Below are 222,810 nucleotides of genomic sequence, written 5' to 3'. Positions count from 1 at the left end.
AAAATATGATTTAGAAAGGTCGTCTTTCCCGATCCCGACACGCCGCTTAACACCGTGGTCTTGTCGTAAAGCAATTCTCTTAAAGCATCCACGGAAGCTTTATCCGCTTCGGACAAAGCCATGACATCATAGCCGCATGCTTCGTAAAGAGTGCGAAGGCGATTCGCCTCATCGGGATCCAAATCGCATTTCGATACGACGGGAATGACGCGGACATTTTTTTGCTCGTAGTAGGCGAGCATTTTATCCACTAAAAACAGATTGTACTTCGGATTTGCCGTGGGAATGAAAACCAAAATTTGATCCACATTGGCCACCGGCGGGCGAAGCAGGCTGTTTTTTCTCGGAAAAATTTCTTCCACCGAATTGAGTCGATCCCCTTCGTCGATTAAAAGCTCCACGTAATCGCCGACGACGGGTTTTCTTTTTTGATGGCGAAAAATTCCCCGCGCCCGGGTTTCGTATACTTCGCCGTCTTCGGCCGTGACATAGTAAAATCCTCCGAGCAATTTGGTGATTCTACCTTTTTTGTTCATTAAAAGTCCACCGATTTCACAACTCTGCCGTCTACGCGCATCACGGCACTATCTCCGGAACGCCCTTGTACGGGATAGGACACGGAAGAACCACTACCTATTTCTTCATGTACAACTGTACGTTCGCTTCCGCCGGATTGAATCACCACTTCGATTTCGTGGGTATTGCCGTCTTCGGGGACGCGATAAGAGAGGTTCTTGTGACTGGTCGTTCCTCCGTTATCTCCGCTGCCCTGATCGCCTCTCGAGCGTTTGCTGATAATGACATCGACAGCCGTCCCTTCTTTGACTTGGTTGCCGCTGTTGTATTGTTGCCATACGATTTCGCCGGGTCCGACGGAAATATCTTCGCGTTCTTCAATATTACCCAACTTCAAACCTTGTTGGCTTAAAAGAGCCCTGGCTTTTTCCAGTGTGACGCCCTTCAAATTGGGTACGACGGTCGTCTTATCGTCTGCACCCTTGCTCATTACCACGTGAACACTGTCCCCTTTGCTGGTCTTTTGATCGGCTTTGGGAGATTGACTGATGATGCGATCCGCCGGCACGTCGTCTGAAAATTCCGTCTTATCGACGATAAGATTCAGTCCCGCACTTCTCAGTGTCGACTGTGCTTCGGAAATCGTCATATTTTCCAGATCCGGAACCTTCACTTGCTCCGTCTCTTTGGCGATGACGATCGAGAACTGATCGCCCCGATTGATGACTTCGCCGGCATCGACGGATTGTGACAAGATCGTGCCCGGCTCAATGCCTTCATCGGATTCTTTTTCGTCGATTTCCAAACTCAAATCGTTGGATGCCGCGAAATCTTTGGCTTCGGAAACATCTTTGCCGATTAAGTCGATCATTTCCACTGCCGAGCCCTTTTCGTTGGAAAGCAACATATCTTTAATTTTCGAGCCGCCGAAGGCCAGACCGAAGAGCAATAAGAGGGCGAGTAAGACCCCTCCTATGGTCGCCAGAGGATTGGATTTCTTCTTCGACTTCTTTGGAGGGATGGGCTGCGTATTTCGTTTCAACTGCGGCGCCGTATCTCTCGATGCCCCGCGCGCCTGACTCGGACGGTTGACGCTCGGCGGAATCACCACCGTGGTTCGCGTTTCCGTTTGCGAGTGGTCTCCGTAGACCTTGCCTAATAAAATCGCCTTCACATCTTCGATAATCAAGCTGACGTTTTCGTAGCGGTCCGACGGTTTCTTTTCCGTCATATGTCTGAAGACGCGGTCCACTTCCGGGCTGACCCTCGGATTTCTCTCCGAAGGCATGGGGATTTCGTTTTGTACGTGCATCAATGCCACGGTTATGGGATTTTCCGAATCAAAGGGCACTTCCCCCGTCAGCATTTCGAATAAGACGATCCCCATGGAGTAAATATCGCTCCGGGCATCGACCTTTTGTCCCCTCGCCTGTTCCGGCGAAAAGTAATGGACGCTTCCCATCACCGCATTGGTTACGGTTACGGTGGCATTTCCCGCCATGCGGGCGATGCCGAAGTCCGTCACCTTCACGCGATTGTCCCGGGTCACCATAATGTTTTGGGATTTAATGTCCCGGTGAATAATATTTTTATTGTGGGCGATCTTTAAAGCCTCGGCGATTTGAATTAAGTAATTCAGCGCCTGATTCTGGCTTAACATGCCCTCTTCTTTAATCAATTCCTTTAAGGTCTTTCCGTCGATGTATTCCATGACGATGTAATAGACATCTTCGTCCGCCACGGTTTCCATGCCGACGTCGTAAATGCTGACGATATTAGGATGGGAAATGCTGGCGGCAGCCAAGGATTCGCGACGGAATTTGCGAATGAAATTGTCGTCTTCGTTGTATTCGCTCTTCAGAACTTTAATGGCAACGATTCGGTCCAGCCTGCGGTCGTGGGCCTTGTAGACGTCGCCCATGCCGCCGCTTCCGATTCGTTTCAGGCATTCATACCTGTCAGCTAAAATCATTCCTTGCATACCTTCACCTACTCTTATCAAAGACAACGACGGTTATATTGTCTTTCCCATTATTATCCAAAGCCATTTGTACCAGCTTTTTCGAAATATCGCCTTTTTCCGTTTCCAGTATCCCTTGAATCGTCTGCGGATCGACCACATCGGAAAGGCCGTCGGAACAGAGGACGATGAAACTTAAATCTCCGTCCACAGATCGAATTTGAAAATCCACGCCCTGGGTCGTGCCCAAGGCTTTCGTCAGAACATTTTTCTTGGGATGGACCCGCGCTTCTTCCTCGGAGATATCGCCGATATCCAAGAGGTAGTTGACGAAGCTGTCGTCTTTCGAAATTTGAAAGAGCTCGCCGTCGTAACCGTAAATTCTGGAATCGCCGATGTTAATGTAATAGAGCTTGTCATCTAAAAGATAGACCAAGCTTAAAGTCGTCCCCATGCCGCGAAATTTCAAATGGGCCGCCGATTGTTTAAAGATTTCCGCATTGACGTCCTGAACGCCTTTGTTCAAGAGGTCCATGAGTTCCTTTTCACTTTCCACGGGTACGGAGAGCACTTCTTTTAAGCGGTTCACCGCCAAGGCGCTGGCCTTTTCACCCGCTGCGTGTCCACCCATTCCGTCGGCCAGGATGGCGAATCGCTTCTTCGGATCCACGTAGTAACTGTCTTCGTTATTTTCCCTGCCACCGATATGGGTGTATGCAGATATTATCATTGTATCACCTTGCCTTTATGGCTTCAGAACCCGCTTTTAATTGTCCACAGCTGGCCTGTATATCACTGCCTAATTCTCTTCGTATTGTACACGATACGCCGGCTTGAGACAACTCTCGCTGAAATCGAATAATGTGCTCCCTGGACGGTTTGCTCTCGTCGAAATGGTCCGTATCGTTCAGGGGGATGAGGTTCACGTGACAGGGAAGTCCCTTGGTCAGTGTCTTCATCTCTTTAATATTGCGGGGTTGATCGTTCTTCCCTTGAATCAGCGTGTACTCCAATGTAATGCGCTGCTTCGTCTCGTCGCAATAATACCGAAGCGCCCGGAACAATTCGTCCAGAGGATATTTACGGGCGATAGGCATGAGAACCGCTCTCGCCCCTTGCTCCGTTTCGTGAAGGCTGATGGCCAAGTTGATGGGCAATCCCTCGTCGGCCAAAGCGCGTATCCCCTCCATCAAGCCGCAGGTGGAGATGGTCATGGAGCGGTAGCTCATGTTTTTCCCTTTAGGCTCGTGTAAGAGGCGCAGAAACCGCAACACATTGTCGTAATTGTCGAAAGGTTCGCCGCTTCCCATCAAAATAATATTTCCGATGGAGACGGACTCTGCTTCCTCCACGGCATAGATCTGCGAAAGCATCTCAAAGGGCGTCAGATCCCGTATGCGGCCCTTTAAAGTGGACACACAAAAGCTACATCCCATGCGACACCCGACTTGAGTAGAGACGCAGAGGCTGTAGCCGTGATGGTATTTCATTAATACCCCTTCGACGATTTCGCCGTCTTCCAATTCGTAAAGGTATTTCTTTGTTTCGTCTAATTTCGACGCCAGGCGCTTCACGATTCTTACGCCGCGCAAAGGCTCGGGCAAAGCGTTTTTCAAAGAATCGGGAACGTTGGACAGTGCGTCCAAAGATTTTCTTTGCCCGTGAATGCCTTCGAAAAGCTGTGTCCCCCGAAAGCCTTTTTCGCCAAAGGTCAGAACGTATTCTTTCAGTTCTTCAGGCGTCATTTCCATCCAATGCATTAGGAGTCCTTTCTTACGATACAGGCCATGGTAAAGCCGTCGGTGCCGTGGCGGTGGGGCCAGTAGCGAATCCCCTTTTCTTTCAACCGGCACTCCGGATGATCCGAAAGAAACGAATGGAGCACGCCCTCATTTTCTTCCACCGTGACGGTGCAGGTGCTGTAGACCAATTCGCCGCCGACATTGAGTGCGTCGTAGGCGTTTTCTAGGATCAATCGTTGGATACGGGCCAATTGCTGGCAGTCCTTCAAGCTCACGCGGTATTTGATTTCGGGCTTTCTCCGAATCAGGCCCATGCCGGAGCAAGGGGCGTCTACTAAAATACGATCGTATTTCTTCTTGGGCAGAGGCGTTTTTGCGTCCCTTACTGCCGTCGTAATATTTTCATAGCCCAATCGTCGAATATTTTCGTCCATCAACGTTAAGCGTTCCTTCGATGAATCGAAGGCATCGACGCGGGCAAAAATTTCCGCCATTTGAAAGCTCTTGCCGCCGGGTGCGGCGCAAAGATCCAAGGCCTCCGCCTCTTTATCCGGCGTAAACAAGCCCACTACCGCCTGTGAGGCGCCGTCCTGGACGTAAAAGCGCCCCTCCTTGTAAGCTTCCGTATCAAAAAGCCCCCGGGGATTCTTCACATTCAGTGCCGAAGGGATGCTGTCTATTGCTGCGCAGACAAATCCGCTGTCTTCCAGCTCCGAGATCAATGTACTTCTATCGACGGAAAGGTTGCGCAAAGTTAAAGGCGCTCTGTCGAAGGTGGATTTTAAGAATGCTTCCGTTTCGCCCTTTAAAAGCTGCTGCAAGTAACGAATCCACTCATCGCTGAAGCTGTAGGTGACGGCCAGGCGGTTCACTTCATCTTCCTCGTCGACGACAAAGGCTTCGTCGCCTTGTCGGATCACTTGCCTCAATACGCCGTTGACCAGTCCGGCGGCTCCCTTGTTGGCAATGATCTTCGCCATTTCCACCGTTTCGTTGACCACGGCGTGATCGGGCACGCGGTCCAAAAAACGCATTTGATAAAGGGCCATGCGGAGCAAAAGCCGAATATTGTGATCCAAATCATAGGGCTTTTTTACGAAGCGGTCGATGACGTAATCCAGATAGATTTTATGCTGCACCGTGCCGTAGACGATGGTCTCAGCCAGATTTTTGTCTACGTCTTTTAAGCCCGCGGGGTCGAAGACGTCCTGTGTAAAGGCGCCCGCCTCCACTTTTTCCAAGGTGCTCAGAGCGAGAAAACGGGGATTTTTCACTAGTCCCGTCTCCTTCCCATAGAGATAAAGCGCATCAAGGTGCCAATGGCCGTCAAGAGACTTGCCACGTAGGTCAGGGCCGCGGCGGAAAGAATCCGTTCCACGCCCACCATTTCTTCTCCCGATAAAATGCCGTCGGCCAAAATCACCTTGGCTCGGTGGCTGGCATTGTATTCCACAGGAAGGGTCAGCAGTTGAAACAGCACGGTAATCGCAAAAAGAGCGATGCCCAGTTTCAACAGGGGCTCAAAAGCGAAGAGGCCAATAAGAATAAAAATAAAGGAAAGATTCGACCCCAGGTTTGCCGCGGGGACGATGGCATTTCGCATGCTCAGCGGCGCGTAAGATTCGTGATGTTGAATGGCGTGGCCGCATTCGTGGGCGGCAATGCCCAGCGCCGCAATGGATGTGGAATCATACACGGGGTCGGAAAGCCGCAAGACTTTGTGTGACGGATCGTAGTGGTCTGTCAGACTTCCTCGCACACGATCGATGGTCACATCGTATATGCCGTGGTTTTTCAGAATGGCTTCTGCCACCGAGCGCCCGGTGAGGCCTTCGCGATTGGTGACGCGACTGTATTTGTCGAAATTCGCCCTGATTTTCGATTGGGCATAGAGCGCCAAAAGAAAACCCGGAAGAATATAAATCAGGTAATCCAAATTATAGTACATGCCGTACATTAAACTTCACCCTCCTCGTCTAAGTGGGCGCCTGCCAAATAAGACACGACGTCCATTCGTTTCTTGCCGGGCCGTTGAATTTCTTTTAATAAAACGGATCCGTCTTTCGTGCCGATCCACAATTGTTTTTTCGTGGCTTTGAATCGGCCGGCGGGCACTTTTTCATCGCTTAATTCGCCGTCGTAAATCTTTAAATGTTCGCCGCGAAAGAGAAAACGGGAGCCGGGCGCCGGTGAAAAGGCGCGGATCTTTTGAAGAAATTCGTGCGCCGTCAGCTCTTCGGCCTTCAAGGTCAAAAGCTCCTCGTCGATTTTCGACGCATAGGTGGCTTTCTCGTGATCCTGTTCCGTAAATTTCACGGCGTCATTTTCCATGTCCCGAACGAATTCCCTAATGAGATCCGCTCCGAAATTAGCCAATTCGTCGTGAATATCGCCGAAGTTTTTGTCGCCGATGGGTGTTTTTTTCATGGCATAAACGGGACCGCTGTCCAGGCCCGCTTCTACCTGCATCAAACTGACGCCGGTTTCCTCGTCGCCATTAAGAATGGCCCATTGCATAGGCGCCGCGCCGCGATACTTAGGAAGAAGGGAGCTGTGCACATTGACGATGTGTTTTTTCGGGATCGCCAAGACGGCCTCCGATAAAATCTGACCGTAAGCCACGACGACGAATAGATCCGCCTCCTGTGCCTTTAGCTTTTCCAAGGCCTCTTCCGTGTTGCAGCTGTGGGGCTGAAAGACCTCGATGCCCATGGATTCCGCTTCCACTTTCACCAGCGTGGGGAGAAGTTTTTTGCCACGACCTTTTTTCTTGTCTTCCCGCGTCACAACCAAGCTCACGTCGCAAATGTCATTCAGTGCCTTTAAGGTGGGCACGGCAAAATCCGGCGTGCCGAAAAATACCGCCTTCATCATTGCTCTTCATCCTCTTCTCGGGAGTTGTTGACATTGTACATTTCCTCGGCGCGATCGATGTAGAGAATGCCTTCCAGGTGATCCATTTCGTGTTGAATGATGCGGGCGAGAAAATCTTCGGCTTGGAAGGTCTTCTCTTCGCCCTTTTCGTTCATGTAATTGATTTTCACCTTTTCAAAGCGTTCTACCTTGCCCATGCGCTCGGGAACGCTCAAACAGCCTTCCATGGCTTCACAAGACCCTTCTTCGGCCACGCGCTCCGGATTGATAAGCACCATTTTCGTTCCTTCGTAATCGTCCAGGACGATAAGGCGCTTTAATTTTCCGATCTGCACGGCGGCGAGGCCGACGCCTTCCGCTCCGTACATGGTGTCGTACATATCGTCGATGAGTTGCTGCAAGGAATCGTCGAAGGTTTCCACCTTTCGCGATTTTTTACGTAATATGGGATCGCCGTCGATGCGAATTTGTAATTGTGCCATGTCTCACTTCCTTCTCTATCCGTCTATTTCCAAACTGATTTGTATATCTTTTTCTGACTGTGTGCGGTAGTAATACATCAATACCCGTTTTAAGGCTTTTAACAAAGGTCGATACTCCTTTGGCCACACCTTTGCCAAAATGGACATATGTCTTTTATTTTTTATTTTCGGTTGCTCCACCGGATTGGCTACCAACAAATCGAACTGCTCGTGTTTGTTCATGGCCTCCAGCGTCTTTTTCCAATTCATGGCCACGCCTTCCACATCGCCCGTGCCGCGAATGTGAATCTTCACCAGATGCACATAGGGCGGATACAAAAATCGCTTCCGCTCCTCCATTTCCTTGTGAAAAAAGGGCTCGTAGTTGCGGTTCTTGGCAAACTGTATGCTGTAATTGTCGGGATTATAGGTCTGAATCAAGGCGCGACCTTTGTGCTTGCCCCTTCCGGCTCTGCCCGCCACTTGGGTCAGCAGCTGGTAGGTTTTTTCCTGAGCCTTGTAGTCGGAGACGAAGAGGGATAAATCCGCCGCCACCACGCCGACAAAGACCACATTTTCAAAGTCGAAGCCCTTGGCGAGCATTTGTGTTCCCACGAGAATGTCCACCTTATTTTCGTTCATGGCCTCATACACTTTTTCGTAATTTCCCTTTTGCGCCATGGTGTCCTTGTCCATGCGATAGACCCGGGCTTCGGGGAATTTATTTTTTATCCATGCCTCCACCTGCTCCGTGCCGATGCCGAATTGTTTCAAATATTCGCTGCCGCATTCGGGGCATGTCCTCGGCATGGGCTTGGTCCTGCCGCAGTAATGACAGTGAAGCCGGTGGGTTCTTCGGTGGTAGACCATGGAAATATCGCAGGCGTCGCATTGAATCACGTGACCGCAACTTCTGCAACTGACAAATTGGCTGTAGCCCCGTCGGTTGATAAACAAAATGGCCTGCTTTTTTGCCTTGAGCGCCCCTTCAAGTCCTTCCACCATGGCCTCGGAAAGAATCTCCACATTGCCTTTAAAGAGCTCTTCCCGCATATCCACGACTTCCACGGGAGATGCCTCGGTCTTTTCGGGATCCCCTTCAATTCTGTGAAGTACCACGTCTTCGCCGCAGCGGGCATAGGTAATCACCGACGGCGTTGCCGAGCCGTAGACCACCTTGCCCCCTTCGAGGCGAACGCGCATCTCCGCCACGTCACGCACATTGTAGCGCAGGCCTTCCTGATAGTCGTAGCTCTCTTCCTGTTCTTCGTCGATAAAAATATAGCCCAGTGCGGGCACCGGCGAAAAGATGGCCGAGCGGGCGCCGACGACGATTCGTCCCGGCTCCTCTTTTAAGCGTATCCACGCCTCGGCCTTCTCCCCTTCCGAGCGTTGGGAGTGGAGGATGTCCACTTTCCCGGGAAAGCGCGCCGACAATCGGTGCACCATTTGGGTGGCGAGGCCGATCTCCGGCACAATAATCAGGGAAGACTTCCCTTCCCTTATGGCTCTTTCCGCCAGCTGCATATAGACTTCCGTCTTGCCGCTTCCCGTCTTGCCGTAGAGTAGATGAAAGGGCCTCTCGGAGCCGGCGATGTCGCCGATGGCTTTTTTTTGATCTTCCCGCAAAACAGGCGCTGCCTCAGGCAATCTGTCTTTTTCGTCGAAGGGTACGAGGACGCCTATTTTTATTAAAGAATCCACCGGGCTTTGGGAAAATCCGGTGCGCTTCATGATGTCCGCCCTGGTCATGGGCCCGCTTTTTTTTACGAGTTCATAGACCGCAGCCTGTTTGTCCGTTATGGATGCCTCGACACCCTCTGAGGCACAAAATTTTTCTACCCCACGCTTCTTTACGGGCTTTGTGCTGCGGAAATGAATAGCCGCTTTTTTATTTTCAACGGCGACGTTAAGTCGTTCTCCGTCGATTTTTTCCGTAGGCAAAGACTCCTGTCCTTGAAACAGGGCCCGCATCTCTTCGTCGTCGATTAATTTCACCGCCACTTCCTCCACGCCGCCTAAGACGTACTTAGGCAAGAGAGGCTGAAAGGCTTGTACGTAAGATGTGATGAAGTATTCACGCATTTTCAGGCCCAGGGCGATGGCAACCGTACTTAAAATCGGGCGTTTATCCAAAACTTGCAAGATTGATTTCAGCTCAAAATCGATTTCAGAGCCTATTCGAATGACCACCGCCACTTCTGTCTTATTGCCTCGGCCAAAGGGAACGATGACGCGCTTGCCGACGATGTCGTCGTCGCCGTCGTAGGCATAGGAATACAATTGATCGATTTGAGGCAGCGCCTTTTCTAAGTAAACATCTACAATCATAGTCCCTCCCTTTAATACAAAAAAAGCTAGAATCTTCTAGCTTTTCAGATCTTTTTCGACTCGGTCTAAAATGACGGCGGCTAACGCAGATTTTTCCATCATTGGCAGTTGTTCGTCTCTACCGTCGGCGGAAAAAATTCGCACGTGATTCGTATCGCTGCCGAAACCTGCCCGGGCTTCGGTAATATTGTTTGCCACGATGTAATTAAAATGCTTTTCTTCCAATTTTTTCTTGGCATAGGCTTCCATATTGTGGCTTTCTGCCGCAAAGCCGACGATAATCCGGTCCCCTTTTATGGAGCCGAAGTGTTTTGCTATGTCCGGATTCGGCGCAAATTCCACGCCCATCAATCCGCCTTCGCGCTTTTTAATCTTCTCTTCGGAATAAGTTTTGGGCTTGTAGTCGCTGGGGGCCGCTGCTTTAATCAACACATCGGCGTCGTCGAAATGCTCTTCGACGGCATGAAACATGTCTTCCGTGGATTCCACGGGAATAAAGTCCACGCCCTTGGGCACCTTTAAGTGACAGGGCCCGCTGATCAAATGCACCTTCGCGCCTCGGGCCGCCGCTTCCGCAGCAAAGGCATAGCCCATTTTTCCGGTGCTGTGATTGCTCAAAAAACGCACGGGATCCATGCGTTCCAGTGTCGGGCCCGCCGTAATCACCACGTCCATTCCCGCCATGGTCTTTTCCGTCAAGGCCATGAGGATGTAATCGACGATGTCCTCGGGCTCCAGCATTTTTCCTTCGCCCACGTCTTGACAGGCCAGGAGCCCTTCCGCCGTGGGAAGGACCTCGTACTGCTCGCGAGACTTTAAAATCTTTAACGCCTCTTGAGTCGATTGAGCCCGTAGCATTTGCGTATTCATGGCAGGCGCCACGAGAATCGGCGCCGTCGTCGCCATAGCCACGGTAGTGAGCATATTGTCCGCCAAGCCGTAAGCCAGTTTCGCTATGGTATTGGCCGTAGCCGGTGCGATGATCATGACATCGGCCCATTTGGCCAAGGCGATGTGTTCCACATCCGTCTGCACGACACGGGCAAACATGTCCACGTGGACCGCCTCTTGACTCATGGTTTGAAAGGTGAGCGGGGCGACAAATTCCGTGGCGTGTTCCGTCATAATCACTTTGACCTGATGGCCCATCTTTTTTAATTGGCTGACGATGGCCGGCGCCTTGTAAGCGGCAATGCCGCCGGTGACGCCGAGAAGGATGTTTTTACTCCTCATCGACCGCTTCCTCTTCTTCGGTCATGGCCATTTCCATGCGCAGGGCTTCTTCCCGACGCGCCTTTTCTTCCATGAGCTCTTCAAAGCGTTCCTTGCTGGTAAATTTTACGGCGCCTTGATGAATTTCTTCCAAAGAAACGGACACGGGGTTTTCTAAATCCGTATCGATTAAACGATCTTCGCCGTCCACCAACTCCCTGGCGCGATTGGAAACCAAGGTCGCCAATGCGTAACGGCTGTCGGTAATTTTTGCAATTTCGCCAAAAGATAAAATGTTCATCGTATCGCCTTTCTGTCAACAATGTCTTTCTTAATATTTTTATATCGTTTCACCCGCAATTTTTCCGCGGCAATAATGTTTTCGATGTCTTCCACCGCCTGCTCCACCTTGTCGTTGACGACGAAATAGTCGTATTTGCCGACAAAGTCCAATTCCTTAAAGGCGTTGGCAAAGCGCGTCTCAATGTCTTTTTCGCTTTCGGTGCCGCGACTGACGATGCGGTGCTTCAACTCTTCCATGGTAGGCGGAAGGAGGAAAATAAAGACGGCTTCCTTATACTTGTCCTTAATTTGCAAGGCGCCTTGGACGTCGATTTCCAAAAGCACGATCTCGCCCTTTTCAATTTCCTGAAAGACAAATTCCTTCGGCGTGCCGTAGTAATTCGTGTGCACGTGAGCGTATTCCAATAGCTCGTCGTTTTTCACCATTTCCTTAAATTCGTCTTCCGTTTTGAAAAAGTAATTTTCGCCGTCCACTTCCATTGACCTGGGCTTTCTCGTGGTAACCGAGGTCGAAAATTTCACTTCGTGATTTTTCGCCATTAGCGCTTCGCTAACGGTACCCTTTCCACTTCCCGATGGACCGGAAAGCACCAATAAAAATCCTTTTGACACCTGACACCCGCCTTGTCTTTCTACTCTATATTTGCAACTTGTTCACGTAAATGATCGATGAGGGTCTTCACTTCCACGATGTTGTGTAAGATCCCCATATGTCTGGATTTGCTCGCGATCGTATTGGCTTCTCTGAACATTTCCTGCAAGAGAAAATCCAAGCGTCGACCGATAGAACCTTTACCGTTCATTATAACACGGAATTGATCTATATGAGAAATCAAGCGCGCAATTTCTTCTTCGATGGAAATTTTTTCATAGAGCAAAGCGAGCTCCGTGGAAAAACGGGGAAGGTCCACTTCGTATTCCCCCATAATTTCTTCCACCCGGCGCTGAAAGCTTTCTTTTTCATCGGCCTTTTCCGCTACGGCGGCATCCTTTATTTTTTGGACGTAATTTTCCAGTGTGGCCACATGGTCTTCCAGCACTTTCTTTAAATTAGCCCCTTCTTTTTTCCGCATCAGGCATAGATCGTAAAACGCCTTGTCAAATGCTTCCATAAGCAATGCTTCGTCCAAGGCCTTGGCCTCGTCGCCGCCCTGTTTCACCACACCGGGACGCTCCAAGAGCCACGCCACCTCGGCGGGATGGGACGCGCCCTTTTCCCGCAAAAGATTTTCGTAAAAGGCATAGGCTTCCGGGACGAAGGTTAAGTCCGTCGTCTCCTCCCCTTCCAACGAAACATAGACTTCGAAATGACCTCGCAGGGCACCTTTTGCTATGGCGTTTTTTACTATGAGTTCCAGGGCCGCCTCTTCCGAAAGCCCTTTGATGCGAATGTCCAAATTTTTATGATTCACCGATTTTACGTCCAAGCGAAGCTTCACGCCTTCCCGGACGATTTCACATGAGCCAAAGCCCGTCATACTGTTCATAGACGCCTCCTCTATGATATTATACATGATACGACCCTGGGACAGAAAGGGAGGTCTTAGATTGAGTTACGACGGAACGATGACAAAGGCGGTAGCCGAAGAATTAAACAGACGATTTTCGGGAGGCAAGATCGACAAAATCTATCAGCCCCAAGAGGATACCCTGGTCTTGAATCTTAGGAGCAGAACCGATCGGGGCAGCCTCCTGCTTTCCGCTTCGGCGAACAATCCCTGCGCCTATGTCACCGAGAAAAAATTTACAAATCCTCAAACGCCTCCGGCCTTTTGCATGCTCTTGAGAAAGCATTTGGAGTCGGCGACGATTACAGGCATCGATCAGGTAGAGATGGACCGCATCATTCGCATCAAGGTAGAAGGCTTTAACGAACTCTTCGATACCGTGGAAAAGACCTTGGTCATCGAAATGATGGGCCGCTACTCCAACATCATTCTTTTAGACGAGAACAGTGTGGTGATGGACGCGCTCAAGCGGATCAACGGCTCCATGAGCCGCGTGCGGGAAGTGCTTCCCGGCACGGACTACACTCTGGAAGGCATTGTGGATCGGGCCAATCCCCTGAAGGAAACGAAGGCGGAGTTTATGAACCGCCTGGAAGAAAACGAAGTCGCATCCGTAAAAAATTTCTTCATTCGAAATTATCTCGGCGTCTCGCCCCTATTGGCGCGGGAGATCGCCTACCGTGCCGGCGGCTCCGACAAGGACCCTGTGAAGCTCTTCGACCGGGAAGATTTGTACGGCGCCTTCGATTCCCTTTTCGACGACATCCGCAAATCGAGTTTCAAGCCGCAAAGTATTTCCGATGGCGGTCACATCATCGCTTTCGCTGCCGTGAATTTAACCCACTATCCCGAAGAGAGCAAGACCTTTTATTCCGGTCCCTCGGAGCTTTTGGATCATACTTTTTCCGCCCGGGTCATGGAAGATCGCGTGCGGCAAAAGAGTCAGAACTTAAATAAGCAGATCAAAACCCATTTGGAACGGGCTCTGAATAAGCAGGAAAAAATGGAGTTTGAATTAAGAGATGCCAAGGATCGACAAAAGTACAAAGTCTACGGCGACTTAATCTCTTCCAATGCGTGGAAAATCGAAAAAGGCGCAAGATCAGTGACCGTCGATAATTTTTATGACGAGATGAACCCACTGACCATTCCCCTGGACGAGACGAAGGACGGCATTCAAAATGCGGCCCGCTACTACAAAAAATTTGCGAAGCTGAAGCACGCGGAAAAACTCCTCACAGAGCGCATCGATAAAAACCGAAACACCATTCGCTACTTGGACGCCATGCTCTATAATCTGGACGATGCGGAATCCATCGACGAGGTGGACGCCATTCAGGAAGAGTTCCGCGAAGATTTTCTGAAAAAAAAATTCAAGGGACGCGGAGAAAATAAGAAGAAGAAAAAGAAAGATCCGGGCTACTTAACTTTTACTTCTTCCGAAGGCTTTCCCATTTACGTGGGTAGGAACAATCGCCAGAATCAGGAGCTGACGCTGAAGTTTGCCAGAAAAGACGATATGTGGTTCCACGTGAAAAACGGCCCGGGCAGCCACGTCATCATAAAAACCGACGGCGAAGAATTAAGCGACGAAACGATCTTCGAAGGCGCTGCCCTCGCCGCCTACTACAGTCGCGCCCGCCAATCCGCCCACGTGGAGGTGGATTATACGAAGCGACAATTTATTCGCCGCCATCCATCCAACCAACCGGGACTTGTTATCTACACCGACTTTTCCACGGTGGCGGTGACGCCGGAAAAGGCCTTGGTGGAAAAGCTGAAAAACAAATAGTTTATACGCAAAAATCGGACCCTAGAGTGACCCCATAAAGTTGGACTTAATCGAGTAAGCATTTCGCTTGCTCGATTTTGTTTTACATAACTTATTTTCTAAGCGGTTTTCATTCGTTCACGGTATTGCTTTGGACTTAGCCCTCCTAATTTTTCTTTGATTCGGTCGTTGTTATAGTAGTGGATAAAGTCTTCGATCGCCCGCACAAGTTTCTGCCGGCTTCGGTAGACGTAACCGTCGTAGATTTCTCTTTTCAGTACACTGAAGAAGTTTTCCATGGGTGCGTTGTCGTAGCAGTTACCTTTTCTCGACATGCTTTGAAAGATGTGGTGTTCTTCTAACATGGCTTGATAGGCGGTCATTTGGTAGCCCCAACCGCGATCGGAGTGGAAGGTGCGGCGATAGGGACAGGTGTTGGTTCGTTCGATGGCTTTTTCTAAGCCTCGTAGCATGGTGACGCCGTTGGGCTGATCGGATAGGACGTAGCTAATGATTTCCAGATTGTACATGTCCATGTATGGATCGAGGTAGAGTTTCTTTGTTTGAAGTTTCCCCGCTTTATCTTCGACGTAGTATTTGAATTCTGTAGTGTCGGTGGTAATTTTTTGGTAGGGGATACAGGTGTTGAAGCGTCGATTGATTCGATTCTTCTTGATCTTACCGACGACGCCTTTGTAAGAGTTGTACTTCTTGTATTTCCTGCCATAGGCACGGACTTGAAGGCCCATGTCTTGAACCAGTCGTTGAACTTTCTTTTTGTTTACCGCCCAACCCCGGTTCTTCAGCTCCAGATGGATCCGGCGGTAGCCGTAGTCTTTGTGTTCGCGCCGAATGGCGAGGATCTCGTCTTTTAACGCTTGGTCTTTGTCTTCTTCGCTCCACTTTTTCTGCCAATACATAAAGGTGGATTTGGGAAAGTTGATGGCAGCGAGTATCTCTGTTAGTTGGAATTGTTCTCGGAGTTTGGCGACGATCCTCGCCTTTTTCTCATTTTTTCTTCCCTCACCAAACTCCTTAGCTCCTCCAGGTATAGCTTTTGAATGGTGAGTTTCCGGTTCTCCGCCTCTGATTCTTTGATGCGGTTTTCCAATGCCTCACGCGAGGATGCATCAAGAGGCTCCTTCTTAGTTGCAGACTTCGGTGGTTGATTGCAGGCGTCTTTCTTCGTCACAGGTCTCCCTCGCTTATGTGTTCGCAGCCCCTCCATGCCCTCCTTTCGATACTGACTGTGCCATTTGGCGATCATGGACGGATTCGTCAAACCAAGTTCAAGGGCCAATTGTTGGTAACTGCATTCGCTCGTTTCGTAACGTGTAATGGCTTCTAACTTAAACTCTACACTGTACTCACGTTTATTTCTAGAGCGCATTAACCCTTCATCGCCAAATTGTTTGTAATTATTGACCCAACGTCTGATCAGTGATTCATCAATTTGATATTTATCTTCTAAGATGGGATAGCTTGACTCTCCGAACAGGTATTCTTCGACGATTTTCCTTTTTAATTCATAACTGTATTTTGCCATTAAAAGACCCCCAAAGGTTGGATTTCTTGGTCCAACTTTTGGGGGTCAGTGCACCCCGCAGGATCCGATTTTTTATTTGTCTTTTTTCTTGTCTAAATAGCCTAAGCGTTTGAGCACCAAATGGTATCCGTCGGCACCGTAATTCAGCGCCCGATTGATGCGGCTGATCGTCGCCGTGGAAGCGCCGGTCTGCTCTTCAATGGCGTGATAGGTTTGCTCGGCAACTAAAAGCTTCACCACTTCCAGACGTTGAGAAATGGCTTTTAATTCTTTAATCGTGCAAATATCTTCGAAAAAACGGTAGCATTCCTCTTTGTTTTCCAAGGAAAGAATCGCATCGAACAATGCGTCCATGTTTTCGTCTTGAATCTTAGATGAATAACCCATATGTCACCTCATTATGAAAGGCCGGTAATAATGCCGTGAGCGTCGATATCCATGCCGTTGGCGGCGGGAACTTTCGGCAGACCCGGCATGGTCATGACCGCGCCGGTTAATGCCACGATAAAGCCCGCACCGTTGGACAGGCGAATGTCTCGGATGTGAATGGTAAAACCTTCGGGAGCGCCGAGCTTCTTGGGATCGTCAGTAAAGGACATTTGCGTCTTTGCCATGCAGATGGGCAACTTATCCCGACCCAGCTTTTTAATGCGCTCGATCATAGCCAGGGCGTCGTCTGAATAGACCACGTCTTTGGCGCCGTAAATCTCCTTCGAAATGATTTCGATTTTTTCTTCCACAGGAAGATTTCTGTCGTAGAGAGGCGCGTAGTTATTGGGCTCTTCGCAAAGTGCCACGACTTTTTCCGCCAACTCCATGCCGCCTTCAGATCCCTTGGCGAAGACGTCGGATAATGCCACGTCCACGCCCAGGCCTTCGGCCAGCTCGTCGATGGTCTTCAGCTCCCCTTCCGTGTCCGTGGGGAATTTATTAATGGCGATGACCACGGGGACGCCGTAGCCCTTCATATTTTCCACGTGACGTTTCAAGTTCACAAAGCCCGCTTTTAAAGCGTCGATGTCTTCGTTCCCCAAGTCCTTAACGGCGACGCCGCCATTGTACTTCAGGGCGCGTACCGTGGCGACCACTACGATGCAATCCGGCTTAAATCCCGCTTCGGGCGCCGCGATGTCTAAAAACTTTTCCGCACCGAGGTCGGCACCGAAGCCCGCCTCCGTAATGGTGTAGTCGGCCAGATGGAGGGCGGTTTCCGTTGCGATAATGGAGTTGCAGCCGTGAGCGATATTGGCGAAGGGTCCGCCGTGAATGATCGCCGGCGTATTTTCAATGGTTTGCACCAGATTCGGCAAAATCGCATCTTTCATCAGCATGGTGACCGCACCGGCCACTTCCAAATCCTCGACGTAAATGGGTTTGTCGTCATAGCTGTAGCCGATAATGATCCGTCCCACGCGAGCTTTAAAGTCTTCCAAGTCGCGGGCCAGACACAAAATGGCCATGATTTCCGAAGCCACCGTAATGTCGAAACCGTCTTCGCGCATGACGCCGTTTTTCTTCGGGCCCATAGCCACGATGACTTGGCGCAGAGCGCGGTCGTTCATGTCCAAGACCCGCTTAAAGGTAATCTTCTTCGGGTCGATGCCCAATTCATTTCCTTGGTGAATGTGATTGTCGATGGCTGCGGCAATTAAGTTGTTGGCGCTGGTAATGGCGTGAAAGTCTCCGGTAAAGTGGAGATTGATGTCGTCCATGGGAAGCACTTGAGCGTAGCCGCCGCCGGCCGCACCGCCCTTAATGCCGAAGACCGGGCCCAGGCTCGGCTCCCGCAAGGTGCTGATAGTGGACTTGCCCACCTTTTCCATGGCCATGGCGAGGCCGATGTTCGTGGTGGTCTTGCCTTCCCCCGCAGGCGTCGGGTTGATGGCGGTGACCAGGACCAACTTGCCCCGCGGCTTGGCATGATCTTCAAAGGCGCGGCCTTCGATTTTCGCCATATAGTGTCCGTAAGGTCTTAATTTTTCATTGGGAATCTTCAGACGGTCGGCAATCAAGCGGATTTCATCCAGATGGGCCTCCCGTGCAATTTCCACATCGCTCTTCATTTTAGCCACGTAGATCCTCCTCCAATTTTTGATTCATGACCGCCACGTCCTCTTGCAATTGCTTTTTATAAGCGAGGAGTTTTTCTTTAATGGCCTCGTCGCCGACGGAAAGAATTTGCGCCGCTAAAATGCCCGCATTCTTTCCGCCGTTTATGGCCACCGTAGCCACGGGAACGCCTGAAGGCATTTGTACCGTAGACAAGAGGGAATCCATGCCTCCACCGACAGACGTTTTACCCGGCACGCCGATAACGGGGCGGGTGGTGTGGGCCGCGATAACACCACCTAAGTGCGCGGCCTTCCCGGCAATGGACACGAATACTTCCGTGCCTTCGGCTTCTTGTTTTTTCACGTATTCCACCACTTCATCGGGCGTTCTGTGTGCGCTGTAAACCACGACGTCGTAGGGAACATCGAACATTTTTAAGGCGCCGATCACGTCAAAGGCGATGTCTTTGTCGCTGTAGCTGCCCATGATTATTGAAACTTTCATTTATCCGTACCTCCTTAAATCCTTTACCATGTTATCAAGAGTCAGTATCCATGTCAATATGGGCACGTGGCCCTTACACGGAAGGATGGATCGTTTTCGGCAATTCAAATTCAATACTGAATCCGCCGTTTTTATTTTCTGCAATCATCGTTCCGCCGTGTAATTGACTGATCTGTTTTGAAATCATAAGGCCCATGCCGTGGACATAGACGGAGGAAATATCCGTGCGTGCCAAGCGATCGAGCACTTCTTTTTCCACGCCGCCTCCTTCGTCCCAAATACGAATATGAACCCGATCATCTTCTTCACGACAGTCGACGTGGATATCCCCCGACTGATATGCCAAACTGTTTTTAATCACATTGTCGATCATGCGACTGAAGAGATGAGCGTCCATATTGATTTCGGTGTCTTCCCGTAATTGATTGTCGAATAGAATGTTTCTCTCCGGCTCTTCATTTAAGTGGGCGACGATGATTTTTCGTAAAATAGGCGCCGGATTTTGCAAAATGAATCGTTCGTTGCCGAGGTTTTGAAGCCGCGACGTGTCGTTTAAGTCTTGAATGGTTTTGCTGATGCGCATGATCTCTTCTTCCATGGCCGCCACCGCATCTTTATTGGACTCGTCTTTTAAATCATTCAGTCCCCAACTGAGTTTCGACAGCGGCGTGCGCACGTCGTGGCTAATGCCTCGAATCCATTGGCTTTGGCTCTTATTCAGCTGCACGTAGCGGGCATTGGCGTCGTTGACCGCATGGGACACTTCCTTTAAGGGGCCCGTTTCATCTAAAGGCGTATAATCCGCACTGTAAATGTCTTCCAATGCCTCTTGAAGCGGGAATAATTTTTTGAAGAGATTGTTCCGCTCCCTTCTATACATAAAAAAGAGGAAGAATAGATAGCCTAATAAAAAAATCAGTGCCAAATCCACGTTTAAAAGCCATTGCTCTGCACTGTAATAGTTGAAAGGCAGCTTATCCAATGTTCCCTTAGGATATCCGATAACCAAAAGATCGTCGCCGACGATGTACGTCATCACGGGATAATCTTTTAGATAATAACGGGTAAAGCGAGCTACATCGGTAATTTTATAAACTTCCGGAATTTCAGAAGGCTTTCTGCAGGATTCAATGACCTTGCCGTTTCCTCCAATACGAATGGCCCAGAGATTATTTTCTTTTAGAAAACTTCGGTTTGCCGTGGTAAAAAATTGCTCGTCTTCTTTATTTTCCATGATGTAATCGTGGACAGTATCGGGCTGAACATACTGTTTACTTACATTGTAATTTATGTAAAGAATAACGAAGATCAGAAAAATAAAGGACAACGAAAAGGCAAGAGTAAAGAAAACGAAGCGCCGTAATTTTCTTAAAATAAACTGAAACATGATTTAACCCTTAATTCTTTCCGACGAGCTTATAGCCCAAGCCCTTTACCGTCACCAAGCGCGTGGGATTGGAGGGGTCGTCTTCCAATTTTTCACGAAGGCGATAGATGTGGGTGATGAGGGTGTTTTCGTAGCCGAAAGAATCTTCCCACACGGCATCGATGATTTGATCGATGGAGACGATGCGGTTCAAGTGATCGGCGAGAAGGGCCAAAATTTTGTACTGCTTCGCCGTGAGTTTCTCCTCCCCGTTTTCTTTTATAATCATGCCCTTCGCCGGATCGAAGAGGGCGCCGTTTAAATCCACGGGTCCTTCCCTCTCTTCGCGAAAGCTTCTCCGCAACACGGCCTCCACCCGCCACAAGAGGTCTTCTGCGAGAAAGGGCTTCACGATGTAGTCGTCCGCTTCCGACTCAAAGCCCTCCCGCCGATCGTCGATGCCGTCTAGGGCCGATAGAATAATTACCGGCATATGGGATTGCTTACGTAGGCCCTTTAAAAGATCCATGCCGCTTCCGTCGGGCAGCATGAGATCCAGAATCATAAGATCCACGTGATGATTGGCCAGCTGAAAGCGCGCCTGAGCGAGATTCGACGCCGTCTTTACGGAAGTATAGCCAGCATCGCGCAGGTAGGCTTCCAAATGATCCAGCAAGGATTTTTCATCGTCTACGATTAAAATAACCGGTTCTTTTTTATTCATCTTCGTCCGCCCCTTTCGCCCTTATTTTACCATAGAGGGAAGCGCCTTCCGCCTTTGTGATCTAAAAGTGATGATGCTTCCATGCTTCTGTGAGCTGTGCCTTGTATCATGAAATCAAAAGGAGGCTTACATGAGTAAACTACTTACCATCGACAATCTTAAGAAAACCTACGACGGAAAAAAGGTATTGGACATCGATCACTTCGATTTGCCCGCCGGCGCCATTTACGGCTTGATCGGCCCAAACGGCGCCGGAAAGTCCACATTGATGAAGGCTATTCTGGGTCTTATACAAAAGGACGGAGGCGATATGGTCCTCTTCGGGGAAAAAGTGACGCCGAAAAATCAAAAGGTGCTCAATCGCAAGCTGGGCGCATTGATCGAGCGACCCGCCTATTACGATCACCTCACGGGCCGGGAGAATCTTTCCATTCTCTGCACTTTAAAGGGCATTGATAAAAAACATATCCTCCCGGCATTGGAGGCCGTGGGACTTAAGGCAAAGGCGAACGAGAAGGTGCGTACCTATTCCCTGGGCATGAAGCAGCGGTTGGGCATCGCCATGGCCATTATCGGTGAGCCCAAGCTTTTAATTCTCGACGAGCCCATCAACGGTCTGGATCCCATCGGCACCCTGGATATGCGCCGGCTCTTTCAGCGATTGGCGGTGGAGAAGAATACAACAATTCTGATCTCATCCCACATTCTCGACGAGGTGGAAAAAATCGCTACCCACATCGCCATGCTTCAGAAGGGGCACTTGATCTACGACGGCACCTTAGAAAACTATCGTCGCCTTCATCCGCCGATCCTCTCCATTCGCACATCGAACAATCAAAAGGCGGCGGATGTACTTTCTTCACAACGATGCAAGATTCGCGGCGACCGTCTGATCTTAAACCACCCTTCCGATAACGATGTAGCGAAGGCTGTACGTGTCTTGAGCGATCATGTGAACATTTACCGCATTGAAGAGGAGCGGGAAAGCTTGGAAGCATTATTTATTCAGGACACGCAGAAGGGAGGGAGCCCCATTGATTAATACGGAGTCGAAAAAATACAAAGGCTTGGGCCTCTACGCACTACTAATTCTTATGCTATGTGTTCACGTTCCCGTATTGGGGGTCATTGGCTTTACAAACTCTTTTGCTGAAGAAATCTATCCCCTCTTCTCTCTTCTAGACGCCTACTTTCTATTTCAGTTGATCTTCAACCCGGTGCTTCTTTCTTCATTAGTGAAAAAAGTGGTGGAAATCGAAGAGAAAAACAATATGTTTCAGCTTCAGGAAATGCTGGGCGTGGAGCCGTCGACCCTTCTCATGAGAAAATGGTCGTGGCTCAGTCTGCGCCTCTTCATTCTGCAGTTGATCGAGTGGGCATTGATTCTTCATATGGCCGCCCGATCCGATCATTTTCATTTTTCGCAAGTGGCAAGTGCCCGTGTGGCCGTAGTATTTTGCAGCCAGTGGCTCATCGCCTCGGCTTTTGTCGCCCTCTTTCTTATTTTGGATACGCGGTCCAAAAGCCCTTACTTTACCCTCTTCTTTTCCATGGGCGGAGCTCTTTTTGGTATTCTCTCCATGCTGACCTCAAGGGTGCTCACTTTCATCAATCCCTTTGCGTGGTACAGCTCCCTTTTGAGCATTTCCTTCGTCAAGGGTAGCGAAGGATTTGACCGCGTGATCAATCCCGTCCCTTGGCCATCCTTGGTCGCATCTCTCGCCGGTTTATTGATCTGCCTGTTCATGATAAAAAAACACACGCGCATTCGTAGCGACAAAACCATTTAGGAGGCACTATGTTTTCTGTTTTTTCAATTGAGGTCAAGAAAATAAAATGGCTCCCCCTTCTCTTGGCCATCCTCGTCGTGCCATTGTTGGCGACAAGCTTCGGCACCTTCAACTACATGGGCAATCGCGCCGCCCTCACCCATGAATGGGAGAGTTTGTTTACCCAAATTTCTCTCTTCTACTTTTCCTTTTTCTATGTGCCCCTTATCGCCATCATCGTCGCACTATTGTGGCAGGTCGAGCATAAAGCGGGATTAAATTTTATTCGGCTTAGTACCGCCAAATATAGCCGGTTTATTTTTGCGAAAAGCCTTTTGGCCTGTTTCCTTATCGTCATCGCCCAAATTTTCTTTTTTTCTTGCTTTTATCTGGCCGGCCGCTTCGTCTGCGGCTTCGGTAACCTCGACTTTTCCCTTTATTTTTACTACTTCTTCGCGAGCATTCTTCTGGCCATACCCGCCGTCTTTGTTTTTTCCGCTTTAAGCATTCGTATGAAATCCTTAGGCGGCGTAACCCTTCTCTCCGTGGCCTTATCCATGTTCGGATTTTTAGCCTGTGCCCAGCAATTCATTCCGATGATCGAAAATGCTTTTGCTTTGAACACCTTGGCCTATGAAATGAATCACTTCGCCCGATTTACAATACGGGATTCCCTCATCGTCCTCGGATTTGCATTGGCAGAAAGTCTAATCGCCTATGTTTTCGCCCGACGATCTTTAAAATATGAATAAATAAAAAAGCCGCCCCTGTGTTCTAGAGTGACCCCATAAAGTTGGACTTAATCGAGTAAGCATTTCGCTTGCTCGATTTTGTTTTACATAACTTATTTTCTAAGCGGTTTTCATTCGTTCACGGTATTGCTTTGGACTTAGCCCTCCTAATTTTTCTTTGATTCGGTCGTTGTTATAGTAGTGGATAAAGTCTTCGATCGCCCGCACAAGTTTCTGCCGGCTTCGGTAGACGTAACCGTCGTAGATTTCTCTTTTCAGTACACTGAAGAAGTTTTCCATGGGTGCGTTGTCGTAGCAGTTACCTTTTCTCGACATGCTTTGAAAGATGTGGTGTTCTTCTAACATGGCTTGATAGGCGGTCATTTGGTAGCCCCAACCGCGATCGGAGTGGAAGGTGCGGCGATAGGGACAGGTGTTGGTTCGTTCGATGGCTTTTTCTAAGCCTCGTAGCATGGTGACGCCGTTGGGCTGATCGGATAGGACGTAGCTAATGATTTCCAGATTGTACATGTCCATGTATGGATCGAGGTAGAGTTTCTTTGTTTGAAGTTTCCCCGCTTTATCTTCGACGTAGTATTTGAATTCTGTAGTGTCGGTGGTAATTTTTTGGTAGGGGATACAGGTGTTGAAGCGTCGATTGATTCGATTCTTCTTGATCTTACCGACGACGCCTTTGTAAGAGTTGTACTTCTTGTATTTCCTGCCATAGGCACGGACTTGAAGGCCCATGTCTTGAACCAGTCGTTGAACTTTCTTTTTGTTTACCGCCCAACCCCGGTTCTTCAGCTCCAGATGGATCCGGCGGTAGCCGTAGTCTTTGTGTTCGCGCCGAATGGCGAGGATCTCGTCTTTTAACGCTTGGTCTTTGTCTTCTTCGCTCCACTTTTTCTGCCAATACATAAAGGTGGATTTGGGAAAGTTGATGGCAGCGAGTATCTCTGTTAGTTGGAATTGTTCTCGGAGTTTGGCGACGATCCTCGCCTTTTTCTCATTTTTTCTTCCCTCACCAAACTCCTTAGCTCCTCCAGGTATAGCTTTTGAATGGTGAGTTTCCGGTTCTCCGCCTCTGATTCTTTGATGCGGTTTTCCAATGCCTCACGCGAGGATGCATCAAGAGGCTCCTTCTTAGTTGCAGACTTCGGTGGTTGATTGCAGGCGTCTTTCTTCGTCACAGGTCTCCCTCGCTTATGTGTTCGCAGCCCCTCCATGCCCTCCTTTCGATACTGACTGTGCCATTTGGCGATCATGGACGGATTCGTCAAACCAAGTTCAAGGGCCAATTGTTGGTAACTGCATTCGCTCGTTTCGTAACGTGTAATGGCTTCTAACTTAAACTCTACACTGTACTCACGTTTATTTCTAGAGCGCATTAACCCTTCATCGCCAAATTGTTTGTAATTATTGACCCAACGTCTGATCAGTGATTCATCAATTTGATATTTATCTTCTAAGATGGGATAGCTTGACTCTCCGAACAGGTATTCTTCGACGATTTTCCTTTTTAATTCATAACTGTATTTTGCCATTAAAAGACCCCCAAAGGTTGGATTTCTTGGTCCAACTTTTGGGGGTCAGTGCATTCCACGGGAGCGGCCATTTTTCTGTCTATTTCTTTGTTCCGATGTAGTTCGGACTTTCTCTCGTAATGGTAATGTTGTGAGGATGGTTTTCCTGCAAAGTGGCGGGGGTGATCTTCATGTACTCCGTATTGGTCTTGAGTTCGTGAATATTTTTCGCCCCAACGTAACCCATGCCGGATTTTAAACCGCCGATAAGTTGGTAAATGACGTCGCCGACTTTTCCCTTAAAGGGCACGCGACCTTCCACGCCTTCGGGAACGTATTTCTTCGTTTCCGATTGGAAGTAGCGGTCGCTGGATCCGCTGCTCATGGCGCCTAAGGAGCCCATGCCGCGGTAGGTTTTAAAGCGACGGCCTTCGACGTAAATTTCTTCCCCGGGACTTTCGTCGGTCCCTGCAAACATGGAGCCCATCATGACCACGTCGGCACCGGCTGCAATGGCCTTGGTGACGTCACCGGAATATTTGATCCCGCCGTCGCCGATAATGGGGATGCCTTTTTCCTGACCGGCCTTCGCGCAGTTTAATATGGCGGTGACTTGAGGCACGCCGATACCGGTGACCACGCGGGTGGTACAAATGGAACCAGGACCGATACCGACCTTGACGCAGTCGGCGCCGGCCTCGATCAAATCCATGGTACCGCGGTAGGTGGCCACATTCCCGGCTACTAATTGAATGTCCGGGAAAGCCTTTTTGATTTCATGAATAACCTTCAAGACCCCTTCCGATTGGCCGTGGGCCGTGTCAATGACGAACAGGTCGGTTCCTGCCGCGCGAAGGGCTTCCACCCGTTCGTACACGTCGTGGGTGACACCGATGGCGGCTCCGGCGAGGAGACGGCCGCCTGCATCTCTGGCGGAGTTCGGGTATTGAATGGCCTTTTCAATGTCTTTAATCGTGATCAGGCCCATTAAGTGATGGTCGTCGTCGATTAAGGGCAGCTTTTCAATTTTGTATTGCTTCATGACCTTCAAGGCATCGTCCATGGAAATACCTTGTTTTCCCGTGACCAAATTGGCACTGGTCATGACGCTTTCGATTTTTTTGCTTAAATCGTCTTCGAAGCGGATGTCGCGATTAGTAATAATGCCTTCGAGAATATTATTTTCGTCGACAACGGGCACGCCGCTGATGCGGTAATGGCTCATCAGCTCCAAGGCATCCTTAATGACGTGATCTTTCGATAAGGAAAAAGGATCGGTAATGACGCCGTGTTCCGAACGCTTGACGCGATCAACTTCTTTCACCTGTGCTTCTAAAGGCATGCTCTTGTGAATAATGCCGATGCCCCCTTCGCGGGCCATAGCGATGGCCATTTGCGACTCCGTGACCGTGTCCATGCCGGCACTCATTAAGGGAATGTTTAATTCAATGGCATCGGTTATTTTCGTCTTTAACTCCACTTCGTTCGGCAACACTTCCGAATACCCGGGCATGAGTAAAATATCATCGAAAGTTAAGCCGTCTCCTAAAAATTTCATCAAAACCTCCTCGCTTTCCATTTCTTTTGATAGACATTTATTTTAGCAAAAGACGGACCGTCAATCAAGACGAGGATGAGAGACGTTTCGGTGTAATGCGAATAATCTCCAACCCCTTCGGCCCGTTGGCCTTGACTTTTCCTTCTCTGTCCACAGTCAGCTGAATATCCGTCTCTCGAATGGCATCGACCAGACTCGCATCGCCATAGATTTCTACGTCGATCTTTTTCGGCACATTAAACTCGCTTAGGTTGACCCCGGGAGCCGAAGACATATTGTTCGTCGACACCTCCAGGGTACGGCGCGAGGATTCCTTTTTCATATAGCGCAACAAAATCGATTCGTCGGGATTGACCAAGTGAATACCTTCGGGTACGACCAGCTCGATGGGCATGGCGTTTGTATTCATCAGTTCCACGGGATCCACCGGGCGGGTGAGAATGCGTTCGATTTGATCGATGGCCTCGGTGTCTCCTGTAATGGTCACGCTCGGCGGCGTGAGAATGGCGCGGTCTCGATTAAATTCCGCTCCGCCGTCGTCTTTATAATTGATTTCGATGGGCACGCTCTTCGCCTTGGATATGGCGGCTTGTACGCCTACCGTATTGGGCGTAATCTCGAGGCCCGCAATGACATTTTTGTTTTGATCCAAAGCCGCAAGTTCTACGGAAGAAACCACCGTGTCCTTGGCGCCGGTGACGGGAATGTAACCGGCAACGGAATGCACTTTGTCCACGGATTTTTTCGGTCCCTTTACGGATACCTCTTCTTGATTCACCGTAATTCGATCAAGAACCATCCCTTCTGCCGGCTGGCCCTTTGCCGTGACGGTGACGGGCTTTTTCACCGTAACCATCTCATCGACGGCAATGGTAATGGCTGTGGGATTGGATTTTTTAATTTTCAAGCTTTCGTCGGACAAGCGGAAGTGAATGGGCAGCCGTTGCGAGCCGGGCTGCACTTCCCCCAGATCCACATAGGCGGAAATATCTTCTTCTTTTAAGCCGATGATGGCGCTGCGATTGCCCGAAATCACGATATTCGTGGTGTAGACGTCGTTTTTCAACAGCTCCATCCCCGCTTCGCGCATGGTGGATTGATTCCTCAGCTCCACCTCCACATTGGTGAAATCTTTCGTAATCACCGGATCGATTTCCGTAATAATAAAGAACCAGAGCAGGATGGCGAGAATAAGGGAGAAGATTTTCGTAATCGTGTCCCGATATGTCGCTATGAAATTTAAATATTTTTCACGCATTACACGACCCCCTCATCGTTTTCGGGAAAATAAATGGCCCGCAACATTTGCTCCAAGGTGGATAAGTCCAAATGGCGATTGATCTGCCCGTATTCGGCCACGGAAATAGATCCCGTTTCCTCGCTGACCACAATGGAAAAGGCGTCGCTTTTTTCGCTGATGCCGATGGCGGCGCGATGGCGCGTGCCCAATTCCTTGGACAGCCCCTTCTCTTCCGTCAAGGGCAAAAAGCAGGCGGCGGAAATAATTTTATCGCCGTTAATGACCACCGCTCCGTCGTGAAGAGGCGTATTGGGAATAAAAATATTGATCAAAAGGCCAGAGGACAATTCGCCGTAAATACCGGTTCCCGTTTCGATAATTTCGTTTAGACCGGTCTTTCTTTCGATGACCATCAGAGCGCCGATTTTTTGGCGAGACAACGAAGCCACGGCGCTGATGATTTCCTTAATGGTGGACTCATCCCGCGATTGGCTAAAGACAAATCCTTTTCGCAGGGAACTATTGCGACCGATAAACTCCAAACCCCGGCGAATTTCCGGTTGAAAGACGATAAACAGGCCGAGAAAGCCCCATGTCAACATGCTCTTTAAAAGGTAATTGAGCATGTAAATTTGTAAAATTTCGCTGATTTTTGTAAGGAGCAGGACCACGACGATGCCCTTGCTTAATTGCTCGGCGCGGGTACCCTTAATCAGCTTAAAGAGCCAATAGATGATCACCGCGACGATGGCGATGTCGATGACGTCCTGAATCCGCAGCATCGATAAAGTTTCACTGATCCATTGCATGGTGATCCCCCTTCCTGAAAATGTAGCTTGTAGCCGAGGCTACAAAAAGAAATAAACCGACGGCCATGACGCCGTCGCCGAGACTCATGACTCTTGGCGATGTCATTGGCGAAGAAAAGGCAAAGCGATCACATAAAAAGCGCAGGCGCGTTCCCTCGTTGGCCAGGCCGTGGGTTAAGACGCGACCTTCGCTGATCAGGGCGAGGGCCCTCTCGTCGCCGATCTTTAACAGGGCCGATGCCTCCACGGGCATGGCGCCGTTTAAGGCGACGACCACGGCATTTAACAAAAGGCCCATGCCGGTGCAAGTATAACCCGGGTGGCGACCCAAGAGGCATCCCGCGGCCATGAGAAAAAGAGCGAGGCCATGAAGGACCGAAAAGTGCGCCGCCACAAAGGATGAGGATGGCGCCGTCTTCAATGAAAACAGAAACAAAACGGCGCCAAAGCCTGTCAAAATTAAATTTTTAAATCGCGGCTCCTTTAGAAAGGTTTTGTTTTTCCAGGACAGAAGCAGCCCCGCCAAAACGCCTAAAAGTATCGCTTCTTTCGTCATTCTTCACCTACAAAAAATGCGCTCTCCTTAGAAAGCGCATTTGACTTGATTATTCTTCGTCTTCAGATTCTTCCGCTTCAACTGCTTCTTCAGCTTCAGCCGGTTCAACAGGTTCTTCAGCTTCAGCCGGTTCGGCGGTTTCGAGTTGACCGAAGTTGATCAAATCGCCGATTGCCATGGAGAAGTTTTCTTCTTCGGGCTTAACTTCCACTTGCGGTTGTTCTCTGCGACGGGGTTTTTGCTCTTTCTTTCTTTCGCGAGGAGCTTGCTCTTCTTCGCCGCCCGGTTGAAGGGCTTTCATGGAAAGAGAAATCTTCTTGTCGTCGAAGTTAATATCGGTGACGCGAACATCGATTTCTTGACCGATTTCTAAAACATCAGACGGTTTTTCGACGTGTTGTCTGGAAATTTGAGATACGTGCAACAAGCCGTCTACGCCGGATTCCAAGCGAACGAATGCGCCGAAGTCCAGAATGTTTACGACGGTACCTTTTACGTCGTCGCCGACTTCTACGGTGCTGACGAAGGTATCCCAGGGTTTTTCAGTAGTTTGTTTTAAACCGAGGGCGATGCGGTTCTTTTCTTCGTCGATCTTAAGAACCAATACCTTGACGTGTTCGCCGGGGCTTACGACATCGCTGGGATGTTTTACGCGGTTCCAGGAAAGTTCGGAAATGTGAATCAATCCGTCTACACCGCCAACATCGACAAACGCACCGAAGTTCGTGAGACGTTGTACAGTACCTTCGACGAATTCGCCTTCTTGAAGGGTGCTGTAAACTTCTTTACGCTTTTCTTCGATTTCGCTTGCTTCCAAGTTTTTACGGGAAAGGACGAATTTTCTTCTGCCCTTATCGAAGTCGATGATTTCGCATTCCAAATCTTGGTCGACGTATTTGCTTAAATCTCTTTGGAAACGTACGGAAACGTGGGATGCGGGAATAAATCCGTTTAATCCGTCGACATCACAGGTTAAGCCGCCTTTAACGACATTGGTGACGTGAGCGACAACCGTTTCGCCGTTTTCAAATTTTTCTTCCATTTCATCCCACACCTTCATGTTTTCCACACGTTTGTAGGATAAAACGACATTACCGTCTCCATCGTCCATTTTCATTACGTAAACCTGAATTTCATCTCCTTGGTTGAAGATTTCACTCGGTTTTACATTGGGATCGTTGGACAATTCATCTCTGGAGATAATGCCGTCTGCACGGTAGCCGATATTGACCATAACTTCGTCATCGGTTACGTACAAAACTTCACCATCGACAATTTCACCGCGACGTACGCGAGTAAAAGAGTTTTCGATGGCCTCCATCATTTCATTGTTCATTTCGTCCCTGTTCATATTATCCATTCTACTAACAGCCTCCTTGATTACCGAATCCGGAGTGGATGCTCCGGCGGTAATACCAATTTTATTGAATTTTTTAAATGGACGTAGATCGAGTTGATTTATGGTTTGAATATGATAAACATAATCGCAATGTTCTGACGCAATCTTTACGAGCTTTTTCGTATTTGCACTATTCTTACCACCTATAACGAGCATACAATCCACATGAGTAGCCAACATGCGACAGGCATCCTGACGGTCGTTTGTGGCTTTACATATGGTATTATACCTTAAAATCTCGCCGGAGGAAACACCTTTTAGCCTTTCTTCCGCATTATCTACGATTTTCTTGGGATTTGTCGTCTGAGATACGAGAGCTATTTGCTCTTTTTCTAAAATCGGCAGCTCATCCACCTCTTCCGCCGAGGAAATAATATATACCTCGTCGCCGTAAGAGGCGATGCCTTTAACCTCAGGGTGATCTTTATCGCCGACGATAACCACGGGTATGCCCTTGGCGTTATTTTCTTCGACAATGGTATAAATCCGCGACACAAAGGGGCAGGTGGTATCGACGATGCGGTTTCCCTTTTCAGCCAGCGCCGCCTTCATCGCCTTCGTCGTGCCGTGGCTTCTCGTAATCACCGTGGCACCCGTGGGCAGATGATCTTCGTCGATAAGCTCCACGCCTTTATTGCGTAAATCTTCGTTGACTTGAGCATTGTGTACCAGCTCGCCTAAAATCTTCACGTCGTCGTAGGCTTTCGCCGCTTCAAAGGCACTTTCCACGGCCCGCTTCACGCCGCCGCAAAAACCGTAACAATCACTCAATATGACTTCCAAGGTAGCTTCTCCCTTCGTAAATAGTTTCCATTAACGCGCGCATGCGCTTTTCGTAGGCCTCTTCCGTCAGCTTTTCCTTTTCAAAGGGAATGGGCTCTCTGAAAATATAGCGCCGCTTGTGAAAGAGCTTGTAGTCTCCTTCGATGTATAGAGGCAGGATCTCCGTTCCCGTGCGGGTGGCCAAGAGGATGGTGCCGGGCTTCGCCTTGTCGTAATCCACGGATTTAACCCGCGTCCCTTCGGGGAAAATGCCGATGATCTCATTATTTTTTAAAGCCCGCATGGCGATAATGGTGCTCTTGGCATCGCTGTGGTCCCGATCCACAGAGATGGCGTCGACGCCGCGGAGGATATGCTTCACCACCGGCGTCTCGAAAAGCTCGCGCTTGGCCATCCAACGAATCTGTCTCGGAAATAAAATCGAGACGAACATGGGGTCCCAGTTGCTTTTGTGATTGGCCACCAGCAAGTAGGCCTTATCTTCCAGAGACGGCATATTAATGACCTCATAGGGATAGAGGATTTTTAAAAGCCATCCCGTAATAATCTTGATGAAATTATAAAACATGGTCCTTCTCCACATAGCCCGCCATGGTGTCCAGCACTTCCCCTTCGCTCATATCCGTGGAATCCACGAGAACGGCATCTTCCGCCTGTTTCAAGGGAGCCACGGCGCGATTTTTGTCTCGCTCGTCTCGAGCGTGTATGTCGGCTTTGATCTTTTCAAAATCCACGGACTCGCCAAAGGACAGGCGCTGTTCGTAGCGCCTTCTCGCCCGCTCTTCTTCAGAAGCCGTTAGAAAGAATTTCACATCCGCCGAAGGGAGTACCACCGTACCGATATCTCTGCCTTCCATGACCACGCCGCCTTTTTCCGCCAAGCGCCGCTGCAGAGACAGGAGATAATCACGTACCGCCGGATCTTTGGACAGTTGGGACGTCTTTTGAGAAATGGCTTCCGTGCGAATTTCATCGCCTAAAGCCTTGCCGTTTAAAATGACGGAACCCTTTTTAAAGTCGATGGTCTGCTGATCCGCCAGGCGCAAGAGGGCGTCTACGGACAAATCTTCCTCTTCCCCGACGGCAATATATGCCAGGGTACGATAAAGGGCCCCGGTATCGATGTATTCGTAGCCCAAGCGCTCGGCAAGAGCTTTTGCTATGGCGCTTTTACCCGCTCCCGAAGGGCCGTCAATGGCTATGGTCTTCATTTGCTTCCTCCTCCCCCGCACACATGCCGGCTAAGTAGCCGGTGGAAAATGCGATCTGTAAATTAAAGCCCCCGGTGGGGCCGTCAACATCCAAAACTTCACCGCAAAAATAAACGTCTTTGGCCCTGCGGCTCTCCATTGTCGACGGGTCCACGTCCTTAACGTCGACGCCGCCGGTGGTAATGATCCCCGTGTTTTCGTTAAATAGGCCCAGGTAATGCAGGGGAAAGTTTTTTAAGGTGTGAACCAAAGCCCGGCGCATCTCGGCCGTCAACTGATGGCACGGCAGATCTTTCGGCACCTGCGCCTCATCCAGCACCGGCTCGATTAATGATTTCGGCAAAAGATGTTTCATCATGGTGTGGATGGCTCGATTCGGATTTTCATTTATTTCCCGCAAAAGCCGTTTGTCCAGCACCTCGTCGTCCAGGGCCGGCTTTAGATCCAAACATAAATCCACGTCTTTTACGCGATTGATCTTTGAGGAAATGCTCAAGACGATGGGCCCGCTAACGCCGAAATGGGTGAAGAGCATTTCGCCGAAATCCGTAAAGGTCCCCGCTTCCGTTTTCGCCGTGAGCTCTACATTTTTTAAGGACAAACCCGACAACATCTCTAAGTAATTTTCTTTCAGTCGCAGCCCCACGAGACCCGCCACGGGCTTGACCACACCCATGCCGAAATCTTTCGCCCATTGGTAGCCGTCGCCGGTGGAGCCGGTGAGTCGATAGGTCATGCCCCCCGTCGCCACGATGACTCTGTCGCCGTGGATCGTGCCCTTATCGGTCACTAGGTCGTAGCCCTCATCTGCGTAACGAATGGCTTTCACCGTGGTGTTCAAACGAATGTCCACTTTGTTTTTTCTCAGCTCTTTTTCCAAGGTCTTGATGATGTCCGAGGACTTGTCGCTTTTGGGAAATACCCTGTCCCCACGCTCCACTTTCAAAGGCGTGCCGCGGCTTTCGAAAAAATCCTTCAGCATGGCGCCGGTAAGGCTGTAATAAGATGAGTACATAAAGCTTGCGTTTCGATTTAAGCACTCAAAGAAAAAGGGATCGTCGCAGTCGTTACAGAGATTGCAACGTCCCTTTCCCGTAATAAACAGCTTTTTGCCCAGCTTTTCATTTTTTTCGATTAAGGTGACCTCCGCCGTCTCCGACGCCTTTGCAGCGGCCATCATGCCGGCGGGTCCGCCTCCTATGACGAGTATCATTTAACACCTCGCGATGCCTACCCAATAGGGCGGGCAATGTTTCTGATTGGGAAAGGTGATCTTGTTCACCTTAAATTTCTTTTGATCGAGCTTTGCGAGCATCTCTTCGATGCCTTCGCTTTCGATCTTCCCCGCCTCGTGACCGGGGTAAATCGAAAGGCTGATCATGGCGCCGGACTTCATGGCGGAAAGGATGATTTCCAAGGTCCGCTTCGTAGAAGACCACAGGGTGGTAATGTCCTTGTCGCCGCCGGGCAAATAGCCCAGATTCATGACGAAGGCATCCACGGAATCGATATCGACGTAATTCGCCAAAGCTTCGTGGCTGTCGCAGATCAGGCGCACATTTTTTATGTCCTGCTCCCTTAAAAGGGCCCGGGTCTGTTCGATGGCGGCGGGTTGAATGTCCATGGCCACCACGTCCCTCGCCCGCTTCGCCGCAAACAAGGTGTCTTTCCCCTTCCCCGCCGTGAGATCCACGACCAAGTGGTCATGTTTTAAAAAGCATTCCAGCATGACATGGGACCAAGCCACGGCGGATGTGGGCATTACTTCCATGACTTCAGCATCCGAATTTCTTTTTCACGCAAGGAGCGATACTCCCCTTTGCCCAGCTGGCCCAGCTTTAAGGGACCCATTTGAATCCGCTCCAGCTCCACGACCTCTGCACCGACAGCTTCAAACATGCGGCGAATCTGTCGGTTTCGCCCTTCGTGAATGGTACATTCCAGACGGGTCTTTGCGTTTCTGTGCTCGAGAATTTTAAAGGTCGCAGGCGATGTCATGCCGTCTTTTAATTGAACGCCGGAGGAAAGCTTCTTCGCCGTATCCTCGTCGATAACGCCCTTCACCGTGACCCGATAGGTCTTCTCCAGCTCGTATTTCGGATGGAGCAAACGCTGGGTCAGCTCCCCGTCATCGGTTAAGAGCAAAAGCCCCGAGGAATCCATATCCAGTCGCCCCACGGGATAAAGGCGACGGCCTTTCGCCACGGGCACGATGTCCAGGACTGTCTTGCGGCCCTTGTTGTCGTCGGCAGTGGAGACCACGCCCCGCGGCTTGTTTAATAAAATGTAATGATTGCTCTTCGGTATGCGCAAAAGCTTTCCGTCCACGGTGACTTTATCATTCTCCTCCACCTGCACGCCCTGCTCGGTGACGGTTTCTCCGTTGACCTTCACGCGGCCGGCTTCGATGATCTCTTCGCATTTTCTGCGGCTGGCGACGCCGGCATGGGCCATAAATTTTTGAAGTCTCATGATTCTTCCGTCTCCTCTTCCTCTTCCGCTTTCGGCAAATCTTCTAAATGGGACAGGCCGAATTTTCGCAAAAATGTCTCCGTGGTGCCGTAAACCTTCGGTCTGCCGGGAATTTCCATGCGACCGAGGACGGTAACTAAATTAATGCGCTCTAAGCTTTTCAACACCTGATCGCAGCGCACACCCCGTATGTCTTCGATCTCTGATTTTAGCACCGGCTGCTTGTAGGCAACGATGGACAGGGTTTCCAAGGCCGCGTTGGATAAGCTTTTCGTCCGGGTCTTTTTCGCAAACTCGCTGATGGCATCAAAAAGTTCCGGCTTGGTGGAAAGCTGGTAACTGTCTTCCACACGGACCAGGCGCAAGCCTCTGTCCTCGGCGGAAAGATCCTCTTGTAATTCAGTTAAAACCGGCCGAAGCTCCTTCGCCGTGACATTTAAGGCTTCCTGTATTTCTTTTTCGGAAATCGGGTCGCCCCAGGCGAATAGCAGGGCCTCCAATTTAGCTTTCAGATCCATGTACCATTCCTTTTTTTATCAGCACAATATCTTTCCCCTCTTGCTTGCAGGAGATTTTTTCGAGCTTCATCAGCTCTAATAGAGTGAGAAAAACCGTGACGATTTCGATGCGGCTTTCCGCATCTTCCATCATGCGGAAAAACCGCGGCCGTTCCCACTTGCGAAAGGCGGCTTCGATTTTTTCCGTCGCCTGCTTGAAGCTGAACTCCGCCGCGGGGATTTTTTCCAAAGAGCGTTGGGCGGCCTCGTGAATTTCGAAGCGGAGCATGACCTCTTTAAAGGCCTTCGCCAAGCGGGACGCATCGCCTTCGGCCATGAGCTCCTCCTCGGAAAAATCGGAGAAGTCTTCCTGCTTCTTGTAAATGGCGCCGTCCTCAAAAGCGGCCATTTCGTCAAGCAATAAGCTCGCCGCCTTGATGCGCTTGTATTCCACAATGCGCTCCACGAGGTCTTTGCGCGGGTCCTCTTCTTCCTCCTCTTCTTCCATCACCGGCTTCGGCAGAAGCATGCGGCTTTTAATGGCGAGGAGGTAGCTGGCCATGGCGAGAAAATCCACCATGGAATCCAAAATCGGTCCCGTCATGCCGTCCATATAGGACAGAAAATCGTCGACGAGGACGTGGATTTGAATATCGTAAATGTCCATCTCCCGCTTTTTTATAAGCTCCAGCAAAACCTCCATGGGCCCGGAAAAAGAGCCGTAAACTAATTCGTAACTCATGAGACGAGTACAATCCCTAAATTAACGAAGAGATCGATAAGCCCTTGTACCGCCGGCCCGATGACACGGGGAATAATTCCGGAAACCACGCCTAAAAATAAAATCCAGTAGAAGTATTTTTCGTAGCGGTAGAAATTATATTCCGCCTTGGGCGGCAAGAGGGATGCCAGCACCTTCGATCCGTCCAAGGGCGGCAGGGGCACGAGATTGAAGACGCCGAGCATGGCGTTGTACCAAAGAAAGTGCAAAAAGAAATTACTGATGACGAAATTATGCTTCGACGTCCACACGAAGAATATGGCGCCGATAAGGGCGAAAATAAAATTCACCGTCACCCCTGCAAGGGACACGAGGATGGTTCCCTTCTTTCGATTCTTGTAGTAGGAGGGATTAATGGGCACGGCCTTCGCCCAACCGAAACGAAAGACGATCATAAACAAAAGCCCGATGGGATCGATGTGATCCAGGGGATTTAAACTTAAGCGGCCGTCCCGTTTCGCCGTCTCGTCGCCTAAGAGATAGGAAACGTAGCCGTGGCCGATTTCGTGGCCGACGATGGCAATGATTAATGCCGGTATCGACCAGATGTAATTACTTATGTCCATAATAAACCTCGTCTATAATTAAAGGCTCCACGGAAACCGACTCGTCGGAAAAACGGACAATGGATAAAAAGCGCTCCGCCAGCTCTTCGAAGGGGCGGTTCTTTCCGCCGTAAAAGGTAGCCAGCACCTCGCCCTTCTTCACCCGGTCCCCGCGCTTCTTATGCAGGTACACGCCGGCGGCCATGTCCAATTCGTCGTCCATGGTCACCCGTCCCGCGCCCAAGTCTCTGGAGATAATGCCGATTTCGTGGGCGGGCAAATGGTTAAGATAGCCATCTCTTTCGCTGATGACGTCGAAGGATTTTTCCGTCTGCGGAAAAATAGTCGGATCGTCGATGACGGCGTCGTCGCCGCCTTGGTTCTTCACGAAGGCTCTGAATTTTTCAAGGGCTTTTCCGTTTGCGATTAAGGCTTCCACCTTTTCGCGAATGGCGTCCATATCTCCACCTTCCGCCAAATGAATCAGCTTCGTAGAGAGGGTGATGCAAAGTTCTGTCAGGTCCTCGGGGCCCTGTCCCTTTAGGGTGGCGATGGCTTCTTCCACTTCCAGGGCATTACCTACGGCGCGGCCCAAGGGCTCTTCCATGGCCGTTAGAATGGCCAATGTCTTGCGTCCGAAAGATTCGCCGATGGTTACCATGGTTTCCGCCAAGGCACGGGCCGATTCTTTATCTTTCATAAAGGCGCCGTCGCCCACCTTTACATCCAGGAGAAGGCAGTCGCCGTGAATGGCCAGCTTCTTGCTCATAATGCTCGATGCGATTAAGGGAATGGAATCCACCGTAGCCGTGGCGTCGCGCAGGGCGTAGAGCTTCTTGTCCGCCGGCGTAATATTCGCCGTCTGCCCGGCGACGGCCATGCCGATGGCATTGGTGGATGAGACGATTTCATCCATACTTAAATCCACACGCAGACCGGGAATGGATTCCAGCTTGTCCAAGGTGCCGCCGGTGTGGCCCAGGCCGCGGCCGCTCATCTTGCCGAAGGGCAGGCCGTAGGCGGAAAGAATGGGGCCGACGATGAGTGTGGTCGTATCGCCGACACCGCCGGTGGAGTGCTTGTCCACGACGGTGCCTCGAATGGAGGATAGATCCACAGTGTCGCCGGAGTCGATGATGGTGCGCGTCAAATCGGCGATTTCATCCTTGTCCATGCCGGAAAAGTAAATCGCCATTAAGAGGGCGCTCATTTGGTAATCTTTTACCTCGCCGGAAAGATAGCCGGCGATAGTGTTCTCGATTTCTTCTTTTGACAGGCATTCGCCGTGTTTTTTCTTTTCGATAACTTCCAGTACGCTCATATTAAATCACCTCGATGGTCTTGGTCACCAGTGCCTTAAAGTCGTCGGCGACGCGAGCGGAAATCTCGATGACTTCCTCATGTTCCAAGGGTTGATCCAAAATACCCGCCGCCATATTGGTGATGCAGGAAATGCCGATAACCTTTACGCCGCGGTGATTGGCGATGATCACTTCAGGCACCGTGCTCATGCCTACGGCATCGGCGCCTAAGATGCGGGCCATGCGCACTTCCGCCGGGGTTTCGTAGCTGGGGCCGGTCATGTACATATAAACGCCGGATTGATGCTTGATCTTTAATTCCGCCGCCACGGATTCCACCAGAGCCTCCAACTTTCCGTCGTAGGCATAGGACATGTCCGGGAAGCGCTCGCCCTTGCCGTCGTTGGGACCGATCAAAGGGTTCTTGCCGTTGAAATTAATGTGATCTTTGATAATCATCAGGTCGCCGGGTTCAAAAGCTTCGTTGACGCCGCCGGCGGCATTGGTCACGATTAATGTCTTTACGCCCAGCTCGCAGAGGATCTTTGTCGGAAAGACCACATCGTCCATGTCCACCCCTTCGTAAAAGTGGATGCGGCCCTTCATAGCCACGATATTCTTCCCCGCCAGGGTGCCGAAAATCAGCTCGCCGCTGTGGCCTTGCACTGTGGATTGTTTAAATCCGGGAATGTCTTTGTAGGGAATGGCCACGGCGTTTTCGATGGATTCTGCAAAATCGCCTAAGCCGCTTCCTAAAATAATGCCGATCTCCGGACGGATCGTCGTTTGTTTATTTAAGTAATCAATGGTTTGATTCATTTTTCTCTCTCATTTCTTTTACGGCGTAAAGCCCGATAATGGTTTTCGCGTCCACAATTTCGCCCAGCTTAACCATGCGCAGGGCCTCGTCCAAGTCCATATAGACGACCTCCAAATCTTCCGTATCGTCTAAGTGCATTTCCCCGGGCGTGGGGTTTTCGCAATAAAAGATATGGATCTTTTCATTGGTAAAGCCCGGCGATGTGTAAGCTTCCAGCAGGAACTCGGCGGATTCCGCCACGAGGCCCGTCTCCTCGGCCAGCTCGCGAATGGCGGCTTTCATGGGATTTTCGTTGTGTTCAATAAGACCGGCGGGAAGCTCCAGCAAATACTTTTTCGTCGCGATGCGGTACTGCCTTACGAAAGGAATCAATCCGCCTTCGCAAAGAGCCACCATGGTGCAGCCGCCGCCGTGTTCCACCACTTCTCTCTTGCCGTAGCGTTGGCCGTCCAGCTCCACGGTATGGCAACGCAAGGTTACCACCTTGCCTTCATAAATTTTTTCGCTGCGTATAATGCGCTCTTCAGAAATCATAAAACCTCCTAAATCCGGTTTTGTAGCATTTCACGTGCCGTGTCTCGGGTCTTTTCCGTGTCTTCGCCGCTGATCATGGTGGCGAGCATGGCGATCCGCTCTTCCTCGTTTAACTTTTGAACGTAGGAAATGGTGCGGCCCGCCTCTTCCCGCTTTTGTATGCGGTATTGGCGATCGGCCCGCGCCACCACTTGGGGCAAGTGGCTGACGACGATGAGCTGCCGGTCCTTCGACAGGCGCTTAATCTTCTCCGCCACGACTTTAGCGGTCTTACCGCTCATGCCCGTGTCCACTTCGTCGAGAATAAGAATTTCCCGTTCGTCTAATTCGGCAAATATACTGATAAAAGCTAAGAAGATGCGGCTGATTTCACCGCCCGATGCGATGTCCGCCATGGGCTGCAAATCTTCGCCCTTGTTTGTGGCGATGAGATAGCAGATGCCGTCCATGCCGTCGGCGGAAAGGGACTTTTCGGAAAAATCCACTTTAAATGCCGCACCGTGAATGTCCAGCTCTTCCATTTCCCGGGCCATGCGCCCCTCCAGCTGACGAGCCGCATCCATGCGCCGCTTTCGCAAGCTGTGGGACAGAGCCGTCGCCTGTTCCTTCTTTGCCTCCAATTCTTTTTTCATGGCTGCCGTGACCTGTTCGTAATCGTCGATGAAAGCGAGGCGCTCCCGACTTTCTTCCAAAAAGGCCTGAATCTTTTCGTAGCTGTCGCCGTATTTTCGCTTCAAGCGGTTAATGGCGTCCAGCCGCTCCGTAATTTCCTGCAGGCGCTCTGGGTCGTCGTCGAAATTTTCGCCCTTGTCCCGCAAGCTCTGGGCCAAATCCTGAAAGCCGTAGCGAATGTCTTCGAAGCTTTCGAATAAATCCTTGAAGCCGTTGTCGTTTTGTGTAACCTTCTCCAAGGCTCCGCCGTAGCGATCCAGAAGGGAGCGAATACCGCCTTCTTCATAGGCCAGCTGATTCATTTCCTGCAGTAGGGCCAAGGTTTCCGTGTGGCTGTTTCTCGCGCGAAATTCCTCGGCCAGGGCTTCGTCTTCCCCTTCTTCCAGGGCCAGTGTTTCGATCTCCTCGATCTGATAGCGCAGCAGATCCCCTTCCCGCGCCATGGCCTGCGGATCCTTCACTTCTTTATTGAGCCGTTCCTCAATGGCCCTGTATTCGGCGTATACCTCACTTAATTTGGCGAGATTTTTGTTTTGGTCTTCCCCGCAAAAGCGGTCCAATAGCTCCAGCTGAAAACTGGGCTTCATAAGAAAGCCGTTCTCGCCCTGTACGCCTGAGAGAGCCATGATGCTCCCGAATTCTTTTAAGAGGGCGTTGGTAACGATCTTGCCGTTGATTTCGGAAAGGGAGGGCCGATCCCGATAGAGGCTTCGCTCCACGATGATCACGTCTTCAAAAGGAATATTATTTTCCGCGAGAAAATCCAGCGCCTTCTTGTTTTTCGTCACAAAAACGCCCTGAATCGACGCCTTTTCCGCGTCTTTACGAATCATATTCTTTTGCGCCCGCGCGCCGAGAATCAATCCCATGGCGTCCATAATAATGGACTTCCCCGCGCCGGTCTCCCCGGTTAAAACGGAAAAGCCGTCGTGAAATTCCATGGACGAATGATCGATAATGGCGAAATGATCGATTTGAAGGCGTAAAAACATTTAGCGGAACTCCTCCCCGGACGCCCGTACCACCGCTTCGATATCCACTTCAGCGGCGGCGTCGGCATCCTTCGTCATAAGCATTAAAAACTCCGTATTCCCCGTCGCGCCTTGTATGGGCGAATAGGTCAACACTTCGGGATACATACCCAGCCCCGATACCAGCTCATACATTTTATTTAAAACATCCACATGGACCTTGGGATCGGACACGATGCCGCCCTTGCCCACCTTGTTCTTGCCCGCTTCGAATTGGGGCTTGATCAACGCGGCGATTTTTCCGTTATCGGACAGATAGCTCACGGCCTTGGGCAACACCAACTCCAGGGAAATAAAGGACACGTCGATGGAAATAAAGCCCATGGCATCGTCGAGATCCTCCCGGTCGAGATAGCGCACATTGGTGCGTTCCATGACCACTACCCGCGGATCCACCCGCAGGGAGTAGGCCAGTTGATTGTAACCCACGTCCACGGCGTAGACTTTTTTCGCCCCGTGGGACAACATGCAATCGGTAAAGCCGCCGGTGGAGGAGCCGATGTCCATACAGACTTTTCCCGTGAGATCGATGCCGCAGTTTTCGATGATTTTCTCCAGCTTAAAGCCCCCGCGAGAGACGTATTTCAAGCTGTGGCCTTTAACCGTTATGTCCGCATCCGTATCGATCATCTGCCCGGCCTTGGCGATGCGCTCCGTGCCGATAAAGGCTTCCCCCGCCATAATCATGGTCTTGGCTTTTTCCCGGGAAGGAGCCAGATTCTTTCTTACTAAAAGGACATCTGCACGCTCTTTCACGCCATCACCTGTCCCGTTTCAAAATTTTATCGATCAAGGCTTCCGTCTCTTCGAATCGGCCGACAGAAGCGAGCAGCTCTAAACATTCTTCCGTGTATTTCGCGGCTTTCGTCAAGTAGTCCTCGGGGTCCACCTCGGCGCCGTCTTCTTCCAAGTCGAAGTAGTCGTCTTGAAATTGATAGCTCAGGCCCAGGGTCTCCCCTACGCGATACAGGATGTCGTTGGCTTCTTTCGATTTTCCCGCCAAGGCGCCGGCCATGGCGAAGCAGGCACCTAAGAGGGCGCCGGTTTTTCTCTTGTAAATGGCCTCGTCCCCGGACGATGCGCCGACGCGAATATCCAGGACCTGTCCATCCACCATGCCCACGGTGCCCGCCGCCTTAAATAAATATTTCATGGCGTCGATGCCCCCGGAAGGTTCCTGAGATGCCCCTTCTGCAGCAAGCTCCGCCGCCTGCGACAGTAAGCCGTCGCCGGCGAGAATGGCCAGGGCTTCGCCGTAAGCTTTGTGGCAGGAGGGCTTGCCCCGTCTGAAATCGTCGTCGTCCATGGCTGGCAAGTCGTCGTGAATCAAACTATAGGTGTGGATGGATTCCATGGCGACGGCAAAATAAAAGGCCGCGTCGCCTTCGTAGCCCAAATCCTTGAGGACCGTAAAAAATAGCGTGGGGCGTATGCGCTTGCCTCCCGTAAACAGGGAGTAGAGCATGGCTTCCTTTAGTTCCTCGGCGGCCGAGGGGATCGCTTCGTAATAAGCTTTCAGCCGCTCATCAAATTTCGTCATCGCCATCGGCATCCTCCCTTTCCGTCAGCACGCGAACCTTTTGCTCCAGCCCCTTTAAATCTTTCTCAAGCTCACGATAAAGAGCCGTGCCCTCTTCGTAGAGCTTTACCATCTCTTCCAAAGACAGGTCGTCGTTTTCCATTTTCTCGACGATTTTTTCCAGTTGATCCGATTTTTCCTTATAATTCATGACCGTTCCTTTCTATGGAGAGGACGCGGGTTTCGATGGACCCGTCTAAAAGATCGACGGACAACACGTCGTCGACCTTCACCTCTTTTGCCGAGCGTATGTATAAATTTCCCAGGCGAACCCGCGGCTTCGCCCGCTCTTTTCCTAAAGCTTTTATGCGATTGTCGAGGGCTTTTAAGTCCCCGGTCGCGGTTTTTACGGCCAAGGTCGCCGCCCGAGCCATGCGCTTTTTCTGAAGGGCCAAATCCAACCCTTCTCTTTCAGCTCGCGCCTGTAAATTCACGGCCTTGATGCGAACGCCATAGCTCTTTAAAGCTTGCTCTTCTAAATTAAACGCCTGCTTTAAATGAAAATCCAAGCGCTCTTTCAGGGCCTTTTGCGCCAGGCGCTTATTCATAATGGCATCCAAGGACACGGTTTGATAAAGTCGGTGGGCAAGGCCTTCCGTCCGCCGCTTGCCTTCCTGTATAGCGAGGGTGAGGGCGTGATTCATGGAACGCAGCTGAGAACGGGCCGCGGCCAATAGATCGTCTCTGTGGCAGACGATGAGCTCCGCGCCGTGAGTGGGAGTCGCCGCTCGCACATCGGCCACGTAATCACAAAGGGTGGTGTCCACCTCGTGGCCCACGGCGGAAACCACCGGGTGGCGCCGCTCGGCCAAGGTGCGGATCAATGTTTCGTCGTTAAAGCAAAATAAATCCTCCATGCTGCCGCCGCCGCGGGTGATGAGGATGACATCCACGTCGTCCCGTTCGTCCAATCGCTTAAAGGCGCGGGCAATGGACTCGCCCGCTCCTTCCCCCTGTACGAGAGTCGGCGATACGATGACGGAGACGGCGGGATTTCGATTGGCCGCCACCTGCAGAAAGTCGTGTAGAGCCGCTCCCGCCGTACTGGTGACGACGCCTACGGTTTGAGGCTTTTCCGGCAGGGGCATTTTTTTGTCCATATCAAATAGACCTTCTTTGCTCAGAAGGTCTTTTAATTTTAAAAAAAGTTTGTAAAGGGCGCCTTCACCTGTAAGCTCCATGGTCTTGGCAACAAATTGCAGCCGACCGGAAGGCGCGTAAATGGCGACGGATCCCATCATCTCCACTTCCATACCTAATTGGAAATCGAGTTCCATGGCTTCGGCATCGTCGTGATACATGATGCAGTCCATGCGGGCCTTATCGTCTTTCACGGTAAAGTAGACGTGGCCGCTGGCAGCTTTTTTTATCTCCGCCAGTTCGCCCTTTAAAAGCACGTGATTCAATAAGTAATCCGTCTTTAAAACTTTTTTCGTATATGCAAGTAACTCGGATACACTAATGGGATTCATGGCCGCCTTCTCGAAGAATATAGCCTAAGATGCCGTTGACGAAGCGCGCGCTGTCGGAAGAGCTGTACATTTTTGCCAGATCCACGGCTTCGTTAATGGAAACCGCAGGCGCAATATCGTCGTGATAGACGATTTCCGCCACGGCCACGCGCAAAATCGACAGATCCACCGCGGCAATGCGACGAATGGATCCGTCTTTTAAGTGATCGGCAATAATTTTGTCGATGGCCTCTTTGTTGTCGACAATGACTTCCACGCTATTGGTAATGTATTCCTTCTCACCGGCGGTGAAGGGAATATTCGATTCGTCTTTTAAGCGATCGGCCAAGATCTTTTCACTAAAGACGTGGCGATACATCTCTTCGACCTCGCCCTTTTCCCATTCGCTTTCGAAAAAGGACTCCGCCACATCCATGGTAAATTCGTCTCTATGATCCATGGCAAATAAAATTTGCATGGTTGCAATTCTAGACAGTTTTCTGCTCAACGAAATTCCTTCCCTGTTACATGGATTGTTGTTCGTGGGCGCGTACGCCGTTAATGTGGACGTTCACGGCGGAAATATCCAAATCGGTCATATTGCCCAGACTTTCCTTGACGGCGTCTTGCACTTCTTCCGCCACTTCCACGATATTGCGTCCGTATTCCACGACGATGGAAATGTCTACGACGCTCGTCGCTTCGTCGGCCGTCACTTTCGTCTTGGACGGGGTGCGACCGGGAAGAAAATCGCCGATTTCTCTTTTCGTCGTATAGCTGTTATATACGCCGTCGACGCGCAAAGCCGCTTCCTGTGCGATGCGGGTAATGACGTCGTCGGCAATTTTTACATTGGAATTCCCCGAAGGGTCAACAAAATATTTTTCAACCATTTCTGCCTCCTATTTTCCCTATTATACCATAAACCGAGGGCCCGAAAAAACCGCCGCGGGCCTTGCCTATGGTTTTAAAATCTTCCCGAGAAAACTCCTCCGGTGCCCCGGCGTGGGACCCATGGCGAGAATGGCCTCCCGATGTTGCTTCGTGCCGTAGCCCTTGTGCTTTTCGATGCCGTAGCCGGGATAAGCCTCGCCCCACTCGATGCACAGGCGGTCCCTGAATTCCTTCGCCAATATAGATGCACAGGCGATGGTATAGGACAGGTCGTCTCCGTGAACAATCGCCTCTTGATTACAGTCCAGATCCATGGTTTCCGCATCGATTAAAAACAGAATGCGCTTGTCGGGAAATTTCTCCAGAACCTCTTCTGCCGCCTCTTTCATGGCCAGGCGCGTGGCCTGTTTAATATTCACGGCATCGATGACATCGGGGCTCTTTCTCGCAAAGGTGTAAAAAATCGCTCGCTCCTTAATGCTCGCTTCGATGAGGGCTCTTTTCTTCGGAGACAGCTTTTTTGAATCCGTGACTCCCGCGATGGCTTCGTCCAGGGGCATGATGACGCAGCCGGCCACCACGTCGCCGAAGAGACAACCGCGGCCCACTTCGTCGATGCCGGCGATGTAATCGTAGCCCTCATTCAGTTTTTCCAAATCAAAATGAAGATCGGTCATGAACACCTTCCAAGCTGATTCGTCCCCATTTGCCGCTGCGGAACTCGTCCAAAATCAAATGGGAGACCTTCGTGTAGTCGATTTCGCCGCCGCGAATCAAGCAGCCCCGCCGCTTGCCGATGGCATCCATGACCGCCACGGAATCGTCGTAGGTTTCGGTGAGATCGTAGCGCTTCGCCATGGCATCGCTGAACTTTTCCATGGCTTCTTTTACCAGTTCGAAGGCCAGGGTTTCCACGTCCATAATTTCGTCCTTAATGGAGCCCGTGTAAGCCAAATGGCGACCGCGTATGGGCGGATCCAGCTTGGGCCAGAGGACACCGGGCGTGTCCAGAAGGTCGAAGGCCTTGTGATGGCGAATCCACTGATTGGTCTTTGTAATACCCGGCCGATTGCCGATGGCGGCGGATTTTCTCCCCGCCACCTGATTGATAAAGGTGGACTTGCCCACATTGGGGATCCCCGCCACCATGACGCGGAGCTTCCGCTTCTCCATGCCCTTTTGCGCCTCTTTTTCCCTGAGGCCTGTGACGGAATTTTCCAGTGCTTCCGTCAGGCGCTTCTCGTTGATCTTCGACGTAGCGGACCAAGCGATGGCGGAGGTGCCTTCACGACCGTTGAAGTAATCGATCCAACGTTCCGTCTCCTGCGGATCGGCCAGATCCGATTTATTTAAGAGCATAAGCACGGGAATGGATGTGAGCACCTCGTCTAAAAGGGGATTGTAGCTGCTGATGGGAATGCGGGCGTCGAGCAAAACAACCGCTACGTCACACTGCGCCTTCATGCTCTTCAGGGACTCGATGGTTTTTTTCATATGCCCCGGATACCAGTTAATGTTCATCGTCCACCTCTTTTCTAATTATGGCATCGACTAATTTAAACGCGCCGTATTCTTCCGGCGGTTCGTCGCAAATTATATCCGCCGACGCCTTCACATCCTCCGGCGCCGACGCCATGGCGATGCCGATGCCGGCATGGGCGATCATGGCCTCGTCGTTTCGATCGTCGCCGACGACGATCATTTCCTCGGGAGCAATGTTTTTCAACTCGCCATAGGTGCGAAGGCCGCGCCATTTGTCGCTGCCCTTTCCGATGATTTCAAAAAGGGACAATTTGGGATCCCGGCTCTTTAATAAATGGGCGGTAAGACCTCCCTCTATGATCACGGGCTCGCGAATTAAATCTTCGTAGACATCCGGCGTGGCATAGCCCGCTACGGCGAGGACGTCTTCTTTTAATAGCTCGTCCAGGCTCATTTTTTTATACTTGTTTTCGTAAAAGACCACGTAAGACGCTTCCCGCTCCGTCTGCTCGAAAAGGGTGACCAAATCGTAGCCCTTGTGGTAACTGTCCACGTGAAAAATCGGATGAAGGCCCCTAGCTTCAATGGCCTCGGTCAGCGGACGTATCACCGCCTGGTCGAAGGCGTGTTTGTCCAAGGTCTCCTCGGAATTTTTGTAGCGAATCAAATTTCCGTTGTTTGAAATCAGGGCGAGCTCATCTTTATAAGGGGCCAGCTCGCTTTTTAATGAGCGGTAAGGCCGCCCGCTGGCAATCACCGTTTCGATGCCCAGCTCCTTCCACCGGTGAATATACTTCACCATGGTTTCGTCCACGGGCTGTTTTCTCGCGGCCACGGTCCAGTCGTAGTCCAATGCAATTAAACGAATCATAATCCTCCAGGAATAAAAGAGCGACTCATTGAGCCGCTCCCGTAGTTATTAAAATTTTAATTCTTTGCCTTTGTAAATGATGCAGCCGATGCCCCAGAACAGAAGGCCCAGGACAATATTGGCGATCATGCCGATCCACTGAAAATCGCCGCCACCCATGTTTAACGGGTTCAAAGCCGTAAAGGGGAAGAATGCGGCAATGGCTTGCGTCGCGCTTCCCATCAAGGTCAGCACCGCCCAGATAAGGACGATAAAGATAAACAGAAGCAAGCTTCCACCTTCTGCATGGGATGAACGGGAAGAAATCGACGAGTAGAAAAAGCCGATACACAAAAATTCAAAACCGAGTAAGAGCAGGCAGATGAAAATTTGCAACATGACCAAGGCTAAATTGCGAATCTCGTGTACGCCGAATGCGTAGGCCGAAACAAAGGCCACGACGAGGACAAAGAGCAATACGAGGCCGTAGTGCAACATATTGGCACTGAACTTGCCGCTGTAAATTTCCGTCCGCGTAATGGGATTGGCGTAAAGGTACTCGATGGTACCGGCGCTTTGTTCACGAGACAAACTTTTGGCGCCCAGTTGAATGGCGAAAATCGCAAAGAGAATGCCCAGATATTGGAAAATAAAGGGAATGTAGTCCGTGAACTTGTCAAAGGCAACTTCGCGACCGAAGCCTAAAACAGGCTGCATGTTTTCGGAAAAACCGTCGCGAAAACCGTTGGCCAGAGACAGAAGATTGTTGTCTTGCAACAGCGGGAAGAAAGCCATTAACAAGCCGGTTAAAATCCCCACAACCAAGAACCAACCAAAGGCCTTGCCCCGGTTATTTTTCATTTCGAGATTAAAAACCATCACTCTTCCCCCTTTTCCGGATTAAAGTTGTATTTTTCCTCGACAAACTTGTCGGTATCCACCGGTTCGATGGGCTGTGTCTTGCGGCTGTCCAAAATCAGCTCGTCGGAAACAAAGCCTTCTTCAGAGGATTTTTCTTGCGCCTCTTCGGCGACGGGTGCTTCGGCATCTTCTTCCGCCGGAGCAGCAGCGTCTTCCCTTACAGGCTCGCTTAAAACAACGGTCGCATCCTCATCAGCGGCCGCCGGTTCCTCATCGGCCTTCGCATTTAATTCGTCTGCATGGTAGGCAAGAATCGTATCTTCCAAAGCGGCGTCGTCGGCTTCATCCTCTGCAGGGGGAGCCGGTCGGTTGGCGCTTAAATCCTTTCCGGATTTAAAGATTTCAACCTTGTCTTCCAATTCGGCGTCTTCCAAGACGTAATTCTTCACCTTTTGTTGATGTAAAACCGTGGTCAAGGTCGGCAAGTAGCCGTCGTAGAAAAATTCCACATCGCCGGATTCATCTTTTAATAAACTTGCCCCCACTTCTTCGAAGGCATTGACATTGATCAATTCATCGAAGATGCGAAGAATCTTGTCGTTGTTCTTCTTGTCCTTTAAATATTCGATGCCCGTCAGACGGCCGCCGGCTAAGTAACCGCCGCGATCGCCGTAGCGTTGGCCGATGGACATGTCGTCGGTAAGGAGCAAAACAGTTAAGCCTTCCGAACTTTGAAGGCGTTTAATATGGGTAAACAATTTATCCAACATGGCGTGAGACAAATGCTTGGACGGATTGTCCAAAACCAGCAATTTCGGTTTCGTAATCAATGCATTGATGATTGCCACGCGCTTGCGTTCCGAATCCGTCAAATCGGAAAATTTATGCCGATTGTCCAATTCGAAAAATTCCATTAACGATTGAATGTCGTCCGTATTTTTTAAACCATGGAATGCCAATGTATGTTTAAAAATAGCCATGGGCTTCATATTATCATAAATCCACACATCTTCGGGCACGTAACCGGTAAATTCCTTCACCGACTTGGATTCCTTTTGGCCGTCCATATCGAAAATACGAACGCTGCCCTTATTCGGTTTTAAAAAATGGAATAAGATACGAGCCAAGGTCGTCTTGCCCGAACCTTCCATTCCCATGATCGAAAAAATTTCTCCGTCGAACACTTCCAAATTAAAATCGTTGAAAACTAAATCCCGACGAAATTTTTTGGTGAGTCCGCTTACAACTATAGCACTCATGTGTCACCTCGCTTTTCCTTAATATTATACATGAACGCCCCATAAAATGAAATCGAATCCCATAAAATAGCGGGAAAAACTATGATATAATGAGCAGGATTAGGATTAGGGGGAAGAAATTATGAAATTAGGAATTATCGGACTGCCCAATGTAGGCAAGTCCACTTTATTTAACGCCATTACCCAAGCAGGTGCCGAAGCGGCCAACTATCCCTTCGCCACCATCGAGCCCAATGTAGGCATGGTGGAGGTAAAAGACCGCCGACTCGATGTGTTGAGCGAGATGAGCCATTCGAAGCAAATCATCTACGCCACCATCGAATTCGCCGACATCGCTGGCTTGGTCAAAGGCGCCAGCAAAGGCGAAGGCCTGGGCAATCAATTTTTGTCACACATTCGCGAAGTCGACGCCTTGGTCCACGTGGTCCGCTGTTTCGACGACGGCAATATCATTCACGTGGAAGGCAGCGTCGATCCCGTGAGAGATATAGACACCATCAATCTGGAGCTGATCTTTTCCGACCTGGAACTTCTTGAAAAGCGCCTGGAAAGAGTCAAAAAACAAATGAAGGGCGACAAGAGCCTGCAGCCGGAAAAAGAGTTGATCGAAAAAATTATCGCCGCATTGGAAGCGGAGAAGCCAGCCCGCTCCCTGGAGTACACGGAAGAGGACTTGAAGCTCCTCTCCTCCTTCAGCCTTTTAACCATGAAGCCCGTCATCTATGCCGCCAATGTCAGCGAAGACGACGTAGCCACAGGCAACAGCTATGTAGATGAAGTGAAGGCCTTTGCCGATAAGAGCGGCGACGAAACCATCATTATCTCCGCCGCCATCGAAGAGGAAATTTCTTCCCTCGACGACGAAAGTAAAAAGGAATTCCTCGACGCCATGGGCCTCGCCGACTCCGGATTGGACCGCTTGGTCAAGGCTTCCTACACCCTCTTGGGCTTGATCAGCTTCCTCACCACCGGCGAAATGGAATCCCGCGCTTGGACCGTAAAAAAAGGCGCCAAGGCACCGGAAGCCGCCGGGAAAATTCACACCGACATCGAGCGCGGCTTCATTAAAGCCGATACCATCGCCTACGATAAATTAGTGGAGGCCGGCTCTCTGGCGCAAGCTCGGGAAAAAGGCTGGATACGAAGCGAAGGCAAAGACTATGTCATGGAAGACGGCGATGTCGTCAACTTCAAATTCAACGTGTAAAATTTTTAGAATGGCTTGGTTGCTGAAACACGCATTACTAAGCCATTTCTCTTATCCGTTCTATTCTAATTAGTCCATCTTTTCCGCCTATTTTATAATAATTGGCGCACGAATGGCGTATGAATGGCGCACGCAAAATAGATTTAACGTCAGTTTGTTTTCAATGATCCAATAAAAAAAGCGTCTAAGGAATCACGCTCCCTAGACGCTATTTTATTGCTCTAATCAATTTTCCCAACGTCCTCAGATCGATTCTAAGGCGTTTTAAATCATTACCAAGTGTTGTACTACCTCGGCCCTTCCTGCGAGTTTAAGTACCTCTGCTTTTTATGCAGATTTTTAAACTCTTCTTCGGTCAGTAAACGCCGCACTGCGATTTTATATCCCTTACAATACGGATACTTGCCGGAATCAATAATTTGACGCACCCGCAGCGCATCTTTCTTCGTATGCAGATGGGCGTGCTGCTCATAAGCGCCGCCCTCTCTTTTAATCAACCAAGGCCTATCGCCACATCCAGGCTTGTACAGAATGGTAAGCCGCATAGGCTATCCGCGCTTGTGATCTTCGTATGCCTCTTTTTCTTGGGGACTTACTGCCCCCGAATCGCCGATCCTCGTGCCGCTCTCGTAGAGCCCGACGGCGGAGAGACCGATGACCATGCCCGTTACGGCGCTTTCCGCGGACAAACCTGCAAGCGCCAGGTTCATAATCGTACCTACGACAATGGCCACAATCGGGCTGTATCGGCTCGGGAGCCCTGCGATCTTAAAGGCCTGTGTCAAACCGAGTGTCGCGCTTGTCAGTACTATCGCACTTTGCATGGTTGTCCCCCTTCTTTTGGTCGTAGCGGTAAAGAATCGCCATAAACTCTTCCCTTGTTATATCATCACCGGGGCGGGTTCCGTCGCAAATTCCTTGCTCTTGACCCCAATCCCACGCATCTTTCGCCCAGTCCGAGGGCTTTGTAATATCTCTGGTCACGTACTTCTCAACTCCTTTATCGTATTGCTGCAACCCTAGCCGCTCGATGAGCCCGATCAGCTGCTTTCCGTAATCCAGCGCCGTGGCGTAGCCGCAAGACTGCAACGCCTTTGCTTGAGTCTTGTATTCCTTCGCATTAAGAACCGCAGCATAGTTTTTTTCTCTCCATGGAGTAGATACAAAAAACTTGTCATGATCCACTATGGAATCAGCATAGCTGTCATAGGCTCTAAAGTCGGCGACAATTTCGTAGATCTCGCCTGTCGGTTTTTGTTCTTTCGTTTTCTTGGCATAGGTTTTTCCTGCCCAATCTTTACTTGCTTTAATACCAAATAAGTTATGGGCATTCTTCGCCAATTCTGATTTTCCCCACCCGGATTCTAAAATAGCTTGGGCAATAGTAATGGATGGAAGAATTCGAAGTTGTTTACCTTTGATATTTTCAACGATCATGTCGATGAAATCAGATTGTGGGTCTTCCACTTTCACGTTCGGTGTTTCAACATCGGTCTTCGTTAGCCCATAATAGGCGGCCAATGTCCTCGCAACTGCTTCGGCTAAAGGCTTCAGATTCTTTCTGTAAACCGTGGCGTCTTGCAGATTATCATGGAAGGCGTGCTCAATGATAAAATTGTGCTTCGCCAACCCATGGCGCAATATTCCATAAAAGTTCGAACCATGTCTGTTTTTTCGCCGTTTTGTCCCCCTGTTGAGGATCCCTAACGTCGCAGCTATGGACTTGCATAACATATCTGTCAGTGCTGTTATTTGTTCACGTGGATTCGTGCTATCCCATATCTCTACGCCTCGAACGGAACCTCCACAGGCGTTTGAGTGGCACGAAATGAGTAGGTCATAACCCTTACCCATGGCTCCACGTGTCTTCAATGGAATGTCCGGGCCGATGGTATTTTTCGTCATGCCCACTTGGAAGCCATAAGACTCAAGTGCCGGCTTTAGGTAATCTCTGGCATAAAGGAAATTACAATCCCCCTCATTGCAATAAGGGAGATTCTCCACCTGCTTAAAGCCGCGGTTATAGGCACGGCCGCCACCGTGGCCGGGATCTAGTAATATCTTAACCATTTTCATCACCTCCAATCAAAAAGGCGGGTTTCCCCGCCTCGTCATTTTCCCAAGGAATCTACCTTGCCCTCGATCCTGATGAGGATATCGTGGATCTCGTCGTAGTTTTTACTTTCCTTCAGCATCTCCACATCCGTCCGCATTTCGGCGAGTACCGCTTCCATACGTTCGTGATAAGTCTTGCTGTCCTTGATTACCGAAGTATTTGATTCAATCACCTTCGTGATTTTCTCGATGGTCTTCGGTGTTTGCCACAGGTACATAGCCGCAATGACGACGAGCACCCCGAAATTCACGATCGGTTGATACAATTCAAGCATACATCACCCCCCTATTCGCAATAAAAAAGAACCTCTATCGAGGTTCACCGGACATCATATTTAATCGCTTTTCAACGATCCCGTTTATGTCGCGTTTTTCCAGCAGTAATTTCCATTCGTTTTTTTCGCTCTCCATGAATGTGGTTTCATTTCTGTATGCTTTTAAAATCTCTTCAACGATTACTTTCACATAGCGTTCGTCCGAAAAGTATAGGCTGTTAATTTTATAAATCGTCAAATACAAATGTTGCAAAATCATCAGCTCGTTGAAAATATAATACTCCAAGGCATATGACAAGATATCGAAATTATTATCTTTAACCATTGAGCTTATACAATCAGTATACTGATTGAAAAATTTTCTTAGTGCATTTGATTGAAGATTCGCCTTACGTTCAATTGAAACGACACTTTCGTCATCGAAGTAACTTCTCCAAATCACCCTTCTATATTTCGCTTCAAACTCTGCTATCTTGTCTATAGGCCCGTAAATTTCATTTACTAGTAAATCTATAGTCCTATCTTTACCCAAGTCTTCCAGACTGGCTTTCATGCGGTCTCCCGCTCGACTTGAACTGAAAGCCTTTTGAAATGAATCTATCACATCATCCAAAGCATTTATACACGCTCCAAGAGCATCGTGGCGACTTTTATAGAAAAATAATTCTTTTTCAAGTCGTCTGTTTTCGTCTATTTGTTCTTGCTGTTGTTGTTTTGACTTGTCGACCTGATACTTCGCCACCTTGAAGGCGACAGCCGCAGATATAAGAGATCCGAGGACTGTAGACAAAATTGTTGACCAATCCAAGTCTTTCAAGGCCTCTATTGCGATAGACAATGCTTCAACTAGTTTTAGGAACATTTAATCACACTCCTCGGAAACTACTATATCATCTTTGACCTTATTCTGCGATCAAGTCTTGGCGACCTTCGGCAATCAGAATCGCGTCGGTGTCGGGCTTGTAACGCTGATACAGTCTAAAGCTAAAGATTTGCTTATAGGTAAAGGTACCATCGATGATACGATGGGCGATAAACATGGCCATCATTTGTCACCTCCTTCCATACTCGGAGCGGCGACAGTGGGAATCAAAAGCATCAGCTCCGCCACCGTGGCGTTGGTATTGTCCAGCTCCTTTTTTAGCGCTTCGATTTCAGAGGGCTTCGGCTCTTCCGGCTTCGGCTCCTCTTTCGGCGCACGCTCCTCATAGAGCTTACTGATCTTGTCGGCGACTTCCTCGGTCACTTCCACCGGGTCGTCCTTCGTGCCCACCTTGCCGGTGACCTCCAACACAATATCCTCCGCCAGCTTTTCATGGGGCGGTACCCACGAAATCCAGCACTTATTTCGAGTGTCAAAATATTTGTACATTTATACCTCCTGTAACTTAAAAGCGAGACCGGTTATAATACTTGTTTTAAAATACGCACTAAAAGACGTGCCACCGGAAAACGACGCACGCGCAAATGATCTAAGTTGACCGTTACCGTCTAAAAGAGAGGCTGCATTGTAATCCGATTCATGTATTGAGACAGACCACACTTCGCCATCGGGTACAGTTGTCACTTGCCCTCCAGATAATTTCAAGCTTATTCCTCGATCCAAAACCAATTTCTTAGGCATAGAGGGTCACCCCCTCCACCGTATTATTCCTCCACGACCTTAAAGGCGATGCCGCAGAGTGCTGCCTTTTCCTGCATTTTGACCGCCACGCCTCCGGCAAGAACTCGATCCCAAGAGTAAGCAGAGTGAAAATACGACTCAGATATACAAACCCCAGAGCTATTGCCGGACGCGTAACCAACTTTCCACAACTCGTCTTTCGGTACCACAACACTCGATGATTGTTTTGTTTCGATCCAAAGCGTCCGATCGAAAACAAGTTTTCTAGCCATGGAGAATCACCTCCATGGAGTCGCTTACTCTTCGACGTGTTTGAAGGCGATGCCGGAGACCCCGCCAGGTGTATTTGTACTGTCGAAGCTGTACCCCCCCCGTACAGTTTTGTACAGCTATCAAGGCTGCTTATGGTAGGGTAGGTTGTCACTTTCCACACTTCGTCGTCAGGGATTGTTACTTTGGTGTTTAATCTACCGGGGAAATTAATCGGTCGATCATACTTTAGTTTTGCCATCATACCCTCCTTAACTTAGCCCAAGAATCAGGGCATAAATATCATTGTTTATTTCTTCCTTCGTCTTCTTTATGAGCGCATCCACCTCAGCCCGGCTATACGACTGCGCCCGACTCAGCGCATCCGCCGGCGCATGAGGCGATTGGCTGTGGTCATAGGCGATCTTCCCCCTGTCCCCTCGATACGCCGTTCCGCTTGTCTCGCCGAGGCCCAAATGGGCACTGCGGCTGTGGTCATAGGCCAGTTTTCCGCGATCCCCACGATATGCCGTGCTCGACGTTTCGCCGAGAGTCAGCATATTTTTCTTTATGCCGTCCACGATGGTATCCATAGACTCTTTGCTATAGGCATTGCTTGGTGCGTGGGGCGACTGGCTATGGTCATAGGCGATCTTGCCCCTGTCCCCGCGGTATGCCGTGTCCGACGCTTCGCCGAGGGCCAGCCCTTTTTCTGCCGGATATAGCAAGGTCTTCGGTACCTTTCCATTGGCATCCAGCCCGGCATAGCCACCCGCCGTGTCCTTGTTTTCAATTTTTTCAAAGGCCGTTGTATCGATCATTTGATGGATATTCCCGGCAAGATCCTGCAAGTCCTTTTGCGTGGCCACCACGATGGAAGGATCCACCTTCAATACCACATTGGCCGCATTGGAAAAACTTAAAATCATCCGAATCGTAATGTCTTTGTAGGCGCCGAATTCGCCGATAGGCTTGAATGTTTCCGGATGCTTGGCAATGGCGATTAAGTCGCCGTCTTTATCTCTAATACCGGCTTCGCGGATATAAAAACCGCCTACATCCGTCGGGATATAGGCTTCCGCTAAAATCTCATTTTTATTTTGCTGTCCGACGACCACCTTTGTCAGGCCGCCTTCCCACACTTGATTCTTCAGTGCGGTCTGGCTTTCTGAAATGTCGTAATAGCCGCCGTCGCCGTCACCGACACAGAGATTGGTCAGTTCGACCTTTTTCCCAAGCGCCACGGCATTGGTGATCTTCTGCTTCCCGATTTCGGTGATCAGGCTAAAAAACTTCTCCTCCATTTACACACCCCTTTCTATGGTTATTGCTTCGTGCTCCGTATAGAGGCTTGCCGCCAGATGATCCACCACGGGCCGGTCCGGATTCTTCGGCTTCGGCGGTGCAATGGTAATCATTTCACCGGCTACACTCGCCGCTGCGCCATAAAAATCTTTCCTGTAGTTCAGCTCGATCAACACGCGCACGCCTGCCGCCTTGATGCGGTCGATGATTTCATAAGGGATGGACTTTGCCAGTGGCCCGAGATGCAGCTTTATTGCCGCCGGCTCGTTGAGGTCATCGTCCAGTGGCCATACCTCTTCCAGTCCGAGATAGATTTCCTTCACCAGTACGGACATAACCTCGTTAATGGTGGGGATATCTCCAATGGATAAATTGGCGATGATCCTCGTCTTAATCAACAGTCGATACAGTTCGTCGTCTTCGTCGATGCGGAACTGCCCCACATTGGCACCTAAATGGTCGAGAGACTTTCCCTTCGCCTTGTCGATGTTTCGACTGGCTTCGATGGAATCTAATGTCTCATAAAATTCATCGTAGCTTTGGGTGTAGAGCACGTAGTAAAGATCTTTGTTCCTCGGCTTTCGGAAGCGCTCCGGCAATCGCCCCCATGCTTCTTCATAAAGTTTAGACATAGCGGATCATCACCTTGCTCGGTGCCGTGCGGGCAATATGGTTGCTCGCGATTTCTACCGTGGCTTCCTTGTACGTTTTACCGTCCTTCGACAGTTCCACCGCCACATCGGCCACGCCGCCCATGCACATAACGGCGCCGATGACCTTGGATAGAATCACGTCATTCCCCAGTTTCAGCCCGGCATATTCGATGCCGTCCTCGTCGATGCCGCCGATATAATTCAGCACGGCCCGCTTCACTGCATCGTCGCCCTTGTAGTTTTCGTCTTTTAAAAGCTTCAGGTTCACATAGACGTCCTCCACCTTCGCCCGTGTAAAGCCGATTTTATGCTTGCGGCCTTTGGTGTCTTCTTGGTCTACATAGTGATCGCCGAAAGCTTCGATGCCTGCTGCCTTGTTTTGGAAGATAGCTTCTGCCACGGCTTCATCGCTTCCTCCGAAGACATAACAGGCCACGGACTTCGGTGGAATGCCGTTCACGGTTTCCATGGTGACATTCTCCACGACCTCCGCATCCACGACGGAATCAATATCCAGTAAGGCTGCCGTCAATGCCGGCACCGTGGAGCCGCCGCCTCGGGAGTATGATTTTTTGTATCGCTCGCGGAATTCCTTGTCGGTTTCCGTGTCCAGGCCGCCTTCCGTCGCCTTTACATTGACGATGGAATTAATGCCGAAGCTTGGATTCACAATTTCGGTCACGGCATTTTCAGCCACATTGTTGCTTTTCCCCGCAGCCACAGAAATAATGGCCACGTCCACCTGCCCGTTGGTAATAACCGCATCGTCAGTGGTTTCAAAAATCACGCCGCTTTTCGTCGTTACCCGAAACCCCTTGGGAATTTTCGTGCCGTCCACGCCTTTAATGGTCAAAATCCCTTTCGACTTCACTGCCGGGCGCCGGGTGATGGTAAGGTACTGGCCCACATTATCCAGGCCCGTTCCTTCCGAAGAGTTGACGAAGGCGGAAAAATAGACCTCTTCAATTCGTTCCCATAAGCCGGCTTCATCCCATGCCATATTTCGGATCAGCTTCCCGAGAAAGGAGGTCTCCGATAAGTCGATATTGACGCCGAAGACCTCTTTCGCCCGGGACATACGCTCCGCAAGTGCTTCGGCATAGAGCTTGCGCCGGAAGCCGTAAGGCGTCACGCCGTAGCGAATTTCTTCTCTTTCAGGTTTATCCAAGATTCACCACCTCCTCCATATACAGGGGATTATCTTCCTTGTCGATGATGACGAATTCGATCAACACCTCTCGCGTCTCCGGATTTCTTTTCACCCGAACATCGCGAACTTCTTTGACGCGATCATCCTGGAAGCAACATTCCCTCAGGGCGAATTCGATCCCCCGGTCTTCTATGCCCTTTCCTGAAATGGCGGCATAGTCCAAGCCCATGCCGATATTCAAGAACCACTCCCCGACATTGACCGATAGGCGGTTTTCTATGTTCTGCCTGAGCTCTTCCTGCCCGTCGACGAGAATCAAATCTCCATCGACGACAATATCGCCGCCTACCATTTTAAATGTGTTTTTATACATACTAAACAATCCTTGCCCCGTCACTGGTTTTGTCGCCTTTTACGGCGATTTCCCTGCCGTTATAACTTGCATAGCCGACGAGCTCGATCTTCGGGCTTTCCAGTTTTATACTTCCGTCTTGCTTCAAAACGATCTTTCCCGTACCGCCCATGTTTTGTACGACGAGAGCATCCTTTTCTGCAACAGGAATAGAGTCTTTTAAGAGGGTGATGCCGCCGATGCACACGCAGTCCGAAACATCGTGGCCTCTTTCCGTCTCCGCTGAATCTTCGCCAAGTAAGATGTTGTCCGTGTCGTTGTCCATGAAAAGAAGCACCACCATATCCCCGGCTTTAAGGGGGTAGTAAAGGATATAATCCCCGGATCGAACAGTGGCCACCGGCACATTTAGCACCATGGCATGGTCTTCGCTGGGTAGGGGAAGGGCATCGATCACCATGGTATTGGGATCAAATCGCACGACTTTGGCAAGTTTCGCCACGTGCATCCCCTTCGTGATTCCCGAAGCGAAGTCATTTAAAAATTGATTCGCCGCTTCCATCTACACCTCCTCTACCTTTAGCTCTGTATTGAAATCATTGGTATGCTTCCCGCTGATGACGCGGAAAGTCCCGTTTACAGACCTGGATTCGATCTTAATAATGGAGTCCGTCTCTATTTTCGGATTTAAAAGACAGACCACTTTCCACGTCTTCTTCTCTTTCTTGTTCTTTTTTTTATCTTTATCTTTTTCACGCGCTTCCGTCTTATCGCCGGAGTCGTCCTTGTTAAGCGTCGGGCTGCCGATCAAGCCCGTCTCGCCATTTAAGACGAAACCCGTATCATAGCCTTTTTTCTCGTCTCGTATCGTGATTCGGTTTTTGTTGATGAACATTTTAGAGTTCGTATCTTTTACGAGTTGCTTTAAGGAATTGGAGCATGGCCCCTGAATCGTCTTGCCCAGCTTATATACCTTGTCTTCTTTGGGCGTTATCTCCACAATCTCATAGCCCATGACATTGGCCAGGTCTCGCATGATGAAGCTTGCCTTCGTGCCTTTCTCGTATGTTGCATTGAGCTCCGCCGTTCGCCAGGCTTTTCCGCCGTCGGAGACCTTGATCTTCGTCACTTTGTCCAGGCCCTGCCAGTCCGTGTTCACATCTTCAATGTCGCCTGAAAGCACATTGGCAATGTTTCCCAATTCCTTGTACCCGGCATTGACGATGCAGTAGCCCTGCTTCTTGATTTCATTGATCGAATGATCCGACAGATTGTAAATGGTAACCTCGGACACATCCGGCTCTTCCTTATCTCCGAAGCTAATGTTCAGATCAATATCAAGTCCCTTGTCCCCGGTGCTTTCAAACTTCTTGCCGCCGGCCAGTACCTCGATCTCCCTAATCCAATACATAAAGGAACACATCCTCGTTTAAATTATCATAGGTAATACGCAGCGCCTGGCGAGTTGTATCGCCGGGCTTCACGATCACCTTCGGGATCCCTAAATAGGCGTAATCGTTAAAAAGCGGCACATCCAGCGTGATTTTTTCGCCGTACAGGATCAACTGATGATTCTTGTATAAATCTACGGTGAAAAAATCCCCGACCGTGTTGTAGAAGACTTCAAACTGAAAGGTCTCGTTATTCAGCACGATTTCAAAGCGGTAAGGGATCTTCTCTTTTTCAATGTCGATATATTTCACTTCCGCTTCACCTGCTTTCTCCCCTCGTTCGTCTTCCTTTTGACCTTGCTGGCCGTCTTTTTATCTTGCTTCTTCGACTTCGGATTCTTAACCGATACCTTGAACGTTTTAGGTACTGCCACCTTTACGTGTTGAAGGGTAATGTCGTAATCAAAGCCCTTGGCGTTTTTGACGCCGTGCTTCGTGTCAAAGCTGGTGATGACGACGTCCCCGTAAATTCCACGCCCGATGTAGGTTAAGAGCGTGGCGTTCTTTTGGTAATCTCTAATCTGTTTCAATTTTCCCGGCGCATCGTCCACCATGGATCCCGAAAGCTTTACCGTGTAAGGCTTCGTCTTCATGTGGTCGGAAATATCTTCGCCCTTTTCGATGGCCTTGTTCGTCACCTCGGCGGGAAAAGATGGACTTTCCTCCACGACGGCATCCATTATGACGTCGCCAAGTTTAATTCTTGTTTTCTTGTCCATATCGTCACGCCCTTTGTAGTTGTAAGTCCCTGAATAAGTTGCTGAATTCTTCCCGAACTTCTCGCGCAATGGCCATGGGGTTGTTTTCCCCGCCGTAAACATTAATGGTTACATGGGGCGACGTGTTATTCACCGTTTCGGATTCCGAGCGATTTCGATTCACTGTTTGAGAATTCGTCGTGTTGACTTCCGTCAGCCCGTCTTTCGTCCCGCCCAGTTCACGATAGGCATTGGCGGCCGTCTTTGTAAGGATGATTTCCCCTTCGTGCAAATTCGCCAGGTAATCATCATGGGGCACGTAATCAAGCCCCGTCGCGTGGGAGGGCACGCCTTTTTTCCCCTTGCCCTTGCCTTTGCCTCCTCCGCCGCCCAGTTTCGCAATACCTCCGGCGGCACTGGACACAATGGAAACGACCCCCTTAATAGGATTGGCCAGTGCCCTCTTTAAGCTTTCCCAAGCCCCCTTAATCGCATTGAGGGCTCCAACAGCCTTTCCTCTTAATCCAGAGAATTTACTTGCGGCGACGTGAAGGGCGCCTACGAGATAGCCTCGAATCCCTCCGCCGAGAGATGCCGCCTCAGCCTTGATTTCCTGCCAGTTTGCGATAAGAAAAGCACCCACGCCGACGACGGCCATAATCACCCATCCGATGGGCCCTAATGCGGCCACAATGCCGCCAATGGCTCCGATCACTGAACCGCCGACGGAAACGACACTTCCGAGAACGCCGATCAGGGATCCGACGAAACCAATCACGCTGCCGATCACTGATATAAATGCTCCGACTCCTGTGACAATAGATCCGAAGATCGTGATCAAAGGCCCTGCGGCCAGTACCACCAACGCCCACTGTGCGATAGTAGACTGCGTAGCCGGATCAAGTTCCTGGAACTTTGCCACCACCTCGGAGATGGCGCCTGCAATTTCCAAGACAAAAGGCGCCATGGCCCCGCCTAAATCGATAAGAGAATTTTCTATTTGTGACTTCGCCTGGGCCCACTGCTCCGCAGGTCCAATCATTTTTTCATAATTGGCATCCGTGGCGCCGTCGGAGTTTTGCATCTCTTTCAGCATTTTGTTATAGCCTTCGGCCCCTTCTGAAAAGAGGGACATTGCAGCTTGCCCCGCCGACGTGTTGCCGAACATATCATTTAGAGCCATACCGGACTTCGTCGCATTTTCGTTGAGGATTCCAAGCACGTCGCCTAAGCTTGTGCCGGACTTCGTCAATTCAGAGAACGACTTCCCCGTCGCTCCTCTCAACACCTTGTCCGCCCGCGTACCGCTGGAAGACAATTCGGCGATCATGCTGTTTAAATTCGTCGTGGCGATTCGGGCGTTTTGCCCTTTGGCCGTCAGCATGGCGTAGGATGCACCCAATTGATCTACATTGACTCCGGCAGCCGCAGCCAAGGGAATAACGCGACCGATATTCTTCCCTAACTCGTCTACGGTGATCTTCCCTTTGTCCTGCGTCTTGACGAAAATATCGTGAATCTTGCTTACATCGTAGGCCGCATCGCCATAGGCATTTAAGACGGTAGTCGTCGCATCCACGACCGTGGCCATATCCGTAAAGCCCGCTTTCGTCAGTTTCACGGCGGACTTGGTAAACTCAGTGACCTTCGATTGGTCGATCCCCGAAGACAGCGCCTCATACATGGCCCCGGCTACTTCCGTTTGGGCGATGCCGTGGGCATTAGATATAGCCTTTACATCCTTTCGAATTTGGCTAACTGGCAGCACTTCGTTGGTGGTTAATGTGGATACTTGGCGAATAGCCGTGTCCAAGGCCATAAACTTCTTAACACCAACAGCGGCAGCAGCCGCAAAAGGCGCGGTGGCTCTCGTTACCTTTTTCCCCAGTTTCGTAATGCCTTTTCCTTGTGCCATGACAGCACCGCCAAAGCTCTGGATTTTACCTCCGACCAGCTGCATGCCGGAGCCGAGTGTCTGCATGGCGCCGCCTAAACCGCCGACCTTCGACTTGGCGCCGTCCATGGCCTTATCTACTCCTTTAATCTTATCGACACTATCGTCGGCACCTTCCGCCTTGATGCTAAAGATCAGTTCTCTTGCATCGGCCACTATCTATCCACCTCCTTTTACTGTTCTTCCCTCAACAAAGTATAGGCATAGTGAAGCCTATACAGCTCGTCGGCCGAAATCGTCATGGCTTCCGTATAAGTTAAGATGCCGTCTTGCATTAAAAGCAGAGACGGCCGCCAGAAATCCTCATAATCGTTGTTGATCTCCGCCCTTAACTCATTTACTTTCCCACATACTGGAATTCGATGCAGACCTTAACCAGTTCTTCAATCTCCGGAATGGAGTCAAAGTCTTCGATTTTTTTCTTCGGCGATACGACGAAATGTTCAAGACACAAGTCCATCATCTTTTCATCGTCTATGCCGGATGCCGCATCCTTGCTTCCCCACTGCTTTCTCAATCGGATAGCTTCCCGATTCGGAAGCTTTTGAATGACATATTCGGTGCCGTTGATTTCCACCTTTTTATTTTCGAATTTGTTTGCCATTTACTTCTCCTTATTTGTAATAGGGGATGAAGATTTCGAACTCGACTTCTTCCGCTTCCTTGGCGCGAACATAATCCGGCGTCTTCATAATGCGGCAATTGCTCGACGCAATGTTTTGTCCATTATCGTTCATGTCCACCAAAGAAAAGTCAAACTCTTGATTATTCTTCGCCAGATCGCGCACCGCCGGCACGCAGGGCGACGTGGACATTAGCTTCACCTTCGCCTTCGCCGTCTTGTCGTGATTAATCGTGTAGTTGACAATCCCGTCGACGCCGACCTTGGGCACAATATCGTCCTCGTTCTGTTCAACAGTCACTTTGCCGTCTTCGGAAAAACCGGTCAGGTACATATTCCCCATTTGAACGACGACTTTCTCCGGATCATAGACGAATGTTAACTTTTCTGCCATCTTATGCCTCCTCTCTGTTTACGACATCGTAGGTTAAAATACCGCTGATTTGGCCCGTATGAATGGCGCCTTGAAGCATGGCCGTCCAGAGAATGTAATCGTATTTTCTGAGGGCCACTTCATTGCTGTCCACATCTTCGCGAACCTTATAATCCACTCTGTATTGTCCTTCTTCCACGATTCCCATGGCCACGGCTTCCGTCAGAACCAACTCCGCCACGCCGACCAGCATGCCGATGCCTCGGTTCGTATAGGGAATCTTGTCCTGAGTCAACGCCAGGCGCTGCATGCGCTCTTCCATGCGGAAGCGGATCCAGTATTCGCCGAGAATGACGTCGATATATTCACCGGATAGCATCTTTCCTTCCGACGTTTGCAGCACACCCAGCTTCTCCACATAAGTGAAGAGGTTGCTTTTGTGCAGCTCATTGACTTGCGTCAGAGAAACATTGGCGGCCTTTACGCCTTGCAATGTCTTAAACTTCGCCGTTTTGCCGCCGATCTTGTAGGACATGACCACGGCCAAAGCTTCCGCCACAAAGCTTTCGCTGTCATCGTGGTACATAACGAATGTGTTATCGTAAACTTCTTCGAAAAGCTTTTTCGCATCTTCGTAATCGTTAACCGTCACGGCATAGACCTTATTGTTTACCTGGCATAAATTGGACAGGCCTTTAATGGTTTCCACGGAATTATCCGTACAAGTCAGGAAGAAAAAGTCATTGGTCTCTTCCAACACCTTTTTAAAGCCCTCCACGGCGGCGCCGTTTTTCCCTACCACCGCTACCTCTTGGGGCTGCGGCTTTTGCATAAATAAGCGGCTCGCCATTTTATATAGCTTCGATTCCGTGCTGAATTCCTTCACGTTTTCCGCCGTAATGTATTTAAAATTAATATCTTGGCTCGGGTCAAAAATAAGGATTGTGCCGAATCCCCTCTCCGAGACCCCCACCGTCTTTCGCTGAATATTGACGGGAAAATCTAAAATCATAGGTCAACTCCTCTCCTCGTCTTCTTTTGATTAAATTTGTAGTGCTCAATTGTCTCTGTCCGGTTTTCGATTCGATGCACGATTCTGAATTCCACATCGAAGCCCACCCGGTACTCGTAGTAATCGGCGATGTAAATCGACCGATCGGTCATATCGCCCACGGTTACGACCTTTATATTATTCTCTGCGAACAGCTGCCTCGACTGAAAGCGAAACCACTCCCACGCCTTATAGGCCCATTCCTGGCACGCCACAATATCCTTACCATAAGCGTTAAAACTCATGATCACCTTCGGCTGAAAAGTAATTTCTTCGATGTAATCATGTTTGAAATCGGGATTCAGCGAAGGCTCGAAGTGCCTGCTTTCTACGCCGTCTTCGCCGACGTTCTGCCTCAGCGTCATAAACTTAAAGGAATAAAAAGGATACGGCGGCTTTTTGTGGGGATTATCCGTATCCACCACGACCAGCCCCGTATCCTCATACATGCCTTTTACTACAAGCTGTCTAAGCGTCTTGATCATTTCGATTGCTCTTTCCATAAAATAAATATGCAGGTTCGGGTCATAGTCGGAATAGTCGCGTTCACCGGTGATGGTATAGGCCTTCACGCGGCCCTCCTCCATACGGTTGACGATAGACGTGCCCTTGTCTAAATGGTAATAGCAATAGAGCTTCCGGCTATCCTGATTAAACAGACCGCCCTCGTCGTGCCTTAAATCCTCGTTCGAAAGCGGCACAATGGCAGCGGGATCCAGGCGCAACTGAAGGCTTCGCCCTTCCACATAGCGCCCGCCGTCGTCCATATCGTAGTAGCCATCTTGTTCTACCTCAGCCACCACCGTACCCCGACTATAACGGCGAACCAGCTCGCTAAAATCAAACATCACTTCCCTCGAATCTCATAACTGATTGAATTCACCAGGCGACCGCTGTCCACCAGGGGATTGGATTTTCCTCGCTTGTTCATAATAGTAAAGGACGAATTCGGCGGACTCTTCACGTCGTTGATTAAAAAAGACTGAATCGCCTGCGCCGCAGCCTGGCCGATGATTTCGAAAAACTCTCGGCCGCTTAATCCCCCGGTGACGACGGATTCAATTAAATCTCCGTAGCTTTCGATCTCGCCCTTCTTCGCATCGAAGCCGGCACGAACAAAGGAACGCTCCGGTATATTGATTGTCGACTTGGTCAACATGATCCCCCAATTGTAGAGAAAGAAGCCGCGCATTTTAGGCGTTACGGGAATGTTGCATCCGTATTCGTGCACATTGGCGATCATCAGTATTTCGCCGCCGGCACTGGATGTCACACCCACAACCACCTGATACCTCTCCAATTCTTCCAGTCGCTCGATGATCTCGTCCACATGGGAGATATCAGATACGATCGCCACGATACTCTCTCTTCTTCTTGTTCGACAGGATATAGGCGCGCCGGTACGGGTTCAGCCAATGGCGGATGTAATCGGGCAAGCCGTCTCCGGCCACTTGATAGGTCACCGCCATATCCGACAGCTTTTCAGCGGCAATGTTAAACTTGCCCGGATCCGTCTTCACCAGCTCCTCCAAGGCCAAAGCGACGCCGGCAGGCAGATCTTCTTTGAAAGATAGATTGCAATAGTCCTCAATTTGGCCTAAATACAGGGCCCTTAACCTTGCCTTCTCCTCTTCCTTTTTCGCCTGCTCCTGCTCTAAGAGCTTGTCCATGCCTTTTTCGTCCATGGCTATGCTTAAGCGGTGACGGCGGCTAATTTAGCCTTTACGACGGCCTTTTGGTTTTTCTCGGGAATGTATTTGCCGAACTTGCCTGCGGACTGAATGGCCACGCCTGCGAAGTCTTCGGAATCCAACATACGATAGATTTCAATGCCCACGCCGGCAACGCCAACATTGTCTGCCGCAAAGATGATGTTTTCGCCTTTTTGGAAGTATTCGTCGGCAAGCTCATCCAGGATAAAGCCCTTGAACTTCAGGTATTCGTTGTCGTCGATGTTGACGGTGGATCCCTTGCCTGTGGAAACCAATTTTGCATCCACAATAAAGTTATAAACATCAGAGGTCACATAGGCTACGCGCGCCACATCCTTGGAGACCTTGTTATTCACGAAGATCTTGGATGCTTCGTTGAATGTCTTAACCACGTCTTCCTCAGTCAGTTTACCGGTAAGGGTTTTGTGGGCTGCATCGGACAAAGCCTTGGACAGGAAGCCGTTCATTTGCTCTACCCAAGCTTCAGCGTGCAGTGCCGCTCTTTCTTGGATGACCTCTTCCGCATTGTCGTTCACCGTGAAGTTGTCCACGCCTTCGTGAATGGCCAGGGGTTCTTCGTAAGGCACTTGCTTATCAACGGACTTGATTTCTTTTCTTTGACCAAAGCGATTGGAAGTTCCCGTTCCGGTACCGAAGGCCACGTTTTCGCCCATGTCGTACTTTTGAATGACCACATCGGTGTCGGAAATCTTCAAGTCGATAAAGGAATCCTTGTTAGTGATCCCGTCTTGCACTTGCAGCTTGCCGCCGAAAGTGTTTAAAAAGTTCTGTTTCTTCTCAAAGACATTTGCTAAAAGTCCTGCGTATTGTTTTGTAAAAATCTTAATTGCCATCGTCTCATCCTTTCTTGTACTTATCTTTCAATGTCGACCATACATCCGCCTTCGAAGCCTGAGCGGCCACCGTCGGCGTTTTCCCTTTTAAACGTTCTTCCACCTGCTTTTGAATCATGGACTCAAAAATTGGCTTAAAGGCCTTAATGTTTTCATTCGTCGATTCAGCATCCGATCCCATTAAGAAGTCTTTGAATTCAGACGGAATCTTCTCCTCCGCCAGCCGGCTCATGGTGTCCCTTTCCAGGTAAACCCTGGCAAGTTCCGCCTTCGCCGCTTCCAGCTCTTTATCTTTCGCTTCTTCGGCTTCCTGCTTCCGCTCATCTTCCGACAGCTTCGCCAGTCGCTCCGCCTCCTGAATGGCCGATTCGATCTTCTTTTCCGTCTCTTTCTCCGCTTTGCTGCGCTCTCTGGCCAATCTCGCTTCCACGATGGCGGTCACTTCATCCTGAGTAAAAGTCTTGTCGCCGCCTTTGTTCTCTTCTTTTTGGTGGTCTTGACCTTCTACCGCTTGTTTCGCTTCGGCCTCTTGCGCATCCAATGTCGCTTCTTGGTTTACATTAACTGCATCTTTATCCATAATTCTTCATCCTTTCCCATTTTTAAATCTTGTTTTGATTCCCCCATGCTTCTTTTACGCCTGGCAAGTAAAAGGCAATAAAAAAGTGGTTATTTCCATTTCGGAAACAGCCACTTATTTACCACATCAAAAAAGCAACGTTTAAGGAACCTCCTTAACGCTGCCTTTAATACATCATAATCATTTCGCCGTTTTTTATTCTTTCGTCTTGCTCCGCCACGATCTCCATGTATTCATCCCTTAGATCTTTTGGCGTGTCTTCCTTCAAGACGATATAGCTATATCCATGTTCTGATTTCGCCTTCTTTTCCGTCAAATAGGGCACGAATTTAGGTTCAAGCATTTTCTTCCCCCTTATCCTTTTAACATATCGTTTATAATCTCTATAATCCTTACGGAAAGCGGGTTCGCGTTCTCCTTATTGGCGTAAACATCGGCAAAAGATTCTGCAATGGCCTCTCTTGGTTCAGATGCTCCATATGTGGATTGAGCTTTTCTCAACGTGGCATTGACCTTTCCCTTACCGTAAGGCGTCTTCTTAATGTCTTTACATGCCTTCGAGACTATCCTCTTGGCAGTTTCGCCATCATTCCAATCGAGGATTCTTTGAAAATCATAGTCATAGTGTTCATTCTTCGCGATCAGGTCCCAGTTGACAGCATGACCAAACTCATGGACACCTAGGGATTCAAGACTGGAGCTCTTATGCCACCAGCCGGAAAGGGACAATTCCTTACACCGGTTTTCTAAATAACTTGTATCTTTGTAATATTTCGGATTAAAGTTGATTTTTCTACCGCTACAAGACATGACCCCTTCTCTTGATGTGCTTACTCTCTCCACTCGATTATAAGCATCCGGATATTGCTCGGCAATTTCCTCAATTGCAGTAAGGGTCCTTTTTACTGCTTTGAAGTCGAGATCTCTGACCTCGTCATCCATGACAATATTCTTTGTTTTGAAGTAACTCGCCATTTCATCGAAAGTGCTTACACCTGAGATCCCGTTTGTATTATACCCGTTTTCCTCGTTAGTACCATCATCGATCACCGGCTTATACTCACAATAGCAGCGGCAATTAATATCCTCTTCCGGAAAGCCCGTGTCCTTTGGATAAAGACAAGTGGCGCCGCTGGGAAGTACGAATTCTTCTTCCAGCTCCACCTCTACCCCTTCCATGGCTTGGTGAGTAGAACGAACGGCCTCGTCTTGCATGGTGCGCCACACCTTCATCACCTTAATCTTGGAGTTCTTATTGATCTCGCTGAAGGTGTCGAACTTGGTGTCTTCCAGCACTCGGGCCCCTTCCGTTCGGGCGATTCTGGCCACATTGCCTACATCGCGGCCAAAGCGATCCCGAAGATGTTTCCCCATGGTGGTATAAGTATCTCCACGCTCCAAGCCCGCCTTAATAATGGAGTGAACGTCATAGACAAAATTGTCGCCATAGTGGTCAATTCGCTCCGTCCATATTCTGCCCGCCACTTCCTTGTTAATGACGCGGCTCGGATCGAAGGTCTTTTTTACGGGGACGATGCTGTCCGCCGCCGATGCCTCTCTGGTATCTTGGGCGATCTGCTTCAAGGTGTTTTCAATGGCGCCTGTGTTCGTCCGGTACAAGTCCAGCATAATATCCGCCGTCTTCTTGTCCAGCTTGGCCACGTCCTCCCGGGAATAGTTCAACTCACCATCTTTTTCGGCATCGTCATAGATCTTCTCCACTTCTTTTCTCAGTCGCTTATAGGATCTTCCGTAGTTTTGAACGATGCCCTTTTCCTTCTTCTTGATCAGCCGCTCATACGACTGTTGAATCTTCAGGAACTTCTTGTCCATCGTCTAGCTCCCTTTTAAAGGACTCCACATAAGCGTCCACTTCCTGAGCTTGCCGCTCCAACTCTTCCTGAATGTCGTCCATATCCCGCAGCTTGGAATAAGCATAGGTCTTGGAAAGTCCGGCATCTAAAGCCGATTTCACTGTGTTGATATTGTCCAGCTCGTTGTAAGGCTTGTTGTCGTTAAAGACCAGAGAAATATCCCGATAATCGAAATCGGCGGAGCCCTTGATATTCAAAATGGCCAGGATCAACTTCAACCGTTTTTGCAGGGCCGTCTTAAACTTCCGCTGCTTTTGGCTGATAATTTGATCCGTGGCGAAGAGCTTGTACTTCATGGACTCCCCGGAGACATTCCCGGCGAAGTTCTCGTCGCTCATGTTGGGCACCTTGGCGAACTTATGAATGTCCGCATCCAGGCGGTTCTTGTAGTTTTCAAGGGCCGTGTCGTTGATCTCTTTAATAAGCCATTGGGCCCCTTGCCCGTTGTCCCCGCTTTTGTCTAATAGCAGGACCCGATCCTCCATCATTTGGTTCACGTCGTCGGAATCGGTCTGCGGCATCCCGAAGAGCACCAGGAGAGCATCCGTAAATTCCTGGAAGTCGTTGGCCGTGTCGGACTGCGCCAGGTTTAAGGCGTCGATCAACGACAGCGTCCGCTCGAAATCGCCGATTCCTTCGTCGTTGTTCAGAAACTCAATCACCGGGATTTCCCCGAAGAGATTGGCCGATTCTTCCATAAGGGATAAATCGCCGCCCGCCATGAGGTACTCTTTCACTGAATCTTTTGTGTATAGCGTGAGGAACTTGTCCTTTTTATCCGCTTCTAAATTGTCCACGGTCACATGATCCCGAATATAAAGACAGAACAGTGGCTCCGGCTTAATGCGGTTATCGTAAACCATGACCACATTCTCCGGCTCCGCTTCGTTAAAGCGGACGCTTCCTTCCTCGTCTAAGTAGACAATTTCATAGCCTCGGCCCTTAATGCCGCACATCTTCGCCAGTTCCGTGTTCTCGTCCTGCTCGTCGTTAAGATCGAAGACGTCTTGAACCGCTGCCATGATCTCTTTGTTTTCTTCCGCCACTGTGTAGGAAATAGGCTTGCCCACAAACATGCCTAAGAGAACATCCACGATATAAGACGGATAGTCCAGGGCCAATTTATTATTGGCTTTGTGGCTGTCCTTTTGCCGCTCCGTAATCTTCGACTTGCCCTCGTAGTAGTCCTGAAGCACGTGGAACCGCTCCACTTCCTTCTCTTTCATCTTCACCAGGGCCTTAATCAGATCCTCGGTGACCTCCGTCTCCGGCGGTAAATACACCGTCTTCGGCAGCTCAAAGTGCTCCGTAATATTGCTATCCATACTTCACCTCCTAAAGACCTAAGGCCTTCTTCGACATCGTCTTCAGTTTTCCCGTCTCCACGCACTGCAAGCTGTAACGCAGCGCGTCCATTAAGTGATTGTCCTTGTCCTCCGGTTGATTGGTATACTTCCCCGACACCTTGTCTTTTTTATAGGCGTAGGAGTAGAACTCTTCCTTGGCGTTGACGCATCTGTCGCCACAAATAATCCGGTAATCCTGAAGCTTGCTAATGCCTGAATTGACACTGTCCTTCCCCTTCCTTGATTCTCGAATCCTCTGAATGTCGTGCTCCCGCTTCAGCTCATAAATCAGTCGGCCCTCGGCACAGTCGGCGATAATCGTCGACTTGCCATAGCCTTTTCGCCGTATCATGGCGGCAATATCCGAAGTGGTCATCCCCTGCTCGTAGTGTTCATCCACGACGTAAATTCGCTTATTCTCTTCATCCAGCCAAGACACGATTAAAGCCGTCGGATCATGCTTAAAGCCGAAGTCCAGACCGACCAAAAGCTTAAACTTCTTCATATCGATTTCTTCATCGGCAATGGGCCGAAACTCCACATTCTCATAGACCAAGCCTTCCGCCACGCCCCAGTCGCCGTCGCAGACAATCTTCGCCCTCCGGGGATTGGTGCGGTAAAGATCCGTGTACCGCTTCCGGTCCTGCTCGTCCAGCCATTCATTCAGCCGAAAGGTAGTCGTCATGCTAAAGACGTCCTTCCGCCTGGTGTCTTCGTTGAAAAACTCCCGCTTCAACCAGTGATTTTCCGACCACGGGTTAAAGGTTAAGGTGATTTGCTTGTAGAAATCCGGGCTGTCGTAGGATCCCCGAATCGATTCCACCGTCGTATCGAAAGCATCCATGGAATCCAACTGATAGGCCTCTTCGAACCAAGCCCAACAGAGGATGCCCACATCCACCGAAATGGATGTGATCTTTAAAGGATCGTCCATACCGCGGAACAAAATCTTTTGTCCCGTTCGCTTCACCGTGATCTCCGGCATGGATTCATTGAATTTAAACTTATCGTAAACCCCCAGCCGATTGGCCGCCCACTTTAAATCCGTGTAGGTGGACTGCTTGTTCGTATTGGAAAACTTCCGCACCACCAACAGATTGGCCCAGGGATACTTTAAAATATCGTGAATATAACAAAGAGCCGCTGTCTTCGACTTCTTCGAACCCCGGCTCCCCTTGACGACTCTGTAAAATTGTCGGTTATGGTAAAAGCGGTTATAGCCCTTTCCCAGAGCCTTCATCATGCTCAATCGCTTCTCAATCATCCAGCGGCACATCCTCGATAAAGGTAATGGCCACACCGCCGTCCAAGTCCACCTTCTCCGTCCATAGGCCGTAGCGCTTGCCTAAGAGCTCCCCGGCGCGGATACGGTCCTTCATAGAGACCTCCATGTCGCCGATGGACTGCCGGCCATTGCCCTGTCCGATCAACACCGCTTCCTTCGTCTCGCCTCGCATCACCGCCGAGAGAAACCGCAGCACCTCTCGCTGCTCCGCAATCGTCTCTTCATCCAGTTCTTTCATCCGCTCTTCGATGTAGGCCTTCATCGCCGGCTTTTCGAAGAGACGACTCGCCGCAGCGTAGGCCGTTTCCTTTTTCTTTACGCTCTTGTAGTACTTCAAATAACTTTTCGTCTTGTCCAGCGTGACGATATATTCATCCGCCACCGCCTTTTGCTTGTCCGATAATCCTATACCATCACCCCCTTATGTATCACGGCTAAAACCCACCCCGCGCGATCAAAGTGCCGTGCTTCGCGCCCCGCTCGGTTCGAGGAAATAGGAGATCAAAATGTACCATCCGTTCGAAACAGTCCATGCTTACGATTCATTCAAGAAGGCCCGACCGAGCTACCTCAGGACATAAAAAAAGAAACCTCCCGTGGAGATCTCTCTAGTTATCCATACTACCATTATGCCACGGCAAAATCGGACAAAACGGACAAAATAAAAGAGGCAGCCTTCGCTACCTCTTTGTATCAATGCCTATATAATTTTTAATGGCTGTTTGCAACAACTGAGAAAAATTGATGTTGTACTCTTGGGCTGCATCGTTAAGCCATTTAGGTATAGTCAGTGTCTTTTTTACCGATTTATTTTGAAACTTATCCCTTACTAAGGGCATCCACACTTCTACTAAAACAACGGATAGTCCTTTGTTCAATAAACTCGAAAAACTCGTTGGTGAAGGAATTTCATTCCCATTTTCTTCAAGATCATATAAACAGAGCTCTAGAACTTCTTTAGCCGACTCCATAATTTCGTCTTCACTCTCTGCAAAAGTAAATCCATTACTTATGTCAGGAAATCTTATATCATATATCCCTTCATCTTCGCTAAATGAAATGATGGCAGGAAAAATATAGCGATCCTTCATAAGTTCCTCCTTCTCATTTACATTTAATATTTTACATAAGAAGGTGTTTGGATAACAGGGTTAAAATTTGAGCCCTGTTATCCGTTGAATGCTACTCACAGTACCGGCCGGAATCTCTTTAGAGGTGCATTTTATAGGTACACTTACACCGGTTTTTTTATTTCGGTAAATTTCATGTGAACCATTAGTCCTTACATGTTCCCAACCATTTGCGAGTAGTTTTTCAACAACTTCTTTGTATTTTTTTCTTGGCATATTCCATCCTTTCTGCAGAAAGAGTTTTTAAGATAAGAATATGAGCGATTGGGACATTATTAGTATATACGTATCCACGGCACGTGTCAATAGTTTTCGGTAAATCTATTATGAATTTTCCTCGCATAGCTTTCATCCATACTTCCCATACTCATACTGATCTTCTGCCAGCTCCACCCATCGACATAACGCCTTTGAAAGATCATCCGTGTTCGACTGTCTTCGATGGACGAAATGAATCGTTCGATCTCAATGATCTTATCGACACACGCATCCAATCGCTTCTGTAGGATTAGCTCCAAGTTGCTTTTCCTCGGGTCTTCCCCTTCAATCCGAATATGTATCTCTTGATACGGAAACTCGCTGTTGGACGCTCGCACACGATCCGACAACGTCGAATTCAGATGCTCGATCCGCTTTTGCAGGCTCTTGATTTCACGTTTTAAATACCGGTACTCCTTTAGCGTCGCAGCGTCCATGCCAGCTCCTTCCTTATGCTTTGTTAATCCTCTCCGTCTTCCCCCCGGAGCTTCTTGTCCGCCCATAAGCGCGCCTGATCCATCCGCTTTGTCCGAATGGACCAATACCGTTCATGTACGTTCAAAAGATCCTTCTCTGTGTAAAAATGCTTTTTGTTTTCTTTCGCATACTCTCTGGCCGCTGTCTTCGTCGCATAACCTCGATCATACACTTCTTGGATAAACGTCTTTTCGCCATAATTCATGCCGGTTCCTCCGTGTAAAAGAATTCAATAAGAACGTTCGTTCTTTTTTATTATCTCTTATTCTACCTCAGAGGTCAATACCTGGAAACTAACGATCTAAAACGGCACATCCTTTTCATCCACCTCATAATAGCCCGCCTGCCCATTCATCGGCTCAATGCTGCCGCCATTTCTTCCGCCATTTTCCTTTGCGCTCTCTACGAAGTGCAGCCGGTTAATAATGACATCCGTGGTATACACCCGTTCGCCGTTCTTCTCGTAAGTTCCCGTTTGAATACGTCCTTCCAGGGCCACTCTATTGCCCTTGTGGAAGTAGTTCGCCAGCATCTCTGCCGTCTTTCCGAAGGCCTTTATCCCGATAAAATCGGCGGTCGGCTGCCCTGTTGCTTCCGCCTGCTGCCGCTTCTCTTTCGTCATTCCACGATCCACGGCCACCGTGGCGAAACAATTGGCCACGCCGCCTTGGCTATACTTCAGCTCCGGATCCCGTGTCAGACGTCCGTACAAAATCACTACATTCATTTTTTCATCCTTTCCGCCTCATAGGCCGCCAGCCGAGCCACATAATCCTCGGCCTTGTACAAGTCTTCCAACCCGCCCTTTAGAGCGTAGCGAATTAGATACTTGAAGGCATTGCCCCGGAGAAAGCCGACGTATTGTTCTTCTCCGAGGAGCTTCGCCAAAACCTCCATGCTGTCCGATCCGTCCTCCAGAACATAGTGCGCCGGCGTATTGAAGTCTGTCACTCCTCGTCACCTTCCCCGTTATACAAATCTAGGGCATCACCTATGCCCCTTATGGACTGCCCCAGAATCACGCAGAGGGACTGTACCCACGCAATGGGCCTCCCGGCCATCACCTGGTGCATCTCGTCTTCCGTTAGATCGGAAAAGCAGCGGTTCACCCACTTTCCATCCCGCTCTACCCTAAAATAGACACCGTCCAAGTTTCGTTGAATCATTTCGCCAAGTCCTCCTCTTTCACGAAGATGCCGTCGATGGTCTTGCCTTTCCTGTCCTTGATTTTCTCGTAGGCCATGGATAAACACTCTTCCCAGTCCAGATCTATTTGTCTAGCTAAGATAATAAGAGTCACAAGCACATCACCGAATTCCATCTTCGTGTTATCGAACCGCAAAAATTCTCCGTAACCGGTGTAATTGATGTCTTCAAGATCAAACATGGTCTTAAACTCAAAGACCTCTTCCATGAATTTCATGAACTGCTTCGGTGCGTTTGAGGGATCCATAATCCCCTTTTCTTCGCCCCACGCTTCCACTTTCTTAATCAATTCGTTCATCGTTTGCTCCTCCCAACTTGTCGGGATTTCCGATAAGTTCATTTTTCAACCTCAAATTCTGCAATCTCCACACAATAAGGCTCTATCCTATCCGCTTCTGTGTTTAGTACATAATCAGCAAGTGCCGTTTTTGCCTTCCCCAGTGATTCAAAAACACCAATGATTGATTCTCGACCAGTCTTTTCTGTTGTGTCCATCACTATAAAAACTTTCATCCTTCTACCTCTCTTTCTTCCACATTTAGTTCACCGATACTTACATCGCCTAAATGATATATAGGGTCTATAACTCTTTCGATCATTTCCTCTACATCTTTTTCAAGCCAATCGTCATCTGTTTCAAAATTAAAAGATATTTTAAATTTTTTCATTCTTCCATCTCCTTCAAACCCGCATAAATCCTTAACAAACATTAACTACAACAGTTTCCCCTGCTCATATCCGAGAATCTCGAATGCATCGTCAATGTTCCGCGCAATTCCATAGAGCACCTGCGGCGATACCTCCGACAGCATAAAATCAATCTGCGACGGGGTAACACGCCCAGATGCCGTCTTCACCTCGATGAAAAACATCTTGCCGTCCGCTTTTCTATAACCGAAGAGATCCGGGAAACCCTCCGGCAGTGCCCGAACAAAACGCTTCCCGTCCGGGCTCTTTAAAAGCCCGCTGGTCGCCACCCAACAGCGGCCCAGCCCCGTGCCATTTATGGCATCGGCAATCTCCTTCTGAATCTTCCCCTCTTTGCCTCTCAAAACACGCTCCTTTCCACATGCCTTATGCAATACAAATAGCCGTCCTCAACCTCAACATAATAGCCCTCGTTGACAAGCTCCTTTACCAGCCTCACCCGCTCCTTAAAGCTACGATAGGGGATCATCAGAACCTGAACCATCCCTACCTCCATGGACTTTGTTTTGGAATCGCCTACGGGCCATGGCATTTAGTTCTTCAGCGGAATAGCCGTCCGTCCGCCGCTCAGACGCCTTCGCCGCGCTCGTCTTCTTGTACGTCCGATAGTTCCCGGCAAGCAAACGGGCCATGAAAGTCTTGCTCGGCTTTCGGTGCACGTCTAAATTCTTTTTGAGATACTCCGAAGCCTCTACCTGCTCCACCACACACAGACGATCCTCCGGTTTAAAATGGCATAGAAAATCCATGGCGTCGGATGATGATGATTCGATGATCTCCGCCAATTTTTGGGCGCACTCGTCCCCTATATCATCATCATCTAGTTTAGTTTTATTTACTTTACTATCATCTACTATCATCTGTGTACTTCTGTCTACATTAATCGGGTTATTGTCTACATTAACTGGATTATTGTATGCAATAACTCCACTCAACTCATTTGAGAGTAGATTATAGTCAGCAATAAGTGAATTATCGTTGCGCCGTGCCGTGGCCTCTTTATACCGGCGCTGAATGCCCGCAGAAGTCAAAATCCCCTGTGCATCAAACATCCCTGCGTTAAAAAATTCAACCTGTACGGCCGTCTTCACTACCTCGTGTACAAAAGATTCCTTGACCCCGACATCGTCAGAAATCAAAAACCCCGTATCCTCATCCCACAACATGTAGTACCCATCACCTTGATAAATAGTACATAGCAGGTTGACGATGACCGCGATAGCGCCCGGACCGCAGGCACGCAAAATTTTTCGGACCTTAATGTCCTTCATGAAATTACAATCCAGCGGGAAATAATCGATCCCGCTCTTCAGTGGTCTGGCCATAACAACCTCCTAACAGAATCGGCAAACGGCACACCCATCATCCGACAGCATGTGCCGCCCGCCTTATCCATTAACCTTGCGTTACAGACGCTTCCACTTCATTACAAATCTTTTCGTAATCCGTCTTCTTAATCTCGTCACTGTGGCCGTAGCCGTACTTACTCATCACCGACTTGCACAGCTCCCCGTCGCCCTTAGCAATGGCATAGAGCCGTTTTGCCTGTGCTTGGGAGATCGTCCCGTCACGGTCCGTGTAGGTCCGTTGATAGGCCGAAGCCTGATTGCCGGCTAAGTCCATGTCCTCAATGTCTTGGGTAAAGACATCGCTCAGAGAGCCCACCAACAAGGCAGCATCCACCATGGCCCGCTTCTTCGCCATCTTCAGCGCCGTGTTGTCCATGGTGTAAGGATCCTGCTTAATGTATTTTCGTTCGCGGGTATTGCAGCTGCCAAACCCTTCCGTCATGACCTCGCCGTTCTTCTTCAGCCTGCAAGCTACCTGATATTGGAAGAAGCCCGTGTCGAAATCTCGTGTCGAATCCAGAATTTCAAATTCACTGGTCAGGCCCAAGAGCATAATCAACTTTTCCGCGCCGGGCTTTAAAAGCGTCGGCTTCCCCGTGCCGGGGATCACGCCGAAGTCATGATTTTGTGTAAATTGACTTTGCACCAAGGCCTGAAACTGCTTGATCTTTTGAATACTGCCTTGAATTGACTGCAAATTCGTCGATTCAATTAAAGACAGGGCGTTAACCTCTTGCACTTGTACTTCATTCACATTCGACATAGCGAACCTCCTCACTTAAATTTTCCACTTTCCCGGCGATGACCCGGTCCAAAAACTCCCAATTGTCGTAAACATAGGCCGCCAAACGCTCGGTGAAAAGCTTGCTTAAATTCGCATCCTCTTCAAAGAACACCTGTAAAGCGGCGATCTTAATCTTCCGGTCCAAATTCAAATCCATGCTGCGCCTCCTATCTCAACCTAAGCGACTTCGTTCGTACCAGCTCCACGCCTTCCGTCAGCTCTCCGGTCTCAATGGCCTTCTTGATCTCCGTCTTCATGGGCTTTCGCTCAATCTTCCAGTAAGCGTCGGGAATTAGGCTCTCGTCGAGAATGTTCACACTTGGCGCGTTCGCCTGGATGCTCCACTTAAAGATCCCCGAAGTGACCTTGTCCTTGCCCATGGCTTCCAGGTTTTCTTGGACATAGCCTTTAATATCCGCGATGCGGTTTCTTACCGCCGTCTTCCGGGCCTTCAACCGCTTTTCCTCTGCTTCCAGCGCCTCCGCCTCCGCTTCCAAATTGCGGATCACCTTCGCCGTCGATTCCAACTTTTCTTCCAGGGCCGCATCCACCGCATCCATGGCGGTGGCAACGGCCACATCGTCGTCGATGTTTTCGAGGTTTTCGTAAATCTCGGCGATGTCATAAAGCTTCATTTCACATCCTCCTCATCCATCAACTGCCGGCATAAACCTTGTATCTCGATTAAAAGCTCGGGCTTTCTTGCTCTCGCCCTCTCGCCGATTCTGATTTCCACATCGCAGCGATTCAACTCCGATAGCTTTTCTTCCAGCCTTTCGCCCGCCGTCGGGCCTTGGACTCTTTCAAAATTCATTTTTGATCTCCTTTGTGTTATACTAATGGTGGTTAACGATTGATCTCGCTTGGACACCTCTCCGGCGAGATTTTTTCTATCTTCCTAACTTCCGTGCGGCGACTACTCATAAGGATACTCCCCGAGCGACTTACTGTAAGCCACCGCCCACGCCGCTTTCTGATCCAGCTGCGTCACACAGGCGCTCTCTGCCAAGTCGTCACAGGCAACAGCCAGCATAAAACTCACCAGCGCTACCAGGCCGATAATGACCAAAAACGCCAACGCCCTGCGGCGCACATACTTCGCATCGTTATACATCACACACGCCCTTCGCTTCATTCCTTCACACGCTCCCTTCCGCGAAACAAGTACGCCTCAAACGCACTTCGCTCAACCAAAAACTTGCCACCGCTTCCGCCCGTCAACACCGGGCAATCCGCATTGTGTAAAATGCGATAAGCATCATGCTTCTTCAAATGGTAGTCAGCCATAATCGTCTTCGCGTCAATAATTTCAGGCCGTCGACTCATACAAGCCCCCTTCCTATACATTCTTTTCTATCCAAAGCCGAAGCTCCTTAGCCGCCTTTGCAATCGCCTCCAAATGCGCCAAAATTTGTTCCAACGCCGCTTCCTCATCGGCACTGACGACACCGTCGGCCACGATCTCAATCAAGGAATCCTTTACTGATTCCACATCCTTCAAGCTCGAAAGCGTCTGAATCGCAATGCGATCAATCCCATTCAGAGAAAGCTCCGCCACCGTTTCAAGACCGATCGGGCACTCATTCGAACAGAAGAAATTTAAAAGCTCCGGCGCACGATACAAGTCCGCCATCATAAGCACCAAATCAGGCTGTGGACTGCACCTCGTCCCCAACTCATAATTTGCAATCGTCGAAGGATGTACCCCCAGCGCCTCCGCCGCACCTTCACGACTTTTTAACGCATCGTTGTACGCCGCCGCATCCATACGCGCCCTGTAAAACGGGTTTTCCTGCGTACGCTTGTGACAACCACCCATCACTCACCCCCTTTATTTGCTATAATCACCTCAGAAGGAGGTGAACAGATGAAACTACACGCTTGCTTACTTGGCGAATGGGTTTGCCTAAACGATGATCCCGATTGCGTCATTGGCCATAACGGCCAATCGCCCAGCACATGGTACGAAGAAAATGCTGAACTTTGGGCACCGCATCAAAGAAAAGAACATTCCTATTACGAACTCGACTACGTGGAACTCGTTTATAAAGGAATTTCTTATCGAATCAACCCCATCTTTCTCCAAGTTTCAGAGTTCTGATAAAACATTCAACTTCGAGAGAATAATTTCTAAATCAAGGTCGTCAAGCTCAATCTTGTCGGCCTTTTCCATTTCTCGCGCTTCCACCGCACGGTTTAATTCGTGCCATTCCCGTTTCGAAAACTTTCTTCTGAAATTGAGAAAAGCAAGGACATCCGCTTCTTTCATTTCACGCCTCCTGTACATTTGCTATAATCACCTCGAAAGGAGGTGATATATTGGCAAAGAAATGCAATCCAAGTCCCAAAGTTCGCAAGGCCGGAAGAACACTTTCCACAAGCAAATCGAAAACATCGAAATCCAAAGCCGGATCAACCCTTGCAAACCATAAACATCAAAAACATTAACTGAACAACTTGTTTTCACGTAACACCTGATACAGCGCAGTTGATAACGCCTGGATCAGGTGTTCGTTATTTCCCTCATCAAAGCCCAATTGATTAAAAATGCCGTGCAATACCTCGTGCAAGAGCGTCACCTGAAAAAGATCATCACCTAAGCCCTCTAAGATCAAAATTTCCTGCTTAAGGTAATCGATCTGCCCCACCGTCAGCTCATCTAACGATATAACCGGCACCATCTTCACCGAATATGGCACGCCCAAAATCGTGACAAACTCCATCACGTAGCCTCCTTCCTTGCAACTCCATTCCGTACATCCGGCTTTCCCTGCAACCAAGCGCTATAGAGGTAGCGACGTGATTGACGTAGTATATAGGTAGAACGGAAAGGCTTAATTGTACATTCTGTTCATCTTTTGGGTAAAAAAATTTCTTCTATTGACACATTAAAGATTCTTGCAATGATTCCAGCTACATTTAGCGAAGGCATTCGCTCATTATTCTCAATGAAACCAATGTATTTTGGGGTAACACCAACTAACTGTGCCAATTCAGCTTGCGAATATCCTTTCTCCAAGCGCAACTTTTTCAATTCACTCATAAAACCACCTCCCCAGTTCTTATGTACATATTGTACAGTACGGATTGTACTTTGTCAATTGCCCTTTTGAAAATTTTTAGCTATAATCTTTATATGTACTGGCAGTACATAATTAGGAGGAGTTCAGATGTTTTCAAAGCGATTAGCGCAACTTCGAAAAGAGAATAATTACACACAAAAAGAACTTGCCGATAAATTTGGTTTAACTCCGAAGGCTATTTCGTTTTACGAATTGGGCCAACGTGATCCTTCCAATGAACTAATTATTAAGTTCTCAAAGTTCTTTAACGTATCCATCGACTACTTGATGGGAACTAGTGATGACCGCCACGGTAAGAGCACCGTCGATGACGAACTCCTCGAAGGCTTTCCGGAAGGCGTGCAAATCCTACGCCGGGCCAACCGCGAACTCACTCCGGAAGCGAAAGCGAAGATGATCGAAATAGCCAACATCTTCATCGATAGCGTCAACGCGAAAGAAAAAGAAGAAAAAAAATAAAGGGCTTACGCCCTTTTAAAATTACCTCTAAACGAACATAAGTTTTATCACTTCATTCTTCATCATACTGGACAAAGCCACCCACATCCTTCGTCCGGTAAAATAAGGTTTTATTGGCAGGTAATTTTAAACAATTCATAGGAGGAGACCACATGAAAACCGCAGATGAAATGTTAGAATTCATGAAACTACATAAGCTGGGATCCGGCGTTATCAGCGCAAACGAAAAAAGACACTTCAAAGTCCTGGCGAAGCAACTGAAACCCAATGAAGACATTGACGTTTGCTTTATGGGCCTGCACAATTATAAAAGCATGAGCAATCATAACGGTTATTGGGCATACGGCATAACAAAGGACAAGATAATAATGACTCAGAATCGAGTAATCGGGGAACACGTCCTGGTCGTAAGCTTGCGCAATGTCAACGATGTTTTCATGAAAACCGGCATTGTATGGGGGACCTTAACCATTGACACCCGAGACGAAATTTTTAATATTGCTATCGATAAAAATTCCATTCGAAATATTCACGAAATGGTCACAAGCAAATTATTTGAATATACAGAAAACTTACACAAAAACGTCGTTGACGATGCCAATCCGACGAACAGCGCAGTCGATGAACTGATTAAGTGGAAAAATTTAATGGATCAAGGAATCATTACTGAAGAAGAGTTTGAAAGAAAAAAATTCGAAATTCTGAAATAGTGGCAACTAAGTTCATAAAAATTCTCAATTTGCTTCATTCCAATTTATTTCGATTTATTGGAATACTGTTTGCTTATTCCAATTTGAATGATTTTATTGAACTTACTTTCCATTTTCGTGTTTACAAATCGAAGTCTCATGGTATAATCATATTAACAATATGACTGGACAGGGTTTCTGTCCGACCTTTAGGGCTTCCACTTCGGAAGCCCTTTTGTGTTATGTGGAGGAACAAGAATGAAGCCATTCACTACAATCGATCAACAGATAAAAATTTTAAAAGATAGAAATTTAAAATTTCTCAATGAAAAAGCTGCTAGAGAGCACTTGCGCTCTTTCGGTTATTACGAAATTGTTAATGGTTATAAAGATTATTTACTCGAAGCAACAAATCCGGACAAGTATTTTGAAGACGCAACATTTGAGCAACTATTTTCAATTTACGAAATGGACAGAAAGCTTCAACAATCTGTTCTCAATGCGACATTAGAATTTGAAATTATGCTCAAAAGCGCTATGAGCTACGTTATAGCTGAGACTTTTACCTCAGATCAAGACAAATACTTAATCAAATCCAATTATAAAAGCGGAAAAATACACACACGGAAAGATGGTTCTAAATACTGGGATATTGATTCATCCTTCATAAAATTTCATAAAATCATAAACGATGATGTGGAACCCTTTCAACATTATCGCATGCATCATAAAAACACACCTCCTTGGATACTCTTTAAGGGAGCAACGCTAGGAAATATGATGCATTTTTACAAGCTCCAAAAGGCTGAGCTCAAAAATAGAATTATTAGTATCATGCTAGACCTGCCCTTAGAAGTTGTTGAAATTAATGTTGTTAATGAAGCGGTCAAAGACTTGTTTTCAGACGTCCTAACGCTATGTTTCAAATTTAGAAACCGGTCGGCTCACTCAGGTAGAGTATATAATTATCGACCCGATAAATCTAATATTCGATATAACGACCTCCTTCATAAGAGAATGGGGATCGATCCAGTCAATTATAGACTCGGCCTCGGAAAAAATGACTTATATACACTCATCTTTGGTTTATCTGTTCTCGGAAATAGCTCAGCATGCATAAAATTATCTGTCGGTAGTCGACTGGCTATAGCCACTCACTTATCAAATTATAAAAATGATAAGTATAAAATTTTAGAAAGTATTGGTGTGCCTTCTTTTGACTTCGACCTTGAAATTGAGGATATATTTGATAAACCACTGTATATTATTGAGAAATGACGCTCTCTTAACAACAAGGAGCCATGTTAAGGATAGAATCACCTCTTCCCTGTTTTAACAGGCGAGGTGCTATCCTATTATTTTTCCCATCTCTGAGAACAAACGTTTTGAAAGGTGACCTTATGACGCACGAAACAATCGAGCAGCTGGCGGCTAATCTTCTTCTTTCAATAGAGCAGCCACTCCACTTCCCAACTGACTTGAAAAAAATCGCAAAAAAACTGAATGCTTCTATCGTAAAAAGCAACCTTCAAGGAGAAAGCGGCTACATTCTTCAATATAGAAACAATTACCTCATTTGCATCGATTCACATAATCATCGTGTGACACACAATCGTTTTACCATTGCACATGAGCTGTCCCACATTGCATTAGGCCACCTAAATAAGCGCAAACACATTCCATATGCTCAAAAAGAACAAGAAGCAAATGACATGGCCGGGGCCCTACTCATGCCCTTTCATTTCATGGTCGCTTACAGAGACTATGAAACCCGCATATTGTCGGGGTTCATGGCCGTAAGCGAGCAGGCCATGGACATTCGCAGGAAACAAATTATCAAAGACCGCCGCTACCATATCGCTGTTCAACGTAACTACTACAAAGACAACCTCAACCAAGATATACGTGGCAGCATCTAAGAAAGGAGAATCCATATGGCAAGAGGCTATGGCGAAGGCACCTGGAGAAAACTCGCATCCGGAAACTGGCAGCTGACCATAAGCGCCGGCACAAACCGCCAAGGAGAACGTGTTCGCATAAGCGGCACCGGCAAGACAAAAAAAGAAGCCAGAGAACAAGTCAATCAAAAGCTGGACCAACTTCGGGGATTCGACGAATCTGAAGTAACCGTCGCCGAATGGGCAGACATATGGCTTGAAGAATACAAACGACCGAATATAAACAGCACCACCTACCTTACCTACGAACACCAACTGCGCAACCACTTCATTGAACCTCTTGGCGACTTCCGACTAAGAGACCTTACGACCATTCAATTACAAACCCACATCAATACAATCGATAAAAACCACTCCCGCGCCTTGGCCCGAGCAATCAAGTCTCGAATCACCTCCTGCTTGAAAAAAGCAGTGGACATTGGCCTTATAGACAAAAACCCGGCAATAGGAACTGAACTCTCGAAAACCAGGAACAACGCTGTTCGCGCCCTCACCAAAGAGGAACAAGACAAACTTGTCGATCGATGCCGCCGGGAAGAGTATGCCAATATCATTTTATTCCTGCTCACCACCGGCCTACGCATCGGCGAAGCGACAGGGCTTACCTGGGACAACGTCGATCTAAAAAATCGCACCCTCGCCGTCGCTCAGATCATGGTCGAAGAACACGGCAATCCTCGCCTACAACCCTATCCAAAAACAGACAACAGCGTTCGTACCGTTCCCCTTTCAGGCGATGCCTATGCTATACTAAAAGAAAGAGAACGAAACAACGACCCTGAAAACAACGTCCTGAACCTTGTCTTCTACTCATCAACGTTCAACTTCAGGACTCTCTCCAACTTTAGGAGATACTTTGATCGCCTGGTCGAGGAAGCAGGCATCGAACGCAAACTGACGCCACACATGCTGCGCCACACCTTCGCGACACGCCTCATCGCTCAAGGCGCCAACATTAAAGCCGTTTCTCAATTATTAGGCCATGCAAAGGTGACCACCACCCTAAACATCTACACAGAAGTCTTCGACGATGAAAAGATTGATGTGATAGATACGTATAGCATCTTATAATTTGGCGCACGAATGGCGTAAAAATATCTGTAACCCGCATGGCTGTCACGTTACATTAGACACTTCAATTCAATGTGTAAATCAAAAGGCTTAATCATGTCAATTAGAGTGACCCCATAAAGTTGGACTTAATCGAGTAAGCATTTCGCTTGCTCGATTTTGTTTTACATAACTTATTTTCTAAGCGGTTTTCATTCGTTCACGGTATTGCTTTGGACTTAGCCCTCCTAATTTTTCTTTGATTCGGTCGTTGTTATAGTAGTGGATAAAGTCTTCGATCGCCCGCACAAGTTTCTGCCGGCTTCGGTAGACGTAACCGTCGTAGATTTCTCTTTTCAGTACACTGAAGAAGTTTTCCATGGGTGCGTTGTCGTAGCAGTTACCTTTTCTCGACATGCTTTGAAAGATGTGGTGTTCTTCTAACATGGCTTGATAGGCGGTCATTTGGTAGCCCCAACCGCGATCGGAGTGGAAGGTGCGGCGATAGGGACAGGTGTTGGTTCGTTCGATGGCTTTTTCTAAGCCTCGTAGCATGGTGACGCCGTTGGGCTGATCGGATAGGACGTAGCTAATGATTTCCAGATTGTACATGTCCATGTATGGATCGAGGTAGAGTTTCTTTGTTTGAAGTTTCCCCGCTTTATCTTCGACGTAGTATTTGAATTCTGTAGTGTCGGTGGTAATTTTTTGGTAGGGGATACAGGTGTTGAAGCGTCGATTGATTCGATTCTTCTTGATCTTACCGACGACGCCTTTGTAAGAGTTGTACTTCTTGTATTTCCTGCCATAGGCACGGACTTGAAGGCCCATGTCTTGAACCAGTCGTTGAACTTTCTTTTTGTTTACCGCCCAACCCCGGTTCTTCAGCTCCAGATGGATCCGGCGGTAGCCGTAGTCTTTGTGTTCGCGCCGAATGGCGAGGATCTCGTCTTTTAACGCTTGGTCTTTGTCTTCTTCGCTCCACTTTTTCTGCCAATACATAAAGGTGGATTTGGGAAAGTTGATGGCAGCGAGTATCTCTGTTAGTTGGAATTGTTCTCGGAGTTTGGCGACGATCCTCGCCTTTTTCTCATTTTTTCTTCCCTCACCAAACTCCTTAGCTCCTCCAGGTATAGCTTTTGAATGGTGAGTTTCCGGTTCTCCGCCTCTAATTCTTTGATGCGGTTTTCCAATGCCTCACGCGAGGATGCATCAAGAGGCTCCTTCTTAGTTGCAGACTTCGGTGGTTGATTGCAGGCGTCTTTCTTCGTCACAGGTCTCCCTCGCTTATGTGTTCGCAGCCCCTCCATGCCCTCCTTTCGATACTGACTGTGCCATTTGGCGATCATGGACGGATTCGTCAAACCAAGTTCAAGGGCCAATTGTTGGTAACTGCATTCGCTCGTTTCGTAACGTGTAATGGCTTCTAACTTAAACTCTACACTGTACTCACGTTTATTTCTAGAGCGCATTAACCCTTCATCGCCAAATTGTTTGTAATTATTGACCCAACGTCTGATCAGTGATTCATCAATTTGATATTTATCTTCTAAGATGGGATAGCTTGACTCTCCGAACAGGTATTCTTCGACGATTTTCCTTTTTAATTCATAACTGTATTTTGCCATTAAAAGACCCCCAAAGGTTGGATTTCTTGGTCCAACTTTTGGGGGTCAGTGCAAATCCATGGTTAAGCCTTTTTGTTTGTCTATTTTTTTAAAATCGCATCGATAAGCTCTTTATTTTTCAGTTCCTCGATCCAATCGCCTGGGATGCTGTCATAGCCGTAGACAATGCCGGCCAGGCCGCCCACCACGGCTGCGGTGGTATCCGTATCTTCGCCGAGATTCACCGCCGTAAGCACCGCCTCTTTATAGGAGCTCGTATTCAGCAAACACCAAATCGACGCTTCCAAGGTATGCAAGACGAAGCCGGAGGATTTGATTTCATCCATGCTTTTGTTTTTGATTTCCTCACGAATAATCGGTTTTCCCTCGATGAGTTTCCGCGCCAAGTGCACGTATTCGACGCAGGCATCCGTAGAAATTTTATGAGCGTGGGTGATAGCCGATACCGCACGGATCTCATCGTCCGTGGCATCGGTAAATGCCAGGGGCAAAATACGCATTAGGGATCCGTTTCCGTTAGAATAATAGTCGTCTAAGCCGTTTCCTCTGTCCAAGGCCATGCGCGTCGTCGTGCCCACGTCAAAGGTGTCGCCGTCGGCAGTATACTTTCCCTTACGCAGCCAGTCGCAAAAGCGCTCCTTCATATCAAGGGGATCGATGCGCCCCACCTCTTTAATGGAGTCCAAGGTGGCGAGGGTCATGCTCGTATCGTCGGACCAGGTTCCCGGCGCCCTGTTCCACGTGCCGTAGCCCGTCATGCCTTCGCAGCGAAACGTCCCCCGCTCTCTGAACTCGAAGGGCACCCCAAGGGCGTCGCCGACGGCAAGGCCGTAAATGGCTGATTTTAGTTTATCCATGGTTGCTCTCTCCTGTGTCTTAACGCTGATGCGTCCCGTTTCGATTGATTTCTCCATACACAAAAAAACCGCCCGACGGCGGTTTCTTTAATTATTCAACATCATCTGCTTCTGCTTCAACATCCTCGAAGCCTTCGTCGTTGGCTTCATGATATTCGTCAAAGAAATCGTAATCGTCCAGGTCGAAGTCATCGTAATCGTCGAAGTCATCTTCTTCGTAGACATAGTCTTCCAATTCGGCCAGATCTTCTTCCACGACGTCGACATAGCTTTCGAGATCTTCAAATTTTTCGTCGACGACTTCAGCCAATTCCGCTACGACATCGACGAGTTCCAATAAAATTTGGCCCTCTTTTGATGTGTCTTCAATTCCTAATCCATCTGCTAAACCTTGCACATAGGCGATGCGTTGCAAAATGTTTTTCATAATTGCCTCCTTGGCTACACTCTGGACATATATTCGCCGGAACGCGTGTCAATGCGAATGATATCTCCCCGATCGACAAACAAGGGTACAAGTAAAGTGAAACCTGTCTCAACCGTAGCCGCTTTCGTCGCACCGGAAGTGGTGTCGCCCTTGACGCCGGGTTCCGTTTCCGTAACTTCCAATTCGACAAAGTTTTCAGGTGTGACGTTGAAAGGCTTGTTTTGATAGATTTGGATGGTCGCCATGTCGTTTTCGCGCATAAAGTTCAGCGCATCTTCCACGAAATCTTTTTCGATGGGCATTTGTTCGTAGGTGTCATTGTCCATAAAGTAGTAAAGCTCGCCGTCGGAATACAAATATTGCATTTGCTTCGTTTCGATAACGGCATTTTCAAACTTTTCCGAAGGGTTGAAGGTGGTTTCCTTCGCACCGCCGTTTAGAACCGAACGAATTTTTGCGCGCACAAAGGCAGCGCCTTTACCCGGTTTGACGTGTTGAAAATCCACGACTTGGTAGACGTCTCCGTCCATAACAAAAGTTACACCTTTTCTAAAATCACCAGCTGAGATCATAATTTCCTCCTTAATTGTACTGCGTATTTATTATATCAAATTGAAAAATAACCCACAAGATGCGGATCATCTCTTAGTAATGCTTTTTTAAGCGAAAGTCGTGAGGTTGAATGAAGTCGTCGAAAAAGCAAAAGACCTCTTCTACATTGCGGGGTTGGTAGTTGACGTGGATGGCATCGTCTTTCTCCCCGATAAGGAGCCCGTCGACGATCATTTGTCCCTCCACCGACGCCCCCTCTTCCCTTATGACGACGCCCCGCACGTGAATATCGCCTTTAATACTCGCGCCTTTTTTGAGCCACAGGACGCCCTTTATGTCCATGGGCGCCTCGAGGACCACGGGGGAGGCCACTTCCCAGCGCAATTGTTGGACGATGGGCGCAAGGGGTGCTTGGGACTCGTCTTCGAATACTTGGATAAAGTTTCTGCCTTCTTTTTTTAAAGTCGAGGGCTTATCCGTCTTCCAACGGACGACCCAGCTTTTCGGTTCTTTTACAAAGCTGTCGGCCAATGTTTTTTGCCACGTGTCGTAGACGCCCCGCTCTTTCATTTCTTTCGTGCTGATGACGCCGTCTTCTTGCTCGAAAATCGGATGGACGGCTTTAAACCGGAGGACGGCCGTGGAAGGGATTTCCTTGTAGCTTGACTGCACTTCCAGCTGCACCTGCGTGTAGCTTCCCTTTTCGATAAAGGGAAACATTTCCGCTTTCTTCAAGGTGCTACCGTTAAAGTCCGGGACGGGCAAATTAAATTTCCCCCGAACCTCCACCACCTTTTCGATCTGTTCTCTTTTTAATTCTTCCTCGGCCAAGTAGGCCAGTGACTCGGAATTGTAGGAGGATTGCTTTTCGTCTAATTCCGTGCGGAGCAAGAGAAAATTATCTTCCAATCGGGAAAAAATCACCAGTGCCAGCAGGCTTATAATGGCAAAAATAAATATGGCCAATAGGGCGATGGATCCGCGTCGCTTAGTCATATCTGCCTCGCAACGCGACGATTCGCTCGCTTTCTTTTCCTCGCTTCATATAAATCCTCAAGCACTCGCCTTCCCGTTTGAATTTTAAATCGTCCACGTCATCGAGGATGACGGTGCGCGTGCCTTTGGTCAATTTCACTTTTTCCTTGTCGTATTTCAAGTGATCGTGATCGGCGTATCGTGACAAGGTGCCGTCTTTAAGTAAATAGGATACGATTTTGTGGCCGTCCGCTCCCTGTTCACGAACGTAAAATTGCACGGCCCCATCTTGTATTTGATAGATCTCGTCGGCTTCCAAAAGCTCGTCGATCATGGAGTTCATGGCAAAGGTGATGTCGTTGTCTCCATTGATTCGCTTGCCGAATGTACTCGCACCGTTGATGCCGCTGAGAAGGACTTGGCTCATGAGAACGACGATGACAGAACCGATGGCCATGGCCAAGAGGAGCTCAAGGAGTGTAAAGGCTCTTTTTCGGTCTGAGCGCCACGAGTATCTGCTTCCCGGTCTCGGCATCATACACCTCCACTTTTTCCAATTGGCCGTCGTAGTCGCTAATGCGCACGTCCATTCCCTCTTCCGCGCGATCCTCGTAGGCCATGTAGGATTCCATGGTGTCGCCCGCCCGATTCAGTTTGCTTCTCTTGCCCTCCTGGACGCTGAGCTGCTTAAAGCTTCCGCCTAAAAAAGCGCTGAGCATGACGGTGATCAGGCCGACGATGGCCACGGCCACCATGACTTCCAATAAGGTAAAGCTACTCTTCTTCATCGACTTGCTCCATTCGAATGCGGCCGTTGACCGGCGCCACGATGATGCGATAGGCCCTTTCCCCTACCTGAAAGGTCACGGTCCCGCTGTTAGACGGCCGCCCGGAAGGACTAAAGGTGAAGTTCGGCTCTTTGTTAGCCGTCGTAACATCGGTAAGCTTTAATTCCTCTTCGTAGGGAACGGTTTTCGTCTTTTCTCCATTATCTAAGACATAGTCATTTGAGGAAAAAGCCATGGTCGTGTTTGTTCGTTGGGCCATGGCTCGATGCCTCAGATCGCTCAACTCGCCGGTCATGGTATGAATTTGGCGTTCAGCTTTAAATCGCCGAACGCCATTCAGGCCCAAGACCCCGATGGCGATAAGCACCGCGACGATGGCGACGACGCATATCAGTTCCACGAGGGTCATGGCTTTACATTTATTTTTCATGGGAAAGAACTTGAACGTTTTTCAGGTTAATCGATTCCTGAACCGCTCCGCCGTCCATAAAGGTGTAGCGGATTTGATTGGCCCTAATGGTGCCGTCCATGCCGTTTAAGGGGAAGAACAGGCGGCTGTAGCCGTCCTTTAAATCCACTTTTCTCGCAGCCAATACTTCTTTGCTGTTGCCTTGAAGATCCGCCAAAATCAAACTGAAGTTGCCCGCGGTTTTAGTCGTGGTCGGTACATCGATGCTGAATTCGTAACCGTTTTTCGGCAAATAAATTCCGCCCGTGTCGAGATTGATGACGCGCTTCAACGCTTCCGCCCCTTGTTCCCGTTGCGGGGTTTCGAATTTCACGGCGAGCACTTGATCTTTCTTTTCCACCTTCTTATCCGTATTCGTATTCGTTTGCGGCTCACAGATCACGGGCAGGCCGTCCACCGTGGAGGCGGACATAACGGAATCCAAAATGGAATAAGTGCTGACAGCCGGCGCCAAGTAGACTCTTTCCGGCATCCTCGGCGGCGTTTCCGATTGCGGTTTGACCTGTGGCTTTGCCGGTGCCTGTGCTTGCGGTTTTGTTGCAGGCGTTTTTGCCGCAGGTGTCGCGGGCTTCGACGGCGTGACCGGCGTCGTCGATGTGGAAGGATAGCTCGGCTTCCAGCTCGAAGAGGAGCTGCCGGATGAATAATAGCTGCTTCCAGAAGACGTGGAAGGCGCGCTGCTGCCCGTGCCGGGCGTGGCCGTTGTGTCCGGTGCCGCAGGCGGCGTCGCTTCCGGCGCCTGTACATCGAAGGTTTTCGACGCCAAGCTGTTGTCCACAACTTCGTAGGGAATGGACAGACGAATAGAAGATGATTCCACATCGGAAGGATCTCTGTTGTAGCTGATGGAGTCGATATTCAACTTGTAAGACACCCCTTGAAGGGTTTCAAGGTATTGAGTCAAGGTGTCTGTGGAGCCGTAATGATCCACCACCAAGTTCATCAGGCCCGAATTTTCGCCGTCGGGCACCACTTCTTCGCTGGTGATTTCCACATTGGGATCCGATCCGATATCATTGGCAATGGCCTGTTCCACTTCCGTCTCTTTTAATGTGGTCTTTTCGTCGGCATAGGCGCCGCTCGGGCCTTCTTGGGCGTGTGCCACGGAAGGCGTGGCCTTTAAGGCCGCCTTCAGCGCTTCCTGTTGCGCCAAGGGCGCGCGAAGAAAGGCGCCGTAGCCCGTGCCCGATGCCGCCAGAATGAGTACGGCAGCTAGTGCCGCCTGTTCTTTTTTCGAAAAATTACCTTGTTTTATTCGACTGAGTGTATCTTTAATATGCGGTTTCATTTCGCTGTTTCGCTCGGGGATGTCCCCTTTGCGCGAAGATAAAAAATCTAAATTCACACCATCACCTCTTCCGATTATTGTATCAAAGGGTATCCGCTCTGTCGATGATATTTCCGTGAAATAAGGGCAAAAAAAGAGCCTGCCGCGCAAGCTCTTTTCTTAAAAAATATCTTTTTCCACGCCGTATTCGTACACGGCACGGGCGATCAACCCGTGGCCTTCGGGTGTAAGATGAATGCCGTCGATGTAGAGGGCGGGATCTTTAGGAATGGCCTTCTCCAGATGAAGGCCCTCCGCCTTCTCGTCGAGCTCCTTCAGCTTTTCCTGAAGGGAGCGAATCATATTGAGGCCGACGAAGAGATCTTCCTCTACGATGACCGGCGTCGGCGGCAAAATGATCAAACAGCGTGCACCGGCTTTGTTTGCGTAGGCCTTTAGACTCTCGTAAGAAGCCATGACCTGCGTTACGGTGCCCTCGCCCAGAAAGTCATTGGCGCCGCCTAAGACCAGAAGCACATCTCCCGCTTCCAGGGCCGGCGGATGTTCGGAGAGCTCCGTGATCCAGGCGCCGTTCATGCCCATGTTCGCGATGGGACGATTCAGAAGCTTTTCCAGTCGACTGACCCAGCACTGATCGAAATCCACGCCGTAGCCCGCCACATAGGAGTCGCCGAAGGCAATGATTTTAGTCAATTTTTTTGCTTTCGATTTCGGCTTTTAATTCGCCCAAGAAATCGCCCAGGTCCACGTCGCCCCGTTCTTCGCCGTTGCGGTTACGAACGGAGATCTTGCCGCTTTCCACTTCTTTTTCGCCGACAATGACCATGTAGTTGACCCGTTCCATTTGTGCGTCGCGGATCTTCTTGCCGATCTTTTCGTTGCGTTCGTCGTATTCGGCGCGAATGCCGGCGTCGGATAATTCTTTGGTTACCTTCAAGGCGTAGTCTTCAAACTTTTCGCTGATGGGAAGCACCTTGACTTGGACCGGTGCGAGCCACAAGGGGAATTTACCGGCAAAGTGTTCGACCAAGATACCGAAGAAGCGTTCCATGGAACCCATGAGGGCGCGGTGGCTCATAACCGGTTGTTGTTTTTCGCCGTTTTCATCCACATAGGTCAGCTCGAAGCTTTGAGGCATTTGGAAATCCAGTTGGATGGTGCCGCATTGCCAGGTACGACCGATGGCATCGCGCAGGTGGAAGTCGATCTTCGGGCCGTAGAACGCGCCGTCGCCTTCGTTGATTTCGTAGTCCATGTCCTTACTGTCCAAGGCTTTTTTCAGTGCGTCAATGGCCATATCCCATTGTTCGTCGGTGCCCATGCTGTCTTCCGGACGGGTGGACAGTTCCACCGTGTAGTCGAAGCCGAAGGTGTTGTATAATTCGTCGGCCAAGTCGATGAGCTTAATCACTTCTTCTTGGATTTGGCTGGGGAGCATAAACACGTGGGCATCGTCTTGGGTAAAGGTACGAACTCTGAACAGGCCGTGAAGGGCGCCGGAAAGTTCGTGGCGGTGCACTTGACCGAATTCCATGAGCTTAATGGGGAAGTCTCTGTAAGAGTGCATGGATTGTTCGTAAACCAAAATGGATCCCGGGCAGTTCATGGGCTTGATGGCGTAGTCTTCGCCGTCGATTTTAGTGAAGTACATATTGTCGCGGTAATGATCCCAGTGACCGGAACGGTGCCACAAATCTTCGTTTAAGATCATGGGCGTCTTGATTTCGCCGTAGCCTCGTTCGATTTGCAGATTGCGCCAGAAGGTTTCGAGTTCGTTGCGCACAATCATGCCCTTCGGGTGGAAGAAGGGGAAGCCGGGGCCTTCGTCGCGGAAGCTGAACAGATCCAGCTCGCGGCCGATCTTTCTGTGATCACGGCGCTTGGCTTCTTCCAAACGTTCCATGTATTCGTCCAATTCTTTTTTCTTCGGGAAGGAAATGCCGTAGATCCGTTGCAGCATTTTGTTCTTTTCGTCGCCGCGCCAGTAAGCGCCGGCAATGGAGGTCAGCTTCACGGCCTTAATGTCCTTCACATTTTCCAAATGGGGTCCGCGGCACAGGTCCACGTAATCGCCTAATGTGTAAATGGAAATTTCTTCATCGGCGGGCAGATCTTCGATAAGTTCGATTTTGTAGGGTTCGTCTTTGAAGAGATCTTCCGCTTCGGCTTTCGAAAGGACTTTTCTTTCGAAGACCGGGCCTTCTTTCACGATGGCCTTCATTTCCTTTTCGATTTTTTCCAAATCATCAGTGCTCAATTGCTCGTCCAAATCGATGTCGTAGTAAAAACCGTTTTCGATGGACGGACCGATGGCAAATTTCGTGTTGGGCCACAGGCGCTTGATGGCATAGGCCATTAAGTGGGCCGTGGAGTGCCAGAAAATTTGCTTGCCTTCGTCGTCGTCGAATTTAACGACTTTGATGGTGCCGTCTTCGTCGACAAAGTCGTGTTTTCCTAAAATAACGCCGTTATAAACACAGCCGACGCTGGCCCGTTCCAGGCCTTCCGAAATATCGGCGATCAATTCTTTTACCGATTTCTTCGAATCGTATTCTTTTGCACTTCCGTCAGGGTACGTAACTTTGAACATCATTCACCTCATTAAAAAAAACCGACCGTCCCCAAAAGGACGATCGGTACCGTGGTTCCACCTTCATTGCTTCTCAAAACATGTAACGCCTGTTAAGCGCTGCCGATTAAGGCAGACGTCGGGGTTGGTTTTCCACAAAGTAAGAGCTTTCACCGTCCTCTTTCGCTAAGGGTTTGTGTACTCGTCCCTTCATTCATGCTAAGAAGTATAGCAGATTCCTGTTTCTTTTGCAAGACGATTTGTATTTTATGCTTCTTTCTTTAAAAGCTCGATAATTTCTTCCACGCTCATGGCTTTCTCTTCCCCGGTTTTCATATTGCGAAGCTTGGGCATTTGGCTTTCCACTTCCGATTGACCGAGGACGATGGCATAGGCCACGTTTAAGTGGTCGGCGTATTTGAATTTCTTGCCGATCTTTCCCGACTCGCCGTAGAAAATACAGCGGACGCCTGCATCTCTCAAGGTCCTTAAGAGGCGCAGCCCTTCTTCTTTCGTTTCGTCGAAGGGAATGATCAAGCAATCTGACGCCTTGTCGTCGTAGCTCTTTAAAAGCCCCGCTTCGTTCAGTTGATAGTACAGGCGGGACAGGCCGATGGAAATGCCCACGCCGGGCAGCTTTTGATTGGTGTAGTGGCCGGCGAGATTGTCGTAGCGGCCGCCGCTGCACACGGAGCCGATGCCCGGGTAGTCGTCTAAGATGGTTTCGTAAACCGTGCCCGTGTAGTAATCCAGACCGCGGGCGATTTTCATGTCGGGGATCATGTGCTTGTCCGACACGCCCAGGGCGCGGGCGATGGCAAAGACTTCTTTCAATTCGCTGACGCCGGTTTTAAATTCTTCGTCATCCACGTCCATGGCATCCAATGAGGCGAAGACTTCGTCGGTGGTGCCGGAAATGTCGATAAATGCCGCGATTTTTTCTACGGCATCATCCGCCAGGCCGATTTTCGACAGCTCTTCCTTCATGGCATCCACGCCGATTTTATCCACCTTGTCCACGATACGCAGCACTTCTTGGGAATCGCTGATACCCAGAGCGCGGTAGAAGCCGTTTAAGATGCGGCGGTTGTTCATATGGATGGTAAAGGCCTCGAAGCCCAAGTCTTGGAAGGTTTTGGCAATGACGGAAGGAATCTCGCCGTCGTTAAAGAGAGAGAGCTTGCCGTTGCCGATAATGTCGATATCGCATTGATAAAATTCGCGGAAGCGGCCCTTTTGCGCCCGCTCGCCACGATACACCTTGCCGATGTGGTAGCGGCGAAAGGGAAAACTTAAATCGCTGTAGTGTTGAGCCACGTAACGGGCCAAGGGCACGGTGAGGTCGAAACGCATGGCGATGTCCGTGGATCCTTTTTTAAAGGCGTAGACCTGCTTTTCCGTTTCGCCGCCGCCTTTGGCCAAGAGAATTTCCTCTTTTTCCAAGACCGGCGTGTCGATGGGTAAAAAGCCCTTCTCTTCATAATTCTTGCGAATAATATCTTTCATCCGATTAAAGACCAATTGGTCTTGGGGCAAAAGTTCCATAAAGCCCGGCAATGTGGACGGTTGTACGATCTGAGTCATTGTCCTCCTCCTTCTATAACAAACATGGCGATGGAAGCGGCCACGTTGGCATTAAGCGAATCGATGGTGTTTTTCATGGGAATGCGAAGGCGCACATCCACCTCATCTAATAGGCACCCCCGTATGCCTCTCGCTTCATTGCCCACCAGCAAGACCATGTTTTTGCTGTCTCCTTCGAAGGTCATTCCCTCGCCTCGAATGTCCAGGGCGACGAAGCGGCAGTTCTCTTTCAGCTTTAAAAGCGCCTCGTCGCCGACGTAAGCGACGGGCAGGCGAAAGGCCGATGCCATGGATGCGCGAATGCACTTGTCGTTGGTGGGATCGACGGTGTCGGGGCCGATAAGGACGCCGTCGAAGTGAAAGGCTTCGGCGGATCGAATCATGCCGCCTAAATTTCCCGGATCCTGCACGCCGTCGGCATAGAGAAAGCGGCCTTTCTCGGGAAGCTCCCCTTCGTCGACTAAAAAGCTGCGGCACAGGGCGATCATGCCCTGATTGGTTTCAGTGGCGGCCAATTGCTTAAAGAGGGAGGATTCCAGCACCGTCACCGGCACTTTCGCCTCTCGCAAATGTTCATCAAAGCTTGCCAGCTTATCCTTGTCTACGATCAGCTCTTCCACATAGCCTTCGGCCATGACTTCTTCGATGACCACCACGCCTTCCACTAATAGCAGGCCCGATTCCTTTCGCTGTTTCTTGTCTTTTAATTTTTTCCAAAATTTATAGCGACTGTTGTCCTTGGATTCAATCATCTTCATCGGCACGCTCGTTTTGAATTTCTCTTAAATCGTCGTCGCTTCCGAAGAAAATGATGATATCGTTCTTCTGTAAAATTTCATCGACAAAGTGGCGAACCAATAAATCCTTCCCTCGCCGAATGGCGATGACATTGACGTGAAATTTCCGTCGGAGTTGAAGCTCGCGAATAGTCTTGCCTACCCATTCTTCCGGGACTTCGTATTCGACGATGCCGTAATCGTCGGACAATTCGAAGTAATCAGTGATCCCATTGTCGGTCAGCTGCTTCGCCAGGCGCATCCCCATGTCGATTTCCGGATAAATAATGGAGTTCGCCCCCAGCCGCTGCAAAATATGGCCGTAGCGCTTCGTCGGCGCCTTGGCGACGATGAGGGGAATGCCCGCTTCCACGCAGGCGATGGTGGCCATAATGGCGGAATCCAAGCTGCTGCCGATGGCGATGACGGCGCAGTCGAAATTGCTCAGGCCCAAATCCTCAAAGACGTCTTCGTCCATTAAATCCGCCTGAATGGCCGTAGTGACATTTTCCGATACCGCCTTCACTCGCTCGGGATTCAAGTCCACCGCCAAAACGTCATTGTGCATATTAAACAAAGTCTTTGCCACCGTCGAACCCAATCGACCGAGGCCGAAGACGATAAAACTTTTAACCATGGCTCTCTCCTATCCCACGATAAATTTTCCTTCCGCATAGCGGAATTTGCGTTTGTGCTCCCGGTGTAACAGCCCCATAGCAAAGGTCGTCGGGCCGACGCGTCCCAAGTACATAGTAAATGACAAAATCAACTTCGACGGACTCGTCAGTATTTGGGTGATGCCGCGAGTAACCCCTACGGTGCCGAAGGCGGAAAAGGTTTCAAAGAGCACGTCCATAAACTTTAATTGGCCGCCTTCAAACATGACCACCGTAGCGGACACGGCAAAGACCAAAGAAACCCCGATAACGAACAGGGAGTAGGCCTTTCTCACCGTGTCTTTTCCCACGCGGCGCCGGAACAGATCCGTGTCGTCGCTACCGCGAAGACTTGCCCAGGTGGATGCCAGGACGATGGCGAAGGTGGTGGTCTTCAGACCCCCTGCCGTGGAGCCCGGCGAGCCGCCGATAAACATGTATAACAAGCTTCCGAAGGCGGATTGATCGGTAATATCGCCCATTTCCAGGGAGTTAAATCCCGCCGTTCGCATCGTCGTCGATTGAAAAAATGACGCCAGAATCTTTTCAGATTGAGGCAGTGGCTTCAGTGTCAGCGGGTTGTTGTACTCAAAGACGTAAAACATAATCGTCCCCGTGATCAACAGGGCCACCGTGGTGACGAAAACCAATTTCGTATGAGGGCTCAGCCGCTTATGACTCCTGAAGCGCAACAAATCGGCGTAGACGACGAAGCCGAGACCTCCTAATATAATCAGGGCGGCAATGGTTAAAGTGACCAAAAAATCTCCCTGATAGGACACGAGGGAATCGCCGAATAAGTCGAAACCCGCATTACAAAAGGCGCTGACCGAATGAAACAGGGAGTAGGCGATGCCCGTCTTCACGCCATATTGAGGCACGAAGTGAGTCGCAAGTATAAGGGCCCCCGCTCCCTCAAAGGCCAGGGTCAACAGAGTGGCAAATTTTATGAGCCGCACCAGGCCCGACAGGCTGTCGGCGTTTAATTGCTCCCGAATATAAAGGCGACTGGTGAGGGATATGCGCTGACCCGTGAAAATTGAGATCCACATAATCATGGTCATGGTTCCCAAACCGCCGATTTGTATAAGGCTTATAATGACGCATTTTCCGAATACGGACCAGCCCGTGGCGGTGTTTCTGACGATGAGGCCCGTGACGCAAGAGGCCGATGTGGATGTAAACAAGGCATCCACAAAGCCGGCGGAGTGATGATCTGCCGAAGCCTGGGGCAACATGAGCAATATCGTCCCCACGGCGATTAAGACCAAAAATGAAATACCCAGCACGAAGGGCGGGTTATGGGAAATTTTTTTATGAAGACGATTGGGTAGTCTCACCATTTTCTCCTGTCAATAAAAAACCCTATAGGGAGTGTCCCTATAGGGTGTAGCGCTTATTCTCCCTTAGCTACTTGAACGAGTTGTGCAAATGCATCCGGGTCGTGAATCGCCAATTCGGAAAGAACCTTCCGGTTAATATCCACATCGGCCTTTTTCAATCCACTGATGAAGCGGCTGTAGCTCATGCCGTTTAAGCGAGCGGCAGCGTTGATTCTCGTGATCCAAAGCTTGCGGAAATCTCTTTTTCTTTGCTTTCTGCCGGCAAAGGAGTAGCTCATGGAGCGCATAACCGCTTGGTTTGCTACGCGATATAATTTCGATTTTGCTCCGAAATAGCCCTTTGCTTGTTTTAATACTTTTTTATGACGACGCTTTGCGTTAATACCTCTTTTTACTCTAGCCATGTCTTACCTCCCCGATTACGGAATCATGGTGTCGATGCGACGTGCATCGCCCTTGGAAACCAGTGATCCTTGGCGCAAGTTGCGCGTTCTCTTTGCCGTTTTCTTGCCCGTTAAGTGACCTTTATAGGCTTTGAATCTTCTAATTTTGCCGGTTCCCGTTCTTCTGAAACGCTTTGCGGAACCTCTGTGCGTTTTCATTTTACCCATAGTATTCCTCCTACTTGTTCTCAGACTTCGAGCGGAAAAACATAACCATGCTTCTGCCTTCCATCTTCGGTTTCCTGTCTACTTCCCCATACTCCGAGACGAGTTCCGTAAATTCATCCAAGACTTCCCGGCCGATTTCGGTGTGACCCATTTCTCTGCCGCGGAAACGAACGGAAACCTTTAAGCGGTTGCCGTCTTTTAAGAAATCATTGGCTTTATTGGCCTTAGTGTTTAAATCGTGGGTCTCGATTTTCGGCGTCAGACGCAATTCTTTTACCGTAATGGTCTTTTGTTTCTTCTTCGCTTCCTTCTCCCTCTTCATCATATCGTAACGATATTTTCCGTAGTCGAGGACGCGACAGACCGGCGGCTTTGCGTTTGGCGAAATATTGACGAGATCCAATTTAAATTCGTCAGCAATAGCTCTTGCTTTTTCAATGGATACAATACCTAATTGTTCTCCTTGCGGATCGATTAAGCGCACTTCTTTTGCGCGGATTTCTCCATTGATTTGAATTTCCTTAATGACTAAACACCTCCATAGGCAACAAAAAAAGCGGGCACACAAAGACCCGCCCATAAAACTGGAACATAACCTTAAAACATTGTCGTAAGGTGAGAAGCGGACTTCTTCTTCATGCTCGACAAGTATATCAAATGCCATTGGCTCTGTCAAGCTATTTCTCGATGTCCGCCAGAATATGATTCAATTTCGTTTGAATTAAATCCATGGCTACTTTGTTGTGCCCGCCTTCGGGAAGAATGATGTCGGCGTAGCGCTTCGACGGCTCCACGAATTGAAGATGGGCCGGTCGCACCGTGGCCATGTATTGATCGATGACCGAATCCAAACTCCGGCCCCGCTCTTTCATATCTCGCTTGATGCGGCGCAAAATGCGCACGTCGCTATCCGTGTCCACGAAAATTTTCATGTCCAACAGATCCAGCACCCTGGGCTCGGAGAAAAGTAAAATCCCCTCGATTAAAATAATCTCCTTCGGCTCCAGGTGAATCGTATCTTGCTTGCGATTGTGCAGGGAAAAATCGTACTCGGGCATGTCCACGCTTTCTCCCGCCTTCAATGCCTTTAGGTGCTCGATGAACAGGTCGTTGTCGAAGGCGAAGGGGTGGTCGTAATTGGTTTTGATCCGCTCCTCAAAGGATAAATGGCTTTGATCCTTGTAGTAATTGTCTTGGCGAATCACGGTGCAGCGCGCATCGCCGGTGTTTTCTAAAAGACGCTCCGTTACGGTGCTCTTGCCGCTTCCGGAACCGCCGCAAATGCCGATTAAAATAGGTGTCATCCCTCTACCTTCTTTCGAATCATGTCCTTCGCCCTTACCGCTTGAGGTACGGGGGCCGTAAAGATTTGCCGCGCCTTGTTGGCCACGTCGATGGACCGGCCCTCTTCGTCGATCATTTCCTCGATGGTCCAGTTGAAAAAGTCTTTTCCCGGACCGAATACTTCCACCTCGTCGCCGACGAAGAGGCGGTTGCGCTGTTCGATGGTCGCCCGCTTCGTTTCGGGATTGTAATCCAGCACCACGCCGACGAAGTCGTAATCTTTAATATAGGTGATGGAGTCGCTGATGCCCTCGGGCCCTTTGGCTTCGGAGTAATAAAAGCCCGTGGTGAAATCCCGGTGGGACACTTTTTTTATTTCCTCCAGCCATAGGGGGTCGTAAGCGAAGTGCTCCGGATCGGCGTAGTAGGCGTCGATAGCCATGCGGTAGGCGCGAATCACCGTGGCCAGGTAGTAGGCGCTCTTGACCCGTCCTTCGATTTTTAAAGACCGAATGCCGGCGCCGATTAATTCGTCCATGTGCTCGATCATGCACAGGTCTTTAGAGTTTAAAATAAAACTTCCTTCCTCCGTGGAGTCGATGGGAAAATATTCCCCGGGGCGATTCTCTTCCACCAGATGGTATTTGTAGCGACAGGGCTGGGCGCAGTCCCCTTGATTGGCATCTCTCCCCGTCATGTAATTGCTCATGAGGCAGCGGCCGCTGTAGCTCATGCACATGGCGCCGTGGATAAAGGTTTCGATTTCGATATCGTCCACATCCTTGTGAATGCCTCTTATCTCGTCCAAGGTAAGCTCCCGGGCGAGCACCACGCGCTCGGCGCCGAGATCCCGCCAAAAGCGCACCGTATCGCTATTGGTCAAACTGCCCTGGGTGCTCATGTGAATGGGAATGGATGACGCCTTCTTCACCCGCATAAACATGCCGGGATCGGCGACGATCACCGCATCCACTCCCGCATCTTCCAAAGCCCGGACGTAATCTTCCAGGCCCTCGAAGTCCTTGTCGTGGGGAATGATATTTAAGGTCACGTGGACTTTCTTCCCCCGTTCGTGGGCGTAAGCTACGCCTTCTTTTATTTTTTCAATCGAAAAGTTTTTCGACGCCTTTCTCAGGCCAAAAGCTTCCCCGCCTAAATACACGGCATCGGCGCCATAGTCGATGGCGGTTTTTAATTTTTCCAAGTCACCGGCCGGTGCCAAAAGTTCTACTCTATCCATCCAATCTCCTTACTAGCAAAAGTCCGTCGCCTATGGGCAGGACCGTGGCCGATAAATTGTCCGCACGAAGCACTTTGTACAAGAGGCGCTTCAGCCTTTTTACGATGGTAATTTTTCGGCGCTTATATAATTTTTTCGACGCCAACATGCCGTGAAACAGCACATTGTCCATGACGATGACGCCGCCGGGCGCCAATCGGCGCAGACTTTCTTTGAGAAAAGTCTCGTACTGCCCCTTGGCCGCGTCGATAAAGATAAAATCGTAAAAATCCTCGTCTTTTTGAATGAAGTCCCGTGCGTCGCCGACGACGAGGTGAATCCTCTCTTCCAAATGCTGGTTTTGAAAGTGGGTGCGGGCGTTAATCGCGCGATCCGGATCCAGCTCCACTGTGGTGATTTCCGCATCATCTACGGCTTTTGCCATAATAGATGCGGAATAGCCGATGGCCGTTCCCAGCTCCAAAATTTTTTTCGGCGCCAAAAGGGCCAAGAAAAATTGCAAAAAGTTTTCTACCTGCCGATCGACGATGGGGATGCCTTCGTCTTCGGCAAAGGCACGCAGCTCGCCTAAATAGCCAACTTTTTCGGGAAAAAGCTGCGCCAAATAGTCTTCGATAAAAGGTTCCGTAATATGCATGAGAAAAAAGCCGGCTGAACCGGCTATTAAACATCCATAATGATCGGTAAGATCATGGGATTTCTTCTCGTCTTCTTAAAGATGAAGTTTCTTAAATCGTCGCGAATTTGCGATTTAATCGAAGACCAATCTTTGATGTTTTGTTTTTTGCAATTTTCGACGGATTTCAATACCACATTACGCACTTCGTTCATGAGATCCGTGGATTCGCGGACGTAAACGAAGCCTCTGGAAATAATATCCGGACCGGAAACCATTTGGCCGGTCTTTTTGTTCATGGCGATAATGGCGATGATCAAGCCGTCTTCAGCGAGGTGCTTCCTGTCGCGGAGCACGATATTGCCCACATCGCCGATGCCCAAGCCGTCGATTAAAACTTGTCCCGCTTCCACGTCTTTCACGCGGCGGGCTTCCGTCTTGGTCATTTCCAAACAGGCGCCGTTTTCCAGCATAAAGATATTGTTCTTCGGCACGCCCATTTTTTGTGCCACTTCCGCATGCTTCAACAGGTGCTTCACTTCCCCGTGAACGGGAATGAAGAATTTCGGTTTCAAAATACTCAAAAGCATTTTGTGTTCTTCCTGATAGGCGTGACCGGAGACGTGGATTTCCGAAAGGGATTCGTATACTACGCGGACGCCCTTTTCCATAAGGCGGTTGATGACGGTGTTGACCGCATTTTCGTTTCCGGGAATCGGGTGAGCCGACAGGATAATAACGTCGTCTTTCGTCAGTTGAATGCGCTTGTGTTCCCCGGTAGAGATGCGGGTCATGGCGCTCATGGGCTCCCCTTGGCTGCCTGTGGTAATCAGGACCAATTGCTTGGGATTATACTTGTCCATGTCCTTAATGTCCACGATGGTATTGGGGCGGACCTTTAAATAGCCCAAGTTTTCCGCAATGCCCATGACATTTAACATGCTGCGGCCGCTTAAAACGACTTTCCGATTGTATCGCTCCGCCGCCGTAATGATCTGCTGAATCCGATAGACATTGGAGGCAAAAGTGGCGATAATAATACGATTGTTGCGCATCAGGGCGAAGAGTCGATCGAAGGTGGCGCCGACTTTTCGCTCGCTCATGGAAAAACCTTCGCGGAGCACGTTGGTGGACTCGCTGAACAGAGCCAGGACGCCGCGGTTGCCGATTTCGGCCAGGCGATTCAAGTCGATGGGATCGCCTGAGATGGGCGTAAAGTCCACCTTAAAGTCGCCGGAGTGCACCAACACGCCCAGGGGCGTGGTAATGGCAAGAGCCGCCGCATCGGGAATGGAGTGGTTGACTTGCACCCATTCCACTTCAAAGAACTTGCCGATTTTTACCGGCTGCTTGTAGCTGACATTGATCATCTTCGTCGAGCGCAAGAGGCGGTGTTCTTTCAGCTTGTTTTCCAAGAGGGCCAAGGTCAATTTCGTTCCGTAAACCGGCACGTTGATTTGCTTTAAGACATAAGGGACGGCGCCGATATGGTCTTCGTGCCCGTGGGTAATGACGATGGCTTTGATTTTGTGTTTGTTCTGAATTAAATATTGAATGTCGGGAATGACGATGTCGATTCCCGGCATGTCGTCTTCGGGAAAGGTCATGCCGCAATCGACGACGATGAGCTCGTCTTTGTACTCGATGACGGTCATGTTCTTCCCGACTTCGCGCAATCCCCCCAAGGGAATAATGCGAAGCTTCTGTTTACTTTTCATTCGCTTCTCCTTCTTGTTTACGGCTGCACTTTTCACATATGCCGTAGAATTTTAAATTATGATCGGTAATGTGAAAGTGCACGCTTCTTTCTATTTCATCTTCTAAATCATCTAATAAATCCATGTTGACTTCCGTAATTTCGTGGCAAATATTGCAAACCAGGTGATGGTGTTTATGCTTTTCGTCTTCGATGCGACGTTCGTAACGGGTCGTTCCGTCTTCAAAGGTCAGCGCCGTTAAAAAACCGATGGAATCCAACAGACTGACGGCGCGATAGACCGTCGCGATTCCGATTTCGGGCATTTTTTCTCCGGCGTAATGAAAGACTTCTTCCGTGGTCATGTGTTCGCCTTCGCGCTCGGCGAAAACTTCCATCACCACTTGACGTTGTCTCGTAAACTTATAGCCTTTGCTTTGTAAAAATTCTTTGAATGTATTGTCCATGGAGCACCACCTATATTCATCCACATCATCCGCTTGCCGCAAAAAATCACGAAAAACATCGGCTAAAGCGACATTTGATCCAAATACATTTGCAGGATTAAAGTCGCAGCCAGTTTGTCCACATGTTTCTTCCTGTTTTCCCTTCGAACACCACCTTCGATGAGCACAGCTTCGGCACCGGAGGTTGTAAGCCTTTCGTCCACGTACACAATTTCCATGTTCAGCGCCTCTTTTAAATAGTCGGCGTAATTCATGGTGCGCTTTGCCTGAAAGCCCAAGGTGTTGTTCATATTTTTCGGCAAACCGACGATCAGTTTTTCCACGTCGTACTTGTCGATGAGCGCTTTTAACGCTTCCACATCCTCCACCTTCGATGCCCGCTTAATCGTCGTCACGCCTTGAGCCGTAATGCCTAAAGGATCGGAGACGCTGACACCGATGGTTTTGTTTCCAATGTCCAGTCCTAACAATCGTTTCATTTAAATCACTTTAATGCAAAATTCAGGGCATACCGTCGCGCAGTAGCCGCACAAAATACAGTCATCGTTTACGACGGCACGGCCCTCTTCCACGTGAATCGCATCTTGTTTGCAGCGCGCTTCACAACTGCCGCAGCCGATACAGTAATCGCCGATAATCAGCTTGCGTTTCTTCTTCGATACATCTTCCAGAGCCCGCTCGTTCTCTTTTCCCCTTAAAAAAAGATCCGTGTTGTAGTCGATCTCTTCTTTCGATTGCATGCCGATTGCGGTCGAGTCGATGCAGTCGACGGACGAAATCCACTTTAGAGCTTCTCGGTTTTCTGCAATTAAATGGCCGCCGCCCAGAGCTTTCATGGAATAGATCCCGATGCCCTGATTGTGTCGATGTTCAATGGCGTTTAACATCTCCTGTGGCGTGCCGTCTTGAATCCCCACTCCACGACGATTAATGATCGGGTGGATCACCTCGATCTCCGGGAAAAGCGCCGTGGCATTGACGCAACCGATAAAGTGAGTCGAAATACCGATGGCACGAATGTAACCCGCCTCTTTTAATTCGGCCAGCCGTTTTAATGCAGGCTGATGTCCCTTTAAGGTCAGGAGGGATTCCTGTTCGTGCAACATAAAAATATCAATGTAATCCGTGTCCAGCTCCTCCAGCGCTTTTTTCACGCTGGCATCGGCCGTCTTTTCGTCGTAGCAATAGGCTTTCGATGTGATCACCCATTCACTGCGACCGACTTCCTTAATGGCTCCTTTTATAAAGGCGTAATTATCGTAAATTTCTGCCGTATCGATAAAGTTAATACCCTTTTCGTGGGCATAAACTAATAATTCCGTCCCTTTTTTTAAAGGTAAATTCGCCTGAAATCTCGAAAAGGTCAACGAGCCGTAACAAAGGGGCGACACGTGGATCCCCGTTTTTCCTAAAACAGCCATGATTTGCTCCTTAAAAAAATAGAGATGAGCCCAAGCCCATCTCTAATCTTCCTTTAAATAGAATGTCAGCAGCTCTGACAGAAGTTCGTCACGTTCAATGGATTGAATGATACTTCGCGCGTCTAAATGGCTTGTTATATAGGTGGGGTCTCCGGATAATATATAGCCAATAATTTGATCGATGGGATCGTATCCCTTATCCTCTAACGCATGAAATACGGTAGTAATCCCGTCACGAATTTTCTCGCTGTCACCATTGGTTTTTTCGAATATATGCGTCTCAAATTGATTATTGTCCATATAATCTCCTCCATAGGAGCATTATATCATAAATTTCATCGGCATACATTAATTTCCAATGGCATTTACAATATCTTTTACCTTGTCCATGGCCTCTTGGACTTTGCCGGCGTCCTTGGCGCCTGCCGTGGCCATGTCGGGGCGACCGCCACCGCCGCCGCCGGCGATTTTTGCCACCTCGCGGACGATGTCCCCGGCCTTAAAGCCTTTTTCGATTAAGGACTTCGGCGATGCGCAGACAAAATTGACCTTGCCGTCGGAAACGGTAGATAAAATGACCAGGGCAGTTTCTTTGTCCCGCAAATTTTCCGCCATGTTTCTGAGATCTTCCACGCTGACGTCGGTAAAGTGGCCCCGGATCACGTCGATGCCGGCGATGGCTTCTTTATCTCCTACTTCTTCCGCCATTTTGCTCTTGGCCATGTCGGCGTGAAGTTTCGTCAATTCTTTTTCCAGGCCTTTTTCCTTATCCAAGTGTTGGACAAGCTTGTCGATGACCACGTCGTCAGTGGCCTTTAAGAGGCCTGCGATTTTTTTGTTCATGCCCATGGAGCGATTGAGCAGCTCGTAAACGGCGGGACCGGTGACGGTTTCCATACGGCGGACGCCGGCGGAAATACCGCTTTCCGATAAGATCTTAAAGAGACCGATTTGCGCCGTGTTGTCCACGTGGGTACCGCCGCAAAGTTCCATGGAGTAATCGCCCATGGAGACGACGCGCACCTTGTCGCCGTATTTATCTTCGAAGAGTCCCACGGCCCCTTTGTCCTTGGCTTCGTCGTAAGAGAGGACTTCCGTCTTGACGGGAAGGGACTTAAAAATCGCTTCGTTCACGGCTTTTTCAATGGCGCGCAGATCCTCTTGGGATACGGCTTCGTAGTGGGTGAAGTCGAAGCGCATAAAGTCGGGGCCGACATAGGAGCCCGCTTGATTGACGTGATCGCCTAATTGATCTTTCAGCGCCTTGTGGAGCAAGTGGGTGACGGAGTGGTTGCGGCGAATTTTTTCGCGGCGTCTTTCGTCCACCGAGGCCTTCACGGCCCCCGTCGATGCAATGCCTTCCGTCACGGTACCGATGGAATAAATGTGGCCGCTTTTCGTCTTTTGCGTATCTTCAACTTGAATTTCAAAGCCGTCGCCGGCAATGATTCCCGTGTCGCCGATTTGGCCGCCGCTTTCGCCATAAAAGGGCGTGGGCGTGAGATAGAAGACGCCCTTTTCTCCGGCGCCTAATTGATCCACTTCTTCGCCGCCGGCGAGAATGTGCAACAGCTTGCCTTCCTTCACTTCGGTGGTGTCGTAGCCGACAAATTCGATGCTTTCGTCTACATCGTTGAGCTCGTAGGAAGACATACTGGACCAGCCGATATTGTCGGAGTCGTCCCGGGCTTCTCTCGCCCGCTCTTTTTGCGCTTCCATTTCATTTTCAAAGCCCGCTTCGTCCAGAGCCAGCCCCGCATCGGCGAGGATTTCTTCGGTGAGGTCCACGGGAAAACCGTAGGTGTCGTAGAGCTTAAAGGCTTCGGCGCCTCCCAGCTCTTTCTTGCCTTCGGCCTTTAATTTTTCGATTTCCTCATCGAGGAGGCTCATGCCCGTTTCAAGGGTCTTAAGGAAGCGCTCTTCTTCACGCAGAATAACTCTGGCGATGACTTCCCGATTGTCGTCCAACTCTTTGTACTGAACCTTCCAGGAATCGATGACGCTTTCGCATAGTTTGTATAAAAACGCCCCTTCGATGCCCAGATTCCGCCCGTGCTTGGCGGCGCGGCGGGTGAGGCGCCGTTCCACATAGCCCCGTCCTTCGTTGGAAGGGACAATGGAGTCGGAAATCATAAAGGTAATGGCGCGGATATGGTCGGTGATGACTCGCACCGATTCATCTTTCTTTTTGTCCGTGCCGTATTCGTAATTCGCCATGCGACAAACGTCTTGCAAGATGGCGTTGATGGCGTCGATTTCAAAAATATTGTTCGCATCTTGAAGCACCGATGCAATGCGCTCGAGTCCCATCCCCGTATCGATATTGGGATTGGCCAGAGGGTGGTACTCGCCTTCTTCGTCTTTATCGAATTGGGTGAAGACCAGATTCCACACTTCGATGTAGCGGTCGCAGTCGCAACCGGGCTTACAGTCGGGATCGCCGCAGCCGTGTTTTTCGCCGCGGTCGAAATAGATTTCCGAGCAGGGACCGGAGGGGCCGACGGCAAGCTCCCAGAAGTTGTCGTCCTTGCCCAAACGCACGATGCGCTCTTTCGGCAGGCCGATCTCTTCGTTCCAAATGGTGAAGGCTTCGTCGTCATCTAAGTAGACCGTGGCCCAAAGAAGGTTCGGGTCGATTTCCAAGACGCCGGTTAAAAATCCCCAGGCCCAGTGAATGGCTTCGTGTTTAAAGTAATCGCCGAAGGAAAAGTTTCCGAGCATTTCAAAAAACGTGGCGTGACGGTCGGTCTTGCCCACGTTTTCGATATCGCCGGTGCGAATGCACTTTTGCGATGTACAAACGCGGTGGGCGGGAGGTTCCGCTTCGCCCGTAAAGAATTTCTTCATCGGCGCCATGCCTGCACCGATTAAAAGTAGGGACTTGTCCCCCTTCGGTACCAAAGAAAAGCTGGGCAAAGCCAGGTGTTCGTTTTGTTCAAAATAATCCAAGAACGCAGAGCGTATCTCGTGTAATCCCAATGGTTTCATAATGCCTCCCGATATTTGTATAGTCTCTGATTAAAATTATAAAGTTGGCCGCATGGAAAGTCAATTTTCTCCCGTCGCCGCGGCCTTTGGCCAAATAAAATAAGTGACGGATCTCCGCCACTTATTGTACTTGTCTCAATTCTTCTTTTTTTCGCTTGCCGTCGCGCAACTTCATGAGGATGAAGTTTTTAATGATGACCAAAATGGAGAACACGGGCACGGATAAAATCATACCCATGACGCCGAAGGTGCCGCCGCCGATAAAGATACACATGAGGACGACGGCCGGGTGAAGCCCGGTGCGTTTGCCCAAAATTTTCGGCGCGAACAGATTGTTTTCCGCCCATTGCAGAAAGACGAAAAAGATCGATACCCATAAAGCCTTGGTCCAGGAATCCATAAAGGAAAAGAAGAAGGCCGGCACGAAGGCGAGGAAGGGCCCGATGTAGGGAATGATGTCGGCGATCATGGTGATCAGGCCGATGGCCACGGCGAAATTGACGCCCAGAATAAAGAGCATGCACATGGTCATTAAGCCGACGATGACGGCGAGGAGCAATTTCCCTTTGACAAATTCCATCATGGCCGCGTTTATTTCAGAGGCCAGGTTCAAAATATCCGTCCGGAAACCGGAAGGGATGGCCTTATACAATTTCACCTTGATGCGATTTTTATCCACCGTAAAGTAGTAGGTGAGGATCAAGACCAAAACAAAGCTCACCATGCGTCCGAGGGCAGCATACATGCCGCTGGCCATGGAGCGGACCTTGTCGACAAAGGTGTTCTCCAGGGAATTTAAATAAGCTTCCACCTGTTTCTGCCCGCTGGACATAATCCGCGTCATGTCAAGATTCGTCATCTTTTCGATTTTGTCCGACGCATCCAAGATGCGAGCGTTCCATTCGTTTAGCCACTGAGGCAGAGCGATAAATAAATTTCTCAGCTCTTCGATGGTCTTCGGCAGGACCACAACAAACAAAAGCACCAAAGCGAGAATAAAGCCCACGTAAACGATGAGCACGCCGAATCGCCTGGGGATGCGCTTCGTCTCCAAATAATTAACCAACGGATTGATGATATAGGCCAAAATCACGGAGATAAAGAAGGCCGCCAATGCCGTTCGCAAAACGGGAAATTTTGAAAACACGTAGCGAAGGGCAATGAGGACCAATATCCCCAAGAGAAAAAGCCCGACCAATCTCAGATCCAGATGAATACGCCTGCTTTTATCGATGTATTGATTGCCGATGTTGATAAGGTAGTAGACGCTTAGGGCAATAAGCAGGATAAGCAAGAGCCCCCGGATGACGACGAGGAAATTCGGCGTCACCACGTCGAAAAAGGAATCGAATTGGTGCATAGACTACCTCATATCCGCGAGAGTCATGGATTTTAAAACGCCGTCCACTTCTTCTTGGATGCGATCCAGGATCGACTTCGCCGAGCAGGCTTCTCCCCGATCACAGGAAATGTCATCGTCGCCGCTACAACAGGAAAAAGCCATTTCTCCTTCTAATGCGGCGATGACATCGGCGATGGCGATCTCTTCCGGCGGTGCCGCCAAGACGTAGCCGCCTTGAGCGCCTCGGATGCTCTCTACCAGCTTGCGTTTTTTTAAGCGTGAAAACAATTGCTCCAGATAGGCCACGCTCAGACCTTCGGCTTCGGCGATGTAGTTGACCGATAAAGGTCCCTTGCCGTAATTTTCCGCCAAATGGTACATGGCCATGAGTCCGTAACGACCTCTCGTCGATAACTTCATGTCTTCACCTCCTTAATCCCTAGTCTTTTTATACGAATAAGATACCTCATTCACCGGTGGCTGTCAATCTACTTGACAACCACATTCAAAATCTTACCTGGAACGTAGATTTCTTTCACGACATTTTTGCCTTCCGTCTGTTTGAGGAAGTTTTCATCGCCGTGTAAAACGCCCAGGGCTTCGTCTTGGGATGCTTCTCTGGGCAATGTGATTTTGAATCGTACCTTGCCGTTAAATTGAACGGGGACTTCCACCACATCTTCCACGGTCTTGTCTTCGTCGTAGCTCGGCCAGGATTGTTCGCATAAATGGCCGCCGAAGTTACATGCCTCCCACAATTCTTCCGTGATGTGAGGAGCCACGGGGCTTAAGAGGATCAGGAAGGATTTAAATTCCGCTTCGTTGACGCCCTCTTTTTGGAAGAGATTCACGGCGCTCATCAATTGAGCGATGGCCGTGTTGGCTTTTAAGTGCTCGTAATCGTGGCTGACTTTTTTTATGGTTTGGTGCATGAAGACTTCCGTCTCTTTTCTGTAACCGCTGCCCGGTTGAATGTCTTCCGCCAAACTCCACACCCGCTCCAGGAACCGGCGACAGCCTCTGACGCTGTTGTCGGACCAGGGCACGGATTTTTCGAAGTCACCGATAAACATTTCGTAGGTTCTCAGGGTATCGGCGCCGTATTGATTGACGATGTCGTCGGGATTAATGACATTGCCGCGGCTCTTGCTCATTTTTCCGCCGTCTTCCCCTAAGATCATGCCGTGGCTCGTGCGCTTTTGATAGGGCTCGTCCGTATTCACGACGCCGATGTCGTAGAGGAATTTGTGCCAGAAGCGGGAGTACAGCAAGTGCAAGGTGGTGTGTTCCATGCCGCCGTTGTACCAATCCACGGGCATAAAGTATTCCAGGGCCTCTTTGCTTGCCAATGCTTCGTCGTTGTGGGGATCGGTGTAGCGCAGATAGTACCAGCTACTTCCCGCCCATTGAGGCATGGTGTCCGTTTCGCGCATGGCGGGCTTGCCGCATTTCGGGCAGGTGGTGTGAACCCAATCTTCCACTTCAGATAAGGGCGATTGGCCGTTGTCCGTGGGCTCGTAATTTTTCACTTCGGGAAGCTCCAAGGGCAGTTGATCTTCGGGCACCGGTACCCAGCCGCAATCGTCGCAGTGAATGAGGGGGATCGGCTCGCCCCAGTACCGTTGTCTGGAGAAGACCCAGTCCCGCAATTTATAATTGGTTTGGCGCTTGCCAAGTCCTTTCTCCGTAATCCATTCGATCATTTTGTGAATGGCATCTTCCACTTCCATGCCGTCGAGGAAACCGGAGTTAATCATGTGGCCGGAGTGAACGTCTACATAGGCTTCCTCTTCCACATTGCCGCCGTCGATGACGGGGACGATGGGCAGGCCGAATTTCGTCGCAAATTCCCAGTCACGTTGGTCGTGGGCAGGCACGGACATAATGGCGCCGGTGCCGTAGCTCATTAAGACGTAGTCGGAAATCCAAATGGGAATGTCTTTTCCGGTGGCCGGATTAATGCCGTAGAGGCCTTCCAACGCGACGCCGGTTTTTTCTTTGGCGAGCTCCGTGCGCTCGAAATCCGATTTCTTTTCCACTTCGGCGATGTAGGCGTCCACGGCATCGATGTTTTTAATCATGTCGCGGTGATCTTTCACCAAGGGATGTTCCGGTGCCACGACCATATAGGTGGCGCCGAACAAGGTGTCGGGACGGGTGGTAAAGACGTTGAGCACCGTGTCCGTGTCTTTCACTTTAAAATGAATTTCCGCACCGACGCTCTTGCCGATCCAGTTCCGTTGTTGAATCTTAACAGGCTCGATAAAGTCCACATGATCCAAGCCTTCCAAGAGGCGATCGGCGTAGGCGGTGATCTTCAACATCCATTGGCTGCGCCGCTTGTGCTTTACTTCCGTGCCGCAGCGCTCGCATTTGCCGCCGACGACTTCTTCGTTGGCGAGACCTACCTTACAGGAGGGACACCAGTTGACGGGCATTTCTTCCTTATAAGCCAGGCCGTGTTTAAACATTTGAAGGAAGATCCATTGGGTCCAGCGATAGTATTTGGGATCGGTGGTATTGATTTCTCTCGACCAGTCGAAGCTGAAGCCCAGGCTCTTTAATTGCTTTTTGAAATTGGCGATGTTGTTTTCCGTGACGATGCGCGGGTGAATTTTATTTTTAATGGCGTAATTTTCCGTAGGCAGGCCGAATGCGTCCCAGCCCATAGTAAAAATGACGTTTTCGCCTTCGTAGCGGCGCTTTCTCGCCACGATATCCAAGGCCGTATAGGGGCGCGGGTGACCGACGTGAAGCCCTTGGCCCGATGGATAGGGGAATTCGACTAAGGGATAGAATTTTTTCTTGTCGGGCTCGATCACGGCCTTATAGGTTTCGTGCTCGTCCCAAAAATCCTGCCACTTCTTCTCGATTACTTTCGGATCATAATTTCTCATCGTATGTCGCCTTTCTAAAATTCTGCATTGCCGACGGTCCGCGGGAAGGGAATGACGTCGCGAATGTTTTTCATGCCGGTAATGTACATGACGGCACGTTCAAAGCCCAAGCCGTAGCCCGAGTGTACCACGCTGCCGTAGCGGCGAAGGTCCATGTACCAGCTGTAGCTTTCCTGATCCAGTCCGAATTCGTCGAGCTTGGCCAAGAGAACGTCCAGGCGCTCTTCCCTTTGACTTCCGCCGATGATTTCGCCGATGCCCGGCACCAAAAGGTCCATGGCGGCGACGGTTTTCTTATCTTCGTTTTCACGCATGTAAAAAGCCTTGATTTCCTTGGGATAGTCCACGATGAACACGGGCTTTTTGTAAACTTCTTCCGTAATGTAGCGTTCGTGTTCCGTTTGCAGGTCGATGCCCCAACTCACCGGGTACTTAAATTCCCGATCGCTCTTTTCCAAAATGTCGATGGCTTCCGTGTAGGTGATCCGCACGAATTCCGATTCCACGACGTTTTTCAAGCGGTCGATCAATCCCTTATCGATAAAGGAATTGAAAAATTCCATTTCTTGAGGCGCGTGTTCAAAGACATAGTTAATAATGTACTTGAGCATGTCTTCCGCCACATTCATATTGTCTTCCAAATCGGCGAAGGCCATTTCCGGCTCAATCATCCAAAATTCCGCCGCGTGGCGTTGGGTGTTGGAGTTTTCCGCACGGAAGGTGGGGCCGAAGGTATAGATGTTTCTGAAGGCCGTGGCGAAAGCTTCCCCTTGTAATTGGCCGCTCACCGTTAAATTCGTGTGCTTACCGAAGAAATCTTGGCTGAAATCCACTTTGCCTTCGTCATTTTTCAGCGGATTGTTTAAATCCAATGTGGTGACTTGGAACATTTCCCCTGCCCCTTCGGCGTCACTGGCCGTAATAATCGGCGTGTGAACGTAGACGAAGCGGCGTTGTTGGAAAAATTCGTGAACCGCAAAGGCGATGAGGCTCCGCACGCGGAACACCGCTTGGAAGGTGTTGGTGCGCGGGCGAAGGTGGGCCTTGGTACGCAAGTATTCGAAGGTATGACGCTTCTTTTGCAGCGGATAGTCGCTTTCGGCTAAATGCTCCGGCGTAATCTTTTTTGCGTGAACTTCGATGGGTTGCTTTGCCCCGGGGCTTTCCACCAATTCTCCTTCCACGCGAATGGAGCTGTAGATCGGATACTTGGCGATTTCCTTAAAGTTTTCGCGCTCAGCCTCATAGACCACTTGAATCCCGTCGAAGCCGCTGCCGTCGGACAGTTGGATAAAGCCGAAATTTTTCGAATCTCTGGAGGTTTTAATCCATCCTTCCAAGACCAAATCCTGTCCTAAGTAATCTTTATAATTTTCTAATACTTCACGAATTTCCACTGGTGTCCTCCTGTTTTAACTTATCTAAATACGCGGCGAGCTTTTCCTCATAGCCTCGATCCGTCGGTCGGTAATATGTTTTTTCTTCCATGTCCAAGGGCAGGTACCGCTGCGGCACATAACCCTCCGGGTAATCGTGAGGGTAGCGATAGCCTTCATGGGCGTCCATGGGCTGATGCTGATCCCTTAAATAGGGCGGTATCACGGAGCCCACGCCCTTTTTCACGTCGCTTAGGGCCTCTCCTATGGCGAGATAGCTTCGATTGCTCTTCGGCGCCGAGGCCAAATAGGCCGCCGTCTGCGCCAGGGGGATGCGTCCCTCGGGCATGCCGATAATGCGAAGGGCTTCAAAGCACGCCACGGCCAAATTCAGTGCGTGAGGATCTGCATTGGATATGTCTTCCGAAGCGGAAATAATCATGCGGCGGGCGATGAATTCGGGCTCTTCGCCGGAATCCAACATCTTTGCCATGTAATAAATGGCCGCATCGGGATCCGAACCCCGAATGGATTTTATAAAGGCGGAAATCGTATCATAGTGATTGTTTCCGTCCCGGTCGTAACGCTGATTGTTGTTTAAAGACGAATCCGCCAGATCCTGTTTCGTAATATAAATGCTTCCGTCCGCTGCCGGCGGCGTGCTCAGTACCACGATCTCCAATAGGTTTAGGGCGTATCTGCCGTCGCCGTGGCTCATGGCGATTAAATTTTCCAGCGCCCCGTCTTCGAAGGTAATACTGTCTTTGCCGTAGCCCTTCTTCTCGTCCTTTAAAGCTCGCATCAGGAGCTCTTTCACGGCCTTATCGTCCAGAGGATGGAGCTGCACCACCTGCAATCTGGAGAGCAGGGCGCCGTTGACGTAAAAGTATGGGTTTTCCGTGGTAGCGCCCATTAAAATGATCTTCCCTTTTTCCACATAAGGAAGCAACACGTCTTGTTGCGACTTGTTGAAGCGGTGGATCTCATCTAAAAATAAAATCGTCTCCCGGCCCTGTGCGCCCAAGCGGTCCTCGGCCTCCTCAAGCACCTTCCGGAGCTCTTTGACATTGCTCGTCACGGCACTTAAAGGCACGAAGGCCCGGTTGGATACGTGGGCCATCATCTCGGCCAGAGTGGTCTTTCCGATGCCCGGCGGCCCGTAAAAGAGAAGGGAGGGCATAAAGCCCGAGCGTATGAGACGGTCGATGTATTTGCCCTTGCCCACCACGTGGTCCTGTCCCACGTACTCGTCCAAAGTCTTGGGCCGCATACGTTGGGCAAGAGGGGCACTTTTTTCTAAATGATTTTCCGCTTGAAATGAAAATAAATCCATGGCCTCAATCCGTTTTCTTTTTGCGCAGCTCTTCCAGCTCCGCCATAAAACTGTCGATGTCTTGGAAGCGCCTGTAGACGGAAGCGAAGCGCACGTAGGCCACTTCGTCTAAATCCTTTAGCCGCTCCAAAATCATTTCGCCGATTTCTTCCGACGAAATCTGCTTCACCATTTTCGCTTCCAAGGTCATTTCAATGTCGTCCACCGCCGCTTCCATGGCTTCCAAAGAGACGGGACGCTTTTCACAGGATTTGATCAGCCCTTTAAGGATTTTGTTCCGGTCGAAGACCTCGATTCCGCCGCTCTTCTTCTTTACGGTCATGGGCACGACTTCCACCTGCTCGTAGGTCGTGAATCGTCTGCCGCAGGACATACATTGCCGTCTGCGCCGTATGGAGGCGCCTTCTTCCGTTGGCCGGGAGTCGACGACTTTCGATTCTAAATGTTGACAATAGGGACAGCGCATGATTCACCTCCTAAAAAAGAAAAGACGTATCCTAAAGGATACGTCAAAAATCTCTTATCTCATTCTGCGAAGAAAATCCGGGATATTTAACTCGTCATCCTTATTTCTGTTGGCGGATCCGGTTTTCTCTTCTTTTTTCTCGTCGCCCGATCCGACAAAGCTCTTCCCTGCTTTTTTCGGTTGATTGTCTTCGTCGTCGCCGAATTCCGTGGCGATGACCGTAATCTTCACTTGATCTTTCAAGGATTCGTCAATGCCGGCACCGAAGATAATGTTGGCGTCTTCGTCCACGGTGGAGCGAATTAAATCGGCCGCTTCGTTCATTTCAAACATACCTAAGTCGTTGCCTGCCGTAATATTTAAGAGGACCGACTTGGCGCCTTCGATGGACGTTTCCAATAAGGGGCTTTCCACGGCGTTTCTTGCCGCTTCCGTGGCGCGATCGTCGCCGGAGGCGTAACCGATACCCATGTGAGCGATGCCCTTGTCGTGCATAACGGTCTTTACGTCGGCAAAGTCCAGATTAATGACATTGGGAACGCTGATTAATTCGGAGATTCCTTGAATCCCTTGCTTCAATACCTCGTCGGCCATTTGGAAGGCTTGGGAGAAGGTGGTCTTCTTATCGGAAATGCTGAACAGACGATCGTTGGGAATAATGACCAATGTGTCGACTTTGTCCTTTAATTCGTCGATACCTTTGATCGCTTGTTTCATACGACGAGCACCTTCAAAAGCGAAGGGACGGGTAACCACGCCGACGGTAAGGGCGTTTAGGTCTTTGGCTACATCGGCAATAATCGGTGCAGCACCGGTTCCGGTACCGCCGCCCATGCCGGCCGTAATAAATACCATGTCCGCACCTTGCAGTGCTTCTCTGATTTCGTCGATGCTTTCTTCGGCGGATTGTTCGCCGATTTCGGGATTGGCACCGGCGCCCAGGCCCTTGGTTACTTTTTCGCCGATTTGAATTTTCGTTTCAGCCAGGGAATTTTTCAAGGCTTGACGATCCGTGTTGACGGCAATAAATTCCACGCCTTTAACGCCTGCGCTGATCATGCGATTGACGGCATTATTTCCGCCGCCGCCGACGCCGGCTACTTTTATTTTTGCAAATTCTTCGTGATCCATATCAAAATCCAACATATAACTCCTCCTACTCGCGCACTAAGGCCCTTTAAGATCATATCAATTTATTCTATTTTATAGACAAAATGCGTACAAGTCAAGACAACTTGACTCCCGAATCTACCTTATTCAGCGGTATTGACGGAATTTGATTCCGCCTTTGTATTCTCATCCTCATCGGATTCATTCTTCGACGCTTTTTTCTTCTTTGTCTTCTTCTCTTTCTTGTCCGTGTCCGAATCTTTTTCCCGCTCGATCAGATTTGAACTCTCTTCGTTTTCGGTTCCTTCGTCGTCTAAAGACGAGGGCTTGACCGCCACGGGATGATCCCCCTGGTCCAGGTAGATTTCTCGATAGTCTTCGTTTTTCGACTTCATCTCTTTTCGGATTTCTTCCAACTGTTTGGTCTTATACTCCGCATCGTCGAAGCTCAGTATGTGGACCAAGGTTCCGTCGGAAAAGCCGATGCGCATGCCCCGATCCAAAATCGAGACCGTGTGAATGTCTTTCTTCATGGGCGATGCAAACAGGGTCTTGATCATGTGGATCTTTTTTTCGTTCCCCGTGCTTTTAAAGGCTACCTGACCCAAGCGAACGCCTTCGGTCACCAGACCCGTGACCTTGGGCATATTGGGATTGTAAGAGCGGGTTTTTTCCAATGCCTTGAAGTCCTCGTTGACGAGGATGTAACCTTCGTCGCTGTAGAGTTGCGCAAAGGGCTTTTCTTCTTCGATCTTTATGGTCAAGGTGTGGGGAAAATTTAAGCCGATGGTCGCCTCTTTCACATAGGGCATTTGCTCCAGGCGATTTTTCAAACGGCCTTTGTTTAAGCGAAAATAACTTTTGCCTCTGGACTCCTCGGCGATTTTCACCACGGCATTTTTCGACACGGCCTTGGTCCCCGTGACGCGCACGTCGGTTAAGGCCGTCAGGGAGGAAAAGGCGAAGAGACTGCCAAATACGACAGCTGCCAGTACGACCACCAGGGCGATGCGGCGATTTCTGTATTTCCTCCTCAGTCTTTTCTTCCGAGGTCTTTTTCTTCTTTGGTTCGTCGGCTTCATGATCTGACAAGTCCTATAATGCCTTCAGCAATGGCGTCAGTGCCCTTGGTGTTAACCATGTGCAGGGCATTGGCTCCCATGTCCCGCCGCTTTTCTTCGTTATCCAAGAGGTTCTCGATGGTCTGCAAAAGGACGTGGCCGTTTAATTCCTCTTCTTCGATGACCACCGCCGCATCGGATTTTTTGTAGCTCATGGCGTTATGGTACTGGTGATTGCCCGCCGTGTATGCCTTGGGAATCAAAATAGAAGGCAGGTGCATAGCGCTGATTTCCGCTAAGGTCATGGCCGATGAGGATGCCACCACCAGATCGGCGACGGCCAAGTACTCGGGGATTTGGTGGGAGTAATCCAATATCGTGTAGGACTCGTCGTCCACTTGGCTCATTCGCTTCACGAAGTCGTCGTAATGTTCTTTCCCCGTAATGTGAACCAGGTGGAAGTTCAGGCTCGGATGCTTTTTCATGATTTCGAGGACCGCCTCGTTGGTCGATTCCTGACCGCCGCTTCCGCCGAAGGAAAGCACCAGGGGCTTATCCAAGTTGTAGCCCACCGCTTCCCTGCCCGCCTCTTCGTCGATCTTTTCAAAGGTCGAGCGAATGGGATTGCCGGTGTAAAGTTTCTTCGTCTGTTCCGGAAAGTATTTTTCCGCTTCCTTAAAGCTGTAGGCGATAAGATCTACCCTTTTGGCCAGGAGGCGATTGGTCTTGCCGGGATAGGCGTTTTGTTCTTGAATCACCGTTTTAATGCCTTTGCTCTGTGCCTTTAAAACGATGGGCGCACAAACATAGCCGCCGGTACCTATGACCACATCGGGCTGAAAGTCTTTTAGGATCTTCCCCGCATCGTGAAGGCCGTGAAGCAATTCCACCATGGTTAAGATGGAATCTTTGTTGATCTTCTTTCTGGGAAAGCCTTTAATGTGCACCGGTGCGAAAGGAATGTTATAGGCTTCCGCCAATTCTTCTTCCATGCTGTCTTTTTTTCCCACGTAGAGAAATTCGATGTCGTCCGCCTTTTTCTCCAAGGCTTCTTTTATGGCGAGGGCCGGATAAATATGACCGCCGGTGCCGCCGCCGGACAATATAACTCTCAATGTGATTCTCCTTTCCTCGATAATCTTAGTAATATTCCGCTCATGCCCATGACGAATACGAGGGCCGTGCCCCCGAAGGATATATAGGGCAGGGTCAGGCCGGTGACGGGCAAAATTCCCGCGGCCACGCCCATATTGAAAAAGGCTTGAAAGCCGATGGAGAGAAAAATCCCCGTGGCGATCAGTTTTTCATAGAGGCCCTTCTGCTTTAACGCCGTTAAAAAGCCCCGCTGCACGAATAGGGCAAAGAGACCGATGACGATGGTGGTGCCGATGAAGCCGAACTCTTCGCCGATGACGGCAAAGATAAAGTCGTTATAGGCCTCGGGCAGGCGGTTAAACACTTCGTGGGAGCGGAAGTAGCCGATCCCCTTCACCGATCCCGTGCCCAAGGCATAGAGGGAGTTGGCCAATTGCCAGTCCGTATTGGCGATGTCGTCAAAGGGATTCAAAAAGGACGTGAGCCGCTTCATACGATAGGGCACGCGGAAGACGAAAAAGTACATTACCGCAAGGCCCATGGACAGAATGCTGACAAATTCCGCAAAATTCATGCCGGAGATAAAGAACATCCCCAAGAGGCTGATGGCGATAACCATGGCCGAGGAGAAGTCTTCCTTCATGACGATGACCACGGACAGGCCGATCACCGTGACGATGGGCAGAAAGCCGCCCTTTCGCCTCTTGCCCCTGTGGAGCACGCATAGATTCGCCGTATAGAAAATAGAAGCGTACTTCAAAATATCCGACGGCATAAATTGTATATGTGTCCCCGGGATTAAAAGCCAGCGAGTGGCACCGTTGACATTGACGCCCAAAGATGTGTTCAGGGCGGCGCAAAGGACCATACTCAAAGCCCATGCCGGAAAGGCAAAGCGTTGAAAGGTCTTTAAAGGCACCACATAGCCGACGCCGGCGGCCACGATTCCTATGACGAGAAAAATCAGATGCCGCTTAAAAAAATACGTGCCGTCGCCGTGTTCCGCCAAGCCTGTGGTAAAGGAGCTGGACGCCACCATAAAGACGCCGATGACGAGAAGCGAAACGATGGCGATAAACAGGGGCGGATCGGCGTATTTTCGGATTCGTTCCATGATTTAATCAGCTCCATCTCTCCCTTACGATTGCTTTAAATTCATCGCCGCGCACTCTGTAATTGGGGAACTGATCCCACGACGCGCAGGCCGGAGAAAGCAATACCGCCTCTCCCTCCTTGGCGCAATCCATTGCCGCTTCCGTGGCCTCTTTCATGGTTTCGAATTCCAATACATTCTTGATGCCGGCTTCCATTGCCTCTTCTTTTATCACGGCTTTCGTCGCACCGAAGACATAGAGACCGGCGATGGAGGCGGCGTGTTTTTCGAAGAGGGCTTTAAAGTCGCTTCCCTTGTCGAAGCCCCCCGCCAAGAGATGAATGGGCTTCGCGAGACTCGCCAGGGCCACATCCGTGGAATCGGGATTGGTTCCCTTGGAGTCGTTGTAGTAATCGACGCCGTTAAAGGTGTCCACGTATTCCATGCGGTGACTGACGCCGCGATAATTCATCAAGGTGTTTTTAATGGATGCCACGTCCACGCCGAGGACATAGGCGCAAAGGGCGGCCTCCAAGGCATTACGCACATTGTGATCGCCTACCAGCAGCATCTCGGATCGCTTCATCAGGGGAATGTGCTCGCCCTCGTGAGAAAGGTAGAGCAAGTCCTGATCCTTGTAGGCACCGTCCTGTTGAATGGGTGTCGTGCTGACCACCAAGGCGCGGTCCATCTCCTCGCCGATCATGGCCAGGTAGGGGTCGTCGATATTTAAAATAAGTACGTCGGAAGAATCTTGATTGGCAAAGACTTTTTCCTTGCTCTTGCGATAAGCTTCCACGGATTTGTGATGATCCAGATGGTCTTCCGTAATATTCGTTAAAATCGCTACCTTCGGTTTAAAGTCCAAGGTGGTTTCCAATTGAAAGCTGGAACATTCGATGACTAGGTAATCGTCTTTCTTCGCCCGTTTTGCCAGAGGCAAGACGCCGACGCCGATATTGCCGCCCACATAGGCGACCTTCCCGCCGTCGATGAGCAAATGATACAAGAGATCCGTCGTCGTGGTCTTTCCGTTGGTTCCCGTAATGGCGATGAAATTTTCGCATTCGGAAATGCGATAGGCCAATTCGATATCGGAAATAACGGGGATTTCTTTCTCCTCAAACTCAGGCAGCAAGCCGCTGTCCAGAGGAATGCCCGGGCTCTTTACGACGAAATCCACGTCCTGGCCGTCGTAAAAGGGGAACTCTCCTTCCAGCATGTTCGCCCTCGCCTCATCGTCGTCGTAAACGTAAAGTTCATTCTCGTCTTTTAAGGCGTCGATGGCACTTGTGCCCGTGGTTCCTAAGCCGTATATTAAAATTTTCTTATTCTTCATCATGCGCTCCTAAAAAACCAAGAAATAACTTATGATACAGAGGATCAGTTCCACCGCAGCGAACATGGCGACGATTTGAACTTCCTTCATCCCCTTTTGTTCGAAGTGGTGATGAATGGGGCTCATAAGAAAAATCCGCTTTCCCCTCGTTTTAAAGGAGATTACTTGCAAAATAACGGACAGGGTTTCGATAAAGTAAATGCCGCCGCAAATGGGAAGCAACAAGGGTAAATTGAGCAGTATGGCGATGCCAACCACGGCGCCGCCCAATGCCAAAGAGCCCGTGTCCCCCATAAAGACCTTGGCGGGATATTTGTTGTAAAACAAAAATCCCAAGAGGCCGCCTGCGAGAACCAGGCAGAATAAGGCGACGGAGGTCCGTCCCATTTTTGCGCTGACCAAGGCAAAAAACAGCATGAGTATGGTGGTGACCGTGGATGAAAGGCCGTCCAGTCCGTCGGTGAGGTTTACGGAATTCACCGTGCCTACGACGACGAAAATAATAAAGGGAATAAAGAACATGCCGAAATCCACCGGCCGCATGGTCCCCGGCAAGAGGACCGCCGTCGTCAGGTGTTCGGATCTGACAATGAGGATATAAAGCAATACGGCGATAAATATCTGTGCCAACAATTTTTGCAACGCCGTAAAGCCCAGATTTCTCTTGTTCACGACTTTAATGTAGTCGTCGATAAAGCCCACGAGGCCGAAGCCGAAGGTGGAGATAAAAAGAACCGCCACCTCGTAAGTCATATTGCCGGTAAGAATCGTCCCGAGAAGGGCTGCCGTCAGAAAGATCACCCCGCCGATGGTCGGCGTGCCCGCCTTCGACAAATGGCTCTGAGGCCCGTCTTCACGTATTTCCTGTCCTGCGTGCAGTTTTCTTAACATTGGAATAAAAACCTTACCGCCGATCATGGCGAGAATCCACCCGATGGCCAGACTCTTTAGTCCTGTGCCTATGCTCATGCTTGCCTACTCCTTTTTATCGTTACGCGCTTTGCGCGTCTTTTTTGTCTTTTCTTTCGTTGTTTTCGAATGGTCCCCATTGGAATCTGTCGAATTTTTATCCGTCTGATCGTCGTTCACATCTGCTTCGAAGCGAATCACGATCTTCGCCCCTTTCGGCAGAATTTGTCCCGCCAAGGGCTCTTGACTGACCACGGTCCCCTCCCCTTCCAGAACGTAGTCCAGTTGGGAGTCTTCTAAAATCTTTTCGACTTGCTTTTTCGTCTTGCCTCTGAAATTGGGAACGCTCCGCTCTTTACCGTCATTGGGGTCGATCTTTAAGTCGACGATGGTGTTTTCGTCTACTTCCGTGCCCGCTTCCGGAGCCTGTTGAATGACCATGCCGAAGTCGCCGACATTTTCCGATGCCATATTAAATTTCAGGCCCGCATCGGTTAGCACTTTCCCCGCATCTTCCAAAAGCATGTGTTTCACATCGGGAACAATGACTTTTTTCGTCTTTTGCGATTGATCGCTGCCCGTGGGCGCGACATTTCCTTCTTGAAGGGCCGCAGCCATAATCTCGGAAGCGATGGGCGCGGCCACGGTGCCGCCGAAGTAATCGCCTTCGGGCTCTTCCACCACGACCAGCACCGTGTATTTCGGATCTTCGATGGGCGCCACCGAAACGAAGGAGCTGATGTACTTGTCCTTTTCGTAGCCGCCGGTTTCCGAAACCTTGCCTGCCGTGCCGGTCTTGCCGCCGACGTGGTAGCGGTTCACCGCCCCCATGGTGCCGGTGCCGTGATCCACCACGTGCATTAAAAGGGTGCGCATGGTTTCGCTGGTGGATTCGGAAATGACTTGGCGACGCACGGTGCGTTCGTTTTTTGCCAGGACACGGCCGCTGACGTCTTGAACCTCATCGACCACATAAGGCTTTAAGAGATAGCCGCCGTTTGCCACGGCAGAAACCGCCGTCACCATTTGAATCGGCGTCACGGCAATGCCGTGGCCGTAACTCATGGTAGCCAGGCGCGCTTCGTTGATTTCTTTCACGCTTTTAGGCACGAGCCCCTTTTGTTCCGCCGGCAAATCGATGCCCGTCACCTCGCCGAAGCCGAAGGCCTGAATGTATTTCAGAAGACCTTCCTTGGAAAGCTCCCTGGCGATATTGACGAAGGTGACATTGCAGGACTCGGAAAAAGCCTTGTCCATGGTAATGTCACCGTGGGGATTGGGAAGGGATGTGCAGGTGATGGTCACGCCGGGAATGTCCCTGACGTAGCCCGTGCAGTAATAATGCTTTTTCGGATTCGTCGTGTCCTCTTCCAAAGCGGCAGCCGCCGTAATGGTTTTAAAGGTGGAACCCGGCTCATAGGTGTCGCTGACGGAAAAATTGCGCCAGTTATTGTACAAAATTTTCGATTTTTGTTCGCTCTTTAAATCCTTCCACACGGCCTTCTGCTCTTTCGTCGTCGGGCTGTAGGGATGGTTTAAATCGTAATCGTCCGTGGAAGCCATGGCGCGAATGGCGCCGGTTTGGGTCTCCTGAACGATGGCCGTAATGCGGTGAGCACGATTTTTCTCCCAATGGGAGTCCAGTATATCCTCAGTCTTTCGCTGCAAGGACTCTGATATGGTCAATTTTAAATTGGCCCCGGCCTGAATGGGCACGGCATTATCTCTTTTTTTGCCGAAAGAGGGCGCGAGACGCAGATCGTCGTCGTAATACTTTTCGATGCCGTAGCGGCCGTCACCTTCTTTTCCCGCAAAGCCGAGCACCAGAGATGCCAGGTCGTTGTTGGGATAGGTGCGGGCTTCGAAATCTTCCACTACGACGCCGGGAATGTCCGAATCGCGCAACTTCAGCGCGACGGAGCGGTCCACATTGCCCTTTAAGAGCACGTGGCCGCTTTTTTTCATGCGGGCGTCGTATTGGGCCTCGGTCATTTCCAAATTCTTTAATGCAAAGCTCCTCAGCTTGCTTCTCTGCTTTTCGCTGTCCTTAGCCTTGGCCAGTACCTGCGTATCCAAATATATATCGGATTTACTGATATTGCCCACCAATTTATTTCCCTCGGCATCAAAAATCAAGCCGCGCTCGGGCTTTATTTTCCCTTTCGTATTGAGGGCCAGGGCTTGGCGGGTTAAATTGTCGGCATCGACGATTTGTAAATACGCCACGCGCCCCCACAAAATAAAAAAGAGCAAGAAGAGAAACACATATAGAAAAGCCACTTTTTTATCCATCCGTCTCAGATGGGATAAAAGAAATCGGCGATCTCTTTTTCTCTTTCTCACTCTTTTCGTCTGTTTTATTTTCTGCTCTCCCACAAGAGCCTCCTACTTTTTATTGAAAATATGCAGAACGGAGATAACCGGGTTCAGGTAGACGTTTTCGTTAACGTCACTTTCTTCATTGCGAAGGCGGACGTCGATGTATTTTACCTGGTCGTTGTCGGGATAGACCATGCCCAGTTGAAATTTCGCTTTTTTCATAATCTCGTCTGAATTTTTAATTTCATCTAAGTCGGCATTCATGTCCCTGTAGGTTTTGTCCATCTCTTCCAAAGCCCTGTTTTGGCTTTCGATGGCCGCATTAAGTAAGGCGATATGGGTGTGCGCCCGCAGCTGCAAAAAGGCTGTCACGCTGAGCATGCACAGGATAACGGCGAGAAGACCGGAACGGGAAACCCATCTTCTGTGACGCCGGGCGGACCGACGACGGGGACGTTTCTTTTCGACTTGTTTCATTATATCACTCCCCCTCAACTTTTTCAGCAATGCGAAGCTTTGCCGAATGGGCCCGATGGTTTTCTTCCAGCTCTTTATCCGATGCCGTAATGGGCTTTCTCGTTATAATTTCGATCTCCCGCTTCTTGCTGCAGGTGCAAATCGGCTGCCTCGGCGGGCAGATACAGTCTTTGTACAAATATTGGAAGCTGTTTTTTACGATGCGATCTTCCAGAGAATGGAATGTGATAATCGCAAGTCGCCCTCCCGGTTTTAACATGCGCACCATGTCCGGTATGGAGGATTCCAGCACGTCCAGCTCGCGATTCACGGCGATGCGAAGGGCTTGAAAGGTTTTCTTCGCCGGATGGCCGCCCTCTTGGCGCACTTTTTTCGGAATGGCTTTTTTGATGACGTCCACCAGTTCGAAGGTGGTGGTGATGGGCGCTTCTTGTCTTTGTCGCACGATAAATGCGGCGATGCGATCGCCCCATCGTTCTTCGCCGTAGGTCTTGATGATCTTCGCCAGATCCTTTTCGCTGTAGGTGTTGACGATGTCGTAGGCCCTTATCGATGCGTCCTTATCCATGCGCATGTCCAGGGGGCCGTCGAAGCGGTAACTGAAGCCCCGCTCCGCCGTGTCGAATTGATGGGAGCTGACGCCGATGTCCAAGAGAATGCCGTCGACACGCTCAATATGTAATGCTTTTAAAATGGCGGGCATGTCGACGAAATTGCCTTTCACCAAGCGAAAGTTGCCGCCGATGGTTTCCAAATGCTTTTTCGCCGCAGACAGAGCCGCGTCATCCTGGTCGATGCCCACGAGTAGTCCCCCATCCAGGCGCTTTAAAATTTCGCCGCTGTGGCCGCCGCCGCCCAAGGTGCCGTCTACGTAAATGCCGTCGGGTTTGAGTTGTAATCCTTCGATAACCTCGTCACATAGGACGGGTACGTGTTTGAAATCCATAGCCCCTCCTAAATGCCCAGGTCGGATAGTTGTTGTGCAATTTGATCGTAGGACAGTGCGTCGTCTTCAGAATAGGCATCCCACAAGTCTTCGGACCAAATTTCCATACGCGTTCCCACGCCGATAATCACCGTGGTGGCATCGAGCTGTGCATAGTTCATGAGGTTTTGAGGAATGCGCACCCGCCCCTGTTTGTCCAGTTCGCCGTCGCAAGCTCCGGAGAAAAAGTAGCGAACGAAGGCACGGGCGTCTTTGTGGGTTAAGGGCAAGCTCTTGAGCTTTTCTTCCATGCGGCGCCATTCGTCCATGGGGAATAAAAAGATGCACTGATCCAAGCCCTTGGTCATGACGTAACCGTCTTGAATGCCGTCGCGAAATTTCGCCGGCAAGACCAAGCGCCCCTTGGCATCGATATTATGTTTGACTTCTCCGAAAAACATAATGCCCCCAATTAAACCCTTTTCTACCACTTTGTCCCACTTATCTATATTTTACACTATTTAATTGGGTAATCAAGCGCAAAATAAAAAAACCACCGAAAAAAGGTGGTTTTTCTGATTTTTTATTCACTTTTCTTCGAGACGGGCTCCGTAAGCTTATAATCTCCCGCTTTTGCGCGCTTCGGTTGAATGATTAAGAGCAAGATTCCGAGTGCGATGACGATGAGGCTCATCACTTGCGCCGTACGCAAGGGGCCGATATAAAGGCTGTCCGTGCGAAGGCCTTCGATAAAGAAGCGGCCGATGCTGTAGAGGATCATATAGATCCCTGCCATTTCGCCGGGAAAGCGGCGCCTCTTTGAAACGTAGAAATAGAGTATGAGGAATATGCTCACATCTAAAATGGATTCGTATAAAAATGTAGGATGAACCATCTGCCCGCCCACATTAATGGCCCAAGGCACATTGGTGACGCCGCCGTGGGCTTCGCCGTTCATGAAGTTTCCCCAGCGGCCGATGCCCTGTGCCAAGACCACGCCCGGCGCGAGCATATCCAAGAGCTCGAAAAAGCTGACTTTCTTCACCAAACAGTAGATTAAAATCACCAGCGAGCCGCCGAGGAGGCCGCCGTGAATGGCGAGGCCGCCGTTTCTGATGGCAAATATTTCTGACAGATGGGCGCTGTAGTAGTCCCACTCAAATAGCACGTAATAGGTGCGGGCGCCGACAATGCCTAATGGCAAAGCGAAGATGCTGGCGTCCACCACCGCATCTTCCGGCACCCGTGGATTTCGCTCGATGAGTTTTTCCGCAAAGAAAATACCGAGCAAGGCGCCACAGGCGATGAGGATACCGTACCAGCGCACCTCCAATCCGAAAAGCGTAAATGCGATCGGATTCATTTTATTCTCCTATAATGGCGATGGATTTCGATGCGCCGATGCGACTGGCGCCGGCGGCGATCATGGCTTCGGCGGTTTTTGTGTCGCGAATGCCGCCGCTGGCTTTGACGCCCATGGTGTCGCCGACGGCATCCCGCATGAGCTTCACATCTTTCACCGTGGCACCTGCCGTGGAAAAGCCCGTGGAGGTCTTCACAAAGTCCAACCCCGCTTCCTTAGCCAGGGCGCAGGCTTTTTTCTTTTCATCGTCGGTTAAGAGGCAGGTTTCAAGAATGACCTTCACCACGGCATCTTTCGCCGCTTCTCGCACGGCCTTCATGTCCTCGAGCACCAAAGCGTCGTCGCCGCTTTTCAGCGCGCCGATGTTCAAGACCATGTCCACTTCGTCGGCGCCGTTATCCACGGCTTCTTTCGCTTCAAAGGCCTTTACCGTCTTCGTATTGGCTCCCAAGGGAAAGCCGATGACGGTACACACCTTTACGGGGGAATCCTTCAGCCGTTCGGCGGCAAGGGAGACCCAGCAAGGTTCGAGGCAAACCGAGGCGAATTCATATTTCTTCGCTTCGTCGATGATCTTGATTACCGCCTCTTTCGTCGCGTCGGCATTGAGTATGGTGTGGTCGATGGTTTTATTTAATTTCATTTCTGTTTCCTTTCAAAAAAGCAAGAGAGGCTAAAATTAAAAGCCCGACGGCCATGACAAGGCCGATTTGCTTGACCATGCCGAAGAAAAAAGGCTCCGGCAACATTTGAATCATCAGATCTTTTTCGGGGTCCATAAGCCACAGCTTGTTAGAGAAAAACAAGGTGTGGAAGGTGTACCACGCTTTTGAAAAGTTCGCGGCGATGAGAAGGGCCAATAGGGCGAAGGCCGCGATCAAGACGATGGTGGCCTTGCCTACGCTTCTTAAGCCTTCCCTCATCCCCGCTCTTCTCGCCGGAAAATAAAAGCTCATAGCAGCAAGAACGATGGCGGCGAGACTCAGCCGACGCATTAAGTGAAACAAGGCGTAGACGTCCACCATGTGATCCACTTCGCTCTTGGAGAAATAAGGCGTCAAGGCCCTTTCGTCGCCCCGCTTTAAATAATCTCGAAGCCCGTCGGAAATTTCGTCCAATTCCTTCAACGACTTCCCCGTGACCCGGGGAATGTCGTTTTGAATCATCTGCCGTCGGTAGTAGGCCCCGTTGTCGCTCACCCACTGGGTGGCGAGACTGAACAAGAGAAACGTCAGGCAGAGAGCCGTCACCAAGGCTAAGAGGCGCTTCATTCGTCGTCTTCGTCGTCGTTTTCCCAATTGTGAATGACTTCTTGCACGTCGTCGCTTTCTTCCAATTGGTCGATGAGCTTATTCATCTTCTTCCGATCCTCCGGATCGTCTAAGACTGTAGTGGTTTGGGGCAGGTAGGTGATTTCAGAAATCACGAATTCGTAGCCCGCCTCTTCCAAATTCTTTCTTACGCTTTGGTAATCTTCCGGCGCCGTAATAATTTCGATGCCGCCGTCTTCCGTGCGAATGTCTTCGGCGCCCGCTTCAATGGCGTCCATTTCCACGACCTCCGGATCCACGCCCTCTTTTATTTCGATACCTAATTGGCCTTTGCGTTCAAAGAGGAAGGAGACGGAGCCGTCGGTACCTAAATTGCCGCCGTTTTTATCGAAGGCGTGGCGAACTTCCGGCGCCGTGCGATTGCGATTGTCCGTCAAGCATTGCACCATCACCGCAATGCCCGAGGGGCCGTAGCCTTCGTAGGTGACGGATTCGAAATTGTCGCTGTCCCCTTCGCCGGCTGCTTTTTTAATGGCCCGCTCGATATTGTCGTTAGGCATGTTTTCCGCCTTGGCGCTGTCGATAGCCGCCTTCAGTGCGGGATTGTAATCGGGATCGTCGCCCCCTTCTTTCACTGCCACGGCGATTTTTCTCGCCATTTTCGTAAAGATCTTGCCGCGCTTGGCATCGGCCTTTCCTTTTTTATTTTTTATGTTGTGCCATTTCGAGTGTCCTGACATCATAACCTCCTCTATTTATAACGATTTATTATAGCATGTACGCCCGTTATCTTTCAAATTTCGGCGGCAAGGCGCGTTTGTGGGCGCTGGTTTTGTGGCGCCGCTCGATAAGATCTTTGTGTTCGCCGTCGTTTTGTCCTCTGACGGCGGCGTCTAATTCACCGTAGGTAAAGCCCATTTCATCTTCATCGGTTTGGCCAGCGTATAAGCCCGCCGTGGGCTTTTTCTCGATGATTTCTTTGGGAAGACCCAATGCCTTGGCCAGCTCCACCACTTCTCCTTTGACGAAATCAACAATGGGCATTAAGTCGCAAGCGGAATCGCCGAATTTCGTGAAGTAGCCGATGTAGTATTCGCTGGCATTGGAACAGCCACAGACCAGGTAATTTCTGTCCTGAGCGTAGTAATACAAGGTCGTGGTGCGCAGGCGGGGCTTGATATTCGCCTTGGCCATGGCCACGTCGCTTTCAAAGGATGCGTCGACCAATGCCTCGTAGGTCTTCGTCAGATCCACCTTCTCTACATTTAAGTTTAAATTTTCGACGACGAGGCGGGCGTCCTTTTCGTCTTGAGGATTGGAGTCGATGGGCATGATGATGCCCAGAGCGTCGTCGCCGAAGGCCCGCTTGGCCAAGCCCGCCACCACGGCGGAATCGATGCCGCCGCTTAAGCCGAAGACGACGCCGTCGGCATGGGCGTCCTTTACCGTCTCTCTCATCCATTGGACCACTGCATCAATTTGTTCCTTCATCTTTACCTCCATAGAGTTCCTGTTCATAAGTCACGTCGTCTACGAGCATTTTCCCCTCGTACACGGGCCGTTCCGTTTCTTTTTCTTCAATAATAAAGACCTCGCCGGATGTGGCGTCTTGTAAATAAGATAAAAAGGCCTCTTTCCCCACCTCATATACGGTGGTCGTTACCTCCACCTGATCGCTGAATGCCGAGTCTAAAACGGGATAGCCTCGCTCCCGCATATAGTTTTCGATGGTGCCGTGGGCGGTGTAGGCATAGCGAAAGCGGATGTCCACGGCCCGATGCATCTCTACGATTTTCGCATCATCCAAGGCCTCCGATGCGGAGGTGGAGTAGGCGCGAATCAAGCCCCCCGCTCCTAAAAGGGTGCCGCCGAAGTAGCGGGTGGAGACGCATACCACATTCCTCAGATCGTTGCGCTTCAGCACTTCCAGGATAGGCGGTCCCGCCGTCTTTTGGGGCTCTCCGTCGTCGTCATATTTTTGTATGGCGCCTTCTTCCCCGATAATGTAGGCGGAGCAATTGTGGGTGGCGGCTCTTTCCTTCTCTTTTATTTCGAGGATAAAGGCCTCCGCCGCTTCCTTCGTCTTGGCAAAAGCCACGCGGCCGATGAATTCGGATTTTTTCTCGATGAGCCGGCTCTCCCCTCGTCGATAGACGGTTTTATACATAGCGCCTCCTTACATAGGGCTCCAAGCGATGCCGGGACCGTTTCGGCAAGGTCGCCGTCATGGTCACGCCATCGGCTTCGTAATTTAAACTTTCCACCGGATAGTTATTTTTAATGGCTTCCACCTGATCCATCTCGTTAAAAGAAAATTTCAGGTCCACCTTCACGTAAAGGTCCTCGACTTTTTTCTGCACGGCTTCGTAAAAATAATCGAAGGATTCGTCGTACTTGCAGGAGCCGTAGATCACCGTATCTTCCGCCGGCATGAAGTCCAATTTCTTTCCTTCCATGCGGTCCTTTTTATTGACGAACAAAAGACCGGGCACATGAGCGGCACCCAGATCGTTTAAAAGCTTTCGCGTCGTGTCGTAGCGCAGGGCGCCGTCTTCGGCGGAACCGTCGATGACATGAACGATAAGATCCGAATCCTTTAACTCTTCTAAAGTGGTGTGAAAGGCCTCCACCAAGGTAGTGGGCAGATTGGATATAAAGCCCACGGTATCCGTGACGTAGACCACCAGGCCGTCGGGCAGGCGAATGCGGCGGGTATCCGGGTCCAGAGAGGCGAAGGGCATGTCTTCCACATAGACTTCCCTGCCCTTGGCGTTGGATTCCTTCAGCAGACGGTTCATCACCGAGGATTTCCCCGCATTGGTATAGCCCACCAGGGCGATGGAGGGCACTTGGGAATTGACGCGGTTTTTTCTGCCCGTGTCACGAATCTTTCGCGCCTGTTTTAATTTCTTCTTCACCCGCTGAATGTCTTCGGCAATACGCCGGCGGTCGATTTCAAGCTTTTGCTCCCCGGGGCCTCGGGTGCCGATGCCGCCGCCCAGTCGGGAGTAATTTTTCTTTCCGATTAAATGGCTCTTGCCGTATTCCAGCTGAGCCAAATAGACCTGGAGCTTCCCCACATCGGTCTTCGCCCGTGAGGCAAAAATGTCTAAGATCAAAGCCGTGCGGTCCAACACGTCGACCTCCAGGGTCTTTTCGATTTCCCGCATTTGAATACCGGAAAGGGCTTGGTCGAAAATCACCAGGTCGATGTCTTCGGCGAGGACAAAATCCTTCAGCTCGTCGAGCTTCCCCTTTCCCATAAGGGTCGCCGGATTGTAGGCGCGCACCTTTTGGTCGATGGATGCGATCACGTCGCCTCCCGCCACTTCTACCAGGGCATTCAGTTCTTTTAAACTTTCCTCGTAATAGCTTTGGGACTCGTCGTAAACCGACGCCGTCACCACTCGTTCTCTTTTTTCCATGTCGCCTCCTGCCTAAGCTTCTTTTTAAATATACACAACCTTGCTCTTCTACGCAACAATGGCCCATGATATAATGACGAAAAGGGGGTTTCCATGCGGTTCAAACACGTACTTCGCCACAAAAAAACGTGGCAATTGATTCTCGTCGGCCTGCTACTGATTTTCGTCCTGCTCGCCGGCATAGCGGCTATGTGGGTGGTATCCATATTAAAGGATCTTCCCGCCGTGGATTTTAACGACTTAACCACGTCCATTCCGCAAACATCATACATATTAGACGCCGAAGGCGAAACCATCGACGAAGTGGACCCTTCCGTTTTCAGCGAAAACATCCCCATCGATCAGGTGCCTGATCACGTGAAGCAGGCCTTTCTCGCCGTGGAAGACCGCAGCTTTTACGACCACCACGGATTGGACGCGCGGCAGTTGGCGGCGAGCATCCTCGCCAATGCAAGAAGCGGCGCCATCGAGCGCGGCGGCTCCACCATTACCCAGCAATTGGTGAAGAATGTTTATTTAAGCGGCGAACAATCCCTGGACCGCAAAATTAAAGAGGCCTATCTCACCTTGGGCATGGAAGAAAGGCTAAGCAAGGATGCCATTTTGGAAGCCTATCTGAATCGCGTGGACTTGGGCCTGGGCAGTCAGGGCATCGAAGCGGCTTCCAACGCCTACTTCTCCAAACACGCCAAGGATTTAACCGTGGAAGAAGGCGCCCTATTGGCAGGCATCGTCAAATCTCCCGCCACCTACCAGCCGGTGAAGCGGATTCCCACGGAAGAAAACGACGGCACCGGCGTTATCGCCACACAGACCATTGGCGATCAATCCTTTGATCTGGTGGAAAACCCCAGGGCGACGGAGCGAAAAAACATCGTCCTTCGCTCCATGGCACAAGCGGGCTATATCTCCAAAGAGGATGCCGACACTTACAGCCAAACCCCCATTTCTTTCGCGCCGAGAGAGGCAAGCCCTTCTCCCTACTCTTCCTACGTCGCCGACGTCGTTTCCGACGAGGCCATTTCCATTATGGCGAAGACCCGACACATGGACCGGAAGGCGGCGGAGAAGCTGGTTCGCGAAGGCGGTCTCACCATTCAATCCACCATCGTCGGGGACTATCAGAAAAAAATGGACGCCCTCTACGACGACTACCCCGCCCTGGTGGCACAGGGCAAAGACAGGGGCGCGAACTTTATGGACTTTACCACCGACGATAAGAATCGCATCGTCGACGACAATAGCCACGTTCTCTACTACCCCTACGACGATCTATTCGACGAAAAGGGCAATATGCACCTGCCCTCAGGCGCATTTACGAAATCCGACGAGGGCATCGAAATCGACGGCGAGTACTTTTCCGCCTCCGACGGCCATGTGCTCTTGAAAAATCTCTACTACCGAGATGAGCAGAACAATCTACGCACCATGGCCGGCGCGGCTACGGTTTTTCAGGAAGGGGATCTGAAAAGTCCCGATCGAATTCTTATTCAAGGCGATCTTTACGACGAATACAAAGACGCCATGGAGATCACGGAAGACGAGCTGGTGCTGCCCTCGGAGATGTTTCTCCTGCCGGATAAGGGCAGTCTGCAGCCGCAGTCGGCGGCAATCATCGCCGACAACGCCACCGGCGCCGTGGTGGCCCTTGCCGGCGGCAACGATCCGAAAGATCCCGCCCGCCTTCGTTACAATCACTTGAAGAGCAAGCGGCAACCGGGTACGGCCATCGTGCCCCTCACCACCTACCTCGCCGCCTTAAGTCAGGGCGATACCCTGGCCACATCCTACGACGACACGCCTATGCGCATCGACGGGGACATTTGGCCCCAAGTCGATTCCTTTTACGGCTACGACGTCCTGGCCGATGCCGCCGCCAACAGCCGCATCGCCATTAGCGGAAAAATTTTAGAGCGCCACGGCTTCGATCCCATCCTGAAAAATCTCGCAAGGCTGGGACTCTACGGCGGCAACCGCGCTGCCGACGGAGTCGTAACGCCCAAGGAAGACGCCAAGCGCCACGACTTGACTTACGACGCCATGGCGGCGGGGAATTTCGTCGACGGCGTCGATCTCATGGCCCTTACAAACGCCTACGCCCGCGTCGCATCGCCTTTGAACGGGCAGAACTACACGGTGCAAAAAATTACCGATCGCAAAGGCAATGTCCTTTACGAACATGAAAAAACCGGGGCGAAGGATCAGCCCGGCGAAGATATCCTGCTTCGCTACGCCCTGGGTCAGTCGCCTCTGGCGAAACGCCTTCATGATGCCGGCTACGACGCCTTTGCCGTCTCGGGCACGAACAAGTACCATGCCGATTACTTCGCCCTGGGCGCCACGCCGAAATACACCTACGGTTTGTGGATGGGAAGCGAGCTGCAAAAACTTTCCCTCTCCGGCGACGAGCGCCTGACGGAAAAATTCTACGCCTCCCTCCTCGCCATCCCCGGCGACACCGATCAATGGAAGCTGCCGGCGGATTACGAAATGCACGAAGTCAGCGACAAGACCGGACTCTTGGCCACGCATTACGCGCGCCGCGCCCGCTCCACCGTAACTTTGCCCTTCCTGCCGAAGACGGCACCGACAAAGGAAACGGAAAATTACACGAGAAAACTCATCTGCTCCGTCTCCGGCCAAATGGCCTCCTCCTACTGCCCCTACGAAACCATCGTCTACGGCTACTACTTCGTTCGCCCCAAGGGCTACGATCCCAAAGAATTCGACGGCATTTATCCCAAGGATTACTACACCCTTCCTACGAGCTACTGCCAGGTTCACACCAAAGAGTGGTACGACGAGCAAAATCAGGAAACCGATGAGGAGGATCAGCAAAACGAAAACGACACCCATCAAAGCAAGACCGGCCGCCTCAATTAGCTTTGTTGAGTAAAGCCCGAAGGAATCGGGTATGTAATTTATATAAGGAGGCGGCAATGAAACTATCTAAAATCGTAAAATGGGTGGCGCTGTCCAAAGGCGCCAAAGCCATGAGAAAAAAACCCGTTCGAAAAGCAACCGCGAGCTTTGTAAAAAGCTACGCCCTTTGGAAATTTATTCGCAGAAAATAAAATCAGCCCTCGCCGATAGTGCGCGAGGGCTTTTTTATGTTCAAATTCAATTAGTCGATAAACATATTGTCCAAGAGGAGGAGATTCGTTAGGCTTCCTACGCCGCCGGGAACAGAGGTCACATACTCCGCCTTGTCGACGACGGCGTCGAAATCCACATCGCCGGTCATCTTGCCCGTATCGTCGAAGGCAATGCCGCAGTCGATGATCCACTGGCCCTCCGACACAAAGTCCGCTCCCACCCAGCGGGATTGCCCGGTGCCGTAGACGACGATGTCGTGCTCCCTCGCCAGGGCGGGAATATTTTTCGTGCGAGAATGGCCGACGGTGACCGTGGCATTTTTATCCAAGAGCATCATAGCCAGAGGCTTTCCGATGACCATGGAACGATTAATGATCAGCACGCGCTTTCCTTCCAACTCGCCCATAGCTTCCGCGATCATGACGGCGCTTTTCGCCGTGGCGGGCATCATGGCGCCCTTGCCCTTAAAGATCCGCCACTGATTGATGGGATTTAAGCAGTCGATGTCCTTTTCCGGTTGAATGGCGCCGTCGATTGCCTCGGCATCCAAATGACCGGGCAGGGGGTGGAAAATCAAAATCCCGCCGAAGCGCTCGTCCATATTACCTCTCATCACTTCCGATAAAACTTCGCTCTCCGTTACCAGCTCGGGAAAGGTGGATACCTCCACGGGAATGCCCACGCTTTCCGCCGTTTTCATGATGGCTTTTTCGTAACTGATGTCCGCCGGATTGTCGCCGATGCGAAGAATTAAAAGCTTATAGCCCGCTTCCCTCTCTTTGGCGAAGGCCACTTTTTTCGACAGCTCCTCGAGCAGTTCTTTACGCATGCCGGTCACGTCAAATTTCATTTTTTCCTCCTATAAAAAAAGAGCGGCGAACCGCTCTTTGTCTCTACTTAATTATAACACGCGCGTTGCATTGACAAAACGTGAGCTGTAATAGTTTTCGGACAGTTTGTTTTGTTTAACGCGACCGCTTCCGCTGGCTGCGTGGATAAAGGTGTCGTTGCCGATGTAGATGGCTACGTGGCTGACGCCCTTGCCCGTGGTGTTGAAGAAAATCAAGTCGCCGGGTTGCAATTGAGATCTGTCAATTTGTGTACCCACTTGAGATTGAGCGGAAGAGGTTCTGGGAAGGGAAATTCCCAGTTCGTTGACGTAAATGGCATATACCAGACCAGAGCAGTCGTAGCCGCCGTTGCCGGTTGCGCCCCATACATAGGGCGTGCCCATTTTGCTGAAAGCGGAGTTGATGACTTGTTGTGCTTTCGCTCCGTCAACTTTCGGTGCAGCCATAACAGGTTCGGCAACTTTCTTAACCGGTGCCTGTTTTTGAATGATTTCACGTTGAACGGCCTTCACGCCGCCTTCACCGAAGTCCAAATAGTTGGGATCGATTTGGAAATCCTTGCCTTCTTCGTTAAGAATAATGAAGAGACCGTCTTTATAGCTGACTACGTTCACCGTTTGGTTCTTTGCCAATTGGTAAACGCCGTTGGCATTTTCAAGTCTTAAATTTTGTTTTACCTTCGCCGGTGTGGAATAGGGACCTTGGATCGCTTCGACGTATCCGAATTCTACGGAACCGAAGAGACCGTCTTCCGTATTGACAGCCACACCATTCTTGAAATGTTGAACCGCTTGAAGGGTTTCACCGATAAAGAGGTTGCGTACAACCTTGCCGTCTTTTTTCAAAATGGCATTTTTCTTTACCGTGTAATATTGGGGTTTGCCCTCGGTGACGAGGATCTTTTCCTTCGGAACGGTTACTTTTGCGTTGCCCTTTTGGACTATGTAACCGCGTTCGTTTGTATCGACGATATTTGCTTGTTCTTCAACGGCAAAAGTCAACTGATTGCCACTGTACAATGTGGTGTTATGATCCTGCACAAAAATGCCGGTATCTCTCAGACCTACAACCGAAATAATTGCCAAAGCAGTCGTTCCGATGGCAAGCTTGAACTTTTGATTCATGTAAAAACAACACTCCTTATAAATATTCCTGGTGGAAAGCCCTGTTTTAAGGGGTTTCCCATTCGAAATTAGACTTTTCTTAATCATCTTTTGAAATTATAACACAGATGGTTACAGAATGTAATAAATTGATTGGTCAATTATGTTACTTCTCTGTTACAGTTCCATGACTTTTTATTTCTTTTTTAACAACCCTATGATCTTCCGCGGGCTGACTTTCACCGGAGTTCAATGGTATACTGTTTAAAGACAAGTCATGGGAGGTGAGGGTCATTGGAATATGAATCCGACTACGAATTATTAAAAGAAGAGATAGAGGCCTGTATTACGGAAGGGAGTGTCGAGGCGTGTAAGGAAATCTTCGACAATTACCACGCCGTGGACATCGACGAAGTCATCGAGGATTTCGATTCGACGGATCTGCAATTTTTCCTTTTTATGTTGGATCCGGACGATATTGCCACCCTTTTGGAAAATGCCGAGGACGATCTGCAGGTCAGAATCGCCCGCTTCTATTCGACGAAAGAGTTAATCGATATTTTCAGTTTCATGACCAATGCCGATGTAGCGGATCTCTTGGGACTTTTGCCCACGATCAAGCGCAAGGACATTCTTAATTACATGAAGAAGAGCGAGTCGAATATTCTGAAGATGATTCTTTCTTACGACGACGACAGCGCCGCCAGAATCATGACCACGGAATTTTTGTCTTTGAAACAATCCTTAACCGTGCGCGAGGCTCTCTTAAAGATTAAAGAAATCGCCCCTACAACTGAAATTATCGAATCGATTTTTATTACGGACAATCTACATCGACTGCAGGGGATCGTGGACTTGCGGGAAATTCTCGTGGCGCCGGGCTTTAAGCCTTTGGCGGATCTCGTGGAGAACCATCCCTTTTTCGTCTACGCCGAGCAGGACCAGGAAGAGGCCGCCAATTTAATCTACAAGTACGATCTGAAATATTTGCCCGTGGTCAATAAAAACGAGGCCATACTCGGGGTCATTACCAGCGACGATATTATCGACGTTATGGAAGAAGAACATAACGAAGACATTCTCGCCATGGGTGGGGTTTCGAAGGACGAAGAATACGACTCGAACTTCTTCCATTCCGTGAAAAGTCGTCTGCCCTGGCTCGTGATCAATCTCTTTACCGCCTTTATGGCATCGGCGGTGGTCAGCATGTTTGAAAGCACGATCAGTCAGGTGGTGGCCCTCGCCGCCGCCATGCCCATCGTCACGGGGATGGGCGGCAATGCCGGCAATCAGGCGCTGTCCATCGTATTGACCAGTTTGGCCCGCGACGAAATCAGCTTGGAAGAAGACCTGCCGCTGGTTTTGAAGGAAATCGGCCTCGGCCTTTTCGACGGCGCGGTCATCGGCCTCTTTGCGGGCATCGTCCTCTATTTGAAGTACGGCAATTTTTATCTGGGGCTGATCATTTTCGCCGCCATGATCTTAAACATGATCATCGCCGGCATCGTCGGCTTCCTGCTACCCTTGATTTTCGACAAGCTGAAAATCGACCCCGCCATCTCCTCCCCCATATTCCTCACGACCTTTACGGATGTCTGCGGCTTCTTTATCTTCCTGGGCCTGGCATCCACTCTGTTGACCAAATTAATTTAGAGCTTAAATAATTTCATAGACGCAAAAAACCGAAGGCTTTGTTCTGCCTTCGGTTTTTTCTTTGAACGACTTTTTTATTTTTTAATAAATTCGTAAATGCGTTGGCCCAAAACCACGCCCTGTTCTCTGGACGCATTGGTCTTCGGTCTGAATTGATTGTTCTCGTATCCCGACATCAGGCCCATGGCTTGAAGTTCGTAAACCGACTCACGGGCGTACTTGCTGATCTTGTCGTGATCGGCGAAGGTGTTGCCGACGGCATGGCTAACTTCCACATTGACGCTCTTTAAAAAGCGCGCCAGAATCGTCGCCATTTCTTCCCGCGTAATCTTGGCATTGGGCGCAAATTTTCCATTGCCTACGCCGTAGACCAGACCCAGGCGCGATGCGATGACCACGGATTCGTTTTTCGTATCCTTAAAGGGGCTCTTGCCCGCAACTAAATGGACCCGCTCCGTTTTTTCGTAGAGGCGCACAATAACTTCCGTAAATTCTTCCCGGCTGATTTCCTTTTTCATATCGGCTTTTACCGAAGGAGGAATCAATCCGTTCTTACCCGCAGCACTTAGCTCTTCCATGGACCAGGCGCTGGAATTATTGAAGACCGGTCGATAACCGACGGACACGCCATTGCCGAAGGCGCTGCTTCCGTTTTCGGCCACGTAGCGCACGCGGAAACTGTATTGATTGCTCCGAATGTCGATTTTCGTCAATTGAGTAAAGTCGTTGGCCGTTAAATTCTTCTCGACGCGATCCTTTTCTGCGGCGGTCAGTTCGCCTCTGTGGACGTGGCCGCTTTTAGAGGACCAGGCCTCGAGATTGACCTTGCTGTCGATTTCATAGGCTACTTTTTTCCCGGCGGCCAATTGATCTTTGACCCAAGCGGGATTTTCCCAGCTAATGGTCACACCGGCTTCGTCGGGGCTCAAGGCCAAGGATAAAGCGCGGGGGCTTTCCATAGGCAGAGCGAATACTCCCCGAGCGGGAATCAATATTCCCACCAATAAAAAAAGTGCCAATATGCGTTTCAATGTGTATTTCAATAGTAACACCCTTTCTTTGCTGCTAAGACTATAGCAAAAGCCGGATGGACCTTGAAGAGGTACACGAAATTTGTAACGGAATTGTCACTTTTTCATTTGATTTTTACGATTTGAAAGTTGTCGATTTTGTAATCGAAGAAATATCTCACGTCCCCTTTTTGCGCCGCCAGCACCAAACGCATAAAGCCGTCGTGACTCACGTAAAGGGTGTCCTCTTTCGCCGTCTGTAAAAAGATTTCCGCCCGTTTATAGGCCTCCGTCAGACTTTCTCCTCTCGGCGGCGAAAAGGCAAAAGGATCATCGATCCAGGGCTCCAGTGCCTCGCCGTAGGCGTCGTAAGCGTCGTAAAAGCTGCGGCCTTCCAAGACGCCCAGGTTCACTTCTCGAATCAATGGCTCTTCAGTCACGGGCAAGTCTCCGGCGATGATGGCCGCCGTTTCCACGGCGCGAAGGTAGGGACTGCTGACGACGGCTTTGATATGGAGGGCGCGCACCTCTTCCCGCAGTTTCAAAACAATCTCCTCCTCTACGGGAAGCAGGGGCTCCGTCGGCGTAGCGTAATACTTTTTTTCATTGGCCAAAGTTTTTCCGTGGCGCATCATATAAATGCTCATGAGAAAAACACTCCGAATAAAATCAGGACCAAGAGCTCTGCCGTCTCCACGATGGCGCCGTAAACGTCGCCGGTGAGGCCGCCGATTTTTTTTACGGACCAGCGGGCAAAGAGGGCGCCGTAGATGCAGGCGGCCATGGGATAGAGAAAATAGCTTGCGCCTCGCGTAAAGAAAATGATCGCCGCGAGGATCAGCCACTGCAAGTAATAGCTGTTTTTCGACGCCCGCTTTTTAAAGAAATTTCCCATGGAGGAGCTTTTCGCCGAGGGGAAAAAATGGATCGCCGTCAAAAGTCCCATGCGAGCCGAGGCAAACAAAATGCCCATTTCCACAGGCTGAATGGCCACCGATGCCAGGACGGCAAATTTTCCCAGCAATACCATGGCGAGGGACAGAACGGCGAAAGTGCCGATGGTGGAATCGTGCATAATTTCCGCGATGCGGTCTCTATCGCGATTGGACAAAAAGCCGTCCGCCGTGTCCATAAGTCCGTCCACGTGGATGCCTCCGTTTAACAGATACCAGGTGAGGAGCCCCAAAAAGGCGGCATACAGCGGTCCTATGTCGTAGAAGTAATTATTCACCGACGCGACGATGGTCCCCATAAGAAAAGCGATCCAGGGAAACCAGAAGAGGCTCTTTCCCGCTTCTTTTTCGCTGAAATCCGTTTTTATAAAGACGGGGATGCGCGTAAGAAATTGAATGGCTAAAAGAAAACTGTTCATTTGATCCTCACCGGAATTCCCGAAATACAGGCGTAGACCTCGTCCGCCGCCTGTGCCAGCCACTGATTTACTCGTCCCTGAATATCTCTGAAGGCGCGGGAGACGGGGTGCATGGGCACGATGCCGCTACCCACTTCGTTGGTGACGATGAATAAATCGCAGGATGCGCGCCTCGCCGCGGCGATTAAATCCTTGAGCTCATCCATACACAGGCCTTCGATTTTTTCCTCGTCGATCACGTCATCGCCTTCGGAATACTTCCACAGGTAATTGGAAATCATCACCGTCACGCAGTCCAGAAGGGCGGCGTCCTCGCCCTCGATCACAGCCGCCAAGGTATGGTCCCGCTCCGCCGTGCGCCAGGAGGCGGGCCGCCTGCTTTTATGTGCCTCGATGCGGCGAATCATTTCCGCATCATCTGCGGTCTGTGCCGTGGCGATATAAAGGACCTTGTCGTAATCCTTCGCCCGCGATTCGGCGTAGGCGCTTTTTCCGCTGCGGGCGCCGCCGGTTATTAATGTAATCATAGGGACTCCTTTTCGATATTGACCAACAGGCTCGGGTCGATGGCATTGTCTTCCATGGAGCCCATGTTTTTCATGGCGTAGAGGGCTCCCTCCATCAGTTGAAAAAACAGTGGACAGCCGCTCCCCTCTCCGAGGCGCATGGCGAGATCCATGGGCGGTACGAGACCCAAATGGCGATTCAATAATGCCGAGGCCCTTTCCGCGCTCTTGTGGGACAAAAAGACGTAATCTTTTACGAAAGGTGCCAATTCAATGGCCGCAAGAACCGCCGCGCCGGTAACGAAGCCGTCCACCACCGCCGCCACCTTCGCCTCGCCACAGGCCAAGAACACGCCGACGAGGCCGGCGAGATCCAAGCCGCCCACTTGAGCGATTTTGTGGATCGCATCGCCCTCTCCTGCGCGCTTCACGGCCTTTTTTACTACCGCCACTTTTTTCGCAAGTTGGTCTTCCGTAATGCCGGCGCCGTAGCCCACGCAAGCTTCGGCGGATTCACCGGTTAAGGCGCAGATGAGGGCCGCCGCCGTAGTGGTGTTGCCGATGCCCAGCTCCCCCGTTCCGATCATGCGGGCGCCTTTTGCGATCACCTCTCGCGCCACATTTGCGCCACGTTCCATGGCGCGAAGGGCTTCTTCCCGACTCATGGCGGGCTCCGCAGCGATGTTTCCCGTGCCGGGGCGGATGGATTTCTTTAAAATATTGGGCTCACGCTCCATATCTTTTTTCATGCCTATATCCACGATGACGGGCTCCGTCCCCGCCCATGCGCTTAATGCGGCAACGCCGGTTTCGCCACGAGCCATGGCGTTGGCGAGCATTTGCGTAAAGGCCTGAGGCGATGAGCTGACATCTTCCGCCACCACGCCGTTGTCGGCGCAAAAGACGATGACTGCCTTTTTGTCGACGTCAGGTACGGTTCTCCCCTGTATCCCCGCCAGACGAATGGTCATGGCCTCTAAATCCCCCAAGGATCCCGTAGGGTGGGTGCGATTGTCCCAATGTGCCTTGGCGCTTTTCATGGCTTCCTTATCTAAGGGGCCGATACGGCGAATCAGTTCATCGATCATGCTTCTGCTTCCTCTCCTTTATTTCTTGCCGCAGACGCTCGTTAATGTAGTCGTAGCCCTTGGGCCGATGGGGAATCAAACAGTTGGAGCAATCCTTTACCCCGCCTACATAAGAAAAATTTCCGCCGCAATTTTCATCAAGCAGGTAGAGAGGGCAGTAACAGAACATGCAGTTGAAATCCCCTTCCATGACGTGGCAGGGGAAGTATTTGCAATCTTTATTGGTGTAAAAGCGATAAGAGAATTCCATTTGAAATCCTTTCTACCAATGCCTTGGTCTCGGAAAAACTCAGCCCCTCTTCCGCCTCGGTGCGAATAACCAGGCTTGTCATGCCCAAACGTGCGGCGGCTTCGATTTTTTCGTGAAAGCCGGAACCGGCGCCGCTGTTTTTCGTCACCAGGTAATCGGCTTTGGCGTGTTTAAACAGGGCCAGATTCATCTCCAAATCGAAGGGCCCCAGCATGGCCACCATGTCTTCCATGGCCACGCCGGCGTCGGTTAGCATGTCTATACTCTTTGAGGAAGGAATGATTCGGTAAATGTGGCGGCTCTCTCCCTTTACGGACTCGAAAAGATCGCAATGCTTGGAGCCCGTAGTAAAGAAAAAGGTGCCCGTCCTCTCTTTAATATAGGCGGCGCAGGATTCGTAATCGTCGAAGATCACATCCCCCGCCTCATCCTCCACGGGCCGCTTAAAGCGGTAGTAGTCGATGTCACAAGAAAGGGCCGCCGCCTTCGCCTCCTTCGACACGATCTTCGCGAAGGGATGGCTCATGTCAACGACGGCGACGATGTTTTTCTCGCGAATAAAGCTCTCCATGGCGGCTCTATCCATGGGCCCCACGTGGACGTCCATGTCATCGGGCAGGCGATCCCGCCCTTCTTCTCCGGCGACGCTGACGATGAGGGCGCGTCGGTCCACGCTATTTACCAGGCGCACGGATTCCGAGGTGCCGCCGATGATCCACAGCTTCATAATCGATAGCCCCTGGGCGTAATCATGACTCCGTCTTGCACATAGGTCTCCTTATTTCCCACGATGACCATGGTGTTCATGTCGCAGAAGCTGTCCTCCAGATCGCCGACGGTGGTGATGATTTTTTCTTCCCCTTCACGCCGAGCGTGTTTCACCATGGCCACGGGCCGCGTGTCTTCGTAACCCTCTTCCTTTAAAATCGCCATGGCTTCTTTTAAGTAATGAGGCCGCCCCTTGGAGCGGGGATTGTAAAAGCAAATGACAAAATCTCCCTGCGCGGCGAGGCGAATGCGCTTCTTGATCAGATCCAGCGGCGTCATTAGGTCGGAGAGGCTGATGGTCACCATATCGTGCATGATAGGCGCACCGACGCGGGATGCGGCGGCGAAATTGGCGCTGATGCCGGGAATAATCTCGATGGCGATGTCTTTGCCTTCCGCCAGCTCCAAGATGGGCCCCGCCATGCCGTAAAGGCCGGCGTCGCCGGTGGAGACCATAGCCGTGGTCTTTCCCGCCTCCGCCGAGGCCAGAGCCATTTTGCAGCGCTCGATCTCCGACTTCATGCCGGTGGTGTAGAGTTCTTTTCCCGCCGTGTAATTCTTAATGTAATTCAAATAAGGCTTGTAGCCCACAATGACCTCGCAGGCCTTCATTGCCCGGATCATGCCCAAGGTAAAGTCCTCTTCGCCGCCGGGACCGATGCCGATAATATATAATTTCTTCATCTTTTTTCCTCTGTGATGCTCAGGGTAAAGCCCCCTTCGCAAATTTTTTCCGCAATCATGGTTTCGCCGCCCATATAAGCCGCCGTGCAGGAGACGCCGGACACGCCGACGGTGGCTTTGACGAAGTCGCTGCCCTCGCAGCGGTATTCGTTTTTCGCCAATTCCTCCGCGGTGTAAATCTTCAAGGGAACGTGCAGTTCCTTCGCCGCAAAGACGATGGCGAGCTCGTCTTTTTTTATGTCGATGGTGTGGACGGCCGCTACGGCCATGGGATGGATGCCGTAGGCTTTTAGCGTCTTTTTTATGAAGGCCATTAAAGCCTCGGGATCCGTGCCCTTTTTCGAGCCGATGCCCAAGTGGATCCGCCGCGGCACCAAATGAAGGGCGCTTTTGATTTCCACATCTTTCGAAGAAACTACCACGCCGTCTTCCACATCCGCCTCATCAATGGATGCCACCCGCTTAATATTGGGATAGTACGGCACGGCATCTTCTTCTGAATACCAGGTAATCTCCCGCCCGGCCACCATGGCGGCGGCCATCTTCTTCATGGCCACCATATCGTCGAAGGCGTCATTTTCTTTTTGCGCAAAGACGTCGATGGCCTCAAAGCCCAAGCTGTCCGACGCCGTGGTAAGCACCGCTTCGGCGCCCATGGCCTTGGCCAGCTCCAAGGCATAAGCATTGGCACCGCCCAGGTGCCCGCTTAGAAGGGGAATCACGTAGCGGCCCGTGGGATCGATGACCACCACGGCGGGATCCCACCGCTTGTCTTCCACAAAGGGCGCCATATAGCGCACGGCGATGCCCGCCGCACCGATAAAGACGATGCGATCGTAGGCGTCGAAAATGTCGCCGAAAGCCTCTTTCTTTATCGGCCGCTGAAAGTCCTTGCCGTAGAGATCTTCTTGAGAAAAATACTTCTTCGCCAGAGCCGCTCCCTGAGGCGAAAAACACAACACCGCCGTCTTCACTTCGTGCCCTTTCTGTATTCCGTGGAGAAATGTTTGTCGTAGAGCTTGCTCTTTTCGTAGTCCGTGTCGAGAAAGTCCCCGACGAGGATTTGAGCGTGTTTGTAAATGTCCCGGCCTTCCATATCCTTCACGATGTCTTTTAATGTGGAGCGCACCACGATCTCATCGGCCCAGGTGGCCTTATAAACCACGGCCATGGGCGTGTCGTCGGGATAGCCTTTTTTCAAATCCGCCACCAAGTCTTCCAACTGACCGGCGGATAAAAAGATGGCCATGGAGGCGCCGTGGGCCGCCAGCTTGTCGATAGACTCGACCTCAGGCACCGGGGTGCGCCCGGCGCGGCGGGTAAGGATCACCGTCTGGCTCACGCCGGGGAGAGTGAACTCCCGCTTTAAGCTGGCCGCCGCTGCGGAAAAGGAGCTGACTCCGGGCACCACTTCGTAGCCGATGCCCCTTTCATCCAATGCATCCATTTGCTCCTGGATGGCGCCGTAAAGGGAGGGGTCCCCGGTATGGAGCCGCACGACCTTTTTCCCTGCCTCGTGGCTTTTCTTCATGACGTCCAAGACCTCTTCCAAGTGCATGGTGGCGCTGTTGTAGATCTCGGCACCGTCTTTCGCACACTCCATGTGCCGGGCGTCCACCAAGCTCCCGGCATATATGATGACGTCGGCTTCTTCCAAGAGCCGCCTGCCCTTCACCGTAATTAAATCCACGTCGCCGGGACCGGCGCCGACAAATGAAATCATCCTCTTCTCCCCTTTAAAATAAATACGCCGTTTTCGGCGCGCAACAGTCCCAGCCGATCTTCTCTGGACACGGCCACGTACTTCAGGCTCCAATCGTAGCCCATTTTCTTAAAAAAAGCTTTCATGGCTTCGGCGTGGCTCATGGTAATGAAATTGCCGGCCATGATGCCCTCGGGCTTTAAGTGGCCGTGGGCGTATTCCAAAATAGCCTCCAGCTGTCCCCTGCTGCCGCCGATAAAAATGCGGTCGTAGCTTTCGTCTTTTAAACAAGCCGGCGCCTTCCCGCGAATCACGTCGATTTCTACACCGAAGGCTTCGGCGTTTTTCTCGATTAAATCCAAGGCCTCATCCTTGACTTCCGCCGCCGTGACCTCGCAGCCCAATGAGGCCGCCGCCACGGATATGGAGCCCGTGCCCGCGCCCACATCGAGAAAGGAAAGGCCCGGGCTTAGTTCAAGGCCCGCCACGGTGAGTAACCGCACCTCTTCTTTGGTCATGGGCACGTCGCCGCGAATAAAGTCGGCATCATTCATCCAATTCAAGTTCAATCACCGCCAATGCTAATTCTTCGTCTATGGAAATATCCTCGCCGATGGGCGCCGTCACCATTTTTTCCTCCTCGTAGGAAAGGTAGCTCGCCCCGTGGATCACGCCCTTCGCCCCTTCTGCCGCCAAGGCCTCGGACAGATCCCTCGCCGTAAAATGCTTGTCCAATAACACGCAGCTCAGGGGCTCTTTTAAAAGCAAATCCAACTCCGGCTCTCTGCCGTGAAAGGAAAAGGCCTCCATCTTCTGCCAGGGAAGCTTCAATGTCGCCGCCGCACATTGCATGCTGCTCAGGCCGGGAATGACCTTGTCTACAGTGATGCCCTTGGCGCGAAAGGTGCCGGCAAGACCGAAGAAGAGGGGATCCCCGCTGACGACGACGGCCACGTTTATGGCGGAATCCAAATTCTCCTCTACCTCGCTCAACCTTTTTACCGCCACGATGTCCTTTCGAAGGGGCCGCAGCTTTTCCGCCAGGCGCGAGAAGGCCACGACGCGATCCGCCTCTTTTATGGCCTCCACGGCTTCGTAGGTCATTTTCTTTAAATCGCCGGGCCCGGCGCCGACTATGGTAATCATCGCTCCTCCTACATGGTGTAAATCATTGCCCGAATTTTTATATCCTCGGTTTTTAAGTATAAGGGCACCCGCTTTTCGATGCCGCGCTCCATGGCTTCCATAATCTTATCGTAGCCCAGAGCCGCCGCTTTTTTAATGGCCTGATCGGCGGTCTTTTCCTCTTCAACGGCTTCCATATCCGCCACAGACGCTCCAGCCTTGGCCATGTAATAGACGATGGACTCCATTCGCCCGTCGGCTACGGCTGAGTGGGTCTGGTAAATGCCGATGGCCACTTTCGCCATTTTGCCGATATGGCCCATTAAGGTGATTTCGCGAAAGCCCAGGTCCCGCGCGAGGCACAGGGCGTCGCCGAAGTAATTGGACACCTTCACCACGGCCTCATCCAAGCCCAGGGCCGCGGCCCGCTCCTCGCCGTAATTGCCCGGCGTTAGAATCACCGCATCGGCGCCGGATTTTCTCAGCTTCTTTAACTCCAAATCGATGGTGGCCACATAGGCGCTTTTGCTCATGGGCACGACCAGGCCCGATGTCCCTAAAATGGACAGGCCGCCGACGATGCCCAGGCGGGGATTGAAGGTCTTCTTCGCCAGTTCCTCCCCCTCCGGAATGTCGATTCGAATGGCGATGCCCTCTCCCATATGCTCCGTGAGCAATTTCTCGATCTCCCGTCGGGGCACGGGATTTACGGCGAGCTCACCGGCCTTGCCCATAAGCCCGTCTTCCGTAAAGGTGCCGACGCCGACGCCTTTCTCCCAAACGACGCTACCCGTATCGGTCTTTTTAATGGTGACGAAGATTTCCATGCCGTTTGTAATGTCGGGATCGTCGCCGCTGTCTTTGATGACGCTGTAAGTGGCCGCACTCTCGCAACGCATCTGCTCGCGTACGTCGATGGTGAGCACGTCCCCCGCCGGCACCGTCACCTGAACGGCGTGAATGGCCTCTCTCGATTCCAGGGCCTCGATGGCCGCCTTCGCCGCCGCCACGACGCAGGTTCCGGTGGTGAAGCCCAATCGCATATGTTTTCCGTCGACGACGGTGGTCCTCTTCATCGCTTAAAGTCCTCATATAGAATGGCGTTAAAGACGGAGGCTGCCACATTGCTGCCGCCCTTGGTGCCCACGGTACGAATATAGGGCACCGGGTATTCCGTTATCTTTTCCTTCGATTCCGCCGCACCGACGAAGCCCACGGGAACGGCGATAATAAATTTCGGATCCGCCTTCTTTTCGTCGATAAGCTCCAAGAGGCGAAAGAGTGCCGTGGGGGCGTTTCCGATAATAAATCCCTCGCAGCCCATGGATACGGCTTCTTCCATGGCCACGATGGATCGGGTAGTCTTTCGTTCCGCGGCAATCTTCGCTACCTCCTCGTCGGAGATCAAGGTGACGAGCTCCACCCCCGACGCCGCCAGGGCCTTCTTGTTAATGCCCGCCCGCACCATATTCGTGTCTGTGTACACCTTGCCGCCGCTCTTTACCACGGCCCGGGCAGCCGCCATAAAACCTTCGTGAATGTCGATAATGTGGCGATATTCCACGTCGCCGGTGGTATGGATCATGCGACGCACCACGGGCAGCTCGTCGGCCTTAAAGTCCACGTCGCCTAAGTATTCGTCGATGATGTCCATGGAAGTCCTTTCAATGGCCATGGGCTTTTTTTCATACATGGCGGCAACTCCTTTCAAATTGCATCCAAAGCTTGCGAAACGCTGCGTTGTCTTTCTCGTCGCGGACGGCCATGCGGAAGTACTCGTCCTTCAGCGGTTCTTCAGAAAAAGTTCTGAGCAAAATTCCTTCTCTTAAAAAATAATCGAAACAGCTTGCGACTGTCACGTCTTTTAGTCGAATCAAAAGAAAATTCGCCTCCCCGGGAAGGGCTTCGGCGATGTCCGATTCCTCGAAAAGTTCAAGAAGCTTCCTGCGCTCTTGTTCGACAAAGTCGCGGGATTTCTCCATATAATCGCCGCAATCCTTTAAATGAATGCCGCAGGCCTCGGCCACGGCGTTCACCGACCAAGGCAACTGACGCTTTAAAAAGCGGTCCCTGAGGCCGTCGTTCATGATCGCCCAACCCAAGCGCAGGCCGGGCAAGGCGTGGCTTTTGGTGGCGGCGCGAACGGTGATCTGTTTCGGACGATATAGCCCCTCCTGATGCGCATCCTCCCCGCCCCTGACGAAGGGCAGAAAGGTCTCGTCGGAGAGCATGTAGCCGCCGCGAGCAAGGACGGCTTCGTAAATTTTTTCCACTTCCTCCGCGGATAATGTGTACCCCGTGGGGTTGTGGGGATTGGTTAAAATTACGAGAGCCCCCTCCGGCATGTGGGCGATGAAATCATCCGCATTCAGCCGAAAGGGCCGGCTCATGGGATAAGTGACGATTTCTTTTTTCAAGTCCACTGCAATACGTTCGTATTCGCTGAAAGTCGGCGTGGGCAAATAGATCTTCTCGAAAAGGGAAATACAGATGCCGATGATTTCCATGGCGCCGTTTCCCACCACCAGCCGATCCGCCTCCACGCCCATCCACTCGCCCAATGCCCGCCGGAGATCCCGGTAAAAGCGATCCGGGTAGCGATGGGCGCCTTCAAGGCCTTCCGTCATGGCTTCCTTTAAAATTTCAGGCACGCCTAAGGGATTGATATTGGCGCTGAAATCCACTAGAGGATACGCACTCTTCCCTTGGTATGTTTTTGTATCGCCGCCGTGTTCCAAGGCCGTCTCCTTCCGATGATCATGCTCATGTAATGCTTCCTGTCGGCAAAACGTTCGGGGTCCGTGGACGCCACCCACTGATCCGTCTCGATTTCTTCCAGATAGAGCAAGTGAAAGCCCGCATCCGATAAGCGATGGACGCTTTCCTCCGCCCGAGTGGTTTTTAAGAGGGCGATGGTGTCCACGGAAGGAATGGCATCGTCTAAATGATCCGTCAAAAGAAAAGACTCGCCCTTACGCGTCAAGCTTTCCACCACGCCGTTGATCCCGGCGAGGAAAGCGGGAATCCCGGGCACCAGTTCCGTTTCGAAATCCCTCGTATCACCCGCCGCCAAGACTTCGATCAAGGTGGCGTAGATGGTACCGTCACCTAAGGTCAAGAGGCAGCTCAGCTCCCCTTCCTTCGTCACCTCGTCGATCTCATCAAAGGCTTTATTGTAGTGGGCGGCCGTGACCTCGGTCATGGGGAAGTCCAGGAAGATAACCTTCTCTTCCTCCACCACGTCCTTCACCGTATCGTAGGCACGGGACTTTCCCCTGTTGAGAGGAATAAAAATGTGATCCGCATCCCGTAAATAGCGCAGGGCCCGCAGGGTCAAGAGATCAGCCGCGCCGGGGCCCACGCCGATACCCACTAATTTTCGCATACTTCCTCCAAATGGCGGCGCAGTTTTTCCACGTAGATGGCCCGCACGAAATCCCAACTGCCCATGCCGCCGGCGACGGGGGTCACCTTTATCCCCGCCTCTTCGTAGCGCTTCTTCACGGACTCTTCGTCGCCGAAAATATCGTTTTTCGCGTGATCCCCGGCGAGGAGAAGGAGGGGCGCCAGTTGAATGTCCTTGTAGCCCATTTCCTTCATAAAAGAAAGGGGCACCCGGTCGTCCACAGAGCCTTCGATGGTACAGACCCGGTGGGGAAAATTCTTTTCTTCGAAAATGCGATTCAGCTCGTCGTAATCCTTGTCCGCAGCCATATGGCTTCCGTGGCCGACGAAAACCGTCGGCGCCTCGAAACGACGGCCCGCTTCTTCCGCAAAGCGCTTCAAATCTTTTTCGTCGTGGAAGAGGGCTTCCCCCACCTTCACGCCCCGGCTTTTTAATCGGGCAAGCTTTTCGTATTCAAAGCCCTCGATGATGTGAAGGGGTTGAACGAAAATATCCTCCGCTTTATAGCCTTCGTCGATAAAAGCGTCCACGGCTTCCACTTCGTTAAGGTAGCGGATGCCGGTCTTTTTTTCGTAGCGATTGATAACCATGCGTGAAGTAAAGGCCACGCGAGTAGGACTGCCCTCGGATGCCACTTTTAAATCCTCGACGACGGGATCCAAGTCCCGTCTCAGAGCGTCTTCGTGGGTGGAACCGAAGGTCGCGATAATCAATGCTTTCATAGTCTCTCCTAAATCAAAAAACAGATAACTGCGTAAATAAGCAGGTATAATATCGTGCTACGCCACATGAGATTCGTGGCGCCGTCGATGGCCACCGGCTCCACCGGGTTCACGGCCCGGCCGATGGTGGGCTTATAGACGTACTCGCCAAAGTAATTGTGGCCGCCGCCAAGCTCGATGCCCAAGACCCCCGCCGCCGCCGCTTCACACCAGCCCGCATTGGGGCTTAAATGGGCGCCATGAAATTCTTTTACTGTAAGAAAGGCGCGCTTCATAAGAGATCGGGAGCCCGCCGTCAAACACATAAGAAGGGCCGTAAGTCGGGCGGGAATCCAATTGGCCACATCGTCCAGCTTCGCCGCTCCGTAGCCCGCCAAGCGGTAGGTATCGTTGCGATAGCCCACCATGGAGTCCATGGTGTTCACCATTTTATAGGCCATGGCCCCGGCGGGACCGAAGAGGGCGCCGTAAAACAAGGGTGCGATAATGCCGTCGGAAGTATTTTCAGCCACGGTCTCCACCGTCGCCTTAATGATCTCCTCTTCGTTTAAAGATGCCGTGTCCCTGCCGACAATTCGCGACAGCTGCCTTCGCCCCTTCTCCAAAGAAAGGGCCAATGCTTTTTTCACGCCGTGAGCTTCCTCGTGTAGGGTCTTTGCCGCCAAGGCGGTGTAGAGAAGATAGATAGACAGGACGGTTTTCACGGGGCCGCCGAACAGGCTCAGGAGGCCGCGAATCAAAAGATAAGTCGCCGCCGTATTAAATAGGGCGCAGGCGGTGCCCAGGGTTTTTTTCCAACGCTCCGGCGCCTTTAATATGCCCCGATATTCCCGGGCAATAATCTTTCCCATGCCCACCACGGGATGGGGCAGCCACATCGGGTCTGCAAACACTATATCTAGTGCAAAAGCGATCAATAAATTCATGGCCTATCCTTTCTGTTGTCCAGTTTATCACGGCAGGGAATTCGAAACAATAGAGCCCCATTTCCTTCTGTGAAATATGGATTAAGAATTGGATATTTCCGCGGTAAAGGGCTATAATAGAACTCATACTTACCAAGGAGGTCATTATGGAGAAAAGAAAGTTTAAACGCATTCTCGTCGCCAACCGCGGCGAAATCGCCATTCGTATTTTCCGAGCCTGTCGTGAGCTCGGCATACGTTCCGTTGCTATATATTCAAAAGAAGACAGCCTTTCCCTGTTCCGCACAAAGGCAGACGAATCTTATGAAATCGGCAAGGGAAAAAATCCCGTCGACGCCTATTTGGACATCGACGAAATTATTCATTTGGCCAAGAACAAAGGGGTCGACGCCATTCACCCGGGCTACGGCTTTTTAGCAGAAAACCCCGACTTCGCTCAAAAATGTGAAGAAGCGGGCATCGCCTTTATCGGCCCGAGATCGGAAACCATGCGCCAATTAGGCGACAAGATTTCTTCTAAAATCATCGCCAGAGAAGCCGGCGTTCAAACCATTCCCGGCGTCGACGATGCCATTCACTCCGACGAAGAAGCGTTGGAATTTGCCGAAGAAGCGGGCTATCCCGTGATGATCAAGGCGGCAGCCGGCGGCGGCGGTCGCGGCATGCGCGTCGTCTACAGCAAGGAAGAACTTCTGGATCAATTCCACTCCGCCAAAAGCGAAGCGAAGAAAGCTTTCGGCAACGACTCCATGTTTATCGAAAAATATTTGGACCGCCCGAAACACATCGAGGTCCAAGTTTTAGGCGACGTCTACGGCAATGTGGTTCACCTCTTTGAACGCGACTGCTCCATTCAACGGCGCCACCAAAAAGTCGTGGAATTTACCCCTGCCTTTTCCATTTCCGAAGAACTTCGCGAAGCCATTTGTAACGACGCCTTAAAGATCACGAAGAATCTGGGCTATCGCTCTGCCGGCACCGTGGAATTTCTCGTTGACAGCGCGGGCAATCACTACTTCATCGAGGTCAATCCCCGAATTCAAGTAGAACACACCGTTACCGAAATGGTTACGGGCATCGACATTATTCAAGCCCAAATCCAAATCGCCCAAGGCTATGCCCTGGCCGATGCCCCCATCGACATTCCCAATCAAGAATCCATTCAACGCCGCGGCTTCTCGATCCAATGCCGCGTCACCACCGAAGACCCCCTCAATCACTTTGCTCCGGATACAGGACAGATCACCCTTTACCGCTCCTCTTCCGGCTTCGGCGTGCGCTTAGACGGCGGCAACGGCTTCCAAGGCGCCGTCATCAGCCCCTACTACGATTCCCTCTTGGTCAAGGTCATTACCCAAGGCCGCACCTGGGAAGATACGGTAAACAAATCCATTCGTTCCCTACGCGAGTTGAAAGTCGGCGGCGTCAAGACCAATATCGGCTTTTTGCTCAATGTATTGAACACGAAGGAATTCAGAGAAGGCACCTGCGACACGGGCTTTATCGCCGAACACCCGGAACTCTTCGACATTAATACCTCCACGGACAAAGAGCTCCGCGTCATGGAACACATCGGCGACATTGTTGTTAACAAAAATACCGACGCGAAGAAAACCTTCGACGTTCCCGTGGTTCCCGATTACGAAGAAGAAAGCTACAAAGGCTCGAAACAAATCTTCGACGAATTGGGCGCAAAGAAGCTTTCCCAATGGATTTTGGATCAAGACCGCCTGCTCTTAACGGACACCACCATGCGGGATGCCCACCAATCCTTAATGGCCACTCGTATGCGTACCATCGACCTGTTAAAAGTCGCCAAGTCCATGAACTACAACATTCGCGAAATCTTCAGTATGGAAATGTGGGGCGGCGCCACCTTCGACGTAGCCTATCGCTTCCTCCACGAAGATCCCTGGGAAAGATTGGACCTCTTGAGAGAGGCCATGCCCAATCTCCTCATGCAAATGTTGGTTCGCGGCAACAACACCGTGGGCTACAAAAACTATCCCGACAATGTGGTCAAGAAATTCATTAAAGAATCGGCGGAAGGCGGCATCGACCTGTTCCGTATCTTCGACTCCCTGAACTGGATCGAAGGCATGCGCCTCGCCATCGACGAAACCATCGCCAACGGCAAAATCGCCGAAGGGACCATGTGCTACACCGGCGACATCTTAGACGAAAGCCGCGACAAATACAGCCTGGAATACTACGTTAAGCTTGCCAAACAATTGGAAGATGTGGGCTGCCACATTATCGGCATCAAGGACATGAGCGGGCTCTTGAAGCCCTACGCCGCCAACAAATTGGTGCGCGCACTGAAAAACGAAGTGTCCGTCCCCATTCACCTCCACACCCACGACACCACGGGCAACGGCGTCGCCACCGTCTTAATGGCGGCGGAAGCCGGCGTGGACATCGCCGATACGGCCATTAACTCCATGAGCGGGCTCACCTCGCAACCGGCCCTGAACTCCGTCGTGGCGGCTCTGGAAAATACCTCCAGAAGCACGGGCATCGACTTAACCGCCATCGACCAAATCTCCGCCTACTGGGCTGCCGTTCGTCCCGTATACGAACAATTCGAATCGGATCTCAAGAGCGGTACCACGGAAATTTACAAATACGAAATCCCCGGCGGCCAATACTCCAACTTGAAGCCCCAAGTCGAAAGCTTCGGTCTGGGCCACAAGTTCAAAGAAGTTAAGGAAATGTACAAAGACGTCAACCAAATGGTCGGCGACATTATTAAAGTCACGCCTTCCTCGAAAATGGTCGGCGACATGTCCATCTTTATGGTTCAAAACGATTTGACGCCGGAAAATATTTACGAAAAAGGTGCGAACCTGGACTACCCGGATTCCGTCGTCACCTACTTCAAGGGCATGATGGGTCAACCTTACGGCGGCTTCCCCGAAAAGCTGCAAAAAATCGTTCTGAAGGACGAAAAGCCCATTACCGTGCGCCCGGGCCTCTTGCTCGATCCCGAAGATTACGAAGCGGACAGAGCCCACTTGAAAAAAATCATGGGCCACGAACCCACGGAGCGCGACGTCACCAGCTACTCCCTCTACCCCAAGGTATTTGACGAGTACGCATCGAACTTCAGCAAATACGATCAACTGTGGCGCATGGGCTCGGACATCTTCTTCCACGGCCTACAAGAAGGCGAAACCGCCGAAGTGGCCGTAGGCGAAGGCAAGACCATGATCGTCACCTTGGTGGAAGTGGGCAAGCTGAAAGAAGACGGCAAGCGCACCCTGACTTTCGAAATCAACGGCTCCAGACGCAGCGTCGACATTACGGACAACACCCGCCCCATGCACAATGTGACCGGCGGAAGCTCCGTTATGATGGCCGACGAAAGCAATCCTCTGGAAGTCGGCGCTTCCATCCCCGGCACCGTGGCAAAGATCAACGTAGCCGTCGGCGACGAGGTCAAGGAATCGCAACCTCTCTTGGTTTTGGAAGCCATGAAAATGGAAACCAACATTATCTCCCCCATGGACGGCATCGTGGAACACATTTACGTCAAAGAAGGCGAAAGCGTGGAAAGCGGCCAATTGGTTCTCGAGTTAAAAGAAAAAGAATAATTTGCCAAATAAAGGCATACGCAAAAGCAGCGACACCATCAGGTATCGCTGCTTTTTTGTTGCGTCTATGCTTCTTCTCCCTTGGGCCCCTTAAAGTAAAAGGTGCTGCCCACGCCGAGTTTCGATTTCACGCCGTAATCGAAGCCGTGGAGGTCCAGAATGTTTTTGCAGATAAACAGGCCCAGGCCCGTGCCCACCACTTGTCGCTCGTGATTGTCGCGGCCTCGGTAGAACCGCTCCCAAATTTTGTCCCGGTCTTCGTCGGCCATGCCGCGGCCGTAGTCGCGGACGCAGTAGGTGATGTGGTTTTTATGCTCGATCATGTAAATGTCGATCTGTTTTTTGTCCGTGGAATAGTTCACGGCATTGGTAATGAAATTATAAATAACCTGGCGTATTTTGTTTTCGTCGCAAACCATGGTGCCTTCCCCGTGAATGGCGAAGGTGTAGCCGGTGCGCTCCAAGTTCTTAAAGCGACAGAGGACGTCTTTCGTCAATGCCTTCAAATCCACCGGCTCCGAATCCAACTGCCCCAGCCCGGATTCCACGCGGGAAAGATCCAAGAGGTCGTTGACGAAATGAGTGAGGTAATCCGTCTCTTCCAATATGGTTTCCACGTGTTTTTCCCGAAGTTCTTTGTTGTCTCCGGAAATGTCGCGGATCATTTCGCCGTAGGATTTAATCACCGTCAGCGGCGTCTTGAAGTCGTGGCTTACATTGGCGATTAAATCTTTGCGCATTTCCAGGGCGTCGGTCAGCTCCCCGGTGGCATAGTTCAGCGTCCGCGCCAAGTCATTCATTTCCGTGTAGTCCTGCTCCTTAAACTGCACGTCGTAATTGCCCTGACCCAAGGCCCGGGCGGTCTTTGCCATGTCGGACAGAGGGCGCGCCAGTCGGGAGCTTAGATACAGAGACAGAATAAAGGCCAGAACCAAGGAAATGGTGCTCACGATAATCAGTTGATCTTTCAAAATCTCCACCGTGGAATCCACGGGATCCACATTGGTGGACACGGCGAGGAAGTATTTTTCCCCCGCCTCCACGCCCAAATAGGAGACGTACAAAATCGACGAAGACTCTTCGTTTTTGTAATCGTTGACGTAGGTTTCCTCGGTTTTGTCGTTTTTAAGAAGCGGCTGAAAGTAAGTAAAGAAATCTTCACCGCTGATCATGGGCTGATACATATAATCCAGGGGGTTTAGAGGAAAGACCAAACCGCCCTTTTCGTTGTAAACCTGCAGGCTCAAATTTTTCTCAAAGCTGTAGCGAAGCAAGGTGTCTTCGAAATCCTCCTTACCGAAGCGGGTGGTGACCGCGCGGCCGACTTTTTCCGTGTCGCGAATCTTCATGGATTCGTAAAAGGAATTGATAAAGACGATTTGCAACAGCCACAGAAGGATCAAAATAAACAGAGCCATGCCGGAAAAGTACATCAAAAACTTGACGCGGATGCTCTTTTGATCCACGATGGCGTCCCGGGTCACGATTCGGAACCCTCGCCGACAAATTTATAGCCCACGCCCCGCACGGTGACGATGTAGTTTCGATAGGGCTCGATGCTGTTTCTGAGCATTTTAATGTGAGTGTCCACGGTGCGGTCGTCGCCGTAAAAATCGTAGCCCCAGACTTTATTTAAAAGCTTCTCGCGGCTCAGAGCGATGTTTTCGTTTTCGGCGATAAAGACCAAAAGGTCGAATTCCTTCGGCGTCATTTCCACCGGAGACCCGTCTACATAAACTTCCCTGCCGTCCAGATCGATGGAAAGCCCCTTGAATTTCAAAGCGTGGTTTTCCTTCACGCTGCTGTTGCGCTTGGCGATGACCGAGAGGCGGGCCATAAGCTCCTTCGGCGAAAAGGGCTTCACTACGTAATCGTCGATGCCGATTTCAAAACCGTAAAGCTTGTCGTACTCTTCCCCTCGCGCGCTGAGCATGAGAACCGGTATGTCTTTGTCTTTTTTTATTTCTTTATAGGCGCTGAAGCCGTCGAGGCGCGGCATCATCACATCCATGACGATGACGTCGAAATCTTCGCCCTTGCAGAGGTCCACGGCTTCCATGCCGTCTTCCGCTTCCACCACTTCATAGCCTTCGAATTCCGCATAGGTCCGTATGACTTCTCGAATCTTCGCTTCGTCGTCTACGACTAGTAATTTGTACATAGGCACCCCTTTCCGATACCTATTATACTATAGATTTCCCGGAAAATTACTTGGAGGCGTAGATTCCCTTTTTCGGGAAGACCAGGCGGAAGGTGCTGCCGTGGTGGAGCTGGGATTTCACGTCGATGGTACCTTTTAAGCTATCCACATTGTGCTTGACGATGGCGAGACCCAGTCCCGTGGATTTTTCGTTGTAGCTGCGGGATTTGTCCACCATGTAAAAGCGCTCGAAGATGCGGCGCTGATCGTCGTAGGAAATGCCGATCCCCGTGTCCTGTATGGTGACGACGAATTTGTCGTCGGCCTTTCCGTCCAAGACGATGCGCACATTGCCCCCCTCCACATTATAGACGATGGCATTGTCCACCAAATTGGCGATAAGTTCGCGCATGAGGTCGGGATGGGTGTATAGCCGATTGTCCCGATCCGGTTGAAAGCCCAGGTGGATGCCCTTGGACTTCGCGTCGGGCTCGTAGCTCTTGATCACGTCCTTCACCAGGACTTCCATGTCCACGACCCGGTACTCTTCCGGTCGATTCTTTTCTTCCAAACGGCTCATGGCGATGACTGCGTTGATCAGCTCAAAGAGCTTTTGCGATTCGCCGATAATAATGTCCAAAAACTTGTCCCGATCCCCTTCCGCCACCATGCCGGAGCGCAAAAGCTCGGCATAGCCGGAAATGGAGGTCAGGGGCGTCTTTAATTCGTGGGTCACATTGGAGGTAAATTCCCGGCGGCTTCGCTCGGCCAGGCTTTGCTGGGTTTCGTCGATCATCAGAATCAGCATGCCGTAAAACTCGCCGGCGTCGTTAAATATGGGATCGAAGAAAAATTTAATGACTACGCCGTCCATGGCGATTTTTTGTACATCGTCCTTGCGATTGTCAAAGGCCCGGGAAAAGGCCTCGTAAAAATGCCGCTCACGACAGAGGTATAGGAGATCTTTCCCCTGAAAATTAATGTAGAGGGACGCATTTAAAAGCTTCACCGCCGCTTCGTTAATGGAGAGGATCTTTCTGTCCTCGCCCAGAAGGATCACGCCCTCCGTCATGTTTTCCACCATGTCGATCAGCCCCGTAAGGCGGGAGGACAAGCTGTCCAGCCGATGCTTTTCACGCAAGGCTTCTTTTTTCAGGGCTTCTTCATAGGGCGCGTGAACGGGGCTCAGCTCCAGTTTAAACTCGGGGTCTTTCAGATAGCGACGGTAGTTTTGTATAAGGAAAAGACCTTCCTCTTCTTCTTTCTCCCTGCGGTAGAGGATCAATAAGTAAAGGGCCGTGCCGCCGCATAGGGTGGCGATGACCGTATAGGGCAAGTAATGGAAAGTGGCGGCCATCATGCTGTCGTGGCTCATCACGGTTACGAGCACGCTTTTGTCCTCAAAGACCGTGGTTTGAATGTAACCGGTTGCAAGAAAGCTCTTATCGTAAATATGCCAACCGGTGCTTTCTTTCATTCGCCGCGAGCTCTTTCGAGCGTAGTTCACCATGGCGTCAGTTTTCTTGGATAAGCTATTGGAATAAAGCACCTTTCCCCCACTGTTTAAAAAGACAATGCCGTCGTCATTGTCTGTATCCCAATGGTTCAGACGACGAAGGCGATCGGATTCGTCGCCGTCTTTTTTTAATTCCGCCGTCAACGCCTCCATCTTTTTTTCATTAAAACGAATCCCTCGATTGTGGTAGTCGAGGGATACGGCTATTTGAAATATAAAGGCGATGACAAAGGCCATTAAAAAACTGAATCGTCGTATCTGTTTGTTCATTCCTTATATCCTACTTTGTAGCCGATGTTTCGAACGGTCTCAATGAGCGATGCCTTGTTCTTCAGCTTGTGGCGCAAGGAAGCGATATGCACGTCCACGGTGCGGGACTCTCCTTCGAAGTCGTAGCCCCACACCTGGGCCATAATCATCTCCCGGTTCAAGACGATGTTTTTGTTCCGGAAAAGGTAATACAAAAGCTCAAATTCCTTGTAAGTCAATGTAATGGGCTCGCCGTCTACGAGCACCGTGCGCTTCTTTTGGTCGATGACGACGCCGTCGATGGCGATGTGCCCCTCGTCTTCCTTGGGACGGGCGCGGCGCAGCACGGCCTTGACCCGGGCCACCAGCTCCAACACGCTGAAGGGCTTGACGATATAATCGTCGGCGCCTCCATCCAGGCCCACGATTTTATCCAGCTCGGAGGATTTCGCCGTAAGCATAATGACGGGAATATCTTCCGTCGACGGGTTGTCCCGTATCCGCTTTAAAATCGTCAAGCCGTCTTCTCCGGGAAGCATAATATCGAGAAGAACGAGGGACGGCAGCTTTTCGCTCATGGCGCGGAAAAGTTCTTCGCCGGAAGCAAAGCCCTCCACGTCGAAATCGCTATTTTTTAAAGCATAAACGATTAAATCGCGAATGTTGCCTTCGTCTTCTACACAATAAATCATATTACACCCCGAAAGATTCTACGCCTAAATAGTCCTTGTGATGGCCGGTCAGGGAGAAGATTACCCATTCGCCGATGTTTTGTGCGTGATCGCCGACCCGCTCCAGGTATTTTGCGATTTGCAACAGATCCACCAATTCGTGGGGATCCTCTTTTTGTTCCCGGAATTTGTCGATGATCTCTTCGCGAAGTTGCAAAAATAAATCGTCCACCACGTCGTCGTGATTAATGCATTGGGTGGCCAGGTCTTCGTCGTTGGTGATAAAGGCGTCGATGGCCATTTTGATCATGGCGGTGGATTCGATAAACATGCGGGTGATCAAATCCGTGGATACGGACAAGGGCTTTTCGTCCATGGTCAGGGAAATTTCGCAAATGTCCTGAGCGTGATCGCCGATCCGTTCCAAGTCCGTAATGATTTTTAATGCGGCGGAAATAAAGCGTAAGTCCCCTGCCACCGGCTGTTGCTTTAAGAGAAGCATGAGGCACATGTCTTCGATGCGGCGCTCCATGCGGTCCACGTCACGGTCATTTTTCGAAACGGTCACGGCGAGATCCTTGTCTCTTTCCTCCAAAGCCTTCATGGCGTCGGCCACGGCCTGTTCCACCTTGGCCGCCATTTTGATCAGCAAGGTATTTAATTCGTCCAGTTCTAAATCGTATTGTTTTCTCATGCTATCCCCCTATTATCCGAAACGACCGGTAATGTAATCTTCCGTCCGCTTGTCCCGCGGATTGGAAAACATCTTTTCCGTCTTATCCATTTCAATGACTTCGCCTGTCAGGAAAAACGCCGTCTTATCAGACACCCGCGCCGCCTGTTGCATATTGTGAGTGACCATAACGATGGTGTAATCCTTCTTTAAATCCTGTACCAATTCTTCGATCTTTAATGTGGAGATAGGATCCAGTGCCGAGGTGGGCTCGTCCATTAAGAGCACTTCCGGCTCCACGGCCAGGGCGCGGGCGATGCAAATACGCTGTTGCTGACCGCCGGAAACTTCCGTGGCCCGTTGATGCAGCTTGTCTTTCACTTCTTCCCAAATGGCAGCGCCTTTTAGGGACCGCTCCACAATTTCGTTTAACTCATTTTTTCCTTTAATGCCGTGGGTTCTGGGGCCGTAGGCGATGTTGTCGTAGATGCTCATGGGAAAGGGGTTCGGATTTTGAAAAACCATGCCCACCCGCCGTCTGAGCAAATTCACATCGTAGCCGGAATCGTAAATATCCTTGCCGTCCAAGAGCATATGCCCTTCGATGCGGCAATCCTCCACCAAATCGTTCATGCGGTTTAAGCATTTCAACATGGTGGACTTCCCGCAACCGGAAGGACCGATAAAAGCGGTGATCTCATTTTCCTTTATATCCAAATTGATCTTCTTTAACGCTTGAAAATCACCATACCACAAATCCACATCGCTGACTAATAGTTTGGTCTCACTCATTTAATTGCCTCCTGCTAATTTCGAACCGATAAACGAACTGAGTGCGTTGATTAAAAGGGTCAACAGGATCAAGATAAATCCCGTGGCAAAGGCCTGATCCACAAACAATCCTTCCGTAGATAGCACATACATGTGTAGGGAGAGGGTCCGCCCGGAAGAGAGCAAGCTCTTGGGCATGTCTGTCGTCGTCCCCAGAGTAAACATTAATGCCGCCGTCTCGCCGACGCAGCGACCGATGGCCAAGATGACCCCGGACAAAATCCCCGGCACCGCCACGGGCAGCACGACGCGAATAATGGTGCGCAGCTTCCCGGCGCCCAGGGCGAAAGAGCCGCTACGCAAGCTGTCGTTGACGGCGATTAAGGCTTCTTCCGTGGAGCGAATGATCAGGGGCAAGATCATAATCGACAGAGTGAATACCCCGGACAAAATCGAGTAGCCCAGCTTCAACGCCACGGAGAAAAACAGCATCCCGAAGAGGCCGTAGAGAATGGACGGTATCCCCGACAAAGTTTCCGTGGTAAGACGAATCACTTCCACCATGCGACTTCCCTTCTTCGCATACTCCACCAGATAAAAGCCGGTGAAGACGCCGAGAGGCGTGGCGATTAAAAGGGAAAGCACGACGACGATGAGGGTCGTGATGATGGCGGGAAACATGGACACATTCTCCGTGGTATAGGTTTTTTCAAACATGGCTCCGTTAAGATGAGGAACCCCTTTAATGACGATGTAGCCCACGAGAATAATTAAGACGGCAAAGGTAATAAAGGCCGCCCCGAGGATGAGGCCGCGAACGATGGCCGAACGTGTTTTCATTACTTCATCCTCCTTTTGACTACATTAAACAGTAAATTGATGAGCAGAATAAAGACAAAGAGAACGACGCCGGTGGCGATCAATGCCTCCCGATGAGCGCCGGTGGCGTAGGCCATTTCCAACACGATATTCGCAGTCATGGTACGGGTGCCCATCTTGATGCTTTCGGGCACGATGGGCTGGTTCCCCGCGATCATAATGACCGCCATGGTCTCTCCGATAGAGCGACCGATGCCTAAAATAATCGCAGCCAGAATCCCCGACTTCGCCGCCGGTACCACGACGCGCATCAAGCTCCGCTCGTGGGTAGCGCCCAGGGCAATGGAGCCTTGGTAGTATGATTTCGGTACGGAGCGCAGAGAGGATTCCGACAGGCCGATAATCGTGGGCAGGATCATAATCCCCAAGAGAATCGACGCGGTAAAGACCGTCATCCCCGTGCCGCCCCACCAACCGCGAACGATGGGCACGAAAACCATCAGACCGAAGAAGCCGTAAATAATCGACGGAATTCCCGCCATTAAATTGACGGCGGGCTTAAGAAATTTGTAAAGCCTGTCGGGACAGTAAAATGCCATAAAGACGGCGGTTAACACCCCGATGGGCACGCCCACGATAATGGAGCCGATGGTGACGTAGACGGAACCGACGATCATGGGCAAGATCCCGAAGGATGCCGGCGACGCCGTGGGCTTCCAATCCGTTCCCATTAAAAACTTTGCCGTCCCCGTTTCCAAAATAAAGGGCACGCCGTTTTTAAAAATAAAATAACAAATGACAATAATCGAAAATACCGATAAGAGGGAGCAGATTAAAAATATGATCTCCCACGTTTTTTCGAAACCTTTTGAGTGCATAGTCCTCCTCCTTTTCACGGCTACTTTATCAAGGCATTCTTAGGAATAGATATGGCTTTTGTAAAATCTATGTAAACAAAAAAACAGGTGTCCGTAGACACCTGCTGTGATTTTGTTTTATTTGGCGAGATCGCCCCAAGCGGTCATGCTGCCGTTGAAGATGTTTTTGATTTGTTCCATGGTAATGTCTTCGGCCGGATTGTCCTTGTTGACGATGACGGCGATACCGTCTTGTGCCAAGACGATGCCTTGGACATTGGCCTTTTCTTCATCCTTCAATTCGCGGGAGCTCATGCCGATTTGTGCCGTGCCTTCGGCGGCTGCGGTAATCCCTGCGGAAGAGCCGTTGGATTGAATTTGAATATTGGCGCCGCTGTTGACTTTCTTATAAGCTTCCACTAATTTTTCCATTAAGGGCGTAACGGAAGTGGAGCCGGCGACGGTGATTTCACCGCTGACGTTGCCGGGCTTGTAGTCTTCGGCCTGTTCATTCTTAACATAGCCTTCTTGTTCGGCGATGGCTTGGCCTTCCTTCGAAAGAGCAAAGTGAATAAAGTCGGCTTCCAAAGAGCCTTCCTTCGGTTCGCCCTTGGTGACTAAAAGGAAGGGACGGGCCAATTTGTAATCGCCACTTAAAATATTTTCAGCAGTCGGTTCAACGCCTTCCAAAGTCAGAGCCTTGACCGTGTCGTTTAAAGAACCCAGGGAAATGTAGCCGATAGCCGAGGGATTTCCTGCGACGGTGGTCATGACACCGTTGGTGGAGTTTTGTACCGTGGCCGATGCCGTGGTGTTGTCTACTTCTTCGTCCCCGTTCTTTTCCAAGAGACCGGTAATTTCGGTGAAAGCACCGCGGGTACCGGAGCCGTCTTCACGGGAGATGACGGCGATTTGTCCCAACTTGTCCAGATCGCCGCTTTCGCCTTCCTTGTTTGCATTGGCGGTATTGGCCGTATTGTTCGCAGCTTGATTGTTGCCGCCGCTGTTATTGCCGCCGCCGGAACAAGCTACAAGACTTAACGCCAAAAGGGATGCCCCGATGGCTAGTTTTACATTTTTCGTTTTCATCCTTTGATTCCTCCTATAAAAAAATCTTCATCAACTATTGCCATTGTATCGGTCGACCATTAAGCCGGAATCATTTCAATGTAAAGACGATGTAAATCTTTTCGGAGAATCAAATTACAAAAGCTCGTCGATGTCGCAAACAAACTCTCTCGGTTCCAAATCCGAGGGGAAGCGACTGCGCAAATGCCCCTCCCGGTCGATGAGGAATTTTTCAAAATTCCAGTGGATGGGATCGTCCCCTTCGGTTAAGGCGCGAAACAGCGGATGGGCATCGTCGCCGACGACGTCCACCTTTGAAAACATAGGAAAGGTAATGCCGTAGCGGGACGTAACGAATTCCTCGATAGCCGCCTCATCTTCCGGCTCCTGAGCCCCGAACTGATTGCAGGGAAAGCCTAAGACGACAAAGCCGTCGTCCTTGTAGCGCTCATAAATGCGCTGAAGCCCCTCATATTGATGAGTGCACCCGCAGAGACTGGCCGTGTTCACCACAAGCACCACTTGGCCCTCGTAGTCACTGAAATCGACGGTCTGTCCGTGAATGTCTTTTGCGGAAATCGAATACAAATTCATACAATCCCTCCTTCCCTTTAGTATACGCTAAATTGAACGCTTTCTCAATTTAAATGCAAGCATTTTCCGCCGTTTTTCCCTATTCTTGGCCTCCTTCCCTCTCTTGTATGCTCAAAGCAAATAATTCAAGCCATACAAAAAAGGACCAAGTCAATGACCTGGTCCTTTGTTTTGTTTTAAGAAATTAGCCGTTTAAACGTTCGTAGTTTTCGAAGCGTTCTTTGGCGTTTCTTTCTGCTGCTTCGTAAAGTGCTTCTGCACGTTCGGGGAACAGCTTCTTCAAGGACGTGTAACGAACTTCGCCTTCGAGGAATTCTCTGTAGGGTTTCGTCGGTGCCTTGGAGTCTAAGGTGAAGGGGTTCTTGCCTTCATCTTTGAGGGTCGGGTTGTATCTGTACAGGTGCCAGTAACCGGTTTCGACTGCTTTCTTTTCTTCAGCAATGGAAACGCCCATACCTTGGCGAATACCGTGGTTGATACAGGGTGCGTAAGCAATGATTAAGGACGGTCCGTCGTAAGCTTCGGCTTCCTTGATGGCCTTGAGAGCTTGGTTCTTGTCGGCGCCGATAGCGATTTGTGCGACGTAAACGTAGCCGTAGCTGGTCATCATGAGACCTAAGTCTTTCTTACGAACTTCCTTACCGTTGGATGCGAATTTTGCAACTGCAGCCGTCGGGGTTGCTTTCGAGGATTGACCACCGGTGTTGGAGTAGACTTCCGTATCGACGACCATGACGTTGATGTTTTCACCGCTGGCCAATGCGTGGTCTAAACCGCCGAAGCCGATGTCGTATGCCCAACCGTCACCGCCGAAGATCCATTGCGACGGTTTGATTAAGAGACGTTTCATGCTGTCGATGGAAGCCAAGAGCTTGTCAGCTTCAGCATTACCGGTCTTCTTGTCGAGCAAGGGAAGAATCTTGGCCGTAGCAGCCTTGGTTACTTCGTAGCTGTTGTAGTCTTCTAACCAAGCGTCGAATGCTTTGGCGATTTCTTCATCAGCGCCTAATTCCTTGAATTCTTCCATGTGTTTTTTGATGGTTGCTCTTTGTTGTTCGACTGCAACCTTCATGCCGTAGCCGTATTCTGCGTTGTCTTCGAACAAGGAGTTAGCCCAAGAGGGACCTTGACCCTTGTCGTTGGTGCAGTAGGGCATGCTCGGTGCGGAACCGCCCCAGATCGAACTACATCCCGTTGCGTTTGCAATCATCATGTGATCGCCGAACAGTTGAGTAATTAATTTGATATAGGGGGTTTCACCACAGCCTGCGCAAGCGCCGGAGAATTCCAGGTGCGGCATGTGGAATTGAGAGTTCTTAACGTTGTTTGCAGGAATCTTATCTTGTTTAGAGGATACGGTTTCTGCAAATTTCCAGTTGTCAGCTTGTTTATCGAATTCATCTTCGAAGGGAACCATGACAAGTGCTTTTTCCTTAGCGGGGCAAACTTGTGCACAGTTACCGCAACCGGTACAGTCGAGCGGGGAAACTTGAATGCGATATTCATAGCCTTCCAGATCTTTACCGTTGGGTTTTTTGGTTTCGAAGGATGCCGGTTTCTTAGCTGCTTCTTCTTCGTCTAACAGGAAGGGACGAATTACAGCGTGGGGGCAAACGAAGGAACATTGGTTACATTGGATACAGTTGTCGATTTGCCATTGGGGTACGTTAACGGCAATACCGCGTTTTTCGTATCTGGATGTTCCGGCCATAAAGGTACCGTCTTCCATGCCGACGAATGCGCTGACGGGAAGGTCATTACCTTCTTGACGGGTCATGGGAACGAGGATGTTGTTGATGAATTCCGGTGCGCCTTCGATTGCGTGGGATTCGGTTTCGGTTAAGTTAGCCCATTCCTTCGGATAATCGACTTTGTGTGCGGCGTTCATACCTGCATCAACAGCGGCATAGTTCATATTGACGATTTCTTCGCCCTTATGGCCGTAGTCTTTAACGATGGCTTCTTTTAACTTTTCAACAGCGACGTCTTCGGGGAGTACGCCGGACAGTTTAAAGAAGGCTGCTTGCATAACCATGTTGGTACGGTTACCTAAACCGACTTCGCCTGCGATCTTCGTTGCATTGAGGATATAGAACTTAATATCGTTAGCAGCGATGGAACGTTTCAAGCTTGCGGGAAGATTTTCTTCCAAGTCTTCAACATCCCAGGTGGTGTTCATTAAGAAGGTACCGCCTTTTTTGATGCCGCGGAGCAAGTCGTATTGGTGTACGTAGGATTGCTTCGAGCAGGAGATGAAGTCAGCGGATGTCAACAGGTACGTAGAGGTAATTCTGTTGGGACCGAAACGTAAGTGGGACATGGTAACGCCGCCGGATTTCTTCGAGTCATAGTCGAAGTAGCCTTGTGCATACATGTCGGTGCCATCGCCGATGATCTTGATGGCGCTCTTGTTTGCACCAACAGTACCGTCGGAACCGAAGCCCCAGAATTTACATCCGATGGTTCCTTCGGGTTCGGTGTGGATTTCTTCATCGATTTCAAGGGAATGATGGGTAACGTCGTCTACGATACCGACGGTGAAGCCATCTTTCGGTTCTGCTGCACGCAGGTTTTTGTAAACTGCCAGCATTTGGGAAGGCGTGGTGTCCTTGCTGCCTAAGCCGTAACGGCCGCCGATAATCAAGGGCATGTTGTCGCTGCCGTAGTACATGTCCTTAACGTCGAGCATTAAGGGTTCAGCTGCTGCGCCTTTTTCCTTGGTACGGTCTAAAACGGCAATTCTCTTGACACTCTTCGGCATAGCGTCGAGGAAGTGTTTTCTGGAGAAGGGACGATAGAGGTGAACCTTCAATAAACCGACTTTGTCGCCTTTGTCGTTTAAGTAGTCGACTACTTCTTCGATGGTTTCGGTTACGGAACCCATTGCGACGATAACGTCTTCTGCGTTTTCATCACCGTAGTAGTTGAACAGGCCGTATTTTCTGCCGGTTAACTCGGAAATCTTCTTCATGTATTCATCGGTGATGCCGATAATGTCAGTGTAGTAGCGGTTTGCAGCTTCTACTTCTTGGAAATAGATATCCGGGTTTTGTGCGGTACCGCGAACTTCCGGATCTTGGGGAGCCAATGCACGTGCTCTGAATGCGTTGACTGCGTCCATGTCGACGAGTTTTGCCAAGTCGTCGTAGTCGAGGACTTCAATCTTTTGAATTTCGTGAGACGTACGGAAGCCGTCGAAGAAGTGTACGAAAGGTACACGACCCTTAATGGCGGCTAAGTGAGCGACGCCTGCCAAGTCCATAGCTTCTTGTACGGAACCGGAACCGAGTAATGCAAAACCGGATGCACGAACGGCCATAACGTCTTGGTGGTCACCGAAAATGCTCAATGCGTGGCTTGCCAGTGCACGAGCTGCAACGTGGAATACGCCGGGAAGCAATTCCCCTGCGATCTTGTACATGTTCGGCAGCATCAAAAGGAGACCTTGAGATGCGGTATAGGTGGTGGTCAAAGCACCTGCTTGAAGTGCACCGTGTACGGAACCTGCGGCACCGGCTTCGGATTGCATTTCCTTTACAGATACTTCGTTGCCGAAAATATTCTTTCTGTGATTACTGGCCCAGGCATCAATATGTTCTGCCATCGGGGATGAGGGCGTGATCGGATAGATGCACGCTAAGTCAGAGAACGCATATGCCACGTGAGCGGCAGCTGTGTTCCCATCCATTGTTTTCATCGTCTTTGCCATTTCAACCTCCTAAATTAACAACATTTTCCTATATGTTAATTATATCAGTCATTACATTAATTTCAAGTCGTTGATCTAAGTATTCAGTATTTCAACACGTTAAAAAGAAAACATTATCGTTTCCTCTTTTAAATTTCTGCACCCGCGAAAAACTTTATCGTCCCACCTTATTTTTTTCGATGGAATCCAGCACCCGCTGATTCAATGCCAACGCCGCATTGTATCCCATTTCCTTCTGCTTGAAATTGCGCGTGGCGATTTCGATGATCATGGACATATTGCGTCCGGTGCGCATGGGAATTTCCATAACGGGCACCGACTTGTCTAGGATTTCGACCTTTTCGTCTTCGATGCCCAGGCGGTTATAATCGGCAAAATCGTCCCACGGCGTGAGCTCGATAACCAGCTCCACTTCTTTTTCTTCCATGATGCAACCGATACCAAAGAGCCGTTCCACGTCGATGATTCCGATGCCCCGAATCTCCATAAAGTGGCGGGTAATTTTAGGCGATGTACCGATGAGGCGATTGTCCAACATGCGGATGAGGACGGAATCGTCGGCAATGAGTTTGTGGCCGTTTGCTATAAGATCCAGAGCCGTTTCCGATTTGCCGATGCCGCTCTCTCCCGTAATCAGGACGCCGACGCCGTAAATGTCCAACAGAATGCCGTGGCGGCGAATGGACGGCGCCAATGCCCGCTCCAGATACGTGATCAATTTGTTGACCGCCCGGGAGGTGGAGTCGGGGGTCCTTAAAATGGTGCAGTTGTCTTCTTTGGCATACATCAACATTTCCGGGAAGATTCGTTGGTTACGGGTCACGATCATCACCGTGATCTTGTGGGCGAAAAGGGCCTTTAAGCGCATGGCGCGAACTTTGGGATCCAGCCCTTCCAGGTACCACCACTCCGCGCCGCCGATGATTTGGATGCGGTCGGGAACGAATTTCGTGTAGAAGCCGCAGAGCTGCAGGCCCGGCCGATTGAATTCCGAGGAGTACAGATGCACGTTGCGAGTGTTGTCCGCCTGATGAATCACTTCGAAATCATTGTCTTTAATCAGCTCTTCCACGCTGATGCTCATTTTTTTATTGCTCATCTTTGCCTCCTTGAAAGTGATCCACCAACGACTGTGCCGCCGCCTTCGTCATGCCGTCCACCGCTGCCAATGTCTCCACATCGGCGGCTTTGATCTTCGACAGGGATTTAAAGGCCGTCATCAGTGCCTGTTTGCGCTTCGGGCCGATGCCCGGTATATTGTCAAGCTCCGATTGAAAGCTCGCCTTGGCCCTGAGGCTTCGGTGGTAGGTAATGGCGAAGCGGTGGGCTTCTTCCTGCATTTGGTAAGTGAGGCGATAGATAGGCGAGTTTTTCGCCACGCGAATCTCCTCGTTGTTAAAGTAAATGCCCCGTGTCTTGTGAAAATCGTCCTTTACCAAGCCCGCCACGGGAATATCCAGATTCAATTCCTTTAAGACGGCGAGGGCCTGAGTCACCTGCCCCTTGCCACCGTCCATAAAGATCAGATCGGGAAATTTGCCGAAGCCCTTGCTCTCGCCTATCCCCGCCTGCTCTTTCAACCCACGCTTAAATCGGCGACTCAACACTTCTCGCAATGAAGCGTAATCATCGGGCCCTTCCACGTCTTTAATGCGGAAGCGTCGATAGTCCGTCTTCTTCGGCAAGCCCTCTTCAAAGACTACCATGGAGCCTACGGACTCCACGCCGGAAATATTGGAAATGTCGTAGGTTTCGATGCGCTCCAAGGGGCTGTCGAGAGACAGCTTTTCCCGCAGAGCGTCCAAGGTCGTCTCCACGGTTTTCTGTTTGCTGCGCATTTGATCGGAATGTTTATCCAGCATGTCGATGGCATTTTTCCGCACCATGGACATGATCTGCTTCTTCTCCCCGATTTTCGGCACGATAATGTGAACATTGGCGCCTTTCTTCTCCCCAAGCATGGCTTCAATGAGCTCCCGCTCGTCGAAGTATTCGTGGACGTAGAGCTTGCCCGGGATGTAGGCGGTGCCGTGATAAAACTGGGAGATAAAGGCTTTTAACAGCTCGCCGGGACTGTCGGCGTAGGGATTTTCCATAAAGAAATGCTCTCTGCCTATATTTTTCCCCCGACGAAAGAAAAAGATCTGTATGCACACGTCACGCCCTTGGGCCGCGAGGCCGATGACGTCGAATTCGTCGTCCTTACCCGCCGCCGTAATCCGCTGCTTCTCCGTCAGGGTATAGAGGGCCTGTAGCTTGTCGCGGATCTGTGCCGCTCTCTCGAAATCCAATGACTTGCTCGCCTCTTTCATCTCCGCTTCCAGCTCGTCGAGAAAGGCGACCTTCTTTCCGTCGAGAAAGTCTTCGATGCCTGAGATGTATGTCCGGTATTCTTCCTCGGTGACGGCGCCGATGCAGGGCCCGGCGCAGCGATGAATGTGGTAGTTCAAGCAGGGACGCACCACGGGATGGGGCTTGGAGAGGTCCAGCTTACAGTTTCTCAGGGGGAAGCGTTCGTGCAAAATGTCGATGGCATGGTTCACGGCCAAGACGTCGGGAAAGGGACCGTAGTAGCGAGCGCCGTCTTTGATCACCCGCCGCGTCTTCATGAGGCGGGGAAAGGGCTCGTCGGTGATTTTTATATAAGGGTACTGCTTGTCGTCCCTAAGCAAAATATTATACTTGGGCAAATATTCTTTGATCAAATTGGATTCCAGAATCAAGGATTCCAATTCACTGGAGACGATTATGTATTCGAAGTCGTCGATATGGGAGACCATGCTCCGCACCTTTTTGTCTTTTTTACCGTAGGAACCGAAGTATTGACGCACCCGCTTTTTTAAATTCTTCGCCTTGCCCACGTAAATAATTTGATCCAGCTTGTTTTTCATTAAATAGACGCCGGGATCGTCGGGCAAGGTTTTTAATTTTTCGCTTATGGCCGCTTGACTCATGACACGCTCCTAATCGCTAGTAAAAAACTGACCGTGCGGTCAGTTTTATAATTGAATATTATTTTTTAAACTGTCGAAGGTCTTATCGCCGATGCCGGGCACTTCCTTTAGGTCTTCCACCGCCGTAAAGGGATGGGCCGTGCGGTATTCGATAATCTTATCGGCAGTTTTTTCTCCCACGCCGGGCAGGGTCATCAGGTCCTCTTTCGAACCGTTTTGGATGCTCACCGGCCCCTTGGCCGCCAACGAATCGCCGGTTGCGGAGACGGCGGGCGCATTCTCCCCGACCTTGGGAATATAGAGTTTTTCCTCGTCGTTCAGCTTTTTCGCCAAATTAATTTGCGACGTATCGGCATTGCCGACGAGGCCGCCGGCGGCGGTGATGCCGTCCTTGACCCGGGCGCCTTTTTCCAATTGGTACAGCCCCGGATTTTGGACACAACCGCCGATGTCCACGTAAATCTTGCCGCCGATGGCATCGGCATCGGACACCGTCTCATTCGGCTCGTTAAGTTGATCCTTCTCTTCGCTTTCGATGACGAAGGAATCCTCCTTCGGCCTGTTCGCCTTCAGTCGATAATTGTAGTAAGACACCGTGAGAACCAGCACACAGGCGAACGCAAAGGCCAGCTTCTTTTCACGATCGGTGAGCTTCATGGGACCACCGAATGAATACTACTTCACGCGAGCGATGGCTTCGACTTCCAAGACGACGTTTTTCGGCAAAGCGGACACGGCGACACAGCTTCTGGCGGGCTTGTGTTCGGTGAAAAATTCCGCATAAACTTCGTTAATGTCGGCAAATTGGCCCATGTCCAAAATAAACAGATTGACCTTCATGACGTGATTTAAGTCGGAACCCGAGGCTTCCAAAAGATTTTTCAAATTCGTCAGACTTTGGCGAGTCGCTTCTTTGATGTCGGTCTTAACTTCCCCGGTTTTCGGATCCACGGGAATTTGTCCCGATAAGTAAACGACGCCGCCGTCTTCTACGGCTTGGGAATAAGGACCGATGGCTGCCACTGTTTTGTCTGTTTGAATAATTCTCATTCTTCTTCCTCGCTTTCTCGCTCGTCTTTACTCCAAAGACGTTCCAAATTATAAAACTTTCGCATGTCGCGGTGGAAAATATGGACGATCACATCGCCGTAATCCAAAATAATCCAGCGGGATTGTCCGTTTCCTTCGTGGTGGGACGTATTGTAGCCCGCCTCGGCCATTTTGTCTTCCACTTCTTCGGCAATAGCGTTTAATTGGGGTGTGGAGTTGCCGCTGATAATGACAAAGTAATCGGCGATGGATGTCATCTCCCGGATATCCAACACCTGAATGTCGGCGCCGCCTCGAGCATCGGCACTTTTTTCGATAATATCCAGCATGGCTTGAATGTTTTCTTTCGTCATAGGATCACCTCCTACTTTATTTGTACCCTGTTTTTACGGCTTTACATTCATCTTGCGAAATAATTGATCCGTTCCGTCGAAGTCCACGACGTAATAACTTAAGCCGCCGATCATATCCGCCGTTCCGGGAATCGTCGCAGTCTGAAGATTTTCCTGTCCCACGGACAGCATGGTGAGGCCCATGCGAGATACCTTGGACAGAGGCATATTGCTCGTCGTATTGTCCATATAGCTGACCAAAAGCGACGGCGCGTGCAGCACGCCCTTGGAGCTCTTTACCTTGTCAATAAACGCCGACATAAAGGCTTGTTGGGCCTTGACGCGGTCCAAGTCGGCATTTTTGTAGCCCTTTCTGAAACGCAAAAACTGCATGGCCTGATCGCCGTTTAGGTGTTGATGGCCTTCTTTCAGGTGAATGGACAGGGGCGGATCCGCCGAGGGATCTTCGTAGTCCATATCCATGGGCACGTAGACGTCGATGCCGTCCACAATGTTCACCACGTCTTTGACGAAGGCGTAGTCCACGACGATGTAATAGGGAATGTTCAGATCAAAGTTTTCATTGACGGTCTCAAGGGCCAAATCCGCCTTGCCGTATGCATAAGCGTGATTTAATTTTGTCTTGCCGTGGTCTTCGATCTTCACGCGGGAATCTCGAGGGAGGGAAATCAAGGAGGCGGTCTTCTTCTCGCCGTCGATGTCCAAAACCATCATCACGTCGCTTCGGGTGTTTTTTGCTTTCTTCGAATCTAAACTGTCCACGCCGATTAACAGCACTTGAAACTTTTCATTGCTGTTTTGCAAATCGCTGATCCAGGTCTTCGCCTCGGAATCGTCGCCCATGGTGGTGTAAAAATGCAGGGCGACCCCGCCGATGAATACGATCAGTAATGTGAGGAAGAATCCTCGAAAGAAACTTTTCATCTATTTTTCTCCATGTAGTCATTGTAACAACGGATGGTGTCCAAGCATACGGGACCGCCCCGTTGAATGAGAAACAGTAAATTCCCCTGCACCGATGCGGCCATGGCCTCGGTGAGATCCGCCTCGGCTTTTTTCCGCAAGTCGTCGACGCCGTCGAAATTGCGCATGGGCTCTAAGTAATCGGCCAGAAAGACCACTTCTTCCACCGGCGACATGTGACTGGTGCCCGTGGTGTGGTAGCGAATGGCCCGAAGAATTTCCTCGTCTTCGATGCCGTAATCTATCTTTGCCGCCTGCGCCGCCACGTAGGCGTGAAGAACTTGAGGAAAGGCCTTGAAGCTATCCAAGTCCTCGACTTTCAGGCGACGGGCTTCTTCCCACAAACGGTCCGTGTCCTTGTATTTACAGATGTCGTGAAACAAAGCCGCCGTCCTTACCTTTTCCACGTTCACCCCGTGGATCTTCGCAAGCTTTTCCGCCGTCTCCGCGACGCGCAAAATATGTTTGTAACGCTTTTCGCCGATGGCATCGACGATTTCTTCAAATGCAGGCTCTTTCAATAGATGTAAAACCTCTTCTTCCTAATGTAGGCCATGACCGGATCGGGAATAAAATATTTCACCGACTTTCCCTGACGAATGCGGTTTCTGAGCGTCGTCGAAGAAATCTCCAATAAGGGCGTGTCGATGAGCACGATGTCCGCATCATAAGTCGTCTTTAAATAGCGAATTTCTTCCCGAATGGCTTCTTTTGTAATGGCGCCGTCTCCCGGCCGTGTGGCGACGGCAAATTGCGTCAGCTTCGCCAGGGCGTCAAAGCGCTTCCACGTCTTTAAATCCTGTAAAATGTCGGAACCTAAAAAGAAGTAAAACTCGGCGTCCGGATAAACTTTTTTCAATGCGCTGATGGTGTCCACGGAATAGGTGGTCTTTGTCTGCAAGACCTCCAGATCCGACGTGTCGAAATAGGCATTGTCCGCAACGGCCAGCTCCACCATTTTCAGGCGCTCCTCGCCGGTGACGGCGTAGTTGTGCTTGTGAGGCGCATTTCCCGTAGGAATAAAGAGCACCTTGTTTAAGCCCAAAGAGGCGCGCATATACTCGCTCATCATTAAATGACCCATGTGGATGGGATTAAAGGAGCCGCCCATGATCCCGATTTTCATAACTACTCCAGAACGATAACCGGGTCTTCTTTGGCGGGCCGGTAGAGGGTGAGCTTGCTGCCTATTCCCTGAACGAATTCCGCATCCAAGGCGTCGGTTAAAATTTGTGCCGCCTCATTTAATTCCACTGCCGTGTTTTGCAAAAGAGCGATCTTCACCAGCTCGTGATCTTCCAATAATTTGTCGATCTGCTCGATGACCCCCGGCGTTATGCCGTTTTTGCCGATTTGCATCAAAGGCTTCATGCCGTGTGAAAGGCGCTTCAGCTGCGCCCGTTGTTTTCCTGTAATCATAAGCTCCCTACTCGAAAAATTCAAATTCATAATCCGCGATAAAGACGGATTCGCCTTCTTCTATGCCCAACTCCCGCAGCTTGTCGATGACGCCGTTCTTCCTGAGGTTTTCTTGGAAGTAGCGCAAAGAATCCCGGTCGTCGAAGAAGGTGGAACCCAAGAGGCGCTCGATATAAGGTCCGTCCACAATGTAGCGGCCCTCTTCTTTTCTCACCGAAATGCCCGGTTCTCTTTCTTCCTCTTCCACATAGTATTCCTCGTCCAAGCTGTCGTATTCAATGTCCGTGTTTTGAAGCACGTCGTAAACCTTGTATAGCATGGGTTGAAGGTCTTTGGTGGTGGCGGCGGATCCTGAAAATACAGTGTAGCCGCGACCCTCCAATTCCTTCCTGAGCTCCGGTTCCCGTTCCTGAGCTTCGGGCAAGTCCATTTTGTTGATGAACACGATTTGCGCCTTGTCCTTTAAGGCGATGTTGTAATCCTCAAGCTCCCGATTAATGGCTTCGAAATCCTCCAAGGGATCCCGGTAATAGGCGCCGCTTCCGTCCAAGACGTGAATCAGCACGCCGCTTCGCTCTACGTGGCGCAAGAAATCGTGGCCCAGGCCGACGCCTTCCGACGCCCCTTCGATCAGGCCGGGAATGTCGGCGCAGACGAAGCTCTTGCCGGGACCTAAATAGACCACGCCCAGATTCGGCGAGAGGGTCGTAAATTCGTAATTGGCGATCTTCGGCTTCGCGCTGGATATGACGGAAAGGAGGGTGGATTTTCCTACATTAGGAAAGCCCACGAGGCCCACGTCGGCGAGGAGCTTCAATTCCAAAATAATGTTTCGCTCCTGGCCCTTAAAGCCCATTTGGGCGAAGGTCGGGGCCTGACGGGTGCTGGTCGTGTAGCGGGCGTTGCCCTTTCCTCCGCCGCCGCCTTGGGCGATGACGAAGCGCTGACCCGCTTCCTTCATATCGACGATGATTTTTTTCGTCTTTTCGTCCCGCACCAAGGTGCCCACGGGAATTTTCAAAATAATATCCTCGGCATCGGCGCCGAATTGTTTTTTGTTGCGGCCGTTTTGTCCGTTTTCCGCCTTGTACATGCGTTTGTAGCGAAAATCCATGAGCGTCCGCATATTTTCATCGGCGACGAGAACCACGCTTCCGCCTCGTCCGCCGTCGCCCCCGGCCGGTCCTCCGGCGGGAACGTATTTCTCTCTGCGCCATGCGACGGCTCCGTCGCCACCATTGCCGGCTTTTACCGTAATGGAACAAATATCGACAAACATCTCACACCCCCAGTATGATTGGTATTATATCACAGTCCGATTTATCAAAAGATCTCCCTTGTCTAAGCTATGTATAAGAAAAAATAAACCGCAGATTTCTCTGCGGTTTTTCTTATGCTAATTCTTCTGCGGGAAGAACGTTAACTACTTTTTTCTTTTTACCACGACTTTCAAAGGAAACGCGTCCGTCGGCGGTGGCAAACAATGTGTCGTCGCTGCCGATTCCTACGTTTAACCCGGGATGAATCTTCGTGCCTCTTTGACGTACGAGAATGTTGCCGGCTAATACGTGTTGTCCGTCGCCTTTCTTCACGCCGAGACGTTTCGATTCGGAGTCGCGACCGTTTTTAGAACTACCCATCCCCTTCTTCGAAGAGAAGAGTTCAAGTGTAAACAGAATCATCTAAACCTCCTGAGTCTCTATTTTAATGTAATTTTCGTATGCACCTTCGATGGCTTTTAAACCGACTTTCATGGAACGAAACAAAAGCTCCGTTTCATCGGACACGACATCCTCCGGCAGGCGAATGCTTACATAAGCCTCCGACTGTTCGAAAGACATGGTGTCTTCGTCGATTGAAAGCAAATCTTCCATGGATAACGCACAGGTCAAGGTCAGGGCACTGACGCCGTGACAGACGATTTCGCCCGTCTCGTCACCTTCCCCTGCGTGATTGTTCGCCAGAAATCCTAAAATCTTTCCGCGGCGAACAAAGAATGAGACCTCTGTCATTATGCCAAGGATCCGATTTCTACCAGTGTATACGGTTGACGATGGCCACGCTTAATGCGTTCGTTTTTCTTTGCTTTGAATTTGTAAACGATGACTTTCTTGTCCTTCGCTTGTTTCAAAACTTTCGCTTCGACTTTTGCGTCGGCGACGTAGGGCTTGCCTACATTCACATTGCCATCTTTTGCGACGAGAAGAACCTTGTCAAAGGTTACGGCATCTCCTTCGTTGGCATCGAGCTTTTCAACCTTCACCAAGTCACCTTCGTGAACGGTGTATTGCTTTCCGCCGGTTTCAATCACTGCGTACATTGTAGCACCTCCTCTTTACAAGACTCGCCCCGATAGGTGCTATGCTTATTACCTATAAGGTGCGGTTACATCATGGTATAATACCACATTCCGCCGCCGATTACAATTCTTTCTCCCGTTTTAATTTGTTTTTTACCGCTTCCCGGTGCCTTTCCTCCGCCTCTTTGTACTGAGCCTCGAAGGGCAGCTCCTTTCGCTCGCGGGCGATTTCGAAAAGGCCCATGGCGCTGAAGCCGTAGACCGTCGTGATCATGGGCCCTTCCGCCAGCTGCTTTTCCATATGCTCCGTTAAAGCCGCCATTTGCCCTTTGTCCATGCCGTGAACGAAGTCCACGACGATCATGCCGCTTAAATTTCTGAGTTTGATCTGCTTGACGATCTCATCGGCGGCTTCCATATTCACCTTCATCCGCGTGGCGTCGAAGAGGCCGCTCTTTTTTACCGCCGCCATGTTCACGTCCATGACGTAGGCGGCTTCCGTGGAATCGACGACCACATTGCCACCGGAAGGCAGGGGCAGGGTCTTTTGAAAAATGGAATTCCATTGGCTGCGCCACTTGGCCGTGGAGCGAATGCTGAATGAAGGGTCCACCACGCAGTTTAAGTACTTGGGCAGACGGGCGATGAGTTTTTTGTCGTTGACCACCATAGGCAGCTCCCGATGGCGGTTGAGAAAGTCCATGGCCCGGTCCTGACTTAAGAGAAGCTGAGTCTTGGGCAGGAAATTCACCGACGCCTCGATTTTTTCCATCAGCTCCCACAGATGCTCGTACTCGACGGCCATGTGCTCCAATTGACAGGAGGCGGCCTCGGTGCGAATAATCATGCCTGCGGACTCGCCCAGGGATGCGGCCCAATGCTTCAGCCGCTTTCTGATGTCCTCGTCGTCGATGCGCTTGGAGATCCTAACGCCGGAAGACTTGGGCAGCAGGACGAGATTTTCTCCCCGCAAGCTGTAGTCCATGGAAAGCACCGCCCGCTTTTGATCCAAGGGCGTCTTCTTTACTTCCACGATAATGGCGTCGCCGCCTTTAATGGTGTCGCGGTAGGACTTTGGATAGACGTTTTTCATGGGGAGATAGCCCGTGTCCTCTTCCCCGAAGTCCACGAAGGCGCAGTCCATGGCGGGCAGCACGTTTTTTACATAGCCACGGTAAATATTTCCCACGGCAGAGGGATTGGACAGCAGGTGAATCTCCCGAATCACCTCGTGCTCCATGAGACCCATGATCTTCGGATCCTCTCCGTCGGCAAATAAATAGGCATTAGAGCCGTACTTCATGATCCTCACCGTCCCAACTTTTGATCCGACGAATTTGAATGTAGTCGATATCCACGCCCTCGGCTTCGAAAAGCCCCGTTAAAAAGCGATCGGGCCGCAAATTTCCGTTGCCCCCGGCACGCAGGACGGCGTAAAGGGACGTGCCTTTCTCTTCTTCTTTCCAGTCCAAAGAAAAGATGCCGTCTTTAATATCTTCTTCCACGACGATGCGCTTCTTGCCCTTTTTCTTGCGCCGGCGCACGAGGATTTCCTCCTTGGCCATGGCCTTCTCCGCCAATTTCTTGAGCTCATCGGCGCCGTCGTAGTAAGCCGAGGGGAAAAAGAAGCGGTACTGCGTCTTGGCGATGCGCTCGAAAACCGATGTCGGGTCGAAGTCCGCGGTGGCCTCGATGATCTCCATGCCCTTGGGCAGGGCTTCGTTCAGTGTATTTCTTATGGCTTCGGGATCGGAGCCGTCTTCCACTTCCAGGTCCATAACTTCAAACTCGCTCTCCATACCCACGCTCAAGGGCTGGGCGATGGAAAGCTTCTGATGAGGATTGAAGCCTTCGGACCAAAGGACGGGCACCCCCGTTCGCTGAATGGCCCGATTAAAGACGCGTATGGTGTCTAAGTGGGAGATAAATTTAATCATGCCCGTCTTTTTAAATGCCATGCGCAGCTGCATGAAACTCACCCCACATTTCGCAATCTTCGATGCCGCAACCGTTGCATTTTCTGCGGCAGTCCGGCGTGGTCAGCGCCTTCATGGATTTTTCGTACTCTCTTTTCAAATAGGCCTTCTTCACGCCGATGTCGATAAAGTCCCAGGGCAGCACCTCGTCGAAGTCCCGCTCCCGATTGGCGTAAAAGTCCCCGTCGATATCCGCCTCTTCCATGGACTTCACCCACACGTCGTAGCGGAAAAATTCGCTCCAGCCGTCGAAGATCTGTCCGTTTTCATAGGCACGCAAAAGGAGCTTGCCGATGCGCCGATCGCCCCGGGCCAGAACGGCTTCCATGCGGGAAACATAGGGCTCGTGGTATTGGAATTTAACCTTCGGATCACGCACCGCCCCTTTAACGGCTTGGATCTTTTCGAAAAATTCGTCGATGCTGTCCTGTCCCACCCATTGAAAAGGCGTAAAGCCCTTGGGCACGAAGCAGGAAGCGGAAGCGGTGACGCGGAAATTGCCCTGAATCTCTTCCTTGGGCCGATTGAAAAAGGCGTCCTTCACCTTGTAGGCCAAGTGGGCGATGCCCAAGACGTCCTCCATGGTCTCTCCGGGCAGGCCGATCATGAAATAGAGTTTGATCCGGCTCCAGCCTTCCTTAAAGACGGAGTTCACCACCCGCATCAGGTCTTCTTCCGTGACATTTTTGTTGATCACATCCCGCATGCGCTGGCTCCCCGCTTCCGGGGCAAAGGTGAGCCCGCTCTTGCGCACCTTCTCGATTTCTTTCAGTACATCCACGATAAAGCTGTCCAATCGCAGGGAAGGCAGACTGATGCCCACATTCTTTTCTTCGTAGGTGCGGCTCAGCTCCTTCACCAAGGGCATGAGCTGCGTAAAGTCGCAGGAAGAAAGGGATGTGAGGGATATTTCGTCGTAGCCCGTGTTTTTTAAAACGGTTTCCGCCATTTCCGTCAGCGTGTCCACGCTTCGCTCCCGAATGGGCCGATACATCATGCCCGCCTGACAGAAGCGACAGCCCTGGGTACAGCCGCGGAACAGCTCGATGACCGCCCGGTCGTGGACGGTTTCCAAAAAGGGCACGATCTGCCGGTCCAATTGGAAGGTGCCGTTCATATCGTGAAGGCGCACCCGCTTGATCACGGGCTTCGCTTCGGGAACCAGCGGCCTGTGGCTTAAAATGGTGCCGTCTTCTTTGTAGGTCACTTCGTAAAGGGAAGGCACATAGACGCCTTCCAAGGCGGCCAAAGAAAGCAGGATTTCTTTTCGATTGAGCCCTGCTTCCCTGCCCTCTTTGATTTTGTCCATGACCTGAATATTTAAATGCTCCCCTTCGCCGATTAAAAAGCAGTCCATAAAATCCGCCAAGGGCTCCGGCGTCGTGGCGCAGGGCCCGCCGGCCATGACGAAGGGCTCTTCTTCTCCCCGCTCCTCGGCGAGGAGGGTGATATTTGCCATGTCCAACATATAGAGGATGTTGGTGTAGCTCATTTCGTATTGCAGGGTAAAGCCCACCACGTCGAATTCCGACAGGGGCGTCTTCGTCTCCAAGCTATAGAGGGGAATGGCTTCGTTTTTCATGGCCTCGGCCATGTCCGGCCAGGGCGCAAAGGCGCGCTCGCAGGCGTAGTCCGTCTCGTTCATGGCGAAATACAGAATCTGCATGCCTAAATGGCTCATGCCCACTTCGTAAACGTCGGGAAAGCAAAAGCAAAAACGAAGGGCCGCCTCTTCTTTGACGATGCTGTTTAATTCGCCGCCGATGTAGCGAGCGGGCTTCTCCACTTTTTTCAAACATTTTTCCAGTCGTTCAGCTTCTATCATGGAAACCTCTTTCTAATGGTCATGGGCCACAAGTCTACCGTCCTTTGAATATGGACCAGAAGGATTTTTTCTCGCCCTTTTCTCCTGTTTCTCCCTTCAGGGAAAAAGCCGGCTTCTCCATTTCGTTAAAGAAGCGGGCATCTTCCAAGGGCAGGCTCTCAATCTTTTCCAGGGCCTCTCTGTCCCCGGGCTTCAGTCGATTGGCGATAATCGCCACGGGGACGGGGCATTTATTTTTTCTCAGGATAAATTGAATGCGGTCGAAGGCGCGTACAGAGCCCGGCTGATTGGTGATGACGCAGTAAAAAATGTCCGCCACCTCGGCCCAGGCCGCGATGTCCTTCTCCCTGTAGCGAGACAGGTCCACAAAGACGTCGTCGTCTCCTAAGCTCTTCACCGCTTTGGCGAAGTCCTCTTCCTCGATTTCTTCCAGGTCGTGAAAAATATTGCCTTGGATTAAATCGTAGCCCTCGCCTTCAATCGCCACCTCGGACACGGCCTTTCCCTGAAGAAAGTCCATATAGTCCTCGATGGCGTCCGGCGGCTCCGACAAAAATAAATCCTGCACCCGGGTGCGATTCGATGCCTCGATTAAAAGGCCTTTCGCTTCTTTGGCAAAGTCGCGGGCCATGGTGCTGGTGCCGCAACCGCCCACCGTCGATAAAATGACTGCTATCATACTTACTCCGTTTCCAAACGCGTCTCCGTCGGGAGGGTTTCGTCTTTAATTTCTTTGTAGAAACCGAAATACTGTGCCAATACCTGCTGCATCACCGGCCCGCAGTTGGCGCCGTTGCCCCCTTGGATAATCACCACGGTGACGGCGACTTCCGGATTGTCCGCCGGCGCATAGCCCACTTGCCATGCGAAGGAGTCGTAGGTTTCTTTTGTGTAAGGATTGGCTCCCGCCCGCTCGGCACTGCCGGTCTTCATGGCCACTTCCACGGGGAAATCCTCGAATAGGCTGGCGTTAAGACCCGCCGTGGACACGAGCTTCATGCCCTTTCTCAGGTCCTTGTAGTACTTTGGCTTCAAGCCCACCTGCTTTACCGGCTCCTTGTCGTGCTTTTTGTCGCTCAATAAAGTCAGGGGGTAGAGATCGCCGCCGTTGGCCAGGGCCATGGCGTAGCGATTCATTTCCGCCGGCGTATAGGCATTGGAGCCTTGGCCGATGACCACATTCATGGTGTCCGCCATGTTCCAATTGGCCTGATCGATATAGGTGTATTTCAAAAGATCCGCCAAAGGCACCCGTTGGTCCTTGCCCACCTTATCCGAATCCACCTTTAAGTCTTGCAAGAAATTATAAACTTCGTCTCGTGTCATGGGCTTTTTATCGTCTAATGTCTTGACGATGGCATCCACGGCCTCGTCCTTTTCCTTATCCGTTGAAAGGCGGGACATATAGACGGAGCGATTTTCGTTTAAATGCCGGCGCAAGAGGGCCTTTAAGGTCTTCTTCTTGGACTCGGGATCGGGAATAATCCCCTTGCTTTCCCGGGGAATATTGATCTCAAGTCCCGTCCGCTCGCCGAGGCCGTAGCGTTTCGCCATGGCGGCAATTTCCGAAGGCTTCACTTGAATGCCCAGGTCCTTCCCGCCCCGTTGATCCACGCCGAGACCTAAGGAGTAAAAATAGTAGTTACAGGAGTCTCGAAGGGCGTAGGCTAAAGTTTCCGCACCGTGAACCTGGCGGCTCTGATTCCAGAGCCAGCACCCGAAGATTTGGCGGCCGACTTCCACATAGCCGCCGTCTTGGATGGCCATGTCGGGATTCAGACCCTTTTCCAATGCCGCCGATGCGGTGACCATTTTAAAGATACTGCCCGGCTGAATCGCCGATTGCATGGCGATATTATAGAGGGGACGCGGCGCCAATTGATTCTTTTCTTCCTTGGGCTTTAAGCTTTCCCAAGCCGAGGGATTGATGCCCTTGGCAAAGAGATTGGGATCGTAGGAAGGATAATTGGCCATGGCCAAGACTTCCCCGGTGTGCACATCGGTGACGATAACGGCACCGGAGGCGGCGTTTTTAAAGGTGCCGCCCTTTTCCCTGCTGGTCAGATAATTAAAGGTGCCCCAAGGCGATACATAGGGCGTGGCCGTGCGAATTTGTTGAAGGGTAGTGGCTAGGCTTTCTTCCACCTTTTTTTGCAGCTCGATATCGATGCTCAGGCGCACGTCCTTTCCGGGCGTCGGCGCCACTTCCCGAACGACGCCGGTGGTGTTACCCGAGGAGTCTACGGACACGGTCTTTCTGCCGTCGGTGCCTTTGAGCCTGTCTTCAAAGACCTGCTCCATGCCGGTCTTTCCGATAAGGTCGTTGCGATTGTAGCCCTTCTTCTTCACGTACTTGTCGATTTCCTTATCCATGGCGATGTTTCCGATATAGCCCAACACGTGGGCCGCCAAATTCCCTTCGGGATAATAGCGGATGGGCTCGACGGAAATATGAATGCCCGAGCGATTGGACAGCTTCTCTTCGATTTTCGCCACGGTTTCGTCTTGGATTTCGTAGGCGTAGTTAATGGGCATGTAGGCGTAACTTCCCTGACTGCCGATGGAATCGTAAATATTTAAAATGCCGAAGACCTCGTAGGGACTCAGCTTCTTGTCGATCTCAAAGCGGTCCCGCTGTGCCTCGAAGATTTTTTGAGAGGAAGCGGCGCCCTTCAGCCCCGCCCCCTTGGCGAAATCGATGGCATTGTTTAATTCGGTGTAATTGGGCTTTTCGCCGCTGACGGAAATACCCGTCACCGTGCCTTCGTCGATTAAATAGGCTTGAATCTTTTCGGGCATGCCGTCCAGGGCGGCAAAGTCTTTTCTATTTTTCTTCTGCGTCACCACGTGGACCAATTTATCGTAGGCGAGATTGCCTTTCTTGTCCACGACGACGGTTTTATCGTTCTGTTCTTTTAAAGACAGGTCCGCGCCCTTTTCGCCGGCGAAGTCCACGCTGTCTTTTAAGATCTCCTCGCCGGAGAGCAGAAATTTCTCCGGGTCCCGCTTCGCCAACACGGCGATTAAATCTTCCGCCGCGGAAGAAGACCAGGTGACGTCTTTCGATATGTCCATGAGGCGCACCTTGGCCTGAATGTAGCCGTCGTAATATTCGTTTCCGTAGGTTCTGAGGCTGATGTCGGGCACGTCTTTTTTTACGATTTCGTAGGCCAGCTTCCGACCGATGGGATGGGATAAAATTTCCTCCACATGCATGGGATGATCCGTTAAAAAGGCGATTAAATCTTCCCTCGCTTCGGATTTTTGGCTAAGGCCGTAACGTTCCTTAAAACGCGCCGCCTTTTGAGGATCCGTATAATAGACCCGGCCCGCCGAGGCTTCCATGCCGCCGTCTTGAAAGACCCGCTGACGAAGCAGCTGCTTCATCACCGAGTAATCGTAGTGGGCGCGGTAGGGCTTTTTCCAGCGGGCGTTAAGAAATTGCGCCAGCTTGTCCTTTTCCATTAAGGCGTCCAGGACTTCGGCCTTGGGCTCGTCGGCGTACTTGTAGTCGTTCAAATCCCGATAGACGAAGGCATTTAACACGATGGGATTGGCCTTCATGTATCCCGCCCCGTCTTCTTCCAAATAGCGGCTCAGGAGCAGGTAAGCGTCGTTTTTCTCTTCCCGGGTGAAGCGGTCCAGCTCGTCCTTGCGAATCTGTACGGCAAAAACGGGACGGTTCCCCGCCAGGACCACGCCGTTTCGGTCGCGAATCTTGCCCCGCTGAGCCGTAATGGCGATGTCTTTGACCCGCCGCTCGTCGGCGAGCTTTCGAAATTTGTGGCCCTGAAAAATCGTAATATGAAACAGTTGCAAAAAAAGAGCGACAAAAAGAATAGCCATCACCGATGTAAAGATCTTGTGGCGATTCCATTTCTTCGCTTTTTCCCAAAAATTATGCATCGCTATCCCTTTCAAGGACTCGGTAGTCTGTCACATGTTTTAAAAACCAACGGCTCATCAGACCGGCGTAAATCCCCGTGGACAGGGGCACGGTGAAAAATTCGTAGGAGTCCACCATGCTGATGTGCCAGCCTAAAATGATCATCAGAATGAAAAAAACCAACTCGCAAACGGCGGAGGTTAGTCCCACGGCCACGCCCGTCGCCATAGGGGACGGATGGGGAATGAGCCGCCGCCACAAAAAGGCCGCGCCGATAAAAAGTCCGTGCAAAAGCACATAGGGCCCCACGGCCGCCGCAACCGCCGCATCCATGACCAAAGCCGAGGCGAAGGCAAAGGCTATGCCCCACTTCGGGCGCAGGCGGAAGAAAAGAAAGATGGCCGCCGCCGGCAAATAGCCCCGTAAAATCGAGGGGAAGCTTTGAAAAACCGGAGAGGTGTAGATAAAGGGCGTGAGTAGTAAGAGCACGTAGCTTGAACGTTTCATCTCTCACCTGCCAGCACGAACACGCGGTAGATATTGTGGAAATTGATTCCGCTGTCCACCTTAATGTTTTTCACCATTTTGTCCTCGTCGGTGCTCACTTCGCTGACGGTGCCGATGTACATATCCGGCTCGTAGCCGTCGCCGATCCCCGTAGTAAACAGGGTGTCCCCCACCACGATATCCGCATAGAGATCGAAGGCATAGCCTTCCAGCCGGCGGTTCACGCCGCGAAGGACGCCGCCGTCGGAGGTGCGAATGCTGCGAAAGCTAATGGCGTTTTCCTCGTCGATAATGCTGCGCACCTGAGCAGAATAGGGCGTGACCTTGGTAATGTAGCCGATGACCCCTTCCGCCGAGGCGTCGTCGCCTTTGTTCATGGCGGCGATGACCGTGTCGCCGACGCGAATGCCCGCCTTGGATCCCTTGTTAATGGTAAAGCGGTGAAAATACATTCCCGACGACTTGGCCGTCACTCGCGCATCCACGGCACCCAGCTTCTTGTTGTTGCGAATGGCATAGGCATTGGAGAGAAAAGTGGAACGATTGACGATGTCTTCCAGATTCTTGTTTTCCTTCTTTAATTGCTGCAGCTCTTTTTTCATGCGCTTGTTTTCGGCGCTTAATGAAGTGACGTGGAGCAGGCTGTTGGCCCCTTCGCCCACGTAATTCAGGCCCGTGCCCAAGGTGTCGGTAACGGGGCTGATGGCGGTGCCCACGGCGAATTCCAGGGCGCGCAAAGCCCCCGCCCCCAACGAGGTGAAGCCGAAAAATAAAAACAAGACCACGAGGGCGCCTCGCACTATCCATTTTTTCTTGAAATCTTTTAAGGGCTTCATAGCCTATAACGCTCCATCTTCTAAAAAACTGTAAAAACTGTGATCGCCGATAATAATATGATCCACCACGGGAATGCCCAATAGCTCTCCCGCCCGCTTCAGGCGCTCGGTAAGACTTCTGTCCTCGGAAGAGGGCCTGGGGTTGCCCGCCGGGTGGTTATGTACCAGGACGATGGAATGACACTTCTTGCCGATGGCTCCCTGAAAGACGTCCCGAGGATGCACCACGGTGCAGTCCAGGGTGCCTCTGGAAATGCACTCCACAAATTGCAGCTGCTTCTTTACATTCAGGCCGATGACGCGAAACTCCTCGTGTTGCAGGCCCATGAGATCGTCCATAACGAAATCCGCAATGGCCTTCGGCGTGTTTAATGGCACGGCCTGTCCCATGGGCCGGCGCATGCGGCGAGCCATTTCCACCATGCCCACCAGGCGGGCGGCCTTGCTCTTGCCGATGCCCTTCACGGAAAGAAAATCGTCGTAGGTGCCTGTAAAGAGACAGGTCAACCCCTGCCTCGAAGGGGATTTTCTCTCCAGACTGTCGATAATATCCTGCGCCACTTCGATGGCGGTTCTCCCCTCCGTACCCGTGCGCAAAAACAGAGCCAAGAGCTCGCTGTCCGACAGGGCCTCTGCGCCGTAGGTCAGAAGCTTTTCTTCCGGCAAGGTGGCGGGGTCGTAGTCTAAAAGTTTCTTCTTTTCCCTATTATCTTCCATCTCCCCCTCCTTTCAGCCGCTTCACGACGGAGTCCACGTGCATGCCGATGACCGTATCCATGGCGCCTTCCACGGTGATTTTAAATTCGTCGATTTCCTGTACGCCGTAGGCGCCGGCTTTGTCCATGTATGTGTTTTTATCTAAATAGGCCTTCATTTGCTCGTCGGAAAAATCTTCGAAGTGCACACGGGACAGATCGTAGTCCACGTACTTCTCCTCGCCTAAAATACAGTAGGCGCTGATCACCTCGTGCACCCGCCCCCTTAAAGCGGAAAGCATGGCCTCGGCTTCGGCGCGGTCCTCGGGCTTGCCCAAAATCTTGCCCTCTGAAACCACCACCGTATCCACGGCGACGACGGTATCTTCCGGCCGTTTGTCTTTCACGCTCATGGCCTTTTGGTAGGCGAGCTGCATGGTGTAAATTTCCGCAGGCGACAGGCGCAAATGCCTTTCGTCGTAGGTGGGTTTTTCGATTTCAAAGCTCAAGCCCGCTTCCGCCAACAGCTTTTTTCTGCGGGGAGATGACGATGCTAAGACAAGACTCATAGACGCACTCCGATCGTTTCCAAGTGGCGGCTGGCGTAAATGGCCGTCAAGCCGACAAAGTATCCCGTAAATAATCCTAAGATGAGTAAGAGGGGCAGATAGGTCAACAGACCCATATTGTGCACCATGACAATGGCCGTGGCGACCTGTCCCAAATTGTGAAAGAAAGAACCGATAAAGCTGATCCCGATTAGGGATGCACTCTTAATGGTCCTCAGGGAGAGGATCATGGTCAAAGAAGACAGCAAGGCGCCGGTGCCGCTGTAAAAAAAGCTGGACACATTGCCGGTGACGAGCATGAGCAGCACGCTTTTTAATATGGCAACGGTAAAGCCTTCCTTGGGACCGAAGATCACGATGGTGGTGAGGATCACCACATTGGACAGGCCCAGCCGCGCGCCGGGAAGGGGCACGGGCAAGGGCACCATGGTTTCGATGAAACCGATGGCCACGGCGATGGCAACCATCAATCCTAAAAAAATCTGTTTACGTAAATTCATCATTACCTCAACAATACATCCATGGTAGGGGTCTCGTCGCTTTTTATTTCCGCGATAATACGGTGGGGCAAACAGACGATCATCTCGCCCGGCCGTTTGATCGGGGCCATTTTTAAGCAGATGCCGTCGGGGCAATCGGCCTCGGTCATGCGAGCCCCCTTCTCGTCGATATGAAGCTTGTTCGTACCGCCATGGGAGTGAAATGTATAGGTCTTACCCCTATGGTCTGCGTCCATGGGAATCTTTTTTACTTCTTTTCCGTCGATTTGTACGCTGACGTAGACGTGGGCCGCTTCTTTTTTCGGCACGAGCTGCGTCGCCCCCAGGCCCAGTGCCACGGCCAAAATCACTATGGCGATAATCACATCGGTTCTGTTCATAGCTCCCCCTTTTTCAACATTTAATTATACCATAGATAGGCACAGGAAATAGAAAGCTGCCGTGGGAAAAAACGAAAGCCCCGGCATGAACTATTGCCGAGGCTTTCTCGTTGAAACGATTACCTTTTCTGTTAAAAATTCTTTGCTATTACATCGTCCACTTCATCCTCCGGCGATCCCTTGACCTTTTTCCACATTTCCGGGTGAAAATTGTAGGTTTCTTTTATACTAATCGAGCCATTTTCTTCTTTGCCGTCAAATCCGAAAATCGCCGCCAAAAGATCCAGGTCCATGTACAAATCACCGCCTTTTTCTATAGGCTTATGCTTCGGAATCGTGTAGTCATAGGTTGTCCCCGTTTCTAAGTCTGAATCCAAACTAATGACGAGGTTTTTATCAACGTAGTAACTCATATGAAATTCTTCGCCGATGCCGGGCCATGCATAGAAGTACCATGCATTATATTCTGCATCCTTAAACGCGTATTTTTCCCGGCCTTCGAAAAAGAATTGAATTTGATATTCCGTTAGGTCGTCTTGATTGAAATTCTCGGCACAAGCTTTATTCATCTCGCCGACGGGATAATAGTTAACACCATCTTTTCGAATGACATCCATCTTGCCTACGTCCTTGTCGTTGATGCGCACGTTCACAGACCCGCCCTTATCTGCGGTTTCTTTTCCTTTTTCCGCCTTCACAAATTGGCGGCTCTTTTGATCGTAATCGTAGGTCGTTTCTCTTTCCTTGCGCACGCCGCCGGTTTCAGACATTTCCAAATAGGTTTCGTTATTGACGAAATGATCGCCGATTTTATCGAAAATATCGATGTGAGAGGAAATATCCGGCTCGTATACCTCGTTGTCCTTGACGCCGTAGAGATAGCCCGTACCGCCCGTAGTGAACAACTTTCTCAGATAGAGATAAGCATCTTTTCCGGCCACCAAGAGATGGGGATCGTCGTCAAATCTGTCTTCTTCCACACTGCGAACTTCCCGGGGTTTTAAATCTTCATCGATATAAATAAGCTTCAAGCCGTCACCATTCTGTGCAATGGCGTAGGCGGCGAGCTTGCCGTTGTTATCGTAGTCGTGAATCCATAAGCATTCCTTCCCGCTTTCGGTGGTGTAAATGGAGAAATTGTCCGCTACAAATTGGCGAATTGTCTTTTCGTCCTTGCCGCTATCGGGCTTGCTCTTCTTTTCCGGCATATCGTTGAGATAGCGCGAAGCGATTTGATCGAAATTCTCTTCGTTAAAATCCAGAACCTCTAAGGGCTTTAGGCTGTTCCTGAAGTTCTCCATGTCCTGTGCGTCAAAGGGCTCTTTGGTTTCCTCTACGATTTGAATCTTCGAAAACACATCACTTCCATTGGGATAGAGCTCACTGGGATAGGGCCTCCCTTCGTCGCCTGAGAAATCGACGTCATGGAAGGTGGCAAAGCCCTTGCCGTCGGCGGAATAGCCGTAGTTAATCTTCAAGACGCCGTCCACCACATTGAGCTCGTAGATGGTGCCGTCGGATGCGTCGTCGATGTAGAGCCTGCCGTCGGCGTCGGTATAAAGGCCCGTGGATAAAATGCTTTGGGCATAAGGCTCCAAGGTATTAAATGTGGCGTAGCTGCCGTCGGAGAAAAATTGCACGATGCAGAAAATGTAATGCTCCTCGATTCGATTAGACATAATCAAGAGGGGATAATTAAACCGACTGTCGTCGTAAAATGTAAATCGAATATTCGGATCCACGGTCATGGACGTGACCCGTCGTTCCATGACGGAGTCACCCAGATCTTCTACGAGATACGGCGCCTGTCCGGTTAAGATCTCGTCGTAAAGGGGGACCATGGCTTTTTTCATGACGCGCTTTTTGTAAAACTTCGTCTTCCCCACGGTGCCGTCAAACACGCTGTGAACCACGCGCTCAGGCACGCTCCACTGCGGGTTGTAGCTCTGTCTGGGGATGGGACTACCCTTTCCGCTCACACAGCCTGTGAGCAGTAAGAACAAAAGAAAGATCGACAAGTAACGCTTCATAAAAACCTCCTCACTTTTATTTATTTATATTATAGCATGTTAAAAAATAAAAGCAGCGGTGCTTTCTGCGCACAAAAAAACAGTGCCGACGGATAGTCGACACTGTTTCAAAACAAAATTATTGAACCTTGCTGTTGTCGTCTGCGGCGACGACTTTTTCTTTTTCAGCTGCCTGTTGAGCGGCGGCTGCTTTCTTTTCTTCAGCAGCTTTCAATTTCTTTTGTCTTTCTTTTTCTTTCATTTTTTCAACCCGTTCGGGATATTCCACAAAGATGGCGCCGGTGGGGCACTTCGATGCGCAAATACCGCAGTTGATGCATTTCGAATAGTCGATCCTTGCCAAATTATCTTCGACGTGGATGGCGTCTTTCGGACAATTCCGTTCGCAAAGACCGCAAGCGATACATCCGATGGAGCAATTGGTGCGTACCACCTTGCCCGGATCGTGGGTCGAACATTTTACTTCCGTTTGTTGTTTGTAGGGCATGAGGCCGATGATCTTCTTCGGGCAAATGTCGATACATTTTCTACATGCCACGCATTTTTCTTTGTCCACGGAAGCGATGCCGTTTTTAACGTGGATGGCGTCGAATTCACAGACGCTGACGCAGGTGCCGCCGCCTAAGCAGCCGGAAGCGCAGCCTTTGGAGCCGCGGGCGTAATCGCCGATGAGGCGGCAATCCACCATGCCGCTGTATTCGTATTTGTTCTTGGATTTGTCGCAGTCCCCTTGGCAACGAACGACGGCGACTTCTTTTTCTACATCGCCTGCCGCTTGTCCCATGATTTCAGCGACTTGTTCAGCCACTTCTTGACCGCCGATGGCGCATCCGTTAACCGGAGCGTCGCCGGCTACAATGGCGTTAGCCATCCCGGCACAGCCGGGGAAGCCGCAAGCCCCGCAGTTGGCGCCGGGCAGTGCATCTAATACATTGACGACGCGGGGGTCCATATCTACGGCAAAGACCTTATCGGCAAATGCCAACAAGACGCCGAGAAGCATACCCAACACGCCTAAAATAATGACCGCATAAATTACGTTTTGTGCATTCACGTGAATCGCCCCCTATACTAATCCTTGGAATCCCATAAAGGCGATGGCCATTAAGCCGGCACTGATCAGCGCAATCGGGACACCTTGTAACGGTTTCGGAATCGGCATGATTTCCATGCGTTCACGAAGAGCACTTAATAAAAGCAGTGCCAAGGTGAAACCTAAGGAAGCACCTAAACCGTTAATGATGGCTTCGAAAAGATTGAAATCACTTTGAATGTTCAAAACGGTGACACCCAGTACCATACAGTTGGTGGTAATCAGGGGTAAGAACACGCCCATGGCGGAGTACAAAGAGGGAGATGATTTTTTAATAAACATTTCTACAAATTGTACCAGGGACGCGATAACGAGAATGAACACGATGGTTTGTAAGTATTCCAAGCCGAATACATTTAAGACGAAATGTTGAAGTAACCAGGTAACCGCCGAAGCGATGACGACGACGAAGGTAACGGCGACGCCCATGCCCGTTGCGGTTTCCGTCTTCGATGAAACGCCCAAGAAGGGGCAGATCCCGAGGAATTTCGCGAAAATGTAGTTGTTAACTAAAATGGTCGATATAAGAATCGTAATAATCGTTGACATAGTCTACCTCCCTACGCTCTCTTAGCCATGATGCCGCGGTAGAGGGCAATCCACAGACCTAAAAGGATAAATGCACCGGCGGGGGAAGTGAAGATTCCGATACCGGGATAGGATTCGGGGAAGATTTGCATATCTAAAAGAGTTCCGTGACCGAAGAGCTCTCTTACAACGGCCATTGCCAACATCGCCATAGTATAGCCGATGCCCGTCCCCAAACCATCGACGATGGAGGGAACCACTTTGTTTTGATAAGCAAAGCCTTCCGCTTCACCTAAGATACAGCAGTTAACGACGATCAAAGGCAAGAAGATACCTAATGCGTCGTAGATCGCAGGGCTGTATGCGTGCAGAACCATTTGAACTAAGGTTACAAAGGCTGCAATGACGACGATAAACGCCGGAATCCGAACGTTGTTCGGGATGATGTTTCTTAACATACTGACGACGGCATTGGAGCAGATCAATACGAAGGTAACCGCAACGCCCATAGCGATAGCCGAGGAGACGGCGGTACTGATGGCCAATACCGAACACAGACCGATCATTTGCATAAAGATCGGATTGTTCTTGAAAATACTATTTGAAAAAACTTTTCCTAAATTCATGACTACCCCCTACTGTGCGCTGATTTCTTTGTAAGCGGGAAGAATGGAATTGATCCCATTGAGTACGGCGGTAGATGATATGGTCGCACCACTGATCATCGGAATTTCATCTTCGGCTTTCGGATCTTTGTTTCCCTTCACTTCGCCGTTCTTATAGGACTTGCCTGCGAATTGTTCGAAGTAAGGCGATTCGGTAATTTGAGTACCGATACCGGGCGTTTCGGCATTTTGAATGTTTCTGAAACCGGCAATGGTTCCGTCATTTAAAAGGCCGATGGCATTGGTCATGGCGCCGCCATAGCCGTTTGCCGTGTGATTGATACCGTAGCCGACGATTTCGTCGCCTTTTTTCGCTACGAAAACATCTTGAATGTCTTTGTATTTTTCGACGAGAGCCGCTTTTTTCGATTCGTCCAGGGGCTCAAATGTATCGGCTTTGTCGCCGTAAATTTCTTGATAGGCTTGAACGGATTTTTCAAATTCGGCTTTGGCAATAACTTCAGAAGTAAAGCTGTTGACAACAGCCAATAGTCCTGCCGCTATAGCGGAGATAACCAGGAGGACAAGACCTGTTTTAAGATAATTTTTCATTTACTTTGCCTCCCCATATGCTTCCGTTTTTGTCAAACGTTCAATCAAGGGGCTTGCTACGTTCATAACCAGGATGGAGTAGGACACGCCTTCCGCCATATTGCCTTTCATACGAATGACGGCCGTAATGATGCCGCAGCCGATGGCGAAAATAATCTTTCCCTTAACCCCTTGCGGTGTGGAGCTGTAGTCGGTCGCCATAAAGAATGCGCCGAGGAACAAGCCGCCGCCGAGAAGCTCGTAAGGAAGCAGGTCTGCGCTTAAGCCGAAGACCAAGAGGAAAACAGCCGTCGTCGCGATGTAGATGACGGGGATCTTCCAGTCGATGACCTTGCGTACCAATAAGTAGCAGGCGCCGATTAACAAGAGAATGGCGGATGTTTCACCGATGACCCCGCCGATGTTACCGATAATCATATCTTTTAACGGAGGGAGAGCATCTAAGTGTTCGCCGGCCTTGATGATGTTAAGAGGCGTTGCTGCCGATGCGGCATCTGCGGTCTCAGCCACTTTAGCCATGGCAGGTGCCGTGTAGGTTGCCATGAGTGCGGGCCAGGACAACATAGCCATGGCACGACCGGCCAATGCCGGGTTAACGAAGTTGCCGCCGATACCGCCAAAGGCTTCTTTGACGATGACGATGGCAAAGATCGACGAAATCGCGGGCACGTACCAGGGCACGCCTGCGGGCATGTTCATGGCGAGGAGAATACCGGTCACGGCGGCGGATAAGTCGCCGATTTGAGATTCTTTTTTCGTCACTTTTTGGAAAATAAATTCACTGCCGACGCAGCAAACGAGGCTGATTAAATAAATAATAAGTGCCTGCATTCCGAAGAAGTACACACTACCGACGACGGCCGGTGCCAAGGCGATGAGCACATCGCGCATGATCTTGGTAACCGAGTCGTTGGAACGAATATGGGGCGCTAATTGTACGAAGCGTCCATCTCCTTGTAAACTAGGAGATTTGGTTTTTACATTGTTTTCCATGACTACCTCCTATTATTTACGGGCATTGGCGCGGACTTCGCGTTTAGCAAGCTTGGTCGATTCGCTTAAGTAGCGTTTTGCGGGACACACAAAGGAGCAAATGCCGCATTCCATACATTGATCCGCATGGTATTCCTGACATTTGTCAATTCGGTTTCTCAGAATCGATGCGTTGATTCGCGTCGGATTAATATTGGCCGGGCAGTGATCCACGCAGCGACCGCATTGGATGCAAGGGCCTTCTTTGGCATCGTCGATTTCGACGTCGGTAAAGGCCAAAATGCCGGAGGTGGTCTTCGTAATCGGCGATGTGAAATCGAAAATGGATTTACCGGTCATGGGACCGCCGCAAATAAATTCGATGACATTGTCTTTTACGCCGCAGTAGTCCAAGATATCTTGAACCGGCGTGCCGATGCGAACCAAAAGGTTCTTCGGATGTTCGATGCCGGATCCGGAAACGGTAATGATCCGTTCGATGGAGGGCATGCCCGTGGCGATTAAGTCGTAATAAGCCTTCGACGTTTGCACATTGGTTAAGAAAACGCCCACGTCATTGGTGACGCCGTTTTGCGGAACGATACGGCCGCAGACCGCTTCCGATTGACGTTTGGAGTCCCCTTGGGGATACTTGGTCTTCATGGTAGCGACCTTCAGGGTCGGATATTTTGTAGCCACCATTTCGTTCGCCTTTTCAATGGCGTCCGGCTTGTTTTGCTCGATGGCTAAGTAAGCTTCATCTGTTTGATAAAGATCTTGGAACAGTTTTAAGGACGCGAACAATTCGTCGGCTTGTTCCACCATTAAGCGGTGGTCGCAAGTTAAGAAGGGTTCACATTCCGCCCCATTCAAAATAACGACATCCAGTGCAGGATCATCGCTCTTCAGCTTTGCGTGAAGCGGGAAACCTGCGCCACCCATGCCGACGATACCGGCATTTTTTACCAGGGCGACAATGTCGTCGATGCTCATATCTTTGTAGTTTTCTACCGGTTTTACGGAAGGATCCATATCGTCCTTGCCGTCGTTTTCGATAACGACCATATCCGTGTACATACCGTTCGCTGCATAACCTTTTTCAATGGCTACTACATCGCCCGATACACTGCTATGTACAGCCGCGGAAATAAACGCGTCGGAATTACCGACAATTTGCCCTCTTAATACGTGATCACCTACGGCAACTGTAGGTTTACACGGTGCACCGATGTGTTGGCTCATGGGAATACGGACCAACTTCGGTGAAGGCAGAACTTCAATAGCGACTCCTTCTGACAGCTCTTTGTGTTCATCAAAGTGAACGCCGCCCACAGAAAAAGTGAGATTCGTCTTTGCCATTCTTTCACCCCTTGCATTCTAAGAAATGAATCGCCGGGCAAGCGTTTTTGCCTGCAACACGACGGGCGACAACCATGGCCGCTCGTCCTCGGCTCTTCAGCTTTCATCTTTCCCTATCTTATCAAAATCGTTATGAAAAATCTAGTATTTGTCTAAAACGGACGTATAAAATGCGGCCTCCATTCCCCTACAGTAAGGGAAACAGGGGGACAGCGAGTTTTTTCTTTTTATAAAATTTTTCTCCGGAAAAATCATGCCGGCTCGACGCGGGCAATGATTTCCCCTTTCGTCACGATGTCCCCTTCCGCCACTTCGTAGGCTATCTTTCCCGCCTCCGGAGAGCAGACGGGCAGGGTCATCTTCATGCTTTCCATGGTGAACAGCAACCGGCCTTTTGCCACGGACTCATTGGACTTTACATGAAGGCGAATAATTTTTCCCGGCAAGGGTGCGCATATGATCACGACAACACCTCCCACAATTTCTCTCTTAAATCCGCAGGCCTTAGAACGGCGTCTACCAGGCCGCTTTTTTCCGCCGCCTCCGCGGACAGATGCATGGCTTTATAGCTCGACGCATTTTTATTCTTTAAATGAAGGATGTTCATGGCGAGCTCCGCGCCCATGACGCCGATACTCGCTCTCTCCAGAGCAAAGTAGGCGTCGGCACCCATTTCCCTGCACCCCATAGCCATGTAGGCACCGCCGAGAACCTTGCCCACGGCCACCGTCGCCTTCTTCCCTCGGTGGCGAAGGTAGGCATCCATCATCCGCCGGCCTCCGCCGAGGACGTCTTCTTCCTCCGATGCCGTGCCCGGCAAAAAGCCCGGAGTGTCCGCCAAACTGATGACGGGAAGGTGAAAGCGCTCGGCGAGGGCATAAAATGCCGCCGCCTTTTCCGCCGCCTCCTTATCCAACACCCCCGCCGCCACGGAGGGATTGTTGGCAAAGATGCCGACTCGCATTCCCTTAATCCGCGCGAAAAGCGTGGTGGCGGACGGCGCCCATTCATTCCAAAAAGAAATGGCGCTGCCCTCGTCGACGATGCCCTCGATGAGAGCCTCCATGCTCACTTCATCGCTCATAGGCAAGCTACCTGTCGCCGTCCCCTGCTTCTGCCTTAAAAAAGCCATGATCCGTCGACACTGCTCTGCCATCTCTTCTTCGGTTTCGGACGGAAAATGAACCAGGCCCCGCTTCGCCCCCGCCTCGGCGCCGCCCATGGCCTGAAGATTCGTCTCTTCGTAAATCGCCTTGGCCACGATCTTCGGTCCCGTGAGACAAAGAGCCGACTGTTCCCTCACGGCAAAGACCATGTCGCAAAGCTCCGCCATATAGGCCGCTGCGCCGACGCAGGGCCCGTAGGACAGATACAGCTTTGGCGTATCCAAATCGTGAAGGGCGCGAAACACGGAACCCGCCGCGGAAAGGGAGAGCTGGCCTTCGCTCATGTCCGCCCCCGCCGATTGACACAGAATCACCAAGGGTGCCCCGCCTTCCTTGGCCAGGGCCACGGCACGGACCAAGGATCGGCCTTCAAAAAAGCCCAAGGCCCCGCCTTTTTTCGTCGGATCGAAGGCCGCCACGACCGCGGGCTTTTCCGCTATCTTTGCCGTGGCAACTGACACCGCCGATTGATTCTTTTCTATGTAATACAAACTTCCCTCGTCCACGAGGGCTTCAATTCTCTCCCGTGCATTCGTCAATGGCTCCACCTCCGAAATCATGATACACAAAAAGCCGCACGAGAACGCGCGGCTTTCTTTGGTGCGGGAAAAGGGACTTGAACCCCCACGTGATGACTCACACATGATCCTGAATCATGCCTGTCTGCCGATTCCAGCATTCCCGCTCACGATAAATTATTATAACACGAGTTAAAGGTCTTGTAAATAAAAACTAAGATAAGTTTCTCATAAAAAAACGGTTCATATAGATTTCCTACATGAACCGTTTGTGATTATTGGTGCGGAGAAAGGGACTTGAACCCTCACGTGATGACTCACACATGCCCCTCAAACATGCCTGTCTGCCGATTCCAGCATCTCCGCTCATCACAGGAGTAGATTATAGCATAGATCACATGGCTTTGTAAATCTTTTTTTAAGGAATCGTGGCCTTCTTTTAAAAAACCCCTCTCCTGCGATAAAAAACCTCGCCGATTTCCTCGACGAGGTCGGATTTATTTTTCTTTCGTCTCTTTCGCCGGTTGATTGCTTACGGTCACGTCGTCGATGCCTTTAAATACGTAAAAGGCGTTGGGACGCATGCGCCCTTTGACGCGAGGTCCGGTGACGAGGACATTTTGCTTAAAGACCAGGGGAACATAGGGCACGTCGTCGCGAAAGATTTTGTAAATCTTGTCGATGGATTCCTTGCGCTCGGAATCCTTTTGGGCGTGAGCCAAATTTTTCAGCTCCTCGTCCATGGCCGGATTGCTGTAGCGACTGATGTTCATGCCGCCGATGCCGCCGGATGACAAGACCTGGGACAGATTGACCACGGCGGAAAAATCCATGCCCACTACGGCCATTTGGTAGCCGCCGCTTTGAAGGGCGCGGGCAAAACTGTCGGCTTGAGGCTCTTGTTTTTTCTCGGCGCCCTCCCCTTCTTCGGAGACTTCGCCGCCGCCTGCAAATGCCACGCGGGAGCGAATGCCGATTTTCTTCAGATCCTCGGACACCAGTTGCGCCTCGGTTTTCAGACGGTGATTTTCGCCATTGGTGAGAATGGTCAGATTCAGCGCCTCACCGTTTTTTCCCTCACGAAAGCCGTCGCCGTCCACGTCTTTATAGCCCGCACGATCCAGAACGTTCATAGCGCCGTCCACGCTTAAATAGGATTCCTCTTTGGCGAAGGTGCCGGCGGAAAGCTTCGGGTTGATAAAGAAATTCGCCATGGTGCCTTGGGACAGGTAGAGGCTGTCGATAATGCGTTCCTTATTGATGGCCAGATCCAATGCCTGCCGCAGTTGCACATCACTCAAAACCGGATCTTGGGTGTTCATGCTCACCACTTCCACCCGTTGGGTTTCGTAGGGCTCCACCTTGCTCTTCTCGTCGCTTTTGTAGCGGTCCCATGTGTAATCGTCCACGACGAACAGATCGATCTGTCCCGCATCGTAGGCCTGCTGAATGGCGGCCTGATCGGGAAAGATCAAGCCCACGATCTCGTCAATATAGGGCAAGCTGCCGTAGTAATTGGGATTTTTCTCCAAAAACACTTTTTTGTTCTTCTCCCACTTCTTTAAAAGGAAGGGCCCGGAGCCCACCACGTCGAAGTCTTCCGGATCCAACATGGCTTCTTCCGAATAGATATGGGCCGGCAAAATGGGAAAGCTTAAGAGCTCCAGGTAATTACCGTAGGCTTGATTAAATTCGAAGTCGATGTTTCGATCGTCGAAGATGACGGCCTTGGCCACCGTATCTAAATTCGTGCCGGCGCCGATGCCGGGGGTGCGTCGAAACAGTTGCTGATAGGGCGACTCTTCCGGCGCGTGCTTCACGGCATTAAAGGTGGCGGCCACGTCTTTCGTCGTAATGGGCGTGCCGTCTTGCCAGTAAATGCCTTTGCGCAAGGTGACGCTGACGCGGCGGCCTTCATCGGAGGTCTCCACGTGCTCGGCAATGGATGGCACCAAACGCCCGCTCCCCTCGTATTCAAAGAGGCGATCAAAAAGCAAGTGGCTCAACTGAAAATAAGATCGATTTTGCGTAAGCAACGGATTCAATGTGTCGAAATTGGTCAGGGGCACGGTGAGCGTCCCGCCGCCTTGGGAGCTATCCGCCCCTTTTTCTTCCACGACTTTTTTCGATTCTCCCAGTGAGCAGGAGGTCAATAAAAGCAGACAGAGGAGAAGAAGGAGGCCCTTACATTTTTTCACCGGTCCACGCCTCCAACACCTCATCTACCTGATTGTAAAGATTCATTAAATCCCCTGAATTGTCGAAAACCGCATGGGCCCGACTTTTCTTTTCCTCCAAGGGCATTTGCGAGGCGATTTTTTCCTTGGCATAGGCTTCGTCGATGTTATCGCGAGCCATAAGGCGCTCAAGCTGCACTTCTTCATCGGCGTCCACGAGCCACACGGCGTCGAAATCCAATCCGTTGGCCTTAATGGCGTCGTACTCTTCAAAGAGCAGGGGGATGTCGAAAAACACGAGGCCGTGAAAATTCTCGGACAGATCCACCATGGCGCGAATAATGGCCGGATGCATGAGATCGTTGAGCTTGCGGCGAGCGTCCTCGTCTTTAAAGACCAGCTGCCCCAGTTTGTCTCGGTCCAGCGCGCCGTCGGAGTCGAGCATGTAGTCGCCGAATGTTTCGGCGATTTCCTTTAATGTATCGGATCCCGGGCGCACCAGATCCGCGGCAATGGCATCGGCGTCGATCACCGGATAGCCCAATCCCAGAAGATAGGCCGTCAACACGCTTTTTCCCGAGGCGATAGAGCCTGTAATGCCGATTTTATTTTGTTTCATACCAATTTTCCCCCGTTTCCACTTCTACTTTTACGGGAATCGCCAGAGGCAAGGCGGATTCCATGGTTTCGACTAAAAGCTTTTTCACCCGCTCCCCTTCCTTCTTGTCCGCTTCGATAATCAATTCGTCGTGGACTTGCAGCAGGAGCTTGGCGTCCAGGTCTTCGTCTTTTAATTTTCTGTAAACGGCCACCATGGCCTTTTTCATCATGTCCGCCGCCGTTCCCTGAATGGGCATGTTCAGCGCCACTCGCTCGCCGAAGGAGCGGACGCTGAAATTTTTCGCCGCCAGTTCGGGAATGTAGCGTCGACGATGGAACAGGGTCTCCACATAGCCTTGGGCCTTCCCGGTTTCCACGATGTCTTCCATAAATTGATGAACGCCGCTGAATTTATGCAGATAATTGTCGATGTATTCTTTGGCTTCTTTTCTGGGAATATCCAAGTCCTGAGACAGACCATAATCGCTGATGCCGTAGACGATGCCGAAGTTTACCGCCTTGGCTCTGGAGCGCATGAGGCTCGTAACTTCCCTCGGGTCCGCGTGAAAGACCTGAGAGGCCGTGGTGGTATGGATGTCCGCATCGTCGTTAAAAGCTTTTTGCATCACCGGATCCCCGGAGATGTGGGCTAAAATGCGCAGCTCGATTTGGGAATAGTCGGCGTCGATAAATTCCGCCCCTTCCCTCGGCAAAAAGGCCTTTCGAATGCGGCGGCCCGCGTCGGTCTTAATAGGAATGTTTTGTAGATTCGGATTGGTGGACGAGATCCTTCCCGTGGCCGTAATGGTCTGTTGAAATTGGGAGTGAATCTTTCCGTCCGGTGCGATTTCCGCCTTGAGCCCTTCCACATAGGTGGACTGAATCTTGGCGAGCTGACGGTATTTTAATATGCGGTCCACGATCACGTGCTCGCTACGAAGCTTTTCCAGCACGTCCTGATTGGTGCTGAAGCCGGTTTTTGTTTTTTTAATGGGCGTGAGGCCCAAGTCCTCGAATAAAACTTCCGCCAACTGCTTCGTGCTGTTGATATTAAATTCCCTGCCGGCGTCGTCGTAAATGGCGGTCTCCAAGCCTTGGATCTCCTCAGCCAGATCGGCGCCGATTTCATCCAATACCTTTTCGTCCACGAGAATGCCCTCGTGCTCCATGGAGGCCAGAGTTTCCACGAGAGGCATTTCGATGGTGGAAAAGAGTTCCCACATTTGAAGCTCTTTTAACTTCTCTTCCTGCGCCGCCATGACCTTGGGAAGAAATTTATGCAGCCGGGACAAATAGCCGACGACATCATCCTCCGCATCGAGGAGGGCTTTTCTGCTCTTACCCTTACCTAAAAATTCTTCCGGCGAGGCGATGCTTTGGTTTTGGTACAAACCGATTAAATGAGACGCCTCGTAATTGGATTTCGTCGGATCCAGTAAATACTCGGCCACGGATGCGTCGAAGGCGACGTTTTTCGGTTCCATGCCGTAGTGAAAGGCGTAGAGAAACAGATCCTTTAAATCGCTGCCCACGATGGCCACATCGTCGTCTTCTAATAGCTCCTTCAGTCGCAGCAAATCCGATTCATCGGGAGACTTGACGATAAAGCCCTTTTCCTTTGCGGAAAGACAGATATAATCCACTTCCCCGCCGAAGTAGGGCCTGCCTTCCGTCATCAGGTGGATCATCACTTCGTCGGCGCCGGCAAGGCCTTTAACGGCATCTTCCATGGATGCGAGGGGCAAGTCCTTTGCCTCCGCCTCCTCTTCCTCCCCTTGGTCGGGAAGGCGCTTCAAGAGGGTGAAAAATTCATACTGAGTATAGAGATCCCGCAGGGCGTCCATGTCGTAGGGCTTCCGCTCTAAATCTTCCAAAGTAAAATCCAATGGAATGGTTGTAATGATCGTCCCCAGCTTTTTGCTCAAAAAGGCCTGCTGCATAAACTCTTCCAGATTTTCCTTTCGCTTCTTGCCGGTAATGGCGTCGAGGTTTTCGTAGACCCCCTCCATGGAATGAAAGTCGTGAATCAATTTCATCCCCGTCTTTTCGCCGATGCCGGGCACGCCGGGAATATTGTCGCTGGAATCACCCATAAGCCCCTTTAGGTCGATGAGCTGCTTCGGCGTCATGCCGTATTCCTTTTCGATTCGATCCACATCGTAAACTTCCAAGTTCGTAATGCCTTTTTTTGTCATGAGGACGTGAATATTTTCTTCGATTAATTGGAAGTAGTCCCTGTCCCCGGTAAGCAGATACACTTCTTTCCCCGCGGCGGCGGCCATTTTCGCCGCGGTGCCCGCCAAGTCATCGGCCTCGTACTCCGGAGAGTCCACGGTTTTTACACCCATGGTCTTTAAAATCTTCATTAAATAAGGCCACTGCTCGTCTAATTCCGACGGCGTCTTTTGCCGCGTGCCCTTGTACTCTTCGTAGAGCTCGTGGCGGAAGGTGCGGCCCTTTTGATCGAAGCACACGAGCAAGTACCCCGGGTCCATTTGCTCCACGGCGTTTTCCATCATGGAAACGAAGCCGTACACCGCATTGGTGTAAAGCCCCCGCTTCGTTTGCAAAAGAGGCAAGGCGTAAAAAGCCCGGAAAAACAAACTGCTTCCATCTATAATTAAAATCCTGTTTTTATTCATGGCTCCTCCTTGCCCTTATTATACACGAGTCTGCGCAAATAAAAAAAGCAGAGACTCTCGTGAATCCCTGCTTTTAAAATCACGCCTACTTTGTAATGGTAAGCACCGTATTTAAACTTCTTCCGGGCGACGTAATCACCCGTCCGTTGGCATAAAGACCCGAGGAAGCGCCGCCGTCCAAATTGGTCGCTTCCACGCAACCCAATTGAATCATGGCATTGGCCAAATTCGCTACCCGCGCCGTGCCCGTGACGATGACCACGGTACCATCGGCCTTCACGCCGATGGCGGAGCGACCGGCATTTTGATTGCGAATCTTTCCTTCGTAGTTCGATGCGGCAGATGCGGCCACATTCTTGCCGCCTTTAACGAGGATGGGGCCCGCCGCGACTAAGGCGTCCGCGGTTTCGCCTGCAAGACGAGGATCCCCCTTCAGCACGACGGTGTCTTTTACCGTATCGCCTACGCGAATCATGGCATTAATGTCGCTCTTCGATACCGCATTGGCTGCAAAGAAGATGACGTAGCCGTTTTGCGGAATGGTAACATTGCTTCCGCCGCCACCCATGGCTTTGACCACGCCGCCGGAAACCACGGCGTAAGTCCCTTGAGGCAGTTTCACGGAACCGCCGTAATAGGGATTAAAGACGCCGATGCCGGTATTGTCGTTAAGCCCCGCATTGGTGTACCAGGCGCTGAATTTTTTGTGGCCCGCATCCAATTCGTGGATCACCGTCGGTTGACCGATGATGTTTTTGCCGGATGCCGTGCGAATAAAGGCGCCGTCATTGCCGATGCCTTGGATAACTTGGCCCCGGCTTACAATATTGCCGTAGGGCACCTTCGTGCGATAGGCGTCGAAGAAATTGCCGTTCACCGCCACTGTGGGCTGCGTCCTTTTAATGATGGATCCGAAGGGCTCCGCGCCCACCAGGCGATTGTTGCCCTTCACCACATTAAATTTTAAATTAGGATGATTGGGCACTGTCACAATATTCAGCTGCACGCCGGCGACATTTTGTCGGCTGACGGTGACATTGGAAGAAGCTGCGGCCTGCGGTTGTTGAGCAGGGGCTGCCGGTTGTGGAGCAGGTACTACAGGCTTTGTCGGCAGCTTGACTGCGGCGGGATCATAATTGCCTACGTGGACGATGCGCCGCTGTTCGTCATAACCGACCTGTTTGGCCAAAACTTTGCCCAGGCTTCTGATTTGCAGATAATTATAGCCGGCAATATTGCAGCTCTTGACATTGGCGGTGACGCCGTTGATCTTTATCTTGGCTTCACCCATAAAAACTTGGCTGTCCGGGACTTCGCCGCCCGCGTCCTTGCCGCCTTTACCCGCCTCGTCGACATAGGCTTCCCCGGGAACCACTTCGACCAAGCGATCCGCCGCATGGTACCTTACATTATGTTTATCCCCGGTGTTATTGAGACCTTTTAAAACGTCCCGCAGCTTAAAGTAATTGTACCCGCCGATATTATAGGCGAGGCAATCCACGACCTGATTGTTCACAACGAAAGTTTGCGTCGTCGGTTTCGCTCCGTAGGCCACGGTGGGCACCAAGAGCAAAGCCGCCAAAGTTAACGCCGTCAGCTTCTTTTTCATATGAACCTCCTTTTAATAATGATATACCTACCCTCAGTATAGCAAAAAGTCGGAAATATAGGTGTGTGGAAAATAAAAATTATTCTGATATGGGCCGGCGAAACTCTTTCATGCTAAAAATTTTTCACCACTTGACATTTTCGGCGATTATAAAAGCCGACGTAGGTAAGCCGATAAAACCACAATAAAAAATGACCGGACTGCATTTTTGCAATCCGGCCATTATCTATGGTGCCGAAGGCGGGACTTGAACCCGCACGGTGTTGCCACCGCTGGATTTTGAGTCCAGTACGTCTGCCAATTCCATCACTTCGGCCAACTGATACTTCGCTAGTATAACATATCTGTTAGCCTCGTGTAAAGGAAAGTTTTTATTTCATGGTTAAAAAGCTGCCATAGGCTCTGTAGGTGGAGTAGATGTCCGCTTTGGACGCCACTTCCAAGGGCGCGTGCATGGAAAACAGTGCCGTACCCAGATCCACGACTTCCGCGCCGGTTTCGGCGAGGATGTAGGCCACGGTGCCGCCGCCTCCTTCGTCGACCTTGCCCATTTCTCCCGTTTGCCACAAAATATTGTCCTTGGCGAATTGATCCCGAAGGGCGGCGACAAATTCCACATTGGCGTCGTTGGTGGAGCTCTTGCCTCTGGCGCCGGTGTATTTCATCATGCAGACGCCTTCGCCTAAGCGGGCGGCGTTTTTCTTGTCCATGACCTCGGGATAGTTGGGATCCAGTGCCGCCGTGACATCGGCGGAAAGAACCACACTATTGGCCATGGCGCGGCGCACCATGACATTGGAGTCCACGCCCATTTTAAAGAGCACTTCCGCCACGGCGTTTTCAAAATACTTGGCGCTCATGGAGGTGTTGCCCACGGAGCCGATCTCTTCCTTATCGGCAAAGACGGCGACGCAGGTTCTGGTGTGTTCCTTTACCTCCAGCTGCGCCCGCAGAGAGGCGTAGGCGCAGACCTTGTCATCTTGGCCATAAGCTGCTACCATGCTTCGGTCCAGTCCCAGGTCTCTGGCACAAAAGGCAGGCACCACTTCCAGCTCCGCCGTTTCGAAATCGTCGGGATCCATGCCGTATTTTTTCTTCAGCTCATAGGCGACGGCCTCTTCCACGGAGCCGTTCAGAGGACGGTGGCCGAAAAGGACGTTGAGATTTTCGCCGATGACCCCTTCCGCCAGGGATTTTTTATTTTGCGACTTGCTCAGGTGGGGCAAGAGATCCGTCACGGTGAAGATGGGGTCGCGAGGATCGGAGCCCAGGTTCACTTCGTGCTTTTTGCCGTCTTTTGTGATGACGACGCCGTGAATGGCCAAGGGAATGGCCGTCCACTGGTATTTTTTAATGCCGCCGTAGTAATGGGTCTTCAACAAAGCCACATTTTCCTCTTCGTAAAGGGGCGTCGCCTTAATGTCCAGGCGAGGCGAATCGATGTGGCTCGCCACAATGGCCATGCCCTCTTCCAAATCCCCTGCCAAATCGAAAAGGACCACGGATTTTTCCTTGTTCAGGAAGTAAATCTTGTCGCCGCGCTTTAATTGATCCACGGCATAAAAATCTTTGTAGCCCGCTTCTTCCGCCAGACGCACGATTTCTTTCGCCGCCATGCGCTCGGTTTTCGCCCGATCCAAAAAGGCCATGTAGTCGTCGGAAAAGCTCATAATGGCTTCGTGCTCTTCTTCTCTATCCCAGTAGTACTTTTCTTTTTCCATTCCATTCTCCTCTCTATTGAGAGTCCCCTACGTCGGGGACGTCGTCGTTTTCTTTTGCCGCCAAATTATCTTCCGTCTTCGTGTGCTTCTCGTCGTCTTTGTCGTCGGGCTTCGCCGTAGCTACGGGCATGTCGTAGAGCAGGCAGTGGCCCAGCATGTGGGACATGAGTCGCTTCGCCGGATCTTTTAATTGGCCTTCCTCGTCGTAAAAATCGCTTTGATTCTTGGCGTCTTTGTTCCAGTCGATTAGGCTGACATTGGCGTATTTGTCGGCGATGCGCCGCAAAATGTCGTTGTTCTTATCTTCGAATTGAGGATCGGTCACCACATTAAACAAAAACATGGGCCGTCCCTCCGCGGTCTTCACTATTTCGTCCACGGCGTCAAAGGTCAGGGCGCCGTCGTTTCCGATTTGAAGAATAATGGGGCCGTCCGCCGAGTATTCCTTGATCCGCGCCACGTACCAGGAAGGATTTAAATTATCCGATCCCTGTACCTGCAAATTGGGCATAAGGCGCAAATAGGCTTCCCGCGCCGATTGGGCAGTGCCGTCGCCTAAGAGGAGTCCCTCTTGAGACTGAAGCTTGCCCAAATCCTCGTTGGTTAGTTTGTAATAGGGCTTTTGAGCGTTGACCTGTTCGATGGCCGCGGCCAATTCGTTGGACGGCTCGAAGCGCTCCGTCAGAGACGCCTTCTTTTCATCGGTGTCGCCCTCGTCAGTGGCCGATCTTTTTACCGTCGCCTTTTCCCGCTTCTGTTGCTTCATCATCATGGGGCTTTGGGTCCCGAAACTCAGGATCATGATCCCGCAGAAGACGACGGCCAAAATTCCGTAAACCTGCTTACTCCCCAGCTCTTTGACCCGGAAAATATAGTGAGAGGCCTGCGATGCGAGGAGCAGGACGACGAAGGCCAGGGGAATCCAAAGGCTTGAGCTTAATTGAAACCTGTCCCCCAAAGCGCCCATAAAAAAGAACGAGGGCATGCTGTAAAGGTAAATGGAATAAGCCCGCTCCCCTAAAAAGGTGAAGAGGGGAAATTGAAATACGGTTTCGAAGGCGTTTCCGTCGCGAAACAGAAACAAGAGAAAAAGGCTCAGCAGCAAACTCGTGAGAAAAAGCCCGCCCAAATAAGCCGGCGCCGTCTCGCTCATAAAGAGCACGAAGATGACGAAAAGGATAATAATGCCGAGCATGGACATGTCGCGGCTGGCCGTGCGGCCCCGCCCTTTGCCCAAAAGTTCATAGGCCACGACGGGAAAGGCGACAAAAAAGCTGAACAGTCGACTTTCGGGACTGTAAAATATACGGGCTTCCGCCAAATCCAAACCCCCGAAGATGCCCATAACGAGGGCGGAGATGATGCTGATGGCGCCGCCGAAGAAGGCTATGGAAATAATCTTTTGCCGAGTCTTTTTTCCTAAAATCGCCAGGGAGAAAATCAAATAACACTGCATCAAAAGAGATATGAACCACAGATGCCCGAAGGGCGACGGTTGTTCGATGCTCAGGGGATGGCCGGCGAGGCTTTGAAGAATATTATTGCCGAAAAACAAAGAGCTCAGGGCCTGTCCCCGCACCATGGGCAGATCGGCGTAAAAGAATATGGCATAGACCGCCGTCACCACGGTGACCATTCCGAGAAGTTCCGGCCAGTAGTTGCGCACCTTTTCGACGAAGAATGGTCCCGGGTGGGTTTTTTCTTTAATATAGCTTTGAAAGGTTTCAAATCCGAATAGCGCAAAGAGCAATTGATAGCCTAGGTGGCCGCCTAAAAACACGCGGTTGAAGGCCATATATAGTAAAATAAGACACAGGGCAAAACCTTTGACGCCCTCCGCCATTTTTTTCTGTTTAATGGGCATAGTACGACTCCTTTGTTTGATGGTAATATTTTACCATAATCGAATAAAAATGGCTTATTCTTTACCTCGACGCCTTTTTTGTAAAATTCTTTGAAAAAATGTCTGGACAAATATCGTCAGCAGCTGTATAATTGTTTCTGTTATCGACGTTTGCATCTTTAGCTCAGTTGGTAGAGCAACTGACTCTTAATCAGTGGGCCCAGGGTTCGAGTCCCTGAAGATGCACCAGATAAAGCCATTTGTGGCGGCCGCTCTATGAATTGTGGTGCTACGGTGGTGCTACCGGGCGAAAGCGTTTTTCCGTGCTTTCGCCCGTTTTTTTATGCCCGTTTTCTCTGCGCATAGAAAAAGCGACGCCTACACGTCGCTCTTGTCTTTGTTTTTCCAGTAAAGGTCCCATATTTTTTTCATGAGAATATCTTTGTCCCGCTGCCCTATCTTCTCCGAAGCCAGGGCTTTTTTCACGCCGTTAAAGGACTGGCGCAGGACCTTGTAATCTTCGTAGGCGTCCTCGTCCTTCTGCGGCATGGCGAATTCTTCGTCTTCCCGAAGGAGGTCGTTAATATCCACGTCGAAGACTTGGGCGATTTTTTTGTAAATCAATCGATTCTTCGGATAGCTGTCGCCGGATTCGTAATTTTTTACCGTGCGCACGCTGACGCCCAAAGCGTCGGCCAGCTCCTGTTGAATCCAGCCCTTTTCCGTGCGCAGAATTTTTATTTTTTCTGCAAAAGTCATGGCATCACCTGCGGTTCTATAGGCTCCGTCTTTCGACCATCATTCGTCTTTTTCAACTTCCTCTTCATCGGTTGCTACATCGACAGATGCATCGGCACGATTTTTCTCCAATATTTCCATAAATTCCGCACCGGTGATGGTTTCCTTCTTCAAGAGATAGTGGGAAATGGCGTGAAGGCTGTCGATGTTTTCCGTGAGGATCTCGTGGCTCTTCTCCTGCGCCTTGGTAATAATGGCGCTCACCGCCATGTCGATGTCGAAGGCCCGCCGATCGGAAACGGCCAAGGTGGTGTCGCCGCCTAAATATTTATTGGTTAAAGTTTCCATAGCCACGAAGCCGAACTCGTCGGTCATGCCGTAGCGGGTAATCATGGAGCGAGCGATTTTCGTCGCCTGCTCGATGTCGTTGGATGCGCCGGTGGTGCGGGTGTTGAAGATCAATTCTTCCGCCGCCCGCCCGCCGGTAAAGGTGACGATCTTATTAAATGCCTCTTCTTTGCTGATGAGGAATTTTTCTTCCTCATCCACCTGCATGGTGTAGCCCAAAGCGCCGCTGGTTCTGGGAATAATGGTGATCTTGTGCACCGGCGCCGATTCTTTTTGCATGGCGGCTACCAGGGCGTGGCCCACTTCGTGGTAGGCGATGATTTCTTTTTCCCTTTGGCTGATGACGGTGTTTTTCCGTTGATGGCCGGCGATGACCACTTCCACGCTTTCCATTAAATCTTCTTCGCTCATTAACCGGCGACCGCAACGCACGGCACGCAGTGCCGCTTCGTTAATCATATTGGCGAGATCCGCCCCGCTGGCCCCGGCAGTAGCGCGGGCCACGGCATTGTAATCGATGTCGGCTTCCGTCTTCACATCTTTCGCGTGAACCTTTAATATGGCTTCGCGACCGACGAGATCCGGCAGCTCCACGGGAATGCGGCGGTCGAAGCGACCGGGACGCAAGAGGGCCGGGTCCAGGGACTCGGGGCGGTTGGTGGCCGCGAGGATGACCACGCCGCCGTTACCTTCGAAGCCGTCCATTTCGGCCAAGAGTTGATTCAAGGTTTGTTCCCGCTCGTCATTGCCCGAAAAACCGGCGCCGTCGCGCTTCTTGCCGATGGTGTCGATTTCGTCGATAAAGACGATACAGGGCGCCTTTTCCTTGGCCTGTTCAAAGAGGTCCCGCACCTTGGCGGCGCCGAGGCCCACAAACATTTCCACAAATTCCGAACCGGAAATGGAGAAGAAAGGCACCTTGGCTTCCCCCGCCACGGCTTTGGCCAATAGGGTCTTCCCCGTTCCCGGAGGGCCTACGAGAAGGGCGCCCTTGGGAAGCTTGGCGCCGATTTCGGAATACTTGCTCGGGTTATGCAAAAAGTCCACGATTTCCGTCAAATCGTCCTTGGCTTCGTCCTGCCCCGCCACATTGGCGAAGGTGATGCCATCTACGCTTTGGTCGTAAATCTTCGCATTGCTCTTCCCGAAGCTCATGGGGCCCACGCCCCCCTTGCCGCCCATGGATTTCGTCATGGAACGCAGGAAAATTTGTCCCACGGCGATCATGACCACCACCATGAGGGCGAAGCTCAAGAGGCTTTGCAAAATGGGATTCATTTCGCTGGGATACTTGCGGTCAAACTCCACGCCGTTGTCGTAGAGGCGATTGACCAGACTTTCGTCGGGGAAACGCGCCGTTTCGTAGCGCACGTCCTTTTCCCCTTTAATGGTAAAGGCGATTTGCTTGTCCGCAATATGCGCCTCTTCCACTTTCTTTTGATCCACATTGCTCAAAAACTCATTGTAGCTCACGCTCTTAATCTTTACCGGATCCTTCAGCATTTTTGGCATCAACATAAACGAAATCAAAAAGACCAGGACGATTCCAATAGCGTAATATAAAAACATGGGTTTATTTATATCTTTTTTGTTTTTCATCGATTCCTCCAATCATTCTATCTTCAATGTATATCCATAATCGAAGGGATTTATGCATTAAAACTTGCCTCGATATTACCACAGACCATGGCCTTTAAAGGGACCTTGCGAAAAACTTATCCTCATCTTTGCCTTTTGCCCTCAATGGCAAAGTCTCCGCGGAAAACTTTCTCCTGTCCCCTTATTTCTTAACTTTTCCGGAGGGCTTATGGTAAAATGATATAAATCCGAATAGCAATTGACAGAGGAGGACCTATGAAGAAAATAAAATTAACCGCACTGACCGGCATCTGCCTCGGCCTGCTTCTCGTAGCCACAGGCTGCGCCAAAGACACGGCACAGGCGGAAGAAGCGAATAATCAAGTGGAAGTGGTTGAAAACCAAAAGACATCGGAAGATTTAAACAAAGAAGCCGCAGAAAACGACGGGAAGGAAAAGAACGCCGACGACAAAAACAATTCCGAGGCCGAAGATGAAAAAGACGGCGAAGAAAAAAGCTACAACGTCACCTTGACCTATCCTTCCACCGCCTATATCGTGGACGGCGACGAAGACAATAAAAAGGTCACGGAACAAGTCACCGTCACCGCAACGAAAGACGATGTCATCACCAAGGTGCTGGATCAACTGAGCCAAGCTCCCGAAACCGAAGGCGCCGAACCCGTGGGCTTGGATAAATTCGATTACTCCAAATCCAAATTAGACGGCACCACCGCCGTCGTCGATCTTTCCGGCGACCTTACCGGCGGCTCCCTGGACGAAGACGTGCTGGCCCGCTCCATTGTCAACAGTCTGCTCTCCGTGAAGGGCATTAAGGCCGTGGAGTTTACGGTCAACGGCGAAAAGGCCGAAAGCCTTATGGGCCATGTGGATATTTCCGAGCCCTTTACGAAAAATCTGTAATAATAAACAAAACTTGAGTCCGGCGAAAACCGGGCTCTTTTTTGTGTCCGTTACCTGCCGTTTGACATAAAAATCTTTCCAAAATAAAAAAGCCCGAGGGATTTCTCCCCCATGGCTTTAAGATGTCGGGCCGTTGAGTTTTAAATTTTCTTCCACCGCCGACGGATCGCCCGCCTTTGCCTTGTCCAGCATCTTTTTAAAATAGTCTCGTGTCGCGTCGTCACATTTGGCGGGGCTCATGTAGTTCATCGTCGGTGCCTTTTCCAATTCTTTAATGGCATGATCGGCCCGTTCTTTATCCGTCTGATAATTTTCCAGCCATTCCTTTTCCCAAGCTTCCTCCCAATATTGGGACGCCCGCGTGTCGCCATAGCCCGCTTCAAAGGAGGCTTCTTTTTCCCCGTCCAATTCCGTAGGCACAGTATATTTGTCGGGCCAGTTTAAGGAAGCTGCCGTTTCTTTAAACTCCTTGTTCGCAGCGTCATAGGAATTAAAACTTTTCCCATCGTCCCTATGACAGGCACAAAGGCCGAGAGCCAGGGCGAGGATAAAGGACACGCACAGGATTCGCTTAAATGTTTTTCTCATATCAATCTCCTTTTCAATGTAAATGCATCTCTACATCTCAAAGGATAGCATGGCTCCTGTTACGAGTTTTTAATTCCCTTCTACGATATTCTTACTTTTTTCCTACTTTTTGAACCTTATCCGAAAACACACTTTGTTATCTGCGCTTTGTGCTGCGATTTCCGCTCCGTGGGCGCGGAGAATTTCTCGTGCGATGGCAAGGCCCAAACCGGATCCGCCGGCGGAATGCCGCGAGGGATCCAGACGGTAAAAGGGCTCGAAAATATTTTCCAAGGCTTCCTCGTCAATGGTCTTACAGGCGTTGGTAAAGTCGACGGTGACATCCGATTCCCTTTCTGTGACGGTCACATGAACGGCGCTGCCCTTATCGCCGTACAAGTAGGCATTTTTTAAAAGATTGCCGAACACCCGAGACATCTTGTCGGCGTCACAGGAAAGAATCACATTTTGCGGCACATCAAGCTTGCAATCCATGTGCTTTTCGTCGAAGAGCGGTTTAAATTCAAAAATAATCTGCTCCAAGAGAAGGCTCAAATTACATTCTGTCACGTCCAATTTCAAGTCGGATAAATTAAATTTCGTCATCTCGAAAAACTCGTCGATTAAATCGGAAAGCGCCTCGCTCTTTCGTAAGACGACGGCCAGGTATTTCTCTCGCTCCTCATTGGACAATTTCACATCGCCGCTTAATAAATTTAAGTAGCCCACAATGGATGCCAAAGGCGTCTTTAAATCGTGGGCCAAGTTCACGATCAAGTCGTTTTTTTGCTTTTGGCTCTGTGCCGCCAAGGCCTCATTTCGAATGGATTCCGCCTTGAGTGCATTGATTTTCTCGGCAATGGCGGCGAGTTCCGGCGACAAGACAATGGGGTCCGCTTCTTTATCGAAGAGAAGGCTTGTGGCTTCCTGCAGCTCATCCACATAGTGAACCAATTGCTTAAACAGTCGGTAGGTCGTGAGCATGATGAGAAGAACCCAAGTGCCGAGGGCCGGATAGAGCAGGTAAAGGTCCCGGTAATACAAGTAGTTGAAGGGATCGTGACCGTTTAACCATCGGCGCAGGCAAAAACTGATAAAGAGCGCCGCAAAAAATACCGCAGCGGTAATGGCCACGACCCGGATTGCATAGCGCTTAAAAATCCCGCGGAGCAAGGGGTCATTATTATTTTTCGATAACATAGCCCACGCCCCAAACCGTTTTAATGTACTTGCTGTGGCGTCCGGAATCATTCATCTTTTCTCGAATCCGCCCGATGTGCGCCATCACCGTGTTGTTATTGTCCATGTATTTTTCCCGCCAAATCGCTTCGAAAAGCGCCTCCGATGACACGACATCTCCCAAGTGCTCGCATAAATACCACACGATTTCAAATTCGATGGGCGTCAGGGAAAGGGGGCTTTCGTTTAAAATGCACTTGTGTTCCCTTTTGTTGATGACCAAGCCGCGAACGGAAATCTCATCCTCCGCCCCGCCACTTCCCTGATTGTATTGGCCGCTTCGGCGAAGCTGGGTCTTGATTCTGGCCACGACTTCCAAAGGATTAAATGGCTTGGTCATGTAATCGTCGGCCCCGATGGTCAGGCCCAAAATTTTATCCTCGAAATCGATTTTCGACGTGAGCATGAGGATGGGAAAAAAATAGTTTTCGCGAATTCTTTTGCACAGGCTGAAACCGTCCATACCCGCTAGCATAATATCCAAAATCATGGCATCCGGCGGATCCGCTTTGATTTTTTCCAGGGCTTCCTCGCCGTCATAGGCCGTTTCCACGACGTATCCGTCGTTATGAAGATAGATCGCAAGCAGATCGCAGATTTCTTTCTCATCATCCACGATGAGGATTTTTTCTTTCATGGTTCTTCTCCGTCAGTCCTAAAAATTCTTCCGCTTATTTGACTTCACTATACCACGAATCCGCATTTTTCATTGCAAGGATTTGTTTAAGGCGTCTCACAAATAAAAACAAGTCCCCGTGAAGAGACTTGTTCGGGAAAGAACCTGCGGGTTCTTTTTTTTGTTTACTTTTCCCGGTAATCCGTGCGATGGGCGAGAGCCGTGGCCACGGTGAGCTCGTCGTAATACTCCAAATCGCCGCCGACGGGGATGCCGTGGGCGATGCGGGTAATGTGGATGTCCACATCTTCAAGCATGCGGGTGATGTAGCGGGCGGTCATGTCGCCGTCCTTCGTGGGATTGGTGGCGAGGATCAACTCCTTCACCGGCTCGTTTTTTAATCGCTCCAAGAGCTCTTTGATCCGTAGCTTTTGCGGCACGATGCCCCGCTCCGGCACGATGACGCCGTGGAGCACGTGGTACAGGCCGTTGTACTTGCCCGTGGCTTCCATGACCTGCACGTCTTGGGGCCGCTCCACCACGCAGATCACCGACCGGTCCCGCCGCTCGCTCTTGCAAATGGTGCAGGGATCGGCGTCCGTATAGTCGTGGCAGATGCTGCACTCTCTGATTTTTTCCTTCGCTTCCTGAATGGCCAGGGCCAATTTCTCCGCCTCTTCCGGCGGGGAGTCCAGCAAAAAGTAGCTGAGGCGCCGCGCCGTCTTCGTGCCGATGCCCGGCAGGCGGCTCAAGCGATAGATCAGCTCTTCCAGTGGCTTATCCATAATTAAAACATGCCCGGCATATTCAAGCCGCCGGTTAAGCGGGACATTTCCCCTTCCGTCTTTGCTCTGGCGCTCGCCATGGCTTCGCGAATGGCGGCGAGGATCAAGTCTTCCAAGGTTTCCACATCCTCGGGATCCACCACGTCGGGATCGATGGACAGGCGCAGGAGTTCTTGCTTGCCGTTGACCACGGCGGTGACGACGCCGCCGCCGGCTGTGGCTTCAAACTCTTCCTTGTCCAGATCCGCCTGCATTTTTTCCATATCCTTTTGCAGCTTTTGAACCTGCTTCATCATATTATTCATATTTTTTCCGCCCATATTGGGAAATCCCTTTGCCATAATTCCTCCTTATTCCTTTTCAATGGTCACATCTTTAAACACGCGCTCCAAGGATTGAAGCACCGTATCGTCTTCGTCGCCGATGGCTTCCACGCGAACGGCGGCATCGGAGCCCAAGACCTCGCGCACGCCTTCCGCCAACGCCGCTTCATTGGCGTCGTTTTTTAACATTTGTATATGGAAAGAAAATTTCGGTTGAAAGAGAATGGTCAATAGATTCCCTTCCAGCTTCGTTTCTTCCGCATCCTTTAACAGGGCTGCACAGGCCACGCTTCTCGCCTGTACCGCCGACTGCACGGCTTGCCACTTGTCCCCGTCCAGGGGCGATTTCTCGCCTTGTATTATATCACGGTCATCGGTCCCGCTCAAAGGCGCGGGGGCTTCAGGCTCCGCGCTTGCGTCCGCCCGGGTATCCGCCGGCTCTTCCCTCTTCGACGGCTCTGCTTTTTTCGGCGGCGCTTTTTTAATCGGCGCGGCGGGACGAATGGGCTGCGGCCGCTCTTCGGGAAGATCTCCCGCAACCTGTAAATGAAGGGCCTTTAAGAGCAGAATTTCCACCACGGCCCGAGGATCCTTGGCGTAGCGGAACTGCTCCCTGCCCTTTTGAAAGAGCTCCAGGCAGCGGAAGCCGAGGTCTTTGTCTAAATTTTCGGCGTGGGCTTTAAAGGCCGCCCTGTCGCTTTCGCTGTAGCCCTTAGGCGGGGTTTTCGTGTACTCGTAAAACAAGAGATCTCTGAAGTAGTCGATCAAAGCGTCGAGGAGCAGGGCGAAATTCTTCCCCCGGTCGTAAGCGCGGTCCAGCGCGTCCACGATCAGGGCGCCGTCTGCCGTCAAGAGGCCGTCGACGATGCGAAAAATGCCCTCTTCCTCCGTGAGACCCAAGGCGTCGTATACCGTCTCCCCGTCCACCGTGTCGTTTCCCATGGAAAGGACCTGATCCAATATGGACAGGCTGTCTCGCATGCTGCCGTCGCTGTGAGCGGCGATGACCGCCAGGCCTTCCTCGGTGTAGCTCTTCTTTTCCAGATCCAAAATTCGCGCAAGCTCTTTTTCGATCTCCTCTTCCTTTAAACGGAAGAAAGTGAATCGCTGGGCTCGAGACAGAATCGTGGCGGGGATTTTTTCCGGCTCCGTGGTCGCCAAAATAAACAGGGCATGGGCCGGCGGCTCTTCCAAAATTTTCAGCAGGGCGTTAAAGGCCCCCTTGCTGAGCATATGGACCTCGTCGATGATGTAAACTTTTTTCTTCGCCACCGCCGGCGCATAGGCCACGTGTTCGCGAATCTCCCGTATGTCGTCGACGGAATTGTTGCTTGCCGCGTCGATTTCCATAACGTCAAACAAGCTCTCGTCTAAAATGCCCCGGCACACCTTGCATTCGTTGCAGGGATTGGCGCCCTCGGGCGAAAGGCAATTGACGGCGCGGGCAAAAATTTTCGCCACCGACGTCTTTCCCGTGCCTCGAGTGCCGGAAAAAATATAGGCGTGGTGCACGCGCCCTTCCTTTATTTGATTTTTCAGTGCGGTAATGGTCATCTCTTGGCCCACCACTTCGTCAAATGTCTTGGGCCGATACCTTCTATACAGTGCTTGCATAATCTCCTCCGACCCTTAGTATACATGAAAAAGCCTGCGCAAGAAATCTCCTCCTTATCCTTTTCTTTAATTTAAACCTGAAATTTTGACCGATCCTTCACTTTTTTATCACAAAGGGCGGCTATACTTAGGGTACATCAATGATATGAATCTTTTAGGAGGTATTTCGAAATGAAAAACTTGAAGAAAATCGCTAGCGCTATGGCAGTAGGTACCCTTATGTTCGGTCTCGTTGCTTGCCAACCCAAAGCTGAAGAAGCTGAAAACGCTGCAAACAACGCTCAAAACGCTGCTAACAACGCTGCTGCTGAAGCTAACAACGCTGCTAACGAAGCTGCTAACAAAGCTGAAAACGCTGAAAAAGCTAACGCTGCTGCTGAAAACGCTAAAAACGCTGCTGAAAACGCTAAAAACGCTGAAAACGCTCAATAATCGATCCTTCGATTTAAAAGAAGCTCCGGTTCTTCCGGAGTTTTTTTTATGATTTCAATTTTTGTGACTTCGTTCTGTAATCATCGGATTCTATGTTATAATCAGGTATAAGAGATGAAAAAGGAGGACGATCTATTGTATTGTTTCCAATGTGGCGAAGAACTGGTCGAGGGCGCGAAGTTTTGTCACGTCTGCGGCGCCAATCAAGAAGAAGCGCGCAAGCTCTTTGAAAAAAAATTCAAACATGCTGCACCGACAACCGGTTCCGATCATCCCGCTTCCGGCGGCGACACGAAAGTCGCCTACTCCTCCGATCCGGATGACGGCGAAGCCTTAAAAAATTACTTAAATAAAGTCGATACCCATGTGGGCATGAGTATCGAAAAGCACGAAACCCTTTCCGGCGCACGTCCCAAACCGAAAAAACAAAAGGCGAAGGACAAGCCCGCGAAGAAGGTACAAGAGAATATAGAAAATGCCGCACCGCCCTCCTCGGCGATGGAGACGGCACCGGTGGAAAAAGCGGCGCCCAAAGCGCAGGCTCCTGCAAAAGCCGACGAACCGAAAAAGAAAAAGAAGAGTTTTTCCGCCATCTGGAACAGCTTTATCGACGAGGAAGACAATCCTTACTCGGTCTTCGGTGAAATGGCCGATCGCCTGGAGCGGAATCAGAGAGTCGTCGACGATACCGATGCGGATCGCCTCCGCGTCTCCCAAGACATGGGAGACATGGACCAAGAGCCCTTCGCTCAAACCGGCGATTTGTCCACTTTAAATAAAAAAGTCAACGAAATTTTAGACGCACAGGAAAAAGAAGAAGAGAAGAAAATGACCTCCAAGGGCATTCTCTCCTCCTTCTTCTCGAAAGATAAAGGGGACGGGCCCGAGGAAAAGGAATCTCCGAAAGCCAAAGACGACACCGCGACGGTGCCCCCTGTGGTTTCCGCTACGAAGGAAAAGTCGGAGGAAAAAATCATTCCCGCCGACGCCGATGAAAAAATCAGTTCCGACGACGCCGTTCAAAGAATTGATCTCACCGACGTCGAGGAAAAGATTATTCCCGCCGACTCCTTTGATTTTCCCCAAGGAGACGCACCAAGCGTAGAAAAGGAAATCTCTACCGTCGCCGGGGTCCCATCCTCCGAAAAGAAATCTTCCGAAGATAAATCGAAGGACGCGCCCGTCGTCGACCGCGCGGAAGAAAAGCGAAAGAAAAAAGAAGCCAAGGCGGCGGCCAAGGCACAAAAGCGCGCCGCAAAAAAAGAAACGGGCCAAAAGAAGGCGCCCTTCGCTTCCCTCTTCGCCGGCAAGAAGAATGGGGAACAGAGATTAAAAGAACATGCTGAGGGCGGCGAAAAGCATCACCTCCACGTCAGCGAGCTTTCGAACAATCCCAATGTTTTAAAAGCCTATACGAAATTGTCCCACGCCCGCAGCCGCGTCATGGCAAAGGGCAAACAAGGGGTCTATGGCCTCTTGGGCATCGGATTCGTCATCAGTACCCTGCCCGTATTGTTCGCCTTCCGGGGCATCGGCATTCTGGCCGTACTCTTTTCCATTTTAAAAGTCGCCATCGACCTTTTCGCCTTTTTCTTTGCGAACAATGTGGCGAGAAGCAACAGCTGTGAAGAAGACGATTTGCGTTCCCGCACCGTAGATAATCTCATCCACTGGATTTTATATTTGATTCCCTACACTCTGATCTTCTTCATCCTGCCCTCATCTTCGGCCATGGGCCGCACGACGTTGGGCTCGGTCACGCCCCACTTCCTCTTGAGTATTCTGCTCTACCTGTGGGTCTTGTTCCTCGCCTATTCCTCGGCGCACAAAATCTTGCCCAAGGAAAACAGCCGCGACTTCATCGCCTGGTACGGCATTATCTATGTAAGCATCGATTTGATCTCGAAACTTTTCTGGATCATCGCCATCTTCCTTACATCCACTTTCTCATAAAATCGAACCGCCTCGAGCGGTTCTTTTTTTGCGCCTTATCACTTTTTCAGGGCAAAGCCCTTGTTTCCTCGGGAAAAAACTCTTACAATAGGATAAGATTACCTAAAGGAGGATACTATGTCCATCGTTTGTAAATTCGGCGGCTCATCCCTCGCCAATAGCGAACAGTTTCATAAAGTTAAAGATATTATTGAAAGCGACGATAATCGTCGATACATTATTCCCTCGGCGCCGGGGAAAGCAAAAAACGGCGACCAAAAAGTCACGGATCTCTTGATCCTTCTCTACAATATGGCGGTGCACAAGCTTTCCTCGGCGGAAGTCATGAACATGATCGAAGCCCGCTACCGGGAAATTCTCGAAGGCATCGGCATCGAATTCGATTTAAAAACCGAGCTGGATGAAATCTTGTCCAATATTACCGCCGGCAAAGTGAGCAAGTCCTATGTCCTCTCTCGAGGCGAATACTTAAACGGAAAAATTCTAGCCGCCTATTTGGATGTCGACTTCGTCGATGCCAAAGACGTCATCCGCTTTGACGAAAACGGCACTTGGGACGAAGCGAGCAGCTACAAGGCCTTGGCAAAAATGAAGGAAGAGCACGAGCGTGCCGTCATCCCCGGCTTTTACGGCTCCACCCCTTCGGGAAAGATCGTCACCTTCAGCCGCGGCGGTAGCGATCTTTCCGGCGCCATTGTAGCCCGAGGCGTCGGCGCCGAACTCTACGAAAACTGGACCGATGTCTCCGGCCTTCTCGCCGTGGATCCCTCCATTATTCCTCAGCCGAAAAAAATCAAAAACATCTCCTATCAGGAGCTGCGGGAGCTCTCCTATAGCGGCGCCAAGGTCATGCACGACGAGGCCATGTTCCCCGTCATCGAAAAAAATATTCCCGTGGTCATTCGAAACACCAATGCCAAAGACGACGCCGGCTCCTATATTATGGCCGATGTCCCCGGGGATGCGGAAGGCGAAGACATTACGGGCATCGCCTGCCGCAAGGGCTTTGACGTCATCAATATCGAAAAGTTTCGCATGAATCGGGATCTGGCCTTTCACCGAAAGGTGCTTTCCGTCTTGGAAGCCAACGATATTTATCTGGAGCACATGCCCTCTTCCATCGACTCCATCTCTTTGGTCATCGCCAGCAAGTATTTAAAGAATAAAACGGATCAGCTCATTGCCGAGCTTCAAACCTTTACCAATGCCGACCGCATTACCTTGGATCACAACATCGCCCTGATCACCATCGTCGGCCGCAATATGAAAAACCGCATCGGTACCAGCGCCCATGTTTTCAGCGCCCTGGCCGATGCCAATGTCAATATCCGCATGATTATTCAAGGGGCCAGCGAAATGAATATTATCGTCGGCGTCTTGGAAGAGGAAGCGGAAAAATCCATCGAAGCTATTTATAACGCATCCTTCTCCTAAGAAGCTTTTCTATTCCCCTGAAATAGGGTATACTAAGTCTTGTAAAGGGGTGCGCACAGCTGAGAGAGGAACACTCAACCCATGGAACTTGTACAGATAATGCTGTAAAAGGATATGCCGATGCACGCCGTGCGTCGGCTTTTTTTATTGAAAGGAGTTATAAAATGAAAGCAAGTATGGCTATTCAAGTGTTGCCCATGGTCGACGGCGGCACGGAAGAAGTTGTTCGCATCGTAGATGAAGTCATCGCCG

248 protein-coding genes and 4 tRNA genes (2 of these 252 only partly in view) are annotated in these 222,810 nt (G+C 50.6%); 21 read left to right on the top strand and 231 right to left on the bottom strand.

All coding sequences use genetic code 11. The features are described 5' to 3' along the window. The 13 genes in view from rsgA to BN7444_RS07965 are tightly spaced (at most 36 nt apart) and all read right to left on the bottom strand, a layout consistent with a single transcriptional unit that may run on beyond the window. A protein-coding gene (gene rsgA, locus BN7444_RS08025) for a ribosome small subunit-dependent GTPase A (RefSeq protein ID WP_068458025.1) crosses the window boundary here: on the bottom strand, positions 1 to 536 show its 5' portion. The gene continues 349 nt to the left of window position 1, outside the view; only the first 536 of its 885 coding nucleotides appear in the window; it begins with the start codon at positions 534 to 536; the stop codon falls past the left edge of the window. Continuing rightward, the gene (pknB, locus tag BN7444_RS08020; RefSeq protein ID WP_068458023.1) at positions 536 to 2,497 is read right to left on the bottom strand and encodes a Stk1 family PASTA domain-containing Ser/Thr kinase; all 1,962 of its coding nucleotides are present in this window, start codon (positions 2,495 to 2,497) and stop codon (positions 536 to 538) included. The genes rsgA and pknB overlap by 1 nt, the downstream gene beginning before the upstream one ends. A 4-nt stretch (positions 2,498 to 2,501) precedes the next feature. Then, positions 2,502 to 3,206: a PP2C family protein-serine/threonine phosphatase gene (locus BN7444_RS08015; RefSeq protein ID WP_068458021.1), complete on the bottom strand. Its 705-nt coding sequence runs from the start codon at positions 3,204 to 3,206 to the stop codon at positions 2,502 to 2,504. Between the two features lie 4 nt (positions 3,207 to 3,210). Next, positions 3,211 to 4,236 (bottom strand): dual-specificity RNA methyltransferase RlmN, encoded by a 1,026-nt coding sequence (gene rlmN, locus BN7444_RS08010; RefSeq protein WP_068458019.1) that lies wholly within the window; start codon positions 4,234 to 4,236, stop codon positions 3,211 to 3,213. After that, a complete protein-coding gene (gene rsmB, locus BN7444_RS08005) occupies positions 4,236 to 5,492 on the bottom strand; it encodes a 16S rRNA (cytosine(967)-C(5))-methyltransferase RsmB (RefSeq protein WP_068458018.1) in 1,257 nt (418 codons plus the stop codon). The genes rlmN and rsmB overlap by 1 nt, the downstream gene beginning before the upstream one ends. Next, positions 5,492 to 6,175: a zinc metallopeptidase gene (locus BN7444_RS08000; protein ID WP_082941322.1), complete on the bottom strand. Its 684-nt coding sequence runs from the start codon at positions 6,173 to 6,175 to the stop codon at positions 5,492 to 5,494. Before BN7444_RS08000 ends, rsmB begins: the two co-directional genes overlap by 1 nt. Next, positions 6,175 to 7,092 carry a methionyl-tRNA formyltransferase gene (gene fmt, locus BN7444_RS07995; protein WP_245654210.1) on the bottom strand — a complete coding sequence of 306 codons (918 nt, stop codon included), beginning with the start codon at positions 7,090 to 7,092 and terminating at the stop codon, positions 6,175 to 6,177. Before fmt ends, BN7444_RS08000 begins: the two co-directional genes overlap by 1 nt. Continuing rightward, positions 7,089 to 7,574: a peptide deformylase gene (def, locus tag BN7444_RS07990; protein ID WP_068458015.1), complete on the bottom strand. Its 486-nt coding sequence runs from the start codon at positions 7,572 to 7,574 to the stop codon at positions 7,089 to 7,091. Before def ends, fmt begins: the two co-directional genes overlap by 4 nt. Positions 7,575 to 7,589: 15 nt before the next feature. Further along, entirely contained in the window at positions 7,590 to 9,884 is a 2,295-nt protein-coding gene (gene priA, locus BN7444_RS07985; protein WP_068458012.1) for a replication restart helicase PriA, read from the bottom strand. 36 nt (positions 9,885 to 9,920) lie between these two features. Next, a complete protein-coding gene (gene coaBC, locus BN7444_RS07980; protein ID WP_068458010.1) occupies positions 9,921 to 11,117 on the bottom strand; it encodes a bifunctional phosphopantothenoylcysteine decarboxylase/phosphopantothenate--cysteine ligase CoaBC in 1,197 nt (398 codons plus the stop codon). Further along, positions 11,107 to 11,397 carry a DNA-directed RNA polymerase subunit omega gene (rpoZ, locus tag BN7444_RS07975; protein ID WP_068458008.1) on the bottom strand — a complete coding sequence of 97 codons (291 nt, stop codon included), beginning with the start codon at positions 11,395 to 11,397 and terminating at the stop codon, positions 11,107 to 11,109. The genes coaBC and rpoZ overlap by 11 nt, the downstream gene beginning before the upstream one ends. Then, positions 11,394 to 12,011, bottom strand: a complete 618-nt coding sequence (gmk, locus tag BN7444_RS07970) for a guanylate kinase (protein WP_068458007.1) — start codon at positions 12,009 to 12,011, stop codon at positions 11,394 to 11,396. The genes rpoZ and gmk overlap by 4 nt, the downstream gene beginning before the upstream one ends. A 20-nt stretch (positions 12,012 to 12,031) precedes the next feature. Then, the gene (locus BN7444_RS07965) at positions 12,032 to 12,886 is read right to left on the bottom strand and encodes a YicC/YloC family endoribonuclease (protein ID WP_068458005.1); all 855 of its coding nucleotides are present in this window, start codon (positions 12,884 to 12,886) and stop codon (positions 12,032 to 12,034) included. A 61-nt stretch (positions 12,887 to 12,947) separates the two neighbouring features. Here BN7444_RS07965 and BN7444_RS07960 point away from each other — a divergent pair, with 61 nt between their 5' ends. Beyond that, the gene (locus BN7444_RS07960; protein ID WP_068458003.1) at positions 12,948 to 14,699 is read left to right on the top strand and encodes an Rqc2 family fibronectin-binding protein; all 1,752 of its coding nucleotides are present in this window, start codon (positions 12,948 to 12,950) and stop codon (positions 14,697 to 14,699) included. A gap of 98 nt (positions 14,700 to 14,797) precedes the next feature. Here the strand turns inward: BN7444_RS07960 and BN7444_RS09185 are convergent. From BN7444_RS09185 to BN7444_RS07925, 6 genes are all read right to left on the bottom strand, one after another. Then, positions 14,798 to 16,224 (bottom strand): IS3 family transposase gene (locus tag BN7444_RS09185; protein WP_417875685.1). Its coding sequence is split into 2 segments (ribosomal slippage): positions 14,798 to 15,654 and positions 15,654 to 16,224, totalling 1,428 coding nucleotides; the frame shifts between segments, so codons are not numbered across the junction. A 72-nt stretch (positions 16,225 to 16,296) separates the two neighbouring features. After that, the gene (locus BN7444_RS07945; RefSeq protein ID WP_068458001.1) at positions 16,297 to 16,611 is read right to left on the bottom strand and encodes a YerC/YecD family TrpR-related protein; all 315 of its coding nucleotides are present in this window, start codon (positions 16,609 to 16,611) and stop codon (positions 16,297 to 16,299) included. 11 nt (positions 16,612 to 16,622) lie between these two features. After that, positions 16,623 to 18,287: a formate--tetrahydrofolate ligase gene (locus BN7444_RS07940; RefSeq protein WP_068458000.1), complete on the bottom strand. Its 1,665-nt coding sequence runs from the start codon at positions 18,285 to 18,287 to the stop codon at positions 16,623 to 16,625. A gap of 1 nt (position 18,288) precedes the next feature. Continuing rightward, positions 18,289 to 18,780 carry a 5-(carboxyamino)imidazole ribonucleotide mutase gene (gene purE, locus BN7444_RS07935; protein WP_068457998.1) on the bottom strand — a complete coding sequence of 164 codons (492 nt, stop codon included), beginning with the start codon at positions 18,778 to 18,780 and terminating at the stop codon, positions 18,289 to 18,291. 73 nt (positions 18,781 to 18,853) lie between these two features. Then, positions 18,854 to 20,014 carry a sensor histidine kinase gene (locus tag BN7444_RS07930; protein ID WP_167627217.1) on the bottom strand — a complete coding sequence of 387 codons (1,161 nt, stop codon included), beginning with the start codon at positions 20,012 to 20,014 and terminating at the stop codon, positions 18,854 to 18,856. Positions 20,015 to 20,177: 163 nt separating this feature from the next. Continuing rightward, a complete protein-coding gene (locus BN7444_RS07925) occupies positions 20,178 to 20,870 on the bottom strand; it encodes a response regulator transcription factor (RefSeq protein WP_068457994.1) in 693 nt (230 codons plus the stop codon). A gap of 130 nt (positions 20,871 to 21,000) precedes the next feature. Between BN7444_RS07925 and BN7444_RS07920 the strand changes: the two genes are divergently transcribed. Genes BN7444_RS07920 through BN7444_RS07910 form a run of 3 tightly spaced genes read left to right on the top strand, consistent with a single transcriptional unit; the run spans position 21,001 to position 23,391 of the window. Beyond that, positions 21,001 to 21,912, top strand: coding sequence for an ABC transporter ATP-binding protein (locus tag BN7444_RS07920; RefSeq protein ID WP_068457992.1), 912 nt, complete (start codon positions 21,001 to 21,003; stop codon positions 21,910 to 21,912). Beyond that, positions 21,905 to 22,660: an ABC transporter permease gene (locus BN7444_RS07915; RefSeq protein WP_068457990.1), complete on the top strand. Its 756-nt coding sequence runs from the start codon at positions 21,905 to 21,907 to the stop codon at positions 22,658 to 22,660. The genes BN7444_RS07920 and BN7444_RS07915 overlap by 8 nt, the downstream gene beginning before the upstream one ends. Positions 22,661 to 22,668: 8 nt before the next feature. Then, a complete protein-coding gene (locus BN7444_RS07910; RefSeq protein ID WP_068457988.1) occupies positions 22,669 to 23,391 on the top strand; it encodes an ABC transporter permease in 723 nt (240 codons plus the stop codon). Between the two features lie 99 nt (positions 23,392 to 23,490). Here BN7444_RS07910 and BN7444_RS09180 read toward each other — a convergent pair. The 29 genes from BN7444_RS09180 to BN7444_RS07765 form a co-directional block, all read right to left on the bottom strand. After that, positions 23,491 to 24,917, bottom strand: a protein-coding gene (locus BN7444_RS09180; RefSeq protein WP_417875685.1) for an IS3 family transposase whose coding sequence is annotated in 2 segments (ribosomal slippage) — positions 23,491 to 24,347 and positions 24,347 to 24,917 — 1,428 coding nt in all. Because the reading frame shifts where the segments join, the coding sequence is not laid out codon by codon here. A gap of 79 nt (positions 24,918 to 24,996) precedes the next feature. Then, positions 24,997 to 26,454, bottom strand: a complete 1,458-nt coding sequence (gene guaB / locus BN7444_RS07895; protein WP_068457985.1) for an IMP dehydrogenase — start codon at positions 26,452 to 26,454, stop codon at positions 24,997 to 24,999. Positions 26,455 to 26,518: 64 nt separating this feature from the next. Beyond that, the gene (locus tag BN7444_RS07890) at positions 26,519 to 27,712 is read right to left on the bottom strand and encodes a CdaR family protein (RefSeq protein WP_068457983.1); all 1,194 of its coding nucleotides are present in this window, start codon (positions 27,710 to 27,712) and stop codon (positions 26,519 to 26,521) included. After that, positions 27,712 to 28,503 (bottom strand): diadenylate cyclase CdaA, encoded by a 792-nt coding sequence (gene cdaA, locus BN7444_RS07885; RefSeq protein ID WP_068457981.1) that lies wholly within the window; start codon positions 28,501 to 28,503, stop codon positions 27,712 to 27,714. Before cdaA ends, BN7444_RS07890 begins: the two co-directional genes overlap by 1 nt. Then, positions 28,487 to 29,059 carry a DUF5317 domain-containing protein gene (locus tag BN7444_RS07880; protein ID WP_068457979.1) on the bottom strand — a complete coding sequence of 191 codons (573 nt, stop codon included), beginning with the start codon at positions 29,057 to 29,059 and terminating at the stop codon, positions 28,487 to 28,489. Before BN7444_RS07880 ends, cdaA begins: the two co-directional genes overlap by 17 nt. Before the next feature lie 49 nt (positions 29,060 to 29,108). Beyond that, entirely contained in the window at positions 29,109 to 31,241 is a 2,133-nt protein-coding gene (locus BN7444_RS07875; RefSeq protein WP_068457977.1) for a bifunctional 4-hydroxy-3-methylbut-2-enyl diphosphate reductase/30S ribosomal protein S1, read from the bottom strand. Beyond that, a complete protein-coding gene (locus tag BN7444_RS07870; RefSeq protein WP_068457976.1) occupies positions 31,222 to 31,809 on the bottom strand; it encodes a lysophospholipid acyltransferase family protein in 588 nt (195 codons plus the stop codon). The genes BN7444_RS07875 and BN7444_RS07870 overlap by 20 nt, the downstream gene beginning before the upstream one ends. Next, complete coding sequence (gene cmk / locus BN7444_RS07865; protein ID WP_068457973.1) at positions 31,799 to 32,452, bottom strand: (d)CMP kinase; 654 nt, start codon at positions 32,450 to 32,452, stop codon at positions 31,799 to 31,801. The genes BN7444_RS07870 and cmk overlap by 11 nt, the downstream gene beginning before the upstream one ends. Beyond that, positions 32,433 to 33,665 (bottom strand): BaiN/RdsA family NAD(P)/FAD-dependent oxidoreductase, encoded by a 1,233-nt coding sequence (locus BN7444_RS07860; protein WP_068457971.1) that lies wholly within the window; start codon positions 33,663 to 33,665, stop codon positions 32,433 to 32,435. Before BN7444_RS07860 ends, cmk begins: the two co-directional genes overlap by 20 nt. Continuing rightward, positions 33,666 to 34,223 (bottom strand): tRNA 5-(aminomethyl)-2-thiouridylate-methyltransferase MnmM, encoded by a 558-nt coding sequence (mnmM, locus tag BN7444_RS07855; RefSeq protein ID WP_082941318.1) that lies wholly within the window; start codon positions 34,221 to 34,223, stop codon positions 33,666 to 33,668. Continuing rightward, on the bottom strand, positions 34,214 to 34,924 hold the full coding sequence (locus tag BN7444_RS07850; RefSeq protein WP_068457968.1) for a pseudouridine synthase: 711 nt from the start codon (positions 34,922 to 34,924) through the stop codon (positions 34,214 to 34,216). Before BN7444_RS07850 ends, mnmM begins: the two co-directional genes overlap by 10 nt. After that, positions 34,921 to 35,442, bottom strand: coding sequence for an SMC-Scp complex subunit ScpB (scpB, locus tag BN7444_RS07845; protein ID WP_068457967.1), 522 nt, complete (start codon positions 35,440 to 35,442; stop codon positions 34,921 to 34,923). The genes BN7444_RS07850 and scpB overlap by 4 nt, the downstream gene beginning before the upstream one ends. Beyond that, complete coding sequence (locus BN7444_RS09175) at positions 35,426 to 36,163, bottom strand: segregation and condensation protein A (protein WP_082941317.1); 738 nt, start codon at positions 36,161 to 36,163, stop codon at positions 35,426 to 35,428. The genes scpB and BN7444_RS09175 overlap by 17 nt, the downstream gene beginning before the upstream one ends. Beyond that, positions 36,160 to 36,768, bottom strand: coding sequence for a site-2 protease family protein (locus BN7444_RS07840; protein ID WP_068457965.1), 609 nt, complete (start codon positions 36,766 to 36,768; stop codon positions 36,160 to 36,162). Before BN7444_RS07840 ends, BN7444_RS09175 begins: the two co-directional genes overlap by 4 nt. Further along, positions 36,755 to 38,068 (bottom strand): thymidine phosphorylase, encoded by a 1,314-nt coding sequence (locus BN7444_RS07835; protein ID WP_068457963.1) that lies wholly within the window; start codon positions 38,066 to 38,068, stop codon positions 36,755 to 36,757. Before BN7444_RS07835 ends, BN7444_RS07840 begins: the two co-directional genes overlap by 14 nt. A gap of 1 nt (position 38,069) precedes the next feature. After that, a complete protein-coding gene (locus BN7444_RS07830; RefSeq protein ID WP_068457961.1) occupies positions 38,070 to 38,867 on the bottom strand; it encodes a purine-nucleoside phosphorylase in 798 nt (265 codons plus the stop codon). Next, the gene (locus BN7444_RS07825; protein WP_068457959.1) at positions 38,851 to 39,402 is read right to left on the bottom strand and encodes an NUDIX hydrolase; all 552 of its coding nucleotides are present in this window, start codon (positions 39,400 to 39,402) and stop codon (positions 38,851 to 38,853) included. Before BN7444_RS07825 ends, BN7444_RS07830 begins: the two co-directional genes overlap by 17 nt. Positions 39,403 to 39,410: 8 nt before the next feature. Next, on the bottom strand, positions 39,411 to 41,066 hold the full coding sequence (gene recN, locus BN7444_RS07820) for a DNA repair protein RecN (protein ID WP_068457957.1): 1,656 nt from the start codon (positions 41,064 to 41,066) through the stop codon (positions 39,411 to 39,413). Beyond that, a complete protein-coding gene (locus BN7444_RS07815) occupies positions 41,067 to 41,861 on the bottom strand; it encodes a TlyA family RNA methyltransferase (RefSeq protein WP_068457954.1) in 795 nt (264 codons plus the stop codon). It lies immediately after the preceding gene. Positions 41,862 to 41,865: 4 nt separating this feature from the next. Then, positions 41,866 to 42,651: a polyprenyl synthetase family protein gene (locus tag BN7444_RS07810; RefSeq protein ID WP_068457952.1), complete on the bottom strand. Its 786-nt coding sequence runs from the start codon at positions 42,649 to 42,651 to the stop codon at positions 41,866 to 41,868. After that, positions 42,632 to 42,835, bottom strand: a complete 204-nt coding sequence (xseB, locus tag BN7444_RS07805) for an exodeoxyribonuclease VII small subunit (RefSeq protein ID WP_068457950.1) — start codon at positions 42,833 to 42,835, stop codon at positions 42,632 to 42,634. Before xseB ends, BN7444_RS07810 begins: the two co-directional genes overlap by 20 nt. Beyond that, positions 42,825 to 44,156 carry an exodeoxyribonuclease VII large subunit gene (xseA, locus tag BN7444_RS07800; protein ID WP_068457949.1) on the bottom strand — a complete coding sequence of 444 codons (1,332 nt, stop codon included), beginning with the start codon at positions 44,154 to 44,156 and terminating at the stop codon, positions 42,825 to 42,827. The genes xseB and xseA overlap by 11 nt, the downstream gene beginning before the upstream one ends. Next, positions 44,143 to 44,643, bottom strand: coding sequence for a transcription antitermination factor NusB (nusB, locus tag BN7444_RS07795; RefSeq protein ID WP_135122065.1), 501 nt, complete (start codon positions 44,641 to 44,643; stop codon positions 44,143 to 44,145). The genes xseA and nusB overlap by 14 nt, the downstream gene beginning before the upstream one ends. Positions 44,644 to 44,659: 16 nt before the next feature. Continuing rightward, entirely contained in the window at positions 44,660 to 45,028 is a 369-nt protein-coding gene (locus BN7444_RS07790) for an Asp23/Gls24 family envelope stress response protein (protein ID WP_068457946.1), read from the bottom strand. 66 nt (positions 45,029 to 45,094) lie between these two features. Further along, the gene (locus tag BN7444_RS07785; RefSeq protein WP_068457944.1) at positions 45,095 to 45,706 is read right to left on the bottom strand and encodes a ribonuclease HII; all 612 of its coding nucleotides are present in this window, start codon (positions 45,704 to 45,706) and stop codon (positions 45,095 to 45,097) included. After that, complete coding sequence (ylqF, locus tag BN7444_RS07780; RefSeq protein WP_068457942.1) at positions 45,687 to 46,550, bottom strand: ribosome biogenesis GTPase YlqF; 864 nt, start codon at positions 46,548 to 46,550, stop codon at positions 45,687 to 45,689. The genes BN7444_RS07785 and ylqF overlap by 20 nt, the downstream gene beginning before the upstream one ends. Beyond that, positions 46,540 to 47,382, bottom strand: a complete 843-nt coding sequence (locus BN7444_RS07775; RefSeq protein ID WP_068457939.1) for an HAD hydrolase family protein — start codon at positions 47,380 to 47,382, stop codon at positions 46,540 to 46,542. The genes ylqF and BN7444_RS07775 overlap by 11 nt, the downstream gene beginning before the upstream one ends. Positions 47,383 to 47,430: 48 nt before the next feature. Then, positions 47,431 to 48,240: an ABC transporter permease subunit gene (locus tag BN7444_RS07770; protein WP_068457938.1), complete on the bottom strand. Its 810-nt coding sequence runs from the start codon at positions 48,238 to 48,240 to the stop codon at positions 47,431 to 47,433. Beyond that, entirely contained in the window at positions 48,240 to 49,481 is a 1,242-nt protein-coding gene (locus tag BN7444_RS07765) for an ATP-binding cassette domain-containing protein (RefSeq protein WP_068457936.1), read from the bottom strand. Before BN7444_RS07765 ends, BN7444_RS07770 begins: the two co-directional genes overlap by 1 nt. A 121-nt stretch (positions 49,482 to 49,602) precedes the next feature. Between BN7444_RS07765 and ychF the strand changes: the two genes are divergently transcribed. After that, on the top strand, positions 49,603 to 50,688 hold the full coding sequence (gene ychF / locus BN7444_RS07760) for a redox-regulated ATPase YchF (RefSeq protein ID WP_068457934.1): 1,086 nt from the start codon (positions 49,603 to 49,605) through the stop codon (positions 50,686 to 50,688). A gap of 287 nt (positions 50,689 to 50,975) precedes the next feature. On the opposite strand, the gene BN7444_RS07755 is transcribed toward ychF, so the two are convergent. From BN7444_RS07755 to BN7444_RS07535, 49 genes are all read right to left on the bottom strand, one after another. Next, entirely contained in the window at positions 50,976 to 51,233 is a 258-nt protein-coding gene (locus BN7444_RS07755) for a hypothetical protein (RefSeq protein WP_068457933.1), read from the bottom strand. 3 nt (positions 51,234 to 51,236) lie between these two features. Beyond that, positions 51,237 to 51,512 carry a hypothetical protein gene (locus BN7444_RS09305; protein WP_167627216.1) on the bottom strand — a complete coding sequence of 92 codons (276 nt, stop codon included), beginning with the start codon at positions 51,510 to 51,512 and terminating at the stop codon, positions 51,237 to 51,239. Next, on the bottom strand, positions 51,457 to 52,758 hold the full coding sequence (locus tag BN7444_RS07750; protein ID WP_068457931.1) for a glucosaminidase domain-containing protein: 1,302 nt from the start codon (positions 52,756 to 52,758) through the stop codon (positions 51,457 to 51,459). The genes BN7444_RS09305 and BN7444_RS07750 overlap by 56 nt, the downstream gene beginning before the upstream one ends. Before the next feature lie 41 nt (positions 52,759 to 52,799). Continuing rightward, entirely contained in the window at positions 52,800 to 53,078 is a 279-nt protein-coding gene (locus tag BN7444_RS07745; RefSeq protein WP_068457929.1) for a hypothetical protein, read from the bottom strand. A 34-nt stretch (positions 53,079 to 53,112) separates the two neighbouring features. Next, on the bottom strand, positions 53,113 to 53,940 hold the full coding sequence (locus tag BN7444_RS07740; RefSeq protein WP_068457927.1) for a hypothetical protein: 828 nt from the start codon (positions 53,938 to 53,940) through the stop codon (positions 53,113 to 53,115). A gap of 40 nt (positions 53,941 to 53,980) precedes the next feature. Continuing rightward, positions 53,981 to 54,127, bottom strand: a complete 147-nt coding sequence (locus BN7444_RS09385; protein WP_167627215.1) for a hypothetical protein — start codon at positions 54,125 to 54,127, stop codon at positions 53,981 to 53,983. Then, complete coding sequence (locus tag BN7444_RS07735; RefSeq protein WP_068457925.1) at positions 54,124 to 54,450, bottom strand: hypothetical protein; 327 nt, start codon at positions 54,448 to 54,450, stop codon at positions 54,124 to 54,126. The genes BN7444_RS09385 and BN7444_RS07735 overlap by 4 nt, the downstream gene beginning before the upstream one ends. Then, the gene (locus BN7444_RS07730; protein WP_068457923.1) at positions 54,451 to 54,702 is read right to left on the bottom strand and encodes a hypothetical protein; all 252 of its coding nucleotides are present in this window, start codon (positions 54,700 to 54,702) and stop codon (positions 54,451 to 54,453) included. It abuts the gene before it with no gap. A 23-nt stretch (positions 54,703 to 54,725) separates the two neighbouring features. Then, a complete protein-coding gene (locus BN7444_RS07725; protein ID WP_068457921.1) occupies positions 54,726 to 54,974 on the bottom strand; it encodes a hypothetical protein in 249 nt (82 codons plus the stop codon). Positions 54,975 to 55,223: 249 nt separating this feature from the next. Beyond that, the gene (locus tag BN7444_RS07720; RefSeq protein ID WP_068457919.1) at positions 55,224 to 56,255 is read right to left on the bottom strand and encodes a phage tail protein; all 1,032 of its coding nucleotides are present in this window, start codon (positions 56,253 to 56,255) and stop codon (positions 55,224 to 55,226) included. Then, entirely contained in the window at positions 56,256 to 56,888 is a 633-nt protein-coding gene (locus tag BN7444_RS07715; RefSeq protein WP_068457918.1) for a hypothetical protein, read from the bottom strand. Beyond that, positions 56,881 to 58,077: a baseplate J/gp47 family protein gene (locus BN7444_RS07710; protein ID WP_245654209.1), complete on the bottom strand. Its 1,197-nt coding sequence runs from the start codon at positions 58,075 to 58,077 to the stop codon at positions 56,881 to 56,883. Before BN7444_RS07710 ends, BN7444_RS07715 begins: the two co-directional genes overlap by 8 nt. Beyond that, positions 58,070 to 58,432: a contractile injection system sheath initiator gene (locus BN7444_RS07705; RefSeq protein WP_068457914.1), complete on the bottom strand. Its 363-nt coding sequence runs from the start codon at positions 58,430 to 58,432 to the stop codon at positions 58,070 to 58,072. The genes BN7444_RS07710 and BN7444_RS07705 overlap by 8 nt, the downstream gene beginning before the upstream one ends. Before the next feature lies 1 nt (position 58,433). After that, a complete protein-coding gene (locus BN7444_RS07700) occupies positions 58,434 to 58,973 on the bottom strand; it encodes a Gp138 family membrane-puncturing spike protein (RefSeq protein WP_068457913.1) in 540 nt (179 codons plus the stop codon). Then, the gene (locus BN7444_RS07695) at positions 58,974 to 59,822 is read right to left on the bottom strand and encodes a phage protein (protein WP_068457911.1); all 849 of its coding nucleotides are present in this window, start codon (positions 59,820 to 59,822) and stop codon (positions 58,974 to 58,976) included. Beyond that, on the bottom strand, positions 59,809 to 60,114 hold the full coding sequence (locus tag BN7444_RS07690) for a phage baseplate plug family protein (RefSeq protein WP_068457909.1): 306 nt from the start codon (positions 60,112 to 60,114) through the stop codon (positions 59,809 to 59,811). The genes BN7444_RS07695 and BN7444_RS07690 overlap by 14 nt, the downstream gene beginning before the upstream one ends. After that, the gene (locus BN7444_RS07685) at positions 60,111 to 60,581 is read right to left on the bottom strand and encodes a phage baseplate protein (protein WP_068457908.1); all 471 of its coding nucleotides are present in this window, start codon (positions 60,579 to 60,581) and stop codon (positions 60,111 to 60,113) included. Before BN7444_RS07685 ends, BN7444_RS07690 begins: the two co-directional genes overlap by 4 nt. Before the next feature lie 4 nt (positions 60,582 to 60,585). Further along, positions 60,586 to 62,670: a phage tail tape measure protein gene (locus BN7444_RS07680; RefSeq protein ID WP_068457905.1), complete on the bottom strand. Its 2,085-nt coding sequence runs from the start codon at positions 62,668 to 62,670 to the stop codon at positions 60,586 to 60,588. Positions 62,671 to 62,851: 181 nt separating this feature from the next. Beyond that, positions 62,852 to 63,118 (bottom strand): hypothetical protein, encoded by a 267-nt coding sequence (locus tag BN7444_RS07675; protein ID WP_068457903.1) that lies wholly within the window; start codon positions 63,116 to 63,118, stop codon positions 62,852 to 62,854. Between the two features lie 10 nt (positions 63,119 to 63,128). Continuing rightward, on the bottom strand, positions 63,129 to 63,530 hold the full coding sequence (locus BN7444_RS07670) for a phage structural protein (RefSeq protein ID WP_068457900.1): 402 nt from the start codon (positions 63,528 to 63,530) through the stop codon (positions 63,129 to 63,131). A 1-nt stretch (position 63,531) separates the two neighbouring features. After that, on the bottom strand, positions 63,532 to 64,521 hold the full coding sequence (locus BN7444_RS07665) for a DUF3383 family protein (protein WP_068457899.1): 990 nt from the start codon (positions 64,519 to 64,521) through the stop codon (positions 63,532 to 63,534). After that, a complete protein-coding gene (locus BN7444_RS07660; RefSeq protein WP_068457897.1) occupies positions 64,518 to 65,408 on the bottom strand; it encodes a phage neck terminator protein in 891 nt (296 codons plus the stop codon). The genes BN7444_RS07665 and BN7444_RS07660 overlap by 4 nt, the downstream gene beginning before the upstream one ends. Further along, positions 65,408 to 65,917, bottom strand: a complete 510-nt coding sequence (locus BN7444_RS07655) for a phage virion morphogenesis protein (RefSeq protein WP_245654208.1) — start codon at positions 65,915 to 65,917, stop codon at positions 65,408 to 65,410. Before BN7444_RS07655 ends, BN7444_RS07660 begins: the two co-directional genes overlap by 1 nt. Next, complete coding sequence (locus tag BN7444_RS07650) at positions 65,901 to 66,230, bottom strand: head-tail connector protein (RefSeq protein WP_167627214.1); 330 nt, start codon at positions 66,228 to 66,230, stop codon at positions 65,901 to 65,903. The genes BN7444_RS07655 and BN7444_RS07650 overlap by 17 nt, the downstream gene beginning before the upstream one ends. A gap of 23 nt (positions 66,231 to 66,253) precedes the next feature. Next, complete coding sequence (locus BN7444_RS07645; protein ID WP_068457890.1) at positions 66,254 to 67,126, bottom strand: capsid protein; 873 nt, start codon at positions 67,124 to 67,126, stop codon at positions 66,254 to 66,256. Between the two features lie 4 nt (positions 67,127 to 67,130). Continuing rightward, complete coding sequence (locus tag BN7444_RS07640) at positions 67,131 to 67,706, bottom strand: DUF4355 domain-containing protein (RefSeq protein ID WP_068457888.1); 576 nt, start codon at positions 67,704 to 67,706, stop codon at positions 67,131 to 67,133. Between the two features lie 166 nt (positions 67,707 to 67,872). Further along, the gene (locus BN7444_RS09380; protein ID WP_167627213.1) at positions 67,873 to 68,049 is read right to left on the bottom strand and encodes a hypothetical protein; all 177 of its coding nucleotides are present in this window, start codon (positions 68,047 to 68,049) and stop codon (positions 67,873 to 67,875) included. 11 nt (positions 68,050 to 68,060) lie between these two features. Continuing rightward, a complete protein-coding gene (locus BN7444_RS07635; protein ID WP_068457886.1) occupies positions 68,061 to 69,539 on the bottom strand; it encodes a phage minor head protein in 1,479 nt (492 codons plus the stop codon). Next, positions 69,502 to 70,905 (bottom strand): phage portal protein, encoded by a 1,404-nt coding sequence (locus BN7444_RS07630; RefSeq protein ID WP_068457884.1) that lies wholly within the window; start codon positions 70,903 to 70,905, stop codon positions 69,502 to 69,504. Before BN7444_RS07630 ends, BN7444_RS07635 begins: the two co-directional genes overlap by 38 nt. 10 nt (positions 70,906 to 70,915) lie before the next feature. After that, positions 70,916 to 72,190 carry a PBSX family phage terminase large subunit gene (locus tag BN7444_RS07625; protein ID WP_068457882.1) on the bottom strand — a complete coding sequence of 425 codons (1,275 nt, stop codon included), beginning with the start codon at positions 72,188 to 72,190 and terminating at the stop codon, positions 70,916 to 70,918. Then, on the bottom strand, positions 72,183 to 72,620 hold the full coding sequence (locus BN7444_RS07620; RefSeq protein WP_068457880.1) for a terminase small subunit: 438 nt from the start codon (positions 72,618 to 72,620) through the stop codon (positions 72,183 to 72,185). The genes BN7444_RS07625 and BN7444_RS07620 overlap by 8 nt, the downstream gene beginning before the upstream one ends. A 271-nt stretch (positions 72,621 to 72,891) precedes the next feature. Further along, a complete protein-coding gene (locus BN7444_RS07615) occupies positions 72,892 to 73,302 on the bottom strand; it encodes a type II toxin-antitoxin system HicB family antitoxin (protein ID WP_068457878.1) in 411 nt (136 codons plus the stop codon). A gap of 60 nt (positions 73,303 to 73,362) precedes the next feature. Then, complete coding sequence (locus BN7444_RS07610) at positions 73,363 to 73,557, bottom strand: type II toxin-antitoxin system HicA family toxin (RefSeq protein WP_068457876.1); 195 nt, start codon at positions 73,555 to 73,557, stop codon at positions 73,363 to 73,365. Positions 73,558 to 73,643: 86 nt separating this feature from the next. After that, positions 73,644 to 74,036: a hypothetical protein gene (locus BN7444_RS07605; RefSeq protein ID WP_068457874.1), complete on the bottom strand. Its 393-nt coding sequence runs from the start codon at positions 74,034 to 74,036 to the stop codon at positions 73,644 to 73,646. A gap of 23 nt (positions 74,037 to 74,059) precedes the next feature. Further along, positions 74,060 to 74,281, bottom strand: a complete 222-nt coding sequence (locus BN7444_RS07600; protein WP_068457872.1) for a hypothetical protein — start codon at positions 74,279 to 74,281, stop codon at positions 74,060 to 74,062. Between the two features lie 96 nt (positions 74,282 to 74,377). Further along, positions 74,378 to 74,803, bottom strand: coding sequence for a single-stranded DNA-binding protein (locus BN7444_RS07595; RefSeq protein WP_068457871.1), 426 nt, complete (start codon positions 74,801 to 74,803; stop codon positions 74,378 to 74,380). Beyond that, positions 74,800 to 75,027, bottom strand: a complete 228-nt coding sequence (locus BN7444_RS07590) for a DUF3310 domain-containing protein (RefSeq protein ID WP_068457868.1) — start codon at positions 75,025 to 75,027, stop codon at positions 74,800 to 74,802. The genes BN7444_RS07595 and BN7444_RS07590 overlap by 4 nt, the downstream gene beginning before the upstream one ends. Positions 75,028 to 75,238: 211 nt before the next feature. Further along, the gene (locus BN7444_RS07580) at positions 75,239 to 75,580 is read right to left on the bottom strand and encodes a MazG-like family protein (RefSeq protein ID WP_068457864.1); all 342 of its coding nucleotides are present in this window, start codon (positions 75,578 to 75,580) and stop codon (positions 75,239 to 75,241) included. Positions 75,581 to 75,618: 38 nt separating this feature from the next. Continuing rightward, positions 75,619 to 75,795, bottom strand: coding sequence for a DUF7336 domain-containing protein (locus BN7444_RS09375; protein ID WP_167627212.1), 177 nt, complete (start codon positions 75,793 to 75,795; stop codon positions 75,619 to 75,621). Continuing rightward, a complete protein-coding gene (locus BN7444_RS09300; protein ID WP_167627211.1) occupies positions 75,792 to 75,950 on the bottom strand; it encodes a hypothetical protein in 159 nt (52 codons plus the stop codon). The genes BN7444_RS09375 and BN7444_RS09300 overlap by 4 nt, the downstream gene beginning before the upstream one ends. A 45-nt stretch (positions 75,951 to 75,995) precedes the next feature. Beyond that, a complete protein-coding gene (locus BN7444_RS07575; protein ID WP_068457862.1) occupies positions 75,996 to 76,334 on the bottom strand; it encodes a VRR-NUC domain-containing protein in 339 nt (112 codons plus the stop codon). A 108-nt stretch (positions 76,335 to 76,442) separates the two neighbouring features. Then, positions 76,443 to 77,315, bottom strand: coding sequence for a DUF4373 domain-containing protein (locus BN7444_RS07570; protein ID WP_068457861.1), 873 nt, complete (start codon positions 77,313 to 77,315; stop codon positions 76,443 to 76,445). A 70-nt stretch (positions 77,316 to 77,385) separates the two neighbouring features. Continuing rightward, positions 77,386 to 78,102 carry a hypothetical protein gene (locus BN7444_RS07565; RefSeq protein ID WP_068457858.1) on the bottom strand — a complete coding sequence of 239 codons (717 nt, stop codon included), beginning with the start codon at positions 78,100 to 78,102 and terminating at the stop codon, positions 77,386 to 77,388. Continuing rightward, positions 78,086 to 78,280 (bottom strand): hypothetical protein, encoded by a 195-nt coding sequence (locus tag BN7444_RS07560; RefSeq protein ID WP_068457857.1) that lies wholly within the window; start codon positions 78,278 to 78,280, stop codon positions 78,086 to 78,088. The genes BN7444_RS07565 and BN7444_RS07560 overlap by 17 nt, the downstream gene beginning before the upstream one ends. 10 nt (positions 78,281 to 78,290) lie before the next feature. Beyond that, complete coding sequence (locus BN7444_RS07555; protein ID WP_068457854.1) at positions 78,291 to 78,758, bottom strand: siphovirus Gp157 family protein; 468 nt, start codon at positions 78,756 to 78,758, stop codon at positions 78,291 to 78,293. Then, a complete protein-coding gene (locus BN7444_RS07550) occupies positions 78,755 to 78,937 on the bottom strand; it encodes a hypothetical protein (protein WP_068457853.1) in 183 nt (60 codons plus the stop codon). The genes BN7444_RS07555 and BN7444_RS07550 overlap by 4 nt, the downstream gene beginning before the upstream one ends. A gap of 102 nt (positions 78,938 to 79,039) precedes the next feature. Next, positions 79,040 to 79,240 (bottom strand): hypothetical protein, encoded by a 201-nt coding sequence (locus BN7444_RS07545; protein ID WP_167627210.1) that lies wholly within the window; start codon positions 79,238 to 79,240, stop codon positions 79,040 to 79,042. 14 nt (positions 79,241 to 79,254) lie between these two features. Further along, on the bottom strand, positions 79,255 to 79,449 hold the full coding sequence (locus BN7444_RS07540) for a hypothetical protein (RefSeq protein WP_068457848.1): 195 nt from the start codon (positions 79,447 to 79,449) through the stop codon (positions 79,255 to 79,257). A gap of 13 nt (positions 79,450 to 79,462) precedes the next feature. After that, the gene (locus BN7444_RS07535) at positions 79,463 to 79,942 is read right to left on the bottom strand and encodes a helix-turn-helix domain-containing protein (protein WP_068457846.1); all 480 of its coding nucleotides are present in this window, start codon (positions 79,940 to 79,942) and stop codon (positions 79,463 to 79,465) included. Positions 79,943 to 79,990: 48 nt separating this feature from the next. Between BN7444_RS07535 and BN7444_RS07530 the strand changes: the two genes are divergently transcribed. Further along, positions 79,991 to 80,224, top strand: coding sequence for a hypothetical protein (locus BN7444_RS07530; protein ID WP_068457844.1), 234 nt, complete (start codon positions 79,991 to 79,993; stop codon positions 80,222 to 80,224). Here BN7444_RS07530 and BN7444_RS07525 read toward each other — a convergent pair. The 3 genes from BN7444_RS07525 to BN7444_RS07515 form a co-directional block, all read right to left on the bottom strand. Beyond that, entirely contained in the window at positions 80,213 to 80,392 is a 180-nt protein-coding gene (locus BN7444_RS07525; RefSeq protein ID WP_068457841.1) for a hypothetical protein, read from the bottom strand. The two genes, BN7444_RS07530 and BN7444_RS07525, sit on opposite strands and share 12 nt — an antisense overlap. Positions 80,393 to 80,567: 175 nt before the next feature. Beyond that, positions 80,568 to 80,849 (bottom strand): hypothetical protein, encoded by a 282-nt coding sequence (locus BN7444_RS07520; RefSeq protein ID WP_135122059.1) that lies wholly within the window; start codon positions 80,847 to 80,849, stop codon positions 80,568 to 80,570. 125 nt (positions 80,850 to 80,974) lie between these two features. After that, the gene (locus tag BN7444_RS07515) at positions 80,975 to 81,166 is read right to left on the bottom strand and encodes a helix-turn-helix transcriptional regulator (RefSeq protein ID WP_068457837.1); all 192 of its coding nucleotides are present in this window, start codon (positions 81,164 to 81,166) and stop codon (positions 80,975 to 80,977) included. 127 nt (positions 81,167 to 81,293) lie between these two features. On the opposite strand from BN7444_RS07515, the gene BN7444_RS07510 reads away from it, so the two are divergent. The 5 genes from BN7444_RS07510 to BN7444_RS07490 all read left to right on the top strand — a co-directional run bounded on the left by BN7444_RS07510 (position 81,294) and on the right by BN7444_RS07490 (position 85,383). After that, positions 81,294 to 81,665 carry a helix-turn-helix domain-containing protein gene (locus BN7444_RS07510; RefSeq protein WP_068457835.1) on the top strand — a complete coding sequence of 124 codons (372 nt, stop codon included), beginning with the start codon at positions 81,294 to 81,296 and terminating at the stop codon, positions 81,663 to 81,665. Between the two features lie 152 nt (positions 81,666 to 81,817). Next, on the top strand, positions 81,818 to 82,375 hold the full coding sequence (locus BN7444_RS07505) for a PH domain-containing protein (RefSeq protein ID WP_068457833.1): 558 nt from the start codon (positions 81,818 to 81,820) through the stop codon (positions 82,373 to 82,375). Between the two features lie 237 nt (positions 82,376 to 82,612). After that, positions 82,613 to 83,632 carry an Abi family protein gene (locus tag BN7444_RS07500; RefSeq protein ID WP_068457831.1) on the top strand — a complete coding sequence of 340 codons (1,020 nt, stop codon included), beginning with the start codon at positions 82,613 to 82,615 and terminating at the stop codon, positions 83,630 to 83,632. 122 nt (positions 83,633 to 83,754) lie between these two features. Beyond that, positions 83,755 to 84,273 carry an ImmA/IrrE family metallo-endopeptidase gene (locus tag BN7444_RS07495; protein ID WP_068457829.1) on the top strand — a complete coding sequence of 173 codons (519 nt, stop codon included), beginning with the start codon at positions 83,755 to 83,757 and terminating at the stop codon, positions 84,271 to 84,273. A gap of 15 nt (positions 84,274 to 84,288) precedes the next feature. Continuing rightward, entirely contained in the window at positions 84,289 to 85,383 is a 1,095-nt protein-coding gene (locus BN7444_RS07490) for a tyrosine-type recombinase/integrase (protein ID WP_068457827.1), read from the top strand. A 180-nt stretch (positions 85,384 to 85,563) separates the two neighbouring features. On the opposite strand, the gene BN7444_RS09170 is transcribed toward BN7444_RS07490, so the two are convergent. The 50 genes from BN7444_RS09170 to hflX all read right to left on the bottom strand — a co-directional run bounded on the left by BN7444_RS09170 (position 85,564) and on the right by hflX (position 133,398). Next, positions 85,564 to 86,990 (bottom strand): IS3 family transposase gene (locus BN7444_RS09170; RefSeq protein ID WP_417875541.1). Its coding sequence is split into 2 segments (ribosomal slippage): positions 85,564 to 86,420 and positions 86,420 to 86,990, totalling 1,428 coding nucleotides; the frame shifts between segments, so codons are not numbered across the junction. 80 nt (positions 86,991 to 87,070) lie between these two features. Then, the gene (locus BN7444_RS07475) at positions 87,071 to 87,847 is read right to left on the bottom strand and encodes an ADP-ribosylglycohydrolase family protein (protein WP_068457824.1); all 777 of its coding nucleotides are present in this window, start codon (positions 87,845 to 87,847) and stop codon (positions 87,071 to 87,073) included. Positions 87,848 to 87,938: 91 nt separating this feature from the next. Beyond that, entirely contained in the window at positions 87,939 to 88,274 is a 336-nt protein-coding gene (locus BN7444_RS07470; RefSeq protein ID WP_068457822.1) for a CD1247 N-terminal domain-containing protein, read from the bottom strand. Positions 88,275 to 88,288: 14 nt separating this feature from the next. Then, positions 88,289 to 88,846, bottom strand: coding sequence for an elongation factor P (gene efp / locus BN7444_RS07465; RefSeq protein WP_068457821.1), 558 nt, complete (start codon positions 88,844 to 88,846; stop codon positions 88,289 to 88,291). A 73-nt stretch (positions 88,847 to 88,919) separates the two neighbouring features. Continuing rightward, positions 88,920 to 89,822 (bottom strand): bactofilin family protein, encoded by a 903-nt coding sequence (locus tag BN7444_RS07460; protein WP_068457819.1) that lies wholly within the window; start codon positions 89,820 to 89,822, stop codon positions 88,920 to 88,922. Then, positions 89,815 to 90,339: a PulJ/GspJ family protein gene (locus tag BN7444_RS07455; protein ID WP_082941312.1), complete on the bottom strand. Its 525-nt coding sequence runs from the start codon at positions 90,337 to 90,339 to the stop codon at positions 89,815 to 89,817. The genes BN7444_RS07460 and BN7444_RS07455 overlap by 8 nt, the downstream gene beginning before the upstream one ends. Next, positions 90,272 to 90,589 (bottom strand): type II secretion system protein, encoded by a 318-nt coding sequence (locus BN7444_RS07450; protein ID WP_068457816.1) that lies wholly within the window; start codon positions 90,587 to 90,589, stop codon positions 90,272 to 90,274. Before BN7444_RS07450 ends, BN7444_RS07455 begins: the two co-directional genes overlap by 68 nt. Then, positions 90,576 to 91,019 (bottom strand): type II secretion system protein, encoded by a 444-nt coding sequence (locus BN7444_RS07445; protein ID WP_068457813.1) that lies wholly within the window; start codon positions 91,017 to 91,019, stop codon positions 90,576 to 90,578. The genes BN7444_RS07450 and BN7444_RS07445 overlap by 14 nt, the downstream gene beginning before the upstream one ends. After that, entirely contained in the window at positions 91,009 to 92,403 is a 1,395-nt protein-coding gene (locus tag BN7444_RS07440; protein WP_068457811.1) for a hypothetical protein, read from the bottom strand. The genes BN7444_RS07445 and BN7444_RS07440 overlap by 11 nt, the downstream gene beginning before the upstream one ends. A 102-nt stretch (positions 92,404 to 92,505) precedes the next feature. Beyond that, complete coding sequence (locus BN7444_RS07435) at positions 92,506 to 93,039, bottom strand: SGNH/GDSL hydrolase family protein (RefSeq protein WP_068457809.1); 534 nt, start codon at positions 93,037 to 93,039, stop codon at positions 92,506 to 92,508. After that, positions 93,032 to 94,936, bottom strand: a complete 1,905-nt coding sequence (gene thrS / locus BN7444_RS07430) for a threonine--tRNA ligase (protein WP_068457807.1) — start codon at positions 94,934 to 94,936, stop codon at positions 93,032 to 93,034. The genes BN7444_RS07435 and thrS overlap by 8 nt, the downstream gene beginning before the upstream one ends. Positions 94,937 to 95,182: 246 nt before the next feature. Next, on the bottom strand, positions 95,183 to 96,499 hold the full coding sequence (hisS, locus tag BN7444_RS07425) for a histidine--tRNA ligase (RefSeq protein ID WP_068457806.1): 1,317 nt from the start codon (positions 96,497 to 96,499) through the stop codon (positions 95,183 to 95,185). Then, positions 96,496 to 97,257 carry a TrmH family RNA methyltransferase gene (locus tag BN7444_RS07420; RefSeq protein ID WP_082941311.1) on the bottom strand — a complete coding sequence of 254 codons (762 nt, stop codon included), beginning with the start codon at positions 97,255 to 97,257 and terminating at the stop codon, positions 96,496 to 96,498. The genes hisS and BN7444_RS07420 overlap by 4 nt, the downstream gene beginning before the upstream one ends. Beyond that, a complete protein-coding gene (locus BN7444_RS07415; RefSeq protein ID WP_068457802.1) occupies positions 97,244 to 97,912 on the bottom strand; it encodes a potassium channel family protein in 669 nt (222 codons plus the stop codon). Before BN7444_RS07415 ends, BN7444_RS07420 begins: the two co-directional genes overlap by 14 nt. A 9-nt stretch (positions 97,913 to 97,921) precedes the next feature. Beyond that, positions 97,922 to 99,271, bottom strand: a complete 1,350-nt coding sequence (locus tag BN7444_RS07410) for a TrkH family potassium uptake protein (RefSeq protein WP_082941365.1) — start codon at positions 99,269 to 99,271, stop codon at positions 97,922 to 97,924. 56 nt (positions 99,272 to 99,327) lie between these two features. Further along, positions 99,328 to 99,678 (bottom strand): 50S ribosomal protein L20, encoded by a 351-nt coding sequence (gene rplT / locus BN7444_RS07405; protein ID WP_068457797.1) that lies wholly within the window; start codon positions 99,676 to 99,678, stop codon positions 99,328 to 99,330. A gap of 15 nt (positions 99,679 to 99,693) precedes the next feature. After that, the gene (gene rpmI, locus BN7444_RS07400) at positions 99,694 to 99,885 is read right to left on the bottom strand and encodes a 50S ribosomal protein L35 (RefSeq protein ID WP_068457795.1); all 192 of its coding nucleotides are present in this window, start codon (positions 99,883 to 99,885) and stop codon (positions 99,694 to 99,696) included. A gap of 10 nt (positions 99,886 to 99,895) precedes the next feature. Beyond that, on the bottom strand, positions 99,896 to 100,465 hold the full coding sequence (gene infC / locus BN7444_RS07395; protein WP_068457793.1) for a translation initiation factor IF-3: 570 nt from the start codon (positions 100,463 to 100,465) through the stop codon (positions 99,896 to 99,898). Between the two features lie 97 nt (positions 100,466 to 100,562). Further along, positions 100,563 to 101,189 (bottom strand): uridine kinase, encoded by a 627-nt coding sequence (udk, locus tag BN7444_RS07390; RefSeq protein ID WP_068457792.1) that lies wholly within the window; start codon positions 101,187 to 101,189, stop codon positions 100,563 to 100,565. After that, on the bottom strand, positions 101,186 to 102,409 hold the full coding sequence (locus BN7444_RS07385; protein WP_068457789.1) for a peptidase U32 family protein: 1,224 nt from the start codon (positions 102,407 to 102,409) through the stop codon (positions 101,186 to 101,188). The genes udk and BN7444_RS07385 overlap by 4 nt, the downstream gene beginning before the upstream one ends. Further along, the gene (locus tag BN7444_RS07380) at positions 102,402 to 103,046 is read right to left on the bottom strand and encodes an O-methyltransferase (RefSeq protein ID WP_068457787.1); all 645 of its coding nucleotides are present in this window, start codon (positions 103,044 to 103,046) and stop codon (positions 102,402 to 102,404) included. The genes BN7444_RS07385 and BN7444_RS07380 overlap by 8 nt, the downstream gene beginning before the upstream one ends. Before the next feature lie 26 nt (positions 103,047 to 103,072). Next, a complete protein-coding gene (locus BN7444_RS07375) occupies positions 103,073 to 104,743 on the bottom strand; it encodes a ribonuclease J (protein WP_068457785.1) in 1,671 nt (556 codons plus the stop codon). Next, complete coding sequence (locus tag BN7444_RS07370; protein ID WP_068457783.1) at positions 104,733 to 105,188, bottom strand: Fur family transcriptional regulator; 456 nt, start codon at positions 105,186 to 105,188, stop codon at positions 104,733 to 104,735. The genes BN7444_RS07375 and BN7444_RS07370 overlap by 11 nt, the downstream gene beginning before the upstream one ends. 62 nt (positions 105,189 to 105,250) lie before the next feature. Next, complete coding sequence (gene ruvX / locus BN7444_RS07365) at positions 105,251 to 105,667, bottom strand: Holliday junction resolvase RuvX (RefSeq protein ID WP_068457781.1); 417 nt, start codon at positions 105,665 to 105,667, stop codon at positions 105,251 to 105,253. Then, complete coding sequence (locus tag BN7444_RS07360; RefSeq protein WP_068457779.1) at positions 105,668 to 106,609, bottom strand: aldo/keto reductase; 942 nt, start codon at positions 106,607 to 106,609, stop codon at positions 105,668 to 105,670. A 42-nt stretch (positions 106,610 to 106,651) separates the two neighbouring features. Further along, the gene (locus tag BN7444_RS07355) at positions 106,652 to 106,909 is read right to left on the bottom strand and encodes an IreB family regulatory phosphoprotein (RefSeq protein WP_068457777.1); all 258 of its coding nucleotides are present in this window, start codon (positions 106,907 to 106,909) and stop codon (positions 106,652 to 106,654) included. Between the two features lie 48 nt (positions 106,910 to 106,957). Further along, positions 106,958 to 109,597, bottom strand: coding sequence for an alanine--tRNA ligase (gene alaS, locus BN7444_RS07350; RefSeq protein WP_068457775.1), 2,640 nt, complete (start codon positions 109,595 to 109,597; stop codon positions 106,958 to 106,960). Between the two features lie 121 nt (positions 109,598 to 109,718). Then, complete coding sequence (locus BN7444_RS07345) at positions 109,719 to 110,957, bottom strand: AI-2E family transporter (protein WP_068457773.1); 1,239 nt, start codon at positions 110,955 to 110,957, stop codon at positions 109,719 to 109,721. Positions 110,958 to 110,960: 3 nt separating this feature from the next. Next, positions 110,961 to 111,359, bottom strand: a complete 399-nt coding sequence (locus BN7444_RS07340) for an RrF2 family transcriptional regulator (protein ID WP_068457771.1) — start codon at positions 111,357 to 111,359, stop codon at positions 110,961 to 110,963. Between the two features lie 68 nt (positions 111,360 to 111,427). Beyond that, positions 111,428 to 113,836, bottom strand: coding sequence for a leucine--tRNA ligase (gene leuS, locus BN7444_RS07335; protein ID WP_068457769.1), 2,409 nt, complete (start codon positions 113,834 to 113,836; stop codon positions 111,428 to 111,430). Positions 113,837 to 113,850: 14 nt separating this feature from the next. Beyond that, entirely contained in the window at positions 113,851 to 115,233 is a 1,383-nt protein-coding gene (asnS, locus tag BN7444_RS07330) for an asparagine--tRNA ligase (protein WP_068457767.1), read from the bottom strand. Then, on the bottom strand, positions 115,220 to 116,545 hold the full coding sequence (locus BN7444_RS07325; protein ID WP_068457765.1) for a replication-associated recombination protein A: 1,326 nt from the start codon (positions 116,543 to 116,545) through the stop codon (positions 115,220 to 115,222). The genes asnS and BN7444_RS07325 overlap by 14 nt, the downstream gene beginning before the upstream one ends. A gap of 4 nt (positions 116,546 to 116,549) precedes the next feature. Beyond that, complete coding sequence (gene nrdR / locus BN7444_RS07320; RefSeq protein WP_068457763.1) at positions 116,550 to 117,011, bottom strand: transcriptional regulator NrdR; 462 nt, start codon at positions 117,009 to 117,011, stop codon at positions 116,550 to 116,552. 54 nt (positions 117,012 to 117,065) lie between these two features. Then, positions 117,066 to 118,157 (bottom strand): cell division protein FtsZ, encoded by a 1,092-nt coding sequence (ftsZ, locus tag BN7444_RS07315; RefSeq protein ID WP_068457761.1) that lies wholly within the window; start codon positions 118,155 to 118,157, stop codon positions 117,066 to 117,068. Positions 118,158 to 118,264: 107 nt separating this feature from the next. Continuing rightward, positions 118,265 to 119,203 (bottom strand): cell division protein FtsQ/DivIB, encoded by a 939-nt coding sequence (locus BN7444_RS07310; RefSeq protein ID WP_068457759.1) that lies wholly within the window; start codon positions 119,201 to 119,203, stop codon positions 118,265 to 118,267. Then, on the bottom strand, positions 119,200 to 120,297 hold the full coding sequence (gene murG / locus BN7444_RS07305) for an undecaprenyldiphospho-muramoylpentapeptide beta-N-acetylglucosaminyltransferase (RefSeq protein ID WP_068457757.1): 1,098 nt from the start codon (positions 120,295 to 120,297) through the stop codon (positions 119,200 to 119,202). Before murG ends, BN7444_RS07310 begins: the two co-directional genes overlap by 4 nt. Continuing rightward, positions 120,294 to 121,391, bottom strand: coding sequence for an FtsW/RodA/SpoVE family cell cycle protein (locus tag BN7444_RS07300; protein WP_068457754.1), 1,098 nt, complete (start codon positions 121,389 to 121,391; stop codon positions 120,294 to 120,296). Before BN7444_RS07300 ends, murG begins: the two co-directional genes overlap by 4 nt. Before the next feature lie 7 nt (positions 121,392 to 121,398). After that, positions 121,399 to 122,709, bottom strand: coding sequence for a UDP-N-acetylmuramoyl-L-alanine--D-glutamate ligase (murD, locus tag BN7444_RS07295; protein WP_167627209.1), 1,311 nt, complete (start codon positions 122,707 to 122,709; stop codon positions 121,399 to 121,401). 9 nt (positions 122,710 to 122,718) lie between these two features. Continuing rightward, a complete protein-coding gene (mraY, locus tag BN7444_RS07290; protein ID WP_068457749.1) occupies positions 122,719 to 123,678 on the bottom strand; it encodes a phospho-N-acetylmuramoyl-pentapeptide-transferase in 960 nt (319 codons plus the stop codon). A 6-nt stretch (positions 123,679 to 123,684) separates the two neighbouring features. Beyond that, positions 123,685 to 125,844, bottom strand: coding sequence for a PASTA domain-containing penicillin-binding protein (locus BN7444_RS07285; protein WP_167627208.1), 2,160 nt, complete (start codon positions 125,842 to 125,844; stop codon positions 123,685 to 123,687). A 159-nt stretch (positions 125,845 to 126,003) separates the two neighbouring features. Then, positions 126,004 to 126,414, bottom strand: coding sequence for a hypothetical protein (locus BN7444_RS07280; RefSeq protein WP_068457744.1), 411 nt, complete (start codon positions 126,412 to 126,414; stop codon positions 126,004 to 126,006). Between the two features lie 4 nt (positions 126,415 to 126,418). Then, entirely contained in the window at positions 126,419 to 127,360 is a 942-nt protein-coding gene (rsmH, locus tag BN7444_RS07275; RefSeq protein ID WP_068457742.1) for a 16S rRNA (cytosine(1402)-N(4))-methyltransferase RsmH, read from the bottom strand. Positions 127,361 to 127,368: 8 nt separating this feature from the next. Further along, entirely contained in the window at positions 127,369 to 127,800 is a 432-nt protein-coding gene (gene mraZ / locus BN7444_RS07270; protein ID WP_068457740.1) for a division/cell wall cluster transcriptional repressor MraZ, read from the bottom strand. A gap of 122 nt (positions 127,801 to 127,922) precedes the next feature. Further along, positions 127,923 to 128,702, bottom strand: coding sequence for a prolipoprotein diacylglyceryl transferase (lgt, locus tag BN7444_RS07265; RefSeq protein WP_068457738.1), 780 nt, complete (start codon positions 128,700 to 128,702; stop codon positions 127,923 to 127,925). Position 128,703: 1 nt separating this feature from the next. Next, positions 128,704 to 129,345, bottom strand: a complete 642-nt coding sequence (gene deoC / locus BN7444_RS07260; RefSeq protein ID WP_068457736.1) for a deoxyribose-phosphate aldolase — start codon at positions 129,343 to 129,345, stop codon at positions 128,704 to 128,706. Beyond that, positions 129,332 to 129,973 carry a TIGR01906 family membrane protein gene (locus BN7444_RS07255; RefSeq protein ID WP_068457734.1) on the bottom strand — a complete coding sequence of 214 codons (642 nt, stop codon included), beginning with the start codon at positions 129,971 to 129,973 and terminating at the stop codon, positions 129,332 to 129,334. The genes deoC and BN7444_RS07255 overlap by 14 nt, the downstream gene beginning before the upstream one ends. Beyond that, positions 129,970 to 130,713 carry a YebC/PmpR family DNA-binding transcriptional regulator gene (locus BN7444_RS07250; RefSeq protein WP_068457732.1) on the bottom strand — a complete coding sequence of 248 codons (744 nt, stop codon included), beginning with the start codon at positions 130,711 to 130,713 and terminating at the stop codon, positions 129,970 to 129,972. The genes BN7444_RS07255 and BN7444_RS07250 overlap by 4 nt, the downstream gene beginning before the upstream one ends. A 46-nt stretch (positions 130,714 to 130,759) precedes the next feature. Continuing rightward, positions 130,760 to 131,464: an NAD(+) synthase gene (gene nadE / locus BN7444_RS07245; protein WP_068457730.1), complete on the bottom strand. Its 705-nt coding sequence runs from the start codon at positions 131,462 to 131,464 to the stop codon at positions 130,760 to 130,762. Continuing rightward, positions 131,448 to 132,140 carry a YigZ family protein gene (locus tag BN7444_RS07240; protein ID WP_068457729.1) on the bottom strand — a complete coding sequence of 231 codons (693 nt, stop codon included), beginning with the start codon at positions 132,138 to 132,140 and terminating at the stop codon, positions 131,448 to 131,450. Before BN7444_RS07240 ends, nadE begins: the two co-directional genes overlap by 17 nt. Next, the gene (gene hflX / locus BN7444_RS07235) at positions 132,133 to 133,398 is read right to left on the bottom strand and encodes a GTPase HflX (protein ID WP_068457726.1); all 1,266 of its coding nucleotides are present in this window, start codon (positions 133,396 to 133,398) and stop codon (positions 132,133 to 132,135) included. The genes BN7444_RS07240 and hflX overlap by 8 nt, the downstream gene beginning before the upstream one ends. 93 nt (positions 133,399 to 133,491) lie before the next feature. On the opposite strand from hflX, the gene BN7444_RS07230 reads away from it, so the two are divergent. Continuing rightward, complete coding sequence (locus tag BN7444_RS07230; protein WP_068457725.1) at positions 133,492 to 136,281, top strand: transglycosylase domain-containing protein; 2,790 nt, start codon at positions 133,492 to 133,494, stop codon at positions 136,279 to 136,281. Between the two features lie 56 nt (positions 136,282 to 136,337). Then, complete coding sequence (locus BN7444_RS09580) at positions 136,338 to 136,472, top strand: hypothetical protein (RefSeq protein ID WP_281189528.1); 135 nt, start codon at positions 136,338 to 136,340, stop codon at positions 136,470 to 136,472. Between the two features lie 50 nt (positions 136,473 to 136,522). On the opposite strand, the gene BN7444_RS07225 is transcribed toward BN7444_RS09580, so the two are convergent. Continuing rightward, positions 136,523 to 137,344, bottom strand: coding sequence for a bifunctional 5,10-methylenetetrahydrofolate dehydrogenase/5,10-methenyltetrahydrofolate cyclohydrolase (locus tag BN7444_RS07225; RefSeq protein WP_068457723.1), 822 nt, complete (start codon positions 137,342 to 137,344; stop codon positions 136,523 to 136,525). A gap of 51 nt (positions 137,345 to 137,395) precedes the next feature. Further along, on the bottom strand, positions 137,396 to 138,469 hold the full coding sequence (locus BN7444_RS07220) for a C40 family peptidase (protein ID WP_068457721.1): 1,074 nt from the start codon (positions 138,467 to 138,469) through the stop codon (positions 137,396 to 137,398). A gap of 273 nt (positions 138,470 to 138,742) precedes the next feature. Between BN7444_RS07220 and mgtE the strand changes: the two genes are divergently transcribed. Next, positions 138,743 to 140,101, top strand: coding sequence for a magnesium transporter (gene mgtE / locus BN7444_RS07215; RefSeq protein ID WP_068457719.1), 1,359 nt, complete (start codon positions 138,743 to 138,745; stop codon positions 140,099 to 140,101). Between the two features lie 74 nt (positions 140,102 to 140,175). On the opposite strand, the gene BN7444_RS07210 is transcribed toward mgtE, so the two are convergent. From BN7444_RS07210 to cbiB, 18 genes are all read right to left on the bottom strand, one after another. Continuing rightward, positions 140,176 to 141,144: an S-layer homology domain-containing protein gene (locus BN7444_RS07210; protein WP_167627207.1), complete on the bottom strand. Its 969-nt coding sequence runs from the start codon at positions 141,142 to 141,144 to the stop codon at positions 140,176 to 140,178. 92 nt (positions 141,145 to 141,236) lie between these two features. Then, the gene (locus BN7444_RS07205) at positions 141,237 to 141,758 is read right to left on the bottom strand and encodes a histidine phosphatase family protein (protein WP_068457713.1); all 522 of its coding nucleotides are present in this window, start codon (positions 141,756 to 141,758) and stop codon (positions 141,237 to 141,239) included. Beyond that, positions 141,755 to 142,483: an adenosylcobinamide-GDP ribazoletransferase gene (gene cobS / locus BN7444_RS07200; RefSeq protein ID WP_068457711.1), complete on the bottom strand. Its 729-nt coding sequence runs from the start codon at positions 142,481 to 142,483 to the stop codon at positions 141,755 to 141,757. The genes BN7444_RS07205 and cobS overlap by 4 nt, the downstream gene beginning before the upstream one ends. Then, on the bottom strand, positions 142,480 to 143,010 hold the full coding sequence (gene cobU / locus BN7444_RS07195; RefSeq protein WP_068457709.1) for a bifunctional adenosylcobinamide kinase/adenosylcobinamide-phosphate guanylyltransferase: 531 nt from the start codon (positions 143,008 to 143,010) through the stop codon (positions 142,480 to 142,482). Before cobU ends, cobS begins: the two co-directional genes overlap by 4 nt. After that, positions 143,007 to 144,077: a nicotinate-nucleotide--dimethylbenzimidazole phosphoribosyltransferase gene (cobT, locus tag BN7444_RS07190; RefSeq protein WP_068457708.1), complete on the bottom strand. Its 1,071-nt coding sequence runs from the start codon at positions 144,075 to 144,077 to the stop codon at positions 143,007 to 143,009. Before cobT ends, cobU begins: the two co-directional genes overlap by 4 nt. Continuing rightward, entirely contained in the window at positions 144,067 to 144,327 is a 261-nt protein-coding gene (locus BN7444_RS07185) for a cysteine-rich small domain-containing protein (RefSeq protein ID WP_068457706.1), read from the bottom strand. Before BN7444_RS07185 ends, cobT begins: the two co-directional genes overlap by 11 nt. Continuing rightward, complete coding sequence (cobK, locus tag BN7444_RS07180) at positions 144,296 to 145,054, bottom strand: precorrin-6A reductase (RefSeq protein ID WP_068457703.1); 759 nt, start codon at positions 145,052 to 145,054, stop codon at positions 144,296 to 144,298. Before cobK ends, BN7444_RS07185 begins: the two co-directional genes overlap by 32 nt. Continuing rightward, on the bottom strand, positions 145,051 to 145,779 hold the full coding sequence (gene cobJ, locus BN7444_RS07175; protein WP_068457702.1) for a precorrin-3B C(17)-methyltransferase: 729 nt from the start codon (positions 145,777 to 145,779) through the stop codon (positions 145,051 to 145,053). The genes cobK and cobJ overlap by 4 nt, the downstream gene beginning before the upstream one ends. Further along, positions 145,776 to 146,753 carry a cobalt-precorrin 5A hydrolase gene (locus BN7444_RS07170; RefSeq protein WP_068457699.1) on the bottom strand — a complete coding sequence of 326 codons (978 nt, stop codon included), beginning with the start codon at positions 146,751 to 146,753 and terminating at the stop codon, positions 145,776 to 145,778. The genes cobJ and BN7444_RS07170 overlap by 4 nt, the downstream gene beginning before the upstream one ends. Further along, positions 146,750 to 147,502: a precorrin-4 C(11)-methyltransferase gene (gene cobM, locus BN7444_RS07165; RefSeq protein WP_068457696.1), complete on the bottom strand. Its 753-nt coding sequence runs from the start codon at positions 147,500 to 147,502 to the stop codon at positions 146,750 to 146,752. Before cobM ends, BN7444_RS07170 begins: the two co-directional genes overlap by 4 nt. Then, a complete protein-coding gene (cbiT, locus tag BN7444_RS07160; RefSeq protein WP_068457694.1) occupies positions 147,499 to 148,035 on the bottom strand; it encodes a precorrin-6Y C5,15-methyltransferase (decarboxylating) subunit CbiT in 537 nt (178 codons plus the stop codon). Before cbiT ends, cobM begins: the two co-directional genes overlap by 4 nt. Next, positions 148,028 to 148,627: a precorrin-6y C5,15-methyltransferase (decarboxylating) subunit CbiE gene (gene cbiE, locus BN7444_RS07155; protein WP_068457692.1), complete on the bottom strand. Its 600-nt coding sequence runs from the start codon at positions 148,625 to 148,627 to the stop codon at positions 148,028 to 148,030. Before cbiE ends, cbiT begins: the two co-directional genes overlap by 8 nt. An 8-nt stretch (positions 148,628 to 148,635) precedes the next feature. Further along, positions 148,636 to 149,682, bottom strand: coding sequence for a cobalt-precorrin-5B (C(1))-methyltransferase CbiD (gene cbiD / locus BN7444_RS07150; RefSeq protein ID WP_068457690.1), 1,047 nt, complete (start codon positions 149,680 to 149,682; stop codon positions 148,636 to 148,638). Then, the gene (locus BN7444_RS07145; protein WP_068457688.1) at positions 149,679 to 150,299 is read right to left on the bottom strand and encodes a precorrin-8X methylmutase; all 621 of its coding nucleotides are present in this window, start codon (positions 150,297 to 150,299) and stop codon (positions 149,679 to 149,681) included. Before BN7444_RS07145 ends, cbiD begins: the two co-directional genes overlap by 4 nt. Beyond that, complete coding sequence (locus tag BN7444_RS07140; RefSeq protein WP_167627206.1) at positions 150,292 to 151,344, bottom strand: pyridoxal phosphate-dependent aminotransferase; 1,053 nt, start codon at positions 151,342 to 151,344, stop codon at positions 150,292 to 150,294. The genes BN7444_RS07145 and BN7444_RS07140 overlap by 8 nt, the downstream gene beginning before the upstream one ends. Beyond that, the gene (locus BN7444_RS07135) at positions 151,290 to 151,991 is read right to left on the bottom strand and encodes a precorrin-2 C(20)-methyltransferase (RefSeq protein WP_068457683.1); all 702 of its coding nucleotides are present in this window, start codon (positions 151,989 to 151,991) and stop codon (positions 151,290 to 151,292) included. The genes BN7444_RS07140 and BN7444_RS07135 overlap by 55 nt, the downstream gene beginning before the upstream one ends. After that, complete coding sequence (locus tag BN7444_RS07130; protein ID WP_068457681.1) at positions 151,979 to 152,734, bottom strand: sirohydrochlorin cobaltochelatase; 756 nt, start codon at positions 152,732 to 152,734, stop codon at positions 151,979 to 151,981. Before BN7444_RS07130 ends, BN7444_RS07135 begins: the two co-directional genes overlap by 13 nt. 8 nt (positions 152,735 to 152,742) lie before the next feature. Further along, a complete protein-coding gene (gene cbiB / locus BN7444_RS07125; protein WP_068457679.1) occupies positions 152,743 to 153,660 on the bottom strand; it encodes an adenosylcobinamide-phosphate synthase CbiB in 918 nt (305 codons plus the stop codon). A gap of 146 nt (positions 153,661 to 153,806) precedes the next feature. Between cbiB and BN7444_RS07120 the strand changes: the two genes are divergently transcribed. Then, complete coding sequence (locus BN7444_RS07120) at positions 153,807 to 157,253, top strand: pyruvate carboxylase (protein ID WP_068457677.1); 3,447 nt, start codon at positions 153,807 to 153,809, stop codon at positions 157,251 to 157,253. Positions 157,254 to 157,318: 65 nt separating this feature from the next. On the opposite strand, the gene BN7444_RS07115 is transcribed toward BN7444_RS07120, so the two are convergent. The 53 genes from BN7444_RS07115 to BN7444_RS06855 form a co-directional block, all read right to left on the bottom strand. Next, the gene (locus tag BN7444_RS07115; RefSeq protein WP_245654205.1) at positions 157,319 to 158,737 is read right to left on the bottom strand and encodes a sensor histidine kinase; all 1,419 of its coding nucleotides are present in this window, start codon (positions 158,735 to 158,737) and stop codon (positions 157,319 to 157,321) included. Continuing rightward, complete coding sequence (locus BN7444_RS07110) at positions 158,734 to 159,414, bottom strand: response regulator transcription factor (protein ID WP_068457674.1); 681 nt, start codon at positions 159,412 to 159,414, stop codon at positions 158,734 to 158,736. The genes BN7444_RS07115 and BN7444_RS07110 overlap by 4 nt, the downstream gene beginning before the upstream one ends. 46 nt (positions 159,415 to 159,460) lie before the next feature. Further along, complete coding sequence (locus BN7444_RS07105) at positions 159,461 to 161,179, bottom strand: sensor histidine kinase (RefSeq protein WP_068457672.1); 1,719 nt, start codon at positions 161,177 to 161,179, stop codon at positions 159,461 to 159,463. Further along, positions 161,176 to 161,850, bottom strand: coding sequence for a response regulator transcription factor (locus BN7444_RS07100; RefSeq protein WP_068457670.1), 675 nt, complete (start codon positions 161,848 to 161,850; stop codon positions 161,176 to 161,178). Before BN7444_RS07100 ends, BN7444_RS07105 begins: the two co-directional genes overlap by 4 nt. Before the next feature lies 1 nt (position 161,851). Then, on the bottom strand, positions 161,852 to 162,523 hold the full coding sequence (gene phoU, locus BN7444_RS07095; RefSeq protein ID WP_068457668.1) for a phosphate signaling complex protein PhoU: 672 nt from the start codon (positions 162,521 to 162,523) through the stop codon (positions 161,852 to 161,854). Between the two features lie 12 nt (positions 162,524 to 162,535). After that, entirely contained in the window at positions 162,536 to 163,294 is a 759-nt protein-coding gene (gene pstB / locus BN7444_RS07090) for a phosphate ABC transporter ATP-binding protein PstB (protein ID WP_068457667.1), read from the bottom strand. Further along, positions 163,295 to 164,113, bottom strand: a complete 819-nt coding sequence (gene pstA, locus BN7444_RS07085; protein WP_068457665.1) for a phosphate ABC transporter permease PstA — start codon at positions 164,111 to 164,113, stop codon at positions 163,295 to 163,297. Then, positions 164,113 to 164,970 carry a phosphate ABC transporter permease subunit PstC gene (pstC, locus tag BN7444_RS07080; RefSeq protein WP_068457664.1) on the bottom strand — a complete coding sequence of 286 codons (858 nt, stop codon included), beginning with the start codon at positions 164,968 to 164,970 and terminating at the stop codon, positions 164,113 to 164,115. The genes pstA and pstC overlap by 1 nt, the downstream gene beginning before the upstream one ends. Positions 164,971 to 165,087: 117 nt before the next feature. Then, positions 165,088 to 166,038 (bottom strand): substrate-binding domain-containing protein, encoded by a 951-nt coding sequence (locus BN7444_RS07075; RefSeq protein ID WP_068457662.1) that lies wholly within the window; start codon positions 166,036 to 166,038, stop codon positions 165,088 to 165,090. Positions 166,039 to 166,152: 114 nt separating this feature from the next. Beyond that, complete coding sequence (locus BN7444_RS07070) at positions 166,153 to 166,611, bottom strand: glutathione peroxidase (protein WP_068457660.1); 459 nt, start codon at positions 166,609 to 166,611, stop codon at positions 166,153 to 166,155. A 184-nt stretch (positions 166,612 to 166,795) separates the two neighbouring features. Continuing rightward, positions 166,796 to 170,320, bottom strand: a complete 3,525-nt coding sequence (gene nifJ / locus BN7444_RS07065; RefSeq protein ID WP_068457659.1) for a pyruvate:ferredoxin (flavodoxin) oxidoreductase — start codon at positions 170,318 to 170,320, stop codon at positions 166,796 to 166,798. 154 nt (positions 170,321 to 170,474) lie between these two features. Next, on the bottom strand, positions 170,475 to 171,419 hold the full coding sequence (gene hprK / locus BN7444_RS07060; RefSeq protein WP_245654204.1) for an HPr(Ser) kinase/phosphatase: 945 nt from the start codon (positions 171,417 to 171,419) through the stop codon (positions 170,475 to 170,477). Beyond that, positions 171,409 to 173,274: an excinuclease ABC subunit UvrC gene (uvrC, locus tag BN7444_RS07055; RefSeq protein ID WP_068457657.1), complete on the bottom strand. Its 1,866-nt coding sequence runs from the start codon at positions 173,272 to 173,274 to the stop codon at positions 171,409 to 171,411. Before uvrC ends, hprK begins: the two co-directional genes overlap by 11 nt. 45 nt (positions 173,275 to 173,319) lie before the next feature. Next, a complete protein-coding gene (locus tag BN7444_RS07050; RefSeq protein ID WP_068457655.1) occupies positions 173,320 to 173,931 on the bottom strand; it encodes a ComEA family DNA-binding protein in 612 nt (203 codons plus the stop codon). A gap of 18 nt (positions 173,932 to 173,949) precedes the next feature. Beyond that, positions 173,950 to 174,324 carry a RidA family protein gene (locus tag BN7444_RS07045; protein WP_068457653.1) on the bottom strand — a complete coding sequence of 125 codons (375 nt, stop codon included), beginning with the start codon at positions 174,322 to 174,324 and terminating at the stop codon, positions 173,950 to 173,952. Further along, positions 174,321 to 174,677 carry a ribosome silencing factor gene (gene rsfS, locus BN7444_RS07040; protein WP_068457651.1) on the bottom strand — a complete coding sequence of 119 codons (357 nt, stop codon included), beginning with the start codon at positions 174,675 to 174,677 and terminating at the stop codon, positions 174,321 to 174,323. The genes BN7444_RS07045 and rsfS overlap by 4 nt, the downstream gene beginning before the upstream one ends. A 33-nt stretch (positions 174,678 to 174,710) precedes the next feature. Next, a complete protein-coding gene (locus BN7444_RS07035; protein ID WP_068457650.1) occupies positions 174,711 to 175,601 on the bottom strand; it encodes an LCP family protein in 891 nt (296 codons plus the stop codon). After that, positions 175,598 to 176,161, bottom strand: coding sequence for a bis(5'-nucleosyl)-tetraphosphatase (symmetrical) YqeK (gene yqeK, locus BN7444_RS07030; RefSeq protein WP_082941308.1), 564 nt, complete (start codon positions 176,159 to 176,161; stop codon positions 175,598 to 175,600). The genes BN7444_RS07035 and yqeK overlap by 4 nt, the downstream gene beginning before the upstream one ends. Continuing rightward, positions 176,158 to 176,766 carry a nicotinate-nucleotide adenylyltransferase gene (gene nadD / locus BN7444_RS07025; protein ID WP_068457648.1) on the bottom strand — a complete coding sequence of 203 codons (609 nt, stop codon included), beginning with the start codon at positions 176,764 to 176,766 and terminating at the stop codon, positions 176,158 to 176,160. Before nadD ends, yqeK begins: the two co-directional genes overlap by 4 nt. A gap of 2 nt (positions 176,767 to 176,768) precedes the next feature. Next, on the bottom strand, positions 176,769 to 177,059 hold the full coding sequence (yhbY, locus tag BN7444_RS07020) for a ribosome assembly RNA-binding protein YhbY (RefSeq protein WP_068457646.1): 291 nt from the start codon (positions 177,057 to 177,059) through the stop codon (positions 176,769 to 176,771). Between the two features lie 7 nt (positions 177,060 to 177,066). Then, entirely contained in the window at positions 177,067 to 178,338 is a 1,272-nt protein-coding gene (obgE, locus tag BN7444_RS07015; protein ID WP_068457644.1) for a GTPase ObgE, read from the bottom strand. 112 nt (positions 178,339 to 178,450) lie between these two features. Further along, positions 178,451 to 178,741 (bottom strand): 50S ribosomal protein L27, encoded by a 291-nt coding sequence (gene rpmA / locus BN7444_RS07010; RefSeq protein WP_068457642.1) that lies wholly within the window; start codon positions 178,739 to 178,741, stop codon positions 178,451 to 178,453. Continuing rightward, positions 178,742 to 179,071 carry a ribosomal-processing cysteine protease Prp gene (locus BN7444_RS07005; RefSeq protein WP_068457640.1) on the bottom strand — a complete coding sequence of 110 codons (330 nt, stop codon included), beginning with the start codon at positions 179,069 to 179,071 and terminating at the stop codon, positions 178,742 to 178,744. After that, positions 179,071 to 179,379: a 50S ribosomal protein L21 gene (rplU, locus tag BN7444_RS07000; RefSeq protein ID WP_068457639.1), complete on the bottom strand. Its 309-nt coding sequence runs from the start codon at positions 179,377 to 179,379 to the stop codon at positions 179,071 to 179,073. Before rplU ends, BN7444_RS07005 begins: the two co-directional genes overlap by 1 nt. 100 nt (positions 179,380 to 179,479) lie before the next feature. Continuing rightward, positions 179,480 to 180,661 (bottom strand): ribonuclease E/G, encoded by a 1,182-nt coding sequence (locus tag BN7444_RS06995; protein ID WP_068457637.1) that lies wholly within the window; start codon positions 180,659 to 180,661, stop codon positions 179,480 to 179,482. Continuing rightward, on the bottom strand, positions 180,645 to 181,328 hold the full coding sequence (locus tag BN7444_RS06990) for a TIGR03936 family radical SAM-associated protein (RefSeq protein ID WP_068457636.1): 684 nt from the start codon (positions 181,326 to 181,328) through the stop codon (positions 180,645 to 180,647). Before BN7444_RS06990 ends, BN7444_RS06995 begins: the two co-directional genes overlap by 17 nt. Then, a complete protein-coding gene (locus tag BN7444_RS06985; RefSeq protein ID WP_068457633.1) occupies positions 181,306 to 183,159 on the bottom strand; it encodes a TIGR03960 family B12-binding radical SAM protein in 1,854 nt (617 codons plus the stop codon). The genes BN7444_RS06990 and BN7444_RS06985 overlap by 23 nt, the downstream gene beginning before the upstream one ends. A 34-nt stretch (positions 183,160 to 183,193) precedes the next feature. Next, the gene (locus BN7444_RS06980) at positions 183,194 to 183,838 is read right to left on the bottom strand and encodes a CpaE/TadZ family protein (RefSeq protein ID WP_068457631.1); all 645 of its coding nucleotides are present in this window, start codon (positions 183,836 to 183,838) and stop codon (positions 183,194 to 183,196) included. 2 nt (positions 183,839 to 183,840) lie between these two features. Next, the gene (locus BN7444_RS06975; RefSeq protein ID WP_068457629.1) at positions 183,841 to 187,065 is read right to left on the bottom strand and encodes a penicillin-binding transpeptidase domain-containing protein; all 3,225 of its coding nucleotides are present in this window, start codon (positions 187,063 to 187,065) and stop codon (positions 183,841 to 183,843) included. Continuing rightward, entirely contained in the window at positions 187,058 to 187,552 is a 495-nt protein-coding gene (locus tag BN7444_RS06970; protein WP_068457627.1) for a hypothetical protein, read from the bottom strand. Before BN7444_RS06970 ends, BN7444_RS06975 begins: the two co-directional genes overlap by 8 nt. Continuing rightward, entirely contained in the window at positions 187,549 to 188,388 is an 840-nt protein-coding gene (mreC, locus tag BN7444_RS06965; protein ID WP_068457626.1) for a rod shape-determining protein MreC, read from the bottom strand. Before mreC ends, BN7444_RS06970 begins: the two co-directional genes overlap by 4 nt. Positions 188,389 to 188,391: 3 nt before the next feature. After that, a complete protein-coding gene (radC, locus tag BN7444_RS06960; RefSeq protein WP_068457624.1) occupies positions 188,392 to 189,105 on the bottom strand; it encodes a RadC family protein in 714 nt (237 codons plus the stop codon). Beyond that, positions 189,095 to 189,652, bottom strand: coding sequence for a Maf family protein (locus tag BN7444_RS06955; RefSeq protein WP_068457622.1), 558 nt, complete (start codon positions 189,650 to 189,652; stop codon positions 189,095 to 189,097). The genes radC and BN7444_RS06955 overlap by 11 nt, the downstream gene beginning before the upstream one ends. Continuing rightward, on the bottom strand, positions 189,649 to 190,152 hold the full coding sequence (locus BN7444_RS06950; RefSeq protein ID WP_068457620.1) for a Gx transporter family protein: 504 nt from the start codon (positions 190,150 to 190,152) through the stop codon (positions 189,649 to 189,651). The genes BN7444_RS06955 and BN7444_RS06950 overlap by 4 nt, the downstream gene beginning before the upstream one ends. 2 nt (positions 190,153 to 190,154) lie before the next feature. Continuing rightward, positions 190,155 to 190,532 (bottom strand): NusG domain II-containing protein, encoded by a 378-nt coding sequence (locus tag BN7444_RS06945; RefSeq protein WP_068457618.1) that lies wholly within the window; start codon positions 190,530 to 190,532, stop codon positions 190,155 to 190,157. A 131-nt stretch (positions 190,533 to 190,663) separates the two neighbouring features. Beyond that, positions 190,664 to 192,562 carry a hypothetical protein gene (locus BN7444_RS06940; protein WP_068457615.1) on the bottom strand — a complete coding sequence of 633 codons (1,899 nt, stop codon included), beginning with the start codon at positions 192,560 to 192,562 and terminating at the stop codon, positions 190,664 to 190,666. A 118-nt stretch (positions 192,563 to 192,680) separates the two neighbouring features. Next, positions 192,681 to 193,616 (bottom strand): RnfABCDGE type electron transport complex subunit B, encoded by a 936-nt coding sequence (locus BN7444_RS06935; protein WP_068457612.1) that lies wholly within the window; start codon positions 193,614 to 193,616, stop codon positions 192,681 to 192,683. A 12-nt stretch (positions 193,617 to 193,628) separates the two neighbouring features. Then, on the bottom strand, positions 193,629 to 194,204 hold the full coding sequence (gene rsxA, locus BN7444_RS06930) for an electron transport complex subunit RsxA (protein ID WP_068457610.1): 576 nt from the start codon (positions 194,202 to 194,204) through the stop codon (positions 193,629 to 193,631). 11 nt (positions 194,205 to 194,215) lie between these two features. Further along, positions 194,216 to 194,809: an electron transport complex subunit RsxE gene (rsxE, locus tag BN7444_RS06925; protein WP_068457607.1), complete on the bottom strand. Its 594-nt coding sequence runs from the start codon at positions 194,807 to 194,809 to the stop codon at positions 194,216 to 194,218. Between the two features lie 9 nt (positions 194,810 to 194,818). Then, positions 194,819 to 195,400, bottom strand: a complete 582-nt coding sequence (locus BN7444_RS06920; RefSeq protein WP_068457604.1) for an RnfABCDGE type electron transport complex subunit G — start codon at positions 195,398 to 195,400, stop codon at positions 194,819 to 194,821. After that, entirely contained in the window at positions 195,401 to 196,393 is a 993-nt protein-coding gene (locus tag BN7444_RS06915) for an RnfABCDGE type electron transport complex subunit D (protein WP_068457601.1), read from the bottom strand. A 12-nt stretch (positions 196,394 to 196,405) separates the two neighbouring features. Continuing rightward, a complete protein-coding gene (gene rsxC, locus BN7444_RS06910; protein ID WP_068457598.1) occupies positions 196,406 to 197,731 on the bottom strand; it encodes an electron transport complex subunit RsxC in 1,326 nt (441 codons plus the stop codon). A 251-nt stretch (positions 197,732 to 197,982) separates the two neighbouring features. Continuing rightward, positions 197,983 to 198,195 carry an acyl-CoA carboxylase biotin carboxyl carrier protein subunit gene (locus BN7444_RS06905; protein WP_068457595.1) on the bottom strand — a complete coding sequence of 71 codons (213 nt, stop codon included), beginning with the start codon at positions 198,193 to 198,195 and terminating at the stop codon, positions 197,983 to 197,985. After that, positions 198,192 to 199,436 carry a carboxyl transferase domain-containing protein gene (locus tag BN7444_RS06900; protein ID WP_068457593.1) on the bottom strand — a complete coding sequence of 415 codons (1,245 nt, stop codon included), beginning with the start codon at positions 199,434 to 199,436 and terminating at the stop codon, positions 198,192 to 198,194. Before BN7444_RS06900 ends, BN7444_RS06905 begins: the two co-directional genes overlap by 4 nt. Before the next feature lie 59 nt (positions 199,437 to 199,495). Beyond that, positions 199,496 to 199,582: transfer RNA gene (locus BN7444_RS06895), tRNA-Leu, on the bottom strand. Positions 199,583 to 199,694: 112 nt separating this feature from the next. Continuing rightward, a tRNA-Leu gene (locus BN7444_RS06890) sits at positions 199,695 to 199,781 on the bottom strand. A gap of 131 nt (positions 199,782 to 199,912) precedes the next feature. After that, complete coding sequence (locus BN7444_RS06885; RefSeq protein WP_068457592.1) at positions 199,913 to 201,613, bottom strand: ABC transporter substrate-binding protein; 1,701 nt, start codon at positions 201,611 to 201,613, stop codon at positions 199,913 to 199,915. After that, positions 201,600 to 202,211: a dephospho-CoA kinase gene (gene coaE, locus BN7444_RS06880; RefSeq protein ID WP_068457591.1), complete on the bottom strand. Its 612-nt coding sequence runs from the start codon at positions 202,209 to 202,211 to the stop codon at positions 201,600 to 201,602. Before coaE ends, BN7444_RS06885 begins: the two co-directional genes overlap by 14 nt. After that, on the bottom strand, positions 202,198 to 204,834 hold the full coding sequence (gene polA, locus BN7444_RS06875; RefSeq protein WP_068457590.1) for a DNA polymerase I: 2,637 nt from the start codon (positions 204,832 to 204,834) through the stop codon (positions 202,198 to 202,200). Before polA ends, coaE begins: the two co-directional genes overlap by 14 nt. 85 nt (positions 204,835 to 204,919) lie before the next feature. Next, positions 204,920 to 206,443, bottom strand: a complete 1,524-nt coding sequence (locus BN7444_RS06870) for a phosphodiester glycosidase family protein (RefSeq protein WP_068457587.1) — start codon at positions 206,441 to 206,443, stop codon at positions 204,920 to 204,922. A gap of 229 nt (positions 206,444 to 206,672) precedes the next feature. Continuing rightward, positions 206,673 to 206,759 (bottom strand) — tRNA-Leu (locus tag BN7444_RS06865). A 55-nt stretch (positions 206,760 to 206,814) separates the two neighbouring features. Further along, positions 206,815 to 208,164, bottom strand: coding sequence for an aminopeptidase (locus BN7444_RS06860; protein ID WP_068457584.1), 1,350 nt, complete (start codon positions 208,162 to 208,164; stop codon positions 206,815 to 206,817). A 13-nt stretch (positions 208,165 to 208,177) separates the two neighbouring features. Continuing rightward, positions 208,178 to 210,028, bottom strand: coding sequence for an acyltransferase family protein (locus BN7444_RS06855; protein WP_068457574.1), 1,851 nt, complete (start codon positions 210,026 to 210,028; stop codon positions 208,178 to 208,180). A 152-nt stretch (positions 210,029 to 210,180) separates the two neighbouring features. On the opposite strand from BN7444_RS06855, the gene BN7444_RS06850 reads away from it, so the two are divergent. Continuing rightward, positions 210,181 to 210,256: transfer RNA gene (locus BN7444_RS06850), tRNA-Lys, on the top strand. A gap of 129 nt (positions 210,257 to 210,385) precedes the next feature. Here BN7444_RS06850 and BN7444_RS06845 read toward each other — a convergent pair. Both BN7444_RS06845 and ftsH read right to left on the bottom strand, forming a co-directional pair. After that, on the bottom strand, positions 210,386 to 210,766 hold the full coding sequence (locus BN7444_RS06845) for a helix-turn-helix domain-containing protein (RefSeq protein ID WP_068457571.1): 381 nt from the start codon (positions 210,764 to 210,766) through the stop codon (positions 210,386 to 210,388). 39 nt (positions 210,767 to 210,805) lie between these two features. After that, positions 210,806 to 212,692 (bottom strand): ATP-dependent zinc metalloprotease FtsH, encoded by a 1,887-nt coding sequence (gene ftsH, locus BN7444_RS06840; RefSeq protein WP_068457557.1) that lies wholly within the window; start codon positions 212,690 to 212,692, stop codon positions 210,806 to 210,808. A 255-nt stretch (positions 212,693 to 212,947) separates the two neighbouring features. Between ftsH and BN7444_RS06835 the strand changes: the two genes are divergently transcribed. Then, complete coding sequence (locus tag BN7444_RS06835; RefSeq protein ID WP_068457556.1) at positions 212,948 to 213,595, top strand: GerMN domain-containing protein; 648 nt, start codon at positions 212,948 to 212,950, stop codon at positions 213,593 to 213,595. A 117-nt stretch (positions 213,596 to 213,712) separates the two neighbouring features. On the opposite strand, the gene BN7444_RS06830 is transcribed toward BN7444_RS06835, so the two are convergent. From BN7444_RS06830 to dnaX, 6 genes are all read right to left on the bottom strand, one after another. Next, on the bottom strand, positions 213,713 to 214,183 hold the full coding sequence (locus BN7444_RS06830) for a hypothetical protein (RefSeq protein ID WP_068457554.1): 471 nt from the start codon (positions 214,181 to 214,183) through the stop codon (positions 213,713 to 213,715). A 102-nt stretch (positions 214,184 to 214,285) separates the two neighbouring features. Continuing rightward, a complete protein-coding gene (locus tag BN7444_RS06825; RefSeq protein WP_082941304.1) occupies positions 214,286 to 215,362 on the bottom strand; it encodes a sensor histidine kinase in 1,077 nt (358 codons plus the stop codon). Beyond that, entirely contained in the window at positions 215,346 to 216,038 is a 693-nt protein-coding gene (locus BN7444_RS06820; RefSeq protein ID WP_068457551.1) for a response regulator transcription factor, read from the bottom strand. The genes BN7444_RS06825 and BN7444_RS06820 overlap by 17 nt, the downstream gene beginning before the upstream one ends. Before the next feature lie 164 nt (positions 216,039 to 216,202). After that, positions 216,203 to 216,802, bottom strand: a complete 600-nt coding sequence (gene recR, locus BN7444_RS06815) for a recombination mediator RecR (RefSeq protein ID WP_068457541.1) — start codon at positions 216,800 to 216,802, stop codon at positions 216,203 to 216,205. A gap of 2 nt (positions 216,803 to 216,804) precedes the next feature. Next, positions 216,805 to 217,143 (bottom strand): YbaB/EbfC family nucleoid-associated protein, encoded by a 339-nt coding sequence (locus BN7444_RS06810; RefSeq protein WP_068457538.1) that lies wholly within the window; start codon positions 217,141 to 217,143, stop codon positions 216,805 to 216,807. Between the two features lie 9 nt (positions 217,144 to 217,152). Further along, entirely contained in the window at positions 217,153 to 218,739 is a 1,587-nt protein-coding gene (gene dnaX / locus BN7444_RS06805; RefSeq protein WP_068457535.1) for a DNA polymerase III subunit gamma/tau, read from the bottom strand. A gap of 171 nt (positions 218,740 to 218,910) precedes the next feature. Between dnaX and BN7444_RS06800 the strand changes: the two genes are divergently transcribed. The 4 genes from BN7444_RS06800 to BN7444_RS06785 all read left to right on the top strand — a co-directional run. After that, the gene (locus BN7444_RS06800; RefSeq protein WP_068457532.1) at positions 218,911 to 219,171 is read left to right on the top strand and encodes a hypothetical protein; all 261 of its coding nucleotides are present in this window, start codon (positions 218,911 to 218,913) and stop codon (positions 219,169 to 219,171) included. A gap of 135 nt (positions 219,172 to 219,306) precedes the next feature. Further along, positions 219,307 to 221,124 (top strand): zinc ribbon domain-containing protein, encoded by a 1,818-nt coding sequence (locus BN7444_RS06795; RefSeq protein WP_068457529.1) that lies wholly within the window; start codon positions 219,307 to 219,309, stop codon positions 221,122 to 221,124. Between the two features lie 117 nt (positions 221,125 to 221,241). Further along, entirely contained in the window at positions 221,242 to 222,558 is a 1,317-nt protein-coding gene (locus tag BN7444_RS06790) for an aspartate kinase (RefSeq protein WP_068457526.1), read from the top strand. 164 nt (positions 222,559 to 222,722) lie between these two features. Continuing rightward, positions 222,723 to 222,810 carry the 5' portion of a thiamine-binding protein gene (locus BN7444_RS06785; protein ID WP_068457522.1) on the top strand. 209 nt of this gene lie beyond the right edge of the window, so the window shows 88 of its 297 coding nt (coding positions 1-88); the start codon lies at positions 222,723 to 222,725; its stop codon lies off the right edge, out of view.

It is taken from the genome of Peptoniphilus pacaensis (genome assembly GCF_900088125.1).
Classification (GTDB): Bacteria; Bacillota; Clostridia; order Tissierellales; family Peptoniphilaceae; genus Aedoeadaptatus; species Aedoeadaptatus pacaensis.
Note: the sequence above shows the minus strand (reverse complement) of the source record. Positions and strands in the feature narration are given on the sequence as shown.

What these genes read in the sequence shown, in the direction of transcription:
- pknB (WP_068458023.1), bottom strand. Translation starts at nt 2,497, where the DNA reads ATGCAAGGAATGATTTTAGCTGACAGGTATGAATGCCTGAAACGAATC.
- BN7444_RS08015 (WP_068458021.1), bottom strand. Translation starts at nt 3,206, where the DNA reads ATGATAATATCTGCATACACCCATATCGGTGGCAGGGAAAATAACGAA.
- rlmN (WP_068458019.1), bottom strand. Translation starts at nt 4,236, where the DNA reads ATGCATTGGATGGAAATGACGCCTGAAGAACTGAAAGAATACGTTCTG.
- BN7444_RS08000 (WP_082941322.1), bottom strand. Translation starts at nt 6,175, where the DNA reads ATGTACGGCATGTACTATAATTTGGATTACCTGATTTATATTCTTCCG.
- fmt (WP_245654210.1), bottom strand. Translation starts at nt 7,092, where the DNA reads ATGATGAAGGCGGTATTTTTCGGCACGCCGGATTTTGCCGTGCCCACC.
- def (WP_068458015.1), bottom strand. Translation starts at nt 7,574, where the DNA reads ATGGCACAATTACAAATTCGCATCGACGGCGATCCCATATTACGTAAA.
- priA (WP_068458012.1), bottom strand. Translation starts at nt 9,884, where the DNA reads ATGATTGTAGATGTTTACTTAGAAAAGGCGCTGCCTCAAATCGATCAA.
- coaBC (WP_068458010.1), bottom strand. Translation starts at nt 11,117, where the DNA reads ATGAGGAGTAAAAACATCCTTCTCGGCGTCACCGGCGGCATTGCCGCT.
- rpoZ (WP_068458008.1), bottom strand. Translation starts at nt 11,397, where the DNA reads ATGAACATTTTATCTTTTGGCGAAATTGCAAAAATTACCGACAGCCGT.
- BN7444_RS07965 (WP_068458005.1), bottom strand. Translation starts at nt 12,886, where the DNA reads ATGAACAGTATGACGGGCTTTGGCTCATGTGAAATCGTCCGGGAAGGC.
- BN7444_RS07945 (WP_068458001.1), bottom strand. Translation starts at nt 16,611, where the DNA reads ATGGGTTATTCATCTAAGATTCAAGACGAAAACATGGACGCATTGTTC.
- BN7444_RS07940 (WP_068458000.1), bottom strand. Translation starts at nt 18,287, where the DNA reads ATGAAGAGCGATGTGGAAATTGCACGGGAGGCCCATCTGGATGAAATC.
- purE (WP_068457998.1), bottom strand. Translation starts at nt 18,780, where the DNA reads ATGAAAGTTTCAATAATCATGGGCAGCTACAGCGACAAAGACATCGCC.
- BN7444_RS07930 (WP_167627217.1), bottom strand. Translation starts at nt 20,014, where the DNA reads ATGGAAAATAAAGAAGACGAGCAATTTTTTACCACGGCAAACCGAAGT.
- BN7444_RS07925 (WP_068457994.1), bottom strand. Translation starts at nt 20,870, where the DNA reads ATGAATAAAAAAGAACCGGTTATTTTAATCGTAGACGATGAAAAATCC.
- BN7444_RS07920 (WP_068457992.1), top strand. Translation starts at nt 21,001, where the DNA reads ATGAGTAAACTACTTACCATCGACAATCTTAAGAAAACCTACGACGGA.
- BN7444_RS07910 (WP_068457988.1), top strand. Translation starts at nt 22,669, where the DNA reads ATGTTTTCTGTTTTTTCAATTGAGGTCAAGAAAATAAAATGGCTCCCC.
- guaB (WP_068457985.1), bottom strand. Translation starts at nt 26,454, where the DNA reads ATGAAATTTTTAGGAGACGGCTTAACTTTCGATGATATTTTACTCATG.
- BN7444_RS07890 (WP_068457983.1), bottom strand. Translation starts at nt 27,712, where the DNA reads ATGCGTGAAAAATATTTAAATTTCATAGCGACATATCGGGACACGATT.
- cdaA (WP_068457981.1), bottom strand. Translation starts at nt 28,503, where the DNA reads ATGCAATGGATCAGTGAAACTTTATCGATGCTGCGGATTCAGGACGTC.
- BN7444_RS07880 (WP_068457979.1), bottom strand. Translation starts at nt 29,059, where the DNA reads ATGACGAAAGAAGCGATACTTTTAGGCGTTTTGGCGGGGCTGCTTCTG.
- BN7444_RS07870 (WP_068457976.1), bottom strand. Translation starts at nt 31,809, where the DNA reads ATGTTTTATAATTTCATCAAGATTATTACGGGATGGCTTTTAAAAATC.
- cmk (WP_068457973.1), bottom strand. Translation starts at nt 32,452, where the DNA reads ATGAAGACCATAGCCATTGACGGCCCTTCGGGAGCGGGTAAAAGCGCC.
- BN7444_RS07860 (WP_068457971.1), bottom strand. Translation starts at nt 33,665, where the DNA reads ATGATACTCGTCATAGGAGGCGGACCCGCCGGCATGATGGCCGCTGCA.
- mnmM (WP_082941318.1), bottom strand. Translation starts at nt 34,223, where the DNA reads ATGGAAGTAATGCCCACATCCGCCGTGGCTTGGTCCCATGTCATGCTG.
- BN7444_RS07850 (WP_068457968.1), bottom strand. Translation starts at nt 34,924, where the DNA reads ATGAGACTTCAAAAATTTATGGCCCATGCCGGCGTCGCCAGCCGCAGA.
- scpB (WP_068457967.1), bottom strand. Translation starts at nt 35,442, where the DNA reads ATGGATCTGAAAGCTAAATTGGAGGCCCTGCTATTCGCCTGGGGCGAC.
- BN7444_RS09175 (WP_082941317.1), bottom strand. Translation starts at nt 36,163, where the DNA reads ATGAGTTACGAATTAGTTTACGGCTCTTTTTCCGGGCCCATGGAGGTT.
- BN7444_RS07840 (WP_068457965.1), bottom strand. Translation starts at nt 36,768, where the DNA reads ATGGACATAAGTAATTACATCTGGTCGATACCGGCATTAATCATTGCC.
- BN7444_RS07835 (WP_068457963.1), bottom strand. Translation starts at nt 38,068, where the DNA reads ATGAGCGTACTGGAAGTTATCGAAAAGAAAAAACACGGCGAATGCCTG.
- BN7444_RS07830 (WP_068457961.1), bottom strand. Translation starts at nt 38,867, where the DNA reads ATGAATCAAACCATTGATTACTTAAATAAACAAACGACGATCCGTCCG.
- BN7444_RS07825 (WP_068457959.1), bottom strand. Translation starts at nt 39,402, where the DNA reads ATGATTTCTGAAGAGCGCATTATACGCAGCGAAAAAATTTATGAAGGC.
- recN (WP_068457957.1), bottom strand. Translation starts at nt 41,066, where the DNA reads ATGTTTTTACGCCTTCAAATCGATCATTTCGCCATTATCGATCATTCG.
- BN7444_RS07810 (WP_068457952.1), bottom strand. Translation starts at nt 42,651, where the DNA reads ATGGCGATGACGAAATTTGATGAGCGGCTGAAAGCTTATTACGAAGCG.
- xseB (WP_068457950.1), bottom strand. Translation starts at nt 42,835, where the DNA reads ATGAATTATAAGGAAAAATCGGATCAACTGGAAAAAATCGTCGAGAAA.
- xseA (WP_068457949.1), bottom strand. Translation starts at nt 44,156, where the DNA reads ATGAATCCCATTAGTGTATCCGAGTTACTTGCATATACGAAAAAAGTT.
- BN7444_RS07790 (WP_068457946.1), bottom strand. Translation starts at nt 45,028, where the DNA reads ATGGTTGAAAAATATTTTGTTGACCCTTCGGGGAATTCCAATGTAAAA.
- BN7444_RS07785 (WP_068457944.1), bottom strand. Translation starts at nt 45,706, where the DNA reads ATGACCGATCTTCATTTTGATTTGGAAAAACTGAATGAGGGCTACGAT.
- ylqF (WP_068457942.1), bottom strand. Translation starts at nt 46,550, where the DNA reads ATGAACATTAACTGGTATCCGGGGCATATGAAAAAAACCATCGAGTCC.
- BN7444_RS07775 (WP_068457939.1), bottom strand. Translation starts at nt 47,382, where the DNA reads ATGATTCGTTTAATTGCATTGGACTACGACTGGACCGTGGCCGCGAGA.
- BN7444_RS07770 (WP_068457938.1), bottom strand. Translation starts at nt 48,240, where the DNA reads ATGGTTTTTAATCTCGAAATGAAAAATAACCGGGGCAAGGCCTTTGGT.
- BN7444_RS07765 (WP_068457936.1), bottom strand. Translation starts at nt 49,481, where the DNA reads ATGAGTGCTATAGTTGTAAGCGGACTCACCAAAAAATTTCGTCGGGAT.
- ychF (WP_068457934.1), top strand. Translation starts at nt 49,603, where the DNA reads ATGAAATTAGGAATTATCGGACTGCCCAATGTAGGCAAGTCCACTTTA.
- BN7444_RS07755 (WP_068457933.1), bottom strand. Translation starts at nt 51,233, where the DNA reads ATGCGGCTTACCATTCTGTACAAGCCTGGATGTGGCGATAGGCCTTGG.
- BN7444_RS09305 (WP_167627216.1), bottom strand. Translation starts at nt 51,512, where the DNA reads ATGCAAAGTGCGATAGTACTGACAAGCGCGACACTCGGTTTGACACAG.
- BN7444_RS07750 (WP_068457931.1), bottom strand. Translation starts at nt 52,758, where the DNA reads ATGGTTAAGATATTACTAGATCCCGGCCACGGTGGCGGCCGTGCCTAT.
- BN7444_RS07745 (WP_068457929.1), bottom strand. Translation starts at nt 53,078, where the DNA reads ATGCTTGAATTGTATCAACCGATCGTGAATTTCGGGGTGCTCGTCGTC.
- BN7444_RS07740 (WP_068457927.1), bottom strand. Translation starts at nt 53,940, where the DNA reads ATGTTCCTAAAACTAGTTGAAGCATTGTCTATCGCAATAGAGGCCTTG.
- BN7444_RS09385 (WP_167627215.1), bottom strand. Translation starts at nt 54,127, where the DNA reads ATGATGGCCATGTTTATCGCCCATCGTATCATCGATGGTACCTTTACC.
- BN7444_RS07735 (WP_068457925.1), bottom strand. Translation starts at nt 54,450, where the DNA reads ATGTACAAATATTTTGACACTCGAAATAAGTGCTGGATTTCGTGGGTA.
- BN7444_RS07730 (WP_068457923.1), bottom strand. Translation starts at nt 54,702, where the DNA reads ATGCCTAAGAAATTGGTTTTGGATCGAGGAATAAGCTTGAAATTATCT.
- BN7444_RS07725 (WP_068457921.1), bottom strand. Translation starts at nt 54,974, where the DNA reads ATGGCTAGAAAACTTGTTTTCGATCGGACGCTTTGGATCGAAACAAAA.
- BN7444_RS07720 (WP_068457919.1), bottom strand. Translation starts at nt 56,255, where the DNA reads ATGGAGGAGAAGTTTTTTAGCCTGATCACCGAAATCGGGAAGCAGAAG.
- BN7444_RS07715 (WP_068457918.1), bottom strand. Translation starts at nt 56,888, where the DNA reads ATGTCTAAACTTTATGAAGAAGCATGGGGGCGATTGCCGGAGCGCTTC.
- BN7444_RS07705 (WP_068457914.1), bottom strand. Translation starts at nt 58,432, where the DNA reads ATGTATAAAAACACATTTAAAATGGTAGGCGGCGATATTGTCGTCGAT.
- BN7444_RS07700 (WP_068457913.1), bottom strand. Translation starts at nt 58,973, where the DNA reads ATGGAAGCGGCGAATCAATTTTTAAATGACTTCGCTTCGGGAATCACG.
- BN7444_RS07695 (WP_068457911.1), bottom strand. Translation starts at nt 59,822, where the DNA reads ATGTATTGGATTAGGGAGATCGAGGTACTGGCCGGCGGCAAGAAGTTT.
- BN7444_RS07685 (WP_068457908.1), bottom strand. Translation starts at nt 60,581, where the DNA reads ATGGACAAGAAAACAAGAATTAAACTTGGCGACGTCATAATGGATGCC.
- BN7444_RS07675 (WP_068457903.1), bottom strand. Translation starts at nt 63,118, where the DNA reads ATGGCAAACAAATTCGAAAATAAAAAGGTGGAAATCAACGGCACCGAA.
- BN7444_RS07670 (WP_068457900.1), bottom strand. Translation starts at nt 63,530, where the DNA reads ATGGCAGAAAAGTTAACATTCGTCTATGATCCGGAGAAAGTCGTCGTT.
- BN7444_RS07665 (WP_068457899.1), bottom strand. Translation starts at nt 64,521, where the DNA reads ATGATTTTAGATTTTCCCGTCAATATTCAGCGAAAGACGGTGGGGGTC.
- BN7444_RS07660 (WP_068457897.1), bottom strand. Translation starts at nt 65,408, where the DNA reads ATGTTTGATTTTAGCGAGCTGGTTCGCCGTTATAGTCGGGGTACGGTG.
- BN7444_RS07650 (WP_167627214.1), bottom strand. Translation starts at nt 66,230, where the DNA reads ATGGACAAGCTCTTAGAGCAGGAGCAGGCGAAAAAGGAAGAGGAGAAG.
- BN7444_RS07645 (WP_068457890.1), bottom strand. Translation starts at nt 67,126, where the DNA reads ATGGCAATTAAGATTTTTACAAAACAATACGCAGGACTTTTAGCAAAT.
- BN7444_RS07640 (WP_068457888.1), bottom strand. Translation starts at nt 67,706, where the DNA reads ATGGATAAAGATGCAGTTAATGTAAACCAAGAAGCGACATTGGATGCG.
- BN7444_RS09380 (WP_167627213.1), bottom strand. Translation starts at nt 68,049, where the DNA reads ATGCTTGAACCTAAATTCGTGCCCTATTTGACGGAAAAGAAGGCGAAA.
- BN7444_RS07635 (WP_068457886.1), bottom strand. Translation starts at nt 69,539, where the DNA reads ATGGACAAGAAGTTCCTGAAGATTCAACAGTCGTATGAGCGGCTGATC.
- BN7444_RS07630 (WP_068457884.1), bottom strand. Translation starts at nt 70,905, where the DNA reads ATGGATAGCAATATTACGGAGCACTTTGAGCTGCCGAAGACGGTGTAT.
- BN7444_RS07625 (WP_068457882.1), bottom strand. Translation starts at nt 72,190, where the DNA reads ATGATTGAGAAGCGATTGAGCATGATGAAGGCTCTGGGAAAGGGCTAT.
- BN7444_RS07615 (WP_068457878.1), bottom strand. Translation starts at nt 73,302, where the DNA reads ATGAAGGATCGCTATATTTTTCCTGCCATCATTTCATTTAGCGAAGAT.
- BN7444_RS07610 (WP_068457876.1), bottom strand. Translation starts at nt 73,557, where the DNA reads ATGCCAAGAAAAAAATACAAAGAAGTTGTTGAAAAACTACTCGCAAAT.
- BN7444_RS07605 (WP_068457874.1), bottom strand. Translation starts at nt 74,036, where the DNA reads ATGGACGCTGCGACGCTAAAGGAGTACCGGTATTTAAAACGTGAAATC.
- BN7444_RS07600 (WP_068457872.1), bottom strand. Translation starts at nt 74,281, where the DNA reads ATGAATTATGGCGAAAAGACGTTTATCCAAGAAGTGTATGATCGAGGT.
- BN7444_RS07595 (WP_068457871.1), bottom strand. Translation starts at nt 74,803, where the DNA reads ATGAATGTAGTGATTTTGTACGGACGTCTGACACGGGATCCGGAGCTG.
- BN7444_RS07580 (WP_068457864.1), bottom strand. Translation starts at nt 75,580, where the DNA reads ATGAACGAATTGATTAAGAAAGTGGAAGCGTGGGGCGAAGAAAAGGGG.
- BN7444_RS09375 (WP_167627212.1), bottom strand. Translation starts at nt 75,795, where the DNA reads ATGAAAGTTTTTATAGTGATGGACACAACAGAAAAGACTGGTCGAGAA.
- BN7444_RS09300 (WP_167627211.1), bottom strand. Translation starts at nt 75,950, where the DNA reads ATGAAAAAATTTAAAATATCTTTTAATTTTGAAACAGATGACGATTGG.
- BN7444_RS07570 (WP_068457861.1), bottom strand. Translation starts at nt 77,315, where the DNA reads ATGGCCAGACCACTGAAGAGCGGGATCGATTATTTCCCGCTGGATTGT.
- BN7444_RS07565 (WP_068457858.1), bottom strand. Translation starts at nt 78,102, where the DNA reads ATGTCGAATGTGAATGAAGTACAAGTGCAAGAGGTTAACGCCCTGTCT.
- BN7444_RS07560 (WP_068457857.1), bottom strand. Translation starts at nt 78,280, where the DNA reads ATGGATTTGAATTTGGACCGGAAGATTAAGATCGCCGCTTTACAGGTG.
- BN7444_RS07555 (WP_068457854.1), bottom strand. Translation starts at nt 78,758, where the DNA reads ATGAAGCTTTATGACATCGCCGAGATTTACGAAAACCTCGAAAACATC.
- BN7444_RS07550 (WP_068457853.1), bottom strand. Translation starts at nt 78,937, where the DNA reads ATGAATTTTGAAAGAGTCCAAGGCCCGACGGCGGGCGAAAGGCTGGAA.
- BN7444_RS07540 (WP_068457848.1), bottom strand. Translation starts at nt 79,449, where the DNA reads ATGAGTCGACGGCCTGAAATTATTGACGCGAAGACGATTATGGCTGAC.
- BN7444_RS07535 (WP_068457846.1), bottom strand. Translation starts at nt 79,942, where the DNA reads ATGGGTGGTTGTCACAAGCGTACGCAGGAAAACCCGTTTTACAGGGCG.
- BN7444_RS07530 (WP_068457844.1), top strand. Translation starts at nt 79,991, where the DNA reads ATGAAACTACACGCTTGCTTACTTGGCGAATGGGTTTGCCTAAACGAT.
- BN7444_RS07525 (WP_068457841.1), bottom strand. Translation starts at nt 80,392, where the DNA reads ATGAAAGAAGCGGATGTCCTTGCTTTTCTCAATTTCAGAAGAAAGTTT.
- BN7444_RS07515 (WP_068457837.1), bottom strand. Translation starts at nt 81,166, where the DNA reads ATGAGTGAATTGAAAAAGTTGCGCTTGGAGAAAGGATATTCGCAAGCT.
- BN7444_RS07510 (WP_068457835.1), top strand. Translation starts at nt 81,294, where the DNA reads ATGTTTTCAAAGCGATTAGCGCAACTTCGAAAAGAGAATAATTACACA.
- BN7444_RS07505 (WP_068457833.1), top strand. Translation starts at nt 81,818, where the DNA reads ATGAAAACCGCAGATGAAATGTTAGAATTCATGAAACTACATAAGCTG.
- BN7444_RS07500 (WP_068457831.1), top strand. Translation starts at nt 82,613, where the DNA reads ATGAAGCCATTCACTACAATCGATCAACAGATAAAAATTTTAAAAGAT.
- BN7444_RS07495 (WP_068457829.1), top strand. Translation starts at nt 83,755, where the DNA reads ATGACGCACGAAACAATCGAGCAGCTGGCGGCTAATCTTCTTCTTTCA.
- BN7444_RS07490 (WP_068457827.1), top strand. Translation starts at nt 84,289, where the DNA reads ATGGCAAGAGGCTATGGCGAAGGCACCTGGAGAAAACTCGCATCCGGA.
- BN7444_RS07475 (WP_068457824.1), bottom strand. Translation starts at nt 87,847, where the DNA reads ATGGATAAACTAAAATCAGCCATTTACGGCCTTGCCGTCGGCGACGCC.
- BN7444_RS07470 (WP_068457822.1), bottom strand. Translation starts at nt 88,274, where the DNA reads ATGAAAAACATTTTGCAACGCATCGCCTATGTGCAAGGTTTAGCAGAT.
- efp (WP_068457821.1), bottom strand. Translation starts at nt 88,846, where the DNA reads ATGATCTCAGCTGGTGATTTTAGAAAAGGTGTAACTTTTGTTATGGAC.
- BN7444_RS07460 (WP_068457819.1), bottom strand. Translation starts at nt 89,822, where the DNA reads ATGACTAAGCGACGCGGATCCATCGCCCTATTGGCCATATTTATTTTT.
- BN7444_RS07455 (WP_082941312.1), bottom strand. Translation starts at nt 90,339, where the DNA reads ATGATGCCGAGACCGGGAAGCAGATACTCGTGGCGCTCAGACCGAAAA.
- BN7444_RS07450 (WP_068457816.1), bottom strand. Translation starts at nt 90,589, where the DNA reads ATGAAGAAGAGTAGCTTTACCTTATTGGAAGTCATGGTGGCCGTGGCC.
- BN7444_RS07445 (WP_068457813.1), bottom strand. Translation starts at nt 91,019, where the DNA reads ATGAAAAATAAATGTAAAGCCATGACCCTCGTGGAACTGATATGCGTC.
- thrS (WP_068457807.1), bottom strand. Translation starts at nt 94,936, where the DNA reads ATGTTCAAAGTTACGTACCCTGACGGAAGTGCAAAAGAATACGATTCG.
- hisS (WP_068457806.1), bottom strand. Translation starts at nt 96,499, where the DNA reads ATGACTCAGATCGTACAACCGTCCACATTGCCGGGCTTTATGGAACTT.
- BN7444_RS07420 (WP_082941311.1), bottom strand. Translation starts at nt 97,257, where the DNA reads ATGAAGATGATTGAATCCAAGGACAACAGTCGCTATAAATTTTGGAAA.
- BN7444_RS07415 (WP_068457802.1), bottom strand. Translation starts at nt 97,912, where the DNA reads ATGGTTAAAAGTTTTATCGTCTTCGGCCTCGGTCGATTGGGTTCGACG.
- rplT (WP_068457797.1), bottom strand. Translation starts at nt 99,678, where the DNA reads ATGGCTAGAGTAAAAAGAGGTATTAACGCAAAGCGTCGTCATAAAAAA.
- rpmI (WP_068457795.1), bottom strand. Translation starts at nt 99,885, where the DNA reads ATGGGTAAAATGAAAACGCACAGAGGTTCCGCAAAGCGTTTCAGAAGA.
- infC (WP_068457793.1), bottom strand. Translation starts at nt 100,465, where the DNA reads ATGGGCGGGTCTTTGTGTGCCCGCTTTTTTTGTTGCCTATGGAGGTGT.
- udk (WP_068457792.1), bottom strand. Translation starts at nt 101,189, where the DNA reads ATGACACCTATTTTAATCGGCATTTGCGGCGGTTCCGGAAGCGGCAAG.
- BN7444_RS07385 (WP_068457789.1), bottom strand. Translation starts at nt 102,409, where the DNA reads ATGGATAGAGTAGAACTTTTGGCACCGGCCGGTGACTTGGAAAAATTA.
- BN7444_RS07380 (WP_068457787.1), bottom strand. Translation starts at nt 103,046, where the DNA reads ATGCATATTACGGAACCTTTTATCGAAGACTATTTGGCGCAGCTTTTT.
- BN7444_RS07375 (WP_068457785.1), bottom strand. Translation starts at nt 104,743, where the DNA reads ATGAAAAGTAAACAGAAGCTTCGCATTATTCCCTTGGGGGGATTGCGC.
- BN7444_RS07370 (WP_068457783.1), bottom strand. Translation starts at nt 105,188, where the DNA reads ATGGACAATACATTCAAAGAATTTTTACAAAGCAAAGGCTATAAGTTT.
- ruvX (WP_068457781.1), bottom strand. Translation starts at nt 105,667, where the DNA reads ATGAAACGATTGTTAGGACTGGACATTGGAAACAAAACCATCGGTGTC.
- BN7444_RS07360 (WP_068457779.1), bottom strand. Translation starts at nt 106,609, where the DNA reads ATGGCTGTTTTAGGAAAAACGGGGATCCACGTGTCGCCCCTTTGTTAC.
- BN7444_RS07355 (WP_068457777.1), bottom strand. Translation starts at nt 106,909, where the DNA reads ATGGACAATAATCAATTTGAGACGCATATATTCGAAAAAACCAATGGT.
- alaS (WP_068457775.1), bottom strand. Translation starts at nt 109,597, where the DNA reads ATGAAACCATTGGGATTACACGAGATACGCTCTGCGTTCTTGGATTAT.
- BN7444_RS07345 (WP_068457773.1), bottom strand. Translation starts at nt 110,957, where the DNA reads ATGCACCAATTCGATTCCTTTTTCGACGTGGTGACGCCGAATTTCCTC.
- BN7444_RS07340 (WP_068457771.1), bottom strand. Translation starts at nt 111,359, where the DNA reads ATGAAGTTATCGACGAGAGGTCGTTACGGACTCATGGCCATGTACCAT.
- leuS (WP_068457769.1), bottom strand. Translation starts at nt 113,836, where the DNA reads ATGAGAAATTATGATCCGAAAGTAATCGAGAAGAAGTGGCAGGATTTT.
- BN7444_RS07325 (WP_068457765.1), bottom strand. Translation starts at nt 116,545, where the DNA reads ATGGATTTATTTTCATTTCAAGCGGAAAATCATTTAGAAAAAAGTGCC.
- nrdR (WP_068457763.1), bottom strand. Translation starts at nt 117,011, where the DNA reads ATGCGCTGTCCCTATTGTCAACATTTAGAATCGAAAGTCGTCGACTCC.
- ftsZ (WP_068457761.1), bottom strand. Translation starts at nt 118,157, where the DNA reads ATGTTGGATTTTGATATGGATCACGAAGAATTTGCAAAAATAAAAGTA.
- BN7444_RS07310 (WP_068457759.1), bottom strand. Translation starts at nt 119,203, where the DNA reads ATGAAGCCGACGAACCAAAGAAGAAAAAGACCTCGGAAGAAAAGACTG.
- BN7444_RS07300 (WP_068457754.1), bottom strand. Translation starts at nt 121,391, where the DNA reads ATGGAACGAATCCGAAAATACGCCGATCCGCCCCTGTTTATCGCCATC.
- murD (WP_167627209.1), bottom strand. Translation starts at nt 122,709, where the DNA reads ATGAAGAATAAGAAAATTTTAATATACGGCTTAGGAACCACGGGCACA.
- mraY (WP_068457749.1), bottom strand. Translation starts at nt 123,678, where the DNA reads ATGAGCATAGGCACAGGACTAAAGAGTCTGGCCATCGGGTGGATTCTC.
- BN7444_RS07280 (WP_068457744.1), bottom strand. Translation starts at nt 126,414, where the DNA reads ATGAAACAAGTCGAAAAGAAACGTCCCCGTCGTCGGTCCGCCCGGCGT.
- rsmH (WP_068457742.1), bottom strand. Translation starts at nt 127,360, where the DNA reads ATGGATTTCAAACACGTACCCGTCCTATGTGACGAGGTTATCGAAGGA.
- mraZ (WP_068457740.1), bottom strand. Translation starts at nt 127,800, where the DNA reads ATGTTTTTCGGAGAAGTCAAACATAATATCGATGCCAAGGGGCGCTTG.
- lgt (WP_068457738.1), bottom strand. Translation starts at nt 128,702, where the DNA reads ATGAATCCGATCGCATTTACGCTTTTCGGATTGGAGGTGCGCTGGTAC.
- deoC (WP_068457736.1), bottom strand. Translation starts at nt 129,345, where the DNA reads ATGAAATTAAATAAAACCATCGACCACACCATACTCAATGCCGACGCG.
- BN7444_RS07255 (WP_068457734.1), bottom strand. Translation starts at nt 129,973, where the DNA reads ATGAAGCGCCTCTTAGCCTTGGTGACGGCTCTCTGCCTGACGTTTCTC.
- BN7444_RS07250 (WP_068457732.1), bottom strand. Translation starts at nt 130,713, where the DNA reads ATGTCAGGACACTCGAAATGGCACAACATAAAAAATAAAAAAGGAAAG.
- nadE (WP_068457730.1), bottom strand. Translation starts at nt 131,464, where the DNA reads ATGAAGGAACAAATTGATGCAGTGGTCCAATGGATGAGAGAGACGGTA.
- BN7444_RS07240 (WP_068457729.1), bottom strand. Translation starts at nt 132,140, where the DNA reads ATGTATAAAACCGTCTATCGACGAGGGGAGAGCCGGCTCATCGAGAAA.
- hflX (WP_068457726.1), bottom strand. Translation starts at nt 133,398, where the DNA reads ATGGAAAAAAGAGAACGAGTGGTGACGGCGTCGGTTTACGACGAGTCC.
- BN7444_RS07230 (WP_068457725.1), top strand. Translation starts at nt 133,492, where the DNA reads ATGCGGTTCAAACACGTACTTCGCCACAAAAAAACGTGGCAATTGATT.
- BN7444_RS09580 (WP_281189528.1), top strand. Translation starts at nt 136,338, where the DNA reads ATGAAACTATCTAAAATCGTAAAATGGGTGGCGCTGTCCAAAGGCGCC.
- BN7444_RS07225 (WP_068457723.1), bottom strand. Translation starts at nt 137,344, where the DNA reads ATGAAATTTGACGTGACCGGCATGCGTAAAGAACTGCTCGAGGAGCTG.
- BN7444_RS07220 (WP_068457721.1), bottom strand. Translation starts at nt 138,469, where the DNA reads ATGAATCAAAAGTTCAAGCTTGCCATCGGAACGACTGCTTTGGCAATT.
- BN7444_RS07205 (WP_068457713.1), bottom strand. Translation starts at nt 141,758, where the DNA reads ATGAGCATTTATATGATGCGCCACGGAAAAACTTTGGCCAATGAAAAA.
- cobS (WP_068457711.1), bottom strand. Translation starts at nt 142,483, where the DNA reads ATGAACAGTTTTCTTTTAGCCATTCAATTTCTTACGCGCATCCCCGTC.
- cobU (WP_068457709.1), bottom strand. Translation starts at nt 143,010, where the DNA reads ATGATTACATTAATAACCGGCGGCGCCCGCAGCGGAAAAAGCGCCTAC.
- cobT (WP_068457708.1), bottom strand. Translation starts at nt 144,077, where the DNA reads ATGATCGATGAACTGATTCGCCGTATCGGCCCCTTAGATAAGGAAGCC.
- BN7444_RS07185 (WP_068457706.1), bottom strand. Translation starts at nt 144,327, where the DNA reads ATGGAATTCTCTTATCGCTTTTACACCAATAAAGATTGCAAATACTTC.
- cobK (WP_068457703.1), bottom strand. Translation starts at nt 145,054, where the DNA reads ATGAAGCTGTGGATCATCGGCGGCACCTCGGAATCCGTGCGCCTGGTA.
- cobJ (WP_068457702.1), bottom strand. Translation starts at nt 145,779, where the DNA reads ATGAAGAAATTATATATTATCGGCATCGGTCCCGGCGGCGAAGAGGAC.
- cobM (WP_068457696.1), bottom strand. Translation starts at nt 147,502, where the DNA reads ATGATTTCATTTGTCGGCGCCGGTCCCGGCGACGTGGATTTAATTACG.
- cbiT (WP_068457694.1), bottom strand. Translation starts at nt 148,035, where the DNA reads ATGAATGATGCCGACTTTATTCGCGGCGACGTGCCCATGACCAAAGAA.
- cbiE (WP_068457692.1), bottom strand. Translation starts at nt 148,627, where the DNA reads ATGATTACCATAGTCGGCGCCGGGCCCGGCGATTTAAAGAAAATGACC.
- cbiD (WP_068457690.1), bottom strand. Translation starts at nt 149,682, where the DNA reads ATGAAGAGGACCACCGTCGTCGACGGAAAACATATGCGATTGGGCTTC.
- BN7444_RS07145 (WP_068457688.1), bottom strand. Translation starts at nt 150,299, where the DNA reads ATGTATGAAAAAAAGCCCATGGCCATTGAAAGGACTTCCATGGACATC.
- BN7444_RS07135 (WP_068457683.1), bottom strand. Translation starts at nt 151,991, where the DNA reads ATGCGAAAATTAGTGGGTATCGGCGTGGGCCCCGGCGCGGCTGATCTC.
- BN7444_RS07130 (WP_068457681.1), bottom strand. Translation starts at nt 152,734, where the DNA reads ATGAAAGCATTGATTATCGCGACCTTCGGTTCCACCCACGAAGACGCT.
- cbiB (WP_068457679.1), bottom strand. Translation starts at nt 153,660, where the DNA reads ATGAATTTATTGATCGCTTTTGCACTAGATATAGTGTTTGCAGACCCG.
- BN7444_RS07120 (WP_068457677.1), top strand. Translation starts at nt 153,807, where the DNA reads ATGGAGAAAAGAAAGTTTAAACGCATTCTCGTCGCCAACCGCGGCGAA.
- BN7444_RS07110 (WP_068457674.1), bottom strand. Translation starts at nt 159,414, where the DNA reads ATGTACAAATTACTAGTCGTAGACGACGAAGCGAAGATTCGAGAAGTC.
- BN7444_RS07105 (WP_068457672.1), bottom strand. Translation starts at nt 161,179, where the DNA reads ATGAACAAACAGATACGACGATTCAGTTTTTTAATGGCCTTTGTCATC.
- BN7444_RS07100 (WP_068457670.1), bottom strand. Translation starts at nt 161,850, where the DNA reads ATGATTTATTGTGTAGAAGACGAAGGCAACATTCGCGATTTAATCGTT.
- phoU (WP_068457668.1), bottom strand. Translation starts at nt 162,523, where the DNA reads ATGAGAAAACAATACGATTTAGAACTGGACGAATTAAATACCTTGCTG.
- pstB (WP_068457667.1), bottom strand. Translation starts at nt 163,294, where the DNA reads ATGAGTGAGACCAAACTATTAGTCAGCGATGTGGATTTGTGGTATGGT.
- pstA (WP_068457665.1), bottom strand. Translation starts at nt 164,113, where the DNA reads ATGAAAACACGTTCGGCCATCGTTCGCGGCCTCATCCTCGGGGCGGCC.
- pstC (WP_068457664.1), bottom strand. Translation starts at nt 164,970, where the DNA reads ATGCACTCAAAAGGTTTCGAAAAAACGTGGGAGATCATATTTTTAATC.
- BN7444_RS07075 (WP_068457662.1), bottom strand. Translation starts at nt 166,038, where the DNA reads ATGAAAACGAAAAATGTAAAACTAGCCATCGGGGCATCCCTTTTGGCG.
- BN7444_RS07070 (WP_068457660.1), bottom strand. Translation starts at nt 166,611, where the DNA reads ATGAATTTGTATTCGATTTCCGCAAAAGACATTCACGGACAGACCGTC.
- nifJ (WP_068457659.1), bottom strand. Translation starts at nt 170,320, where the DNA reads ATGGCAAAGACGATGAAAACAATGGATGGGAACACAGCTGCCGCTCAC.
- hprK (WP_245654204.1), bottom strand. Translation starts at nt 171,419, where the DNA reads ATGAGCAATAAAAAAATGAGCATCAGCGTGGAAGAGCTGATTAAAGAC.
- uvrC (WP_068457657.1), bottom strand. Translation starts at nt 173,274, where the DNA reads ATGAGTCAAGCGGCCATAAGCGAAAAATTAAAAACCTTGCCCGACGAT.
- BN7444_RS07050 (WP_068457655.1), bottom strand. Translation starts at nt 173,931, where the DNA reads ATGAAGCTCACCGATCGTGAAAAGAAGCTGGCCTTTGCGTTCGCCTGT.
- BN7444_RS07045 (WP_068457653.1), bottom strand. Translation starts at nt 174,324, where the DNA reads ATGAGAATTATTCAAACAGACAAAACAGTGGCAGCCATCGGTCCTTAT.
- rsfS (WP_068457651.1), bottom strand. Translation starts at nt 174,677, where the DNA reads ATGACGAAAGAAAACATTCAAGCCATGCTGGATATTATCGAAAAAAGT.
- BN7444_RS07035 (WP_068457650.1), bottom strand. Translation starts at nt 175,601, where the DNA reads ATGAAAAGTTTCTTTCGAGGATTCTTCCTCACATTACTGATCGTATTC.
- nadD (WP_068457648.1), bottom strand. Translation starts at nt 176,766, where the DNA reads ATGAAAATCGGGATCATGGGCGGCTCCTTTAATCCCATCCACATGGGT.
- yhbY (WP_068457646.1), bottom strand. Translation starts at nt 177,059, where the DNA reads ATGATTACAGGAAAACAACGGGCGCAGCTGAAGCGCCTTTCACACGGC.
- obgE (WP_068457644.1), bottom strand. Translation starts at nt 178,338, where the DNA reads ATGTTTGTCGATATTTGTTCCATTACGGTAAAAGCCGGCAATGGTGGC.
- rpmA (WP_068457642.1), bottom strand. Translation starts at nt 178,741, where the DNA reads ATGATTCTGTTTACACTTGAACTCTTCTCTTCGAAGAAGGGGATGGGT.
- BN7444_RS07005 (WP_068457640.1), bottom strand. Translation starts at nt 179,071, where the DNA reads ATGACAGAGGTCTCATTCTTTGTTCGCCGCGGAAAGATTTTAGGATTT.
- rplU (WP_068457639.1), bottom strand. Translation starts at nt 179,379, where the DNA reads ATGTACGCAGTGATTGAAACCGGCGGAAAGCAATACACCGTTCACGAA.
- BN7444_RS06995 (WP_068457637.1), bottom strand. Translation starts at nt 180,661, where the DNA reads ATGAAGTACGGCTCTAATGCCTATTTATTTGCCGACGGAGAGGATCCG.
- BN7444_RS06990 (WP_068457636.1), bottom strand. Translation starts at nt 181,328, where the DNA reads ATGCAGCTGCGCATGGCATTTAAAAAGACGGGCATGATTAAATTTATC.
- BN7444_RS06985 (WP_068457633.1), bottom strand. Translation starts at nt 183,159, where the DNA reads ATGATAGAAGCTGAACGACTGGAAAAATGTTTGAAAAAAGTGGAGAAG.
- BN7444_RS06980 (WP_068457631.1), bottom strand. Translation starts at nt 183,838, where the DNA reads ATGATAGCAGTCATTTTATCGACGGTGGGCGGTTGCGGCACCAGCACC.
- BN7444_RS06975 (WP_068457629.1), bottom strand. Translation starts at nt 187,065, where the DNA reads ATGCATAATTTTTGGGAAAAAGCGAAGAAATGGAATCGCCACAAGATC.
- BN7444_RS06970 (WP_068457627.1), bottom strand. Translation starts at nt 187,552, where the DNA reads ATGAAACGTTCAAGCTACGTGCTCTTACTACTCACGCCCTTTATCTAC.
- mreC (WP_068457626.1), bottom strand. Translation starts at nt 188,388, where the DNA reads ATGAAGCCCTTAAAAGATTTCAAGAAAAAATGGATAGTGCGAGGCGCC.
- radC (WP_068457624.1), bottom strand. Translation starts at nt 189,105, where the DNA reads ATGGAAGATAATAGGGAAAAGAAGAAACTTTTAGACTACGACCCCGCC.
- BN7444_RS06955 (WP_068457622.1), bottom strand. Translation starts at nt 189,652, where the DNA reads ATGAGTCTTGTCTTAGCATCGTCATCTCCCCGCAGAAAAAAGCTGTTG.
- BN7444_RS06950 (WP_068457620.1), bottom strand. Translation starts at nt 190,152, where the DNA reads ATGAATTTACGTAAACAGATTTTTTTAGGATTGATGGTTGCCATCGCC.
- BN7444_RS06945 (WP_068457618.1), bottom strand. Translation starts at nt 190,532, where the DNA reads ATGAACAGAACCGATGTGATTATCGCCATAGTGATTTTGGCCGTGGCA.
- BN7444_RS06940 (WP_068457615.1), bottom strand. Translation starts at nt 192,562, where the DNA reads ATGAAGCGTTACTTGTCGATCTTTCTTTTGTTCTTACTGCTCACAGGC.
- rsxA (WP_068457610.1), bottom strand. Translation starts at nt 194,204, where the DNA reads ATGTCAACGATTATTACGATTCTTATATCGACCATTTTAGTTAACAAC.
- rsxE (WP_068457607.1), bottom strand. Translation starts at nt 194,809, where the DNA reads ATGAATTTAGGAAAAGTTTTTTCAAATAGTATTTTCAAGAACAATCCG.
- BN7444_RS06920 (WP_068457604.1), bottom strand. Translation starts at nt 195,400, where the DNA reads ATGAAAAATTATCTTAAAACAGGTCTTGTCCTCCTGGTTATCTCCGCT.
- BN7444_RS06915 (WP_068457601.1), bottom strand. Translation starts at nt 196,393, where the DNA reads ATGGAAAACAATGTAAAAACCAAATCTCCTAGTTTACAAGGAGATGGA.
- rsxC (WP_068457598.1), bottom strand. Translation starts at nt 197,731, where the DNA reads ATGGCAAAGACGAATCTCACTTTTTCTGTGGGCGGCGTTCACTTTGAT.
- coaE (WP_068457591.1), bottom strand. Translation starts at nt 202,211, where the DNA reads ATGAAACAAAATAAAATCGGCATTACAGGCTCTATCGCCTCGGGAAAA.
- polA (WP_068457590.1), bottom strand. Translation starts at nt 204,834, where the DNA reads ATGAATAAAAACAGGATTTTAATTATAGATGGAAGCAGTTTGTTTTTC.
- BN7444_RS06870 (WP_068457587.1), bottom strand. Translation starts at nt 206,443, where the DNA reads ATGAAAAAGAAGCTGACGGCGTTAACTTTGGCGGCTTTGCTCTTGGTG.
- BN7444_RS06860 (WP_068457584.1), bottom strand. Translation starts at nt 208,164, where the DNA reads ATGGAAAAAGAAAAGTACTACTGGGATAGAGAAGAAGAGCACGAAGCC.
- BN7444_RS06855 (WP_068457574.1), bottom strand. Translation starts at nt 210,028, where the DNA reads ATGCCCATTAAACAGAAAAAAATGGCGGAGGGCGTCAAAGGTTTTGCC.
- BN7444_RS06845 (WP_068457571.1), bottom strand. Translation starts at nt 210,766, where the DNA reads ATGACTTTTGCAGAAAAAATAAAAATTCTGCGCACGGAAAAGGGCTGG.
- ftsH (WP_068457557.1), bottom strand. Translation starts at nt 212,692, where the DNA reads ATGAAAAACAAAAAAGATATAAATAAACCCATGTTTTTATATTACGCT.
- BN7444_RS06835 (WP_068457556.1), top strand. Translation starts at nt 212,948, where the DNA reads ATGAAGAAAATAAAATTAACCGCACTGACCGGCATCTGCCTCGGCCTG.
- BN7444_RS06830 (WP_068457554.1), bottom strand. Translation starts at nt 214,183, where the DNA reads ATGAGAAAAACATTTAAGCGAATCCTGTGCGTGTCCTTTATCCTCGCC.
- BN7444_RS06825 (WP_082941304.1), bottom strand. Translation starts at nt 215,362, where the DNA reads ATGTTATCGAAAAATAATAATGACCCCTTGCTCCGCGGGATTTTTAAG.
- BN7444_RS06820 (WP_068457551.1), bottom strand. Translation starts at nt 216,038, where the DNA reads ATGAAAGAAAAAATCCTCATCGTGGATGATGAGAAAGAAATCTGCGAT.
- recR (WP_068457541.1), bottom strand. Translation starts at nt 216,802, where the DNA reads ATGGATAAGCCACTGGAAGAGCTGATCTATCGCTTGAGCCGCCTGCCG.
- BN7444_RS06810 (WP_068457538.1), bottom strand. Translation starts at nt 217,143, where the DNA reads ATGGCAAAGGGATTTCCCAATATGGGCGGAAAAAATATGAATAATATG.
- dnaX (WP_068457535.1), bottom strand. Translation starts at nt 218,739, where the DNA reads ATGCAAGCACTGTATAGAAGGTATCGGCCCAAGACATTTGACGAAGTG.
- BN7444_RS06800 (WP_068457532.1), top strand. Translation starts at nt 218,911, where the DNA reads ATGAAAAACTTGAAGAAAATCGCTAGCGCTATGGCAGTAGGTACCCTT.
- BN7444_RS06790 (WP_068457526.1), top strand. Translation starts at nt 221,242, where the DNA reads ATGTCCATCGTTTGTAAATTCGGCGGCTCATCCCTCGCCAATAGCGAA.